This window comes from Phreatobacter sp. GW821-FHT04C01, from assembly GCF_059420385.1.
On sequence record NZ_JBWKTP010000008.1, the window covers coordinates 172,043 to 379,048 of the forward strand.

General features: G+C 67.1%; 202 protein-coding genes and 1 pseudogene. 108 read left to right on the forward strand and 95 right to left on the reverse strand.

Annotated elements, in window-relative coordinates; translation table 11 throughout:
* Positions 1 to 31: 31 nt before the first annotated feature.
* Positions 32 to 961: a LysR family transcriptional regulator gene (locus AC07WJ_RS26550; protein ID WP_494937693.1), complete on the reverse strand. Its 930-nt coding sequence runs from the start codon at positions 959 to 961 to the stop codon at positions 32 to 34.
* Between the two features lie 76 nt (positions 962 to 1,037).
* Positions 1,038 to 2,000 carry an SDR family oxidoreductase gene (locus tag AC07WJ_RS26555; RefSeq protein WP_494937694.1) on the reverse strand — a complete coding sequence of 321 codons (963 nt, stop codon included), beginning with the start codon at positions 1,998 to 2,000 and terminating at the stop codon, positions 1,038 to 1,040.
* 91 nt (positions 2,001 to 2,091) lie between these two features.
* Between AC07WJ_RS26555 and AC07WJ_RS26560 the strand changes: the two genes are divergently transcribed.
* The 4 genes from AC07WJ_RS26560 (at position 2,092) to AC07WJ_RS26575 (ending at position 6,084) form a co-directional block, all read left to right on the forward strand.
* Entirely contained in the window at positions 2,092 to 3,054 is a 963-nt protein-coding gene (locus AC07WJ_RS26560; protein WP_494937695.1) for a LysR family transcriptional regulator, read from the forward strand.
* A 573-nt stretch (positions 3,055 to 3,627) separates the two neighbouring features.
* Positions 3,628 to 4,476 (forward strand): outer membrane protein, encoded by an 849-nt coding sequence (locus AC07WJ_RS26565; RefSeq protein WP_494937696.1) that lies wholly within the window; start codon positions 3,628 to 3,630, stop codon positions 4,474 to 4,476.
* A 268-nt stretch (positions 4,477 to 4,744) separates the two neighbouring features.
* Entirely contained in the window at positions 4,745 to 5,020 is a 276-nt protein-coding gene (locus tag AC07WJ_RS26570; RefSeq protein WP_494937697.1) for a GNAT family N-acetyltransferase, read from the forward strand.
* Positions 5,021 to 5,202: 182 nt separating this feature from the next.
* Positions 5,203 to 6,084 carry a DMT family transporter gene (locus tag AC07WJ_RS26575; RefSeq protein ID WP_494937698.1) on the forward strand — a complete coding sequence of 294 codons (882 nt, stop codon included), beginning with the start codon at positions 5,203 to 5,205 and terminating at the stop codon, positions 6,082 to 6,084.
* 252 nt (positions 6,085 to 6,336) lie between these two features.
* Here AC07WJ_RS26575 and AC07WJ_RS26580 read toward each other — a convergent pair whose 3' ends face one another.
* The 3 genes from AC07WJ_RS26580 to AC07WJ_RS26590 all read right to left on the reverse strand — a co-directional run bounded on the left by AC07WJ_RS26580 (position 6,337) and on the right by AC07WJ_RS26590 (position 9,625).
* Positions 6,337 to 6,942: a flavin reductase family protein gene (locus AC07WJ_RS26580; protein WP_494937699.1), complete on the reverse strand. Its 606-nt coding sequence runs from the start codon at positions 6,940 to 6,942 to the stop codon at positions 6,337 to 6,339.
* 7 nt (positions 6,943 to 6,949) lie between these two features.
* Positions 6,950 to 7,912 (reverse strand): carbon-nitrogen hydrolase family protein, encoded by a 963-nt coding sequence (locus AC07WJ_RS26585; RefSeq protein ID WP_494937700.1) that lies wholly within the window; start codon positions 7,910 to 7,912, stop codon positions 6,950 to 6,952.
* Between the two features lie 78 nt (positions 7,913 to 7,990).
* Positions 7,991 to 9,625: an MFS transporter gene (locus AC07WJ_RS26590; protein ID WP_494937701.1), complete on the reverse strand. Its 1,635-nt coding sequence runs from the start codon at positions 9,623 to 9,625 to the stop codon at positions 7,991 to 7,993.
* Between the two features lie 232 nt (positions 9,626 to 9,857).
* On the opposite strand from AC07WJ_RS26590, the gene AC07WJ_RS26595 reads away from it, so the two are divergent.
* Positions 9,858 to 10,712 carry an IclR family transcriptional regulator gene (locus tag AC07WJ_RS26595; protein WP_494937702.1) on the forward strand — a complete coding sequence of 285 codons (855 nt, stop codon included), beginning with the start codon at positions 9,858 to 9,860 and terminating at the stop codon, positions 10,710 to 10,712.
* Between the two features lie 48 nt (positions 10,713 to 10,760).
* On the opposite strand, the gene AC07WJ_RS26600 is transcribed toward AC07WJ_RS26595, so the two are convergent.
* Both AC07WJ_RS26600 and AC07WJ_RS26605 read right to left on the reverse strand, forming a co-directional pair.
* A complete protein-coding gene (locus AC07WJ_RS26600) occupies positions 10,761 to 11,498 on the reverse strand; it encodes a class I SAM-dependent methyltransferase (RefSeq protein WP_494937703.1) in 738 nt (245 codons plus the stop codon).
* A 122-nt stretch (positions 11,499 to 11,620) separates the two neighbouring features.
* On the reverse strand, positions 11,621 to 12,856 hold the full coding sequence (locus AC07WJ_RS26605) for an acyltransferase family protein (RefSeq protein ID WP_494937704.1): 1,236 nt from the start codon (positions 12,854 to 12,856) through the stop codon (positions 11,621 to 11,623).
* A gap of 125 nt (positions 12,857 to 12,981) precedes the next feature.
* Here AC07WJ_RS26605 and AC07WJ_RS26610 point away from each other — a divergent pair, with 125 nt between their 5' ends.
* Positions 12,982 to 13,905 (forward strand): LytTR family DNA-binding domain-containing protein, encoded by a 924-nt coding sequence (locus tag AC07WJ_RS26610; protein WP_494937705.1) that lies wholly within the window; start codon positions 12,982 to 12,984, stop codon positions 13,903 to 13,905.
* A 172-nt stretch (positions 13,906 to 14,077) separates the two neighbouring features.
* Positions 14,078 to 15,187: a DUF1176 domain-containing protein gene (locus AC07WJ_RS26615; protein WP_494937706.1), complete on the forward strand. Its 1,110-nt coding sequence runs from the start codon at positions 14,078 to 14,080 to the stop codon at positions 15,185 to 15,187.
* 9 nt (positions 15,188 to 15,196) lie between these two features.
* On the opposite strand, the gene AC07WJ_RS26620 is transcribed toward AC07WJ_RS26615, so the two are convergent.
* The gene (locus tag AC07WJ_RS26620; RefSeq protein WP_494937707.1) at positions 15,197 to 15,523 is read right to left on the reverse strand and encodes a DUF6665 family protein; all 327 of its coding nucleotides are present in this window, start codon (positions 15,521 to 15,523) and stop codon (positions 15,197 to 15,199) included.
* Positions 15,524 to 15,672: 149 nt separating this feature from the next.
* On the opposite strand from AC07WJ_RS26620, the gene AC07WJ_RS26625 reads away from it, so the two are divergent.
* Positions 15,673 to 17,058, forward strand: coding sequence for a DUF2252 domain-containing protein (locus AC07WJ_RS26625; protein ID WP_494937708.1), 1,386 nt, complete (start codon positions 15,673 to 15,675; stop codon positions 17,056 to 17,058).
* 141 nt (positions 17,059 to 17,199) lie between these two features.
* Here AC07WJ_RS26625 and AC07WJ_RS26630 read toward each other — a convergent pair whose 3' ends face one another.
* Together AC07WJ_RS26630 and gcvA are read right to left on the reverse strand one after the other, a co-directional pair.
* On the reverse strand, positions 17,200 to 18,315 hold the full coding sequence (locus tag AC07WJ_RS26630) for a hypothetical protein (protein WP_494937709.1): 1,116 nt from the start codon (positions 18,313 to 18,315) through the stop codon (positions 17,200 to 17,202).
* A 154-nt stretch (positions 18,316 to 18,469) separates the two neighbouring features.
* A complete protein-coding gene (gcvA, locus tag AC07WJ_RS26635) occupies positions 18,470 to 19,399 on the reverse strand; it encodes a transcriptional regulator GcvA (protein ID WP_494937710.1) in 930 nt (309 codons plus the stop codon).
* Between the two features lie 107 nt (positions 19,400 to 19,506).
* Here gcvA and AC07WJ_RS26640 point away from each other — a divergent pair, with 107 nt between their 5' ends.
* The 3 genes from AC07WJ_RS26640 (at position 19,507) to AC07WJ_RS26650 (ending at position 20,682) form a co-directional block, all read left to right on the forward strand.
* On the forward strand, positions 19,507 to 19,743 hold the full coding sequence (locus AC07WJ_RS26640; RefSeq protein WP_494937711.1) for a DUF1127 domain-containing protein: 237 nt from the start codon (positions 19,507 to 19,509) through the stop codon (positions 19,741 to 19,743).
* Positions 19,744 to 19,790: 47 nt separating this feature from the next.
* The gene (locus AC07WJ_RS26645; RefSeq protein ID WP_494937712.1) at positions 19,791 to 20,054 is read left to right on the forward strand and encodes a DUF1127 domain-containing protein; all 264 of its coding nucleotides are present in this window, start codon (positions 19,791 to 19,793) and stop codon (positions 20,052 to 20,054) included.
* A gap of 136 nt (positions 20,055 to 20,190) precedes the next feature.
* Positions 20,191 to 20,682 carry a hypothetical protein gene (locus AC07WJ_RS26650; RefSeq protein WP_494937713.1) on the forward strand — a complete coding sequence of 164 codons (492 nt, stop codon included), beginning with the start codon at positions 20,191 to 20,193 and terminating at the stop codon, positions 20,680 to 20,682.
* A gap of 21 nt (positions 20,683 to 20,703) precedes the next feature.
* Here the strand turns inward: AC07WJ_RS26650 and AC07WJ_RS26655 are convergent, their stop codons facing one another.
* Both AC07WJ_RS26655 and groL read right to left on the reverse strand, forming a co-directional pair.
* Positions 20,704 to 21,081 (reverse strand): DUF930 domain-containing protein, encoded by a 378-nt coding sequence (locus tag AC07WJ_RS26655; protein WP_494937714.1) that lies wholly within the window; start codon positions 21,079 to 21,081, stop codon positions 20,704 to 20,706.
* A gap of 171 nt (positions 21,082 to 21,252) precedes the next feature.
* Positions 21,253 to 22,899 carry a chaperonin GroEL gene (gene groL / locus AC07WJ_RS26660; protein WP_494937715.1) on the reverse strand — a complete coding sequence of 549 codons (1,647 nt, stop codon included), beginning with the start codon at positions 22,897 to 22,899 and terminating at the stop codon, positions 21,253 to 21,255.
* Positions 22,900 to 23,328: 429 nt separating this feature from the next.
* Between groL and AC07WJ_RS26665 the strand changes: the two genes are divergently transcribed.
* The gene (locus AC07WJ_RS26665; protein ID WP_494937716.1) at positions 23,329 to 23,832 is read left to right on the forward strand and encodes an Hsp20/alpha crystallin family protein; all 504 of its coding nucleotides are present in this window, start codon (positions 23,329 to 23,331) and stop codon (positions 23,830 to 23,832) included.
* A gap of 95 nt (positions 23,833 to 23,927) precedes the next feature.
* Here the strand turns inward: AC07WJ_RS26665 and AC07WJ_RS26670 are convergent, their stop codons facing one another.
* Positions 23,928 to 24,956, reverse strand: coding sequence for a GlxA family transcriptional regulator (locus tag AC07WJ_RS26670; RefSeq protein WP_494937717.1), 1,029 nt, complete (start codon positions 24,954 to 24,956; stop codon positions 23,928 to 23,930).
* 103 nt (positions 24,957 to 25,059) lie between these two features.
* Between AC07WJ_RS26670 and AC07WJ_RS26675 the strand changes: the two genes are divergently transcribed.
* From AC07WJ_RS26675 to amaB, 6 genes are all read left to right on the forward strand, one after another.
* Positions 25,060 to 26,103: an ABC transporter substrate-binding protein gene (locus AC07WJ_RS26675; protein WP_494937718.1), complete on the forward strand. Its 1,044-nt coding sequence runs from the start codon at positions 25,060 to 25,062 to the stop codon at positions 26,101 to 26,103.
* Positions 26,104 to 26,146: 43 nt separating this feature from the next.
* Positions 26,147 to 27,205 (forward strand): ABC transporter ATP-binding protein, encoded by a 1,059-nt coding sequence (locus AC07WJ_RS26680; protein ID WP_494937719.1) that lies wholly within the window; start codon positions 26,147 to 26,149, stop codon positions 27,203 to 27,205.
* 5 nt (positions 27,206 to 27,210) lie between these two features.
* Positions 27,211 to 28,074 carry an ABC transporter permease gene (locus AC07WJ_RS26685; protein WP_494937720.1) on the forward strand — a complete coding sequence of 288 codons (864 nt, stop codon included), beginning with the start codon at positions 27,211 to 27,213 and terminating at the stop codon, positions 28,072 to 28,074.
* Positions 28,071 to 28,856, forward strand: coding sequence for an ABC transporter permease (locus AC07WJ_RS26690; RefSeq protein WP_494937721.1), 786 nt, complete (start codon positions 28,071 to 28,073; stop codon positions 28,854 to 28,856). Before AC07WJ_RS26685 ends, AC07WJ_RS26690 begins: the two co-directional genes overlap by 4 nt.
* A gap of 28 nt (positions 28,857 to 28,884) precedes the next feature.
* Complete coding sequence (locus tag AC07WJ_RS26695; protein WP_494937722.1) at positions 28,885 to 29,898, forward strand: proline racemase family protein; 1,014 nt, start codon at positions 28,885 to 28,887, stop codon at positions 29,896 to 29,898.
* A 210-nt stretch (positions 29,899 to 30,108) separates the two neighbouring features.
* Complete coding sequence (amaB, locus tag AC07WJ_RS26700; protein ID WP_494937723.1) at positions 30,109 to 31,656, forward strand: L-piperidine-6-carboxylate dehydrogenase; 1,548 nt, start codon at positions 30,109 to 30,111, stop codon at positions 31,654 to 31,656.
* Positions 31,657 to 31,673: 17 nt separating this feature from the next.
* Here the strand turns inward: amaB and AC07WJ_RS26705 are convergent, their stop codons facing one another.
* The 9 genes from AC07WJ_RS26705 to AC07WJ_RS26745 form a co-directional block, all read right to left on the reverse strand.
* Positions 31,674 to 33,191 (reverse strand): amidohydrolase family protein, encoded by a 1,518-nt coding sequence (locus tag AC07WJ_RS26705; protein WP_494937724.1) that lies wholly within the window; start codon positions 33,189 to 33,191, stop codon positions 31,674 to 31,676.
* Between the two features lie 37 nt (positions 33,192 to 33,228).
* Complete coding sequence (locus tag AC07WJ_RS26710; protein ID WP_494937725.1) at positions 33,229 to 34,020, reverse strand: ABC transporter permease; 792 nt, start codon at positions 34,018 to 34,020, stop codon at positions 33,229 to 33,231.
* Positions 34,007 to 34,786, reverse strand: coding sequence for an ABC transporter ATP-binding protein (locus AC07WJ_RS26715; RefSeq protein ID WP_494937726.1), 780 nt, complete (start codon positions 34,784 to 34,786; stop codon positions 34,007 to 34,009). Before AC07WJ_RS26715 ends, AC07WJ_RS26710 begins: the two co-directional genes overlap by 14 nt.
* Positions 34,787 to 34,837: 51 nt before the next feature.
* Entirely contained in the window at positions 34,838 to 35,833 is a 996-nt protein-coding gene (locus AC07WJ_RS26720; protein WP_494937727.1) for an ABC transporter substrate-binding protein, read from the reverse strand.
* A gap of 162 nt (positions 35,834 to 35,995) precedes the next feature.
* Positions 35,996 to 36,898, reverse strand: coding sequence for a LysR family transcriptional regulator (locus AC07WJ_RS26725; RefSeq protein ID WP_494937728.1), 903 nt, complete (start codon positions 36,896 to 36,898; stop codon positions 35,996 to 35,998).
* Between the two features lie 367 nt (positions 36,899 to 37,265).
* Positions 37,266 to 37,937: an amino acid ABC transporter permease gene (locus AC07WJ_RS26730; RefSeq protein ID WP_494937729.1), complete on the reverse strand. Its 672-nt coding sequence runs from the start codon at positions 37,935 to 37,937 to the stop codon at positions 37,266 to 37,268.
* Between the two features lie 3 nt (positions 37,938 to 37,940).
* Complete coding sequence (locus AC07WJ_RS26735; protein WP_494937730.1) at positions 37,941 to 38,615, reverse strand: amino acid ABC transporter permease; 675 nt, start codon at positions 38,613 to 38,615, stop codon at positions 37,941 to 37,943.
* An 18-nt stretch (positions 38,616 to 38,633) separates the two neighbouring features.
* Positions 38,634 to 39,371: an amino acid ABC transporter ATP-binding protein gene (locus AC07WJ_RS26740; protein WP_494937731.1), complete on the reverse strand. Its 738-nt coding sequence runs from the start codon at positions 39,369 to 39,371 to the stop codon at positions 38,634 to 38,636.
* A gap of 69 nt (positions 39,372 to 39,440) precedes the next feature.
* Entirely contained in the window at positions 39,441 to 40,301 is an 861-nt protein-coding gene (locus tag AC07WJ_RS26745; protein WP_494937732.1) for a substrate-binding periplasmic protein, read from the reverse strand.
* A 546-nt stretch (positions 40,302 to 40,847) separates the two neighbouring features.
* Here AC07WJ_RS26745 and ertD point away from each other — a divergent pair.
* Genes ertD through AC07WJ_RS26760 form a run of 3 tightly spaced genes read left to right on the forward strand, consistent with a single transcriptional unit; the run spans position 40,848 to position 44,427 of the window.
* Positions 40,848 to 42,221, forward strand: coding sequence for a hydantoin-5-propionate amidohydrolase (gene ertD, locus AC07WJ_RS26750; RefSeq protein WP_494937733.1), 1,374 nt, complete (start codon positions 40,848 to 40,850; stop codon positions 42,219 to 42,221).
* The gene (gene ertE / locus AC07WJ_RS26755; RefSeq protein WP_494937734.1) at positions 42,211 to 43,464 is read left to right on the forward strand and encodes an N-carbamyl-l-glutamate amidohydrolase ErtE; all 1,254 of its coding nucleotides are present in this window, start codon (positions 42,211 to 42,213) and stop codon (positions 43,462 to 43,464) included. Before ertD ends, ertE begins: the two co-directional genes overlap by 11 nt.
* Positions 43,465 to 43,491: 27 nt before the next feature.
* On the forward strand, positions 43,492 to 44,427 hold the full coding sequence (locus AC07WJ_RS26760; protein ID WP_494937735.1) for an N-carbamoyl-D-amino-acid hydrolase: 936 nt from the start codon (positions 43,492 to 43,494) through the stop codon (positions 44,425 to 44,427).
* Positions 44,428 to 44,453: 26 nt separating this feature from the next.
* On the opposite strand, the gene AC07WJ_RS26765 is transcribed toward AC07WJ_RS26760, so the two are convergent.
* From AC07WJ_RS26765 to AC07WJ_RS26775, 3 genes are all read right to left on the reverse strand, one after another.
* On the reverse strand, positions 44,454 to 45,431 hold the full coding sequence (locus AC07WJ_RS26765; protein ID WP_494937736.1) for a zinc-binding dehydrogenase: 978 nt from the start codon (positions 45,429 to 45,431) through the stop codon (positions 44,454 to 44,456).
* Between the two features lie 108 nt (positions 45,432 to 45,539).
* Positions 45,540 to 46,181 (reverse strand): TetR/AcrR family transcriptional regulator, encoded by a 642-nt coding sequence (locus tag AC07WJ_RS26770; protein ID WP_494937737.1) that lies wholly within the window; start codon positions 46,179 to 46,181, stop codon positions 45,540 to 45,542.
* Positions 46,182 to 46,335: 154 nt separating this feature from the next.
* Positions 46,336 to 47,442: an epoxide hydrolase family protein gene (locus AC07WJ_RS26775; protein ID WP_494937738.1), complete on the reverse strand. Its 1,107-nt coding sequence runs from the start codon at positions 47,440 to 47,442 to the stop codon at positions 46,336 to 46,338.
* Positions 47,443 to 47,523: 81 nt separating this feature from the next.
* On the opposite strand from AC07WJ_RS26775, the gene soxR reads away from it, so the two are divergent.
* Complete coding sequence (soxR, locus tag AC07WJ_RS26780; RefSeq protein ID WP_494937739.1) at positions 47,524 to 47,985, forward strand: redox-sensitive transcriptional activator SoxR; 462 nt, start codon at positions 47,524 to 47,526, stop codon at positions 47,983 to 47,985.
* Between the two features lie 93 nt (positions 47,986 to 48,078).
* Complete coding sequence (locus tag AC07WJ_RS26785; RefSeq protein WP_494937740.1) at positions 48,079 to 48,384, forward strand: NIPSNAP family protein; 306 nt, start codon at positions 48,079 to 48,081, stop codon at positions 48,382 to 48,384.
* 15 nt (positions 48,385 to 48,399) lie between these two features.
* On the opposite strand, the gene AC07WJ_RS26790 is transcribed toward AC07WJ_RS26785, so the two are convergent.
* Positions 48,400 to 49,263, reverse strand: a complete 864-nt coding sequence (locus AC07WJ_RS26790) for a DMT family transporter (protein ID WP_494937893.1) — start codon at positions 49,261 to 49,263, stop codon at positions 48,400 to 48,402.
* A 132-nt stretch (positions 49,264 to 49,395) separates the two neighbouring features.
* Here AC07WJ_RS26790 and AC07WJ_RS26795 point away from each other — a divergent pair, with 132 nt between their 5' ends.
* The gene (locus AC07WJ_RS26795; RefSeq protein WP_494937741.1) at positions 49,396 to 50,799 is read left to right on the forward strand and encodes an aminotransferase-like domain-containing protein; all 1,404 of its coding nucleotides are present in this window, start codon (positions 49,396 to 49,398) and stop codon (positions 50,797 to 50,799) included.
* A 21-nt stretch (positions 50,800 to 50,820) separates the two neighbouring features.
* Here AC07WJ_RS26795 and AC07WJ_RS26800 read toward each other — a convergent pair whose 3' ends face one another.
* A complete protein-coding gene (locus AC07WJ_RS26800) occupies positions 50,821 to 51,609 on the reverse strand; it encodes a YggS family pyridoxal phosphate-dependent enzyme (protein WP_494937742.1) in 789 nt (262 codons plus the stop codon).
* A gap of 298 nt (positions 51,610 to 51,907) precedes the next feature.
* On the opposite strand from AC07WJ_RS26800, the gene AC07WJ_RS26805 reads away from it, so the two are divergent.
* On the forward strand, positions 51,908 to 52,798 hold the full coding sequence (locus tag AC07WJ_RS26805) for a DMT family transporter (protein WP_494937743.1): 891 nt from the start codon (positions 51,908 to 51,910) through the stop codon (positions 52,796 to 52,798).
* A gap of 122 nt (positions 52,799 to 52,920) precedes the next feature.
* Positions 52,921 to 53,688: a VOC family protein gene (locus AC07WJ_RS26810; RefSeq protein WP_494937744.1), complete on the forward strand. Its 768-nt coding sequence runs from the start codon at positions 52,921 to 52,923 to the stop codon at positions 53,686 to 53,688.
* Positions 53,689 to 53,757: 69 nt separating this feature from the next.
* Here the strand turns inward: AC07WJ_RS26810 and AC07WJ_RS26815 are convergent, their stop codons facing one another.
* Complete coding sequence (locus AC07WJ_RS26815) at positions 53,758 to 54,192, reverse strand: hypothetical protein (protein ID WP_494937894.1); 435 nt, start codon at positions 54,190 to 54,192, stop codon at positions 53,758 to 53,760.
* Positions 54,193 to 54,399: 207 nt separating this feature from the next.
* Between AC07WJ_RS26815 and AC07WJ_RS26820 the strand changes: the two genes are divergently transcribed.
* The 4 genes from AC07WJ_RS26820 (at position 54,400) to AC07WJ_RS26835 (ending at position 57,370) form a co-directional block, all read left to right on the forward strand.
* Entirely contained in the window at positions 54,400 to 54,912 is a 513-nt protein-coding gene (locus AC07WJ_RS26820) for an antitoxin Xre/MbcA/ParS toxin-binding domain-containing protein (protein ID WP_494937895.1), read from the forward strand.
* Positions 54,909 to 55,580 carry an RES family NAD+ phosphorylase gene (locus tag AC07WJ_RS26825; RefSeq protein ID WP_494937745.1) on the forward strand — a complete coding sequence of 224 codons (672 nt, stop codon included), beginning with the start codon at positions 54,909 to 54,911 and terminating at the stop codon, positions 55,578 to 55,580. The genes AC07WJ_RS26820 and AC07WJ_RS26825 overlap by 4 nt, the downstream gene beginning before the upstream one ends.
* A gap of 78 nt (positions 55,581 to 55,658) precedes the next feature.
* Positions 55,659 to 56,465, forward strand: coding sequence for an NAD(P)-dependent oxidoreductase (locus tag AC07WJ_RS26830; RefSeq protein ID WP_494937746.1), 807 nt, complete (start codon positions 55,659 to 55,661; stop codon positions 56,463 to 56,465).
* Positions 56,466 to 56,794: 329 nt separating this feature from the next.
* On the forward strand, positions 56,795 to 57,370 hold the full coding sequence (locus AC07WJ_RS26835; protein ID WP_494937747.1) for a cytochrome b: 576 nt from the start codon (positions 56,795 to 56,797) through the stop codon (positions 57,368 to 57,370).
* A gap of 627 nt (positions 57,371 to 57,997) precedes the next feature.
* Here AC07WJ_RS26835 and AC07WJ_RS26840 read toward each other — a convergent pair.
* Entirely contained in the window at positions 57,998 to 58,981 is a 984-nt protein-coding gene (locus AC07WJ_RS26840; RefSeq protein ID WP_494937748.1) for a Bug family tripartite tricarboxylate transporter substrate binding protein, read from the reverse strand.
* A 244-nt stretch (positions 58,982 to 59,225) separates the two neighbouring features.
* Between AC07WJ_RS26840 and AC07WJ_RS26845 the strand changes: the two genes are divergently transcribed.
* The 4 genes from AC07WJ_RS26845 to AC07WJ_RS26860 all read left to right on the forward strand — a co-directional run bounded on the left by AC07WJ_RS26845 (position 59,226) and on the right by AC07WJ_RS26860 (position 62,964).
* Complete coding sequence (locus AC07WJ_RS26845; RefSeq protein ID WP_494937749.1) at positions 59,226 to 60,458, forward strand: tetratricopeptide repeat protein; 1,233 nt, start codon at positions 59,226 to 59,228, stop codon at positions 60,456 to 60,458.
* A 250-nt stretch (positions 60,459 to 60,708) separates the two neighbouring features.
* Positions 60,709 to 61,143 carry a YciI family protein gene (locus tag AC07WJ_RS26850; protein ID WP_494937750.1) on the forward strand — a complete coding sequence of 145 codons (435 nt, stop codon included), beginning with the start codon at positions 60,709 to 60,711 and terminating at the stop codon, positions 61,141 to 61,143.
* A 36-nt stretch (positions 61,144 to 61,179) separates the two neighbouring features.
* Positions 61,180 to 61,581: a YciI family protein gene (locus AC07WJ_RS26855; protein WP_494937751.1), complete on the forward strand. Its 402-nt coding sequence runs from the start codon at positions 61,180 to 61,182 to the stop codon at positions 61,579 to 61,581.
* 102 nt (positions 61,582 to 61,683) lie between these two features.
* Entirely contained in the window at positions 61,684 to 62,964 is a 1,281-nt protein-coding gene (locus tag AC07WJ_RS26860) for an RNA polymerase sigma factor (RefSeq protein WP_494937752.1), read from the forward strand.
* A gap of 532 nt (positions 62,965 to 63,496) precedes the next feature.
* On the opposite strand, the gene AC07WJ_RS26865 is transcribed toward AC07WJ_RS26860, so the two are convergent.
* From AC07WJ_RS26865 to AC07WJ_RS26885, 5 genes are all read right to left on the reverse strand, one after another.
* A complete protein-coding gene (locus AC07WJ_RS26865; protein WP_494937753.1) occupies positions 63,497 to 64,795 on the reverse strand; it encodes a glycoside hydrolase family 130 protein in 1,299 nt (432 codons plus the stop codon).
* 37 nt (positions 64,796 to 64,832) lie between these two features.
* Positions 64,833 to 67,154 carry a glycosyltransferase family 4 protein gene (locus AC07WJ_RS26870; RefSeq protein WP_494937754.1) on the reverse strand — a complete coding sequence of 774 codons (2,322 nt, stop codon included), beginning with the start codon at positions 67,152 to 67,154 and terminating at the stop codon, positions 64,833 to 64,835.
* Positions 67,151 to 68,110 carry a class I mannose-6-phosphate isomerase gene (locus AC07WJ_RS26875; protein ID WP_494937755.1) on the reverse strand — a complete coding sequence of 320 codons (960 nt, stop codon included), beginning with the start codon at positions 68,108 to 68,110 and terminating at the stop codon, positions 67,151 to 67,153. The genes AC07WJ_RS26870 and AC07WJ_RS26875 overlap by 4 nt, the downstream gene beginning before the upstream one ends.
* 139 nt (positions 68,111 to 68,249) lie before the next feature.
* Positions 68,250 to 68,558: a hypothetical protein gene (locus AC07WJ_RS26880; RefSeq protein WP_494937756.1), complete on the reverse strand. Its 309-nt coding sequence runs from the start codon at positions 68,556 to 68,558 to the stop codon at positions 68,250 to 68,252.
* A gap of 249 nt (positions 68,559 to 68,807) precedes the next feature.
* Positions 68,808 to 69,020 carry a cold-shock protein gene (locus AC07WJ_RS26885; protein WP_494937757.1) on the reverse strand — a complete coding sequence of 71 codons (213 nt, stop codon included), beginning with the start codon at positions 69,018 to 69,020 and terminating at the stop codon, positions 68,808 to 68,810.
* A 357-nt stretch (positions 69,021 to 69,377) separates the two neighbouring features.
* Here AC07WJ_RS26885 and AC07WJ_RS26890 point away from each other — a divergent pair, with 357 nt between their 5' ends.
* Together AC07WJ_RS26890 and AC07WJ_RS26895 are read left to right on the forward strand one after the other, a co-directional pair.
* Positions 69,378 to 70,256, forward strand: a complete 879-nt coding sequence (locus AC07WJ_RS26890) for a transglutaminase family protein (protein ID WP_494937758.1) — start codon at positions 69,378 to 69,380, stop codon at positions 70,254 to 70,256.
* A gap of 121 nt (positions 70,257 to 70,377) precedes the next feature.
* On the forward strand, positions 70,378 to 71,760 hold the full coding sequence (locus AC07WJ_RS26895) for an FAD-binding oxidoreductase (protein WP_494937759.1): 1,383 nt from the start codon (positions 70,378 to 70,380) through the stop codon (positions 71,758 to 71,760).
* A 153-nt stretch (positions 71,761 to 71,913) separates the two neighbouring features.
* On the opposite strand, the gene AC07WJ_RS26900 is transcribed toward AC07WJ_RS26895, so the two are convergent.
* The 5 genes from AC07WJ_RS26900 to AC07WJ_RS26920 all read right to left on the reverse strand — a co-directional run bounded on the left by AC07WJ_RS26900 (position 71,914) and on the right by AC07WJ_RS26920 (position 77,080).
* The gene (locus AC07WJ_RS26900) at positions 71,914 to 72,894 is read right to left on the reverse strand and encodes a hypothetical protein (protein ID WP_494937760.1); all 981 of its coding nucleotides are present in this window, start codon (positions 72,892 to 72,894) and stop codon (positions 71,914 to 71,916) included.
* Between the two features lie 157 nt (positions 72,895 to 73,051).
* Entirely contained in the window at positions 73,052 to 73,897 is an 846-nt protein-coding gene (locus AC07WJ_RS26905) for a carbohydrate ABC transporter permease (RefSeq protein ID WP_494937761.1), read from the reverse strand.
* A complete protein-coding gene (locus AC07WJ_RS26910) occupies positions 73,894 to 74,760 on the reverse strand; it encodes a carbohydrate ABC transporter permease (protein WP_494937762.1) in 867 nt (288 codons plus the stop codon). Before AC07WJ_RS26910 ends, AC07WJ_RS26905 begins: the two co-directional genes overlap by 4 nt.
* A 307-nt stretch (positions 74,761 to 75,067) precedes the next feature.
* The gene (locus tag AC07WJ_RS26915) at positions 75,068 to 76,336 is read right to left on the reverse strand and encodes an ABC transporter substrate-binding protein (RefSeq protein ID WP_494937763.1); all 1,269 of its coding nucleotides are present in this window, start codon (positions 76,334 to 76,336) and stop codon (positions 75,068 to 75,070) included.
* Between the two features lie 105 nt (positions 76,337 to 76,441).
* The gene (locus AC07WJ_RS26920; protein WP_494937764.1) at positions 76,442 to 77,080 is read right to left on the reverse strand and encodes an SLOG cluster 4 domain-containing protein; all 639 of its coding nucleotides are present in this window, start codon (positions 77,078 to 77,080) and stop codon (positions 76,442 to 76,444) included.
* A 189-nt stretch (positions 77,081 to 77,269) separates the two neighbouring features.
* On the opposite strand from AC07WJ_RS26920, the gene AC07WJ_RS26925 reads away from it, so the two are divergent.
* From AC07WJ_RS26925 to AC07WJ_RS26955, 7 genes are all read left to right on the forward strand, one after another.
* Entirely contained in the window at positions 77,270 to 78,226 is a 957-nt protein-coding gene (locus tag AC07WJ_RS26925) for a nucleoside hydrolase (RefSeq protein WP_494937765.1), read from the forward strand.
* 428 nt (positions 78,227 to 78,654) lie between these two features.
* Positions 78,655 to 79,023, forward strand: a complete 369-nt coding sequence (locus AC07WJ_RS26930) for a YciI family protein (RefSeq protein ID WP_494937766.1) — start codon at positions 78,655 to 78,657, stop codon at positions 79,021 to 79,023.
* Positions 79,020 to 80,318, forward strand: a complete 1,299-nt coding sequence (locus tag AC07WJ_RS26935) for an RNA polymerase sigma factor (protein ID WP_494937767.1) — start codon at positions 79,020 to 79,022, stop codon at positions 80,316 to 80,318. The genes AC07WJ_RS26930 and AC07WJ_RS26935 overlap by 4 nt, the downstream gene beginning before the upstream one ends.
* Positions 80,319 to 80,460: 142 nt before the next feature.
* Positions 80,461 to 80,868: a DoxX family protein gene (locus AC07WJ_RS26940; RefSeq protein ID WP_494937768.1), complete on the forward strand. Its 408-nt coding sequence runs from the start codon at positions 80,461 to 80,463 to the stop codon at positions 80,866 to 80,868.
* A 26-nt stretch (positions 80,869 to 80,894) separates the two neighbouring features.
* A complete protein-coding gene (locus AC07WJ_RS26945; RefSeq protein WP_494937769.1) occupies positions 80,895 to 81,428 on the forward strand; it encodes an SRPBCC family protein in 534 nt (177 codons plus the stop codon).
* A gap of 257 nt (positions 81,429 to 81,685) precedes the next feature.
* Entirely contained in the window at positions 81,686 to 82,150 is a 465-nt protein-coding gene (locus tag AC07WJ_RS26950) for an SRPBCC domain-containing protein (RefSeq protein ID WP_494937770.1), read from the forward strand.
* A gap of 119 nt (positions 82,151 to 82,269) precedes the next feature.
* Positions 82,270 to 83,190 carry an alpha/beta fold hydrolase gene (locus AC07WJ_RS26955; protein WP_494937771.1) on the forward strand — a complete coding sequence of 307 codons (921 nt, stop codon included), beginning with the start codon at positions 82,270 to 82,272 and terminating at the stop codon, positions 83,188 to 83,190.
* Positions 83,191 to 83,192: 2 nt separating this feature from the next.
* On the opposite strand, the gene AC07WJ_RS26960 is transcribed toward AC07WJ_RS26955, so the two are convergent.
* Positions 83,193 to 84,854, reverse strand: coding sequence for a Na+/H+ antiporter (locus AC07WJ_RS26960; RefSeq protein ID WP_494937772.1), 1,662 nt, complete (start codon positions 84,852 to 84,854; stop codon positions 83,193 to 83,195).
* A 54-nt stretch (positions 84,855 to 84,908) separates the two neighbouring features.
* Complete coding sequence (locus tag AC07WJ_RS26965; RefSeq protein ID WP_494937773.1) at positions 84,909 to 85,592, reverse strand: TetR/AcrR family transcriptional regulator; 684 nt, start codon at positions 85,590 to 85,592, stop codon at positions 84,909 to 84,911.
* 91 nt (positions 85,593 to 85,683) lie between these two features.
* On the opposite strand from AC07WJ_RS26965, the gene AC07WJ_RS26970 reads away from it, so the two are divergent.
* The 16 genes from AC07WJ_RS26970 to AC07WJ_RS27045 all read left to right on the forward strand — a co-directional run bounded on the left by AC07WJ_RS26970 (position 85,684) and on the right by AC07WJ_RS27045 (position 104,802).
* On the forward strand, positions 85,684 to 86,721 hold the full coding sequence (locus tag AC07WJ_RS26970) for an HlyD family secretion protein (RefSeq protein ID WP_494937774.1): 1,038 nt from the start codon (positions 85,684 to 85,686) through the stop codon (positions 86,719 to 86,721).
* The gene (locus AC07WJ_RS26975; RefSeq protein ID WP_494937775.1) at positions 86,718 to 88,502 is read left to right on the forward strand and encodes an ATP-binding cassette domain-containing protein; all 1,785 of its coding nucleotides are present in this window, start codon (positions 86,718 to 86,720) and stop codon (positions 88,500 to 88,502) included. Before AC07WJ_RS26970 ends, AC07WJ_RS26975 begins: the two co-directional genes overlap by 4 nt.
* A complete protein-coding gene (locus tag AC07WJ_RS26980; RefSeq protein WP_494937776.1) occupies positions 88,499 to 89,632 on the forward strand; it encodes an ABC transporter permease in 1,134 nt (377 codons plus the stop codon). Before AC07WJ_RS26975 ends, AC07WJ_RS26980 begins: the two co-directional genes overlap by 4 nt.
* 6 nt (positions 89,633 to 89,638) lie before the next feature.
* The gene (locus tag AC07WJ_RS26985; protein WP_494937777.1) at positions 89,639 to 90,757 is read left to right on the forward strand and encodes an ABC transporter permease; all 1,119 of its coding nucleotides are present in this window, start codon (positions 89,639 to 89,641) and stop codon (positions 90,755 to 90,757) included.
* A 201-nt stretch (positions 90,758 to 90,958) separates the two neighbouring features.
* Positions 90,959 to 91,408, forward strand: a complete 450-nt coding sequence (locus tag AC07WJ_RS26990; protein ID WP_494937778.1) for a hypothetical protein — start codon at positions 90,959 to 90,961, stop codon at positions 91,406 to 91,408.
* A 183-nt stretch (positions 91,409 to 91,591) separates the two neighbouring features.
* Entirely contained in the window at positions 91,592 to 92,041 is a 450-nt protein-coding gene (locus AC07WJ_RS26995) for a GFA family protein (RefSeq protein ID WP_494937779.1), read from the forward strand.
* Positions 92,042 to 92,056: 15 nt separating this feature from the next.
* Entirely contained in the window at positions 92,057 to 92,683 is a 627-nt protein-coding gene (locus AC07WJ_RS27000; protein WP_494937780.1) for a glutathione S-transferase family protein, read from the forward strand.
* Positions 92,684 to 92,857: 174 nt separating this feature from the next.
* Positions 92,858 to 93,937 (forward strand): NAD/NADP octopine/nopaline dehydrogenase family protein, encoded by a 1,080-nt coding sequence (locus tag AC07WJ_RS27005; RefSeq protein ID WP_494937781.1) that lies wholly within the window; start codon positions 92,858 to 92,860, stop codon positions 93,935 to 93,937.
* Between the two features lie 229 nt (positions 93,938 to 94,166).
* Positions 94,167 to 94,814: a DedA family protein gene (locus AC07WJ_RS27010; protein WP_494937782.1), complete on the forward strand. Its 648-nt coding sequence runs from the start codon at positions 94,167 to 94,169 to the stop codon at positions 94,812 to 94,814.
* A 77-nt stretch (positions 94,815 to 94,891) separates the two neighbouring features.
* Positions 94,892 to 95,986 (forward strand): DNA polymerase IV, encoded by a 1,095-nt coding sequence (gene dinB, locus AC07WJ_RS27015; RefSeq protein ID WP_494937783.1) that lies wholly within the window; start codon positions 94,892 to 94,894, stop codon positions 95,984 to 95,986.
* Between the two features lie 227 nt (positions 95,987 to 96,213).
* Entirely contained in the window at positions 96,214 to 97,584 is a 1,371-nt protein-coding gene (gene gad, locus AC07WJ_RS27020; RefSeq protein WP_494937784.1) for a glutamate decarboxylase, read from the forward strand.
* An 88-nt stretch (positions 97,585 to 97,672) separates the two neighbouring features.
* Complete coding sequence (locus AC07WJ_RS27025; protein WP_494937785.1) at positions 97,673 to 99,373, forward strand: aspartate:alanine exchanger family transporter; 1,701 nt, start codon at positions 97,673 to 97,675, stop codon at positions 99,371 to 99,373.
* Positions 99,374 to 99,409: 36 nt separating this feature from the next.
* Positions 99,410 to 101,095 (forward strand): aspartate-alanine antiporter-like transporter, encoded by a 1,686-nt coding sequence (locus AC07WJ_RS27030; RefSeq protein WP_494937786.1) that lies wholly within the window; start codon positions 99,410 to 99,412, stop codon positions 101,093 to 101,095.
* Between the two features lie 476 nt (positions 101,096 to 101,571).
* Positions 101,572 to 102,576, forward strand: coding sequence for a glutaminase A (gene glsA / locus AC07WJ_RS27035; protein WP_494937896.1), 1,005 nt, complete (start codon positions 101,572 to 101,574; stop codon positions 102,574 to 102,576).
* 56 nt (positions 102,577 to 102,632) lie between these two features.
* Positions 102,633 to 104,294 (forward strand): MFS transporter, encoded by a 1,662-nt coding sequence (locus tag AC07WJ_RS27040; protein WP_494937787.1) that lies wholly within the window; start codon positions 102,633 to 102,635, stop codon positions 104,292 to 104,294.
* Positions 104,295 to 104,541: 247 nt separating this feature from the next.
* A complete protein-coding gene (locus AC07WJ_RS27045) occupies positions 104,542 to 104,802 on the forward strand; it encodes a hypothetical protein (protein WP_494937788.1) in 261 nt (86 codons plus the stop codon).
* Positions 104,803 to 105,076: 274 nt separating this feature from the next.
* Here the strand turns inward: AC07WJ_RS27045 and AC07WJ_RS27050 are convergent, their stop codons facing one another.
* Both AC07WJ_RS27050 and AC07WJ_RS27055 read right to left on the reverse strand, forming a co-directional pair.
* On the reverse strand, positions 105,077 to 105,607 hold the full coding sequence (locus tag AC07WJ_RS27050; protein WP_494937789.1) for a hypothetical protein: 531 nt from the start codon (positions 105,605 to 105,607) through the stop codon (positions 105,077 to 105,079).
* A gap of 89 nt (positions 105,608 to 105,696) precedes the next feature.
* The gene (locus AC07WJ_RS27055; RefSeq protein ID WP_494937790.1) at positions 105,697 to 106,278 is read right to left on the reverse strand and encodes an HdeD family acid-resistance protein; all 582 of its coding nucleotides are present in this window, start codon (positions 106,276 to 106,278) and stop codon (positions 105,697 to 105,699) included.
* A gap of 425 nt (positions 106,279 to 106,703) precedes the next feature.
* On the opposite strand from AC07WJ_RS27055, the gene AC07WJ_RS27060 reads away from it, so the two are divergent.
* On the forward strand, positions 106,704 to 107,711 hold the full coding sequence (locus AC07WJ_RS27060; RefSeq protein WP_494937897.1) for an AI-2E family transporter: 1,008 nt from the start codon (positions 106,704 to 106,706) through the stop codon (positions 107,709 to 107,711).
* A 111-nt stretch (positions 107,712 to 107,822) separates the two neighbouring features.
* On the opposite strand, the gene AC07WJ_RS27065 is transcribed toward AC07WJ_RS27060, so the two are convergent.
* The 3 genes from AC07WJ_RS27065 to AC07WJ_RS27075 all read right to left on the reverse strand — a co-directional run bounded on the left by AC07WJ_RS27065 (position 107,823) and on the right by AC07WJ_RS27075 (position 111,893).
* Positions 107,823 to 109,850, reverse strand: a complete 2,028-nt coding sequence (locus tag AC07WJ_RS27065) for a primary-amine oxidase (RefSeq protein WP_494937791.1) — start codon at positions 109,848 to 109,850, stop codon at positions 107,823 to 107,825.
* A 92-nt stretch (positions 109,851 to 109,942) separates the two neighbouring features.
* Positions 109,943 to 110,629: a helix-turn-helix transcriptional regulator gene (locus AC07WJ_RS27070; protein WP_494937792.1), complete on the reverse strand. Its 687-nt coding sequence runs from the start codon at positions 110,627 to 110,629 to the stop codon at positions 109,943 to 109,945.
* A 349-nt stretch (positions 110,630 to 110,978) separates the two neighbouring features.
* A complete protein-coding gene (locus tag AC07WJ_RS27075; protein WP_494937793.1) occupies positions 110,979 to 111,893 on the reverse strand; it encodes a LysR substrate-binding domain-containing protein in 915 nt (304 codons plus the stop codon).
* 123 nt (positions 111,894 to 112,016) lie between these two features.
* Here AC07WJ_RS27075 and AC07WJ_RS27080 point away from each other — a divergent pair, with 123 nt between their 5' ends.
* The 11 genes from AC07WJ_RS27080 (at position 112,017) to AC07WJ_RS27130 (ending at position 123,094) form a co-directional block, all read left to right on the forward strand.
* On the forward strand, positions 112,017 to 113,135 hold the full coding sequence (locus AC07WJ_RS27080) for a mandelate racemase/muconate lactonizing enzyme family protein (RefSeq protein ID WP_494937794.1): 1,119 nt from the start codon (positions 112,017 to 112,019) through the stop codon (positions 113,133 to 113,135).
* Entirely contained in the window at positions 113,132 to 114,217 is a 1,086-nt protein-coding gene (locus AC07WJ_RS27085) for a mandelate racemase/muconate lactonizing enzyme family protein (protein WP_494937795.1), read from the forward strand. The genes AC07WJ_RS27080 and AC07WJ_RS27085 overlap by 4 nt, the downstream gene beginning before the upstream one ends.
* Positions 114,218 to 114,277: 60 nt before the next feature.
* Positions 114,278 to 115,468: an ABC transporter substrate-binding protein gene (locus tag AC07WJ_RS27090; protein WP_494937796.1), complete on the forward strand. Its 1,191-nt coding sequence runs from the start codon at positions 114,278 to 114,280 to the stop codon at positions 115,466 to 115,468.
* Positions 115,469 to 115,744: 276 nt separating this feature from the next.
* Positions 115,745 to 116,602, forward strand: coding sequence for a branched-chain amino acid ABC transporter permease (locus AC07WJ_RS27095; protein ID WP_494937797.1), 858 nt, complete (start codon positions 115,745 to 115,747; stop codon positions 116,600 to 116,602).
* Between the two features lie 20 nt (positions 116,603 to 116,622).
* Positions 116,623 to 118,416: a branched-chain amino acid ABC transporter ATP-binding protein/permease gene (locus AC07WJ_RS27100; RefSeq protein ID WP_494937798.1), complete on the forward strand. Its 1,794-nt coding sequence runs from the start codon at positions 116,623 to 116,625 to the stop codon at positions 118,414 to 118,416.
* Positions 118,397 to 119,146, forward strand: a complete 750-nt coding sequence (locus AC07WJ_RS27105; protein ID WP_494937799.1) for an ABC transporter ATP-binding protein — start codon at positions 118,397 to 118,399, stop codon at positions 119,144 to 119,146. The genes AC07WJ_RS27100 and AC07WJ_RS27105 overlap by 20 nt, the downstream gene beginning before the upstream one ends.
* Before the next feature lie 200 nt (positions 119,147 to 119,346).
* Positions 119,347 to 120,126, forward strand: a complete 780-nt coding sequence (locus AC07WJ_RS27110) for an ABC transporter permease (protein ID WP_494937800.1) — start codon at positions 119,347 to 119,349, stop codon at positions 120,124 to 120,126.
* Positions 120,123 to 120,929, forward strand: a complete 807-nt coding sequence (locus AC07WJ_RS27115) for an ABC transporter permease (protein ID WP_494937801.1) — start codon at positions 120,123 to 120,125, stop codon at positions 120,927 to 120,929. The genes AC07WJ_RS27110 and AC07WJ_RS27115 overlap by 4 nt, the downstream gene beginning before the upstream one ends.
* 10 nt (positions 120,930 to 120,939) lie before the next feature.
* Positions 120,940 to 121,698 carry an ABC transporter ATP-binding protein gene (locus AC07WJ_RS27120; protein ID WP_494937802.1) on the forward strand — a complete coding sequence of 253 codons (759 nt, stop codon included), beginning with the start codon at positions 120,940 to 120,942 and terminating at the stop codon, positions 121,696 to 121,698.
* Positions 121,695 to 122,027 (forward strand): hypothetical protein, encoded by a 333-nt coding sequence (locus AC07WJ_RS27125; protein ID WP_494937803.1) that lies wholly within the window; start codon positions 121,695 to 121,697, stop codon positions 122,025 to 122,027. Before AC07WJ_RS27120 ends, AC07WJ_RS27125 begins: the two co-directional genes overlap by 4 nt.
* Positions 122,024 to 123,094 (forward strand): ABC transporter substrate-binding protein, encoded by a 1,071-nt coding sequence (locus tag AC07WJ_RS27130; RefSeq protein WP_494937804.1) that lies wholly within the window; start codon positions 122,024 to 122,026, stop codon positions 123,092 to 123,094. Before AC07WJ_RS27125 ends, AC07WJ_RS27130 begins: the two co-directional genes overlap by 4 nt.
* Positions 123,095 to 123,181: 87 nt before the next feature.
* On the opposite strand, the gene AC07WJ_RS27135 is transcribed toward AC07WJ_RS27130, so the two are convergent.
* The 3 genes from AC07WJ_RS27135 to AC07WJ_RS27145 form a co-directional block, all read right to left on the reverse strand.
* Positions 123,182 to 123,520, reverse strand: coding sequence for a hypothetical protein (locus tag AC07WJ_RS27135; RefSeq protein ID WP_494937805.1), 339 nt, complete (start codon positions 123,518 to 123,520; stop codon positions 123,182 to 123,184).
* A gap of 184 nt (positions 123,521 to 123,704) precedes the next feature.
* Positions 123,705 to 124,013: a hypothetical protein gene (locus tag AC07WJ_RS27140; protein ID WP_494937806.1), complete on the reverse strand. Its 309-nt coding sequence runs from the start codon at positions 124,011 to 124,013 to the stop codon at positions 123,705 to 123,707.
* Positions 124,014 to 124,026: 13 nt separating this feature from the next.
* The gene (locus tag AC07WJ_RS27145; protein WP_494937807.1) at positions 124,027 to 124,755 is read right to left on the reverse strand and encodes a class I SAM-dependent methyltransferase; all 729 of its coding nucleotides are present in this window, start codon (positions 124,753 to 124,755) and stop codon (positions 124,027 to 124,029) included.
* Between the two features lie 171 nt (positions 124,756 to 124,926).
* Here AC07WJ_RS27145 and AC07WJ_RS27150 point away from each other — a divergent pair, with 171 nt between their 5' ends.
* Positions 124,927 to 125,439, forward strand: a complete 513-nt coding sequence (locus AC07WJ_RS27150; protein WP_494937808.1) for a winged helix-turn-helix transcriptional regulator — start codon at positions 124,927 to 124,929, stop codon at positions 125,437 to 125,439.
* Between the two features lie 312 nt (positions 125,440 to 125,751).
* On the opposite strand, the gene AC07WJ_RS27155 is transcribed toward AC07WJ_RS27150, so the two are convergent.
* On the reverse strand, positions 125,752 to 126,645 hold the full coding sequence (locus AC07WJ_RS27155) for a LysR family transcriptional regulator (protein ID WP_494937809.1): 894 nt from the start codon (positions 126,643 to 126,645) through the stop codon (positions 125,752 to 125,754).
* A gap of 216 nt (positions 126,646 to 126,861) precedes the next feature.
* Here AC07WJ_RS27155 and AC07WJ_RS27160 point away from each other — a divergent pair, with 216 nt between their 5' ends.
* Positions 126,862 to 128,025 carry a mandelate racemase/muconate lactonizing enzyme family protein gene (locus tag AC07WJ_RS27160; RefSeq protein WP_494937810.1) on the forward strand — a complete coding sequence of 388 codons (1,164 nt, stop codon included), beginning with the start codon at positions 126,862 to 126,864 and terminating at the stop codon, positions 128,023 to 128,025.
* Positions 128,026 to 128,077: 52 nt separating this feature from the next.
* Here AC07WJ_RS27160 and AC07WJ_RS27165 read toward each other — a convergent pair whose 3' ends face one another.
* The 7 genes from AC07WJ_RS27165 to AC07WJ_RS27195 all read right to left on the reverse strand — a co-directional run bounded on the left by AC07WJ_RS27165 (position 128,078) and on the right by AC07WJ_RS27195 (position 134,856).
* Positions 128,078 to 128,914 carry an endonuclease/exonuclease/phosphatase family protein gene (locus AC07WJ_RS27165; RefSeq protein ID WP_494937811.1) on the reverse strand — a complete coding sequence of 279 codons (837 nt, stop codon included), beginning with the start codon at positions 128,912 to 128,914 and terminating at the stop codon, positions 128,078 to 128,080.
* A gap of 10 nt (positions 128,915 to 128,924) precedes the next feature.
* Positions 128,925 to 129,752, reverse strand: a complete 828-nt coding sequence (locus tag AC07WJ_RS27170) for a carbohydrate ABC transporter permease (RefSeq protein WP_494937812.1) — start codon at positions 129,750 to 129,752, stop codon at positions 128,925 to 128,927.
* Positions 129,749 to 130,630, reverse strand: a complete 882-nt coding sequence (locus AC07WJ_RS27175; RefSeq protein ID WP_494937813.1) for a carbohydrate ABC transporter permease — start codon at positions 130,628 to 130,630, stop codon at positions 129,749 to 129,751. Before AC07WJ_RS27175 ends, AC07WJ_RS27170 begins: the two co-directional genes overlap by 4 nt.
* Before the next feature lie 280 nt (positions 130,631 to 130,910).
* Complete coding sequence (locus tag AC07WJ_RS27180) at positions 130,911 to 132,209, reverse strand: ABC transporter substrate-binding protein (RefSeq protein ID WP_494937814.1); 1,299 nt, start codon at positions 132,207 to 132,209, stop codon at positions 130,911 to 130,913.
* Positions 132,210 to 132,266: 57 nt separating this feature from the next.
* Complete coding sequence (locus tag AC07WJ_RS27185) at positions 132,267 to 133,295, reverse strand: ABC transporter ATP-binding protein (protein WP_494937815.1); 1,029 nt, start codon at positions 133,293 to 133,295, stop codon at positions 132,267 to 132,269.
* Between the two features lie 154 nt (positions 133,296 to 133,449).
* Positions 133,450 to 133,956 carry an anthrone oxygenase family protein gene (locus AC07WJ_RS27190; protein ID WP_494937816.1) on the reverse strand — a complete coding sequence of 169 codons (507 nt, stop codon included), beginning with the start codon at positions 133,954 to 133,956 and terminating at the stop codon, positions 133,450 to 133,452.
* Positions 133,957 to 134,001: 45 nt separating this feature from the next.
* Complete coding sequence (locus AC07WJ_RS27195) at positions 134,002 to 134,856, reverse strand: NAD(P)H-binding protein (RefSeq protein ID WP_494937817.1); 855 nt, start codon at positions 134,854 to 134,856, stop codon at positions 134,002 to 134,004.
* Between the two features lie 209 nt (positions 134,857 to 135,065).
* On the opposite strand from AC07WJ_RS27195, the gene AC07WJ_RS27200 reads away from it, so the two are divergent.
* Positions 135,066 to 136,730 (forward strand): outer membrane beta-barrel protein, encoded by a 1,665-nt coding sequence (locus AC07WJ_RS27200; protein ID WP_494937818.1) that lies wholly within the window; start codon positions 135,066 to 135,068, stop codon positions 136,728 to 136,730.
* Between the two features lie 113 nt (positions 136,731 to 136,843).
* Positions 136,844 to 137,476: a TetR/AcrR family transcriptional regulator gene (locus AC07WJ_RS27205; protein ID WP_494937819.1), complete on the forward strand. Its 633-nt coding sequence runs from the start codon at positions 136,844 to 136,846 to the stop codon at positions 137,474 to 137,476.
* Positions 137,477 to 137,484: 8 nt separating this feature from the next.
* Here the strand turns inward: AC07WJ_RS27205 and AC07WJ_RS27210 are convergent, their stop codons facing one another.
* Both AC07WJ_RS27210 and AC07WJ_RS27215 read right to left on the reverse strand, forming a co-directional pair.
* Positions 137,485 to 137,952 carry a nuclear transport factor 2 family protein gene (locus tag AC07WJ_RS27210; protein WP_494937820.1) on the reverse strand — a complete coding sequence of 156 codons (468 nt, stop codon included), beginning with the start codon at positions 137,950 to 137,952 and terminating at the stop codon, positions 137,485 to 137,487.
* Between the two features lie 67 nt (positions 137,953 to 138,019).
* On the reverse strand, positions 138,020 to 138,688 hold the full coding sequence (locus AC07WJ_RS27215; protein ID WP_494937821.1) for a helix-turn-helix transcriptional regulator: 669 nt from the start codon (positions 138,686 to 138,688) through the stop codon (positions 138,020 to 138,022).
* Between the two features lie 111 nt (positions 138,689 to 138,799).
* On the opposite strand from AC07WJ_RS27215, the gene AC07WJ_RS27220 reads away from it, so the two are divergent.
* Both AC07WJ_RS27220 and AC07WJ_RS27225 read left to right on the forward strand, forming a co-directional pair.
* Positions 138,800 to 139,372, forward strand: a complete 573-nt coding sequence (locus AC07WJ_RS27220; protein WP_494937822.1) for a DJ-1/PfpI family protein — start codon at positions 138,800 to 138,802, stop codon at positions 139,370 to 139,372.
* Between the two features lie 2 nt (positions 139,373 to 139,374).
* On the forward strand, positions 139,375 to 139,740 hold the full coding sequence (locus AC07WJ_RS27225) for a TfoX/Sxy family protein (protein ID WP_494937823.1): 366 nt from the start codon (positions 139,375 to 139,377) through the stop codon (positions 139,738 to 139,740).
* A gap of 9 nt (positions 139,741 to 139,749) precedes the next feature.
* Here the strand turns inward: AC07WJ_RS27225 and AC07WJ_RS27230 are convergent, their stop codons facing one another.
* From AC07WJ_RS27230 to AC07WJ_RS27250, 5 genes are all read right to left on the reverse strand, one after another.
* Positions 139,750 to 140,721, reverse strand: a complete 972-nt coding sequence (locus AC07WJ_RS27230; RefSeq protein WP_494937824.1) for a Gfo/Idh/MocA family protein — start codon at positions 140,719 to 140,721, stop codon at positions 139,750 to 139,752.
* Positions 140,722 to 140,899: 178 nt separating this feature from the next.
* Positions 140,900 to 141,817 carry an antibiotic biosynthesis monooxygenase gene (locus tag AC07WJ_RS27235; protein WP_494937825.1) on the reverse strand — a complete coding sequence of 306 codons (918 nt, stop codon included), beginning with the start codon at positions 141,815 to 141,817 and terminating at the stop codon, positions 140,900 to 140,902.
* Positions 141,818 to 141,870: 53 nt separating this feature from the next.
* On the reverse strand, positions 141,871 to 144,570 hold the full coding sequence (locus AC07WJ_RS27240; protein WP_494937826.1) for a molybdopterin-dependent oxidoreductase: 2,700 nt from the start codon (positions 144,568 to 144,570) through the stop codon (positions 141,871 to 141,873).
* On the reverse strand, positions 144,567 to 145,418 hold the full coding sequence (locus tag AC07WJ_RS27245) for an FAD binding domain-containing protein (protein ID WP_494937827.1): 852 nt from the start codon (positions 145,416 to 145,418) through the stop codon (positions 144,567 to 144,569). Before AC07WJ_RS27245 ends, AC07WJ_RS27240 begins: the two co-directional genes overlap by 4 nt.
* A gap of 127 nt (positions 145,419 to 145,545) precedes the next feature.
* Positions 145,546 to 146,577 carry a hypothetical protein gene (locus AC07WJ_RS27250; protein WP_494937828.1) on the reverse strand — a complete coding sequence of 344 codons (1,032 nt, stop codon included), beginning with the start codon at positions 146,575 to 146,577 and terminating at the stop codon, positions 145,546 to 145,548.
* Positions 146,578 to 146,991: 414 nt separating this feature from the next.
* Here AC07WJ_RS27250 and AC07WJ_RS27255 point away from each other — a divergent pair, with 414 nt between their 5' ends.
* Positions 146,992 to 147,654: a dioxygenase family protein gene (locus AC07WJ_RS27255; protein ID WP_494937829.1), complete on the forward strand. Its 663-nt coding sequence runs from the start codon at positions 146,992 to 146,994 to the stop codon at positions 147,652 to 147,654.
* A 67-nt stretch (positions 147,655 to 147,721) separates the two neighbouring features.
* On the opposite strand, the gene AC07WJ_RS27260 is transcribed toward AC07WJ_RS27255, so the two are convergent.
* The 6 genes from AC07WJ_RS27260 to AC07WJ_RS27285 all read right to left on the reverse strand — a co-directional run bounded on the left by AC07WJ_RS27260 (position 147,722) and on the right by AC07WJ_RS27285 (position 153,634).
* Complete coding sequence (locus AC07WJ_RS27260; RefSeq protein WP_494937830.1) at positions 147,722 to 148,096, reverse strand: cytochrome C oxidase subunit IV family protein; 375 nt, start codon at positions 148,094 to 148,096, stop codon at positions 147,722 to 147,724.
* Between the two features lie 9 nt (positions 148,097 to 148,105).
* Positions 148,106 to 148,819, reverse strand: coding sequence for a heme-copper oxidase subunit III family protein (locus AC07WJ_RS27265; RefSeq protein ID WP_494937898.1), 714 nt, complete (start codon positions 148,817 to 148,819; stop codon positions 148,106 to 148,108).
* Between the two features lie 51 nt (positions 148,820 to 148,870).
* Positions 148,871 to 149,578, reverse strand: a complete 708-nt coding sequence (locus AC07WJ_RS27270; protein ID WP_494937831.1) for a cytochrome c oxidase subunit 3 — start codon at positions 149,576 to 149,578, stop codon at positions 148,871 to 148,873.
* The gene (ctaD, locus tag AC07WJ_RS27275) at positions 149,575 to 151,371 is read right to left on the reverse strand and encodes a cytochrome c oxidase subunit I (RefSeq protein WP_494937832.1); all 1,797 of its coding nucleotides are present in this window, start codon (positions 151,369 to 151,371) and stop codon (positions 149,575 to 149,577) included. Before ctaD ends, AC07WJ_RS27270 begins: the two co-directional genes overlap by 4 nt.
* A 151-nt stretch (positions 151,372 to 151,522) precedes the next feature.
* Positions 151,523 to 152,362: a cytochrome c oxidase subunit II gene (locus tag AC07WJ_RS27280; RefSeq protein ID WP_494937833.1), complete on the reverse strand. Its 840-nt coding sequence runs from the start codon at positions 152,360 to 152,362 to the stop codon at positions 151,523 to 151,525.
* Positions 152,363 to 152,755: 393 nt separating this feature from the next.
* Positions 152,756 to 153,634 carry a LysR family transcriptional regulator gene (locus tag AC07WJ_RS27285; RefSeq protein WP_494937834.1) on the reverse strand — a complete coding sequence of 293 codons (879 nt, stop codon included), beginning with the start codon at positions 153,632 to 153,634 and terminating at the stop codon, positions 152,756 to 152,758.
* 128 nt (positions 153,635 to 153,762) lie between these two features.
* On the opposite strand from AC07WJ_RS27285, the gene AC07WJ_RS27290 reads away from it, so the two are divergent.
* The 8 genes from AC07WJ_RS27290 (at position 153,763) to AC07WJ_RS27325 (ending at position 161,843) form a co-directional block, all read left to right on the forward strand.
* Positions 153,763 to 154,920, forward strand: coding sequence for a thiolase family protein (locus AC07WJ_RS27290; protein WP_494937835.1), 1,158 nt, complete (start codon positions 153,763 to 153,765; stop codon positions 154,918 to 154,920).
* The gene (locus tag AC07WJ_RS27295; RefSeq protein ID WP_494937836.1) at positions 154,917 to 155,336 is read left to right on the forward strand and encodes a Zn-ribbon domain-containing OB-fold protein; all 420 of its coding nucleotides are present in this window, start codon (positions 154,917 to 154,919) and stop codon (positions 155,334 to 155,336) included. The genes AC07WJ_RS27290 and AC07WJ_RS27295 overlap by 4 nt, the downstream gene beginning before the upstream one ends.
* Positions 155,333 to 156,118: an enoyl-CoA hydratase/isomerase family protein gene (locus tag AC07WJ_RS27300; protein ID WP_494937837.1), complete on the forward strand. Its 786-nt coding sequence runs from the start codon at positions 155,333 to 155,335 to the stop codon at positions 156,116 to 156,118. Before AC07WJ_RS27295 ends, AC07WJ_RS27300 begins: the two co-directional genes overlap by 4 nt.
* The gene (locus AC07WJ_RS27305; protein WP_494937838.1) at positions 156,115 to 157,092 is read left to right on the forward strand and encodes a CoA transferase; all 978 of its coding nucleotides are present in this window, start codon (positions 156,115 to 156,117) and stop codon (positions 157,090 to 157,092) included. Before AC07WJ_RS27300 ends, AC07WJ_RS27305 begins: the two co-directional genes overlap by 4 nt.
* On the forward strand, positions 157,082 to 158,125 hold the full coding sequence (locus AC07WJ_RS27310; RefSeq protein WP_494937839.1) for a CaiB/BaiF CoA transferase family protein: 1,044 nt from the start codon (positions 157,082 to 157,084) through the stop codon (positions 158,123 to 158,125). The genes AC07WJ_RS27305 and AC07WJ_RS27310 overlap by 11 nt, the downstream gene beginning before the upstream one ends.
* Before the next feature lie 78 nt (positions 158,126 to 158,203).
* Positions 158,204 to 159,178, forward strand: a complete 975-nt coding sequence (locus AC07WJ_RS27315; RefSeq protein ID WP_494937840.1) for a Bug family tripartite tricarboxylate transporter substrate binding protein — start codon at positions 158,204 to 158,206, stop codon at positions 159,176 to 159,178.
* A 121-nt stretch (positions 159,179 to 159,299) separates the two neighbouring features.
* On the forward strand, positions 159,300 to 160,697 hold the full coding sequence (locus AC07WJ_RS27320; RefSeq protein ID WP_494937841.1) for a carotenoid oxygenase family protein: 1,398 nt from the start codon (positions 159,300 to 159,302) through the stop codon (positions 160,695 to 160,697).
* 126 nt (positions 160,698 to 160,823) lie between these two features.
* Positions 160,824 to 161,843: a helix-turn-helix domain-containing protein gene (locus tag AC07WJ_RS27325; RefSeq protein WP_494937842.1), complete on the forward strand. Its 1,020-nt coding sequence runs from the start codon at positions 160,824 to 160,826 to the stop codon at positions 161,841 to 161,843.
* A gap of 272 nt (positions 161,844 to 162,115) precedes the next feature.
* Here the strand turns inward: AC07WJ_RS27325 and gdhA are convergent, their stop codons facing one another.
* The 3 genes from gdhA to AC07WJ_RS27340 all read right to left on the reverse strand — a co-directional run bounded on the left by gdhA (position 162,116) and on the right by AC07WJ_RS27340 (position 164,540).
* Positions 162,116 to 163,465 (reverse strand): NADP-specific glutamate dehydrogenase, encoded by a 1,350-nt coding sequence (gdhA, locus tag AC07WJ_RS27330; RefSeq protein WP_494937843.1) that lies wholly within the window; start codon positions 163,463 to 163,465, stop codon positions 162,116 to 162,118.
* A gap of 288 nt (positions 163,466 to 163,753) precedes the next feature.
* Positions 163,754 to 164,167, reverse strand: a complete 414-nt coding sequence (locus tag AC07WJ_RS27335) for a cupin domain-containing protein (RefSeq protein ID WP_494937844.1) — start codon at positions 164,165 to 164,167, stop codon at positions 163,754 to 163,756.
* A gap of 121 nt (positions 164,168 to 164,288) precedes the next feature.
* On the reverse strand, positions 164,289 to 164,540 hold the full coding sequence (locus AC07WJ_RS27340; RefSeq protein ID WP_494937845.1) for a hypothetical protein: 252 nt from the start codon (positions 164,538 to 164,540) through the stop codon (positions 164,289 to 164,291).
* Positions 164,541 to 164,766: 226 nt separating this feature from the next.
* Between AC07WJ_RS27340 and AC07WJ_RS27345 the strand changes: the two genes are divergently transcribed.
* Complete coding sequence (locus tag AC07WJ_RS27345) at positions 164,767 to 165,138, forward strand: hypothetical protein (protein ID WP_494937846.1); 372 nt, start codon at positions 164,767 to 164,769, stop codon at positions 165,136 to 165,138.
* Between the two features lie 99 nt (positions 165,139 to 165,237).
* Here the strand turns inward: AC07WJ_RS27345 and AC07WJ_RS27350 are convergent, their stop codons facing one another.
* Both AC07WJ_RS27350 and AC07WJ_RS27355 read right to left on the reverse strand, forming a co-directional pair.
* Positions 165,238 to 165,483: a hypothetical protein gene (locus tag AC07WJ_RS27350; protein ID WP_494937847.1), complete on the reverse strand. Its 246-nt coding sequence runs from the start codon at positions 165,481 to 165,483 to the stop codon at positions 165,238 to 165,240.
* Positions 165,484 to 165,837: 354 nt separating this feature from the next.
* Positions 165,838 to 166,191, reverse strand: coding sequence for a hypothetical protein (locus AC07WJ_RS27355; RefSeq protein WP_494937848.1), 354 nt, complete (start codon positions 166,189 to 166,191; stop codon positions 165,838 to 165,840).
* A gap of 85 nt (positions 166,192 to 166,276) precedes the next feature.
* On the opposite strand from AC07WJ_RS27355, the gene AC07WJ_RS27360 reads away from it, so the two are divergent.
* Positions 166,277 to 166,735 (forward strand): MarR family winged helix-turn-helix transcriptional regulator, encoded by a 459-nt coding sequence (locus tag AC07WJ_RS27360; protein ID WP_494937849.1) that lies wholly within the window; start codon positions 166,277 to 166,279, stop codon positions 166,733 to 166,735.
* A 228-nt stretch (positions 166,736 to 166,963) separates the two neighbouring features.
* Here the strand turns inward: AC07WJ_RS27360 and AC07WJ_RS27365 are convergent, their stop codons facing one another.
* The 4 genes from AC07WJ_RS27365 to AC07WJ_RS27380 all read right to left on the reverse strand — a co-directional run bounded on the left by AC07WJ_RS27365 (position 166,964) and on the right by AC07WJ_RS27380 (position 170,499).
* Complete coding sequence (locus AC07WJ_RS27365) at positions 166,964 to 167,698, reverse strand: GntR family transcriptional regulator (protein ID WP_494937850.1); 735 nt, start codon at positions 167,696 to 167,698, stop codon at positions 166,964 to 166,966.
* Positions 167,695 to 168,519, reverse strand: coding sequence for an ABC transporter permease (locus AC07WJ_RS27370; RefSeq protein ID WP_494937851.1), 825 nt, complete (start codon positions 168,517 to 168,519; stop codon positions 167,695 to 167,697). The genes AC07WJ_RS27365 and AC07WJ_RS27370 overlap by 4 nt, the downstream gene beginning before the upstream one ends.
* Before the next feature lie 8 nt (positions 168,520 to 168,527).
* Entirely contained in the window at positions 168,528 to 169,346 is an 819-nt protein-coding gene (locus tag AC07WJ_RS27375) for an ABC transporter ATP-binding protein (protein WP_494937852.1), read from the reverse strand.
* A 64-nt stretch (positions 169,347 to 169,410) separates the two neighbouring features.
* Positions 169,411 to 170,499 carry an ABC transporter substrate-binding protein gene (locus AC07WJ_RS27380; protein ID WP_494937853.1) on the reverse strand — a complete coding sequence of 363 codons (1,089 nt, stop codon included), beginning with the start codon at positions 170,497 to 170,499 and terminating at the stop codon, positions 169,411 to 169,413.
* A gap of 242 nt (positions 170,500 to 170,741) precedes the next feature.
* On the opposite strand from AC07WJ_RS27380, the gene AC07WJ_RS27385 reads away from it, so the two are divergent.
* The 9 genes from AC07WJ_RS27385 to fhuB all read left to right on the forward strand — a co-directional run bounded on the left by AC07WJ_RS27385 (position 170,742) and on the right by fhuB (position 182,238).
* Positions 170,742 to 171,875 (forward strand): pyridoxal phosphate-dependent aminotransferase, encoded by a 1,134-nt coding sequence (locus AC07WJ_RS27385; protein WP_494937854.1) that lies wholly within the window; start codon positions 170,742 to 170,744, stop codon positions 171,873 to 171,875.
* Positions 171,876 to 172,262: 387 nt separating this feature from the next.
* Complete coding sequence (locus AC07WJ_RS27390) at positions 172,263 to 173,045, forward strand: SDR family oxidoreductase (RefSeq protein ID WP_494937855.1); 783 nt, start codon at positions 172,263 to 172,265, stop codon at positions 173,043 to 173,045.
* 10 nt (positions 173,046 to 173,055) lie between these two features.
* On the forward strand, positions 173,056 to 173,937 hold the full coding sequence (locus tag AC07WJ_RS27395) for an alpha/beta fold hydrolase (RefSeq protein WP_494937856.1): 882 nt from the start codon (positions 173,056 to 173,058) through the stop codon (positions 173,935 to 173,937).
* An 8-nt stretch (positions 173,938 to 173,945) separates the two neighbouring features.
* Entirely contained in the window at positions 173,946 to 175,193 is a 1,248-nt protein-coding gene (locus tag AC07WJ_RS27400) for a M20 family metallo-hydrolase (RefSeq protein ID WP_494937857.1), read from the forward strand.
* A gap of 333 nt (positions 175,194 to 175,526) precedes the next feature.
* Entirely contained in the window at positions 175,527 to 176,303 is a 777-nt protein-coding gene (locus AC07WJ_RS27405; RefSeq protein ID WP_494937858.1) for an enoyl-CoA hydratase/isomerase family protein, read from the forward strand.
* Positions 176,304 to 176,429: 126 nt separating this feature from the next.
* Positions 176,430 to 176,852, forward strand: coding sequence for a YciI family protein (locus AC07WJ_RS27410; protein ID WP_494937859.1), 423 nt, complete (start codon positions 176,430 to 176,432; stop codon positions 176,850 to 176,852).
* A gap of 361 nt (positions 176,853 to 177,213) precedes the next feature.
* Positions 177,214 to 179,349, forward strand: coding sequence for a TonB-dependent siderophore receptor (locus AC07WJ_RS27415; protein WP_494937860.1), 2,136 nt, complete (start codon positions 177,214 to 177,216; stop codon positions 179,347 to 179,349).
* On the forward strand, positions 179,343 to 180,263 hold the full coding sequence (locus AC07WJ_RS27420) for an ABC transporter substrate-binding protein (RefSeq protein ID WP_494937861.1): 921 nt from the start codon (positions 179,343 to 179,345) through the stop codon (positions 180,261 to 180,263). The genes AC07WJ_RS27415 and AC07WJ_RS27420 overlap by 7 nt, the downstream gene beginning before the upstream one ends.
* Complete coding sequence (gene fhuB / locus AC07WJ_RS27425; protein ID WP_494937862.1) at positions 180,253 to 182,238, forward strand: Fe(3+)-hydroxamate ABC transporter permease FhuB; 1,986 nt, start codon at positions 180,253 to 180,255, stop codon at positions 182,236 to 182,238. Before AC07WJ_RS27420 ends, fhuB begins: the two co-directional genes overlap by 11 nt.
* 39 nt (positions 182,239 to 182,277) lie before the next feature.
* Here fhuB and fhuF read toward each other — a convergent pair whose 3' ends face one another.
* Complete coding sequence (gene fhuF / locus AC07WJ_RS27430; protein WP_494937863.1) at positions 182,278 to 183,042, reverse strand: siderophore-iron reductase FhuF; 765 nt, start codon at positions 183,040 to 183,042, stop codon at positions 182,278 to 182,280.
* Between the two features lie 130 nt (positions 183,043 to 183,172).
* Positions 183,173 to 183,895: a TetR/AcrR family transcriptional regulator gene (locus AC07WJ_RS27435; protein WP_494937864.1), complete on the reverse strand. Its 723-nt coding sequence runs from the start codon at positions 183,893 to 183,895 to the stop codon at positions 183,173 to 183,175.
* Positions 183,896 to 184,012: 117 nt separating this feature from the next.
* On the opposite strand from AC07WJ_RS27435, the gene AC07WJ_RS27440 reads away from it, so the two are divergent.
* Positions 184,013 to 184,228: a hypothetical protein gene (locus AC07WJ_RS27440; protein ID WP_494937865.1), complete on the forward strand. Its 216-nt coding sequence runs from the start codon at positions 184,013 to 184,015 to the stop codon at positions 184,226 to 184,228.
* A 20-nt stretch (positions 184,229 to 184,248) separates the two neighbouring features.
* On the opposite strand, the gene AC07WJ_RS27445 is transcribed toward AC07WJ_RS27440, so the two are convergent.
* Positions 184,249 to 184,701 (reverse strand): anthrone oxygenase family protein, encoded by a 453-nt coding sequence (locus tag AC07WJ_RS27445; protein WP_494937866.1) that lies wholly within the window; start codon positions 184,699 to 184,701, stop codon positions 184,249 to 184,251.
* Positions 184,702 to 184,869: 168 nt separating this feature from the next.
* Here AC07WJ_RS27445 and AC07WJ_RS27450 point away from each other — a divergent pair, with 168 nt between their 5' ends.
* On the forward strand, positions 184,870 to 185,307 hold the full coding sequence (locus tag AC07WJ_RS27450) for a MarR family winged helix-turn-helix transcriptional regulator (protein WP_494937867.1): 438 nt from the start codon (positions 184,870 to 184,872) through the stop codon (positions 185,305 to 185,307).
* 4 nt (positions 185,308 to 185,311) lie between these two features.
* On the opposite strand, the gene AC07WJ_RS27455 is transcribed toward AC07WJ_RS27450, so the two are convergent.
* The 4 genes from AC07WJ_RS27455 to AC07WJ_RS27470 all read right to left on the reverse strand — a co-directional run bounded on the left by AC07WJ_RS27455 (position 185,312) and on the right by AC07WJ_RS27470 (position 191,345).
* Positions 185,312 to 186,121, reverse strand: a complete 810-nt coding sequence (locus AC07WJ_RS27455) for a helix-turn-helix domain-containing protein (protein ID WP_494937868.1) — start codon at positions 186,119 to 186,121, stop codon at positions 185,312 to 185,314.
* Positions 186,122 to 186,184: 63 nt separating this feature from the next.
* Positions 186,185 to 188,908 carry a 2-oxoglutarate dehydrogenase E1 component gene (locus AC07WJ_RS27460; RefSeq protein WP_494937869.1) on the reverse strand — a complete coding sequence of 908 codons (2,724 nt, stop codon included), beginning with the start codon at positions 188,906 to 188,908 and terminating at the stop codon, positions 186,185 to 186,187.
* Positions 188,909 to 188,942: 34 nt separating this feature from the next.
* Positions 188,943 to 189,860 carry an NAD(P)-dependent oxidoreductase gene (locus AC07WJ_RS27465; protein ID WP_494937870.1) on the reverse strand — a complete coding sequence of 306 codons (918 nt, stop codon included), beginning with the start codon at positions 189,858 to 189,860 and terminating at the stop codon, positions 188,943 to 188,945.
* Positions 189,861 to 189,914: 54 nt separating this feature from the next.
* Entirely contained in the window at positions 189,915 to 191,345 is a 1,431-nt protein-coding gene (locus AC07WJ_RS27470) for an aldehyde dehydrogenase family protein (protein ID WP_494937871.1), read from the reverse strand.
* A gap of 177 nt (positions 191,346 to 191,522) precedes the next feature.
* Here AC07WJ_RS27470 and AC07WJ_RS27475 point away from each other — a divergent pair, with 177 nt between their 5' ends.
* Together AC07WJ_RS27475 and AC07WJ_RS27480 are read left to right on the forward strand one after the other, a co-directional pair.
* On the forward strand, positions 191,523 to 192,611 hold the full coding sequence (locus AC07WJ_RS27475) for a TRAP transporter substrate-binding protein (RefSeq protein ID WP_494937872.1): 1,089 nt from the start codon (positions 191,523 to 191,525) through the stop codon (positions 192,609 to 192,611).
* Positions 192,612 to 192,631: 20 nt separating this feature from the next.
* Positions 192,632 to 194,053: an FAD-binding oxidoreductase gene (locus AC07WJ_RS27480; protein ID WP_494937873.1), complete on the forward strand. Its 1,422-nt coding sequence runs from the start codon at positions 192,632 to 192,634 to the stop codon at positions 194,051 to 194,053.
* Positions 194,054 to 194,089: 36 nt separating this feature from the next.
* Here the strand turns inward: AC07WJ_RS27480 and AC07WJ_RS27485 are convergent, their stop codons facing one another.
* The 3 genes from AC07WJ_RS27485 to AC07WJ_RS27495 all read right to left on the reverse strand — a co-directional run bounded on the left by AC07WJ_RS27485 (position 194,090) and on the right by AC07WJ_RS27495 (position 196,844).
* Positions 194,090 to 194,473 carry a DUF427 domain-containing protein gene (locus AC07WJ_RS27485; protein ID WP_494937874.1) on the reverse strand — a complete coding sequence of 128 codons (384 nt, stop codon included), beginning with the start codon at positions 194,471 to 194,473 and terminating at the stop codon, positions 194,090 to 194,092.
* Positions 194,474 to 194,623: 150 nt separating this feature from the next.
* Positions 194,624 to 196,294 carry a 2-isopropylmalate synthase gene (leuA, locus tag AC07WJ_RS27490; RefSeq protein ID WP_494937875.1) on the reverse strand — a complete coding sequence of 557 codons (1,671 nt, stop codon included), beginning with the start codon at positions 196,292 to 196,294 and terminating at the stop codon, positions 194,624 to 194,626.
* A 388-nt stretch (positions 196,295 to 196,682) separates the two neighbouring features.
* On the reverse strand, positions 196,683 to 196,844 hold the full coding sequence (locus AC07WJ_RS27495; protein WP_494937876.1) for a hypothetical protein: 162 nt from the start codon (positions 196,842 to 196,844) through the stop codon (positions 196,683 to 196,685).
* A 332-nt stretch (positions 196,845 to 197,176) separates the two neighbouring features.
* On the opposite strand from AC07WJ_RS27495, the pseudogene AC07WJ_RS27500 reads away from it, so the two are divergent.
* Positions 197,177 to 197,272, forward strand: a pseudogene (locus AC07WJ_RS27500) (aminoacyl-tRNA deacylase); the annotation flags it as partial.
* A 7-nt stretch (positions 197,273 to 197,279) separates the two neighbouring features.
* Here AC07WJ_RS27500 and AC07WJ_RS27505 read toward each other — a convergent pair.
* Positions 197,280 to 198,041 (reverse strand): sulfite exporter TauE/SafE family protein, encoded by a 762-nt coding sequence (locus tag AC07WJ_RS27505; protein WP_494937877.1) that lies wholly within the window; start codon positions 198,039 to 198,041, stop codon positions 197,280 to 197,282.
* A 33-nt stretch (positions 198,042 to 198,074) separates the two neighbouring features.
* Complete coding sequence (locus tag AC07WJ_RS27510) at positions 198,075 to 198,857, reverse strand: AraC family transcriptional regulator (protein ID WP_494937878.1); 783 nt, start codon at positions 198,855 to 198,857, stop codon at positions 198,075 to 198,077.
* Positions 198,858 to 199,064: 207 nt separating this feature from the next.
* Between AC07WJ_RS27510 and AC07WJ_RS27515 the strand changes: the two genes are divergently transcribed.
* From AC07WJ_RS27515 to AC07WJ_RS27525, 3 genes are all read left to right on the forward strand, one after another.
* Entirely contained in the window at positions 199,065 to 199,388 is a 324-nt protein-coding gene (locus AC07WJ_RS27515) for an ArsR/SmtB family transcription factor (protein WP_494937879.1), read from the forward strand.
* Positions 199,389 to 199,431: 43 nt separating this feature from the next.
* On the forward strand, positions 199,432 to 199,896 hold the full coding sequence (locus tag AC07WJ_RS27520; RefSeq protein WP_494937880.1) for an SRPBCC domain-containing protein: 465 nt from the start codon (positions 199,432 to 199,434) through the stop codon (positions 199,894 to 199,896).
* Between the two features lie 166 nt (positions 199,897 to 200,062).
* Positions 200,063 to 200,716, forward strand: coding sequence for a peptidylprolyl isomerase (locus AC07WJ_RS27525; protein WP_494937881.1), 654 nt, complete (start codon positions 200,063 to 200,065; stop codon positions 200,714 to 200,716).
* Positions 200,717 to 200,799: 83 nt separating this feature from the next.
* On the opposite strand, the gene AC07WJ_RS27530 is transcribed toward AC07WJ_RS27525, so the two are convergent.
* The 4 genes from AC07WJ_RS27530 to AC07WJ_RS27545 form a co-directional block, all read right to left on the reverse strand.
* Entirely contained in the window at positions 200,800 to 201,444 is a 645-nt protein-coding gene (locus AC07WJ_RS27530; protein ID WP_494937882.1) for an HD domain-containing protein, read from the reverse strand.
* Between the two features lie 224 nt (positions 201,445 to 201,668).
* Positions 201,669 to 202,091 (reverse strand): DUF3597 domain-containing protein, encoded by a 423-nt coding sequence (locus AC07WJ_RS27535; RefSeq protein WP_494937883.1) that lies wholly within the window; start codon positions 202,089 to 202,091, stop codon positions 201,669 to 201,671.
* 86 nt (positions 202,092 to 202,177) lie between these two features.
* Positions 202,178 to 203,005, reverse strand: coding sequence for an SRPBCC family protein (locus tag AC07WJ_RS27540; protein ID WP_494937884.1), 828 nt, complete (start codon positions 203,003 to 203,005; stop codon positions 202,178 to 202,180).
* Positions 203,005 to 203,319, reverse strand: a complete 315-nt coding sequence (locus AC07WJ_RS27545; RefSeq protein ID WP_494937885.1) for a hypothetical protein — start codon at positions 203,317 to 203,319, stop codon at positions 203,005 to 203,007. The genes AC07WJ_RS27540 and AC07WJ_RS27545 overlap by 1 nt, the downstream gene beginning before the upstream one ends.
* A 129-nt stretch (positions 203,320 to 203,448) precedes the next feature.
* Here AC07WJ_RS27545 and AC07WJ_RS27550 point away from each other — a divergent pair, with 129 nt between their 5' ends.
* From AC07WJ_RS27550 to AC07WJ_RS27560, 3 genes are read left to right on the forward strand one after another with little or no spacing between them, the layout of a single operon-like run.
* On the forward strand, positions 203,449 to 204,585 hold the full coding sequence (locus tag AC07WJ_RS27550) for a PspA/IM30 family protein (RefSeq protein ID WP_494937886.1): 1,137 nt from the start codon (positions 203,449 to 203,451) through the stop codon (positions 204,583 to 204,585).
* Position 204,586: 1 nt separating this feature from the next.
* Positions 204,587 to 205,231 (forward strand): OB-fold-containig protein, encoded by a 645-nt coding sequence (locus AC07WJ_RS27555; RefSeq protein ID WP_494937887.1) that lies wholly within the window; start codon positions 204,587 to 204,589, stop codon positions 205,229 to 205,231.
* Between the two features lie 3 nt (positions 205,232 to 205,234).
* Positions 205,235 to 206,899 carry a flotillin family protein gene (locus AC07WJ_RS27560; RefSeq protein ID WP_494937888.1) on the forward strand — a complete coding sequence of 555 codons (1,665 nt, stop codon included), beginning with the start codon at positions 205,235 to 205,237 and terminating at the stop codon, positions 206,897 to 206,899.
* Positions 206,900 to 207,006: the final 107 nt, after the last annotated feature.

The following is a 207,006-nucleotide window of genomic DNA, read 5'->3' on the forward strand; positions in this document are numbered from 1 at the left end:
TTTGATGGCCGGCGATAGAATTTTCCGTGTGTCAGTCGGCGGCCGCCGGCGTCGCCATCTCCGCACCGACGCCGCAGGCGAATTTCAGCGCCTCTTCGGACGCCAGCACCGCCACCACCTCCGAGGCGCGATTGGTCGGGTCGACGCGATAGCTGACGACCAGGCGCAGAGGACCGAGGCTCGCCGAACAGGGAATGACCGAAAGCATGCCGGTGGCGAGCTCGTGCCGAATGGCCGCGAGCGGCAGCACGGCCGCGCCGAAGCCTGCGGCGGCCAGCCGGATGATCGCCGCGATCGAGCTGACGCAGTGAATGGTCTTCGGATTGACGCCTTCACGCCGGCAAGTGTCGAGCAAGGCCAGATGCGGCTGCGAGCCGCGGGTCATGGTGATCAAGGGCTGTTCGGCGAGTGCAGCGAGTGTCAGCGGCGTTTCGGTTGCCGCCGCCGCGCGCGGCGGCCCGACCCAGCCCATGGGCATGAGACCGATCTCGCGGTTGCGGATCGTCTCGTCGAGCACCGCATCCGTCTGGATCGCGATGTCCATCTGGCCGCGTCGGAGATCCTCGTGCAGCCGATGGGTCGGTTCGGCCGTCAACTGGATCTCGAGCGCGCCGTGCCGGGCTTTCAATTCGTTGAGGAAGTCGATCAGCCAAGTATGCACGATCGTCTCGACCACGCCGATGCGCAAGGTACCCGTCAGCTCCGAATTGGTGCGCATGGCGGCCTGCATCTCGCTGCCGATCGCTAGCATGCGTTCGGCATAGCTCAGCAGCATGCGCCCGGCGGAGGTGAGCCGCAGTTCGCGCGGATCGCGGTCGAATAGCTTCTGGCTGAAATCCTCCTCGAGCGAGGCGATGCGGCTCGATATCGCCGCCTGGGTCAGGTTCAGCCGCTCCGCGGCGGCGCGGAAACTGCCGAGCCTGACGACCCAGACGAAGGCTTCGAGAAAGCGCGTGTTCAAGAGTCCAATCTCACTGCCAAGGCCCGGATTCTCCCCCGATCGGGGCGGGGCGTGACCGTTCTAGCACGACCGCCCCTCAAGCGAGCGATCCCAGCCCTCGCAGCGTCGTCCGCACAGCCTCATCCAGCGGCGTATGCGGCTCTTCGCCGAGCACCGCCTTCAGGCGAGCATTGCCCATGTGGAGCGGCACCTGCCAGAGATAGCGCATCTCACGCATTTCCTGGAACAGCGGTACGACCGGCGAGGCCAGCGCGATCAGCCACCAGGGAAAGGCGCCCGCCTTCAGGCCCGGCTTTCCGGCAGCCCGGCGGATCGCCCCGATCATGCCGGTGCCATCGGCGTCCCAATGACCTTCCATGTGGAACACCGCAAAGGGCGCGAGCTGGTCGTCGCGCTCAATCAGCCGCAGCATGGTCTCGGCGACATCGGGCAAATAGGCCCATTGGTGCCCGATCCCGGGCTTGCCGGGATAGCTGATGCCGGACACCGGCCGGCCCGGCTTCACCAGGCCTTGCGAGAACCAGTTGTTGGCCGCCTTGGGCCCGAAGAAGTCGCCGGCGCGGACGATCAGGACCCGGATGCCGTCGCGCGATGCGGCCTCGAGCCGGCGCTCCATCTCGACGCGAATGGCGCCCTTGCGGGTGATCGGCCTCTGTGGCGTGGTCTCATCGACCTCGGGGAAGCTGTCGGGGCCGAAATTGTAGACGGTTCCGGGCAACAGGAGGCGCGCGCCCGACGCCCGGGCCGCGGCGATGCTGTTGTCCAGCATGGGCAGCACCAGCTCGCTCCATTTGCGATAACCGGGCGGGTTGACCGCGTGGACGACCAGCGAGACATCGCGCGCCGCCGCCACGACATCGCCGCTGTGCATGGCATCGCCCTGGATCCAGGTGATGCCGGCCTGGCCTTGCGTGCCGAGCTTGGCCGGATTGCGATTCAGCGCCCTCACCTGCCAGCCGCGCGCGACGAGCCGCCTTGCGACCTCGCCGCCGATGCCGCCGGTCGCGCCCAGAACCAGCGCGGTCTTTTCGTGTGCCATCTCGTGTCTCCATCGGTTTGCTGGTGCAAGATGGGCGGCATTCCGACCAAACGAAATTGCCAAAATCTGTGGCATCGCTATACATATTTGTATGGCACAGACAGACCCGGGCTGGGATCTCTACCGCAGCTTCCTCACCGTGCTGGAAGAAGGCTCGCTGTCAGGCGCCGCGCGGGCGCTCGGCCTGGCGCAGCCCACCATCGGCCGCCATGTCGACGCGCTCGAACAGGCGCTCGGCCTGGAACTGTTCACCCGCTCCCAGCATGGCCTTTCGCCGACCGATGCCGCGCTCGAATTGCGGCCCTATGCGCAAAGCCTCGCGGCGACCACGGCCGCCCTGGTCCGGGCTGCGTCCGGCGAGCGCGAGGCCGTGCACGGCGTGGTCAGGATCGCCGCAAGCGAGGTGGTCGGCGTCGAGATCCTGCCACGGATCCTGACCGGCCTGCGCGAGCGCTATCCAGCCCTGGTGATCGAGTTGGTGTTGTCGAGCAACGCCGAGGACCTGATCCGTCGGGAGGCCGATATCGCGGTCCGCATGTTCAAGCCGAGCCAGGAGGCGCTGGTGGCGCGCCATATCGGCAAGATCGAGGTCCGGCTGCACGCGCACCGGCGCTATCTCGACCGCATGGGCACGCCCGTCGGCGTCGCGGATCTCGCCGGCCACACCCTGATCGGCTTCGATCGGGAGACGGCGGCGATCCGCAGCATGGGCCGCCGCGTCACCGGCTTCGACCGCAGCATGTTCGCGCTGCGCGCCGACAGCGACCTCGCCCAGCTCGCCATGATCCGCGCCGGCTACGGAATAGGCGGCTGCCAGGTCGGTGTCGCCAAGCGCGATCCAGCCTTGGTTCAGGTGGTGAGCGAGGCCTTCCAGCTGACGCTCGACACCTGGGTGGCGATGCATGAGGACCTGCGCTCCAGCAGCCGCTGCCGCGCGGTGTTCGACGCACTGGTCGCGGGTTTGGGGGATTACGTCAAATGGCAGAATGCGCATCTTGCCGAGAAGCCAGGCATCAAGACGGTGGCGCCGTCAGGCGTCGGGCGAGGGGCGTAGGCGCCGAGGACGGCCCCCACGCTCAAGGTCGCATGCTGCTCTATTCGGAGATGGACGTCCCCTCACCCGGCAGCTGACGCCGCCACCCTGTCGCTTTGGGAGAGGGTTGATTTATCGGCGCTTTTCGCGCTGCGCTCCGCTACGTCGAGCGCCCACAACCCCTTCCCCTTCACCTCAGCCTTTTCCGCAACTCCGCCCTGGCGACCTTTTCCAGTGTGGCGCGTCGCATGTCGTCGACGAGGTGGACCTTGAAAGGCGCCTTAAAGGCGCCGTGGGACGCGTGGTGTTCGGCTTGGGAAGCCGGGCCGCGATGACGTGCCACGGAAGGTTGACGCCTACCCACCCCAGTCTCCACGCAAAGAACTCAGCCCCCCACTCAGCTTAAATCGTCCAGCGTCATTGTATATGAAAAATCACCTACCTAAGAAACGTTAAATATCATGTTGCAACAAAACCACAAAAGCGAACAAATACAACAACGCAAATCACCCACGGCCGGTTTCCGATATATTTTCAACGATCAATACGACACCAATAGAGCCATCACATCGCACATCAGCCGAGGTCACTCCAATGATGAAACGTGTCATCGCAGCCGCCGGTTTCGCGGTGCTCGCTTTCAGCGCGCAGGCGGCCGATCTCGGCGGCCGGCCGATCTCGGTTCCCTCGGCCATCCTGAGCCTAGGCTTCAACTGGACGGGTTTTTATCTCGGCGCCACCGTTGGCGGCGCTTTCGGCACGTCGTCGCGGACGACCGATACGGTGTTCGATCCGACAGGCTATTTCGCCGCGACCAGCGTTGCCGCGATTGGCGCGCAAGGCCGGCAGTCGAAAACCACCAGCGGCTTCACCGGTGGCGTCACGGCCGGCTATAATTGGCAGTTCAACACTATCGTCGCGGGCATCGAGACTGATTTTCAATATTTCGGTCAGAATGGAACGGCGACGAACGGTGCGGTCTATCCGTGCTGCGCGCCGACCGCCTTCACCGTTCAATCGCGCGTGAGCACCAACTGGTTGTGGACGCTTCGCCCCCGTCTTGGTGTGCTCGCGACGCCAAACCTGCTGCTGTTCGTCTCCGGCGGCCTCGCGCTGACCAGCATCCGGGCCAATTTCAACTTCACCGATACGTTCGCCACGGCCGCGGAATCCGCGTCGTTCTCGAACACCAAGCTCGGTTTCGCCGTGGGCGCCGGCGCGGAATACGCGATCGCCAGCAATTGGACGATCAAGGCCGAATATCTCTACGTCAATTTCGGACGCGTCTCGACGACCAGCTCCAATCTGACGGCGTTCACGCCGGCCATCGCCTTCCCGGGCAATCCGTTCACCCACAGCGCCAATCTCAACTCGCATATCGTCCGGATCGGCGCCAATTACATGTTCTCGACAGGTGGCCCCGCGATCGCCGCCCGCTACTGATCAGCCGTCCTGCCGTCAATTGCATCGGCGGGCCGCCTTCGGGGCGGCCCGTTCTGCTTTGCCGTCCATCGGGCTGGTTGCCTGTCGTTCTTGGAAGCTGCCCCCCGGTCCCGCCTGATCGAGAGCGGGGCCGATCGGGATGAGGGCCCCTGCCCCAGGCGCAGATCAGGGCCGGCCGCCATGCGCCCCTTGTCTCTTGATCCCGGTCGGAACGCGCGCCATGTCTCGACGTTGGTCATCAGGTGCAATGGCCAGGGATCGAGCCACCATGAACGAACGCATTCACGACAATATCGACGCCAACAGGTTCGAGCTCGACCTGGGTGGTCAGATCGTCTTCGCCAACTATCGGCGCGAACCGTCGTCCATCGTGATCTTCCACGTCGAGGCACCGGTTCCCCTGCGCGGGACCGGCGCGGCCGGCCGGTTGATGGAAGGAATCGTGGCGCAGGCAAAGGCCGAGCATCGCGAACTTGTACCGCTCTGCTCCTATGCCTCGGCCTGGATGCGCCGCCACGGCCAGCCGGTCGGCCTGTCGGGCTGAGCGCGCCCCGGCGCGATCGCATCCCTGCCCGCCTGCGCTGAAATGCCGCCCCCGGCATCGGACCGCTTGCGGTTTGCCCGTCGCCTCGGCCATTGAGCTACTGCGCGTTGGCGCGGCATGTGCTCATGGGATAGGCGATCCTGGCCAGACTTCTCGACGGCAAGATCTTCGAAAAGCAGAACGTGTCGCTCGGCATCGGCATGATGCTGCTCGGCTTCTTTCTGTTTGCGGCCAATGACACGCTCGGAAAATGGCTGCTGGGCACCTTTACGGTCGGCCAGATCATGCTCGTGCGGGCGGTGGTGGGCTTGAGCATCATCGTGCCCTTGCTGTTGCGCGGCGGCGTCACCCCGATCCGCAGCCAACCGCGGCCCTGGCTGCAGCTGCTGCGCGGCGTGCTGTCGACGCTCGAAGCCTCGCTGTTCTTCTGGGCACTGAGTTTCCTGCCGCTGGCCAGCGTCATGACCTATTACCTCGCCGGGCCGATCTATGTGACCGCCCTGTCGCCCTGGCTGCTGGGCGAACATGTCGGCTGGCGGCGCTGGAGCGCGGTCGGTGTCGGCTTCCTCGGCGTCGTTCTGGCGCTGTCGCCCTCGGCCGAGAGCCTGTCGCCCGGCGCATTCTGCGCGCTCGCTGGCAGCTTCAGCTATGCCTGTTTCATGGTCGCCACGCGCAAGCTCGCCGGCACCAGCAACGCCGTTCTGATGAGCTGGCAACTCATGATCGCGCTCGCTTTCGGCATCGTCATGGTGGCCTGGCAGGGCTGGACCCCGCCCGGCCGCCTCGACGCCCTGCTGCTCCTCATCCTCGGCGTCGGCTCGCTTGCCGGCAATCTCTGCGTCAACCTGGCGCTCAAGCTGGCGCCCGCCTCGGTGGTCGTGCCCTACCAATATACCCTGATCGTCTGGGGCATCCTGTTCGGCTATCTCGTCTTCGGTGAGATCTCCGACCTGAAGACGATGGCGGGCGCCGCGATCATCGTCGGCGCCGGCCTGTTCATCTTTCTGCGCGAGCAGCAGCTCCAGCGCCAGAAGCGGCGAGAGGCAAACCTCGAGACGCCGTGACAGCCCGCCGCGCGTCCGGCGACCAGCGCCGCCTCATCGATTGCGCGAGCGGCATTCAAAACTGGGGCGCGCGCGGCTATCATGGCTGCGAGTCGATCATGGGCAGCGGTGGCGCGTGCTGTTTTCAAACAACCAACTGACCGGCCGCGCGATGGTCCTCTGGGGCTGCCTCGGCGTCGTCCTTATGGCGGCGCTGTGGATGGCGGAGTGATCCGGCCGCTCCGTTGATCCGAAGGCTGTCGCGCGCCGGGCTCACGGCCGGATCATCTGGAACAGATCGGTCGAATGGGCATACCAGCCGCTGCCATGCATGCGGCTGATGAGACCGAGCGCCGTGGCATCGATATGGCCGCGTGCGGCATCGAGCACGAATTCATCCGAGACATGGGCGCAGACGACCTCCCCTATCACGGTCAACTGGCGCGGGCCGGTGACCACGGAGGTGAGGTTGCGGCATTCGAAAGCCACCGGGCTGTCGGCGATGCGCGGTGGCGAGACCTTCTCCGACGGCATGGTGCGCAAGCCAGCGATCGCCAGCTCGTCGACCTCGGGCGGCGCGTCGACGCAGGTCGCATTCATCGCCTCCGCCATGCGGGCCGGCACCAGATGCACGACGAACTCGCCGGTCGCCAGAATATTCGCGGCTGTGTCCTTGAAGCCCTTTTGCGGGTGGCGCAGCAGGCCTAACGCCACCGTCGGCGGCTCATGGCCCATGACGTTGAAGAAGCTGAACGGCGCGGCATTGGCGACGCCCTCGGGCGAGCGCGTGGTGACCCAGGCGATCGGCCGCGGGGTCACGGTGGCGGTGAGGATCTTGTAACGAATGTCGGCCGCGAGCGCGGTCATGTCGAACAGCATGGGTCCCTCAGGCTCCGGCCTTGACGCCGCCGACCGTCGCGACCGCGGCTTTCGGCGCGATATCGACGGTGAGCTGAAACACGTCGGGCCGCGCATAGTGGCCGGTCGCGTCGAAATCGAACTTGCCGCGCGCGACCTCGTCGAGGTCGATCTCGGCATAGAGGATGGTCTCGCCAGTGAAATCCGGGCCGGCCAGCACCTTGCCGAGCGGATCGACAATGGCGCTGCCGCCGCGCATCAGCACGGTCTCGGGATCGTCGCCCAGCGCACATTCGACGTCGGCGGCATAGGCGCCGCGCCGGATATGCTGGCAGGCGGTCAGCACGAAGCACCGCCCCTCCAGCGCGACATGGCGCATGGACGGCAGCCAGGTGTCGCGATCGTCCGCCGTCGGCGCGCAATAGATGCTGATGCCCTGGCTGAACATGTGCATGCGCAGCATGGGCATATAGTTCTCCCAGCAGATCACCGCCCCGATCCGCCCGAGCGTGGTGTCGAAGACCGGCATGGTGGAGCCGTCGCCGAACCCCCAGATCAGCCTTTCCCCGGCGGTCGGCATCAGCTTGCGGTGCTTGCCGACGAGGCCCGCCTTGCCATCGAAGAACAGCACGGTGCAGTAGAGCGTGCCCAGCTCACGCTCGATGCAGCCGATCACCGCGAACAGGCCGGTCGCGGCCGTGGCCGCGGCGATCGTCTCGACCTCCGGTCCGTCGAGGTCGATCGCCTGCTCCCAATAGAGCCGGAAGGCCTCGCGGCCCTCCGGCCTGCGCATGCCGACCGGCGCGCCGAAGGAGGCGCCCTTCGGATAGCCGCCGAGGAAAGCCTCGGGAAAGACGATCAGCCGGGCGCCGGCCTTGGCCGCCTCGTCGATCAGGGTGGCGGCCTTGGCCGCGGAAGCCATGGTGTCGTCAGGGCATGATGCCGCCTGGGCGACGGCGGCCTTGTAACTGATGGTCTGGGTGCGGGTCATGGTGTCGATCCGGAATGCGAAGCGCCGACGGGAACCACGGGCCGCCGGCGGGCGGCCCGTGGCATGGGAACGTCAGGTTCAGAATTCCCTGGTCAGTTGCGGCTTGTTCGGCAGAACCAGGATGCCGACGACCAGGGTGACGGCGGTGATGACCACCGGGTACCAGAGGCCCGCGAAGACGTCGCCGACCGCCAGCGACAGATAGGTCGCGAAGAACGGCAGGAAGCCGCCGAAAATGCCGGCGCCGATGTGATAGGGGAACGACAGCGCGGTATAGCGGATATTGGCCGGGAACAGCTCGACCAGGAACGACGCCACCGGGCCGTAGATCATCGCCACCACGATGGTCATGATCACCAGCAGCAGGACGATCTTGACGGAAGCGACCTCCGCCGGGTTGGCCTTGGCGGGGTAACCGGCCTCGCTCAGCACCTTGCGATAGGCCGCGGCATCATAGCCTTGAACGGTCTTGCCCTGGACCGAAATCGCCACTGCCTGGCCTTGGACCGGCGCGGCGTAGGTGAAGTTGATGCCGCTGGCGATCAGCAGCTTCTTGGCCTGGACGCAGGGCTTGGCGTGGTCGCCGTGGGTGTTCAGGAGCGAGGCGGCGAGCCCGAAGCTGCAGGCATCGCTGGCGCTGTCGGCGTGGACGGTGACCGGCGCCGTGCGGGTCACCGCGACCAGTTGCGGGTTGCCGGCCTCCATCAGCATGGCGAACATCGGCCGGTAGCACAGCGCCGCCAGCAGCAGGCCCGCCATCATCAGCCACTTGCGGCCGATCCGGTCCGACAGCCAGCCGAACAAGATGAAGCTCGGCGAGCCGATCAAGAGGCCGATGGCCATCAGCATGTAGGAGGTCTGCAGGTCGATCTTCACCACCTGCTGCATGAAGATCATCACGTAGAACTGGCCGGTGAAATAGGACGCGCCCATGCCGGCGGTGACGCCGAACAGCGCGATCAGGATGAGGCGCAGGCTGGACCAGCGGCCGAAGGTGTCGCGCACCGGGTTCTTCGACAGGCGGCGCTCGGCCTTCATGCGCGCGAAAACCGGCGATTCATGCAGCTTGGCCCGGACATAGATCGAGAAGGCCAGCATGGCGATCGACAGGATGAAGGGAAGGCGCCAGCCCCAGGCCTTGAAAGCCTCCTCGGTCATGAAGGCCTGCGTGCCCAGGATGACGACGATCGACAGCGCGAGCCCGATCGACGAGGTGATCTGGATCCAGCCGGTCAGCAGGCCGCGCCGGTCGGCACGGGAATGCTCGGCGACATAGATGACCGCGCCGCCATATTCGCCGCCGACCGCCAGCCCCTGTACCAGCCGCAGCACCAGCAACGAGATCCAGGCGGCGTGGCCGACCGAGGCATAGCTCGGCAGGAAACCGATCAGCGCGGTGCTGCCGCCCATCATCACGATGGTGATCAGGAAGGTGTATTTGCGGCCGACCATATCGCCGATGCGGCCGAACAGGATGGCGCCGAGCGGCCGGATGACGAAACCCGCGGCCAGCGCACCGAGCGAGGCCAAAAGCGCCGCGGTCGGGTTGTCGGGCGGAAACAGCACCGAACTCATGAACACGGCGAGCGAGCCGTAGATGAAGAAATCATACCACTCGAACACCGTGCCGAGTGTCGAGGCCAGCACGACCTGCCGCTCCTCGCGGCGCGTGAAGTCGTGATCGGCGGTCGCCGTCATCGTCGTCGCATCCATTGCCATTCCCCTGATCTGGCCTTTCGAGAGCCTGCCGAAGGGTCTCCGGCTCGCCCCTTAATTCTCTATCGTCAAAAAGATATGATATTGTCAAATATCGCAAGCTTGAATTTTCGGCCGCCAGCGCCCAGACTTCCCGCACGCTCAAGACGCGACGGAAGCGTTTGATTCCAAAGGATATTCAGTGGCAGAGCCCCGCGAACCCAGAGCCCGCAAGGCTTTGGAAAAGTCGATGCCCGGCCGTGCGGCGGCCGAACCGAAACAGGCAAAGGCGGCCAAACCGCCCAAGGCGGAACGATCCGGCCGGCGCGGCATCCAGTCGATCGAGATCGGCTTCAAGATCCTCGACTACCTGCGCACCGAACGGCGCCCGGTGCCGCTCAAGATGATCGCCGCCGGCACCGGCATGTCGGCTGCCAATGTCCACTATTATCTCGTGAGCTTTCAGGCCGTCGGCATCGTCCGGCAGGAGGCCGACACCGGCTGCTACGCGCTCGGGCCCTATGCCCTGAAGCTCGGCATGGCGGCGATCGAGCAGTTCGACGTGTTCACCGCGGCCCGGCCGGTGATGGCGGAACTGGCCACCACGATCGGCCATACCGTGTTTCTCGGCGTCTGGGGCAATCGCGGGCCGACCATCGTCTATCGCGTCGAGGGCGGCAGCAGCCGGCCGATCATCGAATTGCGCGTCGGCAGCGTGCTGACCCTGCTGCGCTCGGCGCTGGGCCGCAATTTCCTGGCGCACCTGCCCGGCGACATCACCAGTGCGATGCTCGACCAGGAGTTGCTGGAAGAGCGGTCGCATGCCGCCGTCCCCAGGGCCGATGACACGCCCTCCGCCAGAGCCGAGGTGGAGGACATGGTGACGACGATCCGGCAGAACGGCATCAGTCGCTGCCGCGATGCGCTGCTCGCCAATTTCACCTCGCTCTCGGCGCCGATCTTCGACCAAGGCGGGTTCATGATCGCCGCCATCACGCTGATGGGACCGATCGGCACGCTCGACGACGACCTGAAGGGTCCGACCGCGGAAGCCCTGCGCGCCCAGGCCCGTGCCATCTCGGCCACCGCCGGCTGGGCGCCTTGATCGAAACGGGCGCGCGCCTCAGGGCACCCTTTTGGGCGGATGCCACCTCTATCCGGCGCCTTTCTGCGCCGCCACCACCAGGAAAGCCGGACGTTCGCGCTCGATGGCCAGCGCCGGCTGCGCGGCGATCTGCGCCGACGTCGGCCCCCACTCCTCGACATGGGTCAAGGTAAAGCCGAGGCCAATGAGCAGGTTGAGATAGGTCCCGATGGTCCGGTGCTGTTTGATCACGCCCTTGGCGAGCCAGTCGGTGATGCGCGGGCCCTCGGCGAGATAGCCGTCGACCGGCCAGACCTTGCGGCCGGCGGCATCAACGGTCCATCCCGGTGCCGAGGGCGCGGTATAGATCGGGTGCTCCGCCGAGAAGACCAGCCGGCCGCCGGGAACCAGCGCCCGGCTCACCTCGGCCATCAGCCGTTCCAGCTTTTCGAGATAATGGAGCGTCAGCGAGCTGTAGACCAGGTCGAAGGCAGCCGTCGGCAGCGTGATCTGCTCCAGATCCTCCCGGGCATAGCTGATCGCGCCGTCGGTGGTGGCTTGCCTGGCCTTGGCCAGCATGTTCTCGGACACGTCGACGCCGTGAACCTCGGCCGCACCGATGGCGCGGGCCGCCCGACAAAACCAGCCGAAGCCGCAGCCGAGATCCAGGACCTTGCGCCCGGCGAGGTCCGGCAGCAGGGCTTTCAGCGCCGGCCATTCCGGCGCGGCGGCGAGGCCCTCGACCGAGCGCGGCAGCTGGCTGTAACCCTCGAAAAAGGCCGGCTGATCGTAGATGTTCTGGGTCATTGTCATGCTCGCTGCGGGCCGTGGTGCCCGGCTATTGCGGTCGGGGCCGAACCATTGCCAGCCGGCTGCCGGGCGTCAAGGCGGCGATGCCGGCGCCGCCATGCGCCCGAAACGACCCACGGCTATCGTATCGCCGGCGCGAGGTCCGCGCTCGGCGCCGGCCGCGATTTCAGGCCGAACAGCGGCCGGAGCCAGCCAACCCGTCTGACGATCTCATAGGTCAGCGCGCAGGTCGCGGCGGTCGCCAGGATGATGATCGAAGCTTCGAGCCAGACCGGCAGATCCAGGTGGCGAAGCGCATGGGCGGCCATGATGATCGCGGTCTGGTGGACGATGTAATAGGGAAAGACGGCTTCCGTCAGATAGCGCCGCGCCCGCGTGTCGCGCGTCGGCAGCCAGCGCCGGCCGAAGCCGAGGACGGCGACGATCCAGCACCATTGGTCGACGCCATAGACCAGCCGTTGGCCGAACGACAGGACCTCCGACGACAAGCCGTGCTGGCGGGCCAGATAGGCAGCGAGATAAAGCGCGTAGGCGACCAGCGCGCCGCCCAAGGCCGGCCAGCGCCATTGCTCCACCTCGCGCCAGACCGCCTCCGAACGGGCGACCAGGAAACCGAGCAGGAAGGCCGAGGCGTAGAGCGCGTGGGCATACCAGTCGCCGAACAGGGCGTGGGTTTCGGGAAATCGCGGGAACAGCACGATCCGGTAGGCCGCCAGCACGATGCAGGGCCAGAGCAGCAGGCCAGGCCCGGCGAGCAGCCTGGTCAATACGGCCTCGGCGCGCCTGGCGAAGCCGGGCAGCAGCGCCAGCAGGCCGAACAGCAGCATCGAATAGACCCAGAGATAGACCACGAACCACAGGTGGTTCCAGGTCGGCATCACGATGCAGGACGACCGTCCGTCCGCTCCCGAACAGAACTGTCCCGCGAAAGCCAGGTAATGCTGGCGGTAGAACTCCGCGAAACTGCCGGCATAACCGAAATTCTCGACCACCTGCAGGTAGGACTGGGGCGGCACGACGACGAGCATGCCGAAGATCAGCGGCGGCAGCAGGCGCGCCGAGCGCTGTCCGGCGAGCCGCCCCGGCCGCAGCCGGCCGGCCATGAAGGCGGTAGCCGCGCCGGAGACGAGAAACAGCAGCACCAGCCGCCAGGGATTGAGCGCCAGCATGAACGGTTCGAGCGCTGCGAGCCGATGGCCACTCTTCACATGAAAGGCCCAGGTCACGTAGAGCATGCCGACGTGGTAGAGAATGAGCAGGCCGAACGCCGCGATGCGGATCCAGTCGAGATCGATCCGGCGCGTGTCCGGCCCTGGCGTCGGTTCCGTCATGATATCGGGTGCGCTCGTGGTCATCGGCATGTCCATCCCTTCGCAACCCTATCGAGCCCGCCCCGCCGGCCGCCGTCCAGGGGGCGCGGGAGCAAAGGCTGGACGGATGGGACGAGCGGAGCCAGCCAGGGACAGGCGGTGGTGACAGCGTGACGAGCGGCAGCGGATATCCCCTGAAACCGGAACCGGCGGCGCGCCTCGCGCGCTGGAAGATCCTTGCCGTGCTGGCGGCGGTCCTGCTGGCCGTGGCCGTGGTCAATGCCGTCACCACGGTCGACGACGCGGCGCGCTTCGCCGGGCGCGCCCTCTCCTTGCCACGCATCCTGCTCTGGGAACTTTCGAGTGTGGTCGTCGTTTTCGCGCTGGCGCCACTGATCGGCTGGGGTGCCCTGCATGTCAGAGGCGGCGGCACGGCGGTCGCGCGGGCCCTCCTGATCAATGCCGGCACGATCCTGGTCTTCACCGCATTGCACATCACCGGCATGGTCGTGCTGCGCAAGATCGCCCATGGCATCGCCGGTTATGGACCCTACCTCTTCGACCTGTCGCTCGCCAATCTCGTCTACGAGCTGCGCAAGGACGCACTGACCTATCTGCTGATCGGCACGACCTTCTGGCTCAACGAGAGCTGGAGCCATCGGGGGCCGAAGGCCGAAAGCACAGCCGCCGGAACCGACCCGGTCCCGGCGCCCCTGGTGGCTCCCCCCGAAGCGTCCCCGCCGCAAACGGCGGTGCCACAGACCTTCTGGCTGCGCGACGGGACAACGAGCATCAAGATCGACCCTGCCGCCATCATCTGGGTTCAGTCGGCCGGAAACTATGTCGAATATCTGCTGGCCGACGGCCGGCGCCATCTGGTCCGTGGAACGCTGCGCGCCGAGGAGGAACGCCTGCGTCCCCACGGCATCGTTCGGGTGCACCGGACCCGGCTGGTCAATCCCGCCCGCATTACCCGCATCGACATGCGCCCGTCAGGCGATGCGGAGCTGAGGCTCGAGACCGGCGAGACCATCGCAGGCAGCCGCCGCTATGGTCTCGGCCAGAGCCTGAAACAGGCGGTGCAGGCACCCTGAACGGCGCGCGGCTGGCCCGTCCCGCGGCCCGCCCCGCCACTCCGCTGTCGTGGCGGAGCGGACATCGTGCCGCAGTTGACCTTACGTCATGTCAATGCAAGATCGGGGTGGGCGACGTGGGACAGGTTCGAAATGAAGGGCGACCGCGCAAGCGGCGGCTCCGGGGAATTCCATGCCGTTCAACAGATCTTTTCGCGCGGCCCTCACGCTTGCGCTCGCGGGCTTCACCGCCAATTCCGCCTTTGCCACCACCGGGATCCGCACCTTCGACAACTGGGTCGTCGGCTGCGACAACACGCTGGCCTGCCGGGCGATCGGCACCATGGCCGACGAGGCCGATGCCGGATCCTATGTCGTGCTCGACCGGGCGGCTGGCCCCGGCGCGACCGCCACGCTGCGTTTCGTGCGCGAAAATGCGCCTGTCGGGGACGCCCAGGGGCTGGTGCTGCGTGTCGATGCCGGTGCGGCGCTGACCCTCGCCGGCCCCGCGTTCAGGGCCATCGAGCAGGAATCCGACGACAAGCCGGAAGCCTCGGAACTCGTCGAACCGACGGCCGTGACGCGCGCCCTCGACGCCATGGGCCAAGGCCGCGCGCTGCGTTTCGGCAAACAGGCGCCCGCCGCCGATGCGCCTGCGGTCTCGCTCGCAGGGCTGGCAGCGGCGTTACGCTTCATCGACGAGGCGCAGGGCCGCCAGGACACCGTCACGGCATTGCTGGTCAGAGGCACCAAGTCGGCTTCCGCCGTGCCGGCCGCGCCGGCCGTGCCGGTACTGGCCGTGGTGGTGCCGAACCCGACCCGGGCGGCGCCTGCCGCCGTGCCCCGCGCGCTGATCCAGCGGCATATCCGCGAAACCAGGGACGAGGACTGCGACCTGGGCACCCGGGCGCCGTCGACCCGCGTCATCCGCCTGTCGAACAGCACGCTGCTCTACGAAATCGGTTGCTGGCGCGCCGCGTCCCAATCGGGATCGATGTTCTATCTCGGCTCCGATACCCAGCCCGCCAATGCGAGCCGGGTCGATTTCGAGACCCTCGACGCCGAAACCGGGCGCATGGGCCGGCCGATCCAGGCCCTGACCAGCGCCAGCGGCCTGGAGGAAATGTCCGCCGCCACCCTTTCTTCCCTGCACAAGGACCGGGGCGCCGGCGATTGCGGCACGGCCGCGAGCTGGGTCTGGACCGGGCGCGCGTTCCGCCTGAGCAGCTATGCCACCATGCCCGCCTGCAAGGGTGTGGCCCCGGAGGACTGGATCACGCTGTGGCGTACGGGCGCGCGCTAGGATCCAGGCTCAGGGCGGCGGCGCCGAGGCGCCGACCCGCACCAGCACCTCGCGCGGAATGCCGTAATCCCTGATGGCATCGTCATGCCGGCGAAAACCGCAGAGCTCGCGCTGGACGAAATAGCAGAACACGGCGTCGGCCGCCGCCTGAACCCGCCCGGCGCGGTCGGGGCCATCACCGCCGAAAGCCGCGAGCGCTTCCAGGCTCGCGGCGACCGCACGCCCGGCGCGACCGAGCGAGGAAGCCTGCTCGGCGATGATCTCATGGGCAAGCGCCGTATCCACCGCGTCCATCGAGCGCTGGGACAACCGGCTGCGCGGCGAAAACGAGACCAAGGGCCACTCCCCTTCAATTGACCATGCCAGCCAACCAGCAGCCGGCACCGCTGGCAAGTCCCTGGCTTGACAGGCAGCACAGGTGCGCGCGTCACTCATCTGCAAGCATGTTGTCGTTACCTTTGGCTCTACTTTCGGATGTACCCACCATGCCAGCTTCGACGTCGCACAAGACCGCCCGCCTGCCGTCACGCACCGAACGCGCGGAGGCCGGCAAGACGCTGCGCGCGGCGGTTCCGCGCGAAAGCCATGCCGATTTCGCGCCCGCGCCGGGTCGCAATCCCACGGCCATCCTGGCGGAATCCGATTCGAGCCGGATCGCCAGCCTGGTTCCGATCCGCTACGAGCGCATGCTGGCCTCGCCCTTCACCTTCCTGCGCGGCGCTGCGGCGATCATGGCGACCGACCTCGCGGCCATGCCGGCCATCGGCCTTCCCGTGCAGGCCTGCGGCGATTGCCATCTCATGAATTTCGGCGCGTTCGGCACGCCCGAGGGCCGCATCCTTTTCGACATCAATGACTTCGACGAGACCCTGCCGGGTGTCGACTTCATCGTCGACCTGAAGCGTCTCGTCGCGAGCATCGCCGTCGCGGCGCTCGATGCCGGCCATTCCGAAAAGAAGGCCAGGACCTTCGCGGCCACCACCGCGCGCGCCTATCGCGAATTCATGCGCGAGCTGGCCGGTCTCCCGCCGCTCGCCATCTGGCACATCCGCATGGATCTCGCCCGCGAAGCCGAGCGGATCGCCGATGCCAAGCTGCGGGAACAGATCCTCGCCACCCTCGTCAAAGCCAAGAAGACGCTGTCGCTCGACGACAATTTCCCGCATCTGGCCAAGACCAAGAACGGCGTCTGCAGGATCGAGGACCGGCCGCCGCTGATCTACCATCTCGATGAGGCCGGCAACGGCCATGATGCGGTCAATGCGCGTGCCACGCTGGTGGCCTATCAGGCCGCCCTGCCGCCCGAACGGCGGGTGCTGCTGGACCGCTTCCACCTGGAGGACGTCGCCTTCAAGGTCGTCGGCGTCGGCAGCGTCGGCACGTTCTGCGCCATCGGTCTCTATCTGACCGGCGACGACGAGCCCATGTTCCTGCAGATCAAGGAAGCTCAGACCTCGGTCCTGGAGCGGCTGCGTCCCGGCGGCAAGCGTGTCGCCCATCAGGGCAGCCGGGTCGTCGAGGGCCAACGGGTCATGCAGGCCGCGAGCGACGCCTTTCTCGGCTGGGTCGAGGACCGCAAGGCCAACAGATATTACTATGTCCGGCAATTGAAGAACCGCCGGCTCGGCTCGATCGGCGAGGTCATGGAAGGCAATGCGCTCGTCGAATATGCCTCGCTCTGCGGCCGGACGCTTGCGCGCGCCCATGCCCGCTCGGGCGACCCTGCCGCGATCAGCGGCTATATTGGCAAATCCGGCGCCCTCGACGACGCCCTTGCCTCATTCGCGCTGAGCTATGCCCACCAGACGGTCGCCGATCACGCCACCGTAACGCAGGATCGGGCGAAGCCGAAGCGGCGTTCACGCGGCTAGCCTCGCAGCCGGGCGAAGGCTTGGCCACGGCCGGCCGACACCGGCGACGGGCTCGCCCTGCAATCGGATCGTCTCGTCCTATCAGGGGCTTGCGCGATGTCCCTGCGATCTTGATTCCGGCGGAGCGCCATCGCTACCGGGTCATTCCATCAGGTTGAGCGCCGCGAAATCGGACAGCCAGATCGATTGCCGCCAGCGCGCCAGGAGTTTCAACGCGGCGCCGGGTGCGCCGTCATTCACCACGGCGCTCCACAGGCCGACCGTTGCCCTGCCGGCTGGAACGACGTGCCGCTCCACCGCGCTCAAGGGCAATCCCTCGATCGGCACGGTCATTTCGGGCTTCCAGGCGACCAGCCGCGTGGCGACCGTGGCAAGGCCCAGCCTGGCCTCCCCCGGCGGGCCCTCATAGTGGAGCGCCACGACGATCCGTTCCTGCCCACCGCGCCTGACCACACCGACCAGGGCATAGGTCCATGGCGGCATGACCATCCGCAGCGGCGGGTGCAGCTCCAGGGCGCCCGATAGCGCCGATGCCGCGTCCGGCAGTGGGCGGGCCGGCAAAGCGAAGCGCTCGACATCGAGGCCGAAGCCGGCCATGAGATCGCTCCGGCCGCCGCCCGCCGTGGCAGCCACCTGGTTCAGGGACCTGAATGCCGCGATGCGGGGCCTGACCGGCTGGGCGAGATTGCCCGCCGCCGCGTCGAACCCCGCCCAGTTCGCCGCCCAGACGAGCACGCTTCCGGAAAGCGCCAGGCGCTGAGCGGCCCAGGGTCGCAGCCGGAACGGATCCGGCGTCGGGCCCGGATCGATGGTGCCGTCGGCGCCAAAGGCGAAGGCCTGGCCCGCCGGACGGTCATGACGCTGAAAACCGCGCGCGGCGAGCGCCGCCGGCAAGCCGCTGGCGAAGCCGTCCGGACCGGTGACGGCGATGACCTCGGTCGTCGCGCCGTCGATGACGAGAACACCCGTCAGGGCCTTGAAGTCGACGCCGGTCAGCGCACGCGCTTCGTCCGGACGGACGAAGCCGCTGAGAAGACGATTGAGGGCGATCGAGCCCGAGATGCCCTGCTGTGGCACCGCGACCAGGCGCGGATCGACGAAGTCGAAGGCCGTCGGCTGGCTGGCCGGCGCCGGCGCGTCGGCCAGAACGCCGGCGAGCCGGTCAAGGCCGTCGGACGCAAGCGCGGGCTGGAGTGTCAGGAGAATGGCGAGGCAGGCGCCGGCGAGGCGCCCCGATCCGATAGTCGATGACGGCATTCTGATGCGGGCCTGTTTCAGCGTTCGAGGGCGCGGAGCCGGCAAAGCCGATCGCCCGCTCCGGCGCCTTGATCGCAACCGGTCATTTCCGCCGGTCGCCGTGCGGACCAGGCCTCGTCACATCAAACCGAAACAGTTCATGCCTGCGCCTGCGTCAGGTCCCCACCTGCGCCAGATGCGCCGCCGCCTCGTCCAGCAGCCATTCGCGGAAGGCACGGATGGCCGGCCGCATGGCCGAGGCTTCCAGGCAGACCACATAATATTGGTAAGGCCCACGCACCTGCTGCGGAAACGGCCGCACCAGCCGTCCGGCGTCGAGATAGTCGCCGATCAGCACGCTGGTCGCCATGGCCACCCCCTGCCCCGAGGCTGCGGCCTGCAGGGACAGGAAGGTATGGGAGAATTGCGGTCCGCGGCTGCCGTCGACGCCTTCGACACCAAGGAGTTCGAGCCAGCGTGGCCAGGTGACACGATCAGGCTCCCCTTCGGGGATTTCCTGCAACAGCGTATGATGGCGCAGATCGGCCGGCTCGCGCAGCGGCCGGGCGGGATCGTTGAGCAGCGCCGCGCTGCAGACCGGAAAGAAATTCTCCTCCATCAGCAGATCGCTTCTCAAGCCCGGATAGACCCCGCGGCCTGAGCGTATGCCGACATCGACGTCGTCGCTGATGAAATCGGCCAAGCCATGGGACACGGAGATGCGAACCTCGAATTCGGGATGGCGCGCCTTGAAGCCGCCGAGCCGAGGGATCAGCCAGCTGGTGGCGAGGCTCGGCAAGGTGCTGACCGTCAGCACATTCGAGGCATCCGGCCGCAAGGCCCTGATGGTGGCCTCGTTCAACTGATCGAGCAGTTGCGAGACCGAGGCGGCGTAGCGCTCGCCCATCGCGGTCAAGGCAACGCCCTTGCTCGGCAGCCGCACGAAGAGCGGACGCTTCAGCCAGGCTTCGAGGGTCCGCACCTGCTGGCCGACGGCGCTGGCTGTGACGGCGAGTTCGTCGCCGGCCCTTTCGAAATTGAGATGACGGGCGGCGGCCTCGAAAACGCGCAGCGCGGTGAGGGGTGGCAAGTGGCGTCGGGTCATCGGATGGCCAAGCTTTTCTTGGGCGGAGGCGTAGAACATGTCATTTGCTTCGAACCCAGGCCAGGAGCAACGTCCATATAGGAAATATGACATCAGGGATGACGATCATGACCATCGGATGTGCCACAGACGACCTTCTCCACCGACATGTCGCCGCTCCCGCCGGCGAGAGCCGCCTGCTGGCGCTGGTACTGCGCGTGGAGGCCTGGTTTTCCGCCCGCGCCAGCGCGCGTTCGCTCTACGGCCTGGATGACCGCGCGCTTGCCGATCTCGGCTTGTCGCGTGCCGATGTCGAAGCCGTCAATGCCAAGGTCGGGGCGGTGAACCCCATAGCCTCGTTCTGATCGACCAGTCCGCGTCACCGCGCCCCATCGTCGAAAGTTGCTCCGCCATGTCCAGCTCCGCTTGCCTGCCCGCCCAGCCCCGCTTCGCCACGACCGACGCCTCACCGTTCCAGGCCCTTGTCGACCGCATGGTGCATTTCTTCGCCATTGGCGAATGGTCCATCGAACGTGTCAGGACCCGGCGGGCCGTCGCCGAATTGTCGGCTCGCCAATTGGCCGATGCCGGCATCGACCGCGCGGCCGTCTGCCGGTCCCGGCCGGTGATCGAGGTCAAGGGTGGCCTGATCGCCAATCTCGTGTCGCTGCAATGATGCCGGCCGGCCCTCCGGCGCGCCGCGGAAAATAGTTTGCCGCGCGCGCCGAAATCGGCCGTTCTTGCGCAGAATGCGACGACAGTCCCGACAACTCGTGGCAAGGCCCTGCGATCCATGATCGGAGGGCCTTTTCATGTATCGCTTGATCCTCGCCGCGGCTCTTGCCCTGCTGTTGCCGGCAGCCGCCGAAGCCAAAAGCTACCAGCTCGGCGCGCCTGTCGTCGCCACGGTCGAACTTCCCGATGCCTGGTCGCCCAACGTCACCGAACGCGGTGTCGAAGCGACCACCGACGACGATGAAATCTATGTCGCCGTGACCATTGCCAGCGTCACCAATGTCGAGGACTCGACCAAACAGGCACTCGCCTATCTGGTCTCGCAAGGCGTCGAGATCGACCCGGCGACGCAGCGCCAGCAGACGATGACCGTCAATGGCATGCCGACCATCTTTCTCGGCTTCAGCGGCAAGGACTCGGACGGCGAGCAGGCCGAAATCAGCGTCGGCATTCTCATCGTCAATCCCTCGACCGTGCTGATCCTGAGCTACTGGGGCTCGAAGGAAGGCGAAAAGACCTATGCCACCCAGCTCAACGCCATCCTGCAGAGCCTGACCAAGGTCGAATAGGATCGCCGGGGCCGGCCGCTGTCAGGGATAGAGGCCGTAGTCCTCCCAGTCGCGTTCCGGAATCTGATCGCCGATCGCGTAGTTCAGCGACAGGACGCGCATGCGGTCCGGTGTCGCCTGGCATTCGAACGTCAGGCGATACCAGTGGCCGCCGCTACGGAACGCGGCGCCCTCGGTGTCCAGCGAATCGCCCGAGCGGCGCGGCTCGGAGATCGCCCCCGCCAGCACCTTGTCCGGCCGGTAGGGACTCGTGTCGTCCTTGATCCGCTGCATGACGGCGATGTCGCAAACCTGCTCCAGCCGTGTCTCCGGCTCCAGGCGGCGAAGCGAGGCCTCGAGCCGCGCATCCGCGCCCATGGCGCTCGACAGCGCCAGACCGGTCCCGATGACCCCAAGCACGCATGCCTTCATGCTGAACGATTCCTTACGTTGCGACGGCCGGCTTCTAACAGCCGGATCTGGGCGCCAGCAAGGCAGGCAGCCCGACGGCCCGGCTGGGAGGGCCGCGCCGCATGCATGCCGTGCAAGCCCGTGCAGGCCGGCCTGGCCGGCCCATCCGATTGAAGGCCGTCAGAAACCCATGTCGCCCATGCCGCCGCCCATGCCCTGTGCGCCGCCGGCGCCCGCGTTAGGCGACTTCGGCAGGTCGGCGATGAGCGCCTCGGTCGTGATCATCAGGCTGGCGATGGAGGCCGCATCCTGCAGCGCGGTGCGCACCACCTTGGCCGGATCGATCACGCCGGCCGCGATCAGGTCCTGATACACGCCGGTCGCGGCGTTGAAGCCCCAGTTATAATCCTTCCTCGCCATCAGCTTGCCCAGGACGACGGATCCGTCCTCACCGGCATTCTCGGCGATCTGCCGGGCCGGCGCCTGCAGCGCCCGACGCACGATATCGATTCCGGTTTTCTGATCGTCATTGCCCGGACTGACAGCATCGAGCGCCCTGAGCGAGCGCAGCAGCGCGACCCCGCCGCCGGGAAGAATGCCTTCCTCGACCGCCGCGCGCGTCGCATGCAAGGCGTCGTCGACCCGGTCCTTGCGCTCCTTGACCTCGACTTCGGTGGAACCGCCGACCCGGATGACCGCGACGCCGCCGGCGAGCTTGGCCAGCCGCTCCTGCAGCTTCTCCTTGTCGTAACTCGACGTCGCCTCGTCGATCTGCAGGCGGATCTGCGCGATCCGGCCATCGATATCCTTTCGCGCGCCCGCGCCGCCGACAAGGGTGGTCGCGTCCTTTTCCACGACCACCTTCTTGGCACGGCCCAGCATGGCCAGGGTGACGTTGTCGAGCTTGATGCCAACATCCTCGCTGACCAGTGCGCCGCCGGTGAGCGCGGCGATATCTTCCATCATCGCCCTGCGGCGATCGCCGAAGCCCGGGGCCTTGACCGCGACGACGCGCAAGCCTGCCCGCAGCTTGTTGACCACGAGGGTCGCCAGCACCTCGCCCTCGACGTCTTCGGCAATGATCAGCAGCGGCTTGCCGGACTGAACGACGGCTTCGAGCAGCGGCAGCATGGCCTGCAGGCCTATAAGCTTCTTTTCGTGGATCAGGACATAGGCGTCCTCCAGCTCGGCCCGCATCTTCTCGGCATTGGTGACGAAATAGGGCGAGACGTAACCCCGGTCGAAGGCCATGCCCTCGACCACTTCGAGTTCCGAGGTCAGGCTCTTGGCCTCCTCGACGGTGATCACCCCCTCGTTGCCGACCTTCTGCATGGCATCGGCCAGGAAGCGCCCGATTTCCAGATCGCCATTGGCCGAGATCGTACCGACCTGGGCGATCTCGTCATTCGACTTGATCTTGCGGGCATGGCGCTTCAGGTCGGCGACGACCGCCTCGACCGCCAGGTCGATGCCGCGCTTCAGGTCCATCGGGTTCATGCCGGCGGCCACCGACTTGGCCCCCTCCTTGACGATCGCCTGGGCGAGCACGGTGGCCGTCGTGGTGCCGTCGCCGGCCGTGTCGCTGGTCTTCGAGGCGACCTCGCGAACCATTTGCGCGCCCATGTTCTCGAACCTGTCGACGAGCTCGATCTCCTTGGCCACGGTGACGCCGTCCTTGGTGATGCGCGGCGCGCCGAAAGACTTCTCGATCACCACGTTGCGGCCCTTGGGGCCGAGCGTGATCTTGACCGCCTCGGCAAGGACGTAGACGCCGCGCAGCATTCTCGCACGCGCATCCTGGGCGAACTTCAATTCCTTGGCGGCCATGGCTTCTCACTCCCTAGCGATGACGCCCGGCTTTGCCGGCGGGATCAGTCCGCCTGTCCGGGCATGTCCAGGCGCCCGGCGGCGCCGGGCCCGATGCGGAACAGCGATGGTTGCGGCAATGCGGACCTGGCGCGACGATTGGTGTCACGAGAGGCCTGCGCGCCGGCGCGGCGCCCAGGCTTGCGCATCGACGTGGGGAGCCGAAATTTGCCGTTCAAGATCGTGGCCCGAGATTGACGCGCCGAATCCCGAAAAAAAGCGCGGCTGATGGCTCGCGGGCCCTTGAAACGGCTGGAACCTGCCCCGAAGTCGATGGATACGGCCCGCCCGGCGTCCGATGCTCCATCCGGTCGAAACAGCGAGACCTGTGGCCGCCGAACGCCCCCTGGCGACGGCCGATCCAGGAGGTGAAGACAAGAGGAGAAGTCCATGGGTGTTCGAGACGTCATGCCTTGGGGCCGCCCCCACAATCCGGCCCAGGCCAGCTTCCGCGAAGCCGATCAGGCCCCGTTTCTGGCGCTGCACCGCGACATCAACCGGCTCTTCGACGATCTCTTCCACGGCCTCGACCTGCCGATACCGGTGGCACACACCGCCCATTGGGCCGGCGGCTGGCCGAGCGTCCAGGTTTCGGAAACGGCGAAGGAGGTTCGCGTCACGGCCGAGGTGCCAGGTCTCGATACCGGCGATGTCGAGGTCCTGCTGCAGGATGGCATGCTGACGCTGCGCGGCGAGAAGCGCGCGGAGACCGAGGACGGAGAGCGCCAATTCACCGAGCGCCTCTATGGCCGCTTCGAGCGGCGCATTCCGGTCGGCGAGGTCGACGAAGACAAGGTCAAGGCCCGTTTCAGGAACGGCGTGCTCACCGTGATCCTGCCGCGGAGCGAGCGGGCCGCCGCCAGCGCCCGGCGGATCGTGATCAACGACAAGTGATTGCCGGCGCGCGGTGCCGAAACCGGCGCTCGCCATGACGCTCCAGCCGCTCACCCCCGCGGCGCTCCGGCCGGCCGAGGGGATGAACCAGCCGGTTATGCCGCCTGGCGAAACCGGCTCGGCGAACAGCCGAAGGCCTGTTTGAAATCGCGGGCGAAATGGGCGCTGTCGGCAAAGCCGGCGTCGATCGCGATGTCGGTGATCTTGCGCTTGCTGTTGGCCAGCAGCCAGCGGCCATATTCCAGGCGCAGCCGACGCTGGAAGGCCGCGGGTCCAACGCCCAGCCAGGTGTGGAACAGGCGCTCGAGCTGGCGCGCGCTGACGCCGACATACCGGGCGATCGCCGCGACCGGTGGCGGATTGTCCAGCCGCTGCTCGATGAACTGGGCGGCCTGGCGGATCCGAACGTCGGAAATGCCGTCCAGCTGGGCGTAGAAATGCGGTTGCGGCACGCCGCCAGGACGGATGTCCTGCAACATCATGTGACGCATCGCCTGCTGCGCCTTGTCGCGCCCGCAGTGCCGGGCGATCAGATAGAGCCCGAGGTCGATGGCGGCCGTCGAGCCGGCGCAGGTGATCAGGTCCCCCTCGTCGATGAACAGCCGGTCGACGGCGGCGTTGAGGCGCGGAAAGCGCTCGTTGAAAGCGTCCAGCACGTTCCAGTGGATGCAGACCCGCCGGTCGCCGACGAGCCCCGCCTTGGCGATCACGAAAGTGCCCGTGCAGATACCGAGCAGGCGGACGCCCCGGCGCGCCGCCGCCCTGAGATAGTCGAGCAAGGTCGCCGATGGGCGATCGTTGAGATAGTCGTTGCCGCCGCAGACCGCGAGATAATCGAATTCGCCAGGGTTGGTGAGATCGGCATTGGGCGTGAGCGAGACGCCGCAGCTGGAATTCCGCGGGCCGCCGCCGACGCTCATGACGCTCCAGGCGACATGGACCTGCCGGCTTCGGCCACCATGATCGGCCGCCAGTCTGAGCGCGTCGATGAGCCCTGAGAAGGCAGCCAGCGTGAACTGATCGAGCACGATGAAGCCAATGCGCAGCAGCGGCCGCGCGGTGCCGGCCGGTGCCGTCTCGGCGTCGCCAGTCCCTTTGAGCACCGTATCCATCATCTCCGTCATGTCGGGATTATTCTACTTTCGGGCTCGTTCATTCTAGTGGAAATCGACGCCGGGGGTGATGGTGACGGGAACAAGGCCAAAGGGCCGACAGAGGAGAACCACCATGACCCTATCCAGACGCCTGGTCTTGCAGGGCCTGGCCGCCAGCACCCTGGCGGCGCCGGCCCTGGCCCAGCAGCCGGCCGCGATCACCGTTGCCTGGTATGGCGGCAATTGGGGCGATGCCTTCCGCACCTGCGTCGCCGAGCCCTTCACCAAGGCGACCGGTATCGCCGTCAATGCCGAAATCGGCACATCGACGGTGACGCTCGCCAAGCTGCAGCAGCAGAAGGCGGCCCCGACCATCGACGTCGCCTGGATGGATGGCGGCATCAGCGAGCTGGCGCTGGCCGCCGATGTCACCGACGGCCTCGACCCCGCTGCGATCCGCAACCTCGCCAATGTCGCGCCGGAGGCGATCTACCGGTCCGGCGCCAATGCCTATGCCGTCGGCACCGGCTATTATTCACTTGGCCTCACCTACAACACCCAGAAGGTACGGGAGGTGCCGACCTCCTGGAACGACCTCTGGAAGAAGGAGTTCGAAGACGCGGTGACGATCCCATCGCCGTCGAATTCGTCGGGCGTGCCCTTCCTGATGTTCCTGTCGAAGATCTGGGGTGCGCCGGCCGGCGACCTGACGGCGACCTTCAAGAAGATCCGGGAGCTCAAGGCGGCCCTGTTCTTCGATTCCTCGGGTGCGGCGACCAATGCCTATCAGAGCGGCGAGGCGATCATCGGCGCGCATTTTAATGTCGGCGCCTGGGATCTCGCGGACAAGGGCCTGCCGATCGGCTTCGTCGTGCCGAAGGAAGGCGTCTGGGCGACCGACGCCCGGCTGCACCTGGTCAAGGGCACCCAGAAAAAGGATGCGGCACAAAAATTCATCGATTACGCGCTGACGGTCCAGGCCGCCGCCGGCCTTGCCGACAAGCTCTATCTCGGCCCCTCGGTCGGGGGGGTCTCGGTCAAGCCGGAGACCGCGCGCAAGCTGCCCTGGGGCGAGCGAGGTTCGGTGAAGGACCTCCAGCTGTTCGACTGGACGATGATCAATGCCGAGCGCGCCAGGATCGTCGACCTGTGGAACCGCGAAATCGCACGCCGATAAGCGCGGCCTTTTTCAAGCGCCCTCCTCTCCTGATTGGACTGCCATGAACGCGCCCTTGCTCCAGATCAGCGGCCTGTCCAAGCGGTTCGGCGCGCAGCCGGCGCTGACCGACATCGCGCTCGACGTCGCACAGGGCGAGTTTATCGCCCTGCTCGGCCCGTCGGGTTGCGGCAAGACCACGCTGCTGCGCTGCATTGCCGGCTTCCTGGCACCCGAAGCCGGCGCGATCCGCATCGCCGGCGAGGACGTCACCGGTCTGCCGCCCTATCGGCGCCCGCTCAACACCGTGTTCCAGAACTATGCGCTGTTCCCGCATATGAGCGTGACCGACAATGTCGCCTATGGGCCCCGACGCGGGGGCACGGCCCGGGCCGAGGCGCGCGACATGGCCACGGAGGCTTTGGCGCTGGTCGGGCTCGCGGGTTTCGGCGAGCGCTATCCCGCGGAACTCTCCGGTGGCCAGCAGCAGCGTGTCGCGCTCGCCCGCGCCATCGTCAACAAGCCCAAGCTCCTGCTGCTGGACGAGCCGTTGAGCGCGCTCGACCTGAAGCTGCGCAAACGCGTGCAGATCGAGCTCAAGCATCTCCAGGAAAAGCTCGGCATCGCCTTCGTCTTCGTGACGCACGACCAGGAGGAGGCCCTGACCATGGCCGACCGCGTCGTCGTCATGAATCGCGGCCGGATCGAGCAGATCGGCCGCGGGCAGGACATCTACCAGGCGCCCCGGACCCGCTTCGTCGCCGACTTCATCGGCGATGCCAACCTGCTGCCCTGCACGGCGCTTGCCGACGGACAGGTGGAACTCGCGCTCGGGGCCGTCAGGCTCACCGGCCGAAGCGCCCCGACCGGCGGCGAACCCGTCGCGGTATTGCGACCCGAGGCGATCGTCCTCCTGAAGGACGCGCAGGCGGACGGCCTCTCGACCGTTCCGGCGGTGGTCGAGGACGTCATCCATATCGGCAGCCACGTCCTGGTCACGCTGCGGAGCGGCGATGTCCCGCTCGCCTGCCGCCTGAGCGGCACCGTGCCCTCACATGTGGTGGAGGGCGCCAATGTCTTCGTCGGCTTCCGTCCCGACGACCTGCACCTGATCGCGGGGTGACGGCGATGACCGCTCCCTTGCGTACCATCGCCCTGCTGACCGGCCTGCCGGCGCTGTTCTTCGCCGCCTTCTTCCTGGCGCCGATGACGGTTGTCGCCATTGCCAGCCTGACCAACGCCGCCGGCGACCCCACGACGGCCAATTATGCCCGCATTCTGCTCGACCGCTATCATTGGGACGTGCTGTGGGTGACCTTCCGGATCGGCGCCCTGACCACGCTTGCCTGCGTGCTGATCGGCTATCCTCTGGCCTGGTATCTCGTGCGCATCGTCAAATGGCCGCTCTGGCGCCGCGCCTGCGTCATCCTGCTGATCGTGCCGCTGTTCACCAGCAATATCGTCCGCTCCTTCGGCTGGATGGTGCTGCTCGGGCGCAACGGCCTGGTCAATGACGGACTGGTCGCCAGCGGGCTGATCGAGCGGCCGATGCGCTTCATCGGCACGGAAACGGGCATTCTCATCGGGCTCGTCTACATTCTCCTGCCCTTTGTCGTGCTCGCGGTCGGCAACGCCCTCGCCAAGGTCGACCCGTCGCTCGAACAGGCCTCGGCCGATCTCGGCGCGACGCCCGCCGCTACCTTCTGGACCATCACCTTCCCGCTCAGCCTGCCCGGACTGACGGCTGGCGCGATCATGGTCTTCATGCTGGCGGTCAGCGCCTATGTCACGCCGGCCCTGCTCAGCGGCGGGCGCATCACCGTCTTCTCCATGCTGATCTTCCAGCAATACAGCTCGGTGTTCGACTTCAACTACGGCGGCGCGCTCAGCATCACCATGCTGGCGATGACGCTGATCCTCGTGGCGATCGCCGGCCGCATCGGCGAGCCCGGACGACGCACGACACGGCGCTCGACAGGGGGCACGCCATGATCACCGCCGCGATCCGTCTCGTCTCCTATGCCGCGCTCGTCTACCTGGTCCTGCCGCTCGCCGTCATCGTCGGCTCGTCGCTCACCACATCGAGCTTCCTGGCCTTCCCGCCGCAGGGCGTGACGCTGGCCTGGTACGGGAAGATGATCGGCGATCCCAGCTATGTCGCGGCCTTCGCGACCAGCACCGCGCTCGCGACGGCAGCCACCCTCATCGCGGTCCTGCTGGCGGTGCCCGCGGCGCTCGCGATCGCACGCCACGCCTTTCCCGGCCGGCGCCTGCTCTCCGCCACGCTGATGTCGCCCCTGATCCTGCCGCATGTCGTGCTCGGCGCGGCCCTGCTGCAATACGGCACGGCGATCGGCCTGACCCGCAGCTTCAACGCGCTGCTGGTCGGCCACATCGTCATCATCATGCCCTTCGTGCTGCGCGCCGTGCTGCCGCAGCTCACCGATGATCAGCGGAGCCTCGAAGAGGCCTCGGCCGATCTCGGCGCGGGACCACTGACCACCTTCTTCCTGGTGACGCTGCCGCAGATCCGCAGCGGCATCGCCAGCGGCGCGATCTTCGCGTTCATCTCGTCCTGGATCAATGTCGAGCTGAGCATCTTCAACACCACCGCCGAGCTCACCACGATCCCGGTCAAGCTGTTCAATTACGTGCAGTACACGATCGACCCGACCATTGCCGCGGTGTCGTCGATCACGATCCTCGTCGCGGCCGTCACTATCATCATCCTCGATCTCACCCTCGGCCTCGACGTTCTGTCCGAGCGCCGCTGAGACCTGCCGAACCAAGGAGCCAAATGTCATGCGCCAGCAGGATGTCTTCGACGTCGTCTACACCCATACCGAGGGCGAGCCGCTCTGCATCATCCATAGCGGCATCCCCTACCCCGCGGGATCCAGCATCCTGGAGAAGCGCCGGTTCCTGGAAGAGAACTACGACTGGCTGCGCCAGGCGCTGATGCGTGAGCCGCGCGGCCACAAGGACATGTTCGGCGTGTTCCTGACGCCGCCGTCCAGCCCCGAATTCGATGCCGGCCTGATCTATATCGACGGCACGCAATATTCCCACATGTGCGGCCACGGCACGATCGCCGTCGGCATGGCCATGGTGGCGCTCGGCCTGGTGCGCCGCGGCGACAACGGCCTGACCACCATCCGTTTCGAGACCACCGCCGGCCCGGTCACCGCCGAGGTCGCCAGTGACGGGCCGCAGGTGCAGTGGACGCGCTTCGAGAACGTGCCGGCCTATGTCGCGGCGCAGGACGTGCCGCTCGAACTGCCCGGCGTCGGCGCGCTCAAGGCCGACATCGTCTGGGGCGGCAATTATTTCGGCATTATCGACCTGTGCGGCACGTCGCTGCGCATCGCCCCGGAAAACGGTTCGGAACTGTCGCGCCTCGGCATCATGGCCCGCGAGCAACTGCGCCAGAAGGTGGCGATCCAGCACCCGGCCTCGGCCCATATCAACAACTTCAACTTCGTGACGTTCTGGCACGAGCCGACCATTGAGGGCGCCTTCTACAAGAACGTCCACGTGTTCTCGGCCGGCCAGCTCGACCGTTCGCCGGGTGGCACCGGCACAAGCGCCATGATGGCGATGTATGAGGCGCGCGGCCTGATGACGCTGCACCAGCCGATCCGTTCGGAAGGGCTGCTCGGCAGCGGCACGTTCGAAGGCTGCCTGATCGGTGAAACCAGCCTCAACGGCACCCGCGCCGTTCGCCCGACCGTCAAGGGCACGGCCGGCCTGCTCGGCACCGCCCGCTGGGTGATCGACCGCAACGACCCGGTCGGCGCGGGCTTCCTGGTCGCCTGACGGCCGGTCGACGGCGAATTGTTCGCCGCACCGAGACAGCCGGCGGGCCCACTGCCCGCCGGCCCCGCGCCATTCCGATTTGGCATGGCCGTATGACGGAACATCGCTTCCCGTGGTCGCAGCGCCCCAATAAGCGCTAGGATCACATCCTGGCTCCGCTCCCGTCGAGGCGAGCGGAACGGCGAAACTCAGGCGAAGCAGGAACGTCTCATGACCCAGCAAGCAGCACCCAGGCTGGCCGGCAACGGCCTCGCGCAGGAGGTCGCCCAGATCCTTTCATCGCTCGGTGTCGCGCCGGCGGTCTATGCGTCGGGCGAGCGCGTCATTCGTTCGCCGCTGACGGGTGAAACCATCGGCCGGGTCAAGGACGCGACCGCGGCCGAGGCCCGCGCGGCCATCGGCCAGGCCCACGAGGCGTTCCTGGCCTGGCGGGCCGTGCCGGCGCCGCGCCGTGGCGAATTGGTACGCCTGCTCGGCGACGCGTTGCGCCAGGAGAAGGAAGCGCTCGGCCGCCTCGTCACCATCGAGGTCGGCAAGATCGTCTCCGAGGGCCTCGGCGAGGTCCAGGAGATGATCGACATTTGCGATTTCGCCGTCGGCCTGTCGCGCCAGCTCTACGGCCTGACCATGGGCAGCGAGCGGCCCGACCACCGGCTGATGGAGCAGTGGCATCCGATCGGCCCGGTCGGCGTCATCTCGGCCTTCAATTTCCCGGTCGCGGTCTGGTCGTGGAACGCGGCGCTGGCGCTGGTCTGCGGTGACAGCGTCATCTGGAAGCCCTCGGAAAAGACGCCGCTCACGGCCATCGCCGTCACCGCCCTGTTCGAGCGCGTCGCGGCCAAATTCGAAGGCGCGCCGAAAGGCCTCGCCACGCTTCTGATCGGCGGCCGCGATGTCGGCGAGATCTTGGTCGACGATCCGCGCGTGCCCGTCGTCTCGGCCACTGGATCGACCGCCATGGGCCGCATCGTCGGCGAACGCGTCGCCAGGCGCTTCGGCCGGGCGATCCTCGAGCTCGGCGGCAACAATGCCTCCATCGTCTGTCCCTCGGCCGATCTCGATCTCGCCCTGCGCGCCATCGCCTTCGGCGCCATGGGCACGGCCGGCCAGCGCTGCACGACGTTGCGCCGCCTCATCGTGCACGAAAGCGTCTATGACAAGCTCGTGCCGCGCCTGCGCCAGGTCTATGCCAATGTCTCCGTCGGCAACCCCGTCGAGAGCGATGCCCTGGTCGGGCCGCTGATCGACGAGGCCGCCTTCAAAGGCATGGCCCGGGCCCTCGAAGCCGCCCGCGGCATCGGCGCCACCATCCATGGCGGCGAGCGCCATGCGGCCAGCCAGTACCCGGCCGCCTATTACGTGCGCCCGGCCTTGGTCGAAGCCCCCGCGCAAGAAGGACCGGTGGTCGAGGAGACCTTCGCACCGATCCTCTATGTGCTGAAATATTCCGAGTTCGAAGAGGCCATCGCCCTGCAGAACGGCGTGCCGCAGGGCCTGTCCTCGTCGATCTTCACCACCGACATGCGCGAGGCCGACCGGTTCCTGTCGGCGACCGGCTCGGATTGCGGCATCGCCAATATCAATATGGGCTCGTCGGGCGCCGAGATCGGCGGCGCCTTCGGTGGCGAGAAGGAAACCGGCGGCGGCCGCGAATCCGGTTCCGACGCCTGGAAGGCCTATATGCGGCGCATGACCAGCGCGGTGAACTATGGCCGCGCCATGCCGCTCGCCCAGGGCGTCAAGTTCGACATCGACTGATCTGGCGACGGGGGGCCTCAGCCCCCCTCGCCGACCCGGCTGGCATATCGGTCGACATGATAAGGCTGGCGCGCCAGCCCCACGCAGAACGTGCCGACCGCATCCTGCAGCTTCTCAGCCAGGAGCCGCATCGGCTCGTTGGCGGCGGCCAGGCGCTCGCGCGCCGCTTCGGCCTTTTGCGCCAAGACGCGGATATCGACCGTCGTGAGCTTGCGGTCCTCGACCACGAAACGACCGCCGATCATGACACTGTGGACGGCCGTGCCGTCCTCGACATGAACGATCTGGTTGACCGTCCGGTTGTGCGGCAGCCAGTTGATATGGTCGAGATCGACGAAAACCAGGTCGGCTTTGTAGCCGGCCTCGATCCGGCCGATCTTGCCCTCGAAGCCGAGCGCCCGGGCACCGCCCTCGGTCGCCGCGTGCAGCGCCTCGGGCGTCGTCACCCATTCGGTGTAGTCGGGGCCGCGCACCTTCGAGGCGAAGGAGGCAAGCCTCACCGCCTCGTACATGTTCTGGTTGTCGGCGCTGTTGGAGCCGTCGGTGCCGACGGCGACATTGACGCCCGCCTTGAGCATGGCGCGCATGTCGGCGATGCCATTGCCGAGCCGCATGTTGCTGCCCGGATTATGCGCCACCGAGGCGCCATGGCCGGCAAGCCGCTTCATGTCGTCGTCGTCGAGCCAGATGCCATGCGCCACGGTGAACTGCGGCCCGAGCAGGCCGAGCTGGTCGAGATGGGCGGTCAGGGTGCGCTTGTAGCGCTTCAGGCCGGACAGCGCCTGGATCTTCGATTCCGCCACGTGGCTGTGCAGGCCGAGGCCGAACCGGCGCGCGCAATCGCGGCATGCCCCGAGAAAAGCGTCGGAACAGTGCAGCGGAATGGTCGGCGCAAGCGCCAGCTTCAACCGGTCGCCGTCGAAACGCTCGCCCTTCATGAAGGCCTCGACGTCGCGCAGCGTCGCCTCGTAGGGCTGCATGCGCATCTTGTCGACTTCGCCCTTGAGCGCCTCGGGCAAGGCGTCGTAGAGCCCCGGGATCGCCTGGTAGAGCGACATGTCCGCCACCATCGGCGCGATGGTCGCGCGCATGCCGACATCGCCATAGGCGCGGGCCACCGCCGCCATGCCGTCGAGGCTCGGCGCCGGCACTTCGAAGAACAGGTCGTAGCAGGCGGTGCTGCCCTTCAGCACCATCTCGGCGGCATTCAGCGAGGCGCTGAGATACTTGTCCTCGAGGCTGCGATTGCCGCTGATCCAGGGCCCCGCGGCGAGCAGCAGCTCCAGCGACCAGCGATCACCCATGGCCTTGGCGAGCGCGCCGTGGCCATGGGTATGGGCATTGATCAGGCCGGGATGAATCAGGCGGCGCGCGCCGTCGATGCTGAGGGCTTCGTCGGGTGCGGCGAGGCCGCGCGGGCCGATCTCACGGATGGTGTCGCCCTCGATCAGGATGTCGAGCGGTTCGGCCTGAAGCTGGCCCGGCCGCAGCACGAGCGCGTTGCGGATCACCTGGTAACGTCGATCTTGGGTCATGGCTTATATCCCCGACGATTGCTGTTGCGCGGGCCGGTCAGGTCCGCGGTTCCTCGGCCGCGGCCCAGGGAAAGAGCACCCGTTCCACCACCACGATGGCCTGGAACAGCACGATGCCCAGAATGGCCAGGATCAGCATGGCGCCGAAGGCCACCGGCACCTTGAAGAAGGCTGTCGCCGAGGTGATGAGATAGCCGAGCCCCTTCTCGGCGGCGACGAATTCGCCGACCACCGCGCCGACCACCGAAAGCGCGATGGCGACCTTGAGGCCGGAGAAGAGGAACGGGATGGAATAAGGCAGGCGGATGCGCAACAGTTCCTGCAGCTTGGTCGCCCGGCACGAGCGCGACAGCTCGACCAGTTCCGAGGGCACCGCCATCAGGCCGGCGGTGATCGAAATGACCAGCGGGAAGAAGGCGACCAGGAAGGTCACGATGACGCGCGGCAATTCGTTGGGGCCGAGCATGACCACCAGGATCGGCGCGATCGCCACTTTCGGCACGGACTGGGTCAGCACCAGCAGCGGATAGATCGCGTCGGCGAACAGCCGCGAGGAGGAGATCAGCACCGCCAGCGGCAGGCTGACCGCGATCGACAGGAAAAAGCCGAACAGGATGGTCCTGAGCGTCGCCATGGTGTGGTCGCCGACCACCCAGCCCATCGCATAGGTGTCTTCGAAGATGCGGCTCGGCGCCGGCAGCAGATATTCCGGGACGGCGAAGAAACGCACGCTCGCCTCCCAGATGATCATCAGGATGACCAGCGCGATCAGGGGAACGACGAATTCCCGGCTGGAATTGAACAGGCGGCGCAATTCAGTGCTGGACATCGAACTGGGCCCCCTGGTCGCCGAAAATGAGATTGCGGATGCGCTCGGCGCAGCGCTGGAATTCCGGATGCCCGGCCAGGGCGAAATTGCGCGGCCGCGGCAGGTCGACGTCGATGATCTCGGCGATGCGGCCCGGCCGCGGCGACATGACCACCACCCGGTCGGCCAGGATCACCGCCTCCGGGATCGAGTGGGTGACGAACAGGATGGTCTTGGGCGTCGCCGTCCAGATCCGCAGCAGCTCGATGGTCATCACCTCGCGGGTCAGCGCGTCGAGCGCGCCGAAAGGCTCGTCCATCAGCAGGATCGAGGGATTGTGCACCAAAGCCCGGCAGATCGCCGCGCGCTGCTGCATGCCGCCCGACAGCTGCTTTGGCCGCCGGTCGGCGAAATCGGCGATGCCGGCAACCCGCAGCAGGTCGCGGGCACGCTGGCGCGCCGCCTCGTCGTCGCGCTTCATGATGCTTGACGGGAACATGACGTTCTCGAAGATCGTCGCCCAGGGCAGCAGGGTCGGCGCCTGGAACACGATGCCGGTGTCCTGGCGCGGCGCGGTGACCTTGTCGCCATTGATCCGGATGCTCCCTTCCGACGGCGGGATCAATCCCGATACCAGCCGCAGGAGCGTGGACTTGCCGCAGCCCGACGGGCCAACGAGGGTAACGATCTCGCGGTCGCGGATGGTCAGGTTGATGCCGTCGAGCGCGCGCACGCCGCCCTCGCCGGCGGGCCCGAAAACCTGGCCCGCATTGCTGATTTCGATCATGGAGTATCCTTGCCTGGGCCTCGGCGACTTGCCGGGGCATCGGCTGCTGGTTCAGGGAGTGGTCGGCAGGAGGCTCATGTCGACGGCGGTGCGCGGGTTGAGACGCGCATCGAGGCTCTGTGATGCCGCGACGACCTCATAGGTCTTGTTCAGGCGCTCGTCATTGATGCCGCCGAGACCGACCGCGGCCGAGTGATCGGTGAAGATGAAGCCGAGCGTGGCGTTGAGACTGCCGAGGCAATCGTCGAGCGCAACTTCCGGCACCAGCCTGACATGGGCCTCGCAGGTCGCCTGCGGATTGGCGCGAGCCGCCACCCAGGCCTCGCGCGTGGCTTTCAGGAAGTTGCGCAGCATGTCCGCGCGGTTCTGGATGGTGGCTTCGGTCGCGTGGAACGACAGCGAGTAGATCGAGAAGCCGGCCTCGACGAAGGGCAGGAAGGCCAGTTCCCGGCCGGCGCGCATGGCCTGCTTGTTCTGATAGTAGAAATTGGTCGAGTAGAACGGCGCTGCGTCGATGCGGCCGCTGATCAGCAGCGCCGCCATGGAGGAACCGTCCACCGTCACCCATTCGATCTTGTTCGGATCGGTATGGGCGGCCGCGGCGACCGCCGGAAAGTAGAGCCGGTGGCTGTTGCCGGGCGTGATGCCGATGCGACGTCCTTCGAGCCCGGCGAAACTGGTGATGCCCGAATCCTTGCGCACGAACAGCGAATGCGGGGAATGAGCATAGACCGAGGCGATCATCTTGACCGGCATGTTGCCGCGCTGGCGCGCGGTGAACAGCGCCGAAATGTCGGCCATGCCGATATCGGCGGCACCGCCGGCGAGCTTGCTCAAGGTATCGCCCGAGCCATTGCCCTTGACGATCCGCAATTCGATGCCGTTGCGCTGATAAATTCCCGAGGCGATGCCGGCGTAATAAGGCGCGTAGTCACCTGTCGGGATCCAGTCGAGCATCAGCGTCACGCGCTCGGCCGCCTTGGCAGGCGCGAGTGCCGCCAGCGCCAGTCCGGCGACGGCCAGGATGGATGTCTTGATGCCAAGCATGCTTCTCTCCCTTTGCGTTTTCTGTCCGGACGCTGGGGCAAGGAGACATGTAAAATCAAATACCAAGATCGGTCGTTTCTATAACGGCCCGTTATGAGGTGCATGACCCTGAGCCGCAAAGCCGGCGCGTGGCGGTCGGCCAAACGGCGGCCATGCCCGGGCTCATCCCCTGCCCGGCGGCTCGGCCAGCACCTCCTCGAGATGGCTGACAAAGGTCCGTGCGATGCGCGACAGCGGCTCGACCCGGGCGGTCAGGAGATGCACCCGGGTGGTCGTCTTCGGCACCAGCGGCCGCGACTGGATGTTCGGCCAGGCGCCATCCATCAGCACGAAGTCGTCGACAATGGCGATGCCGGCACCGGCCTGCACCAGGCTGCAGGCATTGGGCGTGAAGCGCACCTGCGTGTTGATGCGGATCGGCTTGTTGGTCGTGGTCAGCACCCGATTGACGATCATGCCATAGGGCGTCTGCGGCCCGTAGCTGATGATCGGATAGGGCGCGAGATCCGCCGGCTTGATCACGCGTTTTTCGCCGAGCGGATGGTCGGTCGGAAAGATCACCTGCAGCCTGCCCTCGCCGATCGAAACCGAGGTCACCGTCGGCTCGTCGACGGCAATGGAGGTCACCGCAAGGTCGACGCGGTTGCTCGCCACCTTGGCGATCAGTTCGGACAGCGTCAGGATTTCCAATTCGATGCGAACGTCGGGAAAGCGGGCGCGGAAACGGGCGATGGCCTTCGGCACCAGGACGTGCCCGACGCTCGGGCTCGCCACCATGCGCACCGAACCGGTGCCGCCGCGACGCAATTCGTCGGCAAGTTCGTTGACCCGCGCCACGCCCTGATGGACCTGGTCGACCTCCGCGAACAGCCGGCGCGCTTCCGGCGTCGGCTGGACCCGGCCCTTGACCCGCTCGAACAGTGTCAGGCCGAGGCGGTCCTCGGTATAGGCGAGCAGCCGGCTGATCGCCGGCTGCGACACCGACAGAAGCCGCGCCGCGCCGCTGACCGAGCCGGTCACCATGACCGCGCGGAACATCTCGATCTGCCGCAGATTCATCGTCATCGGCATAACCTCGGATTATGGGCCGATCGAAAAATAGCACGACCGGGTCTTGATGACAGCCTTCGGTGCTTCCGGTCGGAGCCGAACCATCAACCCGCGCTGCGATGGGCTGGAGCGTCAGTTTGCCCCGGAACCTCCTACGTCACCCCCGGCCGAGCGCAGCGAGGGGGAGAGGTCCAGGGGTTGCAGAACACCTTGTTCGACACAGCGAAATCACCCGAACGTATACACCCAGGGCGCCGCCAAGCGGCCCCCTTTCCTCGCTTCGCTCGCCCCGGCAAAGCAATTGCTTTGCCTTGGGGGTGACGTAAAGTGCCCGGAAACGCGGATTTCTGTGAATCCGATCGCCTCACCGAACTCCCGCCGATCAGCGCGCGCCCGGCTGCGGCTTCGCCTGCATGGTCGACACCAGGCGCACGAACGGCCAGAACAGCAGGAAATAGATGATCGCGGCGGCCACCAGCGGGGTCGGATTGTAGTTGAGCCCCTGGGCGATCTGGGCCGAGCGCAGCAGCTCCTGCAGCGCCACGACGGATGCGATCGAGGTCTGTTTGACCAGTTCGATTGTGTTGCTGACGAGATCCGGCATGACGTTCCGCGAACCTTGCGGGACGACCACCGACATCATGGTCTGGAACCAGCTGAGGCCCGTCGATCGGCCGGCCTCACGCTGGCCCGGCGGCACGGATTCCAGCCCGGCCCGGAAGATCTCGGAAAAATAGCTGGAGCCGTTGAGGGTCAGCGCCAGCACCGCGGCCGAGAATTCGCCGAGCGGCAACCCGATGAAGGGCAGGCCGTAAAAAATGAAGATGAGCAGCATCACCGGCGGCGTCGCCCGCATCACGTCGACATAGGCTGCGAGCACCACCCGCAAGACCCGGCTGGGCAGGTCCTGAAGCACGGCGAGGCCGAGGCCGATGCCGACCGACAGCGGCACGATGAACAGCGACAGCTTGACGGTCATCCACAACCCCTCGAGCAGGAGCGGCCAGATGCTGATCAGAATGTCCAGGTTGAAGAAGGTCTCGGTAAAGGTCATCGTTCAACGACCCGCGTGCCGGTAACGGAATTCGATCCAGCGCGTGAACAGAACCAGCGGCAGGAACAGCACCAGGAACAGGATGGTCGCGACGGTCAGAGCCGTGGGATTGGCGACATTCGACTGAATGCTCTGGGTGACGTTCAGGAGCTCCGGGACTGCGATGACCGAGCCCAGCGCCGTGCCCTTGGTGATGCCGATGGCGCGGTTGGTGAGCGGAGGAATGCTCATCCGCACGGCCTGCGGCAGAATGATGTGCCCGAGCGTCTGGTTGAACCCGAGCCCGGACGAGCGTCCGGCCTCCCACTGGCCGGCGGGAACCGCCGTGATGGAAGCCCAGAAGACCTCCTCGGCGAAGGCCGAAAGGACGAAGGAGAGCGCGAGCACGGTTGCCCAGAAGGCCGAGACGACGAGATCGAGATAGGGCAGCGCGAAGAAGACGAGAACGATGATGACGAGCTGCGGGATCGACCGGAAGAAATCGATATAAAAGATGATCAGCCAGTTGAGCGGCCGGATGCCGTAAAGGCGCAGCACCGCCAGGAACAGGCCGAGGGGAATGCCGATCAGAATGGTCAGCGCCGCCATCTCGACGGTAATGAGGAAACTCGCACCGATCGCCGGCCAATGGCCGCTCATCAGGGAAAAATTGAAGAAATAATAGGCGATCTGATCCATCGCGCCGCGGCCTTCCGTTCAGTGCTTCGACATGCGGCCGAGGAAATCGCGAATGCGGGGATGCCGTGGATTGACCAGGACATCCCCCGGCGGGCCCTGGTCGAGGATCCGCCCCTTGTCGAGAAACAACACCCGGTCGGCGACGTCGCGCGCGAACTGCATCTCGTGGGTGACGACGACCATGGTCATGCCGGCGGCCTTGGTGCCGGCCATGACATTGAGGACCTCGCTGACGAGTTCGGGGTCGAGCGCCGAGGTCGGCTCGTCGAACAGCATGACCTCGGGTTCCAGCGCAAGGGCGCGGGCGATGCCGACACGCTGCTGCTGGCCGCCGGACAGCTGCGCGGGATAGAAGGTCGCCCGTTCCGCCAGCCCGACCGCGGCGAGGTGGTGCAGGGCCTTCTCGCGGGCAGCGGCGCGGCTCATCTTCAGGACCTTGCGCAGGGCCAGCGCAACGTTCTCCACCGCCGACTTGTGGGGGTAGAGATGGATCCCCTGGAAGACCATGCCGATCCTGCGCCTGACGGCATTCAGGTCGACTTTCTTGCCCGTCACTTCCTGGGAGCCGACGAAGATCCGGCCGGCCGACGGCTCCTCCAGCCGGTTGATGCAGCGCAGGCAGGTGCTCTTGCCCGAGCCCGACGAACCGACGAGCACGACGGCTTCGCCCCGGCCGATGCTGAGATCGATCCCGCTGAGCACATCAACCGCTCCAAAGCTCTTGTGGAGGCCTTCGATCCTGACGGCGTCGGTCATGGCTGAGCGGTTCCCTGAAGCATCAAAGGACGGCCCTGCCCGCACTGTCTGATGCGGGCAGGCCTGGCATCAACGGCAAGCCGGCTGATGCTCGGTGGCATCATGGCCCTCGAAGCCGGGGGCGCCGAAACCGGGGAAAACAGTGGCGGTGCTCGAATCCGCGGCCGGCGCGACGCCGAACCACTTGGCATGAAGCCGCGACAGCGTGCCGTCCTGCTTCATGCATTCGATCGCCATTTCGACCTCGTTGCGGAACGCCACGTCGTCCTTGCGCGCCGCAAGCGCGAAGTTCCGCCCGAGTTCCAGCGTGAAGGGCACTTCGGCCATCGGCGTCTGCGTCGCGATGTAACGGGACACCGGCGCGTCGGCAACATTGGCGAAGGCGCGGCCGATCATCACCGCCTGCACGGCGTCGGCGTTCTTGTTGTAGCGCTGCAGGGTGAAGCCGTAGCGCTGTTCGTTCTCGGTCGCCCATTTGTCGGCAACCGAGCCGCTATTGACCGACAGCGACTTGCCCCTCAACTCTTCGAGCGAACCGATCGTCACGCCCTTCTTCGTCAGGAAGCCGAGGCCGGTCGGCATATAGGGCTCGGTGAACAGCATCTGGGCGGCGCGCTCGGTCGTGACATTGGTCGGCGCCACGATCAGTTCGAAACGCTTGGAGAACAGCCCCGCGAAGATCGCCGAGAAATTGGCATCGACCATCTCGACGCCCGGACGGCCCATGCGCCGGGCGATCTCCTGGGCGAATTCATAGGAGAAGCCGGTTGTCTCGCCATTGGGCTTCTTGAAGGCGAAGGGGGCAAAACCGACATCGGCCGCGACCCGGAGCGGCGCGTTCTGGGGATGATCGGCATTCTGCGCCAGGGCCGCGAATGTCAGCGAGACGGCCAGCCCGACTCCCACTGCCGCCTTCAGAATGCGTGACATGATAATTCTCCCGATCATTGGTTCAGCGGCGGCTTTGGTCGCGCGATGGGCCCAGCACGGAGCGTCTCCTATCAGCAGCGGAAGCGACGAACGATGAATTTAATGTCGCTCATCCATAATTGATTGTTATGGGATGGTGGGACAGTGGAGCCGAAACACGCGACGCGTCTTGCATTGCGGTCGGCCGTCCTTCGAGGCTCGCTACGCTCGCACCTCAGGATGAGGTAGGTGGTGTATGGCATTGATGTTGCGCCTGAAACCGAACTGGACGAGCGCATCGTGCCCCCCTGATGCGGGCCTCTACGCCCCTCATCCTGAGGTGCTCGCGCCCTTGCGCGAGCCTCGAAGGACGACTGACGGCCATGCAGGAGTCGAAGCCGAACGAACCTGACCCAGTCGGAGATCGACCGTGGCCTCATCGGCGTCGCATAACCTCGGATTATAGATGGCCGGAAAAATAGCATGTCATGATCTTGATACCGAGCCGCTATGGTCCCGGCCGGAACCGAACCGTCGACCGGTCCGGACGGCAGCGAGCAGACGACCATGAGTGATTTCGACCTCGTTCTCCGGGGCAATATCGTGCTTTCGGATCGCGTCATCGAAAACGGCCATGTGGCTGTGCGTGACGGCAAGGTGGCGCTCGTCGGCGCCGGCGCGCCGCCCGAGGCGCGCCAGACCGAGGATTTTCGCGGCCAGTGGATCATCCCGGGCGCCATCGACGGCCAGGTTCATTCCGGCAGCCAGGCCGGCCAGGAAGGCATCGGCATGGCCTCTCGGGCGGCTGCCGCCGGTGGCATCACCGTCATGGTCGACATGCCCTATGACGAACCCGAACCGGTGACCAGCCGCGGCCTGTTCGAGGCCAAGCGGGCGCTGGTCGAGAGCGAGGCCCAGGTCGACGTCGCGCTCTACGCCACCATTGCCATCGAGAACGGCCTCGGCGCCATCCCGGGCCTGATCTCGGCGGGCGCCTGCGCGTTCAAGTTCTCGATGTTCGAAGCCAATCCGACGCGCTTTCCGCGCATCGCCGACGATACCCTGTTCGAGGCGTTCCGCCTGATCGCGCCGAGCGGCCTGTTGTGCGGCGTGCACAACCAGGACCAGGCAATGACCCAGGCCAATATCGCCCGCGCCATCGCGGCGGGCGATACCGGCTGGGACGCCTTCGGACGTGCCCACACACCGCTGATCGAGAACCTGGCGACGGCCCGCATCTATGAGCTCGGCGCGGAAACCGGGGCGCGGGCGCATGCGGTGCATGTCTCGACCTCGCGCGGTTTCGAGATCTGCAACATGTACCGGCAGGCCGGCCACCAGGTGACGATCGAAACCTGCGTGCAATATCTGATGCTCAACGAGGAAGAGCATGTCCGCCGCTTCGGCGCGCGGGCCAAACATTATCCGCCGATCCGGCCGAAGGCCGAGATGGACCTGTTGTGGACCCATATCGCGCGCGGCGAATGCGATTTCGTCTCCTCGGACCACGTCTCCTGGGGCCTGGAAAAGAAGGGCAATCCCAACGTCTTCGCCAATGTTTCGGGCGGGCCGGGGCTGGAGACCCTGGTGCCGGCCTTGTGGACGGGCTGCGCCGAGCGCGGCATCGCGCCGACCACGGCGGTAAAGCTCCTGTGCGAAGGGCCGGCGCGGACCTTCCAGCTCGCCGACAAGGGGCGGCTGGCCCCCGGCGCCGACGCCGATATCGTCGTGCTCGAGCCGGGAGCCTTCCCGTTCGATCCGTCGAAGAGCCTGTCGGCGGTGCAGTGGAGCTCGTTCGAAGGCCGGGTCTTCTCGGTGCGGGTCGCCGCCACCTATCTGCGCGGCGCGCTCGCCTGGGACGGTTCCCAGATCCGCAACCAGGCCGGCGCCGGCCGTTTCGTGCCGCCCGCCTCCGCCGGATCGAGCCGCCATGCCCATTGACGGCAACAGGCTGTGGCGGCGGATCGAGACGCTCGCCGGCATCACCGACCCGGACAAGCCCTGGACGCGGCGCTCGTTCAGCCCGCGCTTCCTGGAGGGACGCGCCTGGCTCGAGGCCGAATTCAAGGCGATCGGCCTCGCAACCTCGATCGATGCCGGCGGCAATCTGGTCGGTGAATGGACCGGCACGGATCCGGCGCTCGCCCCGATCATCGTCGGCTCGCATTCCGACACGGTCCCGGCGGGCGGACGCTTCGACGGCATCCTCGGCGTGGTCGCCGCACTCGAAGTCGCCCAGAGCCTCGCCGAACGTGGCGAGCGGCTGCGCCATACGCTCAAGGTCTATGATTTCCTCGCGGAGGAGCCGAGCGAGTTCGGCCTCTCCTGCATCGGCAGCCGTGCCTTTGCCGGCAAGCTGACGCCGGACATGCTGGCGCTGAAGCGCGCCGACGGGCTGAGCCTGCGCGACGCCATCACAAGCGTCGGCGGCCGGCCGGCCGAGCTCGGCCGCAGTGCGGCGACGCGCACCGCCGCCTATGTCGAACTTCACATCGAGCAAGGCCGCATTCTCGAAACGGCCGGCTGTGATATCGGCATCGTCAGCGATATTGTCGGCATCCGCCGCGAACGGATCACCGTCACCGGCCGGGCCGATCATTCCGGCACCACGCCCATGGCTTATCGGGCCGATGCCCTGGTCGGCGCGGCCGGGATCATCCAAGCGGTGCACGCCAGGGCACTGGCCCTGCAGACGCCGACGCAGCCGCTGGTCGCCACCATCGGCCATATGGTCGTGGTTCCCAACGCGGCCAATGCGGTGCCCGGAGAAGTGACCTTGTCGCTGGAGGTCCGCTCGGCCGATGAGGCCGCCATCATCCGTTTCGGCGAAGAGCTATTGGACGCCACCCGCCCGGCGATCGCAGCACTCGGCCTGACCGCGCGCAGCGAACTCATCTCCCACGTCGTGCCGACCGCCTGCGCCCGCCCGATCCAGGATGCAGTGACGGAGGCTGCCCGGCTCACCGGCTATTCGAGCCGGCCGATCGCCAGCGGTGCCGGCCATGACGGCGTCTTCGTCGCCGCCACCGGGCCGATCGGCATGATCTTCATCCCCTGCCGCGACGGCCGCAGCCATACCCCGGAAGAATGGACAGAACCGGCGCAGGCCGAAGCCGGCACGCGAGTGCTGGCGGAGACCGTTCGCCTGCTCGACCAGAGGCTCGCCGCTCCCGGAACCATCTGACCCGCCCTTTGACTAGGAATGCTTCGTATGCCTCGCATCGTCACCGTCGCCGCCGCCCAGCTCGGCCCCATTCAGAAGGCCGAGAGCCGCGCCGATGTCGTCGGCCGGATGATCGCGCTGATGAACGAGGCCCATGGCAAGGGCGCGACCTTCATCGTCTATCCGGAACTGGCGCTGACCACATTCTTCCCGCGCTGGTATGAAGAAGACCGGGCCGCGATGGATCACTGGTTCGAGCGTGCCATGCCCGACAGCGCGACCCAGCCGCTGTTCGACCGGGCCAAGGCCTTAGGCATGGCAATGAGCTTCGGTTATGCCGAGCTGACGCCGGAAGGCCGGCATTTCAACACCTCGATCCTGGTCGACCGCTCGGGCAAGATCGCCGCCAAATACCGCAAGGTGCACCTGCCGGGCCATGTCGATTATGACGACACACGCTCGCACCAGCACCTGGAGAAGCGCTATTTCGAACCCGGCGACCTCGGCTTTCCGGTGTGGAGCTTCGAAGGCGGCCTGGTCGGCATGGCCATCTGCAACGACCGTCGCTGGCCGGAAACCTATCGCGTGATGGGGCTGCAGGGCGTCGAGATGGTGGTGCTCGGCTTCAACACCCCTTCGGTGAACTCGCAGCGCAGCGGCGAAGGCCTCGCCGACCGGCTGTTCCACCACCGCCTGTCGGTGCAGGCCGGCGCCTATCAGAACTCCACCTTCGTCGTGGCCGTGGCCAAGGCCGGCACCGAGGACGGCCACCACCTGACCGGGGGCACGCTGGTGGTCGATCCGAACGGCAAGATCCTCGGTGAACTCGACCACGAGCAGGACGGCGTGCTGGTGGTCGCCTGCGACCTCGACGACACCAAGTTCGGCAAGGCGACGATCTTCGACTTCGCCAGGCATCGCCGGGTCGAGCATTACGGCCTGATCACCGAACGCACGGGCGCTGGCGAGCCGCTCGGCCGCTGAGCCGACGGCCCGCCCCTCTCCGCGCCTCAAGCGCCGAGCAGCACCTTGCCCTTGCGGCCGGGCTTGGCATTGGCAGCCGCCGCCTTGGCCGCATCGGCCAAGTCGAACACCGCCTCGACCGGCAGCTTCAAAGCGCCGGTCGCGGCAAGGCGCAGCAGTTCGCCCATCATCCGCATCTTGTCGGCCGGCGACAGGGCGGCGCCGATCTTGCTCGCCCAGAAGCCCTTCACCGTCGCCTGCTTGAAGATGACGTCGCCGGAGCCGATCAGCATGGGCTCGCCGGTCATCGAGCCGAAGGAGACGAGGACACCGCCCTCGCCGAGCAGCGCCATCAGGTCGCCGCTGGCCTTGCCGCCGATGGAATCGACCGCCCGACCGATCGAGGCGCCACCGACAATGGCGCGCACCTGATCCTGCCAGTCCGCCTGCGCGGTAGACACCGTATTGGCGATGCCGAGCTCCGCCATTTCGGCGATGCCGGCGTCACGGCGGACCAGGTTGATCGTGTTGATGCCGCGGGCCTTGGCCAGCATGGCCAGGGTCTTGCCGACGGCGCCGTTGGCGGTGTTCTGGATGAGCCACTGGCCCGGCTCCATCTGCAGAAAATCCAGCAGCATGACCGCGCTCATCGGCATGGCGATCAACTGGGCGGCGGTCTGATCGTCAATGGCGTCCGGTAGCGGCACGACGACTTTGGCCGGGGCGAGGAAATATTCGGCCCAGGTGCCGTTGACCCCGGCCACCACCACCCGCTGGCCGAGCTTCACTGTGTCGACCCCCTCGCCCAGCGCGTCGACCACGCCAGCCGCTTCCGTGCCGCCAATAGCCGGCAGTTGCGGCTTGTAGCCATAGCTGCCGAGCACGGTCCAAAGGTCGTGATTATGGATCGAGGCCAGCGTCATCTTGACCCTGACCTGGCCTGCCCCTGGCTGCGGGACCGGCCGATCGGCCAGCGTGAGGACTTCGGTCGGGTCGCCGAAGGTGGCGTGAACGACGCTGCGCATGGTGGTTTCCTCCTTAGGGATCACGTGTTCGAACCGCGGTGACGAACCCCTCCGCGCGGGGCCGAATGCAAGGAATGTTTCGGCACGCCCTCAGGCGGCCGCGGCCCGTCACGGCGAAGGGCCGGAAGACATGGTGCCAACCAGGGGCCCGGCCAGGGCCGGGGTTCCACCCAGCAGGCGCCGCATGGACGCCAGAGCCTCGTCGAGCTCCTCGCGGTCGTCGCGCAGCCGGTTCAGCATCGCCGCGCCGAGACCCATATGGTGCAGCATCTGCGCCGTCTCGCGCGGCGGCAAGCCGGCCGGCAGCGAGCCGTCGGCAAGGCCCTGGTCCAGCACATCGGCGAGCCAGCCGACACGGCGATCGATGGCGGCTCGCAGGATGCCGCGCATGGCTTCGGAGACATCGGCGATTTCAGCGGCGAGCTTCACCATCAGGCAACGGTCGGCCCAGCAGCGGCCATCCACTTCGCCGAGCCAGGCGTCGAGATAGGCGAGCGCCCGGTCGCGGCCGGTGCGTCCGTCGGGCGCGAAGACCAGCGTGATGCCGCGCTCGGTCGCCTCGACATAACGCTCGAACAGCGCGCAGCCGAACTGCTCCTTGGACTGGAAGTAGTGATAAAATGACCCCTTGGGCACGTTCGCCGCGCCCAGGATCTCGTTCAATCCGGTTCCCGCGAAGCCCTTCCGCAGGATGATCGATTGCCCACAGTCGAGAATGTGGTTGCGTGCATCTTCGAAGCGTGCGGCCATGCGCCTGCTTAACGTAAAATTAGACCGGTCGTCTAGTCATGTTCGAAGGGCCTTTTCGGCCCCCCGTCAAAGGGCTCGCAGCCCGACCGGTCCGACCGGCCTCGCGTCTCGGCCAGCAGCGGCGCGCGTGCTTGCGGCGCATCATCTGAATGGCCTAGCCGCGCAGGGGCCGGAAGAATGCCCTGATGTCGCCGGCGAGCAAATCCGGCCGCTTCATCGCGGCGGAATGCCCCTCGCCCGGCCCCACGGTCCAATGGCCCGCATCGGTCACGACGCGCGCCATGGCCGGCGCGGCAGGTGCATTCGGCCTGGATACCCCGCCCCTGCGTGCACCGTCGGGGGCCGCCCCACCGGCAGGCCGTGCCGACGTGCCGCCATGGCTGCGGTAACGCGGCCAGGACGATGCCTTGATCGCGCCGGTGAACCAGTAGAGCGAGATATTCGCCAGGAGCGCATCACGTTCCAAGGCAGCCTCGCCGTCCGCTCCGGGCTGGCCCCCCTCGCCGACAAGGGCGGCCTGTTCCGCCTCGGCCATCGCCGATGGCAACTGGATGAAGGCATAGGCCTGGCCCCGGCTCCGCCATTCGCCACTCTCGGTCGGGCAGGCCCTCTGCTCCGCCGGCCGCGTGTCGGGCTGACGCGCACCCGCCAGAACCGACAGAAGATCCAGGCGCATGCCGACCAGGGGATCCGACCGGACCTGGCCCATTTGCGCGGTGATCGCGGCTCCCCAGTCGCCGCCATGAACGGCGAAACGTCGGTAACCCAGGACGTCACTCATCAAGCTCATCAACAGGCCGGCGGTTTCGCCGGCCGAGAAACACGGCTGGCCCGGCGCATAGGACAGGCCATAGCCGGGAAGCGACGGTGCGATCACCGTGAAGGCATCGGCCGGATCGCCGCCGAAGCGCGCGGGATCGGTCAACCGCGGAATCAGCCCGAGCCATTCAAAGACCGAGCCCGGCCAGCCGTGACAGAGGATCAGCGGCGTCGGATCGGGGCCCTTGCCCGGGACGTGCAGATAGTGCAGGTCGACACCCCCGAGCCGCACCTTGAATTGCGGAAAGGCGTTGAGGCGCGCCTCCGCCGCGCGCCAGTCGAACCCGTCGCGCCAATAGGCGAGGAGTTGCTCCCGAAAGGCGCTTTCCCCGCCAGTGGTGCGCTCCGGCCGGACGTCCGGCCATGGCAGGCGCCCCAGCCGCGCCTTGAGGTCCTCGATCGCCCGGTCGGAAATGCGCAGGGTGAAGGCTACAGGTGTCATGCTGATCGAGTGCCCCGCGGTCGCTGTTGAAGCCCGAGGGAAGGGACGCTAAAACCTCAACCAAAGTTGAGGTCAAGGGCGATGAGCAAGATCGATCCGGCCGATGTCGGCAAGGGACTGACGGTCGGCGAGCTCGCCCTGCGCAGCGGCGTGGCGGTGTCGACCATCCATTTCTACGAGGCCAAAGGCTTGATCCGGAGCTGGCGCAACGGCGGCAACCAACGCCGCTTCCCGCGCGAGGTGCTGCGCCGGGTGGCGGTCATCAAGGTGGCGCAGCGCACCGGCATCCCGCTCGCCGAGATCAAAGAGGCGCTGGCAGCCCTGCCCGAGGGGCGCACGCCGACCATCGAAGACTGGAGCGAGCTGTCGGCCCGCTGGAGGGCCGATCTCGACCGCCGGATCGAACGGCTCACCCGTCTGCGCGACCGGCTCGACGACTGCATCGGCTGTGGCTGCCTGTCGATCAGGACCTGCCCTTTGCGCAATCCGCTCGATGAGCTCTCAGAGGCAGGACCCGGACCGCGACTGCTCGATCCGGGCTGAACCTGCCCCGGCAAAGCTTCGTCCGGCGCCGAAACATCCCGCCGCCTCGGCATGCGAAAACGTCGTGGTCAACGCCATCAACCGGGGCAGATCATGACCGTCACCGTTTTCATCCGCTACCAGATCGACCCATTCAAGCGCGACGCTTTCGAGGCTTATGCGCGCAACTGGCTGACCATCATTCCGAAATGCGGCGGCAATCTCCTGGGCTACTGGATGCCGCATGAAGGCACCAACAATATCGCCTTCGGCCTGATCTCGTTCGAGAGCCTGGCGGCCTACGAGGCCTATCGGGCACGTATCCGGGCCGACGACGAGGGCCGTGCCAATTTCCGGATGGCCGAAGAAGAACGCTTCATCCTGAGCGAAGAGCGCAGTTTTCTGCGCATGGTGCGTTGAGGCGGCCCGCCGGCCCTACGCCGCGTACCGCTTGGCGCCGGCGACGCAGAACACCACGGCAACGGTGACCGCGACCATCGCCCAGCTGACCGGCTCGCCGAGCAGGACGGCGGCAATGGCGAGCCCGAAGAAAGGCTGCACCAGTTGCAACTGGCCGACGGCCGCGATGCCGCCCTGGGCGAGGCCGCGATACCAGAAGACGAAACCGATCAGCATCGAGAACAGCGAGACATAACCGAGGCCGACCCAGGCGCTGGGCGCAATGCCCGTCCATGTCGAAGGCCAGGCATGGAGCATCACCGGGGCCATGACCGGGATCGACAGGATCAGCGCCCAGCAGATGACCTGCCAACCGCCGAGCCGGCGCGACAGCACGGCGCCCTCGGCATAACCAAGCCCGCAGACGATGACGGCGGCCAGCATCATGAGGTCGCCGGCCGGCGCCATGGCGAAACCCTGGGTCACGGCGAAACCCGCGACCGCCAGGCTGCCGAGGCCCGAAAAGGCCCAGAACGCCAGGCTCGGCCTTTCGCCGCCGCGCAGCACGCCGAACAAGGCGGTGGCCAGCGGCAGCAGCCCGATGAACACGATGGAATGGGCCGAGGTGACATGGGTGAGCGCGAGCGCGGTCAGCAAGGGAAAGCCGACCACCACGCCCAGCGCCACCACGACGAGGGCTGCGAGATCCCGCCGCTCGGGCAGCCTCGTCCCCGTGCAGATCAGGAGCAGCGCGGCCAAGGCGGCGGCGATGATGGCGCGTGCGCCGGTGAGAAACAGCGGATCGAAGCCACCGACCGCGACCCGGGTCGCCGGCAGCGAACCGCTGAAGATCAGCACGCCGACAAAGCCGTTGAGCCACCCGCTCAATGCCCCATTCATCCTGTCGTTCGCCACCACGTCCATGCCCGACATCTCCCAGATGTGCGGCGCTTGTGCTCCGGCCAGGCTTTTCCCTCCAGAGACAGTGCAGTACAATTTTCTCAAACTGTATTGCCGATTGGAACAGTACGGATGCGACACTCGACCCCTGCCCCATCCGATGGGAGCACCCTGGTCTCGCAGGTCATGCGGACCATCGCCAAGCGCATTTCCGAGCGATCACTGGGCCCGGGCGCGAAGCTGCCGTCGATCCGCGCCAGCGCCGAGGCCCTGGGCGTGTCGAAGTCGACGGTGGTCGACGCCTATGACCGCCTCGCGGCCGAGGGCTTGATCGAACCGCGACGGGGTTCCGGTTTTTATGTGACCAGTCCTGCCGCGCCCTTCTCGCTCGCCGATGCCGGGCCACGGCCCGATCGCGCGGTCGACCCCATGTGGGTGTCGCGGCAGGCCCTGGAAGCGGGCGAAGGCGTGATGATGCCCGGCTGCGGCTGGCTTCCGGCCTCCTGGATGCCGGAGGCCGGCCTCAGGCGGGCGATGCGCGCGCTGTCGCGGCGCGACCCCGTCAACCTGAGCGACTACGGGCCGCCGCTCGGCCTTGCGGCCTTGCGCCAATTGCTCGCCAGGCGGATGGCCGAGCACGGCATCGAAGCCAATCCGGGCCAGATCATGCTGACCGATTCCGGCACGCAGGCGATCGACCTCGTCTGCCGCCTGCTGATCGAACCCGGGGATACGGTGCTGGTCGACGACCCCTGCTATTTCAACTTCCACGCCATGTTGCGCGCCCATCGCGCCAAGGTCGTCGGCGTACCCTATACACCCGCCGGACCCGACATTCAGATGTTCGAACAAGCCCTGAAAGCGCATCGGCCGCGCCTCTACATCACCAATTCCGGGCCGCAGAACCCGACCGGAGCGAGCCTTTCCGCGGTCACCGCGCATCGCCTGCTGAAGCTCGCCGAGGCCCATGACCTGACCATTGTCGAGGACGATATCTTCGCCGATTTCGAGCACGAACCCGCGCCAAGGCTCGCCGCGTTCGACGGATTGGAACGGGTCGTCCATATCGGCAGCTTTTCCAAGACCCTGTCGGCCGCCGTCCGCTGCGGTTTCATCGCCGCGCGGCCGGACTGGATCGAGGGACTGATCGATCTCAAGGTCGCGACCGCTTTCGGCTCCAATCCCGTATCGGCGGAACTGGTGCTCGCGCTGTTGAAGGACGGATCCTACCGCAAGCATGTCGAGGCCATGCGCGACAGGCTGGCGCGGGCGCGCGGCCAGGTGGCGGTCCGGCTCCAGGCGTTCGGCCTGACACCCTGGGTCGAGCCGCGCGCCGGCATGTTGCTGTGGGTGAGCCTCGCTCCAGGCATCGATGCCGCCGACGTCGCCCGCCGCGCACTGGCCGAAAAGCTCGTGCTGGCGCCCGGCAATGCCTTCAGCCCGAGCCGGAGCGCCAGCGGCTATCTCCGCTTCAATGTCGCACAATGCGCGGACCCGCGCGTGTTCACCGCACTTGCCAGGGCGCTCGACGGCTGAGCGGCAATAGCCGCTCGCGGCTCACCCCGCCGGCGCGGAGGCCGGAAAGAGCCCCGGCCAATAGGTCCCGTCGGCGGTCGGACGCCGGCCGAAAATGGCCTGGCCGACGCGCACGACGGTCGCGCCTTCGGCGATCGCCCATTCGAAATCGCCCGACATGCCCATCGAGAGCTCGTCGAGCGCGATGCCCGCCGGCGCCGTGTCGCGCAGCCGGTCGCGCAAGCCGCGCAGCAGCTGGAAGCAAGTGCGCACCTGCGCCTCGTCCTGCGTGAAGACGGCAAGCGTCATCAGGCCTCTCACCTTCAGGGTCGAGAAAGCCGGCAATTCGGCAACGAAGCGCTCGACCTCTTCCGGCGGCAGGCCATACTTGCTCTCCTCGTTCGAGGTGTTGACCTGCACGAAGACGTCCAGGGCGCGGCCCTCGGCCTGCAGGCGCTCGTCGAGCGCGGCCGCGACCTTCAGGCTGTCCAGCGCCTGGAACTCGGAGGCGAAGCGCGCGACATATTTCGCCTTGTTGGTCTGCAGGTGGCCGATGACGCTCCAGGACACCGGCAGATCCGCCAGCGCCTCGGCCTTGAGGCGCGCCTCCTGCACCTTGTTCTCGCCGAAGCTCGTAATGCCTGCCTCGACGGCGGAGCGAAGTGCCGGAATGGCCACTGTCTTGCTGACCGGCAGCAGGCGAACATCGCCGGGATGCCTGCCGGCCGCCGCGCAAGCCGCGTCGACGCGCGCCCTGACAGCCGCCAGATTGGCGCGGATTTCGTCGACAGGGGTAGCATCCATGCGGTCGGGACGCGGGGGAAACTTCATGCTTGAACCGTTCTGCCTGATGGCGGCCTGAGCCTCGACGAGCAGATTAGCGCAAGCCCGCGAGGAGCGGGTGGTACGCCGCTGCGGCCCTGGTGTGCGACAAGCGAATTGGACTTGCCACAATAGCCAAAGCAGTCCTTTTCGGCGCCCACTTTCTCAGCCACACTGGCGTCAGCCCGGAGCTGAGCAGCCGCATGCCCGTCATCGAAGATCAGAGACCACCGACCGGTTCGCGCGGGATCGGGGCCCGCCGCCACGCCCCTGTCTCACCGCGCGACGCCAACGGGCCGGTTCCGCCGTGCTGAACCAGCAGATCTCGAGGACAACGGCGCTGGTCCTGTTCGCCGTGGTGATCTTTGCCTGGGGGCTCAACTGGCCGGTGACCAAGGTCATCGTCGCCGAGGTCACGCCTTTGTGGACCGTGGCGATCCGCACCGGCCTCGCCTGTGCCGTGCTGCTCGTCCTGCTGTGGTTCTCGGGGCAGCTGGTTCTGCCGCAGCGCGGCGATATCCCGGTCATCGTGGCCATCGGCCTCTTCCACATGGTCGCCTTCTCCGCCCTGATGGCGGCAGGCCTCAAATATGTCCCGGCCGGCCGCTCGGTCGTGCTCGGCTACACCACGCCTCTCTGGGTGACACCTGGCGCCTGGCTGTTCCTTCGGGAGGACATGCCGCCCCGGCGGCTGATCGGCATTGCGCTCGGTCTGTGCGGCCTGATCTTCATGTTCAATCCCCTCGGCTTCGACTGGAGCGACCGCCGAGCGCTGATCGGCAACGGCCTGCTGCTCCTGTCGGCGCTGTCCTGGTCGGTCAGCATTCTCTATGTCCGGGCGCATAAGTGGATCTCGACGCCGTTTCAGCTCGGCCTCTGGCAAACCCTGCTGGCGACCGTCGTGCTGACCGTGCTGGCGCTGGTCTTCGAGCCCTGGCCAAACATCCGCTGGACCACGCCCATCGTGCTCGCCTTCACCTATAATGTCCTGATCGGCACGGTGCTCGGCTTCTGGGCGATGGCGGTGGTCAATCGCAGCGTTCCCGCGACCACCACTTCGCTCGGGATTCTCGGCACGCCGGTGGTCGGCATCGTCGGCTCGGCGCTGGTGCTCGGCGAGACCATCGACCTGACGCTGATCGTGGCCACCGCCATGATCCTGACCGGGGTGGCGATCGGAACCTTCAGCCGGCGATAGCGGTTCCAGGGAGAGCGAACGACTCGGCGCTATGCCGCACCCGGCGTTATGCCGCAGTCACGCGGCGTCGTTAGGCTGACCCTCGCGTGTAAGATCGCCCCATCCTGACAGGAGGAGCAGACATGACTCAGTCTCCGAGCCAATTCGCCTGGTACGAACTGATGACCACCGACCCCGAGGCCGCGAAGACCTTCTACGCCAAGGTCGTCGGCTGGGGCACCGAGCCCTTTCCGGGCATGCCCTATACGATCCTGAAGGCTGGCGAGGCCCCGGTCGGCGGTTTGATGGAGCTGCCGGAGGAAGCCCGCAAGATGGGCGCGCCGCCGCATTGGATCGGCTATGTCGGCGTCGACGACGTCGATGCCGCGACCGAAAAGGCGCGGCGCCTGGGCGGCAGTGTGTATGTCGAGCCGCAGGATATCCCCGAGGTCGGTCGCTTTTCGATCGTGACCGACCCGCAGAAGGCCGCCTTCACCCTGTTCAAGCCGGCCAACCTCCCGGACAGCCCGCCGGCGGTGCCTGGCTCCCCCGGCCATATCGGCTGGCATGAACTTTATGCCGTCGACTGGGAAAAGGCCTTCGCCTTCTATGCCGAGATGTTCGGGTGGCAGAAGGCCGAGGCGCTCGATATGGGCGCGATGGGCATCTACCAGCTGTTCTCCGCCGGCGGCGCGCCGATCGGCGGCATGTTCAACAAGCCGGCCGAGATGCCGATGCCGGCCTGGCTCTATTATTTCACCGTGGCCGACTTCGATGCCGCCACCGAGCGCTTGAAAAGCCATGGCGGCAAGGTGATCAACGGACCGATGGAGGTGCCGGGCGGCGCCTGGATCGTTCAGGCCATCGACCCGCAGGGCGCCATGTTCGCGATCACCGGCATGCGCAACTAAGCCACGCCTCGGCGCCGTGCCCGCCGCGCGAGCAGCGGGCACGGACGATGTCCGTCGCCGCCTGAACGATCACCACCCTCCCGGCAGGAACCAGGCGGAATGGGGCGTGTGGGTTTCGGCGGGCAGTGGTTTCTCGGCGCGCGGTTCCGCCGGCAATTGCAGCACTGTCGCGCGCTGGCCCGGGCGAAGCCTGGTCAGCAGCACGATCTTGCCGTCGGCGAACTCCAGGGCGTCGTGATGCATGGCCGGCATGTCCTCGTTGATATGCCGGAAGCGCGCCGTCCGCGAGCCGGCCTTGAACGGGAACATGAAGTCCAGAATGTTGTCTCTGACGACATCAGCGGCGAAGACCAGTTCCGTTCCGGGCAGCAGGCAAACCGCCACGTCGGGCGCGTCACAGGCCACGAAGCCTTTCGTCAGCGACATGGGAAAGCGGGTCGAAACAAGTTCGTCACCCACTTTGGCAGGCCGAGAGGCGACGTGTTCAAGACTGTAGTCACACATTGAAGCTCCCTCCCTCTGGCATCGGACAGGCGTAACCATCGCCTCCCTGGCCAGAATAGCCTTGCAGATGGGCAAACTTGAGGCCGCACCGCCGCCGAGACGCAGCGGCAAACGGAAACCGGCAGCAGCGGCGGCCGCCCTTGAAAAAAGTCCCGATTTGGACTATCTCTGGATCTGGACATGGAGATCGTCATGCCGGCAAGCGCGATGCCCTCGGCAAGGTCGATAGCGGGAGGTACCCCGCGGCTCGACCCGCGACGCTTCGACCCGCCGAGCCGCCGCCGCCTGAGCGCACCGGGCCTGAGGACCTTTCTGGCGATCAGCGACCTCTGGGGCTTGAGCGAAGAACAACGGCGGCTGGCGCTGGGCCTGCCCTCGCGGTCGACCTATCACCACTGGGCCAAGGCAGCGCGGGAACATCGCGACATCACGCTCGACGTCGATGTGCTCCTGCGCATTTCGGCCGTGCTCGGCGTGCACCAGGCGCTGGGCGTGCTGTTTGCCAGCGAGCCCGAACAGATCGCCTGGCTGCGCCAGCCGCACCAGGCACTGGTCTTCGGCGGCCGGCCGCCACTCGACCTCGTCACCAGCGGCACCCAGGACGGACTTCTCACTGTCCGCCGCTTTCTCGACGCCGCCCGCGGCGGCCTCTACATGGCGCCGAACAGCGTCGACGAGGGTTTCCGGCCCTATGGCGACGCGGACATCGAGATCTCGTGACCGACCAGCATGCCGCCGCGCCGAAGCCCTGCCATCGGCTGATCCCGTCGCAATTCCCGCCGATCGGCCTGTTCGACACGGTGACGACGCCAGCCGACCTCGCCGCCGTCATGGAGCTTGCCGGCTGGACCAACGACCGGCTGGTGGCCGAGAGGCTGGGCCGCCTCCCCCAGACGGAATGGGTCCATGGTCGTGCCAACGCCAGCGTGGTGATGGCCGCCTTCCTGCATGTGGCGCCCGGCGGCATGCGCTTCAACGGCCCGGATCTCGGCGCCTGGTACGCCGCGGCCGAACTTGCGACCGCGGTTGCCGAGGTCGGCCATCATTTGCGCCGGGAGGCCTCCGCGCGCGGCCTGGCCCGGACCAGCCGGCGCTACCGCGCCTATGCCTGCAGCCTCGCCGGCTCTTATCTGGATATCCGGGGCGAGCAGGCCTTGCGCCCGGACATCTATGCCCCGGACAGCTACTCCGCTTCCCAGATCCTCGGCGAAGGCCTGCGCGCTGCCGGCGGAGCAGGCGTGATCTATGACAGCGTGCGCCACGCCGGCGGCGTCAATATCGCGGCGCTGCGCCCGCGCAACGTGACCGACGTCGCGCAGGCCGATCATTACGAGATTACGGTGGAGGTGGCAGCGCGCCGGATCACCGCGGCGAGACTGTCGGCCTGACAGGCATCCGGCCGGCGGCTCCTGCCCCGCCGACCGCGAGCCGCGGCCAGGCTGCTGCACCCGCGCCGGAAGCGGTGCATGATCGACGAGCGGGAGAACATCGTGGCAGCCCATCCGACCAAGGTCATCGTCTTCGGCGCTACCGGCAATGTCGGCCGGCGTCTCGTTGCCCGCGGCCTTGCCCATGGCCACGACGTCACCGCCTTCGTCAGGAGCGGCCAGAAACTCGTCCAGCAGTGGAACGCCGGACTGCCGGAGCGACTGCGTGTCGTCGAAGGCGACGTTCTGGACGAAAGCGCCGTCGGCCAGGCGATCGAGGGCCAAGACGCGGTGGTCAATGCCGCCGGTCATGCCACCGATCCCGAAATGCTCGAACGCATCTGCGCCATCATTGTCCGGCAGGCCGAGCGCGTCATGGCGCCGCCGCCACGGGCCTGGCTGTTCGGCGGCGCCGCTGTGCTCGATATCCCGCATACGCCCTATCTCGGCGTCGACCTGCCGGGCGTCCCCGCCATCTACCAGGTGCACAAGCGCAACTGGGACATGCTGAAACGGTCGGCGACCGATTGGTCGCTGATGTGCCCGGGTCCCATGGTGCCGGCGCCGGACGGACGACCGCGCGCCGACCTCAGGATGTCCACCGATGTCCTGCCCTACCCGCTCGGCAACTGGGCGCGCCTTGCGCCGCGCATCGCGCTGGCGCTGTCGATGAAGGCCCATCTGGCCGAGATCACCGTTGCCTATGAAGATGTCGCCGAGATCGTCATGACCCATCTGGCGACCGGAGGCGATCTCGCCCGCAAGCGCGTCGGAGTCGCGCTGCCTGCGGGGCAGCGTCAGGAGAAACGGGGCTGGCGGCCGGGCCAGCAAGGCCCGGAACAATAGGGCGGCACGCCGAGGCCGGCGACGGCGCGCGATCGATGCGCCCGGCAACGCCGGCGCCGGCAGTATCCAGCGGCGGGCCATCTACCCGGCGGCGCGGCCAAGGCCGGTACGGATCGTGCGCCCGGTCTGCAACCCATCTCGACCGAACCGGCCGGTGCCTTGCGGTGGCCTGTGAAACCAGGGTCGATCGATCAACATTCCGTTAGAATCGGCAGCTTTCCTGCAACGCCGATCTTGTTGAGCGCCGCTGGACGCCATATCCGCATCTCGCCAGCGAAGATTGACGATCCAGGTTCGCACCAGACGCAGGAACGGCTCCGATATCCGACATGCAGATCAAGAACTCATCCGATCGCTATGGCGCGATTGCCCAGTCGCTGCACTGGCTCACCGTCATCCTGCTGTTGCTGGCTTGGGCGCTCGGCACTTTCGGCGATGCCCTTCCCAGGGGGCCCGCGCGTGCCACCGGACAGTTCGTCCATATGCTCGCCGGATTGGCGATCCTTGCCGTCCTGGCGGCGCGCCTGCCATGGCGGATGGTCGATCCACCGCCGCCACCGGTGCCGACCAGGCTCGGCCTGTGGGCAGAACGCTTGGCGCGGCTCGCCCATTACGCGCTCTATCTGCTGCTGATTGCCGTACCGATCATCGGCATCGTCCTGCAATTCGCCCGCGGACGGCCGGTCCCCCTGTTCGGACTGATGGACATTCCGTCGCCCTGGGTCGCCGACCGGGCCTTCGCGCGCAATGTCCGGCAGGTGCATGAAGTCGTCGCCCATGCCCTGCTGATCCTCGCCGGCCTTCATGCCACCGCCGCGCTTTGCCACCACTGGATCTTCCGGGACCGGACGCTCGTTCGCATGCTGCCGGGTTTCCGCCCGGCGCAGCAGCGAAGCCAGGGCTGAGGTCGGCTGACGGAAGCCCCCGAGACAATCGGCGCACCTCGATCTCGATCCGGGCCCCGGCCGGACCTGCGCGGCCGCTCCGGGTGGATCCGCATCTAATTCCACATGCAATTCACGTTAATATCACGCTGCGCTGCGGCGCGGATGTCATGGATTGCGACATTCAGCGCAGAGCTTTCACCGAACCGTCGAGACCTCGTGGCCCGGGCCGCCTGAACGCGCTTCCAGCGGCGACCCCAACGGCCCCACCGCCGGCGTCACGGCGCGCCAGGCTGGTCACGACGATCGCGATCAGGGCCAAAGGCGGCCCGCGCGAGGATGGCATGAGATCACCGAGGGAGGCAGAAATGGCGAAATCCTACTTCTTCCACTTCGCCCCGATCAGGGGGCGCATGGCGGCCCCCATTCCACACCAATCGTCCCATGCCCCGCTCCCGGAGCGCGACGTGCCGTCCAATGCGCCTCCGCCGGACGGCCGCCGCGAAGATCCCGGCCGCTGTGACGCGCCGCGGAACGGCCCTCGCCGCGACTGGCGCGACGAGGACGACCGCTGGTGACCGGCGGAGATCGCCAACGCCAGGCTTTCGAGCGGCATGGCCTGGTGCCGGCTGCTCGCCTGCGCCCTGGCTAATCGACCCTTGCCCCCGAGGCCTTCACCACCTCGGCCCAGCGCGGGATTTCGGCGTCGACCCGGGCGCGCAGCACCTCCGGCCCCTTCATGGTCGAGACCGCGCCCATCTGCTCGAAGCGCGCCCGGAAGGCGGCGTCCTGGCCGATCTTGATCAGTTCGGCAGTCAGGCGCCTCGCGACCGGCTCGGGCAAGCCCTTCGGCGCGATCATGCCGGACCATGAGGTGACGTCGAAATCGGCGATGCCGCTCTCCATCATGGTCGGCACCTCGGGCAGGCCCGGCCAGCGGCGGGCGGTGGAGACCGCGAGCGGCCGGATCTGGCCGCCCTGGATCTGGCCGATAATGGTCGGCAGGTTGTCGAACATCATGTCGATGCGCCCGGCAATCAGATCCTGCACGGCGACCGCACCTGTCCTGTAGGGCACGTGCAGCAGTTCGAGGCCGGTGCGGCGGGCGAAAAATTCGGTGCCGAGATGGCCGGTCGTGCCGACGCCCGGCGTGCCGTAGCTGACCTTGCCGGCGCCACGCTGCCTGGCCCAGGCGAGAAACTCCTGGATGTTGCGCGTCGGGTTCTGGGCATTGACCACGAAGACGTTGGGGATCTCGTAGATATCGGCCAGATAGGTGAAATCGGTCAGGGGATTGAACGGCAGCCGGGCGTAGAGCGTCACATGCGCCGACAGCGGCCCGATGGTGGAAACCCCGAACGTATAGCCGTCGGCATCGGCCCGGGCGATGGCGTCGACCCCGACATTGCCGGCGGCGCCCGGGCGGTTTTCAATCACGACGGGCTGGCCGAGGCCGGCGGCCAGGCGCTCGCCGATGACGCGGGCCAGCACATCGGTCGAACCGCCCGGCGGAAACGGCACGATCATGCGCAGCGGCCGGTTCGGATAGCCGTCCTGGGCGGCGGCGGGGCGAAGGGCGGGCATGGCGAGCGCGCCGCCAAGGGCGGCGAGCAGAGAACGACGGCTGGGCATGCGGGTTTCCTCGGTGAATGGCTGGTTGCGCGACCGCTTGTCGGCGCGGCCTTGTCCGCAGAATGAACGAGGCCTGCCGACGCAAGCAAGCGGCATGGCGTCGCTGGGGCCTCGTCCCGAACGCCCGATGGCAATCGACGCCCCCCGTCCGGGACATCAGGCGGAAACAGCCCGCGGCGAGAACCGGCAGGAGGGCGCGGACGCCCCTCTACGCTGCCCGATCTCGCCCATGCGGAGCCATGACATGCCCCGGCGCCTCGACGTCCTCCTCGCCTTGTCGTGGACAGTGAGCCTCACCCTCGGCGCCGCGGCGGCACCGGCTGCCTTGTCGCAAGGCGCCAGGGCGGCCTGCCTGCAACTGATGGACGATCCGCCGGATATCGGCCTCGGCCGGCAGGCTTTCGAGAGCGGCGTCAAGAACTGGGTCGAGGCCTGCCGGCAGGCCGTGGCGACCGAGGGCGCCGACCCGAACATCATGCTCGCACTCGCTCGTGCCCTGTCGGCCGATGGACAAAGGGCCGAAGCGGTCAGTGTATGGCGCGCGGCGGCGGCGCATGAGGGCAATGCCGAGGCCTATTACCAGCTCTACGAAACCCACAGGTCCTTCGACCGTGGCGACGTCAGCCGGGTTCAACTGGTATCGCGCGCCGAAGCCGAGACCGCGCTGCGGCGTGCCGCCGAGATCGGCCACCGGGACGCCATGCGCATGCTGGCCGTGCTGCTCGACCGGGGCGGCGTGGTCAAACGCGATCCCGCAGGAGCCAGGCTCTGGGCGGAACGATCGCTCGCCGCGCCGCCCACCGGTACGAGTTCCGCCGACAGCCTGGTGCTGCTCGGCCGATTGCTGGCCGATTCCGACCGGCCTGACGAGCACGGCCGGGGCCTGGGCATGCTGGAAGGCCTCGCCCGCTCCGGGCGCGGCGACGCCAAAGCCGTCCTGGCCGCGGCGCTACGGCCGATCGACCCGGCGCGCGCCCGGGACCTGCTCGAAGAGGCGCTCGCGACCCATCCCGGCCATGCGATCCCGATTCTCGCCGACATGCTGATCAAGGGCGAAGGCGGCGCCCAGGACATACCGCGCGCGCTGGCGCTGCTCCGCGGACGATCGGCGGCGGATGTCCCGGCGGTGAAGGCTGCCTATGGCCAATTGCTTCTCGAAGGCCGCCTGGTGCCGCGCGACATCGCGCAAGCCGCAAGGCTGATCGCCATCCAGGCTCAGTGGAACCAGGATGCCCGCCTGCAAGTCATGGGATTGCTGGTCGCCCACCCGGAGGTCCACCTCAATAGCCCCGGCGGCTTCCTCTACGATGCCAGCGAAGCTGCCGAGCTCGGCGAGCCCGGGGCGCTCGCCGCCTTGATCGCCCTCAAGCTATCGGCCAACAGCCAGTTCGCCGACAAGACCGGCGGTTGCGCACTTGCCGATCGCGCGGCTCGGACCGCCGCAGCCGCCCGCCCCGCCGAATGCCGGGCGAACTGATCCGGCCATCGCGCCCCACCCGGCTGCCGGGCAACTGCACCCGTGGCGTGCCCGAGCCAGCCTCGGCCCGCCCCCGTCATGCTCGTCGCTCGCGCGAGCCGGACGCCCCGGGGCACCTGACCTCCAAAAAATAAATCGCGCAGTCTGTCGAATCCGTGAAACCACCTTCGTCGTCCCATCAGAGCCCTGGTCCAGGCCCGGCCAGGGTGGCTCGCAGACCGAAGCTTTCCCGCAAACAAGGAACAGACCAATGCGTTTCATGGTGATCGTCAAAGCCACCAAGGATTCCGAGGCCGGCATCATGCCGAGCGAACAGCTCCTGACCGAAATGGGCAATTTCAACGAGGAACTGGTCAAGGCCGGCGTGCTGCTGGCGGGTGAAGGCCTCCACCCCAGCTCCAAGGGCGCGCGCATCCGCTTCTCCGGCAAGACCCGCACGGTCATCGACGGTCCTTTCGCCGAGACCAAGGAGCTGATCGCCGGCTTCTGGCTGCTGCAGGTCAAATCGAAGGAGGAGGTCATCGAATGGATGAAGCGCTGCCCGAGCCCGTTCGACGGCGAATCCGAGCTTGAGATCCGCCAGGTCTTCGAGGCCGAGGATTTCGGCGCCGAATTCACCCCGGAGCTGCGTGAGCAAGAAGACCGCTTGCGGGCCGAGGCCGCCCGGCAGACCAAGAAGGCCTGATCGGCCGGCGACCAGCCAATACCGAGGGAGACGACCATGCGTTTCATGATGATGTTCAGGCCTGCCGACAGCAAAGCCGCGGAGGCCGGCTTGCCGCCCAACCCCGACGAGATGGTTGCCATGGGCAAGCTGATCGGCGACATGGCCGAAGCCGGCGTGCTGATCGCGACCGAGGGGCTGATGCCGACCTCGGCCGGCATGAAGATGAGATCGTCGGGCGGCCAGATCACCGTCACGGACGGCCCCTTCACCGAGGCCAAGGAAATCATCGCCGGCTTCTGCATGGTCCAGGTGAAGTCGAAGGACGAGGTGATCGAATGGGGCAAAAGGTTCTTCGAGATCGTCAGTGAGGACGGCGAGAGTGAGATTCGCCAGATGTACGATGTCGGCGAGGCCCCTTGCTCCGGCCAGCCGCTCGAGCTCGCGACCCCGGCCTGACCGGCCCGGCATAGCGCGTCAAATCGCCGCCAGGCCGGAATTGCCCGCGTCCTGGCGGACTCGCGCTTGCGGCGCCATGGCGGAGCTGATTTTATCCGCGCCGTGACGGCACCTGATACGCATAGCGCCATCGAAGCGGTCTGGCGGATCGAAGCCGCGCGGCTCATCGCGGGCCTCGCGCGGGTGGTGCGCGACGTCGGCCTGGCGGAGGAACTCGCCCAGGACGCCCTGGTCATCGCGCTCCAGCGCTGGCCGGAGACCGGCGTGCCGGACAAGCCCGGCGCCTGGCTGATGGCCACGGCCCGGAACCGCGCCATCGACCGCATCCGCCGCAACAAGCTGTTCGCCCAGAAGCAGGACGAGATTACGCTGGAGATCGAAGGCCAGCTGGAAATGGCCGTACCGGATGTCGACGCCGCCCTCGACGACGATGTCGGCGACAACCTGCTGAGCCTGATCTTCACCGCCTGCCATCCGGTGCTTTCGACCGAGGCCCGGCTCGCCTTGACCCTGCGCCTGCTCGGCGGGCTGACCACCAACGAGATCGCCCGGGCCTTCCTGGTGCCGGAACCGACGATCAGCCAGCGGATCGTCCGGGCCAAGCGGACACTGGCGGAAGCCCGCGTGCCCTTCGAGGTGCCACGCGGTATCGATCGCGCCGCGCGCCTGTCCTCGGTGCTGCAGGTCATCTATCTCATCTTCAACGAGGGCTATACGGCGACCGCCGGCGACGACTGGATGCGGCCGCAGCTCTGCGAGGAGGCGCTGCGTCTCGGCCGGGTCCTGGCCGGACTGGTGCCGCGCGAGCCCGAAGTGCATGGCCTCGTGGCGTTGATGGAGATCCAGGCCTCGCGCTTCGGCGCCAGGACCGGCCCTTCGGGCGAGCCCATCCTGCTGCTCGACCAGGACCGCGGGCGCTGGGATCATTTGCTGATCGGCCGGGGCCTCGCCGGACTTGCGCGGGTCGAAGCGCTCGGCGGAACCAATGGTCTTTACGCCTTGCAAGCCGCGATCGCCGCTTGCCATGCCCGCGCCCGGACCGCCGAGGCGACCGACTGGACCCGCATCGCTACGCTTTATGACGCGCTCGCCCAGGCCGCTGGATCGCCGGTTGTCGAGCTCAATCGCGCGGTGGCCCATGCCATGGCCTTCGGTCCGGCCGCCGGCCTGGCGCTCACCGATGCGCTGGCGGACGAACCGACGCTGAAAGCCTATCACCTGCTACCGGGCGTGCGCGGCGACTTCCTGTTCAAGCTCGGCCGTTTCGCCGAGGCCCACGCGGCTTTCGAACGGGCGGCATCGCTCACCCGCAACGCCCGCGAACGCGACGTGCTGCTCGGCCGCGCCGCCGCGAGTGCCGCTGGCATGGCCAAGGCGGGATGACACCCGAGGCGAGAGGCGCGGCCTGGGCACGCTCCCGCCGTGCCAGGCCAATCGGCGGGGCGAGCTTCGCCCTGCCCCGCAAAGCCCGCGACATCGAGGGGGGCCGGACCACGCCTGAGCACCCCGTACCCATTGATGAAACAAAAAGGCCCCGCGACCTTCACCAGGTGCGGGGCCAATCAAGGCGCCAAGCGCCTTGTCGGGCATCATGCTGCCGCATCGCCACCAAGGAAGCCGCCGGTACATCCGCGGTCAACTTCATTTGGCGATGCGAAATGCCGGGCGACGCGGAAATCCGTCAGCCGCCGGCAGTGCAATCAGGCCAGATCTCTCGAAGAAACGACCGGCACATCGCCAGTCCTGCGGCCCGAAACAAACCCGAAGTTTATTCCCTGACCGTCCATCGACTGACTGGATATGGGAACGGTCTCCCGGGAACGCAAGACGTGGCGGCAAAAATCTTCGCAGAGCCGGCTCGCCGCCCTGACGATGGCCGGCTGCATCGTCCGCGCGGCGGGCTGGCCGGCAAGGCTCACTCCGTCATCGTCTTCAGCAGCGCGGCGATCTTGACCGTCGCGAAATTGGAGAAGGTGTCGGAGACGGCATAGGGCAGGATGATCTGGTCGCGATGCCGCATGGCTCCGCAGGTATAGACGACGTTGGGCACATAGCCCTCGCGCTCGGACGGCTCGGGCCGAAGCAGCGGCTCGCGCGAGCGCGCCAGGACCTTGGACGGATCGTTCTTGTCGAGAAGGGCCGCGCCGATCGAGTATTTGCGTACCGGACCGACACCGTGGGTCAGCAGGAGCCAACCTTCGTCCAGCTCGATCGGCGAGCCGCAATTGCCGATCTGCACGAATTCCCACGGGAATTGGGGCTTGAGCAGGAGCTTGCCGCCGTCCCAGGTGTATAGGTCGTCCGAGGTGATCAGATAGAGGTTCTCGTTGTCCTGCCGCGCAATCATGGCATAGCGCCCGTCGATCCTGCGCGGGAACAGGGCCATGCCCTTGTTTCGGGCGGCCGTGCCGCGCAAAGGCGCCATCCTGAAGCTGAGAAAGTCGGAAGTTTCGATCAGCTCGGAGCGGATCGCCTTGCCGCTATAGGCGGTATAGGTGGCGTAGAAGATCTTCCTGCCGCCATCGTCGAATTCGACGAAACGGGCATCCTCGATCCCGTTCGACTGGGTCTCGGTGACCGGGAAGATCACCCGCTCGCTGATATCCTCCTCGGGCTTGAAGGCAACCTCGACATGGTCGCCATCCGGGCTCGACACGCGGTTGACCACCCGGGGCATCGCGGCAAGGCGCGCCGTCGGATCGACGCTCACGCTGCCGTCGGCAGCGATCGAACCGGAGCGGAAGGTCAGCGACGAGACATGGCCTTCGCCCACCGCGCGCAGGCTGAGGATGAAGCGGCGCCCGCCTTCCGGCGCTCCGGATTGATCGGGATGGGAGACGACGCTCGGATTGAACAGGGCCGAAGCTTCGAAGGAATATTCATTCAGGAAATAGGCCCCGAGCAACTGGCGCTGGGTCAAGGTGAAATCGGCATGGGCGGCCAGCGCCTCTTCCATCTCGTCGGCGCGCGCCTCGAATGTCGCGAGCAGGTTGCGGTGGCGGCCCTGGAAATTCTCCAGCACATCGGCCAACTGGCTGGCTGCCGCCTCGGCGCCGAGCCCGAGCACCCGGTCGACAATATGGTTCGCCCGGGTCTTGTCGGTCGGATTGAGGTCCCGCGGTTCGGTGGCCGGCTTGAACGGGCGAACGATCACCCTGGCCGTGTCGGGGCGCAGATAGAGGGCCTGCCGGTTGAGAAATGTAGCTGACGACAATGCGTGCTCGACTTTTCTGTTCGGGATTTCGGGAACTTCAAGCGCCGACCGCACGCAGCGGGGCGAGCGCCGCGCGGTCGCCGGTCATGCGCGCCAACTGGCGGATTTCGGCGAGGCTGAGCAGGTATGACACGACCGACTCGCCGCCCCGGTTCTCGTTGCGGCGATCCGGATGCAGCCCGTCGCGACAGCTGCCGGTATCGAGGTCGACCAGCGGCAGGCCCAGGTCGTTGCCGCCGAGGAACCAGGCGAAGGCGCGGGTTGCGCCTGCCCGCCATTCGGCCCCGCCATTCACCCGCCAGGCGTCGAGACAGGCGGAGATCGCGGCAGTGGCCTCGAGGGGCTGTTGATCGAAGGCCTTCGGTGGTTGCCTGATGTCGCCGAAGCTCTGCGAGCCGACCGGCCTGAAACGGCCGCTCGGCGCGGTCTGCAATGCCATCAGCCAATGCAGCGATCGAAGGCCAGCGTCGACCATCGCCGGGGAACCGATCGAGCGGCCGGTCGCGAGCAGCGCCTGCGACAGCCGGGCATTGTCATAGGCAAGCCCTTGCTCGAACCAGACCCAGTCGGCGGTTTCGACTTCGGCCATGATCGACATCAGCCGATCGGCGAGCAGCCGTCGAAGGCCGATCGCGACCGTATCCGCGGCGACCACGGCACAATAGGCGTCGAGCCCGAGCAACGTGAAAGCCCAGGCGCGCGGCGAGCCGAAGCTTTCGACGACAGGCAGGGCTTCGGCGAAGAGCGCCGCCGCCCAGCGCCGCCGCGACGGACTGGCGTCGCTGCGGGCGCATTCGCCCAGCGCCCAGAGCGTCCGGCCATGGCTGTCCTCGGAGCCGACATCCTCGAGCCAGCGCCGATCGAAGCTCATGAAATTGCGAAACCGCCGCGCGTCGGGATTCCAAGCGTGCTGGACAAAGGCGGCGAACCGGGTGGTGAGAACGTCCGGCAGGCTTTGTTCGCCCGGCTTGTTGAGGGCGCAGGCGACCAGCAAGGCACGGGCATTGTCGTCGACGCAATAGCCGTGGTGGCGATCCGGCACCGAATGGACCGCATGCTGGAACAGCCCGGTGTCGTCGCACATGGACAGGAGATGGCCGATGCGCATCTCCGGTGTCGCCTGGCCCTCGCGCAATGGCACGGCCGAATGCACGGACAGATTTGCCGGCGCTGCCGCAGCCGGGCCGGGCCGGGCGACGACGCGAAGCTTGTGGCCGCGACGGGCACTCTCGAACACGCCGAGATAGCGCTCGGCGGTGCGTTCCCAGGTCATCGACCGGCTCGCCGCATAGGCACGCTTGCGCATGGCCTCGCGCCTGACGTCGTCGGTCAGCAGCCCCGCGATCTCCTCGCCGATGGCGGCCGCGTCGCCGAACGGAACCAGGATTCCACGGCCTTCCGCCAGGAGCTCCCGGGCGTGCCAATAGGGTGTGGAGACCACCGGCTTGCCGAGGCCGAAACTGTAGGCGAGCGTGCCCGATGTCATCTGCGCCTCGTTGAGATAAGGCGTCACGTAGACGTCGCACATCGCGATGAAGTCGAGCAGCGTCGCCTGGTCGACGAACTGGTCGAGAAACACCACATGGTTCTCCACCCCGATCGCGCGGGCCCGTGCCACTAGGCCGTCGCGATAGGCCTCGCCCTGGTCCCGGACCAGATTGGGATGGGTCGCGCCGAGCACCACATAGAGGGCGTCGGGCCGGCGCTTCAGGATCGCCGGCATCGCGTCGATCATGACCTCGATACCCTTGTTGGGCGACAGCAGGCCGAAGGTCAGGATGACTGCCCTGTCCTGGTAGCCCAGCTTGGCCTTCGCCGTGTCGGGTTCGACAAAGGCGAAGTCGGGAATGCCGTGGGGAATGACCTCGATCTTCTCGGCTGCCACCCCGTACTTCGCGCGCAACAGATCGCGTGCCTTCTCGGCCATGACCACGACTTTCGACGAGGCGTCGACGATCCGATCCATGACACCGCGCTGCGCCGGCGTCGGCTCGGCCAGGACCGTATGCAGCGTCGTGACCACCGGCATTGTCAGCCGCGACAACAATGTCATGATGTGGTTTCCGCTGTCGCCGCCGAAAATTCCGAACTCGTGCTGCAGGCAGACGATGTCGAACTGGCCCGCATTCAAGGTAACGGCGGCTTGTTCGTATTCGTCGATCCGGTCGTCGCGAATCTGCAGGCTGACAACCGGCGGATAGTCATAGACTTGGCCGCGATCGGTCATCGCGACGATGGCCGTGCCGAGATCGGCACGCGCATGGGCGACGGCCTGCTGCAGGTCGCTGGTGAAAGTGGCGATCCCGCAGCGACGCGGGAGCGAATTACCGATGAAAGCCACACGGCTCAACTGGGTCACGGACGCACCTCCGATTTGGCGACCGGCGAACCGGGCGGGGCCTGATGATGCGGGCCCGGCCCCGCCTCCAGCGGCAGCGGGAAACCGACATTCTGACCGTCACGATTGCGCAGGAGCCCCGGCGCGGGCCGAGGGCCGGCATAGGCCAAGAGCGCCCTCAAGCCCGCGGCGCCAACCGCGAGAGTGGTCGCCTCCGCATCCAGGAAGATCGCCTCGCCGACGAAGGCGTTCATCGACCCGATCTTGGCATGGCCCTCGAGGACCATGAGCCAGGTCTCGGTGTCGCTATCGACGTCCCAGCTCGATTGCGGCGCGAGATCGAGCCGTTCGAAAACGAAATAGGGGCTGGCCACCAGCAGGGTTCTTGCATCCGTCAGCCGTGTCCGAACGGTTCGTGGTCCGGCCGGGCCGCCAACCGCGACCCTGGCCGCGTTGTCGACATGCAGTTCGCGCTCCCGGCCATGGTCGAACAGGCGGAAGGTGGCGTCACTGCTCTGCTGGATCTCGGCGACCACCAGTCCTGCGCCGATGGCGTGGATGGTGCCAGCCGGGACATAAAATATGTCGTCCTTGCGGGCCTCCTGCCAATGCACGAGGTCGGCTATCGAGCCGTCCGCGATGGCGAGCCGCAATTCATCAGCACTCAACGGCTGCTTGAGGCCGAGCGCGACCTTGGCCCCGGGCGCGGCCGACAGGATGTACCAGGCCTCGGTCTTGCCATTGGCAAGCCCGATCGACCGGGCGAAAGCGTCGTCGGGATGCACCTGGATCGATAGCGGTTGCGTGGTGAACAGCAGTTTCAACAGCAGGGCCGGATCCGGGGCGTTCATGTTGGCGCGCTGGAACCAGAGTTCGCCGACGGTGGCGCCGTCGTGCCGGACCTCGCTCCAGGGCAGAAGATCGGTGCTGCCCCAGGGTTTTTGCACCACCCGTATCGAGGCATGTTCGATCGTCATCGACGTCTCCTGGTTCGTACCGCGCGGATGGGGTCGACCTGATGTCGGAAGGCGCCGTTCCGAGCGGGCGGCAGCCGTCACCAGAGAGGTCATGTCGTTTGCGGAGAAATGCTTCGCGGTACTGCAGGCAGATTGGCGCTCAATGACGCCAATAGTGCGAAGCGTCGGGCAATTGCCCCGTAACGTCCACATGGGCAACGTCGCTGGCCGCTCGCAGTTCCTTTTCGGAGAACCTTAGATCGAGCAAGCGTCCGTCATCGGTGAGAAGCTGGACGTCGTCGCGGCCGAATACATCCTTCAGGGCCGCGGGATCGAGCCGGATCTCGCCGCACCCCGTCACGCCGCCCGGCTCCTTGAAGAAACCATCGAAATCATAGGAGGCACGCACCTCCCCCTTGCCGGCGCACTTCACCACGCCGCTTCCCGAGATGCCGCCGAGATATCGCACGATCGAGCTGGCCTTTCGGGTTGCGGGACGCCACGCGCACGGCTCAGCCGAGCCCTCCGGGGTCCGTGAAATAAAAGGCCCCGCGACCTTCACGAGGTGCGGGGCCAATCAAGGCGCCAGGCGCCTTGTCGGGCATCATGCTGTCGCATCGCCATCAGAGAAATTGCCGGTACATCCGCGGTCAACTTCATTTGGCGTTGCCGAATGCCGGGCGGTTCGACGGAAATCCGTCGGTCGCCGGCAGTGCAATCAGGCCAGATCCTTCAAATTGTCGGCCGACATCTTGCCGGTCTTGCGGTCGGAAACGAGCTCGAAGCCCAATTTCTGACCTTCGCGCAAATCGCCCATGCCGGCACGCTCGACGGCACTGATATGGACAAAGGCATCGCTGCCGCCGTCATCGGGCTGGATGAAGCCGAAGCCCTTTTGGGCATTGAACCACTTGACGGTCCCCGTAGCCATGGGAAACCCTTTCACATCTATAGGTTTTGCTTGCCCACGGTGCCGCAGGCCGTCGAAATCGCATTTTCGGGTGAGAAATTATCAGCTCGGCGCGAAATTGCTTCGGCGCAAGGCCAAGTTATCTGGCCGTCTATCGACCTACCCAATATGGACGATGCCGAACAGGAAAACAAGATGTCTTGATTTATTTCTTTGATTCACCGCATCCATGTCTTGGTAATATTAGTGCAAATGCCGATTTTTTAATCGTCTTTTTTGGACAATTCGATGCCATTATGACGAAGGGCGCGCCGCCGTCCGCCCGCGAATGAACGGCCGCCCGCGCCTGTCACCCATTCCGACCTGTCGGAGCATCGGTTGATCACGCTCGCCATCCATCACAGAACGCATTTCCGCTACCGCGAACCGGTCGGCCTCGGGCCGCATCGCCTGATGTTGCGGCCGCGCGAAAGCCGCGATCTCAGGCTGATCGCCAGTGAGGTGACGGTAACTCCGGCCGCGACCATGACCTGGGCTCAGGATATCCAGGGCAATGCGGTGGCGACCGCGAGTTTCCAGGCGATGACCGACCACCTGACGATCGACAGCCGGGCCGCTGTCGCGCTCGGCGCGACCGCCTGGCCGGTATTCGACATCGCCGCATCGGCGATCTTCTTTCCATTCCGCTATTCCGACGACGAGTGGACCGACCTCGGCGCGCTGGCGGTGCCGCAATATGCCGATCCGGACGCGCGCCTGCGCAACTGGGCGCAGGCCTTCGTCGCCGCCCATCCCACCGACACGCTGGCCCTGCTCAAGGATCTCAGCGCCGGTATCGCCGGCTGGATTTCCTATCAGAGCCGGGAAGACGAAGGCACCCAGTCGCCGATCCAGACGCTCGATCGCGGCTGGGGCTCCTGCCGGGACTTCGCAGTGCTGTTCGTCGAGGCGGTGCGCGTGCTCGGTTTCGGCGCCAGGATCGTCTCAGGCTATCTCTACAATCCCGATCAGGACCTCTTGGGCACGTCCGGCGCCGGCTCGACCCATGCCTGGGCGGAGGTCTTCGTGCCTGGCGCCGGCTGGATCACTTTCGACCCAACCAATCGCGGCGTTGGCGGCTTCAACCTGATCCCCGTGGCGGTCGCCCGCGACATCGGCCAGGCCATGCCGGTCGTCGGCGGCTTCTTCGGGGCGAACGGCGCGTTTCTCGATATGGCGGTCGATGTGCGCGTGACATCACGGCCGCCGGCCGCCTAGGCCCGGTCACATCCCGTCCAGGGCGTCGATTCGAGGACGCGTCGGTGCCTTGCCGTGTCCCGGGAAGCGGCGCAGTCTCCAGTCTAACAGGCCGATCATCGTGTGGAAGTGGGAGGACATCATGCAAGCCATGGCCACCGAAACCTTCACCGCGAGTATGCGCGGTCCGGTCGTCAAGCGGACCGATGCCGACTACGACGCGGTGCGCAGCCTCTATAACGGCATGATCGACAAGACCCCGCTGCTGATCGCCCGCTGCACCGATGCGGCCGACGTCGTGACGGCGGTCAATTTCGGCCGCGACAACGATCTCGCGATCGCCATTCGCGGCGGCGGCCACAGCGGTCCCGGTCTCGGCAGCGTCGACGACGGCCTCGTGATCGACCTGTCGATGATGAAGGGCGTGCGCGTCGACCCCGCCACCCGCACGGTGCGCGCCGGCGCCGGCTGCACGCAGGGCGATGTCGACCATGCCACCCATCTCTACGGACTGGCCGTGCCCGCCGGTATCGTCTCGTCCACCGGCATTGCCGGCCTGACGCTCGGCGGCGGCACCGGCTATCTCACCCGCAAATATGGCCTGACCATCGACAATCTGCTGGAAGCCGACGTCGTGCTCGCCGACGGCCGCATCGTCACCGCCAACGCCTCGGAAAACTTCGATCTCTACTGGGCGCTGCGCGGCGGCGGCGGCAATTTCGGCGTCGTCACCAGCTTCCTGTTCCGGGCTCATCCGGTGAGCATGGTCTATGCCGGCCCGGTGTTCTGGGACATCGAACAGGCCCGCATCGTCATGCGGAAATACCGGGAATTCCTGCCGGGCGCTCCGGAAGATCTCGGAACCTTCGTCGGCCTGAAGACCGTGCCGCCGGTCGATCCGTTCCCGCGGGAGCATCAGGGCAAGCAGGCCTGCGCCATCATCTCCTGCTATGACGGCCCCGCCGAGGAAGGTCAGGCGCTGATGGCCCGCCTGCTCGGCGAATTGCCGCCGCCGCTGTTCAACTGGATGGGCGAGATGCCTTTCCCGGCGCTCCAGTCGATGTTCGATCCGTTCTTCCCCAAGGGGCTGCAATGGTACTGGCGCGGCGACTTCGTCAAGGAGCTGTCCGACGAGGCAGTCGACGCCTATATCGCCCAGGCGCGGAAACTGCCGAGCGCGTTGTCGCTCATGCATCTCTACCCGATCGACGGTGCCGTTCATCGCGTCGGCAAGGGCGACACCGCCTGGAACGCGCGCGAGGCAACCTGGTCGATGGTCATCGCCGGCATCGACGCCAACCCGCAAAAGGCCGGCGAGATCACCCGCTGGACCAAGGGCTCCTGGGAGGCCGTGCATCCCTATTCGGCCGGTGGCGGTTATGTGAACTTCATGATGGACGACGGGGACGATGTCAGGCTGAGGGCGACCTATGGCGCCAATTACGATCGGCTGGTCGCGGTGAAGTCGAAATACGACCCGCGAAACCTGTTTCACGTCAACCAGAACATCAAGCCGTTGCACTGACGCGGGTTGTTCGCGCGTACCGGCTCGAGCGGCGCCGCCTGGTGAGGGAGGGCCTCGACGAGGTCCTCCCGGTCGGCACGCGTTCTGGTGTGGCAAGACCTGTCCCTGGGGCGCGCCGACCGGACCGCGCAAGGATGCGCGCGTATCGGCCCGTCAGCGATGGAGCGCGGGTTCCCCCGTCATCTCGGCGCGGTAACCGAGTGATGCACGTGCGACGGCCGTCACATCCATCGGATTGATAACGAAGGGCACCCGCGCCCATTGCAAGATCAGCTTCAATGCGGACGAGCCCCGATAGTCGAACTCGGGCGGAACCCAAAGACCGACCAGGAGCGGCATCAGGATCACCGCAGTCCTGAGTTCAGTCGCCCGGGACACCAGCCGCCATTGCCCCGCCTCGAGGACCACGACATCGTAAAGCGTCAGTTTGCCGGTGTCGTGCAGGAAGGGATGAGACGAGATCCACCCCTTCGGCAACCGCGCAACGACGAGTTTGACATGAGGTGTCCAATTCCCGTCGACGGTGGCGACGATACAGCGCCCGCGAGAGGCCGCCTCACGGGTGGCCGGCAATATGGCGCGCGCCTCGGCATAGGCGCGAGGGCAAGTTGCAAGCTCCTGATAGGCATAGACCACCCTTGCGGCCCGGATTGTACCCGAACTGACGGCATTGATGCGGACCGCATCGACCTCGCGGTCGAGCAGCAACGTCTGGCAGAGTGCGTCGCAGGGAGCGGTCCTGAGCGGATCGAGAGGCCATCCATCATCCGTCGCCGGATACTCGAACTCGATCCTGCGAGGTGGACTGTCCAAGTGGCCCACGCGATCCTGAGCGATGATCGGCCCCGCATCGCGTCGGACTATTTGCCGTGCCAGTAGACCCGGACCAATGGCCACAGCGAGGATGCTGAGGAAACCGAGGCCGATTGCGCCGCGACGGGACAGGCCGGCATGCCCCGCGATAACTGCTGGCCAAAGGCCGGTCAAATAGAGAGCGAGCGCGGGTGACAGCAAAATTGGCGGCAAGGCCAGCCCGAGGGTCGGTAATGCCAGGAACAGTACAGCCTCCGGCCAGGCGATATAGAGCAGCGCGAGCCCGACGGTGGCACCATAGAAAATCGCGAATGTCTTCAACTGCGGGACTGCCGGATGCCGCTGCGGACTTCGGTCGGAAAGCCGCCAGACGTCGAACTTACGTCATGCGCAATCCTGACGGCAACATGCAAAGTACCCGCTGTGGTTGAGACGGCCGCACGGCTCCATTCGCCGATCGCCATTCGTTATTCACCCCTCACCTGTCGCTCTGGAGCGCCACGGTCCGGATGTAATAGCGCTGCAGCACCAGGAACGGGATCAGCGCCACCATGATGGCGGTCGAGGCCGAGGCGAAGAGCGCGCCCCAGTTCGACTGTTCGAGCGTCATGTTGCGGGCGATTGCCACCTGAACCACGGTGAGATCGGGCGTGCTCGCCGCCACCAGCGGCCAGAAGAAGGCGTCCCACTGGTGGATGAACATCATCAGCGAGGCGGTCGCGGCGGTTGGCCAGGACAGCGGCATGGTCATGCGCCGGTAGATCTGCCACCAGCTCGCGCCGTCGATGCGCGCCGCCTCGTAGATCTCCTTGGGGATCTGGGCGAAGAACTGGCGGAACAGGAAGATGACGATGCCGCTCGCCACGTCGGGCGCGATCAGCGCGGCATAGGTGTCGACCCAGCCGAGCGCGCGCATCAGCACATAGAGCGGAATGACGATCGCCTCGAACGGCATCATGAAGGACAGCAGCACGGCGACGAACAGCGTGCGCTTGAACCGGAAGTCGAACACCGCGAAGGCAAAACCCGCCATCGAGTTGAACAGGATGCCGAGCGCCACTGTCGTGAAGGACACGAAGATCGAATTGAACAGGGCGCGCGGGAAGCCGCCGGTGAGGATCTGGCGGTAATTGTCCAGCGTCAGCTCGGAGGGAATGAGCGTGCCGAGGCCGAAGCGCCCGGCATTGGCGAAGATCTGCTCGGCCGGCCGGAACGACGACATGATCAGCCAGTAGATCGGCAGCAGCAGCACCACGGCAACCGTGATCAGCGCGAGATAACGCAGGCCCGTGAGCCAGGGCGAGGTCGTGCCGTCGGGCCTCATGCCTCGCCCTCCTTGTGACGGAACAGCCGCATCTCGAACAGCGCCGTCACCAGGATGATGACCAGGATGACGGTGGAAATGGCGAGCGACCGGCCGTGATTGAGGAAGGCGAAGGCCGACTGGTAGGACTCGAACATGAGCAGATGGGTCGCGCCGTTCGGGCCGCCATGGGTGATGACATAGACCGGCGCGAACAGAAGGAAATTCGCCGCGGTATCGGCCACCAGCACGAAGGCGAGCGGCCGGCGCATCATCGGCAGCGTGACATAACGCAGGCGCTGCCAGGCGGTGGCGCCGTCGAGGCCCGCGGCCTCGTCCAGCTCTTTCGGAATGGCGAGCAGGCCGGCGAGCAGGAACACCATCCAGTAGCCGACGCCCTTCCAGCTGACCACCGCGATCAGCGTCGGCAGGGCCTGGTCGGGCGAGCGGAAAAAGGCCTGGGCCGGCAGGCCGAGCCAGCGCAGGAAACCGTTGACCGGCCCGAGGGTCGGATCGAGCAGAAGGTTCCAGAGCACCGAGGTGATGGCGATCGACACCGTCATCGGCAGCAGGAAGGAAGCCCGGAAGACGTCGATGAACCGGCCCGGGCGGCGCACCAGCATGGCCAGCACCAGGGCCAGGAAGACCTGCAGCGGATTGACGATCAGGTTGAAGATCAGCGTCGTGGTCAGCGAGGCCCAGAAGGTCGGATCGTCGATCAGCTCACGGTAGTTCTTCAGGCCCTGGAAAACCGTGTCGCCACGAATGGTCTCGCCGAAAATGCTGCCGACCATGGCGATGCCGATGGGCGTGAAGCGGAACAGGATGAGGCCGGCGAGCGCCGGGCCGAGAAAGGCATAGGGCACCCACCAGCGATTGTTCATGGGCCGGGCCTGGCGAGGCGTGGGGTTTCGGATCGGCATTCGGGCTGCACGGAAGCGAAAGGCGCAGCCAAATCAACCCTCTCCCAAAGGGAGAGGTGGGCGCCGTCAGGCGCCGGGTGCGGGGCGTGAGGCTTCCGAACTGCCGCCATCTTCCACGCGCAACGCTCGTCGTGCATGCCGCCCCATCCGGAGGTGGACGTCCCCTCACCCGGCAGCTGACGCTGCCACCCTCTCCCTTTGGGAGATGTTTGATCAGGAGGCGCCATTCGCGGTTCCCGTTGGACCTCAGCCACCCGCAATCCCCGCCTCACCCCTTGTACTTCGCGATCTCGCGGTCGATGCGGGTGGCGGCCTGGGTCAGGGCCTGCTGGACATTGGCGCCGGTCTGAATGTCGCGCAGCGCCACCCGGAGCACGTCCTCGTACTCGCGAAAACCCGGCGTCGCCGGCCGCGGCACGGCGGTGGCGTCGAGTTCGTGTTGGGTGATCTTCCACATGTCGGTGTTGAAGGTCGCCGCCTCGCGCTGCCAGATCGCCTTGACCACCGGCGGATAGGGCCGGAGCTTGAACCAGAGCGCCTGGAGATCGTCGGACAGCAATTCCTTGACCACCGTCTCGACCGCCGCCTTGTGGGCGGTGCGCGGATTGACGCCGAAATGCCAGGCGCCTGTCGGTGTCACCGGCTTGCCCTTGGCGAAATAGGGGTGCGGCGCCACGCCGAAATCGATGCCGGGGAAACGCGTCTTGAACGTGTCGTAGTTGAAGGTGCCGGCCAAGAAGAAGGCGACTTTTCCAGTACCGAACAGTTCCGGCGTGGTCGCCGGATCGAACTGGCCGGGCGGCGACACCTTGAACTCGGAATAGAGCTTCTGCATGAAGCCATAGGCCTCGACGAAGGCCGGGCCGTCGAGATTGCCCGAGGCCTTGAAGCCGTCATCCGACAGGGCCTTGCCGCCGAGCGACTGGCCGAGCGGCAGGAGCTGGTAGGGCCGTTCCGACTGTTCGAAGGCGAAGCCCCAGACATTGTCGGCGGGCTTGGCGATCTTCTTCGCCGCCTCGACCAGTTGTTCCCAGGTCCAGCGCTTGGCGGGATCGGCCGAGGGCTCCTCGATACCGGCCGCCTTCAGCATGGCCTTGTTGTAGAACAGCACCTGCATGGAAGAGCCGAAGGGCGCCGAATAGATCTTGCCGTCATAGCTCGCCGCGGCGAGCCCGGACTGGGTGAAGCGGCTCTTGTCGATCATGCCGTCGAGCGCCATCAGGTGGCCACGCGAGGCATAGGAAGCGGTCAGCGGGCTGTCGCAGATATAGATGTCCGGATCCGGCGTACGGCCGTTCAGCTTCACCTCGATGGTCTGGAACACCTGGGTGAAGGGAATGCGCTCGACCTGCAGGCGGATGTCGGCATGGCGCTTCTGCACCTCGTCGAACAGCGGCGTCACCTGGTTTTCCGGCCAGCCCATCCAGACGGCGCGCAGCGTGGTGGGCTGGGCCCGGACGATGCCGGGCGCCGCGAGTACGGCGGCCGAGGCGGCGCCCATCAATGTCAGGCGGCGGCTTGGTCCTTGGTGACGCATGTGACGATCCTCCCAGGGCTTTTGAAACTCCGGCGGCGTTGCTTCGTGTCCTGATTCCGAAGGCCGCTTCAACTTCTTGTTCTCACGTATTTTCTTGTAAGGCGGTCATGCCCCGTCCAGGTCGAGATAGCGGCGGCAGAGGCAATCGAGCACATCGGGAATGGCCGACAGCGCCACCGCGCCCTCGACGTTGTGGGCCTCGGGCATGGCGATCACCAGCCGGCCGAGCCTGAGCCCCAGGGCCATTTCCGACAGCGTGCCGTAGCCGCCGCCGACCGCCACCAGGGCGAAGGAGGCGGTGGCGATGATGGCGTTGCGCGCCTCCCCGATTCCGGTGGCCAGCGGAATGGCGACGTGATCATTGGCCTCGCGCCAGTCATGATCGGGCAGGATGCCGATCGGCTGGCCGCCACCGGCGGCCACGCCTTTCGACACCGCTTCCATGGCCCCTGCCCGGCCGCCGCAAATGACCGTGAAGCCGATCTGGGCGAGCGCAAGGCCCAGGCTGTGGGCGCGCTCATATTCCGTGGCGGTGGCGTCGCGCGGCCCGATGACGCCAACGGGGATGCGGCGGGTGCCGGCGCGCGCAAAGAGATGGCTGACCGCCGCGACCGGGCTCACCGTCACCCCGTCGACCGTCGCCGCGGCTTTGGTCCAGGCCAAGGCCCAGGCGTCGAAACGCGCGCCGCGGCGATGCAGGGCGCCGTCGGCGGGATTGATGACCAGGGCGGAAGCGGCGGGCATGGCGGAACTCGAACCGGCACAGTCGGGCATGACGAGCCCGAAAGCCTAAAGCACAGTGCGACCATGTCCATAGCGGAGCGCCCGATCGGGCCGCTCATCGGCGCGGGGCCGGTTTGAGCAAATGGCGGTTGGCGCGGGATCATGCCGGGGCCAAGGTTCCGAGTCGAAATTTCGCGCCGGGAGGATGCCATGGCCGCCAGACAGAAAATCCTGATCGACTGCGATCCCGGCCACGACGATGCGGTCGCTATCCTGTTCGCCGCCCGCCACATGGACCTGGTCGGGGTCACCAGCGTGCATGGCAACAACTCGCTGGAGAACACCACGCGCAACGCGCTGGCCGTAGTCGAGATGGGCAAGCTCGACATTCCCGTCGCCAAGGGCTGCGCCGAGCCGCTGGCCCAGGAGCCGGTCGGCATCGCCGCCATGCACGGCAAGAGCGGGCTCGACGGCGCCGAGATCCCGGAACCCACGCGGCGGGTGATCGAGACCCACGCCGTCGACTTCATCATCGCCATGGCCGAGCAGCACAAGGAGGAGCTGATCCTCGCCACCATCGGGCCGGAAACCAATATCGCCATGGCGCTGCGCCGCGAGCCGCGGCTGAAGACCTGGATCCGCGAGATCACCGTGATGGGCGGCTCGACGACGCTGGGCAACATCACGCCGGTCGCCGAATTCAACATCTTCGCCGATGTCGAGGCCGCCTGGGCGGTCTATGAGAGCGGCATCCCGCTGCGCATGGTCGGCTACAACGTCACCCGCCAGACCGGTTTCGACCAGGGCGATATCGACCGCATGCGCGGCTCCGGCAAAAAGGTCGCCGGCGTGCTCGCCGACCTCATGGCCTTCTATCTGGAGAAGCAGCGGCAGGGCTATGGCCTGACGGTCGCGCCCATGCACGACGTCTGCGCCATCGTGCCTTATGTCGACGACAGCCTGATCGACTATCTCCACACCTCCGCGCGCATCGAGCTCAACGGCACCTATACCCGCGGCATGACGGTCTGCGACCTGCGCAACCTGAAGAGCGTGGCGGCGACCAATATGCGCAACGCCACCACGCCCAATGCACTGGTGGCGGTGAACGCCCGCAGCCGGGCACTGATCGACCGGGTCGTGGACACGCTGCTGACTTACGATTGAGGGCGGGGTTCACGGAACACGCACGAAGAATCGAAGGAGCGTCGTCGGGTTCTCCGGTGCCCCAATCCACGACGAGAGCTTCGGTTTCGTGCCGGAGGGAGACCGCTGATTCAGGTGCTGAATCGACCCTCTCCCAGAGGCAGAGGATGGCGCCGTCAGGCGCCGGGTGAGGGGTCGTCCATCTCCGGATGGGGTGGCATGCGGCGTGAGCCTTGGTCCCAATCCTGGGACGGACGTCCCCTCACCCGCCCGCTCCGCGGTCACCCTCTCCCTCTGGGAGAGGGTTGATTTGTCGGCACTTTTCGCTCGCTGCCCGGCGCAAGCCAAATGCCGACCTTCCTCCGCCACCTGACTCTCTCGACTTTTTTGTCGACCGCTTGTCGGCCAGCGGGGTACTCGTTCGTCTTCCCGAGAGAACGAGGAATCCCATGCTCTACGCCATCCTCTGCTACAATGATGAAGACGTCGTCGGCTCCTGGACCAAGGAAGAGGACGACGCGGTCATGGCCAAGCTCCACGTGGTCCACGACAAGCTCGCCAAACAGGGCCGGCTCGGGCCGACCGCCCGGTTGCTGCCGACGACGGCGGCGACCACTTTCCGGAAGGAACCGCCGCTCGTCATCGACGGCCCCTTCGCCGAGACCAAGGAACAGCTGTTGGGCTTCTATCTGGTCGAGTGCGCTTCGCTCGACGAGGCGCTCGACGTCGCCAAGGATCTCGCCAAGGCCAATCCCGGCACCGGTTCCTACGAGATCCGCCCCACCGCGGTCTTCATTCCCGGGAGCGGCGCGACGTGACGGATATCTCCTGGATCGATGCCGCGCTGACATCGAGCCGCCCGCAGGCGATGGGCGCGTTGCTGCGCTATTTTCGCAATCTCGACACCGCCGAGGAGGCCTTTCAGGAGGCCTGCCTCAGGGCGCTGCGCACCTGGCCGCAGAACGGTCCGCCGCGCAACCCCGCCGCCTGGCTCATCCTGGTCGGCCGCAACGTCGCGCTGGACGCGACCCGGCGCGCCAGGAAGCAGGCACCGCTGCCCGAGGAAGCCGCCATCTCGGATCTCGACGACGCCGAGGAGGCCTTGGCCGACAGGCTGGACGGTGCCCACTACCGCGACGACATTCTGCGGCTGCTGTTCATCTGCTGCCATCCCGACCTGCCGGCGACCCAACAGATCGCGGTCGCGCTGCGCGTCGTCTGCGGCCTGACCGTCAGGCAGATCGCCCGCGCCTTCCTGGTCTCGGAAGCCGCCATGGAGCAGCGGATCACCCGCGCCAAGGCCCGGATCGCAACGGCCAAGGTGCCGTTCGAGACCCCTGGCGCGGTCGAGCGCACCGAGCGCTTCGCGGCGGTCGCCGCGATGATCTACCTGATCTTCAACGAGGGCTACTCGGCCAATGACGGCGCCGGCGACGTCAGGCGCTCGCTGTGCGACGAGGCGATCCGGCTCGCCCGCCTGCTGATCCGCCTGTTCCCGACCGAACCGGAGATGATGGGCCTCGCGGCGCTCATGCTGCTCCAGCATGCGCGCAGCCCGGCCCGCTTCGACCAGGCCGGCGACATCGTGCTGCTGGACGCGCAGGACCGCGGCCTCTGGAACACCAAGATGATCGCCGAAGGCCTGGCCCTGATCGACAAGGCCATGCGTCACCGGCGCCCGGGTCCCTATCAGTTGCAGGCGGCGATCGCCGCGCTGCATGCCCGCGCCGCGCGGCCGGAAGAGACCGACTGGGCCGGCATCGACCTGCTTTATGCCGGCCTCGAGCGGCTGCAGCCCTCGCCGGTGGTCACGCTCAACCGGGCCGTCGCCACCGCCAAGCTGCACGGTCCCGCGGCGGCGCTCGCCATGATCGAGCCGCTGGAACACAGGCTTTCCGGCTATTTTCACTTCTTCGGCGTGAAGGGCGCGTTCCTGAGCGAACTCGGCCGCACCGCGGATGCACGAACCGCGTTCAACCGGGCCATCGCGCTGGCCAATTCGGCGACCGAAGCCGCTCATATCCGGATGCATCTCGACCGTCTCCTGAAGGACGGCCTGGCCGGTGCCGGGATGCCCGGGCAAGCGATTCCCGGGCGAAACATCCCTGGATAAAAAAACTTCAAAAAAAAGCCGGCTACCTGTCGGATCGGCGCCGTCCCGTTCGTCCTTGGGGCATGGTCCCGGAGCGAGGGGCCCGGTTCGCCGGGCCGGCGCGGATCCGGGCTTCCGTTTGACGAATTCCGGAGACGACATCATGCAATCGGCGAGCGACACGGCACCGACCTCGAAGACGATGGACCGCATCGGGTGGACCTTGAGCGGCCTGGTCATCCTGTTCCTGCTGTTCGACACGACAATCAAATTGATCAAGATCGAACCGGTGGTGACGGCCCTCGCCGAACTCGGCTATTCCGACAGCGTCGCCCGTCCGATCGGGCTCATCGTCCTGGCCTGCGCCATTCTCTATGCCATACCGAAGACCTCGATCCTCGGCGCGGTGCTGTTGACGGGCCTGCTCGGCGGCGCCATCGCCAGCCATGTCCGCATCGACAGCCCGCTGTTCAGCCATACCTTCTTCGGCATCTATCTCGGCATCCTCGCCTGGGGTGGACTTTTCCTGCGCGACGCGCGGCTGCGCGCGCTGCTGCCGCTGCGACGCTAATCTCGAACATCCGATCGGAGAGATCCATGTCCACCCTGTCAGTCATTCTCATCATCCTGGTCGTGCTCATCGCGGCCATCCTGATCTACGCCGCGACCCGGCCCGATACGTTCAGCGTCGAGCGCAGCACACAGATCAACGCGCCGGCGGCCAAGATCTTTCCGCTGATCAATGATTTCGACAGCTGGGCCCGATGGTCGCCCTGGGAAAAGAAGGACCCGGCGATGAAGCGCAGCCGCTCCGGCCCGCCCACCGGCCAGGGCGCCGTCTATGCCTGGGAAGGCAACAAGGAGGTCGGCCAGGGCCGCATGGAAATCATCGATACCGCGCCGCCGTCGCGGATCCGGATCAAGCTCGACTTCTTCAAGCCGTTCGAAGCCCATAACAGCGCGGAGTTCACGCTGGTGCCCAAGGGCGAGGCGACCGAGGTCCGCTGGGTCATGCAGGGGCCGAGCCCGTTCATGTTCAAGCTGATGGGCCTGTTCCTCAACATGGACAGGATGGTCGGCAAGGATTTCGAGGCCGGTCTCGCCAGCATGAAGGCCGCGGCCGAGGCCTGATCGCCCCGAGATTGCCGCGAGTGTGACCGGCCGGGGCCGAATGCACTCTCTCGGCCCGGTGATCGCGACCGCGACGCCCCGGCGCGTCGCGGTCGCTCGAACCGCAACATGGTGGGCGCCCGCCACGCGGCTTACCCGCGCCGACCATTTTCGCTCGAAAAAAGACGTGGGCGCTGTCGAAAACCCGGGCTTCCATTCGTCCTTGGGACAGAGCGCGATCGCCACCGCGATGCGCCCGGTCCGGAGGCAAGATTGCCATGACGCCCGTCGTTCAAGCCGGTCACCCGCAAGAGGCGGCCGTTACCCTCACCCGCACCTTCAACGCGCCGCGCGAGCGGGTCTTCAGGGCGTGGACCGATCCGCGCTATGTCGCGCGCTGGTGGGGACCGCATGGTTTCAAGACCGTTGTCCGCACCCTCGATGTTCGGCCCGGTGGCTCCTGGCGGATCGAGCAGCAAGGCGCTGACGGTTCGGTCCGTCGCTTCGCCGGCACCTATCTCGAGGTTGTCACGCCCGAACGCATCGTCAACACCTTCGGCATCGCCGGCCACGACATGAGCCTGGTCGAGACGCACTGCTTCGAGGATATCGACGGCAGAACCCGGCTCACCACCGTCACGCAGATCATGACCGTCGCCTGCGATGCTCCGGCCGTAGCCGGCCCGCCGCAGGACATCGTCCGGGGCAGAGCGGCCCGCCCGATGCAGCCGGCGGCGCGATGATCGGCTGGCTTCCGCCTCGTCAGCCGTCGCCGCCCGGCGCGAACCGTGCTGCCGGGCTCACGTCGCGCCCTGTGCTGCCTCTCTCCCCGGCTTCCTTCGACGGGTTCAGGACCATCCCCATGCTGAGACGAACCTTCATCGCCAATGCCGCGGCCGCCGGATTGTCGCTTGGCGCGCCACGCCTCGGCCGCGCCGAAACGAGCGGGCCGCGCCCGCTCGCCGAATGCCCGCGACCGGCCGTCAGGATCGGTTATGCCGCGATCAATGGCCTGCAGCTCTATTACGAGGTCCACGGCTCGGGAGAACCCATGGTTCTGCTGCATGGCGGGCTCGGTACCATCGGCATGCTGTTCGGCCAGCTTCTGCCGGTCCTGGCCCGGAAACGACAGGTGATTGCCGTCGAGCTGCAGGCCCACGGCCACACCGCCGATATCGACCGGCCGATGCGCTATGAGACGATGGCCGACGACATCGCGGCCCTGGTCCAGCAGCTCGGGCTGGAGGCCACCGATCTCTTCGGCTTTTCGCTTGGCGGCGGCGTCGCCCTGCAGGCAGCGATCCGCCACCCGGCACTGGTGCGCAGACTGGTGGTCGCTTCGACCCCGTTCCGGCGCGACGGCTGGTTTCCCGAAGCACTGGCGGGCATGGCCGAGCTGACGACCGACAATGCGGCGGCCATGACCGGCAGCCTGATGCACCAGTTCTATGCCGAGGTCGCGCCGCGGCCTGCGGATTGGCCCGTGCTGGTCGGCAAGCTCGGCGACCTGCTCGCCCGGGACTACGACTGGACCGACGCTGTCGCCGCGGTCCGGGCGCCGACGCTGATCCTGACGGGCGATTCCGATCTGGTCCGCACCGAGCACGCCGTCGAGATGTTCCGCCTGCTTGGCGGCGGTGCGGGCGGCGGGCTTGCGGACCTGCCGGATGCCCGGCTCGCGGTGCTGCCGGCCACGACCCATTTCAGCATGCTGACCCGGGCCGACCTGGTCGCCGGCATCACCCAGCCCTTCCTCGAAGCGGCCGGGCCGCAAGCCAACTGACGTCAGCCGCCTGCCGCGCGCTCGGTGCGCCGGGCGATGACCGCCTGTTCGAGATCGATATCTTCGAGCACCTGGCGCAGGATCTCGTCATCCAGCCGCTCGGCGTCGCGTTCGGCGATGAGCGCCTGTCGCTGGCCTGCCAGCACCGCGCCGGCGAGGATCAGAACCTTGTCGTGCCGCTTGACCATCCTGGCCATATTGCCGTCGGGCAGGTCGTCGTCATGAGCCTCGGCCACCCGCCGCGCCCGCCGCAGCAATTGCGTGGCGACCCGGATATCGACCTCCGGATTGTCCTGCTCGCGCAATTCGGCCAGCACCTCGACGGTCGCCTGATCGATGGTCCTGCGGGCATGCGCCATCTGCTCGCGCGCATAATCGGCCTCGCGCTCGTCGCCGATATCAAGCCGCCTGATCAGCCAGGGCAGCGTCAACCCCTGCAGCAGCAAGGTGGCGATGGCAACCGTGAAGGCGATCGGCAGGATCGCCTCGCGGCCGGCCAATGGCTCGCCCGCCACGGTGAGCAAGGGCGTGCCAGCCGCGGCGCCGATCGTCACGACGCCGCGCATGCCGGTCCAGGACAGGACGAGGTTCTCGCGCCAGCTCAAGGGCTCGGCCAAGGATCGCTTCGCGCCGCCGGCCTTCGTCGATCTGGCGCGACGCGCCGAGCGGCGGCGGTAGCGCGCGCGGGCCAGCACCGCCGTCAGCATGACCCAGGCGATGCGCACCAGCATGACCACCGCCAGCACGAGACCGGCGGCAATGGCGAGCCTGGTCAGGTCGAAACCGCTGGCACGCGCGTCCTCGAGCACGAAAGGCAGCTGCAATCCCATATAGGCGAAGACGAACGCCTCCAGCAGTTGGTCGACGACACGCCAGACCTCGCGCTCCTGGATACGGCCGGCGAAGGTCAGGTCGGTCGCGTTATGGCCGAGCGAAAAGCCGGCGAAGACCACGGCCATGACACCGGATGCATGCAGTTCCTCGGCCAGCGCATAGGCGGTGAAGGGCACCACGATCGCCAGCGCCGTGATCAGGGTCGGGTTGGCGAGCCGCCGCCGGATGGCATGCACGATCAGGCCGAGCGCCATGCCGACAAGCGTGCCGACGCCTGCGGCATAGAGGAAGTACAGCGTGACATTGTCGATGAAATTGTGCCGGCCGGTCGCGGCCGCGACGGCCACGCTGAACAGTGTCAGCGCGGCCGCGTCATTGATCAGGCTCTCGCCCTTGAGAATGGTCATCAGCCGGTTCGGCAGGCCGAGCTTGCGGCCGATCGAAACGGCGCTGACCGCATCGGGCGGCGCGACCACCGCGCCGAGAATGAAAGCCGCCGGCAGCGACAGGGCCGGCAGCGCCCAGCCGAGCACAAGGCCGGCCGCCACGGTGGTGACCACCACCAGCCCGACGCCGAGGTTGAGGATCGAGCCAATCCGCTTGATGAAGCTGAAGAACGAGAAATCGACCGCCGCCGAATAGAGCAGCGGCGGCAGGACAAGGCCGAGAATAACCTCCGGCTCGAGCTGGGTGCGTGGCAGCCCCGGGATGAAGGATGCCGCGAGCCCGACCGCCGCCAGCAGCAAGGGCGCCTGGATGCCGCGCTTTTCAGCGAAAATGGTCAGCGCTATGGCGGCGATGATGACGATCAGGATATGCGAGGCGGCCATGGGCTGAGGTCCCGGCGGTTCAAATATTTGCGACGGCGACCACGGCCCCCGGCCTCATGGCTTCGGCCGGGCCACGGCAATCGCCGCGATTCCGCCCAGCGAGAAGCGGATCAGGTGCTCGACCATGTCGTCCACTGCCCTCTCGTCGCGATCAAGGCCCGGAAACATTTGCGTCACCACCTGCCGGTCGCCGATCAGCAGCACGACGAACGGCGCGGCGACGCTGATGCAGGAGCGCGAGACCGACGGATGGTCGAGCGGCAGGCCGAGCATCTCGGCGACCAGCCCGGCCAAAAGTTGCTTTTTCGGCAGAAGCTCGCGCTCGCGCAGCACATGGAACATGGCGGAGGGTGCCAGGATCTCGCGGCTCAGCACGCGCAAGGCCCAGGACGATCCCCCGGGGCCCATGATCGCCTTGACCACCACGCCCAGGAGCCGGCGCAGCTTGTCTTCCGGCCGGCCCTCGCCCTTGGCGATCGCGGCCAGCACATCATAGGCGACCAGGCGCCGATGCGCCTCCACGAGCACCTCGCCATAGAGCCGGTCGATGCCGCCGTAATAATAATTCACCGCGGCCGAATTGGCTTTGGCGCGCTCGGTGATTTCCTTGCCGGTCGCCCGGTCGAAGCCCTTCTCCGCGAAGACCTCGCCCGCCACTTCCAGGATTTGCTGGCGCGTCGCGGCGCCGTCGTCACGGCGGCCGCGCGGCCGCGGTTGAACTCTGCTGTCATCCGTCATGGCCGCAGAATAGGGATGCCCGTCGGATAAATCAAATCTATAATTGAAATTTGAATTTGACAAAAATCACGCAGAGGCTCAAGCTTCCGGCATGAGCATGATCACACCAGCCCGCATCGTCATTCTGCTCGCTCTCGCTGCCGCCGCCGCAGGTGGTGCCTGGTGGTATGTCAAGCGCCCGGCCGCCACGGAAGAGCTTCGCCTGACCGGCAATGTCGACTTCCGCCAGGTGTCCCTGCCCTTCAACGGCAATGACCGGATCAAGGAGATCCTGGTCGAGGAAGGCGCTACCGTCACTCGCGGCCAGGTGCTGGCCCGGCTCGACCAGGACCGCCTGAAGGCGCAGGTCGACCAGGCCCAGGCCATGGTCGCCGCCCAGCGCGCCGTGGTCGAGCGGCTGCACAATGGCAGTCGCCCCGAAGAAGTCGCCCAGGCCAGGGCGAACCTTGCTTCGGCGAAAGCGGACGCGGTCAATGCCCGCGCGCAGCTCCTGCGCCGGCGAACGCTGGCCGATCGCGCCGCGGCCAGCCAGCAGGATCTCGACACCGCCGAGGCGACCGCCGCAGTCGCCGACGCCAAGGTGGAGGTCAACAACCGCGCCCTCGAACTGGCGGTCGCCGGCCCCCGGCGTGAAGACATCGCCCAGGCCGAGGCCCAGTTGAACGGCAATATCGCCCAGCTCGCCCTGATCCAGCGCCAGTTCGCCGATACCGAACTGGCCTCGCCGATCGACGGTATCGTGCGGTCCAGGCTGATGGAGCCGGGCGAAATGGCCTCGCCCACCCGGCCGGTGTTTTCGCTGGCCCAGATCCGGCCGAAATGGATCAGGACCTATGTCTCGGAAACCCGGCTCGGCCAGATCCGCCCGGGCATGCGTGTCAGGGTCGTCTCCGACAGCTTCCCCGACCGGTCCTTCGGCGGCTGGATCGGCTTCATCTCGCCGGTTGCCGAATTCACCCCGAAAACCGTCCAGACCGAAGACCTGCGCACCAGCCTGGTCTATGAGGTCCGGGCCTTTGTCGAAGATCCCGACGACCAGCTCCGGCTGGGCATGCCGGCCACGGTCCGGCTGGCGCCGGCCAGCGCGGCCGCCGACAGCGCCACGGCGGCACCGGCGCGCCAGCCATGACGACGCCGGCCGCCAGCGCCCTGCCCTTTCCGGTGGCCGCGCGCGGCGTCGCCAAAACATTCCGGCGCGACACCGGCGAAATCGTCAACGCCCTGGACGGCATCTCCTTCGAGGCCAAGGCCGGAAGCCTGACCGCGCTGGTCGGTCCCGACGGCGCCGGCAAGACGACGCTGCTCCGCCTCATTGCCGGGCTGATGCAAGCCGAGGCCGGCACTCTCATGGTGCTCGGCATCGAGGTCGCCGCCGATCCCCAGGCCGTGCAGGACCGCATCGGCTACATGCCGCAGAAATTCGGCCTCTACGAAGACCTGACGGTGCAGGAAAACCTCGACCTCTATGCCGACCTGCACGGCGTGCCGGCGACCGAACGCAAGGCGATCTATCCCCGGTTGATGGAGATGACGGCGCTCGGCCGATTCACCACGCGGCCGGCGGGCAAATTGTCCGGCGGCATGAAACAGAAGCTCGGCCTCGCCTGCACGCTGGTGCGCGCACCGGAGCTCCTGCTGCTCGACGAGCCGACGGTCGGTGTCGACCCGCTGTCGCGCCGCGAGCTCTGGGAAATCGTCACCAGGCTGGTGCGCGAGGACGGCCTCACGGTCGTCGTCAGCACCTCCTATCTCGACGAAGCCGAGTTCTGCGACCACGCCGTGGTCATGCACGCCGGCCAGGTACTGGCCCAAGGCAAACCCGCCGAGATCACCGCCGAAGCCGCCGGTTCGACCTTCCTGGCGACCGCCCCGGACGGCATGACGGCGCGCTCGCTGCAGGCCCGGCTGTTCGTCCAGCCGGGTATCGTCGATGCCGTGCCGGAGGCCGGCCGGGTGCGCGTCGTGCGCGCCGCCGCGGATGATCCCGCGCCCCTTGCGGTCGACGGTGTCGCGCTGACGCTCGAACCGGTTCCGGCGCGCTTCGAGGACGGCTTCATGCGGCTGTTCCGCGCGGTCGCGGAAGCCGGCGCATCCCGCCATGCCATGTCGCTGGACCGTCAGCGGCCGGCCGGCGACGGGTTGGCCGTGGAGGTCCGTGACCTCACCCGCCGTTTCGGCGATTTCATCGCCGTCAACAAGGTCAGCTTCAGCGTGGCCAAGGGCGAAATCTACGGGCTGCTCGGGCCGAACGGCGCGGGCAAGAGCACTACGTTCCGCATGTTGTGCGGCCTGCTGCCGGCATCCGGAGGCACCTTGCGCGTCGCCGGCCAGGACTTGCGCGGCGCGCGCGCCGAGGCGCGCCGCAAGCTCGGCTACGTGGCGCAGAAATTCTCGCTCTACGGCGATCTCAGCGTCGACGAAAATCTCGACTTCTTCGCCAGCGCCTATGGCCTGCGCGGCAGCCGCAAGGCCGGCCGGATCGCCTGGGCCAAGGAACAATTCGAACTGGCCGCGTTCTCCCGCCTGCCGAGCGGCCAGCTGCCGGGCGGCTTCAAGCAGCGCCTGGCCATGGCGGCCGCCCTTTTGCACGAACCGGAAATCCTGTTTCTCGACGAGGCCACCAGCGGCGCCGATCCGCTTGCCCGGCGCGAGTTCTGGGGCCGGATCACCGCCCTGTCCGAACAGGGCGTGACCATCATCATCACCACCCATTTCATGGAAGAGGCCGAATATTGCGACCGCGTCATCATCATGGACGCGGGCGTGGCGCTGGCCGAGGGCACGCCGGCCGAGATCCGGTCGGGCGCCCGGCACCAGGCATCGCGCGAACCGAGCATGGAGGACGCCTTCATCGCCATCGTCGAGGCGGCGCGCGAAGGCAACGGGGCGGCCGACAGGAGGGCGGCATGACCGGTCCCGGATGGATGGCCGCGCTCCGCCGCATCCTGGCGCTGGTCCGCAAGGAGACCTACCAGGTGTTCCGCGACCCCAGCAGCATCGCCATCGGCATCGTCATGCCGATCATCCTGCTGGTGCTGTTCGGCTACGGCCTGTCCTACGACATCAAGAACCTGCCGGTGGCGATCGTCACCGAGGAAAGCTCGGCCGAGGCCAGCGGGGCGGCCTCGGGCTTCCGCCTATCCGACTATTTCAACGCCGTGCCGGTCAAGACCATGGCCGAAGCCGAGCGGCTGATGCTGGCACGAACGGTGAGCGCCATCGTGCGGATCCCCCCGGATTTCGCCCGCAATGCCGCGCTCGGGCGCGCCGAGATCCAGATCCTGGTGCATGGCACCGACGCCAATACCGCGCGCATCGCGCTCGCCTATGCCCAAGGGGCGATCGCCAGCTGGCAGGCGCGCGAGGCCGCGCGCGGCAATTCGCCCGCCGCTGCGTCGATCGCGATCGACAGCCGCATGTGGTTCAACGAGGCCAATAACAGCAGCTATTTCCTGGTGCCCGGGCTGATCGTCCTGGTCATGACATTGATCGGCGCGCTGATGACCGCGCTGGTCATGGCGCGCGAATGGGAGCGCGGCACCTTCGAGGCACTGTTCGTGACGCCCACCCGCCCGGTCGAGATCCTGATCGGCAAGACCGTGCCCTATTTCGTGCTCGGCATGCTCGGCTTTGCCTTGTGCGTGGCCGGCAGCCAATTGCTGTTCGGCGTGCCGCTGCGCGGGTCGCTGGCCATCCTGGTGACGGTCTCGACGCTTTACCTGCTGGTGGCGCTGGGCATCGGCCTGCTGATCTCGTCGGTGACCAAGAGCCAGTTCGTGGCAAGCCAGATCACCCTGCTGGCGACCTTCCTGCCGGCCATGATGCTGTCCGGCTTCATGTTCGACATCACCAGCATGCCCTGGGCGATCCAACTGATCACCTATGTTTTCCCGGCCCGCTATTTCGTCAGCCTGCTGCAGACCCTGTTCCTCGCCGGCAATATCTGGAGCGTCATCTGGCCGAATGCCGCCGTGCTCGCCGTCATGGCCGGTGTGCTGATGACGCTGTCGGTGCGCGCCACGCGCAAAGAGCTGGGGTGAGCCGCCATGATCGACATGCTGTTCCGCATTCTCGCCCTGTTCCGCAAGGAACTGCTCGCCATGTTCAAGGACCCGCGCAGCCGCTTCGTGCTGGTCGTGCCGCCGATCATGCAATGCCTGATTTTCGGCTATGCCGCGACCTATGACCTGAACAACGTGCCCTATGCGCTGGTCGACCTCGACCGCAGCGGCGCGTCGCAGGCGCTGGCCGCCAGGCTCGACGGCTCCCGCGTGTTCACCCGGGTGGCGACGCTGCAACGGCCGAACGACGCCGCCGGGCTCATCAACGCCAGGCGCGCCCTGGTGGTCGTAACCATCGGCCAGGATTTCGAGAAGCGGCTCTCCGCCGGGCTCGCCGGGCCGCTGCAGATCATCGTCGACGGGCGCAATTCCAACACGGCCGGCATCGCCCAGGGCTATGTCGGCACCATCGTCGCGGGCTTTGCCGAGGACTGGACCGCCGCCCGCGGCCTGCCCGGCCCGCCGATCAAGGTGTCCACGCGGGCCTGGTACAATCCGGACCTCGAGACGCGCTGGAACATGATCCCATCGATGATCGGCATGATCACCATGATGATGACCATGACGCTCACCGCCATGTCGGTGGCGCGCGAAAGGGAAGCGGGAACCTTCGATCAACTGCTGGTGACCCCGTTCCGGCCCAGCGAGATCATGATCGGCAAGGCGGTGCCGGCCATGCTTGTCGGGCTGACTCAGTCGACCACCATCCTGCTGGTCGCCCAGCTGTGGTTCAGGATTCCCTTCGCCGGCTCCTATCTCATGCTTTATGCCGGCCTCGTGCTGTTCCTTGCGGCCGCCGTGGGTATCGGCCTGTTCGTCTCGTCGCTGGCCGCCACCATGCAGCAGGCGATGATCATGTCCTTCGTGCTGATCATGCCCTTCGTGCTGCTGTCCGGCTTGACCGCGCCGGTCGGCAACATGCCGGAAGTGCTGCAATATTTCACCCTGATCAACCCGCTGCGCTACGTGATCAGCATCACCCACCAGATCTATCTGGAGGGCGCGGGACTGCGCCAACTCGCGCCGGAAATGCTGGCGCTCGGCGTCATCGCCTGCGTCACCATGCCGATCTCGGCCTGGATGTTCCGCAACCGCCTCGGCTGAGAGGAGCGGCTGCGTGCATTCCCGAGCCGATCCGCCTCGGCAAGGGAACAGACCGGGTGGTGCGGCTCCCGCCGCATCATCCCGTTGCCATGGCGAGCAGGGCACAGCCCCGCGTAGAGCTCTTCGCCGGAACCAGCCCTGGAGGCCCGGCGTTCGCAAGGTGACCGTTCCTCGGCTCCGCGGTCGTCTCAGGAGGAACCCATGGCCACGCTCGAAGCCCGGACCATCGCCTTCTTCAAATCCTATAGCCAGCGCAGCAATGACGCGCTGCAGAGTCCGCTCAAACAGGATGTGGACGCCACCCTCGCGGCCTTCGCACCGTTCTTTGTCGGAGCAAGCCCGAAGGGCGTATTCGGCGGCGCGACCGATGCCACATTCCGCAAGGCCATTCCGCAGGGCTTCCGGCATTACCGGGATGTCGGCGGCAAGCGCCTCGAGATCACTCGTATCGCGGTAACTGAACTCGATGGCTTCAACGCCATGGCACGCACCGACTGGGAGTTTGACTATCGGCGGCCGAAGGACGGCGTCGAGGGAACGATCCGCTTCCAGAACCTCTATCTCGTCAACTTCGCCGACGGCAATCCAAAGATCTTCGCCTTCATCACGCCGGACGAGGAGAAGGCGATGCAGGAGCATGGGCTGATCTAGGAGCGATATCCATCAGTACACTCCGTCGGCCCATGCGACCCCATCCTCGGCGGATCGGCGCTGCCGGATGATCGCCGGCACTTGGATTGACAGGCTCGAATTGCGCGAGATAAACTTAACTCATAGGTTAAGTTTTCTCCGTGGAGAGCCGCTGGCTCCCCGCTACCGCAGAAGGGCAATTGCATGAAGAAGCTTCGCCACGGCAGCTGTCACTGCGGCGCGGTGCGTTTCGAATGTTCGGTCGATCTCGCTCCGGCAGGCCAGCGCTCGGAACCGGATTTGCCCGGTGTCTGGTGGATCTCCACCTTTCGCTGCGACTGCACCTTCTGCCTGAAGACCCGCTACTGGAAGGCCTTCGTACGCGCGGCCGACTTCCGGCTGGTCGCCGGCGCCGACGTGTTGTCGGACTACCTGTTCGGCGGGCGGGAGATCCACCACCACTTCTGCAGCCGCTGCGGCGTCCATCCTTTCGCCGGTTCCTCGATGGAACTGCTGGGCGGCGCGTTCTATGCCATCAATATCGGCTGCCTCGACGATGTGAGCTTCAAGGACCTGGCGGAAGCGCCGATCACCTATGAGAATGGCCGCGAGGACAAGTGGAACGTTCCGCCGGCCGAGACCCGCTACCTCTAGCCAAGGAAACCCGCCATGAAACTCTACTATTTCGACACGTTGAACCCGCGAAAGGCTTGCGTGGCGGCGCGCTATCTCAAATCGCCGGCCAGCTTCGTCCATGTCGATCTGAGCAAGGGCGAGAACCGCAAGCCGGAGTTTCTGGCGATCAACCCCAACGGCAAAGTGCCGGCCCTGACCGATGGCGACCGGAGCCTGTGGGAGGCCGACGCCATCATGTGTTATCTCGCCGAGAAGGCCGGCTCCGACATCTGGCCCCGTGACGACAGGCAGATCGACGTGGTGCGCTGGCTGAGCTGGAACGCCCAGCATTTCACCCGTCATGCCGGGGCGCTCTATTTCGAGCATGTCATCAAGGCGCGCTTCGGCCTGGGCGAGCCGAGCCGTCCGGCAATCGACGAGGCGACCGGCCATCTGCGCCGGTTCGCCGCCGTGCTGAACGATCACCTTTCGGGCCGCGACTGGCTGGTCGGCAGCAGCCTGACGGTGGCGGATTTCGCCACGGCGATCACGTTGCCTTATGCCGACAAGGCACAGATCCCACTTGGCGATTTTCCCGCCATCAGCCGCTGGCACGACCGGCTGAACCAGCTGGACGCCTGGCGCGAACCGTTCCCGGCCCGCGCCGAGGCGGCGGCTTAAATCGCGCGCACCGGGCCCCGCCGAGACCGCCCGGTCAATCCCGCAGCATGATCACGCTCTCGTCGCGCGCGTCACGCCGGACCTCGCCGCCCGGGGAGCTGGGGAATTTGCGCTCCAGCGCTCGACGCGCCGGCGCCGGCACGGCTAGAACACCAGAGGCGTGAGGAGACAATGATGCGGGTGAGCATTCTGGGCGCGGGCGCGATCGCCTATGGCGCGGCGGCTTCTCTGGCACAGGCCGGACACGACCCCATGCTATGGTCGCCGTCGGGCAAGAGCACCGCCCAACTCGCGGCCGGAGCGCCGCTGGTCGCCGTCAACGCGATCGAGGGCACTTTCCCGGTGCGGGTCGCGCGCGATTGCGCCGATGCCGTGACCCATGCCGACGTGGTGATGATCGCCCTGCCCGGCTACGGCCACAAGCTGGCGCTCGACCAGGCGGCGCCGCACCTGCGCGACGGCCAGACGGTCATTGTCAGCTCGCATGCCTCCTTCGGCGCGCTCTATCTGTCGAAGCTGCTGGCGGCGCGCGGCGTCAGCGTACCGATCGTCGTCTGGGGCACGACGCTGACGACCGGCCGGCTGCGCAGCCCGACGGAAGTCGCCGTCGCCACGGTGCGCCAGAAGCTCGATGTCGCAACCTTGCCAGAAACCGCCAGCGACGCGGGACATGCGCTCTGCACCGCGTTGTTCGGCGACCGCTTCGTCAGGCGCGACGGGCTTCTCGCCATCGCCCTGAGCAACCTCAATCCGCAGAACCACCTGGGCATCGCGCTGTGCAACCTCACCCGCATGGAGCGCGGCGAGCAATGGGGCCAGGGCGAAAACATCACACCGGCGGTCGGCCGGCTGATCGAGGCCCTCGACGACGAGCGCCTGGCCATCGCCGCCACCTTCGGCCTCCCGGTCCGGACGGTGAAGGAGCATTTCTCGCTGTCGTTCCACGTGCCGATGGGCACGGTGTCGGAAATGAACCAGGAAATGCACCGGCAGGGCCGTGGCGGCCTCGGACCGGCGACGCTCGACACGCGCTACGTGCTGGAGGACGTGCCCTTCGGGCTGGTGCCGACCGCCCTGCTCGGCCGCCTGAGCGGCCGGCCGGCAATCCTGCACGAGGCCGGCATCGCCATGTTTTCGGCGGCCTATGGACGCGACCTGAACGCGGACAACGACCTGCTGCCGGAGCTCGGGCTGGAGGCAATGCCGCTCGAGGCCATGACGCAGCTGCTGCGCACCGGCTTCCTGGCGTCGTGAACGCCTGAGACCGACGCCTGCGAGGCGGGCGACGGCCGTGCATCGGCGCCGGCGCGTCTTCCGGCCGCGGCCCTGCCGATGGGCGTGCCGCGGACTTGTTGAAACCGACGATGCAAGCGATGCTCCGGGTGGGGCGCCGACGCGGATCGGCGCCGCCGGCCCGGCCGGGTCGGCCTCGTGAGAGGCGGAGTGGGCCGGCCGCTTCATCACCGACACCTTGCAGGCTCTCATGCTGGATATCCTATCGCTCGGGTCGATACAGGATCTGTTCCAGGCCTACGGCCTCTGGGTGCTCTTCGCGGTGGTGATGCTTGAAAGCATGGGCGTGCCGATGCCGGGAGAAACCGCCCTGGTAACGGCCGCGCTCTATGCCGGCACGACGCATCACATTGGCATTCTCCCGGTGATCATGGTGGCCGCGGCTGCCGCCATCGTCGGCGACAATTTCGGCTATTTCATCGGCCGCTCGATCGGACTTCGATTGCTCGTGCGCTACGGCCGATATGTTCGCCTCGACGAGGCCAGGCTCAAGGTCGGGCAGTACCTGTTTTTGCGCCATGGCGGCAAGATCGTCTTTTTCGGGCGGTTCGTCGCCTTTCTGCGCGCTTTCGCGGCTGTCCTCGCTGGGGCAAACCGCATGCCCTGGCCGCACTTTCTGCTGATGAACGCGCTCGGCGGCATATGCTGGGCCGCGCTGTTCGGCGGCGCCGCCTACCTGTTCGGTGAAAAGGTCAAACTGGTCGCGGGTCCGGTCGGCCTGCTGATCCTGGCCTGCGCCATCGGCCTGGTCGTGGCCGGCATCGTTTTCCTGCGCCGTCATGAAAAGGAACTCGAGGAGCGGGCCAACGCTGCCCTCGCCGCCGAGCCGCGGTCCTGACCGCACGTCGCCGCCGCGGACGGCCTGCCGGAGCGCAGCGACGCGACCCGAACGCGGCGTCCTGGTAGAATGGCGCCATGGAGTCGCCTGAACCCAGCACGGAAAAACAGCGCAAGGTCATCCATATCGACATGGATGCCTTTTATGCCTCCGTGGAGCAGCGCGACAATCCGGAACTCAGGGGCAAGCCGGTGGCGGTCGGCGGCGCACGCGAGCGCGGCGTGGTGGCCGCCGCCAGCTACGAGGCCCGCAAATTCGGCATCCACTCGGCCATGCCCTCGGTCACCGCCCGGCGCAAATGCGCCGAACTGATCTTCGTCAAGCCGCGCTTCGAGGTCTATCGCGAGATATCCCAGCAGATCCGCGCGATCTTCGCCGATTACACGCCGCTGATCGAGCCCCTGTCGCTCGACGAGGCCTATCTCGACGTCACCGACAATCTCCAGGGCCTGCCGACGGCAACCGCGGTGGCCGAGGACATCCGCGCCCGGATCCGGGCTGAAACCCGGCTGACCGCGTCGGCCGGCGTGTCCTACAACAAGTTCCTCGCCAAGCTCGCCTCCGACCAGCGCAAGCCCGACGGCATTTTCGTCATCACACCGAAAATGGGCCCGGCCTTCGTCGAGACGCTGCCGGTCGGCAAGTTCCACGGCATCGGCCCGGCAACCTCGGCCAAGATGAATGGCCTGGGCATTCACACGGGCTTCGACCTGAAGGCTCAGACGCTGGCCTTCCTGCAGCAGCATTTCGGCAAGTCCGGCCCCTATTACTATTCGATCTCGCGCGGCATCGACGAGCGCCCGGTGCGCCCCGACCGGGTGCGCAAATCGGTCGGCGGCGAAAACACCTTCTTCGAGAACCTGCACGACAAGCCGGCCATGCACGAGGCGCTCGCGACCATCATCGACAAGGTCTGGCGCCATTGCGACAAGGCCAATGTCCGCGGCCGGACCGTCACCTTGAAGCTGCGCTACCAGGATTTCGAGCAGCTCACCCGCAGCCGGTCGCTGTCCCATCCGGTCGGCAGCCAGGACGAGCTGGAACGCGTCAGTTTCGAGCTGCTCGACGCACTTTTTCCCATGAGCAAGGGCGTCCGCCTGCTCGGCGTCACATTGTCCTCGCTGGACGAAGATGGCCCCGAGGCCGACGTCCAGATGCAGCTCGAACTGTAGCGGGCGGGGCATCGACGTCGCTGCGACGAAGCGACGCTCGCGCCCGCCGCAACCGTCAATTGCGGGATTACCCGAAGCCGGTCCCGGGGATCGCCTGATACCGATCGGCCGCCTCCAGCTCTAGTCCAAATGGAACAGCACACCGGACACATCGCGCCCGCCCCGTCGCGGACGGTCGCCGTGGCCGTCGCCAGCCGATCCAGACCCCTCACGGCAGGAGCACTTCCATGAAACATGTGTCATCGGTCGTTCAGCTCTACGATCAGTTCAACCGGGAAGTGCCCGAGGGTCAATTTCCGCCAAACGGCATGTCCGCCTTCGCAGCAAAAGCCATCGTCAACAGCGAAGCCTGGATGGACGCCCGTCCCGAGATGAACCTGTCGTCCTTCGTGACGACCTTCACCGAACCGGAAGCCCTGGAGATCGGCCGCGAGCATTTTCTGAAGAACTATATCGACCATGACATGTATCCGCAGCTCTTCGCCATGGAAGGACGCATGGTCAAATGGCTGCACCAACTGTGGAACGGTCCCGAGGGCGTCGAGCCCTATGGCACCGCGACAGTCGGCTCGTCGGAGGCCTGCATGCTGGCAGGCCTGGCGCATAAGTGGAACTGGCGACAGGCGCGCCAGGCCGCCGGCAAGGATGCCAGCAAGCCGAACATGGTCACCGGCGGCAATGTCCAGATCGTCTGGAAGAAATTCTTGCGCTATTTCGACGTCGAGCCGCGCATCGCCCCGCTGAAGCCGGGCAATTACCGCCTCACCACAGAGCACTTGGACCGCTTGGTCGACGAGAACACCATCGCCATCGTGGCGATCGCCGGCCAGACCTTCACCGGCGAGGATGACGACATCCAGGAGATCCACGACTGGCTCGACGCCTACGAAAAGAAGACCGGCCGCAGCATCCCCATGCATATCGATGCGGCATCTGGCGGCTTCGTCAATCCGTTCCTCTATCCCGACTATGTCTGGGACTTCAGGCTGCCGCGCGTACAGTCGATCAATGCCTCCGGCCACAAATTCGGCCTGGTCCCCCCTGGGCTCGGCTGGGTCATCTTCCGTGAGCGCAAGATCTTCAACGAAGACCTGGTCTTCTACGTGAATTATCTCGGCGGCGAGATGCCGACAGCGACGCTGAATTTCAGCCGCAACGCCGCGCAGATCGCCTATCAATATTACGCTTTCCTGCGGCTCGGCTTCGAAGGCTATCGCGAGATCATGAAGCAGACCGTGGAGAATTCCGAGATCCTGCGGCAGCGTCTGGTCGACAGCGGCTATTTCGAGATCATGAACAAGACCCAGCGCATCCCGGTGGTCGCCGTCACGCTGAAGGGCAAACACAGGTTCAACGAATTCGACGTCTCGGCCAAGGTGCGCGAGCGCGGCTGGGTCTTGTCGGCCTATTCCATGCCACCCGACGCTGAAACGGTCGTCAGCCTGCGCGTGGTCGTCCGCCCGCACCTCAATCGCAATGTCATCCACTGGCTCGCGGACGACATCGTCAAAGCCTGCCAATGGCTGGAAGAGCACGGCGGCACGGCCTCTGCCCCCACCCTGCATCCGTCGCACAGCTCCGCCACCAGCAAATGCTGAGACAGGACAGAGGTGTCACGGACGCGGCGGCCTGACAGGCGGCCGATGCCCGTGGCGCGCGACGCGCTCTGGCACGGAGAGGCCCGGCATGACCTGGCTGATGCAGTTTCTCGGGGACAGTCCCTATATCCTGCTGTTTTTGGTGGTCGGCCTCGCCGTCTGGATGGGCGGCTGGACGATCAAGGGTTACGGCCTTGGAACCGTCGCGGCAGCGATCATAGCCGGCTGCGGCATCGCCATTCTCGGCTCGGTCTATGGCGTCCGCTTCCATCTCAACGACTTCACCAAGAGCCTGTTCTACTACCTCTTCATGTATGGCGTCGGCTTGCGCGTCGGCCCCTCCTTCGTCAACGGCCTGAAGGGCGACGGGCTGAAATTCGCTGGCCTCGCGGTGCTCTGCTCCTGCCTCGGCCTTGCCATCACGGTCATCGGCGTGCGCCTGCTCGGCCTGCCCGTCGGTTCGGCCGGCGGCATCCTGGCCGGCGCCATGACCATGTCGGCGGCCATCGGGTCGGCCGAGCAGGCGGTGACCTCGGGCGCCATCGCGCTTCCTGCCGGCACCACAGCCGAACAGGTCTCCGGCATGATCGCGCTGTCCTATGGCATCACCTATATCTGGGGCACCGTCGGCATCATTCTGATCTGCAAATACCTGCCGCGCTGGTGGGGTGTCGATGCCAAGGCCGCGGCCAAGCGTTATGAAGCCGATCACGGCGTGCCCAATGTCGACGACGCGGGTCTCAGCGGCTACCAGCCGTTCGGCTGGCGCTCCTATCGGGTCGAAAACGACGCGACGATCGGCAAGACCATCTCCGAGTTCCGCAAGGCCTATCCGCAATACCAGATCGACAATGTGGCGCGCGGCGACGACCTGATCGGCGGCGACCCGTCGCTGGTGCTGCAAAGGGGCGACGTCGTGGCGCTCGGCGGCGGTCTTGGGCCGCTCACCGACAATATGGGCATTATCGGGCCGGAAGTGGCGCATGCCCATGTGCTCAACATCCCGCTGGACCAGGCCGAGATCGTCGTCACCAGCAAGCAGGCGATCGGCCGCAAGCTCAGCGAATACCGTCAGACCCCGATCGCCGGCCAGGTCCAGCTGACCCGTATCGAGCGCGGCGGCGTGCCGATCCCGATCGGCCTGGACACCGAGTTGCAGCGGTTCGACGTGCTGTTCCTCAGCGGCCTGAAGTCGGCCGTCGACAAGGCCGGCGAGATGCTCGGCCGGGTTGCCCGTCACAGCACCTCGACCGATCTCCTGACGCTCTCCTTCGGCATGATCCTGGGCTTCCTCATCGGCTTGATCGAGGTCCCCGCTTTCGGCGCCGCCGTCGGGCTCGGCAATGCCGGTGGCCTGCTGGTCTCCGGCATCATCGTGTCGTCGATCGTTTCGCGCCTGCGCTTCTTCGGCAATACGCCGAATGCCGCACGCAATATCCTGGAGGACATGGGCCTCATCATCTTCGTCGCGATCGTCGGGGTCAATGCCGGCGCCGACCTCCTGTCGCAACTGACCGGCGCCATCGCGCTGAAGATCTTCATCGTCGGCTTCCTCGCCTGCTCGGTGCCGCCTTTCGCGGTCTGGGCCATCGGCTTCCACGTCTTCCGGATGAACCCGGCGCTGCTGATGGGCGGCGTCGCCGGCGCCCGCAGTCATTCCGGACCGGCACGCGAAGCCGCCAAGGAAATCGACAGCAACGTGCCGTGGATCGCTTTTCCCGTCGGCTATGCGGTCTCCGGCGTGCTGCTCACCGTGTTCGGTTATGTCGCGATGGTGCTGGCGCACTGAGCGGCAGCGCCTCGCCTCTTGCATCAAGGAAGCGTCATGATCGAGCCATTGCGGCCGGTGATCACTTCGCCCGAGGCGATGCTGTTCCTGACCATCGTGCTCGGCGTTCTGTTCGGGCGACAGAAGCTCGGTGGCTTCGCCTTCGGCAGTGCCGCCGGCACCTTGCTGGTCGGAACGCTGCTCGGTGCCTTGTTCGGCGCGGCCGTGCCCGACCTGTCGCCAACGCTCAAATCCGTCGCCTTCCTATTCTTCGTCTTCGCGGTCGGCTTCCAGAGCGGGCCGCAATTCTTCGCCTCGCTCGGTCGGAAGACCCTGCCGCTCGCCGTCGTCACCCTGGTGGTGGCCGCGACCGGCCTCGCCAGCACCATCCTGGTGGTCCGCCTGTTCGGGCTCGACCAGGGAACCGCCATCGGGCTGGCCGCCGGTGCGCTGACCCAGACGGCGATGCTGGGCACGGCTTATGGCGCGCTGGACGGGCTCGGTCTCTCGGCGGCGGCGCTTGCCAGGATCCAGGGCCAGGCAGCGGTGGTCTTCGCGCTCAGTTATGTCTTCGGCACCATTGGTGTCATCCTGTTCTGCACGCAGATCGGCCCGCGCCTGATCGGTGTCGACCTCAAGGCCGCGGCACGGGAGCTTGATGCCGGCAACGCCGAGACCGCTGGCGCCCAAGGACAATTGCTCGACTTCCGGACGTTGGTCGCGCGGGTCTTTCGCGTCGGCACCGCCGCCGGCAAGACGGTGAAAGACCTGGATGAAGAGCTCGGGCCGCTCGCCGCCATCGTCCGCATCCGCCGCAACGGCGCGGATCTCGGGCCGTCACCGGAGTTCGTGCTCAAGCGCGGCGATATCGTCGCCATCGAGGGCTATCGACCGGCCATGGTGGCCGCTGCGAACAGGATCGGCAGCGAGGTCGCGGCCGACGAACTGGTCGCCGATCTCCTGGGTCCCGGTACCGACGTCGCGATAGCGCAGCGGTTCTCCGGCATGACCCTCCATGACGCCGTCGCCGAACTCGGAGCCGCCGGCCACGGCCTGTTCCTGCGCCGGATCCGGCGCCAGGCCCGCGACATTCCGGCAACCGCCGCGACCGTGCTGATGCCCGGCGACGTGCTGACGCTGGCCGGACCGGCGGAACGGCTCGCCGAAGCGCTGCCGCTGGTCGGCACGCCGGTCAATCCGGGCAATCGGGCCGATATCGCCTTTCTCGCCGCCGGTCTCCTCGCGGGCGTGCTGATCGGGCTCGTCAGCCTCACCGTCAAGGGCATCCCGATCACGCTCTCCGCCGGCGGCGGTGCGCTCGTCGCCGGCCTGGTGTTCGGCTGGTGGCATGCGCGCCGGCCGGCCGATGCCCATGTGCCACCGGCAGCGACCCAGATCATGTGGGATTTCGGCCTCGCCTCGTTCTGCGCCCTGGTTGGCCTGACGGCCGGGCCTCAGGCCGCCGCAGCGCTGGGTGCCGCCGGCCCGACCATCCTGCTCGCCGGCATCATCATCACGCTGCTGCCTCAGTTCGCCGGCCTCTATGTAGGCTATTATCTCCTGCGGATTCACCCGGTCCTGCTGGTCGGCGCGCTCGCTGGTGCCCAGACCCAGGACGCTGCCATGCTGGCGGCCAGCGATCTCGCCGAAAGCCCGGCACCGGCCCTCGGTTTCACGGTGCCCTATGCGATCGCCAATATCGTTCTGACGGTTCTGGGACCGGCGATCGTCGCCTTCACCTGAGCAGCGTGGACAGGTCGGTAACCCCGAAGGTCAATACCCGGGCTTGCCTTGGTGGCGCCTCGGGGAATTCCCCGAAATTGATCCGGGCATCATACCGCTCCTTTTCGGATAGGGCCGGAGAGATATCGGCCCACGCAGGCGCTCTATTGGTCCCCCAATCTCGAGAGAAGACCAGATGGTTCGCGCTATCTCCGCATTGTTCAGGTCATTTTCAGCCCAATCCGTCGGCGGCAGCGGTCTCCGGTGGCTCGCGCAAGCCGGGCATGAACTGGCGCGGGCTGTTTTTCTCGCCCCTCGCTTGGGCAAGGCGCCCGTTGCCATCGCGGCGAAAGCAAACCGACCGACGCGGCCGAACACTGCCCCGCAGGCGAGCCCGCGGACACGCTGCTGATCGGCGAACCTTGCTGAAACCCGCCGACCGCTCCCTGTTGGCGCACCGATATCGACGAATTCAAGAAAAGCTCGATGAGGTCAGGATGAATACGCGGACAGACAGCCCCCACACCTCAGACGACTACTATGTATCGACGGGTAGCCTGCCGCCGCCCGAGCTGGCGCGGAAATGGGTGGACGAAGCCTTCGCGCGCTACAAGTCCGATTCCCAAGGCCAGAACTCGCAGGTCTATCCCGCGCTCGCGGAGGTGGAGGCCAACCTGTTCGGCATCTGTGTCGTTGGAACCAATGGCGCGGTCTACGCCGTCGGCGATACCGACTACCCATTCTCGATCATGAGCGTGTCCAAGCCATTCGTCTTCGCGCTCGTCTGCCAGGCTTTCGGTCCCGAGATTGCGCGCCGGAAACTCGGCGCCAACAGCACCGGCCTGCCGTTCAACTCGCTCGCCGCCATCGAGCGCAGCCCGGATGGGCTGACCAATCCGATGGTCAATGCCGGCGCGATCGCAACCACCAGCTTCGTGCCCGGCGCGACGGCGGACGACAAATGGCGGTTCATTCACGACGGCCTGTCCCGGTTCGCCGGCCGCAAGCTGCCGCTCAACGACGAGGTCTATGCCTCGGCATCCGAGACCAATTACCGGAACCAGAGCATCGCACGGCTGCTGCAGAGCTTCGACCGGATCTATTTCGACCCGGCTCAGGCGACCGATCTCTATACCCGGCAATGCTCGCTGAACGTCAGCGCCCGGGACCTGGCCGTCATGGGCGCTACCCTGGCCGATGGCGGCGTCAACCCTATCACCAGGGAGCGGGTCGTCGACGCCGCCGTCTGCCACTACGCGCTCGCCGTCATGACGACGGCCGGGCTGTACGAGACCTCGGGCGACTGGCTTTACGACATCGGCTTGCCGGGCAAGAGCGGCATCGGCGGCGGCATCGTCACGGTTTCCCCGGGCAAGGGCGGGCTGGGCACTTTCGCGCCGCCGCTGGATGCCGCGGGCAACAGCGTCAAAGGCCAGCTCGTCGCCAAATTCCTGTCCCAGCGCTTGGGGATGGATCTGTTCGTCTCCCAACCCGCGGATTGAACCGGATCGCCGGGCCGGGAAAGCCCGGGATCCGGCCGTTCTGGAGAAGCAAGATCATGACAACAGCATCGGTTTCCACCATTCGGCCGGATGCGGAGGTCCAGGAGTCCTGGCTGCCGATGATCGTCATCGCGCTCGGCCAGGTGCTCATGTCCTTCAATGTCGCCTCCCTGCCGGTCGCTATCGGAGGCATGGTCTCGAGCTTCAACGTCGCGCCGACGACGGTAGCCACCGCCATCGTGATGTATTCGCTGTCGGTCGCCGGCCTCGTCATGCTCGGCGCCAAGCTGTGCCAGCGCTTCGGCGCGCTGGCCATGTTCCGCTCGGTGGTGCTGGTCTTCGGCGTCGCCATGGTGCTGATGACGTTCAGCCCGAACGCCACCATCATGATCATCTCGCAGGGCCTGGCCGGCATGGCGGGAGCAGCCCTCGTTCCCGCGCTGGTGGCGCTGATCGCCAACAACTATCGCGGCAAGCAGCAGGCGACGGCCCTGGGCGCCCTCGGTTCGGCCCGCGCCGGCGCCGGCGTGGCGGCCTTCCTGATCGGCGGTTTCCTCGGCACCTTCATCGGCTGGCGCCCCGCCTTCGGCATCCTGATCGCGCTTTCGGCGATCGTCTTCCTTCTCAGCTTCCGGCTGCAGAAGGACGAAGGGCGTGCCGACGTCCAGATCGACCTGGTCGGCGTCGTCCTGGCGGCAGCGGCGATCATCCTGATCAGCTTCGGCTTCAACAACCTGAACCGCTGGGGCCTTGGACTGGCGCGCCCGGGCGCGCCCTTCGATCTGCTCGGCCTCTCGCCCGCCCCGATCATGATCGTCATCGGCATCGTGCTGGGCCAGGCCTTCCTGTCCTGGACGCACCGGCGGCAGGAAGCGGGCAATACACCGTTGCTGGCCCTGGAAGTGATCGACTCGCCCAAGGAGCGGTCCGCGGTCTACGCGATGTTCACCATCGTCGCCCTGGAAGCGGCGCTCAACTTCACCGTGCCGCTCTATATCCAGATCGTCCAGGGCCGCACGCCGCTCGATACGGCGATCGCCATGATGCCGTTCAACCTCTCGGTCTTCTTCGCGGCGATGCTGATCGTACGCGTCTACGACAAGATGACGCCGAAGCGGATCGGCCGCCTGGCCTTCGCGCTTTCGGCGGTGGCGCTGCTCTGGCTGGCATTTGTCGTCCGCAACGACTGGAGCACATTCCCGGTGCTGCTCGGCCTGGTGATGTTCGGCATCGCCCAGGGTTCGCTCGTCACCCTGCTGTTCAACGTGCTGGTCACGGCTTCGCCGAAAGAACTGGCCGGCGATGTCGGTTCGCTCAGAGGCACGACCAACAACCTCGCGGCGGCGGTCGGCACGGCGGTCGCCGGCGCGCTGGTCGTCGGGCTGCTGTCGGCCGGCATCATGCGCAGCGTCGATGACAACCCCGTCATCCCCCAGGCGCTGGCCGCGGAGGTCGATCTCGACAACATTACCTTCGTCAGCAACGACCGGCTGCTCGACGTGCTCAAGCGCACGACGGCGACCCAGGAACAGATCGCCGAGGCGATGCGCATCAATACCGAGGCGCGGCTGCGCGCGCTGAAGATCGGCCTCCTGGTCATGGCCGGGCTCGCCCTGCTCGCGCTGATCCCGGCGGGCCGCCTGCCCGACTACAGGCCCGGTGAACTGCCAAGCAACCCGCCCGACACGACCGACCCCGCCAGGGAAAGGCGGGTCTAGGCGGCCACGGGTTAGCGGGAACGCCATCTGGCCGCGGGGCGCGACGTTATGCGGCCGATGCGCAGATCCCATGAACGGATTTCTCCCGCAAAGGCAGCTGGCGGCCTGAGTTGGTCTTCGGCCGACAGCCCCACAACAATCCCTGAGATCGTCTCGGCGATCATCGCCGACAGATCCAGGAGGGTGACGGATCGAAACCACGCTCGATCCGCCCCGATCGGGACGCCACCTCAAGGAGAGACTCCAGATGACACGCCTCACCTTCAGATCCCTGCTGACGATCTCGGCTCTGTCGATCGGCGCCATGGCGATCTCCGCCGGCGAGGCCGATGCCCAATCGCGATCGCGCTACCGGAACGATCCGGTCGTGCAGGCCCGTTGTATCGCCGCGGTTCAGCGCGCCCTCCCCGGCAGCCACAGCAACCGGGAGACCGAACGCAACCGCACGGCCCTCTATCAGGCTTGCGTTCGCAACGGCGGAACGATCCCTGGACGCCGGCGGAACTGATCGGGCGGCGGCCCGGCGGCGGGCCACCTTCACGTCTCGGCCGAACACCTCTCAAGGGCCGCCGAAGCGCGGCCCTTCTCCGTGCGGTCGTCCGTCAGTCTTGGCTTAACCGCCTGATCCGGTCGAAACCGCAATGACCATGCTGCACAATCCTGCGACGCAACCGGCGCTACACGCGCCGGACGATCCAGCTGCCATCATCGAGCGACGGCCCGACCAAGCATGATGAGGCGTCTTCCATTTATCGTCGAGACCGCCACGACAGTGGGGGTTCTCAATAAGGCCGGTTCTGCGACCAGACCTGGCTGGCGCCTTCGGCCGCGAGGATGCCGCTCGCCTTTGTCTCGGCCGCGGCATCGTCGACCCTCACGGTCAGGATGATGTCCTCGCTCGGTTGACCGGCTGCCGGTCCGGAGCCGTCGAAACCCATGCCGGTCTTGAACACGTGGACACCGATCGCCACCTTGCCGCCGACCAGCGCCGCGGCGCCGACGATGGCCGCGGCGGTTCCGCCACTCGCCGCAACGATGCCGATCGCCGCCAGCGCCGCGACCGCTCCGCCGAGGCTGGTGCCGAGCGTGCGCAACTGCCGCTGGTCGGTCGCCGAAAAACCGGCGCCGGGAGATTCAACGACCGGTTCGCTGACGCCCCCCGGGTTGCGGCGTTCATGCACCACGGTCATATCCGCGTGGTCGAACCCGGCGGCCTTCAAGGCGGCGACCGCACGATAGAGCGCATCCCGCTCGACGAAGATGCCGTCGACCTCCCGAATGGTCTTGCCGGTGGTGGCGGGTTTTCCGGCCACGGCCGGGTCGGTTGACCTGATATCGGAGCTCAAGACACTGCCCTCCCCTTCGATTGCTGCTGTCGTCGGTTGTCCAACCGCCGCTGATGTCACAGACGCGGACGCGTGGTGTTCCGCAACGCCAGGCCGAAGGCGATGTTGGAAAGGCCTTGGAACATAAGATCGATGGAGAGCAGCAGGCCGAGCACCCAGAGGCTGTTCGTCGGCCAGCCGGCCCAGATGACGATGCCGGTGAGCAAGGTGACCACACCGCTGAGCACCAGCCAGCCGCCGCCGCCGAAAGACCGGCCGCCGAAGCCGGCCACGATGCGGGAAATGCCCGAGGCCACCAGCAGGATGGCCAACATCAATGTCATGACGGCCTTGGCCAATGTCGGATTGAGGAAGGCGATCAAGCCGGCCGCCGCATAGAGCAGGCCGCTCGCCAGCCAGAACAGGAAACGGCCCCAGGTCTTCACCGTGAAGGCATGGCCGAGCTCCATCGCCCCGCCGACCAGCATCATCGCGCTGACATAGAGGATGGAGGCCACCGTCGCCATGTAGAGATTGGCCGAGGCAAACGCGCCGATCAGCAGCAGGGCGATGCCGAGCACCACGAACCAGCCCCATTTGGTGCGGACATCGGGTGTAGCCACGGCCGAAGCGGCGGATTCTTGCGTAGCTGTACTCATGACGACGGCCCCCTGTGCGGTCGCGATCACGATCCCCCGAGCCCTTTGTCCCGGCGCGAGACCATGCTGCCAGCGATGTGCCGGCAGGACGCCGGACCAACCGATCTTTGGCCGCCGCCCGCGGCCGGAGCTATCAGGTGTTTCCTCGGGTCGGCTCTGGACAAGTGCCGATATCGATCATGCCGAAACGGCAGGCTCAAACAGCGGTCGCCTTAGCGGACATTCGTGGGGCGACATCAGGACAAACCCGGTTGAACGGCTGGTCGCCCCGCTCCAGGCTACCGCGAAGCAGGCCTGCAAGACATTGCCTCCGCGGAACAGCCATGAACCGATCCGATCTCCCGCTGGAAGACGCCGATCGCCGGCCGTCGGTGCCCGGCGCCCCCGAGGCGTTGTCCACGGGCGGCCTGACCGGCATCAAAGCCATGATCGGCGTCCTGACGGTCATCGCCACCGTCACAGCGCTCAATCTCGCCAGTTCGGTCTTCGCGCCGCTGGCTTTCGCGCTGTTCATCCTGGCGCTCGTCTGGCCGCTCCAGCGGGCGCTGCAGAAGCGCATGCCGGCCCTCCCGGCGCTGGTCGTCAGCATGGTGGCAACGATCGCGATCATCGCCACCTTCGTCTGGCTGATGACCTGGGGTGTCGGCCGGGTCGGCCGCAGCCTCATCGGCGACGCACCGCGCCTGCAACTCGTCTATACCCAGGCGGTCGAATGGCTCGAGGGCCATGGCGTCGCCGTCAGCGGGCTCTGGTCGGAGCATCTGAACGCCGGTCGGCTGGTCCGCCTCATCCAGCAGATCACCTCCTGGGTCAACGGCACCCTGTCCTTTTCGCTGATCGTCTTCATCTACGTGGTGCTCGGCCTGCTCGAGGTTGGCGTAACCACCCGGAAGCTCGGCAAGCTCGTACGCGAGGGCCGCGCGCTCGGCACGGTCCTGCTCGAAGGCGGCGCACGGACGGCCGCCAAGCTGCGGCGCTATATGCTGGTGCGCAGCCTGATGAGCATCGCCACCGGCGCGCTGGTCTTCGCGGTGACATCGCTTGCCGGTCTCGAACTTGCCGCCGAATGGGGCGTCATCGCCTTCCTGCTCAACTACATCCCGGTCATCGGCCCGTTCATCGCGACCTTCGCGCCGACACTGCATGCGGTGGCGCAGTTCGGCTCCTGGGAAACAGCGGTCGTCGTGTTCATCGCACTGAACCTTGTGCAATTCGTCGTCGGCAGCGTTTTCGAACCGCGCGTCGCCGGCAGCACGCTGGCCATCTCGCCCTTCATCATCCTGTTCGCGGTCTTCTTCTGGAGTTTTCTATGGGGCATTGCCGGCGCCTTCATCGGCGTGCCCATCGTCATCGCCATCCTGACCCTGTGCGAGCTGCACCCGGCAAGCCGCTGGTTCGCCGAACTGCTGGGCGGCGAAGCGCGAACAAACTAGGAGGGACGAAGGTCCAAATCGCGCCCTGCCATCCGCGCCCTGCCATCCGCGCCCTGCCGTCGGGACGCAGGCGGACAGACCTCCTTGCGCGGCCCGGCGTCAATACCGAGGTCAGCGCGACCCGCCACAGCAGGACGTCGCCCCGGCGCCTGGCTGGTCGCGGCTGTCGACGCTCCCATCGTTCCGCTCGCCCGGCAGGTCCATGGCCGGGTTGCCGGCGAAGAAGCCGTTCGGTTTCAGCGTGAAGCCGGCATATTCGACCGGCATGATCGGGAAATCCTCGGGCTTGCAGACATGGGTGTGGCCGAAGGAATGCCACAGGACGATGTCCTCGTTGGCGATGGCGCGGTTCTGCTGGATATAGCACGGCAGGCCGTCGCCGCCGGCATGATTGTTGGGATAGTCGCCGCTGGCATATTTCTCCGAGGGGTCGTAGCGCGTCACCCAGACATGCTTGGTGGCGAAACCGCCGCGCGCGCGGACGAAACTGCCCTCCTGCGCCAGCATCAAAGGGCTCGGCATGACCACCAGCTTGTAGCCCGTTGCATTGCCGACGCTGTTCCTGGCATTGGGATTGCTGATCTTCCAGTAGCGGCCGGTCCGGCCGTCGGCCTCGCGGGCGGCATCGCGTTCGCGGGCGAGAAGCCTGCTCGTCGTGTCGAAGACATTGCCGTGCGGGTTGTCGGTACCCCAGGGGCGCGGCACGAAGTCGTGCTCGGTGACGGAATTGCCGTCGCCATCGACCATCATGTGCAGGCGAACATTGAAGAAGTGCTGGTGGGTCGGGCCGCCGAGCCCGTCGCTCACCATGCCGCCCCAGGGATAGCTCTTGCCGGGCGCGACGGCCGCAGTCTGGATGATGCCGGTCAGCTTGGCCTCCAGCTGGATCGTGCCATCCTGGTAGAGGTACCAGTAGAAGCCGTAATCGTAATTGCCGACGGTGGCGAAGAACGAGATGACGAGCCGGCGCGAGCGCCTGACCTCGAACAGGCCGTTGCGGAATTCGTAGTGTTTCCAGATGATTCCATAGTCTTCCTCATGCATGCACACGGCATTTTTCATGACGAAGGGCTGCCCGAGGTCGTCGGCCGCGGGAATGTCGAAATAGTGGATATGGCCGAGGCAGTCGCAGCCGAGTTCCAGCGCATTGGCAAGCTTGCCAAGACCATATTCGCCGGCGTCGAAGGCGCTCTTCCAATAGTGGTTGGCGGTCGGGTCGGCATAGGGCACGACCATTTCGGTGACGCTGGCGCGATAGACGATCGGCCGCTCGCGGTCGCCGTCCCGATAGCCGATCCGGTGCAGCACCAGGCCCTCGCGCGGCGTGAAGCCGATGCGCAAGCTCCAGTTCTGCCAGTCGACCTTCCAGCCGTCGACCTTGAAGCTCGGCCCTTCCGGTTGCGCGATATGCAGCGGCTTGACGTCGGTGCGGGTCTGGCTCCAGCTGTCGCGATCGTAATTGTGCCGGGTCTTGGGCACCGGCACGACCTCGGCCTCGTCGACGAGGTCGATGACCCGCTTGGCGATCAGGTCGACCACCGCCACGACCCCTTCGATCGGATGGGCGTAGCCATTGTCCTTGAGCTCCGAGCGATAATAGCTCACGGCGCGCACGAGGCGCCGGCCACGCTCGAAGTCGCGGCCGAAATAGCCCGACGAGAACGGATCGATCTGGGCGAGCGCCATGTCGGCATCGCTCAGCCCGCGCCGACGCATCGCCGCCCGCCAGCCGGCATCCGCCTTGACGATCTGCTCGCAGAGGGAAAACTCCTCGACCATGACCGGCGGCTGGCCATAGGGCTCTTCGCCCGTCGGGATTGTCCGCTCCGAGACGACCGCGCGGCGATCGAGGTCGACAATGGCCTCCCGCGACGTGCCGGTGGCGGTGTTGACCAGCACGAGGAAAGCCTGGCGCGCCGGCCGCGGCGCGCTCTCAGGCGCAAGGTCGAAAGCCAGGACCTCCGGTTTTGCCGGTTCCTCAAGTCGAGAGATGGCGAAACGCTCGTGACGATCGAGCGTCATGCGCTCCCTGGCGATGGCGCAGGCCGCGGCGAGCTCGTCGCCGGTCAGGGGATCGAGCGGGTGCCCGGCGTGGAGCGCGTCCGAAGCGGACAAAGGTTGCAAGATCGATGCAGTCATGAGGGTTCCGGCCAGGGTCTGTCCTGTCCGCAATGATCGCCGGTTACCTTGGCACGGCAATCAACCGATCGGTGGAGGCGTTCGGGCTGCCCTCAGTCGATGGCGGAAAGCCGCGCCACCAGGCCGGAGCGCGTCTCCACGCCGGTCTTCTCGAAAATATGGATCAGGTGGGTCTTCACCGTGGCGACGCCGATGCCGAGGCACATGGCGATGTCGGAATTGGTCCGGCCGCAGCACAGGAGATGCGCCACCTCGGCTTCGCGCGGCGTGAAATGAAACAGGCTGCGCGCCGCGCGGCCGGGCACGACCTTGGCGGGCGCGAAGACCAACGGAAGGTTGAACGCGATGTAGCGCTGCAGGTCATGGGCCAGGCGATCATATTCCGGCGGCGGCCCGGCATCCGACGAGGTCCACATGATGCTGATGCCGGCGGTGATGCGGCCCTCGTCGCGGAAGATCATCTCGGCGGTGTCGACTGCATCGAAGCGCGCGATGAAATCGCGATAGTCGTCGAAATCGTCGACCGTCACCCCGTCGGCCGCCTCGTCCAGCCAGAGCACCGGCTCGGGCCGGACCGACAGGTGGCGCATGTGCAAGGGGTCCTTCGCATGCATCCCGCGCAGATAGAGACGATGAAACTCGGTCGGCACCTGCCGGCAGACGAAGTTGTAGAGGTTGCAGTCGTCATCGACCGAATAGAAGGCGAGCCGGCTGGAGCCGACCGACTGCCCAACGAGCCGCAGCGTTTCCTGGATGAACTGTTGCTGCCGGTCGGACATCGAAGGGATCAGCGCCTGGTTCAGGTTGGTGAACTATAGGCCGTGGGCGCGATGGGGCAAGGCCGGCGGAGAACGAGAGGCCGAGCGATCGGCCTCTTAGCGGGGCTGGGCGGAGGACGAAAAGCGCTGATGAACCAACCCTCTCCCAAAGGGAGAGGGTGGCCCCGTCAGGCGCCGGGTGAGGGGCGTAAGCGTTGAGAATGGACACCAACCCTCACGCTGCGTGCCGCCTTATCCGGAGATGGAACACCCCTCGCCCGGCAGCTGACGCTGCCACCCTCTCCCTTTGGGAGAGGGTTGATTCATCAGCGCTTTTGTCTCTTGGCGTCGATGCCGGACAGGAGCCCCCTCACACCGCCAGCGCGCCCTGCCGCTGCAGCCGCTGAACGGTGCGGCGGAGCGTCGCCACGAACAGCCGCGCGGGCCGTGACAGCGGCGTGCTCTTGGGCGTCAGGATCTGGGCGCTGACCGGCGTCTTCGGCCGGAATTTCAGGCAGACCACACCGTGCTCGCGCGCCTCGATCAGCCAGAACGGGTCGATCACCGCGACACCGGCGCCGGCGCGGGCCAGCGCGCAGGCGACCGAGGTCTGGTTGACCTCGATGGCGATGCGCCTGGGCAGGCCGGCATCGCGGAAGGCCTGCTCGACCAGGGTGCCGAGCGGCTGGCTGCGGCTGAACGAGATCAGCGGAAACGGCTGGATATCCCGCGGCTCCAGCGCTTCACGGCCGGCAAGTGCGTGGCCGGGATGGACGATGGCGACCAGGTCGGCGACGCAGAGGTCGGCCGCACGCGCGTCGTGATGGGTCAAGGGCGACAAGGCGAGGCCGAGATCCACCTCCTCGCGCACCACGCTGGTGATGACGCTGGGGATGTCGGTGGTGCGCACGCCGATCTGGATGCGCGGCCGGGCCCGCTGGAAACTGGCGATCGCCATGGGCAGGATATTGTTGGCGAGCGTCGCGGTGGCGGCGACCTGGATCGTGCCGACATGAGCGTCGCCCATGTCCTCGATCAGCCGGCCGATGCGGTCGACGCCGTCGAACACGCGCTCCAGATCGGTCAGCAGCACCCGCGTCTCGGCGGTCGGCTGCAGCCGCCCCTGTTTGCGCAGGAACAGCGGGAAGCCGGCGAGCCTGGCGCAGTCGCGCAGCATCATGCTGACCGCCGGCTGCGAGATGCCGAGACCGTCGGCCGCTGCCGTCACCGAGCCGGCGCGGCTGACCGCATGGACGACCTGAAGCTGGCGCAGGCTGAGCGACATCAGTTCATCTTATGGCGAATTAAGGCTAGGGCAATTGAGCTTATTTCCGGGCCTGCCTAGCGTGACCGTCATGGCAGCCGGGCCGATCAAGAGCCGGGCGCCTTCGAGGACATGCCCTGGCCCATGAAGATCACCGCGGTTGAAACCTGCGTCGTGTCGCTGCCCTTCGACATGGGCGGCCCCAAACCGGCCTTTGCCGGCAAGCCCTGGACGACGCTCGACGTGCTGGTCGTCAAGGTCGAGACCGAGGACGGCCTCACCGGCTGGGGCGAGGCCTTCGGCCACGCGGCCATTCCCGCCACCAAGGCGGCGATCGACACGATCGTCGGCCCCCTGGTGCTCGGCCGCGATGCCGGCGACCTCGCCGGCCTGTCGCGCCAGATCCCGCACAGCCTGCATCTGCTCGGCCGCAACGGCTCCTTCGTCTATGGCTGGTCCGGCATCGAGATCGCGCTGTGGGACCTGAAGGGCAAGCGCGCGGGCGAACCGCTCTATCGCCTGCTCGGGGGGCGCGACCCGGGCCCGATGGACGGCTATGCCAGCCTGCTCATGTATGGCGACGACACGCTGGTGGCCAAGAACACCGCGGCCGCCCGCGCCGCCGGCTATCGTTTCATCAAGCTGCACGAGGTGACCCGACCGGCCGTGCTCGCCGCCCGCCAGGCGGCGGACGATGCCGCCATCATGCTCGACGTCAATTGCGTCTGGTCGCCGCCGGTCGCCCGCGACATGGCCGCCTCGCTCGCCGGCGACGGCCTCTACTGGCTGGAGGAACCGGTCTGGCCGCCGGAGGATGTCGACGGGCTCGCCAGCGTGCGCGCCTATGGCATCCCGATCTCGGCGGGCGAAAATGTCGCCGGCCTCTTCGGCTTCAAATCGCTGATCGAGGCCGGCGCGATCGACATCGCGCAACCGAGTGTGACCAAGGTCGGCGGCATCGGCGAGATGCTGAAAGTCTTCGACCTCTGCGAAGCCAATGGCGTCGCGGTGGCCCCCCACAGCCCCTATTTCGGCCCTGGCTTCATCGCCACCTTGCACATCATCGCGGCACGCATGGAAAAGCCGCTGGTCGAGGTGCTCTGGCTCGACATGGAAGCCAACCCCTTCGACCCCTGGGTGCGCGCCAGGGACGGCAAGCTCAGCTTGCCGCAGGGCCCGGGGCTGGGATGTGACCCGGATATGGACGTGCTCCGGCGCTACCAGACGGGCGAGACGACACGTTGCGAATGGCGGGGCAAATGATGAAGGTCGTCAAGGTCGAGACCGAGGTCGTGGTCGTGCCCCTGCCTGCGCCGATCGGCAGCGCGCTGGGCACGCTCAAAGACTGCGGCTGCATCCTGGTCACCATTCATACCGACCAGGGCGTGACCGGCGAGAACCTGGTGTTCACGCTGAACAACCGGCGCACCGCGGTGCTGCGCCAGATGGTCGAGGAACTCGCCGACCTGATCATCGGCCAGGATGCCGGCCATATTGCCGGCTTCGCGGCACGTGCCTGGAAGGACATCAATTTCCTCGGCCACAAGGGCGTCACCGTCATGGGCATCTCGGCGCTCGACGGCGCCTTGTGGGATCTGGCCGGCAAGGCCGCCGGCCTGCCGCTCTACCGCATGCTGGGCGGCGCGCAGAACCGGGTGCCGGCTTATCACAGCGGCGGGCTGTGGCTGTCGCTCTCCATCGACGAACTGGTCGAAGAGGCCGCCCGCTTCGTCGCCGAAGGCTTTGGCGCGATCAAGATGCGGCTCGGCCATTCCGACCCCAGGGACGACATCGCCCGTGTCCGCGCCGTGCGCCAGGCGATCGGGCCGAAGATCAAGCTGATGGCCGATGCCAATCAGGGGCTGAACGAGGCGCAGGCGATCCGGCTCGGCCGGATGCTGGAAGAGTTCGACCTGACCTGGTTCGAGGAGCCGCTGCCGGCCTGGGATCTCGAAGGCCTGGCGCGCGTCTCGGCGGCCCTGGACACGCCGATCGCCTCGGGCGAAACCGAATATACGCGCTACGGCTTCCGCCGCATGCTGGAACTGCGCTCGGCCGACATCCTGATGCCGGACCTGCAGCGCGTCGGCGGCCTGAGCGAATTCATGCGGGTCGGACACATGGCCGAAAGCCATGACGTGCCGGTGTCGAGCCATCTCTTCCCGGAAACGAGCATCCAGGCGCTGGGCGCGCTCTCCAATGCCGTCTTCCTCGAATACATGCCTTGGTTTTCCAAGCTCTACAGCGAGCAGCTGAGCTTCGCCGACGGCTTCGCCGTCGTGCCGGAACGGCCCGGCTGGGGCTTCACCTTCAACCGGGACATGATCGCGCACCTGAAGGGTTGAGACGGCCCGGCCGAAACCCGCGCAGACGGGCGGCCAAACGCAAACAAGAGGGAGGACGGAATGATCATCACGCGTCGTCAATTCACGTCGACCGCCGCCGTCGGCGCCGCCACGCTCGGCCTGGCGCATCCGGCGATCGCCCAGAACGAGCCGATCAAGATCGGCTGGCTGGCGGCGCTGACGGGGCCAAGCTCGGCGCCGGGCGTCGGCTTCAACCGCGGCGTCATCTATGCCGCCGAGACCATCAACGCCGCCGGCGGCATCAAGGGCCGCAAGGTCGAGGTGATCACCCGCGACACCCAGGGCGACCCGACCAAGGCGGTCAACGCCACCCAGGAGCTGATCAGTCAGGCGCGCGTCCACGCCATCTGGGGGCCGACCAATTCCGGCGAGTCGCTGGCGGTGACGCCGATCATGGCGCGCGCCAAGATGCCGAACATCCACCCCTGCGTGGTCGACACGCTGATCGACGTGCAGAAATTCCCCAATGCCTTCCGCATCTCGCCGTCCAACACCCAGTGGGACGACGCGGTGCGCGGCTATTGCCTCGCCATCCTCAAGCTGAAAAAGGTCGCCGTCATCGGCGATACCACGGGTTATGGCGTCTCGGCGGTCAATGCCTCGGTCGCCGGCTTCAAGAAGGACGGCGCCGAGGTGGTCTATCAGGCCAATATCGACGCCACCCAGCCGGACATGACGCCCGACCTCCTGCGCGCCCGCAACGCCGGCGCCCAGGCCATCGTCGTCTGGAGCGTCTCCACCGGCATGGAGGCGCGCATGATGAACACCCGCGCCGCCATGGGCTGGGATGTGCCCTTCGTCGGCCACCCCTCGTTGTCCTCGGGCGAGATCGGCGGCCTGGTCGACAAGCCCGCCAATTGGGACAAGGTCTATGCCATCGGCTATCGCAGCTGCAGCTACGGCGCCGACGGCAAGCTGCCCGGCCGCAACCAGGAGCTGGTCGAACGGCTCGCCGGCAAGGTGAACCTCGCCGACACGCTGCTCTGGTGGGTCGCTTGCGGCATCGACGCCATCGAGATGGTGGCCAAGGCGGTGGAGGCGCGCGGCTCGTCGTCGAGCGAGGCGATCATCGCCCACTGGAACGGCCTGTCCAAATATAACGGCTATTTCGGCGATTACAGCTACAGCCCAACCCAGCATAACGGCTATCCGACCGCCGATGTCGTGATGTCCCAGGCGAGCTCCGCCAAGAACGGCACCTTCGCGCTGGCACCCGGATATTCGGGCTGAGCGTGATGGCTCCGGACCGAAACATCCTGGGACTTGCGGAGAGGGTGGTCGTCCTTCGAGACTCGCAAGAGCTCGCACCTCAGGATGAGGTTCGGATGTGCCTTGCATGAAGGTGGCAGGCCAAACACAGCGCTCTTCGCGCATTCGGCACCGTGCCGGATGCCATTCCCTCCAGTCCTCGTCCTGAAGTGCGAGCTCTTGCGAGCCTCGAAGGACGGCCAAGCGACGTGCAAGGCCGCCCTTTCAATCAGAAACCGATCGAACCGTGAGGTAACGATGCTTGCTTCGATCCTGGCGTCCGGCTTGGCGGTCGGGGCCATCTATGCCCTGATCGGCATCACCTACAACACGATGTTCGCGACCTCCAGGGTGATGAGCTTTACCGCCGGCCAGCTCGGCATGCTCGGCGGCGTGTTCGGCTCGCTGTTCATGCTGCGGCTCGGCTGGCCGCCGGTCATCGGGCTCGTCGCGACGCTTTGCGCCTGCGCGCTGATCGGCGTCGTCACCGAGATCGTCGCGGTGCGGCCGGTGCTGAAGAGCCTGGAGCAGCACCTCTATGTGTTGTCCACCCTGGCGCTGGCGCTGATGATCCAGCAAGTCACCGCGATCGAATGGAGCACCGAGCCACAGCCGTTTCCCAAGCTGTTCGGCGTAGGCTCGGGGATTTTCGACGAGAAATTCTGGCTGCCACTGGCAGCCTGCGCACTGACGATCATAGGGCTCGAGCTGCTCTACCGGAAGACCCTGGTCGGTCGCGCCTTCCTGGCCATCGCCGAGGACAATTTCGCCGCCCGCGCCCTTGGCCTGCCCGAGCGCAATCTCAGGATCGCCAGCTATGCGCTCGCCGGCGCCATTGGCGGCCTCGCCGGCTTTTCCGGCGGCCAATTGCTGCTCGCCTTCTTCGCCAATGGCCCGCTCCTGAACTTCTACGGTTTCGTACCGGTGGCGCTGGGCGGCCTCGGCAATAATCGCGGCGCGGTCATCGGCGGACTGGCGCTCGGCATCTTCCAGCAGGCCGCCAATTTCCTGGTCGGCGGCATCTTTTCGTCCGTCGCCGTCTTCGTGCTGTTCATCATCGTCCTGCTCGCCGCCCCCCAGGGCCTGTTCGGCGCGCACCAGGCAAGGCGGGTGTGATGACGGATGCGAGCGAGCCGATGAACCGATCCACCCATGCCGTCAGTTCCCGGGCCGCCGGCTGGCGCGCCATGCTGCCGACCGCCCTGCCCTTCGCCGCCTTGTTCGGGCTCGGCCTGCTGCTGCCGCTCACCGGCAATGAATATTGGGCGCTGATCGCCACCCGTGCGGCGATCTACTGGGTGCTGGTCTCCGGCCTCAACCTGGTCGTCGGCTTCGCCGGGCAGCTCGCCATCGGCTATGTCGCGCTTTTGACGCTCGGCGCCTATACCACCAGCGTGCTGGCAGCGGGCAATGTGCTGCCGCCCGTACCGACCTTGCTGGCGCTGGCGATCGCGGCCGTCGCCGGCGCCCTGTTCGGCGTCATTGTCGGCCTGCCGGCGCTTCGGCTGCGCACCTTCTATTTCGCCATGACCACGCTCGGCTTCGCCACCATCGTCACCCAGGTGGCGCTGGCCTGGCAGGGCGTCACCGGCGGTGGCATTGGCATCAGCGGCCCGGAGATGCCGGCGCCGTTCAACACCGCCTGGGGTTTCCTCTATTTCTGCCTCGCGCTCGCGGCGCTGCTCACCTGGGCGACCTCGAATGTCGCCAAGAGCCGGTTCGGCCGGGCGCTGATCGCGGTGCGCGACGCCGATGTCGCGGCCGAAGCCAACGGCATTTCCAAACCGAAGCTGTTCGTCACCATCTTCCTGTTCAGCGGCGCGGTGGCGGCGGTGGCCGGCGGCCTGTTCGCCAGCCTGCAGACCTATATCACGCCCGACGCCTTCACCTTCGAGCTGTCGCTCCTGTTCTTCATCGCCGTGCTGATCGGTGGCCGCGGCTCGATCCTCGGGCCGCTGATCGGCACGGTGGTGCTGACCCTGCTGCCGGAGATCGCCGCCCCGCTCGCGGCCTGGTCGACCTTCCTCTACGCCGTGCTGCTGCTGGTCATCGTGCTGGCCATGCCCGGCGGCATCGCGGCGCTGCTCGACACCAGGAACCGCAAGCCGCTGGCGAACGACCGGGCGATCAAGCCGCGCCCGGTCCTGCTCGGCGAGATCCTGCGGGCCGATGCGCCGACGACGCACCTCGTGCTGAAAGACATCGTGCTCGCCTTTGGCGGCGTGCGGGCCATAGACGGCATCGACCTGACCATCGCACCCGGCAAGGTGCATGGGCTGATCGGTCCGAACGGCAGCGGCAAGACCACCACGCTCAATGTCATCTCCGGCTATTACGCCCCCCTCGTGGGCGAGGTCAGCCTCGGCACGCCGCTCGAGAGAGGCGCGCCGGAGACCCGCGCCGGGCGCGGCATCGCGCGCACCTTCCAGACGCCGCGGATCGTCGGCGAAGCCTCGGTCATCGACAATGTTATGATCGGCGGCTGGATTGAGGGGCGGTCGAGCTTCGTCGAAACCTTGCTGTCGCTGCCGCGCCATCGCCACAGCGAACAGGGACTGGAGGAGGCGGCGCGCCTGACCCTGCGCACCGTCGGGCTGGAGGCGCTGGCCGACGTCCGCGCCGACCGGCTGCAGCACAGCGAATTGCGCTTCGTCGAGATCGCCCGCGCGCTGATGCTCAAACCCGCCTACCTGCTGCTCGACGAGCCAGCCGCCGGCCTCGCCACCATCGAGATCGAGCGGCTCGGCCAGCTGATCAAGGAGATCAGCCGCCGGGGTACCGGCGTGCTGCTGGTGGAGCACCATGCCGACCTGATCTTCGATATTTGCGACGAGGTCACCGTGCTCAATCTCGGCCGGGTGCTGGCGAGCGGAACGCCGGCGGAAATCCGCGTGCACAAGGAGGTCGTCAGTGCCTATCTCGGTGCCTGAACCGCTGATCGACATCCGCCGGCTGGAAGCTGGCTACGGCAAGATCGGCGTGCTGCACGGCGTCGACCTGGCGGTCGGCGCGGGCGAGGTCGTCGCCCTGCTCGGTCCCAACGGCGCCGGCAAGACGACGCTGCTGCGCGCCGTGTCCGGCCTGCTGCCCTGGACTGCGGGCGTGGTCCACTTCGCCGGCCAGGACCTGCAAGGCTGGGGCCCGCGCGAGACCGCCCGCGCCGGCCTCGTCCATGTGGTCGAGGGTCATCGCGTGTTCACGCAGCAATCGGTGACCGACAACCTCTTGCTGGCGGCCTATGACCTGCCGCGCGGCGAGCGCAACGCCCGGGTCGAGGAAGCGCTGGGCTTCTTCCCCGAGATCGCCGAGAAGCGCCACGAGCGTGGCGGCGCGCTGAGCGGCGGCCAGCAGCAGATGCTGGCGGTGGCGCAAGGGCTGGTGCGCCGGCCGCGTCTCCTGATGCTCGACGAACCCTCGGCCGGCCTGTCGCCGGTGCTGGTCGACCGGGTGCTGGCCGTCGTCGCCAGGTTGCGCGCCGCCGGCACGGCCGTGCTGCTGGTCGAACAGCTCATCGAAAAGGCGCTCGCCGCTTCCGACCGCGTCTATGCCCTGGCCCAGGGCCGGATCGTGCTCGCCGCCGCGACCTCCGAAGCCGACCTGCCGCGCCGGCTGGAGCGCGCCTATTTCGGCCAGGACCACGCCACCGCCCTGCACGGGTGACAGGGCGCAGGATGGTGGCGGGCGCCAAGCCCGCCTAGGGCCGCGCGCTGCCAAGTAAAGGCGCGGTCGCGCAATCATGCCATGCACCCGGCCTGCCATTCACGCGTGGACGGAGCCGGCAAGCTGGTGCCTAATCGCTGCACAAACGTTTGCTGCTGTGACTGCGTTCGATTGTCTCGTTTGCGGGGAGAAGCTGGGCAATGGGGCAGACCAACCGCGCGCTGAAGGCGCTGACCTTCGCCGCGCCCCTCCTGTTCCTGCTGCTGGCCTGGGCGGTGGTCGTGCCGCTGTTCGGCATATCGCCGCAAGTGTTTCCCGATATCGTTTCGGTCGCCCAGGCCGGGCTCGACGGCGTCCGCGACGGTTCGCTGCTCCAGCATGTCGGCGCCAGCCTCCTGCGCGTCGTGCTCGGCACGGTGCTCGCTATCCTGGTCGGCGTGCCGCTCGGCATCGCCATGGGGGTGAGCCAGGGCGTGTCGAACTTCCTGACACCCCTGCTCCGGTTCTTTTCGGTGCTGGCCGGCATTGCCTGGATCCCGATCGCGACGCTCTGGTTCGGCTACGGTTTCGGCGCCATCATCTTCGTCATCTTCAACGCGGTGTTCTTCGTCGTCGCCTACAACACCTTGCTCGGTGTCTCGACCATTCCGATGCCGCTGCGCCATGCCGCCGCCTCGCTCGGCGCGCGGCCGCTGGCCATGCTCACCGATGTCCTTCTGCCCGGCGCGCTGCCCAATATCGTCACCGGCATTCGCACCGGCCTCGGCTTTGCCTGGCGCGGCCTGATCGCCGCGGAAATGATCGCGACCAATGTCGGCCTCGGCTACATGCTGTTCGTCGCCCGCGACTTCTACCGGACCGAAGTCATCGTCTTCGGCATGATCGTCATCGGCCTGATCTGGCTCGCCATCGACCGGCTGGTGCTGGCGCCGCTCGAACGCGCCACCATCGAGCGCTGGGGCATGGTGCGCGCGGCATGACCCCCTTGCTCAAAGCCTATGGCGCCTATGTCCGCACGACCACGCGCTTTCCCGCGCTGCAGAGCATCATCCCCTTCGTGCCGCTGGTCGCGCTCTGGGCCGTGGTCGCCGAGGCCGGCCTGTTTCCGCGCGCCTTCTTTCCCGGCCCGGTCGACGTCATCCGCTCGTTCGGCGATCTCATCTACAAGGGCATCCTGCCCGACTATCTCGCCGACAGCGTCGGCCGGCTGCTGGTCGGCGCCGCGGTCGGCATGGCCATCGGCATTCCCTTGGGCCTGCTGGTCGGGCTCAACGCCCGCGCCAACACCCTGCTCTCGCCGATCCTCCTGTTCTTCCAGGCGATCGGCGACATTGCCTGGCTGCCGATCCTGATCATCTGGTTCGGCTTCGGCTTCACCACCATGACCTTCGTCATCGTCTATACGGTGCTGTTTCCGGTGGTGCTCAGCACCGTGCTCGGCGTGCGCTCGGTCAAGCAGGATCTGATCCGCGCCGCGCAATGCCTGGGCGCCTCGCCGCTGCGCATCCTGTGGGAGGTCGTGCTGCCCGGCGCATTGCCGAACATCGTCACGGGGCTTCGCAACGGCCTCGGCTACGGCTGGCGCGCGCTGATCGCCGCGGAAATGATCGTCGGCACCAGCGGCATCGGCTTTCTCATGTTCGACGCCCGGCGCGCCGGCTCGGTGGTCGAGATCGTGCTCGGCATGATCGTGCTCGGCATCCTCTGGTACATTGTCGATGCCTGGGTGCTGGCCCCCATCGAACGGGCCACGGGACAAAGATGGGGGCTCGTGACGCGATGACGCGCAGCCGATGAAGACGCTCAGCCTGAAATCCCTGTCGAAGACCTATTTCGACGCCTATGCCGGCGTCCACGTCACCGCCGTGCACGATGTCAGCTTCGACATCGCCGAGGGCGAATTCGTCGCCATCGTCGGGCCGTCCGGCTGCGGCAAGTCGACCATTCTCAACATGATCGCCGGCTTCATCCCGGCTTCCGGCGGCGAGATCCTGGTCGGCGGCCGGCCGATCAACGGACCGGGTCCGGATCGCGGCGTGGTGTTCCAGTCGTTTGCGCTGTTTCCCTGGAAGACCGTGCTCGACAATGTCGGCTTCGGGCCGAAAATGCGCGGTGTTCCGAAACCCGAACGCGACGCCATCGCGCGCGAATATCTGGGGCTGGCCGGCCTGAACGAGGCCGCCGGCCGCTATCCGAACGAGCTCTCCGGCGGCATGCAGCAACGTGTCGGCGTGGTCCGCGCGCTCGCCAACCGGCCGGACGTGCTGCTGATGGACGAGCCTTTCGCCAGCGTCGACGCGCAGACGCGCATGACCCTGCAGGAAGAGCTGACCCGCATCTGGCAGGAGCGGCGGCCGACCGTGCTGTTCATCACCCACGATGTCGCGGAGGCGGTGTTCCTCGCCAACCGGGTGATCGTGCTGTCCAAGGGCCGGGTGAAAGAAGAGGTCGCGGTCACTCTGCCGCGCCCACGTGTCTGGGACGAACTCGTGCAGGACGACCAGTTCAAGGACCTGTCGGCCCGCGTGCTCAGCCTGGTGAGGTCGGCGTGACCCTGGTGCGATCAGCACTGGCCTCGACCAAGATCCGGATCCTTGCCGGGCTCCTGGTCCTCTGGCTCGCGTGGCAAGCCTGGCTCGTAGTCGCGGCGCCAGCCAAGATCGCCGAAGGCTTTCCCGAAAGACTTCGGGTCAACGCCTTGATCACCTTGCCGTTTCCACCCGAGCGCTTCCATATCCTGGCGTTCCAGCGCCATGGCCGCGTATCCGGCACGGAGGGCAATACCGTCGAACTAAGAGGCATCGCAAGAAGCGATCTCACCGCCATCGCCCGGCTCTACTGGGTCAGGCGGATAGAGCCACTGAGGGAGGGAGCATCATGATCACGCGCAGAACCATCGTCGCCGGCACGCTGATAGCCGCGCCGGGCCTGATGCCGCATTGGGCGCAGGCGCAGACCATGACCAAGCTCAAGGCCGGCATGGTCACCGGCATCGACCAGATCGGCCTGCCGATCGCGCTCGAACGCGGCTTCTTCGAAAAGGCCGGCCTGGATGTCACCATCGCCCGACCCTACGCGACCGGTGTCGACGCTTTGAACGCGCTGCAGGCGGGCGAAAGCGAGATCGTCCAGGTCGGCGTCCCGATGATCGGCGCCGTGCTGCGCGGCATGGACCTGGTGGCGCTCGGCAATTACAGCGGCAATGCCACGCGGCGCGGTTCGGACGCCACCATGGCGCTGATCGCGCGCGCCGAGAGCGGCATCGACAAGGCCAATCTCGCGAGCCTCAAGGGCAAGAAGATCGCCGCCTCCTTCGGCACGATCAACCACCTCTACATCCTGGCACTGCTGGAAAAAGCAGGGCTCACGCCGGCCGATGTCACCCTGGTCAACACCCCGCCGCCCGACATGACGGTGGCACTGCTCGCCCGCGGCATCGATGCTTTCTCCGGCTGGGATCCCTGGCCGATCGTCGCCTTGAAGGACGTGCCCGGCGCCTATGAGGTGGTGCGCGGCGGCAACGTCATTTCTTATGTCGGCTTCAATGTCGCCCTCAGGCCGTGGATCGAGCGGAACGGCCCGGCGATCGAGAAATTCCTGGCCGCCGTATCCGAGGCCGACCAGTGGATGCGCAAGAATTCCAAGGCCGCGGCGCAGGTCGCCACCCGCTGGATCCCCGGCCTGAAAGCGGATGTCGCGGAAGCGGCAATGGAATTCAACATCCAGCAGGCCGACCGCCGGCTGTCGGCCAATAATTACCGGGCGCTGTGGAGCGCGGTCGACCGCCTGCACCGGCTCGGCTTCGTGCGCGGCACCTTCGACGTGAACAAACACATCGAGCCGCGCCACATGCTGAAGGTCATGGCCGAGCAGCCGGCCCTGTTCAACGACCTGCCGGCCATTCCCGCCGATGTGGCGATCACGCCCGGCTTCGTGTTCACGCCGTAACCGAGAGCTCGTCGTTCCGTGCGCCGCCCGGCCACGGAACGACGTCGCCAGATGCCGAGGCGGAGGGAGCGGCCCTGGCCGCCGAGGTCAATGATTGCTCCAGAGTCCGATCAGCCGGGCGAGGATCGGGCGCGTCAGCTGGTTGTCGGCACCCGCGACCGCGATGATGGCGATGCCCCGCTGCGGCAGGCAGTAGATCGCCGCCAGTTCGTTGCCGCTGGTCAGGCCGAACACCGAGGCCGGCGCGTCCGGCATCGCCCGCAGCCCGGCCTGGCTGATCGCCGTGCGGCCGGTGGCCCGGCATTCGTCGAGCGTCGCGCCCGGCCGCAACGGCACCTCGTTCATGCTGAGGCCGGTCGCCCGGACCGGAACCGGCAGAAACCCGAGGGGAACGGCAAGGGTCAGGACCATGGACAGCTTGTGCAAGGGTATCCTCCCGGTCCGCTCGTCCGATCGGCTCGGCGGCCTCAAGGACAGGCCGCGCTTCGATCTCGGGCTCCCAGCGACAGGGGCCGCGAGACAGGCAAAGCATGCCCTGCGTCCGGGCGAATGCAAGGCCGCGCGCGCCCCAATGGGACATGACCGAAGGTTTGCGCCGAGCGACGGCCGCTCAGGTCGGGGTCTGCGCCGTCACGACCCGGAAACAGGAGGCCGTGATCGAACGCAGGTTGTCATCGACCTTGTATTTTTCGAGGCGATTCTTTTCCTCGGCTTCGCAGGCCTGGACCGAGGCCATGGGATCGACCGTATGGACATATTGCCCATCGGCGAACATCAGAAACATGAACAAAAAGACCTGCCCTGTTGCCATTGCCACGCCTTCCATCATCGCGCCTGCCATTGTTCTACAGCATGCGCACGCTACGGGTGATGATTTCAAGGCAATATCCGTGCCGAAGCTGTGGACATCCTCGGCCAATACTTGCCGCCGGTTAGGCCAGGCGCCTGGCTTTCAACCAGAGGAAGAGCGGCAGACGCATCGAGCGCGCCATCGAATCATCACCCACGACGACCTTTGGCCGCGGTTCCCGCAAGCTCGTGATGGCCAGCCCCGCCCCTTCCAGGGCTTCGGCATAGGCTTCGAGCGGCTGTGACCAGCCGGCGAAATCCATGTGCAGGCCGTCACGCTCCTCGGTCCCCTCGAAGCGCTCCCGGCCGAAATAGGACCCCGCGACCACGAAGGGCGCATCCGGCCCCGGCCCGGCGAAACGGCCGCGATCACGAAACGGATGGACCAGTGAGATCATCACTTCGCCGCTGGGCGCCAGCACCCGCGCGATCTCGGCGCAGGCGGCCGGCACATCCTCGACGTCCATCAGGACGTTATAGGCGACGACCAGATCGAAACTGTCATCCTCGAATGGCAGCGCGGCCGCAGGCGCGACGGCATAGCGGTCGGCCGACTGGGCCGCGGCCGCGGCGTCGACCAGATCGGCGACCGGATCGGTTGCGGTGACGTGGTGGCCGAGCTCCTTCAGCAGGCGTGACACCCGCCCCTCGCCGCAGCCGACCTCCAGGGCTCGCTTGTCGCCCCGGCCAATAAAGGCCAGCAGCGCCTCACGATAGGCCCAGAACGCGTCATGGCCGGGCTTGCGCGCCCAGGCGGTCCATTGCGCGGCGACCCGCGCCCAATGCGCCCGGTCCGATGGCGTCTCGGTCATGTCGCTTCATCCTTGCCGTCGATCGGCGCATGTCTTAGCCCGCCCACTGTCCGGCAGCCATATCGCCCGGCCCGGCAAGCCACCGCGATCCCCGCAGCGGACGACCGGTTGCCTCTCCCGCACACCAGTGCGATATTGCAAGCGGTTTGAAAAGGCACTGCCGTGAGAACGATGGACGATGCACACCGGTCGGGATGCCCGATCAACCTGTCCCTGGAGATCTTCGGCGACAAATGGAGCCTGCTGATCATTCGCGACGTGATCTTCGGCAATCGCCGGCATTTCCGTGAATTGATGCGCTCGGAAGAAGGCATTTCCTCCAATATCCTGGCCGATCGGCTCAAGATGCTGGTCGAGATGGGCATGCTGACCAAGGCCGACGACCCCACCCACAAGCAGAAGGCGGTCTACAGCCTTACCGAAATGGCGATCAGCGTCCTGCCGATCCTGGCTCATCTCGCGGCCTGGGGCCGTCGCTGGCTGCCGGTGAGCGAGGAGCTCAGCATCCGCGCGCAGTTGCTGGAGGAAGGCGGCCCCGCGCTCTGGGAGCGGTTCATGGCCGAGCTGCGCCACGAGCATCTCGGCATTGCCCTCGCGCAGCCGGCGCCGGTTCCGGTGCGGGAAACGATGCAGGCGGCCTATCTCGCCGTGGTCGCGCGCAACAGGCCGACACAGCCGGCGTGATCGGGCATCCGGCACGGCACTTGATCGCGCCACGGCACGCCGGAAAAGCGCAGTTGAATCAACCCTCTCCCATAGGGAGAGGGTGGCATCGGCAGAAGCAATTGCTTCTGCCTGACGTCAGCTGCCGGGTGAGGGGCGTAACCCCTCAGAACTGATGGGACACTCGCCGCGCATCCTGCCCTATCCGGAAATGGGCGACCCCTCACCCGGCGCCTGACGGCGCCACCCTCTCCCGATGGGAGAGGGTTAATCCGACAGCGCTTTTGACTCCAGGCACAGTGCTTTACACTCATCCCTCTTTCCCGACTGGTATCAACCCCGCTCCAGGGCTGCCCAAAGCGCCTCGGCCGCATGGCCCAACCGCGCGACGGGACGAAACAGGCGGATTTCGATGGGGATCGCCAGGTCCGGTTCGCCGGCTCCCACCAGGAGCCCGGCGGCGATGTCGTCTTCGGCCAGGGTCCGCGGCAACCAGGCCACGCCGTCTCCGGCGCGTGCCATCGAGAGCAGCGTCGCCGCGAGGTGCGAGGTGAAGATGGTCTCCAGCACAAAGGATCGATCGGTCGCCGCCAGCCACGCCGCGACGATGCGGCCCAGGCCGGATTGCGCGCTATAGCCAAGATATTTGACCGGCGCGCCGCCATTGAGCCGCCAGCGTGCGGCTCCGTCCGGTGCCGGCGCGCTGAACGGAACCAGCCTGTCGGTGCCGACCACGATGCTCCTGAACCGGCCCGCCTGGAGCCGGCCGCCCATGTTCGGGTGATGGTGGCAGAGCAGAAACGGCGCGTCGCCGCGCAGCATCATCTGCTCGCAAGCCTGCATGCTGTCTGAGATCAGGTTGAGATTGCCGAGCGCCAGGACCCTGTCATTGCCGCGAACCCATTTCGGGAAAAACGTGAAGGAAAGCGCGTGGGTCGCGGCGATCGACAGAGGACCCGCGCCCCGGCCGGACACTTCGAGCGTGTCGCGCCGCAACTGATGCAGGGCGCGCGTCAGGACCTCCGCCTGGCTGTGAAAATGCTCACCTGCCGGGGTCAGCGCGACGCTGTGGGTGGTGCGGGTGAACAGAGCCGCACCGGCCCACTCCTCGAGCGCGCGGATCCTGCGGCTGAAGGCCGGCTGGGTCACGTGACGGGCCTCCGCCGCCCTGGAAAAATTCAGGGTCTCGGCGAGAGCCAGATAATCCTCGAGCCAGATCAATTCCATCGGTAATGCCGAACCGACATAAGCAATTCCTCAAATAGCATTGGCGCATGGCCGGTTCCAGTCTTACCGCTCGTTCCCGGGCGGATCGGAACGCCACCGATCGACGCCAATGGCGGCATCGGCCGACCAGTCGCGCCTCGCCGCGGATCATCGCCGGGCCATCGCGCTCGGCATAACCGGGCCAAGCTTGAACGAACCACCGGGAAGGACAATGCCATGCGTATCGTCGACGTCGTCGAGATCACCAAGCCGATCGCATCGCCGATCCGCAACGCCTATATCGACTTTTCGAAGATGACGGCGAGCCTGGTCGCCGTGGTGACCGATGTGGTCCGCGACGGCCGCCGTGTCGTCGGCTACGGTTTCAATTCGAACGGCCGCTACGGCCAGGGCGGCCTGATCCGCGAGCGCTTCCGCAACCGTATCCTCGAGGCCGCCCCGCAGAGCCTGCTCGATGACGACGGCGGCAATCTCGATCCGCAGCGCGTCTGGGCGGCGATGATGGCGAACGAGAAGCCCGGCGGCCACGGCGAACGTTCCGTGGCGGTCGGCACGCTCGACATGGCGGTCTGGGACGCGGTCGCCAAGATCGCAGGCAAGCCGCTGTTCCGGCTGCTCGCCGAAAACAAGGGCCGCGAGGCCGATCCCCGCGTCTTCGTTTATGCCGCCGGCGGCTATTATTATCCGGGCAAGGACAATTCGGCGCTGCAGGCCGAGATGCGCGGCTATCTCGGTCGCGGCTACACCGTGGTCAAGATGAAGATCGGCGGCGCCTCGATCGACGAGGATCGCGGGCGGATCGAGGCCGTGCTGAAGGAGATCGGATCGCAGGCGCGGCTCGCCGTCGACGCCAACGGACGCTTCGACCTGGAGACGGCCATCGCCTATGCCAAGATGCTGCGCGACTATCCGCTGTTCTGGTACGAGGAAGCCGGCGATCCGCTCGACTACGCGCTGCAGGCGGCGCTTTCGGAATTCTATCCGGGCCCGATGGCGACGGGCGAGAACCTGTTCTCGCACCAGGACGCGCGCAACCTCATCCGCTATGGTGGCCTGCGGCCGGACCGCGACTGGCTGCAGTTCGATTGCGCCCTGTCCTACGGGCTGGTCGAATATCTCAGGACGCTGGACGTGCTCGCCCAGCACGGCTGGTCGCCGGCGCGCTGCATTCCCCATGGCGGCCACCAGATGTCGCTGAACATCGCGGCGGGCCTCGGCCTCGGCGGCAATGAAAGCTACCCCGACCTGTTCCAGCCCTATGGCGGCTTCCCCGACTCGGTGCGTGTCGAGGACGGCCATATCGTCATGCCGGATCTGCCCGGCATCGGCTTCGAGGGCAAGTCCGACCTGATCAAGGTCATGCGCGAACTGGCCGAATAGTGGGGCGGCTCACCGGGTGGCCGCTCCTGGCGGCCCCCGCCCCTTTGGCGCCTCAGAACACCACCACGACCGGCTGATGGTCAGACGCCTTGGTGACGAGATCGTAGTCGATCGAGGTCAGCCGCGCGGCGACGTCGCCGGTAGCGAAAACGAAGTCGCAGCAATGGGCGGCGCCATAGGTCTGGTCGTAGAGGCAGAAGGACGGCGGATGCGGTTCGCCTGCATGTTTCGCCGCCCAGAGATCGACCAGAGTCGGCGTGCCGTCCTCGAAGGGGGCTTCCAGCCGCGCCTTGGAGGGATCCGACGGCTTCATGTTGAAATCGCCGCAGAGAATGGCCGAGGCCGTCACCGGCTGCGGCGCGAAAGGCGTGATACCGCCTTCGAGCGGCGGGCGCTTGACCCGCGCGGCGGCCTGCCGATGGGCGGCGCGCACGCTTTCTACCTGGGCCGCGCGCAGCACGGTGTGAGAATATTCGAGATGGGTGGTCATCACCCGCACCGGGCCGAACGGCGCTTCGATCATCGCGTCGATCGCCAGGCGCGGCATGGACCGGGCCTCCGCCGCCTCCCAGGCGAGCGTGTGGCGGAACACCTGACCGACCGGCAGGCGTGAGAACAGCGCATTGCCGAAGCGGCTGCGGCCCCCCCGGCCGTCGGGCACATCCACCGCCGGACCTTCGATCAGGGTGAAGCCCGGCAGGAGCCCCGCCAGCACGGCGAACTGGTTCTCGCCGGAACTGCCTTCGAGCTGCGGGAAGTTGTCAGCCACTTCCTGCAGACAGAGCACATCGAAATCGGCGAGCTCGCGGGCGTGGTCGACGATGCGCTGCAAGCTGAAGACGCCGTCGATGCCAAGGCCCCACTGAATGTTCCAGGTGATCAGTTTCATGGCGCGGCCTTCATTTGATGCCGGCCCGCATGAAGCTCTGCACGAACTGGCGCTGGAACAGGAGGAAGCCGATCAGCAGCGGCGCCGCGGTCAGCAAGGTGGCCGCGCAGATGATCGACCAGTCGACGCCCTGGTCGGTGGAGGAGAATACCTGCAGGCCGACGGTCAGCGGGCGGGCCTCGACCGAATTGGTGACGATCAGCGGCCAGAGGAAATTGTTCCAGTGATAGCTGACCGAGACCAGGCCATAGGCGACATAGACCGGCCGGCCGAGTGGCACATAGACGCGCCAGAGCACCTGCAGCGGCGTTGCCCCCTCCACCCGCGCCGCGTCGTCGAGCTCCTTCGGCACGGTCTTGAAGGTCTGGCGCAGCAGGAAGATGCCAAAGGCCGAGGCCATGTAGGGCAAGCCGATGGCGGGGATCGAGTCCAGGATGCCGATGCGGCTCATGGTCCGGTAGTTCTCGACGATCAGCACGTCAGGCATGATCATCAGCTGGGCCAGGACCAGGGCGAAGACAACCGTCTGGCCGGGGAACTCGTAGCGGGCGAAGGCAAAGGCGGCGAGCGTGCAGAGCACCAGCTGGCAGGCCAGGATCACCGTCACCAGCACGAAGGTATTGAGGAAATAGCGGGCGAAGGGCGCCGCCTCCCAGGCGCGGGCGAAATTCTGCAAAGTGAGCGGCGCGAACAACTCGAACCGGGTTGAGAATTCCGGCGGGTGAAAGGCGGTCCACACCGCATAGGCGAGCGGTGCGATCCACAGCGTGGCGAGCAGCCAGGCACCTGCCGTTTCCAGGACGCGGGCGGTGCCGCGCGGGGCGTAGACGTCGCTCATCTGTAGTGGATCCGCCGTTCGAGCAGGCCATATTGGATAAGCGCGATGAGCCCGAGCAGCGCCAACAGCACGACGGTGAGCGCCGCGGCATAGCCGGTGTCCCAGAAACTGAAACCGACCTGGTAGATGTAATAGAGCAAGAGCGCGGTGGCGTTGTCGGGCCCGCCGCGGGTCATGACGAAGATGTGGTCGATGGTGCGGAAGGCGCCGATGACCGCATTGACCAGCACGAATAGCGTGGTCGGCATCAAGAGTGGGAACTGGATGCGCCGAAAGTAAGTCCAGCGCGACGCGCCCTCCAGCGCCGCCGCCTCGGCGAGGCTCGGCGACACCGTCTGCAGGGCGGCGAGATAGAAGATCATGAAGAAGCCCGCCTCCTTCCAGACCGCCACCACGGTGACCGCGAACAATGCGGTATCCTTGGAGCCGAGCCAGTTCGGCGAGACGATGCCGAAGACGCCAAGCACCTGGGCCAGCAGCCCATATTGCGGCGTGTAGAAGAACAGCCAGATATTGGCCACCGCGATCATCGGCAGCACGGTGGGCGTGAAGAAGGCCATGCGCGCCAGGGTCCGCCCGGCGATCTTGTCGTTGACCCAGATCGCCATCAGCAGCGCCAGCGCGATCGACACCGGGATGGTGCCGAGCGCGAACCAGAGATTGTTCCACATGGCCTGCCAGAACACCGGGTCGGACAGCATCTGCTCGAAATTGTCGAGGCCCGCGAAGCGCGAGGGCCGCCGCGGCCGGGGCGTCGAATAGAAGCTCTCGACGATCGTGGCGACCGCCGGCCAATGGGTGAACAGCGCCAGCAACGCGAGCGAGGGCGCCAGCATCAGCCAGGCATGGATCCAGGTGCGGTTGGCGGAGGAGGTCATGGGGCGGGAGGCATGGGGTGACTGCGTGGGGTAAAATCGACCGACTTCTCGCGCAGGTCACCGCATAGAAAACACTGACAAATCAACCCTCTCCCAGAGGGAGAGGGTGGCAGCGTCAGCTGCCGGGTGAGGGGTCGTCCATCTCCGGATAGAACTGCATGCAACGTGAGCGTCGGCATTAGGTCTCTACGCCTACGCCCCTCACCCGGCGCCTGACGGCGCCACCCTCTCCCTTTGGGAGAGGGTTGATTCACCCCCGCCCCTACTCCTGCCTTGCCCCTCACCGATAGGCCCTGAGGATGCGTTCGGCCTCGGCCTGCGCATCCTTCATCGCCGCCTCCGGCGCCTTGGTGCCGGTGAGGGCCGCCTGCAGGCCGTCGTTCAGCGCCTTGGTGACGCGCTGGTTCTCGTGGGTGGAGAGCTCGGCCACCGCGAATTCCAGCTGGTCGCGCGCCACCGCGGCGGCCGGGAAGCCGGCGACATAGGCTTTCATCTCGGGTGTTTCCCAGCTGTCCTTGCGGGTGGCGACATAACCGGTGTCGATGCCCCATTTGGCGGCGCGCTCGGGCGTGGTGATCCACTGGATGAACTTGAAGGCGGCTTCCTGCTCGGCCTTCGAGACCTTCTTGGACAGATAGAAATTGCCGCCGCCGGTCGGGCTGCCGCGCCGCTTGCCAGCCGGCAGCATGCCGACGCCGAACGGGAACTTGGCATTGGCGCGCACGCTGGTGAGGTTGCCCGTGGTGGTCCACATCATCGCGCATTTGCGCTCGAAGAAGTCGCGCGGCGTCGTGCCCCATTCGACCACGCCGGGCGGGTGCACCTTGTGCTTGCGCGACAGGTCGACCCAATATTGCAGCGCCTCGACGACCGCTGGCGCGTCATAGGCCGTGCGATTGCCGGCGCTGTTCATCAGGATCCCGCCGGCCTGGGTGGTCAACCCCTGGAACAGCCAATAGGGAAAGCCCGAGGCGGGGATCTGCAGGCCCCACTGGGTGGTGTTGGCGCCGTCGCGCTTGGTCAGCTTCTCGGCAAAGGCGACCTGCTCGGCCCAGGTCGCCGGCGGCTTTTCCGGATCAAGCCCGGCCTCCTTGAAGGCCTCCTTGTTCCAGTAGAGCACCACGGTGGAGCGCTGGAACGGAATGCCCCAGGTCTTGCCCTCGGTCTGGCTGTTTTCCATGAAGCCGGGAAAGAAGCTCTTCAGCCAGGCCTTGTCGGCATCGGTGCGGATGAAATCGTCGAAGGGCACGATGGCCTCCTCGTCGATCAGCGTGAACATGTCGGTGGAGAGCAGCACCGAGGTCACCGGCGGCGTGCCGCTCTTATGCGCGGTCAGCGCCTTGACGATGGTCTCCTGATAGGTGCCGGAATAGATCGGCTTCAGCGCGATGGACGGGTTTTCCTTCTCGAAATCGGCGGCGTAGCTGTCGATCAGCTTGGTGATCGGGCCGCCGACGGCGACGGGATAGAAAAACGACACTTCGGTGCGCGCCTGCGCCAGGGCGGGGGCGGCGACGCTTGCGGCGGCCAGCGCGGCACTGCCCTTCAATACGGTGCGGCGGTCGATGGATCGGGTCATGCTGTGTCCTCCCGTGCTTTATTTTGCCGGCGAGCTTATCGGGTTTTTCGCCCGAGGCTAGGCAATGCGCCGCCCGCTCGCGGTGTCGAAATGGTGGGTGTCGGCCAGGTCCCAATCGAGACCGATCGTGGCGCCCTCGCCGGCCGCGACCTTGCCGGGCACGCGAATGACGAAAGCCGCCTCCCCGACGCGCGCGTCGATGAGGCTGTCGGCGCCGAGATATTCGACCGCCGTGACGGTTGCGTGAATGCCCTGGTCGCTCAAGCGGACATGTTCGGGCCTGACGCCAAGCGAGACGGTGGCGGCATCCCGTCCCGCCGGGGCGAAGCGGGTGGCTGCCGCGCCGAGCGCCGCCAGCGGCAGCACATTCATCGGCGGCGTGCCGACGAAACGCGCGGTGAATACGGTCGCCGGCCGGTTATAGAGATCCTCCGGCGTGCCGTGCTGTTCGACATGGCCCGCGCGCATCAGCACGATGCGGTCGGCCATGGTCATGGCCTCGACCTGGTCGTGCGTGACGTAGATCATGGTGACGCCGAGCCGGCGCTGCAGCGCGCGGATCTCGCGGCGCATGTCGAGACGCAGTTGCGCGTCGAGGTTCGACAAGGGCTCGTCCATCAGGCAGACCGGCGTCTCGGCGACGATGGCGCGGCCGAGCGCGACGCGCTGCTGCTGGCCGCCGGACAATTGCGAGGGTTTGCGGTCGAGCAACTGGTCGAGGCCGAGAATGCCGACCGCACGCTTCAGCCGCGCCACGCGTTCGGCCTTGGGCACCTTGCGCACCTCCAAGCCGAACAGAATGTTCTGCTCGACGCTCAGATGCGGAAACAGCGCATAATTCTGGAACACCATGGAGACGCCCCGCTCGGCGGGGGCCGCATGGGTCACGTCGCGCGCCGAAATGGTGATCGTCCCGGCGGTGGATTGCTCGAGGCCGGCGATCAGCCGAAGCGTCGTCGACTTGCCGCAGCCCGACGGCCCGAGCAAGGCGACGAGATGGCCCGCGGCCACCGAAAACGACACGTCGTTCACCGCCATCTGGCCGCTGAAGGCCTTGGTCACACCCGATAATTCGACCTCGGCCACGGCATCCTCGGAAATCTTGGCGTCAGGGAGCCGGACGGTAGAGCATTTTCTGGCGGCTTGGGTACCGGACAACGCAAAGAAAATGCGTTCCCCCCGCAGCTATTTCGGATCGGCGCCGCCGCCGCCCGCGGACGTCATCAGCGCTCTCGCCGGCTCAGGCCGCGGCCATGACGCGGAACTGCAGGCAGAGCGCGACCGTGAGTGCCGCCGCGCCGGCGAGGCCCGCGAGCGTCCGCACGTGGTTCCAGAATGTCCAGTCGGTCAGGTAGCGGGTCCAGTAGGCCGCCGCCTCGGCGCCATCAGGCGGCAAGGCCTCCAGGGCGTTGTTCATCGGCACGTTGAAGACCATGGTCGCCACGAAGGTGCCGAGGCCATAGAACAGGCAGCCGAGAATGAGCCAGGCCGCCCCCGGCTCGGACCAGCGCAGCAGCGCGATGACCGCCAGCAGCGCCGTGACGACTGCCGTTCCCACGAAGACGCCGAGAAAGACCGGGTTGATCACCACGATATTGATCGACCGCATGGCGGCCAGACCCGCCTGCGGCGGGATACGGCCGAGCGCCTGCATGATGAAGGACGAAAAACCGAAAAAGGTGCCGGCGATCAGGCCGCTGCCGAGCGCGGCGGCCAAGGTCAGCGCGAAGACGACACGATCGATCATGAGCTTGCTCCCTGGTTGCCACGTGCCCTGCGGGCGCCGGCGCGATCACGATGCCCCGCTCGTCCAGACACCGTCGGTGGCTGCCGTGCGGGCATAAGCGGCGAAGCTGCGCGGCGGCCGGCCGAGCGCCTGCCGGACCCCGTCGGCGATATGGGCATTGCGGCCGTCGAAGACCGTCGAAAACAGATAGCCGACGAGCCAGACGATGTCGGCCGGCAGGTTCTGGGCGGCGACCGCGGCGACATAGTCTTCGAGGGGCACCTGGACATGGCGGATCTCCCGGCCGGCCGCCCCGGCAATGATGGCGGTGGCCTTGGCGAAGGTCAGCAGGTCCGGGCCGGTCAATTCGTAGAGCCGCCCGACATGCCCGGCTTCGGTGAATGCCGCCACGGCGACATCGGCGATGTCGTCGGCATCGACAAAGGGTTCCGCGACATTGCTCGCCGGCAACACCATCTCCCCGGCCAGCACGCCGTCGATGAAGGCGCCCTCGCTGAAATTCTGATTGAACCAGCTCGCGCGCAGGATGGTCCAGTCGGCGCCCGAGGCTTGCAGCGCGGCTTCACAGAGTTGCGCCTCCTCCTCGCCCCGTCCGGAGAGCAGCACCAGCCGGCGAACGCCGCTTGCCACCGCGCGACCGATAAAGGCTTCGATCGTCGCTACCGCACCGGGTACGGCGAGATCGGGATAGTAGGCGATGTAAGCCGCCGACACGCCGTCGAGCGCCGCCGTCCAGGTCGTCTGGTCGGTCCAGTCGAAGGCCGGCACCGCCGAGCGCGCGCCGATGCGCACCGGCCGACCGCGGGCTTCGAGCCCGGCGGCGACCCGTCGCCCGGTCTTGCCTGTGCCGCCCAGAACCAGGATGGGCATGGCCTGCGGGTCTGCGCTCGGGCTGTTCATGGTCGATCCCCTAACATGACGATAGCTCACATTCGTAATGTGATAAATCCTCATATTACTGCTGTCAAGGGCCGTCGAGAGCGCCAGGCAATGCGCCCGATGGCGTAGAACGACCGCGCCTGGGATCAATCCTGGATTGCGCGGATCGCCGCTGACGATGCGCACCCGCCTTGCTACCCAGGCCTGTGATCCCCCCTGGAGTGCCTCGCGTGAAACGATCTCTGCTCGCAGCCCTGTCGCTGGCGGCCATCGGGGCGGCATTCGTTCCGCGCGGTACGCAGGCCGCGGAGACGGGCTCGCCGGAGGTCCGGTTCGCCGGGCCGGCCAACTGGACCGGCCCCTATGGCGGCCTGCATCTCGGTGGCACGGTCAGCCAGAGCAGGAGCGCCGTCGACGGCTTCCCGGCCGGTGCCTGGAGCGTTTGGGGGCCGGCGCTTCCGGCCGGCTACCACGCGCGCGCCGAAGGCTTCATCGGCGGCGGCCAGGTCGGCGCCAATGTCCAATTCGGTTCGCTGGTCTTCGGCTTGGAAACCGACTTCTCCTTCACGACATTGGACAACGGCGTCGGCGCCAGCGGCAGAATCCTGAACGGCCAGCCCTATCGATCCGCCTATCGCCAGAAGCTCGACTGGTTCGGCACGATGAGGGCGCGGCTCGGCATCACGCCAACCGACCGCCTCATGGTCTATCTGACCGGCGGCGTCGCCTATGGCCAGGTCGCGGCTTCGTCCAGCCTGGCGCTTCCGACGGTCGCCTATGTGGGGTCCGACGAGAGTCTGCGGGTCGGCTGGGCGGCCGGCGCCGGCATCGAATATGCGCTTACCCAGTCGCTCTCGGCCCGGCTCGAATATCTCCATTACAATCTCGGCGCGACCACGGTGGTCGGCTTCCGGCCCGACCCGGCGTGGTTCCAGAGCCAGACACAGCTCGGCCTCGCCGGCCATATCGTGCGGGCCGGCCTCAATTATCGCTTCGGAGGCCCGGCGGCGGCCGCCGGTGCGGCCGGGTCGTCATCGGATTTCACCGTCGAGACCGGCCTGCGCACCTGGTACAGCACCGGCAGCTCGCGCAGCGACTGGCACATATATGACCGCTCCGACCTCGGCTCGCGGCTCGCCTATGGCGGACTGGCCGGGCTTGCGGCGGAGACCTTTTTCCGCGTCGACCACACGCCCAGCGGCTGGTTCGTCAAGGGCTTTGCCGGCACCGGCAAGCTCGGCAGCGGTCAGCTCAAGGACGAGGATTTCCCGCCGTTCCAGAACCCCTATTCGGCGACGCTGAGCGATCAGCGCAACGGCCATCTCGGCTATTTCAGCGCCGATATCGGCTATGTCTTCCTGCGCGGCGCCCATTATCGGCTCGGCGGCTTCGTCGGCTATCACTATTACACCGAGCGGACCAACGGCATGGGCTGCGTCTCCATCGCGCTCGACTGGTGTACGCCGCCCAATGATCTCGGCCGCACCGTGCAGATGATATCGCAGCGCAGCCAATGGCATTCGCTCAGGCTCGGCCTGACCGGTGACATCATGCTTTCCGATCGCCTGAAGCTGACCGCCGAGGCCGCCTGGCTCGCCCGGACCACCCTCAGCGCCACTGACAGCCATTGGCTGCGCATCAATCAGATGGACTTCACCGGCCCGACCCCGCAGGACGGCACCGGCCATTCCGGCATCCAGCTCGAGGCCGTCCTCAGCTATCAGGTGACGCCGGCCTTCAGCCTCGGTATCGGCGCCCGCTATTGGCGCATGGCCACGACGGGCCAACTGCGCTTCGAGCGGAGCACGCCCGCTTCCGATCCCGGCCTATCCCAGCCGCTCGATTCCATGACGGAACGCTATGGCGGCTTCGTGCAGGCGGCGGCGCGGTTCTGAGATCGGTCCGCGAGGTTGCCCGGGCTCTGAGCATGGCGGAGAGAGTTTCCCTTTACGGACGTGATGCCCCCTCATATTCATGAGCGGAGCGAAACGGCAGGAGGGAGACAGCCATGGCCGATGCCACGCCACCTGCCTCGACCGAGGCCTCGTCATTGCGCCGCCGGCCGAGCCAGAGCCGGAGCCGGGAGCGGGTCGAGCGCATGCTGGCGGTTGCGACCGAGCTGATCGCCGCCCATGGCAGCGACGCCATGCGCATGGGCGAAGTGGCTGAAAAGGCCGGCGTATCGATCGGCTCGCTCTACCAGTATTTTCCGGACAAGGCCGCGATCATCCGGACACTGGCCGAACGTTTCAACGTGCAGGAACAGGCCTGCATCAAGGCCGAGCTCGACAAGGTCGAGGATGCCGCCGGCCTCAGCGCGGCGCTGATCTGCCTCATCGACACCTATTACGGGCTGTTCCTGGCCGAACCGGTCATGCGCGACATCTGGTCGGGCACCCAGGCCGACAAGACGCTGCGGGACATGGATCTCGCCCAGACCCGCATCCTCGGCGCGATGCTCGCCGAGGCGCTCGCCCGCCTCGCCCCTGGAGCCGATCGCGCCGGGCTCGATATCTCGGCCTTCCTGGCCATGCATCTGGCCGGCTCCACCGTCAGGCTCGCCATCGGCATGCAACGCGCCGAGGGCGACGCGCTGGTCGAGGCGCTGAAGCACATGATGCTGAGGGAATTGCTGCCCTAGCCTCCCCCTCAGCCGAGATGCCGCTGCATGGCCGGCGTCTTCGCGAGCTCCGCGCCTTCGCGGGCCAGGATCTTGCTGACCCGTTCGGGCGGAAAGCCGAGCGCCACGAAGGTCGGGCCGACATTGGCGACCTCCCGGTATTCAGTGATCAGGCCATCGCGCAGCTTCATGCGGGCGACACCCTCGAAACCGACCCGCTTGCCCACGGCTTCTGGCAGCGTCGAGACATAGCTGAAGGTGTAATAGGCGTAGAGCAGCCGGCCGTCCGAAACCGGATCATGCAGGTCCCAGCGAAAATCGCGCGCGGTGCGGTGAAACCAGTCGTCGATCAGTTCGGCGATCCGGGCCCTGCCCTCGAAGGCGCCGTAGAACAGGTCGTGATAGACGGCATCCTCGGCGAACAGCCGGGCGAAGCGCTTGCCGTCGCTCGCCTCGACCGCGTCGCAAAACTCCTTCAGCATGACCGTCGCATCCATGGGTGCCCCTCCAGGCTTGGCTTTTCCGCATCAAAGCCCGCATCGCCGTGGTGGTCCACCCGGCCGTTCAGGTCAGGTCCGGCAAGCGATGGGCCGTGCGCCATTCGTGGAGCAGTTGGCGTCGCGGCCGCGGCATGCGCAGGTCGGTGACGGCGACCTTTTCCATCCGCGTGATCCTGAACAGGCGATAGTCCTGGCGCAGCGTGCACCAGGCGACCAGCGTCTGGTCGTCGTCGCGATAGCCGAGCGCCACGGGATGGACCGTCCGCTCGGTCAGATTGCCGACATAGTCGCGATAGACGAGCGCCACCTGCAGCTCGTCGCGCACAGCCCGGCGCAGGGCCGCGAGCCTGGTGTCGGTGACGTCAAAGGCATTGTTCGGCACCGCGAACAGGCCGACCGCCTCCATGTCGCCGCGCCGCTCCGGCGGCAGGACGGCGCCGATCTTGGCGCTGGCGTCGCGGGCGGCCAGCGCCATCTCGGCATCCGGCCCATGGATCAGCATGCGCAGCCCAAGCACCAAGGCCTCGATCTCGCTCTCGGAAAACATCAGCGGCGGCATGAAATAGTCGGCCCGCAGCTGGAAACCGACCCCGGCCTCGCCGTCGATCGCGGCACCGAGTGATTTCAGCGTCTCGATGTCCCGATAGAGCGAGCGCAGGGCAATGCCCATTTCGTCGGCCAGCACCTGGCCGGTCACCGGCCGGCGACGGCGACGCAGAGCCTGCATGAGCATGAGAAGACGTTCCGAGCGCTTGGACATGGGCAGCCCAGGGCTCCTGACATTTTTTGACACAGGCCGTCCATAGCCTGCGGGCAGCTCATCTTCTGACAAGAGACGCCGGCCATGACAACCATCGTCACCATCCTGACCGATAGCTTCGCCGACTGGGAAACCGCGCCGCTCAACGCCGCGGCCCGCAGCTTTTACGGCGCGCGCACGGTCTTCGCCTCGCCTGATGGCAAGGCCGTCGTCTCGATGGCCGGCCTGACCGTCCAGCCCGACGCGGCGGTCGAAACACTCGACTGCGATGAGCTCGACGCCCTGGTGGTCTGCGGCGGCATGCTCTGGCAGACCGAGCATGCCCCCGACATCTCGTCCCTGCTCCGGCTGGCGCGTGCCAAGGGCAAGCTGGTCGCCGGCATTTGCGACGGCACCGTGCAACTCGCCAAGGCGGGACTGCTGGACGACGTCGCCCATACCAGCAACGGCGCCGGCTATCTCGATGCCACGGGTTATGCCGGCAAGGCCCGCTATCGCGACGTGCCCTTCGCCGTCTGCGACGACAGGCTCGTTACCGCGCCCGGCACCGCGCCGGTGACCTTCATGGCCGAGGTGATGCGCGCCATCGGCCTCGGCAACGACGAGCTCGACGCCTACATTGCCATGCACGCGGCGGAACATCGCAAGGCGGCGTGACCATGGTGGCCAGCGACAGCTTCGCCGAATTCCTGCGCGACACACTCGCGCCGCTCGGCCGCGTCGGCCTGCGGCGCATGTTCGGCAAGACCGGCGTCTTCTGCGACGGGGTCATGCTCGGCATGGTGACGGAGAACACGCTCTATTTCCGGGTCGACGACCAGAACCGGGCGACGTTCAAGGAGGCGGAAGCCTTTCCGCCGCTCAACTATGCGAAGCAGGGCTCGACGATAGACCTCGCCTTCTGGCGCGTGCCGGAACGGCTGTTCGACGACCCCGACGAATTCATTGCCTGGGCGCGCGCCGCACTGGCGGCGGCACACCGGGTCGCGGCGAAGCGGCAACGGGCGACACCAGGGCGCGACTGAGCCGGCGCCCTAGCTTGCGAGAATAGCCTCGACGATCTCCTGGACATCGAGCGCCTCGGCGAGGGTCGCGAGGTGATGGGGCTTACCCTGGGCCAGCTGCACGACACCTTCGAGCTGGCGTTTCAGCGCGAGCGGCCGGGCCTGGGCATTCGGAAGCGCATCGGCGGCGCGTTGCCAGGTGCCGTCGGGCCGGCGCCGCTCGGCGATCGACCAGTCGCACAGCCGGACCGCGCCTTTGTCGCCCTCCAGCATCCAGATATTGTGATCGTCCTTGGTGGTCGTGCCGACCGAGCCGGCAAGCTCGACCGGCACGTCGCCGGCGAACAGGCGCGCGCCGATGCGGCGTTCCGATTTGCCCGGCTCGGGAAATGCGACGGAAGCCTCCAGCCCGTGCAAGGGCCCGACCAGGCGGCGCGACAGGAACAGGAAATGTGACACCACCTCGCGGGTGAAGCCACCCTGGGCCGGTTTGTCCAGCCAGCCTGCGGCATCGGCCTGCCAGGAGCGCGGCCAGGTGGCGAAAGCCACCTCGATCGCGACCCGCGACACCGTGCCGATCTCGCCCGCGCCGATCCAGGATTTGAGCGTGGCCACCGCCGGTGACGAGGCGAAGGGGAAATTGACCGCGCCCTTAGCGCCAGCCTCGGCGACGAAGGCCCGGGCATCGGCGACGTCGACCGCCAAGGGCTTCTCGCCGAACACGGTCTTGCCGGCGGCAAGAGCGGCACGGGCATGGCCGAGATGGGATGCCGGCGGCGAGGCGATATAGACACAGTCGCTGGCGGCAATGACGGAAGCCGCGTCGGCCAAGCGCGCAACCGCCGGCAGCACCGCCGCGATATGCGCCATGGCCGCGGGCGCCGGATCCCAGATGCCACTGACACGGAGCGTGTCGGGCGCCTGCTCGAGAATGGCGCGCAACAGCCGCTCCCCCATGATGCCCGCGCCAATGATCCCGATCGAAACCTTGCTGTCCGGCATCTCAGTGACATCCGCTCATTGTCATGTGCTGTCGTGGGCCGAGGGATCCAAACATCCTCCTGACCGTTCCAGCGGCAGTGTTAGTGGAGTAGCGGGTCGGACGCCAGCGCCCGGGACACAGGCCCTGGCCGGCCGGAATGTCCGGAGCGCCGCGCTGGGCGCCGGCCTCGCGCTCGGCTCAGAAAAACCGCGAGAACAATACGACCAGCGCGGCATAGAAGGCGACCACCAGCGCTGTTCCGGCCATGTCGCCATTGCGCGTGCGGCCGCCCGATGGCTGGAGCCACCACGCGAACCGTCCGCTAACCCATGGCACCAGCGAGTTGAGCAGGAGGATGCTCACCACGTTGCCGGCAAACAGCGCAGCAGCAAAGGGCCAGCCCAGGCGTTGCGACAGAAGCGGCGTCTGGATGAAGGTGCCGAACAGGAACACCACCGGATAGAGCATCAGCAGAACCAGCATGTTCTGCTTCCACGGGGCCGGTGGCTTGCCGGCCGGCGCGGCGAACCACTGGTCGAAGCCGGTGCGGGCGATGCGGGTGTGGAACTCCTCGGTAAAGGGGGTCGCATCCTCGAGGAGTTTGTGGCGCTCCGGTGAATCCAGCCAGGCTTGCAGGTTGGCCTCGCTGTCGAAGCGCACGATGGCCAGCCAGTCGTCCTGCACGCCCGGCAGCGGCGGCTCGAAACGATAGCCCTGGAAGCCCGGGGCTTTCGCCTGGGCGCCGGCGATGCGCTGCTCCCAGGCCCGGTAGGCCATCTCGGAGCCCGGCTTGATGCGCGTCGCGATGACGGCGGAAACCGGCGCCGGCAGCACGCCCGACCCGCCGTCCGGCACGATATGGACGTCGTCCCGGCCGATCAGCATGGCCTGAGCACCCGCGACCCGCTCCAGCCTTTCCTTCGAGTTGAGCCAGGCTGTCGCCGCCGCCGTATCGGTGAAGCGCTGCTGGATGACCCAGTCGAGCTGCGCCGGCGGGCTCGGCGGCAGCACGGTCTGCTGAATGAACCCGGGGAAGCCGGCGATCGTTCCGCTCGTGTCCCTCTGCCACTGGGCAAAGGCCGTCTCATCGCCGGCGCGGACCCGCGTCTGGGTCACGATGGTGACGCCGCGGTGCGCCGACGGCGCAGGGCGCTCCGGTGCCGCCGCGGTCATGACTGCGGCGACAGTTTGGAGAAGATGCGGTCCGGCGTGAGCGGCAGATGGGCGAAGCGCACGCCGGTCGCGTCGAACAGGGCATTGGAGATGGCGGGCGCCACGGGATTGATGGCGCATTCGCCTTGCGCCTTGGCGCCCAGCGGACCGATCGTGTCGTAGGTATCGGCGAAGAAGATCTCATTGCGCGGCAGGTCGGCGAAGGCCGGGATGCGGTAATTGCGCAAGGCCGGATTGCGGATCTTGCCGTTGGCGTCATGCATCATGTTCTCGGTCAGCGCCCAGCCGAAGCCCATGCCGACCGCCCCGTCGATCTGGCCCCGGCACTGCATGGGATTGATCAGCCGCCCGATATCGGCGGCATGCACGCTGTGCAGGATGCGGATCTCGCCGGTGATGCGGTGAACCGCGAGCCGGATGCCCTGGACGTTGAAGGCAATGGTGCGTGGCGAGAGATAGGCCTTGCGCTTGGCCTCGAAGCGATGGCCGGCGGCACTGCCGGCGGCGTGCAGATCGACCAGCGGGATGCGCTGCGTGCCATTGACGACGCTGTCGCCCTCCAGCCGCCAGGCCGCGGCCTCGGTGGCCGTGTGGCGCGCCGCGAAGGCCAGGATATTGTCGCGCAAGGCCAGGGCGGTGAGCTCCACGGCCTTGCCCGCCACCACCGTCCCGGTGCTGGCGAACGTCCCGCTGTCATAGGGTGTGAGATCGGTATCGGCGTTGATGATGGCGATCTGGTCGGCGCGCGAGCCGAGAACCCCGGCGGCGATCTGGCGGTGCGAGGTCACCGAGCCGTTGCCCATCTCGGTCGAGCCGACGGCGAGATGGTAGCCGCCGGTCGGCAGCAGGCTCATCACGCCGCCGCCCCGGTGTTCGGTCGGTGGACCGGATTCCAGCACTGCCAGCGCCACGCCAGAGCCTTCCGCCCACTCGTCACCGGCGGGCGCCGGCAAGCCGCCGCCGGCGGCCAGAGCCTTCTCGACATGGTCGAGGCATTGGTCGAGGCCGTAGCTGCCGAAAGACACATCGGTCGGATCGCTCCAGACCGACTCGATCCAGTCGTCGGGGCCGAGCATGTTCTTGCGGCGGATGACGAAGGGATCCACGTCGATCTTGCGCGCGAGATCGTCGATGGCACATTCGATCGCGAAGGTGCTCTGCGACGAGCCATAGCCGCGAAAGCCGCCGCCCGGCACGACATTGGTATAGACGGCGTAGCCGTTGGCCTTCTTGTTGGCGCAGCGATAGGCGGAGATCGGACTGGCGAGCGAGGCCGCCAGCGTCTCGCTGCCATGGCCGCCATAGGCGCCGGTATTGGAGACGACCTCGACCTCGATGGCGGTCAGGCCGCCGTCCTTCGTGGCGCCGAGCTTGACCCGCGTGGTCATCTGATGGCGCGTCGTCGCGCCGATGAACTGTTCCTCGCGGGTGAGCTCCCATTTGACCGGCCGGCCGGTCTTCAGCGTGGCGAGCACGCAGAGATCCTCCGACACCATCTCCTGCTTGCCGCCGAAGCCACCGCCGACACGCTCGGTGAAGATGTGGACGCTGCGTGACGGCAGGCCGAACAGGTAGCTGATCTTCTGCTGCACGATGAACGGCGCCTGCGAGCTGGTGCGGACATGCACGCGGCCCTCGTCGTCACGCCAGGCGATCGAGCCGTGGGTCTCCAGATGGACGTGCTGCACACGAGAGGTCGAATAGGTCATCTCGTGGACGAGGTCGGCCGCGGCGAAACCATCGGCGACGCTGCCGACCTCGCCTTTGATCTCGCAGAAGATATTGCCCTTCGCCTCACCGCCCTTCTGATGCAGGAGCGGCGCGTCCGGGGCCATGGCCGCGACCGGATCGAACACCGCGGGCAGCGGTTCATACCGGACCTGCAGGGCCCTGCAGCCGGCTTCCGCCGCGGCTTCGGTCTCGGCGACGACCGCCGCGACGCGCTGGCCGACGAACCGCACGACATTGTCGAGAATATAGGTATCGTCGGGGTCGACCAGATGATCTTCATGGGTCGCCGTGCTGTAGAGCCGGCGCGGCACATCCTCCCAGGTAAAGACCTCGACGACGCCGGGCACGGCCAATGCCTGATCGCGCCGGATGTCGAGGATGCGGGCATGGGCATGGGGCGAGCGCAGCACCTTCAGGTGCAGCAGGCGGTCGACCGCCACATCCATGGTATAGCGCGCATGACCGGTGACGATGCCCTCGCTGAAGGGATTGGCGAGGCTGGCGCCGCAGGCTTTGCCCGCCGCGTCCGGCTCGGCGGAAGCGACCCCATGGATCGCCTCGCCGATGCTGCGATAGCCGGTACATCGACAGAGGTTGCCCTTCAGGGCCCGCGGCAGGTCGTCGAGCTGCTCCTCGTCGAGCGCCGCCGCCGTCATGATCATGCCGGCGGCGCAGAAGCCGCACTGGAAGGCCTGGGCATCCAGGAAGGCCTGCTGCATCGGGTGCAGTCCGCCCGCCGGCGCCAGTCCCTGGATGGTGGTCACTTGCCGGCCCGCCGCACGGAAGGCCGGCATCAGGCAGGAATGGACCGGCGTGCCGTCGAGCCAAACCGTGCAGGCGCCGCAATCGCCGGCGTCGCAGCCCTTCTTGACGCCGAATACGCCGCTCTCGCGCAGGAAGGTCCGCAGGCATTGGCCCGGCCGAGGTTCTGCCGCGAATTCCCTCGCATCAACCGTGAAGTTCATGCGTGTCCTCCCGACATCGCCGGCTTGACCGGTTCGGCCAGCTCAGCGCGGATCTGATCGGCGAAATGATAGGTCAGGTGCCGCTTGTAGGCGGGCGTGCCATGGACATCGTCGAAATAACCGTCCTTCGGGATGTGGTCGTCGATCGCCTGGCGCAGCGCCGCCGCAGTCGGTGCCTGGTCGAAGCGCAGTTGCACCGGCCGTGGCACGGCGCCGGTGATGGTCAGCAGCAGGTCTCCGGCCTTGTCGTCGCGGGTGCCGATGACGAGCGCCGCCGAACGCCCCAGGCGGGTGAGCGAGGCACGGCGGAATGCAAAGCGCTTCGTCAGGGCCGAAGTGGGAAGATGAATGGCGCGCAGCAGCTCGCCGGGCGCCAGCACGTTGACGTTGTCGGCGGTGACGAAGTCGATCGCCGGCACCTGGCGCGGCGCGCCGTCGCGCGGCCAGAGCGTATAGACGCCTTCCAGCGCCACGGTCAGCGAGATCATCGCGCCGGCCGGCAGCGACATGCAGATATTGCCGCCGACGGTCGCCTCGTTGGCGATCTTGAACGACATCAGCAAGGCGTGGCTGCATTCGACGAACAGCGGCGCGGCAGTCCATTCCGCCGGGGCGGCGAAGCGTTCGAGTTCGCGAATGCGACAGGTCGCGGCGATGTCGAGGCCGGCGGCCGAGGCTTCGAGCGACCGCCAGCCCAGCGCCTCGAGATCGACCAGCGTATCGACCGCCACCTGCGGTTCGGAAAACAGCCAGGTGCCGCCGCCGAGCCAGGCATGCCCCTGGCGCCAGCCGGTGACGTCCTCGATCGCACGGGGACGCTTGACCTCTTTGATCGTGTTCAGATCCATGACGACCCTTTCGAGTGAGGCGCGGTGGCGCCGGTCCAGGCGACCTGTCAGCCTGAGGCGGCCAGGCATGGATGCAACGAAGGGGCTTGACGCTCCCGGCCGGCACGCGGGCCGGGAGCCGCGGCGCTCACGGCAACTGGCTGAGCGAACCGGCGCCGGGACCGGGTGTGATCAGAGCCGGCCATTGGTTCGAGCCGAACGGCACCAGCGGCGGCAGGAACGGCGCCATGCCGCGCTTGCCGGCCTCGGCGACGATGGCGTCGCGGGCATTGCCGCCCATCAGTTCGTAGTCCATGACCGCGCTGTTGCCGAAGAACAGCGCGCCGACGGTGCGGTCGCCGATGATCCGGGTCAGCGATTGCAGCATGTCCTCGGGCGTCGTGGTGAAGGACACCGTCTCGATCAGGATGAGCCGGGAGTTGATCGCCTGGGGACCGAAGAACTGCGCGAGCACGCTGAACAGGATGTTGTTCTGGCGCGCCACATAAATCGTATTGCTGGCACCATAGGCCTTGTCCCAATCGGCGCCGAGCAGCGTCTTCCACTCGGCCACCACGCCCATCCAGTGGGCGACCTGGGTCTCCGCCGCCCAGGCGATGATCTTCTTGAGGTTCGGGCCCTGCTTGCGGGTGAACTCGTTGACCGCCGCGAAGGTGATCACGCCCTTGGCGAAGCAGTCGTCGATGAAGGCGATGTTGTTGGTCAGGATCTCGCGATTGGTGCCGCGCCAATCGTCCGGCATGCCGGTCTGGTCGAGCCCGTCGAGGGCCGACTGGAGCTGAGCGCGAAACGCCGCCATCGGCCCGCGCCAGGACTGATCGGCCGGCTTGTCGATATGCGGCCCGGCGGTGACGGGCAGGACCATCGTGGCGTGGCCGACCGACTTCAGCAATTGATAGACGACGGGAACGGATGGGGCTTCGAGCGGCGGCTGGCCGGGCCGGTACAGAATGAGGCGGCCGCCGGCGCCCGAGAACAGGGCCAGGATGACCGGGTGCTGGGCGAGGATGTTCCGGCGGAACACCCGGGAGGCACCATCGTAGAGACCGAACATCGCCTGGTTGAGGGCCAGAACATTCTGCCGGGCGGTATCGGCCGGCCCGGGGCGCTCGCCACCCACCACGATATTCATGTAGGGCGGCAGCTCGGCGGCGGCCAAACGCGAAACCGACCCGCCAAGGGCGACCATCGACAACGTTGCGCAGCCAAAGCGCAGCCAGAACCGGCCGTTTTTCAAAGTACCCCCCGTTTCATCATCGCTGCCTTCGATTCGACTGGATGAGTTGTATCACAAAACTTGCGCTTCCTCTGGGTAGTATGGAATATTTCTAAAAAACAATGAAGCTGAAGACATATTATGACCAGCATCGCATTGGCCGAACCATAGACTTCGCCAGGCTGGTGGTTCCACGCCGGCCCGCCGGGCCTCGGCGACGCGCCGCCGGCGCCATGCCGGAATTGTTATTCCGCCGCGCGCGACGGCCGGTTTCGTGTTCGATCGGCAGCCGGTAGCCTGCCTCATGGACATGTGGGCCGGCGGGCATCCCGCGAAGCCTCACGAGGGAGACGGCGAATGGCCATCGTAACGACACCCTGGATGGGCCGGCGGGACGTGGTGACCGCGCTTTCGGCCGCCGCCACCTCGCTGATCCTGCCGCCCCTGCCGGGTCACGCCCAGGGCGCGCTGTCGCCGACACCCCGGCAGACCGAGGGCCCCTACTATCCGCGCGACTGGCAGGGCGACGCTGACAACGATCTCGTGGTGGTGCAAGGCGAAACGGCGAAGGCCATCGGCCAGGTCGTCCATGTGCAGGGCCGCGTGCTCGACCTCTCCGGCCAGCCGATCGCCGGCGCGGCGGTCGAGATCTGGCAATGCGACGCCAAAGGCGTCTATCGCCATCCACGCGACGAAGGCCCCGGCCGGCGACACGACAGCGGCTTTCAGGGCCGCGGGCGCATGCTGGCCGATGGCGGCGGGCGTTACCGGTTCCGCACCATCCGCCCGGTCGCCTATGGCACGCGCACGCCGCATATCCATTTCAAGGTCGCGCTGCCGGCCGGGCGCGGCCTGATCACCCAGATGTATGTCTTCGGCGAGCCGCTCAACGCACGCGACGGGGTGCTGAACGGCATCCGTGATCCGCGCCAGCGCGACAGCGTCATCGTCCGGCTGGAACCCGCCGATCGCCTCGAGACGGGTGCGCTGGCGGCGACCTTCGACATCGTCGTGGGCTGAGGAGCCATCAATGGATCGGCTCTCGCCCATTGTTTGTTGATGACGCGGGCGATGCCGTCCCCCGCGCCTAACTGCCACCCCCGAAAAAGAGGGTGCGGACGAGATGCGTGTAGTCGGACTCGATGACCATCAGCGCCACGAAGATCAGCACGAAGATCGGTGGCAGCAGGATGGCATAGGCGAGCGCCAGCCGCTCCCAGGCCATGTGCATGAAGATCGCGACGATGAGGCCGGCCTTCAGGACCATGAAGACGAGGATCAGCGTCCAGCGCAGGTAGCCGTGAAGGTTGAAATAGTCGACCGCGTAGGAACAGGCCGACAGGACGAAGAGCCAGCCCCAGACGACCAGATAGAGCTTGATCGGATGCTGCTGGCCCTCGGCATGGCCCGATGCCTGATGGCTCGATGATACGTCGGCGGGCGTCGCGTGCGCTGTCGTCATGGCGTGCTCTCACCACAAATAGAAGAAGGCGAAGATGAAGACCCAGACGAGGTCGACGAAATGCCAGTACAGGCCGGTGATCTCGACGATCTCGTAGCGACCCTTGCGGCTGGTGAAGAAGCCACGCGCCTCATGATCGAAGTCGCCGCGCCAGACCTTGCGCGCGATGATCAGCAGGAAGATCACGCCAATGGTCACGTGGGTGCCGTGGAAACCGGTGATCATGAAGAAGCTGGAGCCGAATTGCGCGGCACCCCACGGGTTCTCCCAGGGCCTGACACCTTCCGAGATCAGCTTGGTCCATTCGAAGGCCTGCATGCCGACGAAGGTCGCGCCGAAGGCAGCGGTCACCAGCATCAGGATCGCGGTTTTCACCCGATCGCGGCGGTAGCCGTAATTGACCGCCATGGCCATGGTGCCGCTCGACGAGATCAGCACGAAGGTCATGATGGCGATGAGGATCAGCGGAATCTCGTGGCCACCGATATTGAGCGCGAAGACCTGGCTCGGATTGGGCCAGGGCACCGTCGTCGACATGCGCGCGGTCATGTAGGACAGAAGGAAGCAGCCGAAGATGAAGGTGTCGCTGAGCAGGAAGATCCACATCATGGCCTTGCCCCATGATGCGCTCTTGAATGCCCGCTGGTCCGACGACCAGTCGGCGGTGATGCCCTTCCAGCCTTCGGGCCGCGCGATGGCGCTGCCGGGCGCGGCCAGGTCCATGGTGGTCGGCGTGATGTCGTTCATGCGACCAGATCCTCTTCAGGTCCGACGTCAGCTCAGCAATGGCCGGCACATGGCGATGATCTCGTCGACCCAGCGCATCAGCACGGCGAGCAGGATGAGCCAGATGACAAGCAGGAAATGCCAATAGGTGGCGCACAGCTCGACGCTCAGCATCAGCCGGGCAGCATCGCTGCCGCGCCAGGCCTTGGCGGTGACACGCCCCAGCGCCGCGAGCCCACCGGCCACATGCAGTCCGTGGAGGGCGGTGAGCAGGTAGAAGAAAGTATTGGCCGGGTTCGCCGCCAGCCAATAGCCGGCCGCCGACAATTGCCGCCAGGCCAGCAGCTGGCCGGCCAGGAAGCCGAGCGCCGAAACACCGCCGGTGAGCAGGGCCCGGCGCAACTCCCCCATATCGCCCCGGCGCGCGGCGACCTGCGCCCAGTAGAGCGCGAGGCTCGACAGCAGCAGCAACGCGGTATTGACCCAGAGCACCGGCGGCACCGGCAACACCCGCCAGTCGGTGGCATAATCGCGGCGCATCACATAGGCGCTGATGGTGAGCGCGAACAGCGCGCCGGCCACCGCGAGAAAGACCCCGAGCCCGAGCTTGGCGGCCGGCACGTGGGATGCCTCCGTTCCCGGGACATCGGCGAGCGCGCCCTCCTCCAGCCAGGGCTTCGCCATCAGCCGCTGATGCGACAGCCACCAGCCGATGATGGCCGCCAGGACGCCGAGGAAGACCAGGATGACACTCACGCATGGCTCCCTTCGGCTGCCAGGCCCGAAGGCACGTGGTTGCTGGGCGGCTGGTTCTGCGGGATGAAATCCTCCGGCGCGCCCGGCACGCTGTAGTCATAGGCCCAGCGATAGACGATCGGCAGCTCCTTGCCCCAATTGCCGTGGGCGGGCGGCGTCTCCGGCGTCTGCCATTCCAGCGTGGTCGCCCGCCAGGGATTGCCGCCGGCGGCTTTGCCCCTGAACAGGCTCCAGGCCATGTTGAACAGGAAGACCAGCTGGGCTGCGCCGACGGTCAGCGCCATGATCGAGATGAAGGCGTTGAGCGTATGCGCCGACTCCGGAATGAACGAGGTCTGGCCGATGTCGTGATAGCGCCGGGGCATGCCGAGCAGGCCGAGATAATGCATCGGGAAGAAGATCAGGTAGGCGCCGAGAAAGGTCACCCAGAAGTGGATCTTGCCGAGGACGTCGTTGAACATCCGGCCGGTGATCTTCGGGTACCAGTGATAGATCGCGCCGAACACCACCATGATCGGCGCCACGCCCATCACCATGTGAAAATGGGCGACCACGAACATGGTGTCGGACAAGGGCACGTCGACCACGACATTGCCGAGGAACAGGCCGGTCAGCCCGCCATTGACAAAGGTGACGATGAAGCCGAGCGCGAACAGCATCGGCACGGTCAGATGGATGTCGCCGCGCCACAGCGTCAGCACCCAGTTATAGACCTTGATGGCGGTCGGCACCGCGATGATCAGCGTGGTGGTGGCGAAGAAGAAGCCGAAATAGGGATGCATGCCGCTGACATACATATGGTGCGCCCAGACGACGAAGCTGAGCGCGCCGATACCGACAATGGCCCAGACCATCATGCGGTAGCCGAAGATGTTCTTGCGCGCGTGGGTGCTGATCAGGTCCGACACCATGCCGAAGGCCGGCAGCGCGACGATATAGACCTCCGGGTGGCCGAAGAACCAGAACAGGTGCTGGAACAACAGCGGGCTGCCGCCGCGGTGATTCAGCTGCTCGCCCATCGAGATGACCGCCGGCACGAAGAAGCTGGTGCCGAGCAGCTTGTCGAACAGCATCATCACCGAAGCGACGAACAGCGCTGGAAAGGCCAGCAGCGCCATGACGGTGGCGGTGAAAATGCCCCAGACGGTGAGCGGCATGCGCATCAGCGTCATGCCGCGGGCGCGCGCCTGCAGCACGGTGACGACATAGTTCAGTCCGCCCATGGTGAAGCCGATGATGAACAGGATCAGCGAAACGAGCATCAGCACGATGCCCCATTCCTGGCCGGGCGTGCCGGCGGTGATGGCCTGCGGCGGGTAGAGCGTCCAGCCGGCGCCGGTCGGGCCGCCGGGGGCGAAGAAGCTTGCCACCAGCACCAGCACGGCGAGCAGATAGATCCAGTAGCTCAGCATGTTGGCATAGGGGAACACCATGTCCCGGGCGCCCACCATCAGCGGGATCAGGTAGTTGCCGAAGCCGCCGAGGAACAGCGCGGTGAGCAGATAGACCACCATGATCATGCCGTGCATGGTGATCAGCTGGAGATATTGGTTGGCGTCGATGAAGGAGAACAGGCCGGGGAAGCCGAGCTGCAGCCGCATCAGCCAGGACAGCACCAGGGCGACCAGGCCGATTGCCATGGCGGTCAGCGAATATTGGATGGCGATGACCTTGGCGTCCTGGGAGAAGACGTATTTCGTCAGCCAGCTGTGCGGATGATAGAGTTCGACGTCGGGAACTTCGGCCGCCGAGATGGCGCCAGCCGGGCCGTCGCCCATGGGGATGTCGGTCATCGCAATGCGCTCCATCCTTGATGCGCGCCCGGCTCCGGCCGATCGATGCGGTCTTGGATCGATGGGGTTTTGGTTGCCGGGGCTGAATCTCCCCCTGCACTGCCAGCCCTGCACTGTATCGCCTGCACTGTCCGGTCGGCCGTCACCGGCGTTACCGGTCCAGCGGCTGCGCCTGTTCCTGTGCCGCCAGGGTGCGCGACCGCCGGGTCATTTCGGCGAAGCTCTGCTGCCTGGCGAGCCAGGCGTTATAGGCCTGGGCCTCCTCGACGATCACCAGGCCGCGCATCTGCGCGTGGGCGATGCCGCAGAGCTCGGCACAGAGGACCTCGAACTGGCCGGTGCGGGTCGGGGTGAACCAGAAATAGGTCACCGAGCCCGGCACCATGTCCATCTTGGCGCGGAACTCGGGCACGTAGAAATCGTGCAGCACGTCGATCGAGCGCAGCAGCACCTTGACCGGGCGGCCGAGCTGCAGATGCAGGTCACCGCCGTCGATGATGACGTCGTCCTTGCCGTTCGGGTCGTTCGGGTTGAGCCCGAGCGGATTGTCCGGGCCGATATTGGCGACGTCGGTGGTGCCCATACGGCCATCGGGACCGGCCAGGCGATAGCTCCAGCGCCATTGCTGGCCCATCACCTCGACCTGGGTGGCGCCGGCCGGCACCGTGACGAACTGGTGCCAGACGAACAGGCCGGGCACCAGCATGGCCGCCACGCCGAGCGCGGTGGCGACCGTCAGCCAGCCTTCGAGCTTGCGGTTCTCCGGCTCGTAATGCGCGACACGTCCCTCCTTGTGGCGGAAGCGGAAGACGCAATAGGCCATGAAACCGATGACCGCGACGAAGACGAAGCCGGTGATCCAGAAGGTCGCCGTCAGGGTGTGGTCGATATAGCTCCAGTTGGACGCGATCGGCGTCCACCACCACGGGCTCAAGATGTGGAACAGCACCGAGCCAATGGCCACGAGCAGCAAGATGATCGCAGTAGGCATCGCCCATTCATCCTTGCCCAGAGAGGCTGCGGACTGAAAGAAAAGGACGTCATGCACATCTGCAGCGATGGCGGTCTTCGCACCGGCCGTCGTCGTGCCCCTGGCTCGCCTGCCTCGCCGGCAGTGACTTCGATTTGACGCAAAAAAGGCCCTGATATCGCCAGCGTCATCAAGCGCAGCCCAAGATCGGCGATGATGATGCCCGTGCGGGCGAATTGTCAATCGATTCCGTTGTCTTAGCGGCGACTTGCCGCGCAGCGCCAGGTTCCACTTCGAATACTGGTGGAATACGTGGGCGAAAGCGTGGCGCTCCTGTTCGCGTCTGCGAATTCATCATGCCGTGATCTGCTGCGCCGCGGCAAGAACAGCGGGACTTGCCGGAAGCCGCAGGCCTCACGCGCCACGCGCGGCATCGGCGGCGATTTCCTCGAACAGCCAGTCGCGAAAGGCGCCCGAGGCCGGCCGCACAGGTCCGGGCGGCAGCAGCAGCCAGAAATCGTGCCCCGTGGCCACGGCGCCCGGCACGATCTGCACCAGACGGCGGCGGCGCACCTCGTCGGCGACATAGATCGGCGAGACGATGACCACGCCGAGGCCTTCGATCGCCGCCTGAATGGCGAGCGACGTGCTTTCGAACATCAGCGGCGCACCGGCCAGGGCAATGCCGGTGGCGGCGCTCCAGATCGCCCAGTCGTCCGGCCGTGCCCGGCTGCCGAGCAAGGTCAGTCCGCCGAAGCCCTGCTTGCGGGCGATCCGCGCCGGGCCCGGTGCGCCGAAGGCGGCGGCCATTGCCGTTTGCAGCCGCACCGCGGTCGGCGTCGGCCGGATCGCCGCCGCGCGGATCGCCACGTCGACCTCGTCGCGGGCGAAGTCGACCGGCTCGGCCGAGGTGGTCAGCTCCACCTCCTGGCCGGGGTGGCGATCGCGAAAATGCGGCAGCCGAGGGATCAGCCAGCGCATGCCCCAGGTCGTATAGGCGCGCACCCGCAGCGGTCGCGCCGCGCGGGCGTCGAGCCCGGCGGTCGCCTGATCGATGGCCCGGAAGGCGGCGCCCAGCGACGCGGCGTAGTCACGCCCCGTCTCGGTCAGCCGTACCGCATTGGCGCCGCGCGCGATGAGCGCCACGCCGAGCTGGTCCTCGAGGCTGCGGATGCGCTTGCTGATCGCCGGCTGGGTGACGTTCAGGCGCGCCGCCGCTGCGGCCAGGCTGCCGGTTTCGGCGACCAGGGCGAAGGCATAGAGGCTGACCAGGGGCGGCGGCGACGCGGACACATGCCAGCCTAACCTGGAGTTGGGCTACCCCGCAAATTCCTCGCCTGACAGCGCCCGGCGGACGTGGACAATTCCACTCAGACGGGGCGGCGCAGACCGGTCCGCGACAGGGGGAAACGCCAGACGCCATGCCGGTCCATACACCCATTGCCACGCCTCACCTCGGCACAGCCTGGCCGCTGCGCGACAAGGTCGCCTTCGCCGGGATCGGAACCACCGCCTATGGCAATTTTCCCGAGACCGACAGCTATGGCCTCGGCTGCGAGGCGCTGAACGCCGCGCTCGACGATGCCGGGCTGAAGCCCTCCGAGATCGACGGACTGATCGTCAACCGCATTCCCTCCTATGAGCGCTTCGCCGAGATCATGGGGATCGATCCGCAATATTGCCTGATGACCGAAGCCCCCGGGCGTTTCGCCTCGGTATCGCTGGCGCTCGCCGCGCAGGCGATCGCCAGCGGCGCGGCGAACTGCGTTGCACTGGTCTACGGCAATAATGGCCGCTCGGTCCGCATGCAGTATGGCGGCGGCGACAGCCAGTGGGCGCCCTGGGGCATGACCAGCCCGGGCGCGCTGCATGCCATGATGTGGCGGCGCCACATGCATCAGTTCGGCACCACCCATGCCGATCTCGCACCGGTCTCGCTCGCCTTTCGCCATCATGCCTGCCTCAATCCCGACGCGGTCATGCATGGCCGGCCAATGACGGCGAGCGATCATGCCGGCGCGCGGCCGATCTGCGCGCCGCTGCACCTGCTCGACTATTGCCTGATCAATGACGGCGCGGTCGCCTGGATCGTCACCAGCGCCGAGCGCGCCCGTGACCTCCGGCGCCCGCCGGTGCTGCTCTCGGGTTATGCCCGCCAGGACGCCTTCCATTATGGCAGCGGCCCGGCGGATGACTTCTGGTACGGCAATCTCAGCGCCTGCCGCGCCGTCTACGACCGCGCCGGTATCGGCCGCGACGAGCTGTCCGGTCTCGGCATCTACGACAATTTCTCGCCGACGGTCCTGTTCAGCCTGGAGGGCCTGGGCTTCTGCGCGCAGGGCGAAGGCGGCGACTTCGTCAGGGACGGCACGCTTCAGCTCGGCACCGGCCGCTGGCCGACCAATACGTCGGGCGGCCATCTCTCCGACAGCTACATGCAGGGCTGGGGCATCATCGCCGAATGCGTCCGGCAGCTGCGCCACGAATGCGGCGCCCGGCAAATCCCCGACGCCCAGGCCCTGCAATATATCTGCGCCACCAATATCGCCCAGAGCCTGATCCTGCGGAGGGCCGCATGAGCCTCGCCACCCGTCCGAAACCCGTCATCGACGTCTGGAACCGGCCGTTCTGGGAGGCCTGCCGGGAGCACCGGCTGATCCTCCAGCGCTGCCGCGCCACCGGCAAATGCTTCTTCCCGCCGGCCCCGGTCTCGCCCTTCACGGGCAAGCCCGCCTGGGACTGGGTCACCGCCTCCGGCGGCGGTGAACTCTGGTCCTTCGTGGTGTTCCACCAAAGCTATTTCGACGGAATGAAGGACGAGATGCCCTATCCCGTGGCCATGGTGAAGCTCGACGAGGGCCCCTACCTCATGACCAATCTCGTCGGCATCGATGCCGCCGAGGCGGCCATCGGCATGCGGCTCGCCGTGCGCTTCCCCGGCGGGCCGGACGGCTTCGTGCTGCCGCAGTTCGGCCCGGTGGAGCAAGCGTCATGACCGTGCCCCTCGTCGTCACCTGTCACGCCGGCTGGGCCGAATTGCGGCTCGATCGCGAAGCCCGGCGCAATGCCGTCGACCGGGAGAGCCGCCAGGCCCTGTTGCGGGCTTTCGAGGCCCTGCGCGGCGAGGCCAGGGCGATCGTGCTGACCGGCACCGGCACGAGCTTCTGCGCCGGTATGGACCTGAAGGAGCGCGAGCGCGACCGCGAACAAGGCATCGAGGGCGCCGGCGAGGAATGGATCGCGGTGAACCTGGCGATCCGCGCCCATCCCGCCATTTTCATCGCCGCCGTGAACGGCCTGGCGCTCGGCGGCGGCGCCACGCTGATCAATGTCTGCGACCTCGCCATCGCCAGCACCAGCGCCTCGATCGGCTGCCCGGAAATGGGCTTCGCGACCTATCCCGGCATGGCCGGGCCGGCCATCCAGCTCTCCGGCGTCACCCGCAAGCAAGCGGCATGGCTGGTGCTGACCACCAACCGCATCGACGGGGCCACAGCCGAACGCTGGGGCATGGTCAATGCCTGCGTCGAGCCGGAGCAGTTGCTGCCGCGCGCCCATGCGCTGGCGGCCCAGATCGCCGGTTTCGATGCCGTGGCGCTCGCCGAAAGCAAGACGGCACTGGACCGCATCCCGGCCGGGATCACTGGCTGGCGCGAGGCCATGGACCATGGCCAGGCGGTCAATGCCGCGATCCGTGCCCGGACCACGGCGCAGGACGAAGGCGGTGCACGCTTCGCCGCCGGCCTGAAAAACCCCGGCCAGGGCATCGGATCATGACGAGTCCCCTCGCCGGCGTCATAATCCTGGATCTCGGCGCCTTCTGCGCGCAGCGTCCACATGCCCTTGCTGTGTCCATGGCGGCCAAGCTCTGTGCGGGTTTCGGCGCGACCGTGGTCAGGCCGGTCCCCGAAACCGGCGAGCCCTTCGCCGCCATGCCGCCGCTCCTGCCGGCCGGCGGATCGGCGCTCGACCGGTTCCTCAATGCCGAAAAGCAGGCCGGCGGCATGGCGGGGCCTTTCACCGCCGCCATTGGCGATGGGCCGGCACTTGCCGCACACGCCGCCGGCATCGCCATCGGCGCGCGTGTCTCGGTGTTCGGGCCGGGCGAGGATCCCCCCATGAGCGAACTCGGCCTGATGGCGCTGTCCGGCCTGCTGGACCTCGTCGGCCAGGGCTCCGGCGTGCCGACCCGCCTGCCCGGCCACCAGACAGCCTATGCGGCGGGCCTTGCCGCCTGCACGGGCCTCATGGCCGCGCTCCGGGCCGGCGGCACAGAGACGGTCGAGGTTTCATTGTTCGACGTCGCGGCATGGCTCAACTGGAAGGTCGCGGCGCGCGTCACCCTGCTCGGCGAGACCGGCGCGGCCGGCCCGAGCGACTGGTTCACGATCCCGGCCAGGGATGGCCATGTCGCGCTGGTCTACCAGGACAAGGACTGGCCGGCGCTCTGCGCCATGGTCGGCGATCCCCGGCTGACCGGCACCGACTTCGCGACCGCCGGCGGCCGGCGTGCCCATCGCGCCCGGCTCGTCACGATCCTCGGTCCCTGGTTCGCCGCGCGAAGCCGGGCCGAGATCGCCGCCATGGCCGAGGCCCGGCGCCTGCCGATCGGCCCGGTCCGCACGCCGCTGGAACTGCTGGCCGACCGGCAGAACCGTGCGCGCGGCTTCCTCGCCGCCGACGGCACGCCGCTGATGCCGCTCCGCTCGGACGGCCAACGACCCGTGCGGGAGCTCGACCATGCCGCCTGATGCTCACCTGCCCCTTGCCGGCATCCGCGTGGTCGACCTCGGCTGGATCACGGCGGGGGCGGCCACCTCCGCCCTGCTGCTCGATCTCGGGGCCGAGGTGACGAAGGTGGAAGGTCCGGGCGCGACCGACCCGTTCCGCATCTGGGACGAGCCGCGGCCGGACGGCGACTGGTGGAACCGGTCGCCCTTCTTCGCCTTCACCAACCGCGGCAAGCGTTCGCTCTGCCTCGACCTGAAGGATCCCGACGGGCGGTGCGCGCTGTTTCGACTGCTCGCCCGGGCCGACGTGCTGGTCGAGAACTTCCGGCGCGGCGTGCTGGCCCAGCTCGGACTCGACGCCGCCGACCTCCGCCGGCGTTTTCCCCGGCTGGTGATCGCCAGCATTTCCAGCCAGGGCGAGGACGGGCCGGATCGCGACCTGGTCTCGTTCGGCTCGACCCTGGAGGCAACCGCCGGTCTCGCCGCCCTGACCGGGCCCGGCGATACGCCCGTCATTACCGGACGGGATCTGAACTATCCCGACCAGGTCGTCTCCCTGTTCGCCTCCGGCGCCATCATCGCGGCGCTGACGGCGCGCGACCGGACCGGCCAGGGCGCCCATCTCGACCTGTCGCAGCGCGAGCTGACGACCTTCCTCATCGGCGAGGAACTGGTCGCGGCGGCGGCCGGCGCCGCCTCGCCCCGGCACGGCGACGGCGATCCGGCCGAACCCAAGGAAAGGCTGGTGCGCGAGGCCGGCGGCTGGCGGGCCGAATGGCCCGGTGGCAGCGCCCCGGTGCGGGACGGCGCGGCGCTGGTGGCGTCCGAAGCCTTCCGGCGCGGCACAGCCATGCTGCACGACCCGGACGGACGCCCGGTCAAGGGCATTCCGTTTCGCCTCGCCAACCACGCCCTGGCCGTCACGGGCGCCTGCCGTCCGCTCGGCGCCGACAACCGCGCCGTGCTGGCGGAGGCCGGAGTGAGCGATCAGGACATCGCCATGCTGGAGGCCAAGGGCGCGATCGCCACCGCGCCACGCCCGACCCCCGCCTGACCGGCGGCCAGGCCATCGCCGAAAGACAAAGACAAGGACGGCGGCTCCACGAGAGCGCCGCGACAGGGAGACATCGCCATGCCGACACGCCGATACAGGCCAACGACGGGCGCCGCCGCGCTCGGCCTGATGCTGCTTTCACTGCTCGCCAGCGCGCCGGTCCACGCGGAGTTTCCGGACCGGGCGCTGCGCATCGTCGTCGGCTTCGCGCCGGGCGGCTCGACCGATATCATCGCGCGCCTCGTGGCCGATGGCCTGAGCACCCGCCTCGGTCAGCCCGTCGTGGTTGAAAACCGCGGCGGCGCCGGTGGCGTGCTGGCGGCCCAGCTGGTCGTGCAGCAGCCGGCCGACGGCTATACCCTCATGCTCCATACCGACGGGCTGAACCAGGCTGCCGCCATCGGCACGATCATGTCCTTCGACCCGGTCAAGGCCTTCGCGCCCGTCGGGCTCGCGGCGAAGAGTTCGCTGGTCCTGGTGGTGCATCCCTCCGTTCCCGCGCAGAACCTGAAGGAGTTCCTCGCCCATGCGCGCCAGCAGCCGCATCCGCTGCGCTTCGGTTCGCCCGGAGTCGGCCTGTCCGGCCAGCTGTTCGCGCAAGGCCTCGGCATATCAATCGAGGAGGTGCGCTATCGCGGCACCTCGGCGGTGCTGAACGACCTGCTGGCGGCCCGGATCGATGCCTATACCATCGCCCTTCCCGGCATCCTCTCTTATGTCCAGGCGGGCGCGCTGCGGGCTCTGGCGATCGCCGCCGACGAACGCAGCCACGTCATGCCGGAGCTTGCGACCGGACCCGAGCAGGGCTTTCCCGAGGTCATTGCCACCGGCTGGTTCGGGGTGGTCGTCAAGGCCGGCACGCCGCCCGGTATCATCGCCAGGCTGCACCACGCGCTGAACGAAACGCTCGACGATCCCATGGTGCGCCGGCGTATCGGCGAAATCGGACTCGACATCGCGGCAAGCGCCAGGCCGGAGGACTTCGGCGCGCTGATCCGGGACGACCTGGCCCTGTGGGAGCGGGTGGCGACGCGCGGCAACCTTCGGCAATAGCCCGCCCGGACGCCCGGTCAAACGCTCGGGACGCCGGCGATAACGCCGGCCGGCGGCGCACGGCTACCAGCGCTGCAGGGTTCGGCATGAGGCCGAGCACCAGCGTCCTGGAGACCTGCCAATGAATGCCAAGCTTCCCACCAATCCCTATCTCGACGGCAATTTCGCGCCGATCCGCTCCGAGGACGATTTCGTCCTGTCGGTCACCGGCGAGATCCCGAGGGAACTGCGCGGCACGCTCTATCGCGTCGGCCCGAATCCGCAATTCGCGCCGATCGATCCTGCCTATCACTGGTTCACCGGCGACGGCATGGTCCATGCGTTCCGCATCGAAGACGGCCGGGTGACCTGCCGCAACCGCTATGTCCGGACGCCGAAATGGCAATTGGAACATGAGGCCGGGCGGGCGCTGTTTGCCGGCTTCAATCCCCGGCTCAACGATCCCCTGGCGCAGGGCCGGGACGCCGGCACCGCCAATACCAATATCGTCAGCCATGGCGGCCGGCTGCTGGCGCTGAACGAGGCCTATCCGCCGTTCGAGATGACGCATGATAGCCTGGCATCGCGCGGCTATGCGCCCGACTATCGCGGCCAGGTGACGGCTCATCCCAAGATCGACCCGAAAACCGGCGAGATGGTCTGGTTCGCTTATGGCGTCGGCGACCGGCCGCTGAGCAATCGCGTCAGCTACGGCGTCACCGACCGGACCGGCAAGGTGATCCGGCGCGACGATTTCGAAGCGCCCTATTCATCGATGATGCACGATTTCATGGTCACCGAGAACCATGTGCTGTTCCCGGTGCTGCCGCTGACCGGCAGCCTGGAGCGGGCGATGCGCGGCCTGCCGCCGATCGCCTGGGAGCCGGCGCGCCCGGCCCATGTCGGTGTGATGCGCCGGGATGCCGAGGTCTCGACCATCCGCTGGTTCAACACCCAGGCCTGCCACGTTTTCCACCCGATGAATGCCTGGGAAGAGGACGGCAAGATCGTCGCCGACCTGTTCCGCTACGATGCGGCCCCCTTGTTCCCGCTCGCCGACGGCTCGCCCGGCGAGCATGGCATGGCGCGTCTCTGGCGCTGGACTCTCGATCTCTCGGATGATTCCGACGCGATCCGCCAGGAGCCGCTCGACGATCTCGACGGCGAATTTCCCCGTTTCGACGAACGGCGGACGGGGCTCCCCTATCGCCATGGCTGGTACGCCGCCGATACCAGGGGGTTGAACGCCAGCGAGCCGTTGCGGCTGAACGCCATTGCCCATCTCGACAAGGCGACCGGCCGGCGCCAGCTCCATGAGCTGCCGGTGGGTGACCTGACCTCGGAAGCGGTGTTCGCGCCACGCACGCCCGAAGCGGCGGAAGGCGAAGGCTGGCTGACCGCCGTGGTCTGGCGGGCGGCCGAGAACCGCAGCGACCTGCTGGTGTTCGACGCCCTGGACGTGGCCCGCGGCCCGATCGCCAGCGCGGCCATGCCGCGGCGCGTGCCGTTCGGCTTTCATGGCAATTGGGTGCCGGGCTGATCCGGGCAAAGCCCCGTTCAGTTCCGCCTTGCCAAGCGTGGAGCTCCCCGGCATGAGCTCCGGGCCCGGGCGCCAGCTCCGTCGGGCGCCGGGCCCGGACTGCGGCCAGCAGCATTCAGGTCCCACATGACAGCCTCGCCTTTGCCCATTGCCCGCTTCGCCACCGAGACCTTGCCCGCAGGCGAGGGCTTCGCGGCGTGGCGCGAGGCTGTCGCCGGCCTCTACGAGGTCGAGCCATCGCCGTCGAGCGGACCGGCCGATTTCTCGGGCATGGCCATGGGCATCCATCTCGGCCCGCTGGTCCTCGGCGTGATGCGCGTCGATGCGCTGGCCTATCATCGCTCGCCGGCCAAGATCCACGCCGACGGCCTCGATCACTTCGTCCTAGGCCTGAACGACCCTGCCGCGGCACCCCATGGCGCGCCCACCGTGCTCATCCAGGATCTCGGCCAGCCGCTGGCCTTGCCGATGGCGCCGCTGAACGGCGCCTGCATCATCCTGCCGCGGGACGTCATGACCCGGCTCGTTCCAGGCGCCGAGGCGCTGCACGGCGTCCGGGTTTGCGGGACGATGGCCCAGCTCCTGGCCGACCACACCTGGTCGCTCATTCGTGCCGCCCCGACGCTACCGGCACGCCAGGCGCCCCTCTTTGCCCGCGCGACCCAGCAGATGATCGCCGCCTGTCTTCGCCCGACGCGCGAGGGCCTGAACGACGCTCGACCGCGGATCGAGGCGACACTGATGCTGCGGGCCCGACGCTATATCGACGCCAATCTCACGGACCCGGGCCTTTCGTCGACGCGGCTCGCCACCGCGCTCGGCCTGTCGCGATCGGCGCTCTACCAGCTGTTCGCCCCGTTCAACGGCGTCGCGCGTTATATCCAGGGCCGCCGGCTCGAGCGCATCCACGCCATACTGGCCGACCCGGCCGAGCAGCGCCTGATCGCCGAGATCGCCCACGACCACGGCATGACCAGCGAAGCCCATTTCAGCCGGGCCTTCCGCAAGCGCTTCGGCTACCCGCCCCGGGAGATCCGCGGCGTCGGTCTCGCGATGCCGGCGGGCGGCCGGACGGCCGACGTCCGCTATGGGACAAGCCCGGAGCGGCTGGCCTTTCCGGTCTGGCTGGAGCAGTTGCACGAGTAGCGGGCTCTGGCCGCTGCCGACCGCGAGCCAGAGCGTCACTTCGCGCTGGACGACGATGCCGATGAAACAGAACGTGGCGAAGCAGGACGGCTCAAGGAAATAATGCGCATGCCGCGGGATGCGCCGTCCTGGCGGTCGACGGGGAGACCGCACGAGCCGATCGGTGCTCGCCGGCCGCCGCAGGAGCCTGCGGCGGCATATCCGGCCGGACGGTGGGCGCTGGCGCGCCGAACGCCCTCGTCATACGCCGGTCTGAACGCGCCGGCCTATGATCAGATGATACCGAAGGCGCGCATGGATTCGGCGACGCGGATGAAGCCGACGATATTGGCACCGACGACGTAATTGCCCGGCGAGCCATATTCCTCGGCGGTCGCGGCACAACGGTCGTGGATGCCGCGCATGATCGCCGCAAGCCGGGTTTCGGTGGTCTCGAAGCTCCACGAGTCGCGCGACGCGTTCTGCTGCATTTCCAGCGCGCTGGTCGCGACGCCGCCGGCATTGGCCGCCTTGCCGGGACCGAAGAGGACATTGGCCTCCAGGAAGAGACGCACCGCTTCCGGCGTGCAGGGCATGTTGGCGCCCTCACCCACCGCCAGCACACCGTTCTTCACCAGCTTGCGCGCATCCTGCCCGGTCAGCTCGTTCTGGGTCGCCGACGGCATGGCGATGTCGCAAGGCACGTCCCATATCCGGCCGCCCGGCATATAGATCGCGCCCTTGCCGCGCGCGGCGGCATAGTCGGCTATGCGGCCGCGCCGCTTTTCCTTGATCTCCTTGAGCAGAGCCAGGTCGAGCCCCGCCTCCTCGACGACATAACCGCCGGAATCCGAACAGGCGATGACCCGGCCGCCGAGCTGGTGGGCCTTTTCGATCGTATAGATCGCGACGTTGCCGGAGCCGGAGACGACCACCTTGCGGCCGTCGAAGCCGTGCCCGCGCGAGCGCAGCATTTCCTCGACGAAATAGACCGCGCCATAGCCGGTGGCTTCCTTACGCACCTGGCTGCCGCCCCACATCAGGCCCTTGCCGGTGAGCACGCCGGATTCGTAGCGGTTGGTGATGCGCTTGTACTGGCCGAACATGAAGCCGATCTCGCGCCCGCCGACGCCGATGTCACCGGCCGGCACGTCGGTATATTCGCCGATGTGGCGGTAGAGCTCGGTCATGAACGATTGGCAGAACCGCATGACCTCGCCTTCCGACCGGCCCTTCGGGTCGAAATCGGAGCCGCCCTTGCCGCCACCGATCGGCATGCCGGTCAGCGCGTTCTTGAACACCTGCTCGAAGCCGAGAAACTTGATGATGCCGAGATAGACGCTGGGATGGAACCGCAGGCCGCCTTTGTAGGGGCCGAGAGCCGAGTTGCACTCGACCCGGAAGCCGCGATTGATCTGCACCTGTCCCTTGTCGTCCACCCACGGCACGCGGAAAATGATCTGCCGCTCCGGTTCGCAGATCCGCTCGATCAGCGCCGCATCGGCATAGTCCGGATGTTTCGCGATGACCGCGCCGAGGCTGTCGAGGACCTCGCGCACAGCCTGGTGAAACTCGACCTCGCCCGGATTGCGGCGAAGCACTTCTGCGAAGATCGGCTCAAGCTTTTCATCAAGGGTGGACACGAAGAACCTTTGGGTGGCTGTTTGCTTTGAAGGGACGCGAAGCCCCGCGCCCGCTCGCTCGAGCGGGACTGCTTCGTCGGGCCGAGGGCTGTCTGTCGCCGTCTCGCCGTAACGCGAAGCAAGGTCAATAGATGCGGCGGCCGGCATTATCAATGCCGACCGGCCGTTCACGCCTCTGTCTTTCGGGTGGCGGCCGACGACGGCCGAGGCCCGGCACGCATCAGCGCCGCGCCGGCCGTTGCGCCTGTCGCTCGGCCGCTGCGATCGCGCGGGCCGACGCCCCAGGGCTCATGCCCCGGCCGTGACCGGCACAAGCCCGTGGCGCAGCATGATCTCCCTCATGCGCGCCGGGTCCGGCGCGCCAGCGGCGATCAGTGCCGCCACTTCGCGAAAATAGCCGGGCCCGAGCACGCCTGGCGTGAGCATGCACAAGCAGGTCGCGGGCGCCTGGGTCCGATTGCCGAAACCATGGACGACACCGCGCCGGATGAAGACGGACTGGCCGGGCCCAACGGCGATGTCCTGGCCATCAATGTGGAAATTCAAGACTCCGCTGATCCCGCAGACGGTTTCGTCCCAGCTCTCATGAAAATGCGGAACCGGCATCCGGGCGTTCGGCTCAACCGTCATCCTGAACATGTCGAGGCTGCCGCCGGTATCGTCCTTGCTCTGCAGGAACTCCAGCCGCAGCCCGCCGATCACGATTGTTTCCACCACGCGCGCACCTCCTCGGACCGACGCGGCCCCGACCCGGAGCCATCCACCCGGCAGAATGCATGACATTGGCGGCGTCACAATGGGCCGGCGCGGCAAAGCCCGTCTTTCAGAGCGCCCCGGCCTTCGCCCTGATCTCCGCGACCGTTTGCGCGATCAGCTTCGCCACCGCCTTGCGGTCAGCCTCGCTGACATAGCGGCCGGCCAACGTCTCGAAGGTCAGACGTTCGGTCACTTCCAGCGCTGCCACCGCCAATGCACGGTCGGCGGTGGCGACCGCCTCGGCGAACTGGCGGAAGGCCACCGCCACGGCCACGGCGACGGTCTGGCCACTGTCGAAATGCGGTCGGTTCTGCGGCATGGGTCGAAACGTCCTGCGCGATGGGGGAGGCGCGCAACAGAGCATGACGATGTCCGCGGCGCCAGCAAGGCAGACGCGAGGCTCTCCGACCTCTTCGCCACCATCAGCCGAAACCTTCGGCAAGCCGCCCCAACCCGCCGCAATACCGAGGCCGGGCAACAGCGGTCACAACCATGGCCAGAAGAAGCCGGTGGTCGGCGTCTCGCAAAACCTCAGGGAGATCCGCATGTCCTTCTCGAAGACCGTTACATTTGCCGTCGCAGCGCTCGCCCTGGCCGGCGGCCTTTCCGGTGCTGCGCAGGCCCGGGACGGCTATCAGCGCTGGTTCGACGTGGTCAACACCTCGCGCACCACGCCGATCTACAGCGTCTTCGCCACCAATCGCGACGATCGCTCGTTCGGCCGCGACCTCCTGGGCAACAGCATGGTTGCGCCCGGCGGCAGCATGCGCGTGGCGCCCGACATCCATCGTGGTTATTGCATCTTCGACGTCCGCGTCCGCTACGAGAACGGCCGCGAGCTCACCCGCTGGGGCGTCAATCTCTGCGAGGCGACGGCATTGATCGTCAGCCCGAACGGCTCGATCGGCGTGCGCTGAACGTCGTCCGCTCGCGCACAACCTGTCGACGAGCCCGCTCCCGCGAGGGAGCGGACTTCTCCTTGCAGATGACGCCCCGCCCGATGGTCGGATCAGGCGTCAGGTGCGGCGGCGGCGATAATAGCGCCGACGCCGGGTCGCCCGCCGCGTTCCCCGCACCACGCTCGGTCCGACAACCGCGCCGCCGACACCGCCGACGACAGCCCCCACCGGGCCCGCCACCACGGCGCCGGTGCCGGCGCCGACGGCGGCGCCGCCAATGCGCTGCTCGGTGGTGGTGGTACCCGCGCAGGCCGCCAGGGGGATCGTCGCGAGAGCGCCTAAGATCAGAGCTCGACGGTTCATGGCCAATATCCGTTCTGTGTGAGGTGTGGACGCCAATCCGGCATTCCCGAGAGAATCCCGCGGGAGCAATGAGAATCCCGCGGGAACAACTCTAAGACGGCCGTCAAAGTTCCTGCGAGCCCGGGAGATTTCGGGGTACCACGCGGCCCGGACGGCCTCCGCCGAACAGGCCGTCGCACCTCGCCTTTGGGGATAGCAGGCGCCCAGCCCATGCCGGTCGATCAGGCCGGCAAACCAGGGCGAGCCTCCCGGCCATCTCGGCACGATGGCGCCCCGGTTCTGAATCGCCGGGGAGCCTGTCGAGCAAAGATCAGTCACGCCCGCGCGGCGGCCGTGCCGCGCCGGACGCCCGGCTCAGCCGGCATAACGCGCCGCGGCCATGGTCGCCGCGGTCACCAGCAGCAGTCCGGCCGCGATCCGGTGGGCAAGCGCTGGCTTGCGGCGAAGGGCGCCCTGGACACCGGCCGCCGCGAGCGCGGCTACCGCCCCCGCCGTGAGAAGCTGCTCTGACGGCCCGTGACTGCCGGAATGGACCAGCATCCACAGGCCGATGCCGGTAAGGAACACGACCACGGCTGCGCCCATTTGCGGCCGGAACAGCGCCTCGGCACCGACGCCGCCGAGCCTCGCCAGGGTAAAGGTGGAGCCGGCCCAGAACACCGAGGCCAGCACGTGGAATGTCAACAAGGCGATCAATTGCATCTGCATGGGGCGATCCTTTCATGCCTGGCGGGCGCCCGTCCCCGTCGGTCGGGACACCGCTTTCGGAAAATGATAGACATCGAATCATTTGATGTCTATCTATCGTTCCATGAAACCGACCCAAGCTCCGATCGGACTGCTGCTCGCCCAGACTGCCAAGACCGTCGGCCGGGCCTTCGACGAGACCCTGACCGCGGCCGGCGGCTCGCTGCCGGAATGGCTGATCCTGCTCGGCCTGATGCGCGGCGGCCATGACAGCCAATCCGACCTCGCTGCCACCGTCGGCGTCCAGGGACCGACGCTGACGCACCATCTCAACGGACTGGAAAAGGCCGGGCTGGTCACCCGCACCCGCCTGCCCGACAACCGGCGGGTGCACCAGGTGGCGCTGACGCAAGCCGGCCAGGCCAAGTTCCACCAGCTGCGCCAGGCGGCCATGGCCTATGATGCGCGGCTGCGCCAAGGCCTCGCGCAGGACGAACTCGACATGCTGCGCGGGCTGCTGGGGCGCCTGGCGGCGAATGTGGAAAAGGACGCGCGCCAGGGGTGATGGCGGGGGGCGCGGCGACGCGCCGCGAAGCGAAAAGCGCTTCTGAACCAACCCTCTCCCAGAGGAGAGGGTGGCGCCGTCAGGCGCCGGGTGAGGGGTCGTCCATCTCCGGATGAGGCTCTTTGCGGCGTGGGCGTCGGCGTCAGTTCTCCGCGTCTACGCCCCTCACCCGGCAGCTGACGCTGCCACCCTCTCCCTTTGGGAGAGGGTTTGTTGCCCCCTCACCCCTCAGGCCAATTCGCCCAGCAGGTGGTGATCACCCGAAAAACGCAGGAAATGCAGGAGGTCGGACAGACCTTCTCCGAGCAGCGTCACATGGGCGCGCATGAGTTGGCTCGCCTGGGCGCCGTCGCCGCGCAGGATCGCCTCCATGACCTGGCCATGCTCGGGGATCGACGACTGCATGCGGCCGGGCTGATAGGTGATGGTGCGGCGATAGGGCGAGATTTTCAGGGTGAGCCGGCGCAGCTCCTCTTGCAGGATGCGGTTGTGGCTCGCGGCCGCGATGGTCTCGTGGAACACCAGATTGGCCTCGTAGAAGGCCTCGACATTTTCGGCTTGCGCCGCTTCCGCGCAGGCCGCGTGCGCCGCCTGCAGGCGCTGGCGCTGCTCCGGCTGGATGCGCCGGGCGGCCTGGGCCGAAGCAAGGCCCTCGAGCTCGGCGACGATCGAGAAGGCGTCGAGCAGGTCGGCAAGCGACAGCTGGGCCACCTGCAGGCCCTGCCGGCCGCGCGAAATGACCAGCCCGCTGGCGGCCAGCCGCTGCAGCGCCTCGCGGACCGGCGTGCGCGACATGCCGAACTGCTCGGCGAGCTGGCGCTCGTCGAGCTTGTCGCCGGGACGCCTGAGGCCCTTGAGGATTTCCTCCTCGAGCCGGTGGACGACCTCGGCCGAAAGCGATTCCGGTTCCTCGGACGCCATCACCGTTCCGATCTTCCGCTGGGCGCCGAGACGGGGCTTCATCGGCTATCCGAAGAGTAAAACCTGTTCGCGATCGATTCCGCGAGTGCGACAAGGCCGTACAACAGCAGTCCGCAAATGCAAAGCACCACGATCGCCGCCATCGAAACCTCGGTATCGGCCCGCGCCGTGGCGAAGATGATGAGATAGCCAAGGCCGGCCTGGGCGGTGATGAACTCGCCGATGATCACGCCGATGATGGCGAGCGTCACGGCGATCTTGGCGCCCGAGAAGATATGCGGCAGGGCCGAGGGGAAGCGCACGGAGGTGAACACCTGCCATTCGGTGGCGGTGAGCGAGCGGCAGAGCCGGAGCATGCCCTTGTCGACGCTGAGAAAGCCCGCCGTGGTGGCGATCACCACCGGAAAGAAGGCGATGAACACGGAAAAGGCGATGCGCGACTGCGAGCCGATGCCGAGCCAGATGATGAACAGGGGCGCCAGCGCGATCTTCGGGATCAGCTGGAAGAAGATCAGGTTCGGATAGAGCGCCTCATGGGCCACCCGCGAATAGGTGATGATGATGGCGAGCACGATGCCCAGCACCAAAGCGAGCACGAAGCCGGCCGCCGATTCCAGCGTGGTCGGGATCGCATGCATGAGCAGGATGTCGTAGCGGGCGACGATATAGCGGGCGATCGAGATCGGCGAGGGCAGGATCACCGAGGGGATATTGCCGAGGGTAACGTAGAGCTGCCAGGCGGCCAGCACGATGAAGGCGAGGCCGAGCGGCAGCAGAATGCTGCGCAGGCCCGCGGCGGTCTGGCCGGCATTGACGCTGGGGATAACGGCGCCGGTCTCCGTGCCGATGGTGGCGGTGGCCATGGTGGACCTCACTCGATGACGGCCGAGCCGGATGACGGCTTGGCGGCTGGCGGATGGCCGTGGGCGGCCTCGATGGTCAGGCGCAGCGTCCGGCAGACCTGGCTGAACTCCTGGGTCTCCTCGATCTCGAAGCGGCGCGGGCGCGGGAACGGCATCTTCATGTCGAGGATGATGGTCGAGGGGCGGCCGCCCATGACCACCACCCGATCGGACAGGAAGGCCGCCTCGCGGATCGAATGGGTGACGAAAATGACGGTCTTCTTGTAGGTCTCCAGGATCTCCGAGAGCGCGACGTTCATCTGATCACGGGTGATGGCGTCGAGAGCGCTGAACGGCTCGTCCATCAGGAGAATGTCGGGGTCATGGATCAGCGCCCGGCAAATGGCGACGCGCTGGCGCATGCCACCGGACAATTCCGCCGGCTTCTTGTGCTCGAAGCCGGTCAGCCCGACCATGGCGATCAGCTCGCGGGCCCGATCGCGGTATTTCTCCATCGGCAGCTTCAGGATCTGGATGGGAAACAGCACGTTTTCCAGCGTGCTCTTCCAGGGCAGCAAGGTGGCGTCCTGGAAGATGATGCCGATGTCGCGGCGCGGATTGACCACCGGCGAGCCGTGCAGGTGGATCGTGCCCGCCGTCGGCCGTTCCAGGCCGGCGATCATCATCAGAAGCGTGCTCTTGCCGCAGCCCGAGGGCCCCAGGAGCGAAACGAATTCGCCCCTGGCGACATCGACCGAGGCCGAGGCCACGGCCTGGATCGGCGACTGGCGGGTGAAATAGGTTTTCTGTACCCCGCTGACGGAAACCAGCGACTCCCGTGGCGGCATGAGCTCCGCTTTCGTTGCCAAGGCCAACATCGCGTTCTTCCCTTCTGGCACGTCTTGCGCGTGATCAGCCGACATATTTGCGGTAGGCCGCTGCGGTGCGTTCGGCGGTTGCCAGCTCGGCCGCGGTCAGCTTGATCTTGCCGGCGAAGGCATTGGTGAACAGCGCCCCCAGATCGGGCCGGGTGGCGCCCTCGCCGGCGGCATATTTCAGCACGAGGTCGGCCATGGTGGCGACCTTTTGCGGGTCGGCGTAACCCAGCCCCTTGTCCTTCACCTCGGGCACCAGGTTGGTCAGGTTGGTGAGGCCGAGGCCGATGCGGGAATAGTCCTTGCCGGTGGACGAGATCGCGACCTCGCTATTGGCCTTCAGGAAGATGTCGATGGATTCGTCGAAATTGGTCAGGGTGAAGCGGATCGCTTCCATCGCGCCCTGGACGAAGGCTTCGCACAGCGCGCGGTCCTTCTCGATGCGCGCTGGCTGGGTGGTCAGCGACTGGCCATAGAATTCGATGCCGACGCTGGAAAACAGCATGAAGCGCACGTCGGTGCCGAGCGGCGCGAGCGAGGGCACCGTGCTGGTGGCGAAGGCGGAGACCGCATCGACCTGCTTCTCGACCAGAGTGCGCTCGCGCACCTTGCCGTCGACCTGGACGATCTGCACCTTGGCGAGGTCGAAGCCGGCCTTTTCGGCATAAAGCGGCATGAAGGGATATTCGCCCGACGAGACGCTGGCGCCGAGCTTCTTGCCTTCCAGGTCTTTCGGCGTGCGGATCGGCGAGGCGGCGAGCACGCCAACCCCCATCAGCGCATCGTAATTGATCTGGCCGATACAGGTGATCGGCAGTTTCTTGGCCGCCTGGATGATCACGGTCGGCGTCGCCGCCATGCCGAAATCGAAGGTGCCGGCACTGACCGCCTGGGCCGCGGAACCCGAACCCGAGCCGCGGGCGACGCTGACGTCGAGGCCGGCATTTTTCCAGAACCCCTTGTCGCGGGCGACATAGGCGAAGAGGTTCGGCCCCTCCGGGATCCACGAGGTGGTGAACGATACCTTGCTCGCGCCCTGGGCGATGGCGGGCGCGGCGAGCTTCAGGCCGCCGGCGGCGACCGCGGCGGCACCCAGACCTTTCAGAGCATTTCGGCGTGACAGCATACGACTTCTCCCAAACCCGTCGGTCATGCGGTGAGATCCCCTCTACACCCAAGACGCAACCATCACTGCCTTTGCCCCGCCACGCAAGCCTCATTATGCCAGAAATCAATCTTGGCATAATATTTTTGCTGACTGCGCGTTTTTTGAGCTATCCGGCATGCCAGAATAGTGCATATTTGGCTCGAACAAAGAGCGAGATGGCACCTCATTATGCCAGATCGTCCACCATGTACGGAGACACGATGAAACCGTTCGAGGTCAGGAACGCCCATTTCGACCGGCTGGTGAACACGCCGGGCCTGCGCTGGATGGGCCAGAACACCAATCACGCGACGCCGCATCCCGCCGTCACCGCGGCGATGGAGAAATGCATCCGCGACGAGGAGTTCCACATCTACGCACCACCGGCCGGCCTCGAAGAGCTGCGCCACGGCATCGTCGCCGATCTAGGGCTATCGGGTCAGGCGGCGCTCTTGTCGGACGGCGCGGTCGCCTCGCTCTACCATGTCTGCCACACCCTGCTCGGACCCGGCGACGAGTTCATCACCACCGACCCGACCTGGAACTGGCCGATGGCCTTTGCCCGCTCGGTCGGCGCGACGGTGACGCAAATCCCGATCTATGGCGCGGAGCACGGCTATCGGCTGGCGCCGGAACGGCTGGCCGCCGCCATCACGCCGAAGACCAAGGTGGTCTACCTGGTCGATCCGAACAATCCGCTCGGCTCGGCCTGCACGCCGGCCGAGATCGACGGCATCGTGGCCGCGACCAAAGCCGCCGGTGCCTATCTGATCCACGACTGCACCTATCGGCATTTCGCCTATGACCACACACTCGCCGCGGCCCGATACCCTGAGCGCACCATCACCATCTACAGCTTCTCGAAATGGCTGGGTTTCGCAGGGCTCAGGGTCGGCGCCGTGGTCGCCCATCCCGACATCATCGAAAAACTCTCCGCCGCGCCGCCGAACAATCTCGGCTCCAACATCCTGTCGCAGCGCGCGGCGCTCGCCGGTCTCAAGATCAAGGACGAATGGTTCCCGGGCGTGCTGGCGCAGCAGCGGGCGAACCAGAAGCTGATCAAGGAGGCCTCGGACCGGATCCCCGGCCTCGCCATGCCGGTCTATCCGTCCAACGGCAATTTCATCGTCCTGGAATGCGAGCGCGCCGGCGTGAAACCCGAGGCGCTGGTCGCGGCCTATCAGCAGCACGACATCATGATCCGCCAGGGCGCCTATCACACGCCGACCTTCGGCGATCGCTTCGTCAAGGTCAGCACCAGCGTGCCGACCGCCTGGGTCGAGGAATTCGTCGCGCTGCTGCCGCGCCTGGTCGAAGAGGCCCGCGGTCGCAACGAAGCCGTCAAGCTGTTCTGACCGGATTGCCCCGAGGTCTTCGCGTATGGCCGCCTTTGCAGAGCCTGCAGCCAACAACCACCCCGGGTCCGCTCTGCGTCTCCCGAAGGCACCTCTTCACCTCTCCCCGGCGGGGAGAGGTCGGCGCGTGAGCGCCGGGAGAGGGGGAATAGATCCCACCGAAAACGCTTCGCCGGTTTCGCATGGTGCCTGCTCGGAGAGCGCCTCGCCCCCTCTCCCGGCCTTCGGCCGACCTCTCCCCACCGGGGAGAGGTTGAGGCGGTGGTTCTCGGGTGAAACTTCAAGGTCCGCGCATCAAGCCAAATTCGCCCTGCGGAACGAAGGCCGACACCACTAAGCGGCGCCCTCGCCGCGCAGACACCACTCTCAATACGGAGATTTCGAAAAATGGACCTCGGGCTCAAAGGCAAGACGGTGCTGATCACGGGCGCCTCGCAGGGGATCGGCGAGGGGCTCGCCCGCTCCTTCGCGGAAGAAGGCTGCAACCTGCATGTCGTAGCGCGTTCGGGCGACCGGCTGGACGCCTTGAAGCGTGAGTTGGAGGCCGGGCACGGCGTCGCCGTCACCACCCATGCCATGGACATGACGGTGCCCGGCGCGGTCGAGACGCTGGTAGCGGCCGTCGGCGACATCGACGTGCTCGTCAACAATGCCGGCGTCATCCCGAGCGGCTCGCTCTGGGATGTCGACGAGGCCAAGTGGCGCTCCGGCTGGGAGCTGAAAGTGCTCGGCTATATCAACCTGACCCGCGCGGTCTATCCGCGCATGAAGGCGCAGGGCGGTGGTGTCATCATCAACAATATCGGCAATGGCGGCGAGGTCTTCGACCCGGCCTATGTCGCCGGCACCACCGGCAATGCCAGCCTGATGGCCTTCACCCGCGCCATGGGCGGCCATTCGCTCGACGACAATATCCGCGTGGTCGGGGTCAATCCCGGTCCGGTCGACACCGACCGCATCTACAACATGCTGAAGAAGCGGGCGAAGGACTGGCTCGGCGACGCCGATCGCTACGAAGAGCTGCAGCAGCGCTATCCGCTGAAGCGGCCGGCCCATATCCATGAGGTGACCGACCTCATCGTGTTCCTGGCCTCCTACCGCTCCGGCTATACCTCCGGCGCCATCTTCACCGTCGACGGCGGCATCGCCTCGCGGCGTTCCGTGATCTGAGGGCTCTCCCATGGCTTTTGCGACCACCAGCGACGGCATCCGCCTGTTCTACGAAACGGCCGGCCAGGGCACGCCGATCATCTTCGTCCACGAATTCGGCGGCAGCCATTGGAGCTGGGAGCCGCAAATGAACGCCTTCGCCCGGCGCCACCGCTGCATCACCTTTGCCGCGCGCGGCTACCGGCCCTCGGACGTGCCCGCCGATGTCGAGAGCTATTCGCAGGCGCGCGCCGCCGACGACATTATCGACGTGCTGACAGCCGAAGGCATCGACAAGGCCCATGTCGTGGGCCTGTCGATGGGCGGCTTCGCCTCGCTGCATGCGGCGCTGCGCCATCCCGGCCGCGTGCTGTCGGTGGTTGCGGCCGGCGCCGGTTATGGCGCTGAAAAGGCCCATGAGGACTATTTCAAGGGCATTTCCGAACAGGTCGCGCGCAATTTCCAGGAGCGCGGCGCGAAAGACTTCGCCCCAGTCTATGCCGAGGGCGCCTCGCGCGTGCAGTTCCAGATCAAGGATCCGCGCGGCTGGCAGTTGTTCGCCGACCGGCTCGGCCAGCACGATGCGCTGGGCGCCGCCAATACCATGCGCGGCGTGCAGATGCGCCGGCCTTCGCTTTATGACCTCGAAGCCCAGTTCGCCAGGCTCGACGTGCCCGTGCTGGTCATGACCGGCGACGAGGACGACCATTGCATCCAGCCCGGCCTGTTCCTGAAGCGCGCCATTCCGCGCTCGGGCCTCGCCGTGCTGCCGAAGACCGGCCACACGCTGAACCTCGAGGAGCCGGAGCTGTTCAATCGCCTGGTGGCCGAGTTCATCGGCCAGGTCGAGGCCGGCCAATGGGGGCCGCGCGACCCGCGCGCCAACCCGGCCCAGATCATGCGGACCAATTGAGGCATGGCATGACCGTTTCCAGAACCTCCGATGCGGTCGACGGGCAGCGCCTGTGGGACCGCCACATGGAGCTCGCCCGGTTCGGCGCCCGTGACGACGGCGGCGTCGACCGGCCCACGCTCTCGGCGATCGAGGGCGAAGCGCGCGCCCAGGTGATCGCCTGGGGCCGCCGGATCGGCCTGACGCCCTTTACCGACGGCATCGCCAATCTATTTCTGCGTTACGAAGGCCGCGATCCGACGCTGACACCCGTCGTCGCCGGCTCGCATATCGATTCCCAGCCGACCGGCGGCAAGTTCGATGGCGTGTTCGGCGTGCTGGCGGCGCTCGAAGCGGTCGAGGCCATGGTGGCGCGCGGCGAGCGGCCGCTGCGTCCGATCGAGATCGTCGCCTGGACCAATGAAGAGGGGTCGCGCTTCGCGCCGGGTATGACCGGCTCGGATGTGTTCACCGGCACCAAGACGCTCGACCAGGTGCTGCCGATCCGCGACGCTCAGGGCGTCTCGATCGCCGATGCCGTGGCCGCGATCCTGGCCGGCGACCAGGACGTGCCGCTCCGGCCCTTCGGCCTTTCGATCGCGGCCTATGTCGAACCGCATATCGAGCAGGCCTCGGTGCTGGAGGCGGCCGGCATTCCCTTAGGGATCGTCACCGGTATCCAGGGTACCCGCCGCTATCGGGTCAAGGTGACGGGCGAAGCCGCCCATGCCGGCACGGCGCTGCGGGCCGACCGGCGCGACGCGCTGATGGCGGCGGTCCGTATGATCGCCGCCATGGACCAGGCGGCCATGGAGCCGGCCGATACGCTGCTGACTGTCGGGCTCATGCAGGTGACGCCGAACGCGCCTTCGGTGGTGCCGGCGGAGGCGTTCTTCTCGATCGACCTGCGCCATCCCGACAACCGGATTGTCGACCGGGTCGACGGCGAGATCCGGCGCATCGTCGAGGCCGAGCGCGGGCCCTGCGCGGTCGAGCTGAAGCAGATCCAGCATTCGCCCTCGCTGAATTTCGCCCAAGAGATCCGCGCGGCCATCGGCAAGGCCGCCCAGGCGCTGGACATTCCGGCCATGGACGTCTATTCGGCCGCCGGCCATGACGCCCGCCAGCTGCACTATGTCTGCCCGGCCGGCATGATCTTCGTGCCCTGCCGTGGCGGCATTTCGCACAATCCGGCGGAATGGGCGGAACCTGAGCACCTCACCGCCGGAACCCAGGTTCTCGCCGATGTGCTTTGGGATCTGGCGAACCGGGATTAGGGCCATCGCCTAGTATTGCACGACGGTCAGCCGTCCTTCGAGGCTCACGCAAGAGCGCTCACGCCTCAGGATGAGGCAAGCAGCGTATGGCACTGATGTTGCTCACGAAGCTCGGGTGGCGCCGCGCATTTTACACCGCCCTGGATGCCATACTCTACACACCTCATCCCTAGCAAAAGCTCCGCTTTTGCGTGGGGTGCTCGCGCCCTTGCGCGAGCCTCGAAGGACGGCCAACCGATATGCAACACACATGACGGTTCTGTCCGGGGCGATCGTGCCTTAGGTTTCCGTCTCTGAATCACAATCGCAGGCCGCAAGAGAAAGTCAGTTCGCATGGACCAGGGAACCGTCCGTTTCACCCGCGAGGGCGCGATCGCCCATGTCGTCTTCGACCGGCCGCAGGCGCGCAACGCCATGACCTGGACGATGTACGAGCAACTGGCCGAGATCTGCGCGACCATGCGCGCCGACCGGAGCCTGCGGGCGGCGACGTTCCGGGGCGCCGGCGGCAAGGCCTTCATCGCCGGCACCGACATCCACCAGTTCCAGGCCTTCACCACCGGCGAGGACGGCATAGCCTATGAGGCGCGCATCGAAGCGATCCTGACCGCACTCGAGACGCTGCCGATCCCGACGCTGGCGGTGGTCGACGGCTGGTGCGTCGGCGGCGGCCTGGCGATCGCCGCCTGCTGCGACCTGCGCATCGGCACGCCGACCGCGCAGTTCGGCATCCCGATCGCGCGGACGCTGGGCAATTGCCTGTCGACCGCCAATTACGCCCGCCTGGTCGCCGAACTGGGCGTTGCCCGCACCAAGCGCATCCTGCTGATGGCCGAGATGATCCCGGCCATCGAGGCGCGCGACGCCGGCTTCCTCGTCGACATGGTGGAAGCCGAGGCCCTCGACGCGCGCGTCGCCGAAATCGCGGCGCGGCTCGCCAGCCATGCGCCGGTCACCATGCGGGTCACCAAGGAGGCGATCCGGCGCATCCTTCAGGCGATCGAGGTCGACGGCGACGATCTCGTGCGCGAATGTTATGGCAGCAACGATTTCCACGAGGGCGTCGCGGCCTTCGTGGCCAAGCGCCCGGCGGAATGGACCGGGAGCTGAGACGGGTCTCCCGGCTCGCGTCCGAAAAAAGCGCGTGATCGTGTCGATCGGACGGATCCTCATTCGTCGTCAGGACAGAGCGCGGGGCCCACCCCGCCTCCGACCCGATCGCGAAGGACGATGACCATGCGCTTTATGATGCTGATGATCCCCAAGGGCTATGAGACCGCCGCCCCCGGCACGCTGCCGGACGCCAAGGCAGTGGCGGCCATGATGAAATATAATCAGGAGCTGAAGGATGCCGGCGTGCTGGTCACGCTCGACGGCCTGCATCCCCCCTCCATGGGCGTCCGGGTCACCTTTCCGGACGGCAAGCCCCAGGTGACCGACGGCCCCTTCTCCGAAACCAAGGAAGTGCTCGGCGGCTATTGGATGATCGACGTGACGTCGAAGGCCGAGGCGGTGGCCTGGGCCCTGCGCTGCCCGGGCGACGAGAATGCCACCGTCGAGGTGCGCCAGGTGCAGGAGTTCGGAGATTTCCCGGCCGATGTGCAGGCCGAGCTCAAAGGCTTCGAGGCCATGCAAGCCGGCAAGCCGCGCAAAGGCTGAGGTCTCGAACGAGAACCCCCGTCTCGCACCGAAGACGGGGCTTCCACTCTGCGCCCGGCAGTCCCGCCCGGCCTCATCCCGTTGCCCACAGGGGGAGATCAGGGTAACAACCTACGAAACTTCCCCAATAATTACCGCCTATATTTGAATTATTACAATGAAATACTTCTTGTTTTGAACAATTCAATAGTTAGCATCAACTATTGATATTGAATTTTTTCCATGTCATTGCGACGCAACAACCTCGCACTGCTGGAACATGACCATGGCCCGACCTGCGCAGAGGCGCCTTTGCCCGATCGAGCTCGGCAGCGCGCAACATGGTTCACGCAAAACGATGGGCCGAGCCCGGAAACGGCTGTTGCTGCTGTCGACCTGCCTCTGTCCTGCCCTGCTCGGCGGCCCAGTCGCGGCGCTTGCGCAGGCGCCCGCCTCGCCGGCCGGCAACACGATCAGCCTCGATCCAGTCGTCGTCGAGGGCCAGGCCGAAACGGCGACGGGACCGGTGCGCGGCATTATCGCCACGCGCAGCGCCACCGGCGCGAAGACCGACACGCCGCTGATCGAGACGCCGCAGGCCATCACGGTGATCGGCGCCGAGCAGATGGACCTGCAGAGGCCGACATCGGTGGTGCAGGCGACGCGCTACGCCCCGGGCATCCGCTCGGAGAGCTTTGGCGCCGACGCGCGCAACGACTGGTTCATCATTCGCGGCTTCCCGCAGCAGACGACCGGCTATTTCCTCGACGGCACGCAGCTCTTCTCCACCGCCTTCGCCACCTGGAAGCTGGAACCCTGGAGCCTCGAGCGTATCGAGGTGCTGCGCGGCCCGGCCTCCACCCTCTATGGCGGCGGCGATCCCGGCGGCCTGATCAATGCGGTGAGCAAGAAGCCGCCGACGGTGGCCGGCGGCACCGCCGAAACCGGCATAGACAGCCACGGCAACGGCTACGGCGCCATCGATGTCGGCGGGCCGATCGGCCAGAGCGGCCAATGGTTCTACCGGCTGACAGCGCTCGGCCGGGCCGGCGGCACGCAGACCGACTATACCAATAACGAGCGCATCCACATCGCGCCGGCGCTGACCTGGCGGCCGAACGAAGACACCAGCATCACGGTGCTGGCCTCCTATACCCGCGACTGGACGCGCGGACAGAACTTCCTGCCCTATGTCGGCACGGTGGTGAACGCGCCCTATGGCCGCATCTCCACGAAGCTGTTCACCAGCAACCCCGACAGCGACCATTTCCGCCGCGAGCAGGCAATGGTCGGCTACCAGTTGCAGCACCGCGTCAACGATGTCTGGACCGTCAGGCAGAACGCCCGGTTCAGCTATCTCTCGGTGGATTTCCAGACGCTTTACGGCGTCGGCTATGACGGCCCGCCGGCCAATGGCCTGCTGGCCCGCGGCAATTTCGTCACCACGCCGACGGCCTATCAGTTCAACCTCGACAGCCAGGCCGAGGCGCGCTTCACCACCGGCGCGCTCGGCCATACGCTCCTCCTCGGCGTCGACTTCAAGCGCTACCGGATCGACGACGAGCAAGGCTATGCGGCCGGCCCGTCGCTGAATCTGCTCAATCCCGTCTATACGCCAGTCGCGCCGGTGACCTCGCGCTACACGCTGGCGACCATCACCCAGACCCAGGTGGGCTTCTACGCCCAGGACCAGATCAAGTTCGGCCGGCTCAGCCTGACGCTCGGCGGCCGCTACGACACGGTCAATACCGGCCTCGACAACCATCTGACGCCCAGCGGCAGCGCCTCCAGCGATGTCGGCCGCTTCACCGGCCGCGCGGCGCTGATGTACACGACCGATTTCGGCTTGGCGCCCTATGTCTCCTACGCCACCTCGTTCAACCCGCAGGTCGGCATCAACGCGGCCACCGGCGGCATGCTCGCTCCCGAAACCGGCCGGGGCGTCGAGGTCGGCGTGAAATACCGGCCAACCGGCTGGAACGTCACCTTCGCCGCCGCGCTTTTCGAAATCAACCGCCAGAACGTCTCGACGACGATCTACACCCCCGCCTTCCAGACCGCCCAGATCGGCGCGATCCGTTCGCGCGGCTTCGAGCTGGAGGCCGCCGTCGACCTCGCCCAGGGGCTGAAGCTCATCGCGTCCTATTCGCTGGCCGATCCGCGCGTCACCAACGACCTCGACCTCACGGCCATCGGCCATACCCCGGCGGGCATTCCGCGTCAGTCCGGCTCGATCTGGGTCAATTACGTGCTGCAGAGCGGACCGCTGGAAGGGCTCGGCGCTTCCGCCGGCCTGCGCTATGTCGGCACCTCCTTCGCCGATGCCGCCAACAGCCTGCCGGTGCCGGCCTACACGCTGGTCGATGCCGGCCTGCAATACCGCTATCGCAACTGGGATTTCCGGCTGAACGTCACCAATCTGTTCGACACCGTGCACGTCGCCTCGTGTTCGTCGGCCAGTGCCTGCTTCTACGGCGACCGGCGCCGGGCAACGCTGGCGGCAACCTACCGGTGGTAAGCGCTGCGCCGCGGCCAGGTCTTGCTTGCGCGCTGACGACACGACGCCGGTTCGCGGCGCTCACGCTCGGTCTCGGCGCGGCACTGTCGCGGCCGGCCCGGGCAGCCGCGCCGGAACGCGTGGTCGCCATCGACTGGGGCCTGGCGGCGACGCTGCTGAGCCTCGGCGTCACCCCGCTCGGCGTCGCCGAGACCCGACTCTACCGGACCTGGGTCGCCGAGCCCGCCCTGCCGCCCGAAGTGCGCGATATTGGCCTGCGTACGGCACCGAACCTGGAACTGCTGGCCACACTGAAGCCGGACCTGATCGTCATGACCCGGCAGAGCGAGAATGCCCGGCCGCTGCTGCGGCGCATCGCGCCGATCCTGACCATCGATCTGTTTTCCGACGACCGGCGGCCGCTCGACCGCGCGCTGGCCGCGGTGCGGGAACTCGGCACCGCCTTCGGCCGGCAGGATGCCGCGGCCGGCCTGCTCGATCGCTTCGAACGGGCAATGGCCGATGCCCGCCAGCGGATCGGCAGCTTCGGCCGCCCGGTGCTCGCCATCGGCTTCATGGACGCCCGCCACGTCCGCGTCTACGGCCGCGGCAGCCTGTTCGCCGATGTGTTCGACCGGATCGGCCTCGCCAGCGCCTGGCGCGGCCCGACCAATGTCTGGGGCTTCTCGCTGGCCGACATCGCCGAGCTCGCCGCCTATGCCGATGCCCGGATCCTGGTGATCGAGCCGACGCCGCCCATGGTCTCGGCGAGCCTCGAACGGCCCGGCCTGTGGCGGGCGCTGCCCTTCGTCCGGGCCGGCCAGGTGACGCATATCGATCCGGTCTGGGCCTTTGGCGACGTGACCGCCGCCGGTCGCTTCGCCGGCCTGGTGGCAAGGGCCCTGGCGGGGACCGCGAACCGCCATGCCGGCTGAGCGGAGCGGCCCCGGCGCCTGGCCGGCGGCGCTGGCGCTTTGCGGCGTCGCGCTCGTTGTCGCTTGCCTCGGCTTTACGCTCAGCCTGCCGCCCGGCCAGTGGTTCGCCGCGGCGATCGACCCGCAACGCGACAGCGTCGCCCAACTGGTGTTCCACTTCAGCAGCCTGCCGCGGCTCGTCACCGCCTTCCTGTGCGGCGCGGGCCTGTCGCTCGCCGGCCTGGTGTTCCAGCAGGTGCTGCGCAATCCCTTGGCCTCGCCGACCACGCTCGGTGTCTCCGCCGGGGCGCAGCTGGCGCTGGTGGCGGCCACGATCTGGGCGCCGGCCCTGCTGCTGTCCGGGCAGGAGATCATCGCGCTGGCCGGCGCCGCCGCGGTGACCGCGGCGGTGTTCGCGATCACCTGGGCGCGCGGCTTCTCCTCGCTGACGCTCATCCTGGCGGGCCTGGTCATCGGCCTCGCCTGCTGGGCGCTGTCGACCGCGCTGAAGATCGTCAACCAGGAATACATCGCCGCGCTGTTCATCTGGGGCGCGGGATCGCTCGCCCAGCAGGACTGGTCGGTGACCGCCACGCTGCTGCCGCGGCTGGCCGTGCTCGCCGGCCTGATCGTGCTGCTGCGGCGGCCGCTGGAACTGCTCGCGCTCGACGAGGACGCGCCGCGGGCGCTAGGCGTGCCGGTCGCCGCCCTGCGCGTCCTGGCGCTGGCGCTGGCCGTGATGCTGACCTCGACGATCGTCGCGGCGGTCGGGATCATCGGCTTCCTCGAGCTCGCCGCGCCGCAGATCGCCCGGCTGATGGGCGCGCGCCGGCTCGCCAGCCGCCTCGTCATCACGCCGCTGGTCGGCGGTTCGCTGCTGGTGCTGGTCGACCAGATCGTGCAGTTCGCCAGCCGGAGCCTTGCCGAACTGTTGCCGACGGGAGCTGCGACGGCGCTGCTCGGCGCCCCCATCCTGCTCTGGCTGCTACCGCGGCTCAGAACCGCCGGCCTGCCACCGCCATCAGCGCCCACGGCCCTCGCGGGCGGCCCGGCGCGGCCCACGACCTGGCTTGCCCTCGTCATCCTGCTCGGCCTCGCCGTCAGCCTCGCCATCCTGGCCGGGCGCGACCCCCAGGGGTTGCACCTGATACAGACCGACACGCTCGCGGCCGCCCTGCCCTGGCGCCTGCCGCGGATCGGAGTGGCGCTCGCCGCCGGCGCCATGCTGGCGGTCGCCGGCGTGCTGTTGCAGCGCCTGACCGGCAATCCGATGGCCGGTCCGGAAATCCTCGGCATCGGCGCGGGCGTCGGCGCCGGCGTGATCACCGCCATGCTGATCGCCACCAACCCTGCCCCGGCGCTGGTGCTGGGGCTTTCGGCGGCCGGCGCGCTCGGCGTCACCGCCATCCTGCTGTGGACGGGCTGGCGCTCGCATTTCGCACCCGAGCCGCTGCTGATTACCGGGCTGGCGCTCAGCGCGCTGCTCGACGCCTTTGTCGTCCTGTTCCTCGCCATGGGCGACTTCCGGGCCGCCAAGCTCCTGATGTGGATCTCCGGCGCCACTTATTTCGCCGATGGCGCGGCCGTGCTGGCCAGCGCCCTGGTCGCCGGCTCGGTCATTCCGATGGCGCTCGCCATGGCGCGCTGGCTCGACATCCTGCCGCTCGGCGCGACGTCGTCCCAGGCGCTGGGCGTCGATCTCCGCCGGGCCCGCCTGTCGATCATGATCGCGGTGGCCGTGCTGGTCGCCGCGGCCATGCTGGCCGTCGGACCGCTCAGCTTCGTCGGCCTGATCGCGCCGCATCTCGCCCGCATGCTCGGCCTGGCGCGCGCCCGCGCCCAGCTCCTCGGCGCCGCCCTGATCGGCGCCATCGTCATGGTCGGCGCCGACTGGATCGGCCGCACCGTCATCTTTCCCTATGAGCTGTCGGCCGGCCTCGTGGCGGCGCTGATCGGCATGCCCTATCTGGTGTGGCAGTTGAGCCGGCGCGGCTGAGCGGCGGACAGCGCCGAAGCGGCGCGCCGGACGCGATCGTCAGGCCCGAACGCCGGATGCCCGCCGCTCGGCCGCCCCGGGCTCCGCCCGCTCCTGCCTGACGATCGGACAGGTGCCGCAATAGCCCTGTCCGGGAATGAGGTAGCGGATACAGCAAATCCGCCGGCGCCTGCCGGTCCGGCCTTGCGGGTCGCGGTAATAGACCGGCGCAAACAGCGGATTGGACCGCCCGTCGGGCCTCGCCCGGCTGGCGAGCAATTCCTGGCCGTGGACCACCCCCGGGCAGGCGGCCGAGCCCGTTCGCCCGGCGGTCGCCACGGCATGTTCGAAATAGTTGCCGGCATTGCTCCAGAGCACCCGTGGCGTGATGCCGGTTTCACGCGCCAGGGCGCCGATGACCAAGGCAAGATGATCGTCGATCAGCGCCCCGAAACGCAGCTCCGCCGATGCCGGCTTGAACCCGGCTCCGACCGGGCCGAGTTTCAGCGCCTCGACCCGCCCGTCGGCAGCCAGGACCAAGCCGATATCGCCCAGCCCGACCGGCAGCGCCCAGTCGGCCAGCATGCTGGTGGCGAGCACAGGTTCCAGCACCACCGCAAACAGCCATTTCGACCAGAGCGACGCAATCGCGCGCTGGTCCTGGCCCGGATAGGCCGCGCCGAAACGCACCAGGAGCTCGCGCAGGATCTCCGCGTCGACGAGATCGACGCCGCGCACGGCCTCGCGCCGATCATCGGCATAGGCAATCTTCGGCTTGAGAAATGCCAGAGGCCCGTCGAGCAGCGGCGCGAGCGCGTTGGTCACCTCGCCTCCCGGCCCTGGTCATCACACCGCGCCGATCTCTATAGGTTTCCCGAAAAAGCCGCAAACTCAATAGTTTAAACGAATTCTAAGGTGTCGCCGCCTGGCGCCGCGACGCCAGGCGGCGACACGATCAGTCCTCGGGCAGCAGCGTCAGTTGCAGCGCCATCTGGCTGGTGCGGGCGCGCGGCTTGGCCGGCGGGGCGGCCTCCGGCGCGCGTGGCGGCGCCCCGCCTGCCCGGACGATGGCACCGGCCATCCGCTCGATCGCGGCGGCATCGTCGTCGATGCGGCTGGTCAACAGCTGGAACCAGTTGAAGCCGACATAAAGCGTCAGCAGCATCTCGACATCGGTCTCGGCGATCTCGCCCCGCTCGGCGGCGCGCGCGAAAATATGCCTGGGATGGTCGAGCCGTTCGGGCAGGAATTTGTTGCGCAACGCGTCAAGTGCCGCCTCGCTCGCCTGCGCCTCCGCCACCAGGGCACGAAAGGCGCGGCCCGAAGGGCTCTCGCGCCAGAAAGCCCAGAGCGCGCGGGTGAACGCCGTGAGGTCGCCCGCCAATGAGCCGGTATCGGCGCCGGCGATCGAGGCCGTCTTGTCCTCGGCATAAACGGCGATGAACAGGTCCGCCTTGGTCGGCCACCAGCGATAGATGGTCGGCTTGCCGGCGCCTGCCCGGCGGGCGACCTCGTCGATCGAGAAGCCGGCATAACCGCGTTCGACGAGCAAGGCGCGCGCCGCGGCGAGCACCGCGGTCTCGCTGTCCGGATTGCGCCGCGCGCCCACCGACGCGCGACGCACGGCCGGTTTCGGTTTCGGTTTCAGCTTTGGCTTCGGATTTCGTCCAACCGCCATGGCGATCTCCCGGGAACAGCTTTTTCATAAACGCCCCCTTGTCGTAACGAAACGAGCCGTCTATATCAAGCGCCACATAAGAACGATCCGTATCGTTTCAATATGGAAATCCTCGCCATGACCTTCGCCCGCACCGCCGCGCTCGCGCATGTCCGCTTCCTGGCCGCATTGATGTTCGGCGCCTATGTGCTGATCAATGTCGTGCTGTTCGTCCTTGCTCCGTTCACTCAGGGCTGGCCGACCTGCGCCGTCACCGCCCTCGCCGTGCCGCCCATGGTGCTCGGCATGGTTCACCTGGTGATCCCGCTGGCGCGCCGCCCGCAGCGGCCGTGATCCCCGGCGTGGACCTCGCCTCACCGGCTGATCGCGATCACGCCCAGGACCGCGGAAATCAGGCCGAGCGCGATCCTGGCCGCATGCAGCCGAAGCCAGAGGTCAAGCGTCGCCGGGACCTCGGCAAGCGGAACCGACTTTGCCGCGAAGGTGGCATTGGCCGGCAGGTGCCAGGCGAATGTGATGACGGTGATGCCGAGGATCGCGCCCAGGGATGCAAGCCACAGCCAGCGCGCGGCCGGCGCGTGCCAGTCGAACCAAAGCGATCCGCCGAGCCCGATCAGCGTCGGGACCACGAATAGCGGGATGGTGCGGCCGATCAGCTGGCCATTGGCACCGAACCAGTCGAGGAAGTCGGCCGGTGCCAGGCTCTTCCAATAGGCACCGAAGGACAGGCCGATATTCAGCATGGCGCCGGCGAAGGTGGCGGCGCCGCAAATGGCCATGATGTTGAAGACGAGGCGTGCGGTCATGGCGAAATGCTCCTCTTGCGAGCGGCCGGTGATCCATGGATCGGGTCGGAAATGTCATGGCGGGCAGTGGTTCCCTGCCAGGGCCCGAGGCACCGGCGGCCCGCGCTTGCGGATGATCCGATCGCATTGTTATATAGCATACGATACATTTAAATAGCAAGCTATGCAATGACCTTTCGACGCACCCGTTCCGCCGGCTATATGACCAATTGGGCCGCGCGGCTGTTTGCCCGCGCCATCGATCGCCGGCTGAAGGAGATCGGCGTCTCCTCCGGCCATCTTCCGGTGTTCTTCGCACTGGGCGACGGCGCGGCCCTGTCGCAGAAGGCGCTCACCGAAGCCGCCGCCATCGAGCAGCCGACCATGGCGGCGACGCTGGCCCGCATGGAGCGCGACGGCCTCATCGCGCGCCGGCCCGATCCCCAGGACGGCCGCAGCAGCCTGATTTCGCTGACACCGGAAGCCATGGCGAAGATGCCGGCGGTGCGCGCGGCGATCGCGGCGGTCAATGCCGAGGCGTTGAGGGGGCTGGACGAGGCCGAGCGCGAGGTGTTCCTGAAGGCTCTGGCGACAGTCGTGGACGGCCTGGAGAAGGCCGGAGCCTAAGCGTTCACCGCCGCCCGGCGCCGGCGCGGACGTCGGATTCCTGCGCCAGCGTCTCGCCAATGGTCGCCGCCGTGCGCCGCAACGCCGGAAGAATGCCGGCGAGCAGGCGCGCCCGCTGTCCGGCGCCGCGCAGCACGAGGCTGCTCAGCGCGGCCTCGGTCTGGCCGTTGACGACGACCGGCACGGCGACCGCCCAGATCTGCGACTGATAGACGGCATCGAGATAGCGCTCATGGGCAAAGGCGTGGCCGTCGCGGCGGGCGGCGGCCAGCCGCTCGTCGAGACTGGCCCAGAGTTCCGGTGCCGTGTCCCAGATCTCCTGGGATTGCCTGAGCCTCGCGAGCTGGGCCTCCAGCGCTTCGGGGGCAAGCCCGGCGAGTTGCACGATACCGGTAGCGGTGGCGAGCAATGGGATGCGGGCGCCGAGCCGGCCGGGGATCGACAGGCCCTTGGCGTTGCGGTTGGTGTAGGCGATCACCATCGCATTGTCTTCGAGCGTCGCCAGGTTGGACGGCCAGCCGATCTCGGCCCGAAGCTCCTCGATCAGCGGCTCGGCCAATTGCACCAGCCGCGAGGCGGCGTCGAAGCCGCTGCTCAGCGTCTTGGTCCGGGCGGTGACGCCGAAGGTCGCCCCGTCGGAACGGCGATAGACGTAACCGGCCTCGATCAGCGTCTCCAGAATGCGCACCACGGTGGGCTGCGGCAGCTTGGCGGCGCGCGCGAGATCGGTCGCGGTGATCGGCCCCTCCTCGCTGACGAGGCGAAGCACGGTCAACCCGCGGGTAATGGCGCGAACAGGTTCAAAGGACGGCATCGCTGGATGATGTCGGACTGCGGCCGATCCCGAAAGGCCTCCGTCGAGCGAACCGGGAGGCGGTCAAAACGGGCGCGTCGCTCCGGCCGCATCAATCATCGGCAGGTGGTCGAGGTCAAGCGCGCGCCTGACGATCTGCTCCTGTTCGCTTTCGTGTCGCTCGATCGAGCCGCCGGCGGCGACCGGCAAGCGCGGCCGGGCAACCGCGCCGAGGGGACGGCCGGCGGCAAGCCCGGTGCGCCGCATGAGCTCCAGGACATGAGCCAGCGCTCCCTGGTTCTCCGGCTCCTCCTGGCACCAGATCCATTCGGCCGCGCCGTGCGATTCGAGCGCCGCGGCGAGCCTTGCGGCCGGAAAGGGATAGAGCTGTTCGAGCCGGATGAGCGCGACCTCGCGGTCGAGCCCCAGCACCGCACGGGCTCGCGCCAGGTCATAAGCGATCTTGCCGGAGCACAGCACGACGCGCCTTGCGCCGGGCACATCGTCTTCGCCAATGACCTCGCGGAACGACGTGCCGGCGGCCATGTCGGCGAGATCCGAGACGCAGGCCTTGTGCCGCAGCAGCGATTTCGGCGCGACCACGAAAAGCGGCTTGCGCCAGGGCGCGACGACCTGGCGGCGCAACAGATGGAACAGATTGGCCGGCGTCGTGGGATTGGCGACGATCATATTGCCGCCGGCGCAAAGTTGCAGCAGCCGTTCGATGCGGGCCGAGGAATGATCCGGCCCCTGGCCCTCGAGCCCGTGAGGCAGCAGGACCACGAGGCCGGACATCATCTCCCACTTGGCCTCGGCCGAGACGATGAACTGGTCGACCATGATCTGCGCGCCGTTCAGGAAGTCACCGAACTGTGCCTCCCAGAGCGTCAGCCGATCGGGATCGGCAAGACTGTGGCCATATTCGAAGCCGAGCACGGCATATTCCGACAGCGGGCTGTTGACCGCCTCGAACCGGGTGCCACCAAGCGAAGCGGCCGCGAGCGGCACCGCCGCCCGGCCCGTCTCGACGTCATGGACCGCGAGGTGGCGCTGGGTGAAGGTGCCACGCACGCTGTCCTGGCCGGAGAGGCGCACCGCCCTGCCCTCGGCGAGCAGCGAGGCCAAGGCGAGCGCTTCGGCGGTGGCGAAATTGATGCCGGCCCCCGCCTCAAGGCTGTCGAGCCGTGCCCGGTAGAACTGCGCCACCTTGGGATGGACGTTGATGTCGGGCGGGATGGTCGAGGCCGTCAGCCCGATGCGGCGCAGCACCTCCAGCGGCACGCCCGACGCGACCGGCAGCAGGATCTGCTCAGCGCCGGCACGCCGGATCGCGGCCCAGTTGGGCGGGCCGGCCGGCCCGTCATTCGGCCGCAGGCTGTCTATGCCCTCATAACCACGCTGCAGCAGCGCGTGAAATTCGCCGGCGACGGCATCGATCTGTGCTGCCGCGGCCGGATCGGCCAGGGCGACCGCCTCGCCGAAGCTCTTGCGCAGCGCCGGCCGGCCGTCGACCGCAGCCCAGATTTTCGGCTGGGTGAAGCGCGGCTCGTCCAGCTCGTTATGGCCGTTGCGGCGATAACAGACGAGGTCGATCAGGATGTCGCGGCGGAAGCGTCGGCGCCAGGCCAGGGCGAGCCGCGCGACGCGCGCCACCGCCACGGGATCGTCGCCGTTGACGTGCAGCACCGGTGCGCCCACCGCCTTGCCGACATCGGTGCAATAGCGCGAGGACCGGCCTTCGGAGGCCGTGGTGGTGAAGCCGATCTGGTTGTTGACCACGAGATGGACGGTGCCGCCGACATCGTAACCGACAAGGCCACCGAGCTGCAGCACCTCGCTGACCAGGCCCTGGCCGGCGAAAGCCGCATCGGTATGGAGCAGCAGGCACAGCACCTCGTCGGCACCGGGCGTCCGCCTCGCCCGGGCAAGCCCGGTGGCGACGGGCGCCACCGTCATGAGATGCGAGGGATGCGGCGAGATCGAAAGCTTCATGCGATGCGCGCCATGGACGAGCTCGCCGGCATAGCCGAGGTGATAGGGTACATCGCCGGTAAAGTCGGGACCGCCCTCGGTCAGGTCGCGGCCCTTGATCTCGGCGAGCAGCACGCCGACCGGCTTGCCGAGCACGGTGGCGAGCGTCGCCAGCCGGCCGCGATGCATGCCGCCGATCGCCGTCTCCTCGAAGCCGGCGAGACAGGCGTCCCTGAGCAGCTCGCGCAGGAACACCATGGCGGTTTCCGCCCCCTCGATGCCGAAGCGCTTCTTGGACGGGAACTTGACCTTGACGAAATTCTCGAAGGTATCGGCGAGCACGATGGCCTCCAGCGCGCGCGCCTGGAGATCCGGCTCGGCAGAGGCGGCAAAGGCCTCCTCGAAGGCCTCGTGAAGCCAGTCGCGGGCGGCGTCGTCGGTCACCTGGGCCGCCTCCAGGCCGACCGAGCCGGCATAGAGGCCGCGCAGGTCGCTCGCCAGCGCGCCGACCGTCGTCGCCCGGTGCCCGCCGCCGATCGCGACGCTGGTTTGCCGACCCGGCGCCGCCTCGACCTCGCGGCGGAGCATTTCGAGCGCCGGCACCGGCTGCCTGATATCGAGGCCGAGCGGGTCGAGCCCGGCCTCCAGGTGGCCATGGAGACGATAGGCCTCGACCAGCCGGCGCGCCAGCGCATCGCCGGTCGTGGCGGGAGCCTCGTCCCTGCCCTCCTCCTCGAAATGCACCCGCCAGTCGGCCGGCACCGACAACGGGTCGCGCCGGTAGCGGGCATAGAGGTCGAGGAAATAGGCGCTGTCGGTGCCAAGCGGCAACGTCATGGCAAGAGGCTCCCGGCAACCATGAGACCGCGCGTCAGGATCTGGCCGGCAGGCGCGGCGGGATGACACCGGCAAGATCGCACCAGGCATCGAGCAGCGCCGAGAAGTCCTTGCCGCCGAAGCCGCGCGAGCGGGCGAGCTGCAGGCATTCGCGCGCCGCGGCTCCCATGGCCAGCGGCACCTTCATGGCCGAGGCCGAGGCGAGCGCCAGCCCCAGGTCCTTGTGGGCGAGATCAATCTGGAACCCCGGCTCGATATCGCCGGCCAGCACCTTGACCGGGAAATTGGTCTTCAGGTGGCCGTTATTGGCGGTCGTGCCGTTGAGAATGTCGATGGTGCGCTCGGGATCGAGGCCAAAACGGGTGGCGAGCGTCAGCGTCTCGGCATTGAGCTGGCAGGCGGCGATGGCGAGATAGTTGTTCACCACCTTCATGCGGATGCCGGTGCCGACCGCGCCGCAGTGATGGATGGTCGAGCCCATCGCCTCGAGCATGGGTTTGACCTGCTCGAAATGCGCCGGCTCCGCGCCGACCATGAACAGGCATTCGCCGCGATCGGCATGGGTGGCGAGCCGGCCGACCGGCGCATCGACGAAGCCGAGGCCGGCGGCCTGGGCCCGAGCCGCCACCGCGTCGGTATCGAGCGGATCGATGGTGCTCATATCCACGACGACGGCGCCGGGCCGGGCCGCCGGCACGATGCCGTCGAGCACGACGCTGCGCACCTCCGCGGAGGCCGGCAGCATGGTGAAGATGACGTCGCTGCCCGCCGCCACCTCGGCGATCGAGGCGGCGCCCCGGCCGCCGATCGCGGTGAGCGCTGCGATCGCCTGCGGGTTGACGTCGAAGGAGAGCGCCTGAAAGCCCTTCTTCTGCAGGTTGGAGGCCATGGGCCGGCCCATGCGGCCGAGGCCGATGAAGCCGATCCTGGTGGAGGTAGCGGATGCCGACATGGGAGTTTCCTCGGGCTTTGTCACGATTGTTTCGTCACGAAGGATTGGCCGGCCTCAGACCGACAGGTAGCTGGTCTTGATCTGGGTATAGAACTCGACCGCGTAACGGCCCTGCTCGCGTGGGCCATAGCTCGACGCCTTCCGCCCGCCGAAAGGCGTGTGATAGTCGACACCGGCGGTCGGCAGGTTGAGCATGGTCATGCCGGCCTGGACGTTGCGCTGGAAATGGCGGGCGTGTTTCATCGACGTCGTGGCGATGCCGGCCGACAGGCCGTAATCGGTGTCGTTGGCAACCGCCAGCGCCTCGTCGTAGTCGGCGACGCGAATGACCGTCGCCACCGGCCCGAAGACCTCCTCGCGGTTGATCCGCATGGCATTGGTCGTATCCGCGAACAGGGTGGGCGCGAGGTAATAGCCGCGGGTGTCGAGTTCCAGCGCCTGGCCGCCGGCGGCAAGCCGGGCATTCTCGGTCTTGGCGATGTCGATATAGCCGAGGTTCTTGGCGAACTGGACCTCGTCGATGACCGGCCCGATCTGTGTTTCCGGCCTCAGGGCATGGCCGACGCGCAGCCTGGCGAGCCGCTCGGCGCAGGCCTTGACGAAGGCGTCGTGGATACCGGAGGTGACGATCAGCCGGCTGGACGCGGTGCACCTCTGGCCCTGCTGGAAGAAAGCGCCGTTGACCGCGATGTCGGCGGCGACGTCGAGATTGGCGTCGTCGAGCACGACGAGCGGGTTCTTGCCGCCCATCTCCATCTGGCAACGGATGAGCCGCTCGGCGCAGGCCACCGCGATGCGTCGGCCGGTGCTCGACGAGCCGGTGAAAGACACCGCATCGGCCTGGGCGATGACGGCGGCACCGACATCCTGGCCGCGCCCGATCACCATGTTGAAGACACCTGCCGGAATGCCCGAGGCGGCGACGATCTCGGCGATCGCGACCGAAATGGTCGGGGTCTTCTCCGAGGGCTTCCAGACCACGCCATTGCCGAAGGCGAGCGCCGGCGCGATCTTCCACATCGGCGTCGCCACCGGGAAGTTCCACGGCGTGATCAGGCCGACCACGCCGACCGGATCGCGGGTCACCTCGACATCGACATTCGGCCGCACGGAGCCGAGCTTTTCGCCCGGCATGCGCAGCGCCTCGCCGGCGAAGAAGCGCGCGATATGGCCGGCGCGGACGACCTCGCCCAGCGCGTCGGGAACGGTCTTGCCGCCCTCGCGGGCGAGGATGCCGGCGAGCCGCTCCTTGTTGTCGAAAATGCCGCGGGCGATGGCGTCGAGCACCAGCGAGCGCTGTTCGAGCGTCGCCGCGCCCCAGGCCGGCTGTGCCTTGCGCGCCGCACCGAAGGCCGCCCCGACATCGGCGACGGTCGCCAGCCCATAGCTGCCGATGCCGTCGCTCAGGTCGGAGGGATTGCGGATCTCGAGCGCCTCGGATCCGCCGGTCCAGCTTCCGCCGATCAGATTCTTCTCAAGCAGCATCGCAATCCTCCAGGCTCATCCGGCTTCGTTGGGCGGCTGGCGGGCGACGTGCGCCGCACGCCACCCGTCCATGTCGCTGTTCGACTAGCACCATCCGCGACGTCATGCTAGATTTGAATTGATAATTCATAGAATGAATAAATCTCCCGAACCTACGGGAGATCACTGGAGGAAGCGATGAAGAGACGTGCGTTCCTGACATCAGCGACATCGGGCGCGGTAGGCGCCCTCGCCCTGGCGGCGCCGGCGGTCGCGCAGACCGAGCCGGCCATTCGCTGGCGGCTCGTTTCGAGCTTTCCGAAAAACCTCGACGTGCTCTATGGCTGCGCCGAGGTGCTGGCCAGGAATGTCGCCGAGGCCACCGACAACCGGTTCCAGATCCAGGTCTTCGCCGCCGGCGAGGTGGTGCCCGCCCTGCAGGCGCTCGACGCGGTCAGCAACAACACGGTCGAGATCTGTCACTCGGCCGCCTATTATTACGTCGGCAAGGACCCGGCCTTCGCCTTCGGCACGCATGTGTCCTTCGGGCTCAACACGCGCCAGCAGAATGCCTGGGCCTATCACGGCGAGGGCAAGGCCCTGCTTGCCGATTTCTTCAGCAAGTTCAACGTCGTGGCGCTTCCCGGCGGCAATACCGGCTGCCAGATGGGCGGCTGGTTCCGCAAGGAGATCAACGGCGTCGACGACATCAAGGGCCTGAAGTTCCGCATTTCCGGCCTGGGCGGCAATATCCTGGCCAAGCTCGGCGCGGTGCCCCAGCAGGTCGGCGGCGGCGACATCTATCCGGCGCTGGAGCGCGGCACCATCGACGGGGCCGAGTTCAACGGTCCCTATGACGACGAGCGGCTGGGGCTCTACAAGGTTGCGCCCTATTATTACTATCCGGGCTGGTGGGACGGCAGTTCGATGGAGCACTTCTTCATCAATATCGGCCAGTGGGACAAGCTGCCGAAATCCTACCAGGCGGCTTTGACCTCGGCCGCGGCGCTGGCCAATGTCGACTGCGTGGCGCGCTACGACGTGGTCAACCCGCCGGCGCTGCGCCGGGTGGTCGCCGGCGGCGCCAAGCTCAGGCCGTTCTCGCCGGAGATCATCGATGCCGCTCACAAGGCCGCGATGGCGCTCTATGACGAGCTTTCGGCCTCCAATGCCCAGTTCAAGACCTTCTATGACAGCATGCGCAAGTTCCAGAACGACTCGAGCATCTGGTACCAAGCATCCGAATATTCCTATGACAGCATCGTGCTGAGGACGCTGAGGCGCTGACGAGACGAGCGGGGCCGGCCATGACGACGGAAACCTCCCTGGGCCGGTCCCGGCCCCCACCTCAGGCGCTGGCGGACGTGGTCCGCCGGCTCGCCGAGCGTTTCGGCGAGCGCCTTTCGACCGCCGAGATCGTTCGCCGCCAGCACGCCCACACCATTACCTGGGTCGCCAACGAGCCCGCCGATGCCGTGGTGTTTCCCCGCACGACCGAGGACGTCGCCGCCATCGTGGCGCTCTGCGCCGCGTACCAGGTGCCGGTGATCCCCTTCGGCACCGGCACCTCGGTCGAGGGGCATGTCAACGCGCCGCATGGCGGCATCACCGTCTCGCTGCGCGACATGACCGGCATCCTCGCCGTCCATTCCGATGACCTCGATTGTCGGGTCGAGGCCGGCGTGACGCGCAAGAGCCTGAACGAGCACCTCAGGGCGACCGGGCTGTTCTTCCCGATCGATCCGGGCGCCGACGCCTCGCTCGGCGGCATGGCCTCGACCCGCGCCTCCGGCACCAATGCGTTGCGCTACGGCACGATGAAAGACAATGTGCTGGGGCTCACCGTGGTACTGCCGAACGGCGAGGTCGCCCGGACCGGCGGCCGGGCGCGCAAATCCTCGGCGGGCTACGACCTGACCCGCCTGATGATCGGCGCCGAGGGCACGCTCGGCATCATCACCGAGCTGACCTTGAAGCTGCACGGCATTCCGGAGGCCATCTCGGGCGGCATCTGCCCGTTCCCGACCGTCGCGGCCGCCTGCGAGGCGGTCATCGCGACGATCCAGTCGGGCATTCCGGTCGCCCGCATCGAGCTTCTCGATACCTTGCAGGTACGCGCGGCCAATGCCTATTCCAGGCTGACGCTGGCCGAGACACCGACCCTGTTCGTCGAGTTCCACGGCAGCCATTCGGGGGTGGCGGAACAGGCGGCGGGCTTCGGCGCGATCGCCGAAGAGCACGGCGGCGGACCGTTCCAGTGGGCTGCTGAGGCGGAAGAGCGCAACCGGCTGTGGACCGCGCGCCACGACGCCCATTGGGCCGCCTCGGCGCTGAAGCCGGGCGCCAAGGTGATTTCGACCGATGTCTGCGTGCCGATTTCGCAGCTGGCCGAATGCGTCGTGGCAACCCAGCGCGACATCGCCGAGACCAGGCTGATCGCGCCGATCGTCGGCCATGTCGGCGACGGCAATTTCCACGTGCTGGTCCTGGTCGACATGGAAAGCGCTGGCGAGATCGCCACGGCGGAGGCCTTTCTCGGCCGGCTCGTCGCACGCGCCCTCGCCGGCGGCGGCACCTGCACCGGTGAGCACGGCGTCGGCCAGGCCAAAATGAAATACCTCGCCGCCGAGCATGGCGAGCCGGCGCTCGCCGCCATGCGCGCGATCAAGGCCGCGCTCGATCCGCACGGCGTCATGAACCCCGGCAAGCTCGTGCCGTCGGCACCATAGCGACAGGCGGAGCGCTTCAAGCCCTCGCCCGACGCGTCAAGCCGCCGGCCGTTCCTCGATCGCGTCGACCCTGTCGGGGTAGAAAGCGACGTGGTCCTTGATCGCGGCGACCGCCGCGTAAGGCGCCTCGTAGCTCCATACCGCGTTGACCGATCTCTCGCCGCCGGCGGGGATGCTGAAATAGGCGCAGTCGCCCTTATAGGGGCAATAGGTTGAATGATCGGTCCGTTGCAGCAGCGCCATATCGACATCGCCGCGCGGGATATACTGGACCGGCGGCAGGCTCGCCTCGCGCAACGTGAGAGCGTTCCGGCTGTCGGCGACGACCTTGCCGGCGACCGTCACGACGAGGCGCGCCGGGTTCGGCGTGATGGTGATGGGATGATCCGGGCCGGGGATCTTGATCGGCTTCGCAGTCATGGCGCCATCCCTCGGAACCTCGCGAGAACGTTCAGATTAGCCCGCATGCCGCTTTGTGCGCCACCCTTGCCCGCAGGCTCACGCGTTCTTGACATTGGCCCGGCCGAACCGGGCGCCGGCCCGAATGGCCGACGCCCTGCCCTCACCCGCTCACACCGCGTTGGCCGCGCCGAGCACGGCCTTCACCGAGGCGGTGGCGACATCGCCGTCGATGCCAATGCCGAAGACGGTACGGCCATCGGCCAGGCGGCATTCGACATAAGCCGCGGCCTGGGCATCCGACCCGCGGCGTAGCGCATGTTCGTGATAGTCGACCACTTCCAGGTCGATGCCGCAGCCGTCGTTCAGCGCCGCCACCACACCGGAAATGAGACCGTTGCCGATGCCCGAAATCGCCCGCACTTCGCCATCCATGCTGATATGGCCGGCGAAACGCCGCTTCTCACCGGGCCGGCGCAGGCCCGCCTCCTCGTAGTCGACCAGGGCGAAGCGCTTGGTACCGTCGAGGTGATAGGCCGCCTGGAAGGCCTCCCAGATGCTCTCGGAGGTCATTTCCTTGCCGGTCCGGTCGGCGATTTCCTGGACGGCGCGGCTGAAATCGACCTGGAAACGGCGCGGCAGCTTGAGCCCCCGGTCCTGTTCCAGCACCCAGGCGACACCGCCCTTGCCGGACTGGCTGTTGACCCGGATCACCGCCTCGTAGGTCTCGCCGAGGTCGGCCGGATCGATCGGCAAATAGGGCATTTCCCAGACGCCGTCATTGCGCGTCTCGTGCGCGGCGAAGCCCTTCTTGATGGCGTCCTGGTGCGAGCCGGAAAAGGCGGTGAACACCAGTTCGCCGGCATAGGGGTGGCGCGGATGCACCGGCAGGCCGTTGCAATGCTCCACCGTGCCGACCACCTCGCGCATGCCGGAGAAATCCAGTTTGGGATCAATGCCTTGCGTGTAGAGATTCAAGGCCAGAGTCACCAGGTCGACATTGCCGGTGCGCTCGCCATTGCCGAACAGGCAGCCCTCGACCCGGTCGGCGCCGGCCAGCAGGCCCAGTTCGGTGGCGGCCACGCCGGTGCCCCGGTCGTTATGCGGATGCAGGCTGATGACGACCGCGTCGCGGCGCGAGATGTTGCGGCAGAACCACTCGATCTGGTCGGCATAGATATTGGGCATGGCGACCTCGACGGTCGCCGGCAGGTTGAGGATGACCGGGTTCTCCGGCGTCGGCTGGAACACGTCCAGCACCCGCTCGCAGACCTCCAGCGCGAATTCGGGCTCGGTGAAGGAAAAGGTCTCCGGCGAATATTCGAAGGTCCAGCGCGTCTCCGGCTGCTTGCGGCTTTCGGCCAGCATGGTGCGCGCACCGGCGACCGACAGCGCGATGATCTCGGCCTTGTCCATGCCGAACACCACGCGCCGGAACAGAGGTGCGGTCGCGACATACATGTGAACGATCGCCTGGCGTACCCCCTTCAGGGACTCGAAGGTTCTGACGATCAGGTCTTCGCGCGCCTGGGTCAGCACCTGCACGGTGACGTCGTCGGGGATCTTGCCGCCGTCGATCAGGTTGCGGACGAAATCGAACTCGGTATCGGAGGCCGAGGGAAAGCCGATCTCGATCTCCTTGAAGCCGATCTTCAGGAGCATGTCGTAGAAGCGCAGCTTCTTGTCCACGCCCATGGGGTCGGCCAGCGACTGGTTGCCGTCGCGCAGGTCGGTCGAGACCCAGCGCGGCGCGGCCTCGATGCGGCGCGACGGCCATTGTCGGTCGGCCAGCGCCACGGGGGCCGCGAAGGGACGATATTTCGAGTCAGGATTGGTCAGCATGATGTTGTCTCGCTTGAGCTTTTCGGTATTCGAATGAAAGGGTCGAATACGGCGTGGCCGGCGTGAAGGACGCGGGCCGTGCTCCAGCCGTCGGGCGGCCGTCAGTCCCGACGGCTGCCGATAAGTCGCGAGGCCGCCGGGCTGAGGCCCGCACGACGCGATACACCACGATCAATCAGGAAAGACTTCGATGGTTCTTCCATCGGCATGACGGCACCCGTGCGGTCGACAACCCCAAACGACGTTCCCCCGCCTCCCTCAGGAGGACGGGCAGACAAGTCGAAGGGTGGCGCCAAGGCACAGGGTCATGATGCCGGTGTCATCTCATGAGGCCGGCCGCCAAGTCAACCCGGATGTATCGAGCTCGACACACCCCGATCGGAACGCGTCAACCCCGCCAGACCGCCATCAGCAGCAGGACCAGCAGGACCGTCAGGATCGGCCACATGACCCAAGGCGACAGCGGGCCTTCCTTAAGCCAGGGGTCCGCCTGGCGTATGCCTTCGGGCGCCGGGTAAGATGGCGTCCGGTCACGGGTTTTTGCCGGCATTGTTTCCTCCCTGCTCCTATCGCGGCTTTTTCGACTCGTCGATCTTCGCTTCGTCGGACCCTTCGATTGGGCAGGCCCCAGGAGGTCGATCGAGATGCGATAGCGCCGTGGTCCAAAGTGCTGGCGGTCCAAGGGGCTCGTCGTCAACGACCTGTCGCCCCGCGTGTCAGGATCGGCCGCCATTGCTTCGGCATCCCGCATCCGGCGCGGTTCCGCCATTCGCCGGCCATCGCCAGCGAGCCTTGCGCTATTCTACTCTCGTTTGCGGCGTGAGCCAAAGGCGTCTTGCCGCCTCGGCGCGCTGGCCAGAAGCGAGCCGTCACAGCTCAGCGGGCGGCGACCACAAGTCGCTGGTGCATGTCACCGGCGACGCCTTCCGCAGCCTCACGCGGGATGCGCAGCGGGCCCGCTTCAGCCACCCGGCGTGACCGGCGCTCAGAACCAGTAGCGCCAAGCGTAGACGACCGTCATCACCGCACCGGCCAGGATGACGGACCGCTGGACCAAGCGTCCCGGCAGGATACGGACGAGCACGCCGCCGGCATAACCGCCGACCAGCGCGCCGGCGAGCATGACCAGGGTCTCCGGCCAGCGCACCATGCCCTGGCTGATGAAAATGACGATGGCGGCAAGGCTGACGGCGGTGGCAAGCAGGTTCTTCAAGACCTTGACCTTGCGGATGTCGTTCGGTTCGGCGATCGACAGGACCGCGGTCAGGATGACGCCGAGGCCGGCGCCGAAGAAGCCGCCATAGACGGAGGCGCCGGCGAGCACGCCGAGACCGGCCGTCCGCGACGGCGCCGCCCCGCCACGCCGCCTCTCCGCCCAGGCCTGGATGTCGGGTGCGAAGGCGAAGAGCAGCGTGGCGAAACCGATCAAGGCCGGCACCGGCAGGACGAACAGCCGGTCGGGCAGCGCCCGCAGGAGCAGCGCGCCGATGACCCCGCCGGCCAGCGCGACGCCGAGCGCGGCGGCGAGCCGGCGATCGAGAGGCGGCAGCTTGGCCCGGTCGGCGAAAGCCGCGATCAGGTGGCCGGGCGAGATCGCCACCGCGTTGGAGGCATTGGCGATGACCGGCGGCAGGCCGGCCGCCAGCATGACCGGAAAGGTGACGAGCGTCGCGCCGCCGGCGACCGCATTGATGATGCCACCGGCCAAGCCCGCCAGGAACAGAAGAATCGCGACGCCCAAGTCCATGCCAGGCCCTCTCCGGATCGGCCCAGGGCTAGATCACGCGGGCGGTGACGTCTGGAACATTTGTGACGGGGCGATCCCCTCCCGATAGGCCGCAGGCGTGACGCCGAAGACGCGCCGGAACTGCCGGCCGAAATGGCTCTGGTCGGAAAAGCCGAGTTCGGCTGCCGTGTCGGCGATCGGCGCGCCGGCGCGCAACCGGTCGCGCGCCGCGTTCAGCCGCGCGACGATGCGCCAGGCATGCGGCGGCAGGCCGGTCGTGCGGGCGAAGCGCCGGCTGAACGTTTCGCGGGCCATGCCGGCGCGCGCGGCGAGCCGGCCGATGCTGGCGCTTCCCGCAACCAGCCCGGCGCGTCCGGCCGCCGGGCCTGGCGTGATTACGGCCGCGCCCATCCGTTCCAGAAGGCGCGCCGAGATGCGGGCCGTGAGGTCGGCCGGCGCGAGCGTGGCCGCAAGGTCCACCATATCCGGCAGATCGATCACCACGGCCGGCCCAGCGATCGCCGGTGCCGGCGGGTAGAGATTGAGGCAGCGTGTGCCGGCATGAAGCTCCGGCAGGCTGCGATGCGGCAAGCCCGCCGGAACGACCGCGCATTGCCCGGCCGCGACATCCAGCCTCGCGCCGCCAGCCTCGAAGGTCCGGGCACCCGCCAGCACCAAGGTGAGTTGCGTCGCCTCGTGAAAATGGGGCTTGAGGTCGGGCGCGCGATCGCCGGCCCAGCAGGCCAGTTCGATCGCTCCCGCGCCGCCGTCGCGCCAATAGGTCCAGGTCTCCATGCGGCGAATGGCGGGGCTCCCAGGCTGGTTTCCGGAGAGCATGCCATGTCCGGCGGCTCGCCGGCAGCCCTGGAGCCGCAGTGCCGGCGGGCTCCTTTTGCACGGCGGGACAAGGATTTGGCCGGCGCCGCGAGATCGCAGTCCAAGGCGCGCGGCCGACCTGCCGGCCCCGGCTCGGAAAAATTCGGCATTCGCTTGACGATAGCGATCTCGTTATATAAAAGGCTTGTTATATAACGAGTGACGCAAATGCCCCGTCTCGATGCTGCCTTTTCCGCCCTTGCCGACCCGACGCGGCGGGCCCTCCTCGCCCGGCTGGCGCTAGGGGAAGCCACCGTCATGGAGCTGGCCGAGCCCTTCGAGATGACGCAGCCGGCCATTTCCCGGCATCTGAAGGTGCTCGAGGGTGCCGGGCTCATCGAACGGCGCATCGAAGGCACCAAGCGGCCCTGCCGGCTGGCGGCGGGCGGCATCACCGAGATCGACCAGTGGCTCGCCATGCTGCGGGCCGCGCTGGCGACCAATTACGACCGGCTGGACCAGGTGCTGGCCGGCATGAACCCCGACGACTGAGCGACCCCGCCCCCGGACAACCCAGCCCCTGAAAGGAAGCCCCATGACCAAGCTCGTGCTCAAGACCGAAGGCGATCGCCATATCGTCGTCACCAGGCGCTTTGCAGCCTCGCCCGAAGCGGTCTATCGCGCCCATACCGAACCGAAGCTGGTCCAGAAATGGCTGCTCGGCCCCGATGGCTGGACCATGCCGGTCTGCGTCAACGAAGCCCGTCCGGGCGGCAAGATCCGCTACGAATGGAGCGACGGCAAAGGCGCCGGCTTCAGCCTGACCGGTGAATATGTCGAACTGGTCCCGTTCAGCCGGATCGTCCATGTCGAGCGCATGCATCTGCCCGACACGACCCCGGACAACCATGTGGAAACCCGCTTCGACAAGGACGGCGCGGGCACGCTGATGACCATGCGCATGACCTTGCCGGACGCCGAGACGCGCGCCGCCATGCTGGCGAGTGGCATGGAGCACGGCATGGAGGCGAGCTATGCCCGCCTCGAGGCGCAGGCCTGAGGCGTCACGGCGCGGCCACCGGTGAAAACCGGCACCACGTTCATCGCAGCCTCGTTGCGGCCCTGATACGACAGCCCAGCCATTGCCCGGCGCCGGCGGTTCCCCGATGATCGCGCGGGCCATGCCCGACCGGGCACGGCCACGCACGGGCAAGGACGAGGGGTTCATGACCGAACGGCATCCCATACGAGGCATTTCCATCATGCGCCGCCGCCTGCTCAACGCCATCCTGCCGGCGGTGCTCGCAGCCGGTGCCGTTTCGCTGGCTGGACGGGTGGGCGCCCAGGCCCGGCCGCCGCGGGTGAAGATCGCGACCGAGCTCGGCGATTTCGTCGTCGAGGTCTATCCGGATCGCGCGCCGGTCTCGGCCAACAACTTCCTCGCCTATGTCGACAAGGGGCTGCTCGACGGCCAGTCGGTCTATCGCATCGTGACCATGGCCAATCAGCCGGCCGACACGAAGCACAAGATCGAGGTGATCCAGTTCGGCTGGCGCGGTGCGGAGGGACAGGAGCCGCCATTGCCGCGCATCGCGCATGAAACCACCGATGTCATCGGCCTGAAGCACCTGGACGGTACGCTGTCGATGGCCCGGCTCGCCACCGGCACGGCGAGCGCCGCCTTCTTCATTTGCATCGGCGACCAGCCCTCGCTCGATTTCGGCGGCGGAAGGCATCCGGACGGCCAAGGCTTCGCCGCCTTCGGCAAGGTGGTGGAGGGCATGGATGTGGTCCGCCGCATCCACGCGACGCGCGCCGAGCCGGTCGAGCGCATCGCCCGCCCGGTGCTGATCAGCAAGGCGACGCGGCTGCCGCTGTAGGGCGCGATCGTTTCAGGCTGAAGCAGCCTGCTTTGCGCTCTATCGCCCGCCATGCCCTGGCTTCGAGCCGATCCGATCGGGCCTCAGATCTCGTCGAGAAATTCCTCCAGGAACCGCTTCAGCCGCTCATGCCGGATCCCGGCAAGGCGGGCGCCGGTCTGGGTTTGAAAGCCGGAGGCGAGTGTGAACAGCTTGGTGTGGAAGTGGTCGATGGCGAAGCGCTTGTCGTCATAGGCGCGCTCGCGGGCATGCGGATCGGCGGGCTCATAGAGCGCGCTGCCCATCCGGCCGGCGATATAGAAGCAGCGCGCCACCCCGACCATGCCGATCGCATCCAGGCGATCGGCATCCTGCAGGATCCTGGCTTCCAGGGTCGCCGGGGTGATGCCGGCCGAGAAGCTATGGGCTTCGATCGCATGCGCCACCGCGGCGATCCTCGCCTCCTGCCATCCGAGAGCGCCCAGCACGGCCGACGCCTTCATCGCCGCCAGGTGCGAGGCCTTGGCGCGCAGCGGCGAATTCTTCTCGACCGCGACGCTATCGTGAAGCAGCGTGGCCGCCAGCAGCACCTCGGTGTCGCCACCCTCGCCGGCCCGGATTTTCGCGGCGTTCTTCCAGACCCGCTCGAGATGCGAGACATCATGCGAGCCGTCGCCGGCCTGATCGGTGGCGTGCGGCAGCAGCGCGTCGGCAAGGTCGGCGAAGGGCGCGAAGGGCGAGGCGGTCATGCGATGTCCTGGCCGACGGAAGCGGGATCCACCGGCGCGATAGTGAAGCGCCAGCGGCACTCGGACGCATCGGCAGGAGATAAGACACCACCGAACCAACCCTCTCCCATTGGGAGAGGGTTGGTTCGTCTGCGCTTTTTGAGGTCGAAAGCCGCGCGATCGCCGAAACGAGAGCGCCCCTCCGGATCGATGTCCGAAGGGGCGCCGTCAGCTCAGGCCGAAGCTCAGTTCTTCAGATCGTCAGGCACCTTGCCGCCATTGGCGGCGAGTTTGACCATCACCTGCTTGTGCAGCCAGACGTTCATCGTGGCGGAGTCGCCGGTGTCGCCGGTGTAATTGAGCTCCTTGGCGAGCTCCTTGCGCGCCGCGAGGCTGCTGTCGAGATCGAGCAGTTTCATCAGGTCGACGATCGAGGTCTTCCAGTTCAACGGCTGCGAGGCTTTCGACGCGAGGTCGTTGAGCAGGGCTGCGACGTCGACGGTCGCCGCCGGAGCCGCAGCAGCGCCCGGAGCGGCACCACCTGCCGCGGCCGGAGCCGGACTGGCGGAGCCACCCGCGGGCTGGCCAGCCGCCGGCGCTGCCGGAGCCTCGGCCGCATTGGCGCGGCCGGGCAGAATCTTGTTCAGGATCGAGCTGAAAATGCTCATGCGGGTTCTCCAGTTTCACGTTGCCCCAAGGCGAAGCTAGCACGTCGATATCCGGAGACAATGACAAGGCGAGGAAAAGCACACACTCAACCAGACGCGGCATCTCCGCCCGGAGCCTTGAAATGCTCCGCCATCCATGTGTCCCAGGCCTTTTGCTGGCGTGCGGCCACCTGCGCGGCGCCCTCGCCATAAAAATAGAGGCTGACCGCAGCGCGCACGACGCCACCCCAGCTATAGGTGCCGATCAGCGCCAGGCCGGGCGCCGGCTGGTCGAGAATCATCGTCACCTCGCGGTGATTCAGCTGCTGGCCGACCCGCTCGACCTTGCCGGCGAGCACCGGCGCCGTGCCGGCGGGCGCCGCGCGCCGCTCGCCCGGAGCCGCGCCGGAAAGGTTGAGCTTTTCGGTCAGCAGGGCCCAGGCACCGTCCTCGGAGCCGGGATATTGGCCGGTCGGGCGGATCGACGTGCCCGGCAGCCCGGCGAAATGACCGAGATAGAGCCTGAGCACCACGAAGAAGGCGCCCCAGCCGGTTTCCATGCTGCCGAGTTCGTCGTCCCATTCGGCCGAGCTGGTGAACAGGCTGTGGACCAGCCGAACCACGCAGGTGCCGCCGGCGCGCGCCTGGATGACGAATTCGGTCCCGAGCGGTGGCGCGCCGTCGCTCCAGTCGGGCTCGACATAGGCAAAACGGCGCGGCGGCTCGAAGGCCGTTACCTCGCCCGTGGAGGCCATGTCCGGCCCGAGATGGAAGGCAACCTTGCCGCCTTGCCGTTCTTCGACCTCGGCGGGCACGAACCAGCAGGAGATACCGGGGCCGGTGGCAATCGCCGCCCAGACCTCTTCCGGCGTCCCCGGCAATTCGAATTCGAGCGTGACCGAGCGGCGCTCAGGCCCATGTTTGTCGACCGGCATCACGAAACCTCCCCGTTGGGCACGGCAACGCCTTCACCGATCCAGGCGGCCCCGACCAGGATCGGCACACCGACGGCCGTGGGATCGATGACGACGTCGATAGCGAACATGCGGCGCAGGTTAGATTGACAGGATTTGTTGTCAAGAAAGCGAAAAGACGATTCGGCCGCGGCGAGACGTCGCGCGGCCGCAGGTGAAAGGGCGATGGGAGGCCCCGCCCCCGGAGGGCACAGGTCGTGGGTGCCCGGGGCGAGCGCGGTCAAAACGATGCGGTGGCGTCGCGCTAAACTGGCATCGCCCATGAAACGGGCCAATCGCGCCCCTCGAATCCCCCGCATTGCTCCCACCGGGGATCGACCTTCTTTTCGATCCAGGCCCCCGCGTGGTAACATTCCCTAACGGCACCCTTGAAAGCACCAATGAAGTGCTTTATGTGTGGAGCCATGATGGACACGCTGCGAACCGACCAGTCGACCCTTCGATACGCGCTCGCTCCGGACGCCGCCGCGGTGCTGGCGATCGAGGAAACCTTCGCCGATTACGGCCTCATGCTGGCGATCCTGGCCGAGCTCTCGCCTGACGGCGGCGCCAATCTCGTGGCGCTGCACGACCTCGCTTATGAGACGATCCGCCAGCGCACTCGCCTGCCCTCGCGCCTGGTGACGCTGGGCCTTCGCGACTTCGCCAGCAACCGCACGACGGCCGGCCTCGGCGGCCTGCCGCTCGACGAGAAGCTGTTCGCCATCAAGGGTCCTTCGGCCCTCACCATCGCCACGGTCTATGGGCGCATCGTCGTGCCCTTCGACATTAGGGGTTATGCGCCGGGCTGGAACAGCGTCTTCCCGGCCCGGCTGATCGCCAGCGGCGGCCGTTACGAGATCGAGATCGGCGTCGTGCCGAAAATCTTGCCAATGGAGCAGAAGATGATGGTTCAGGAAGGTATTCTGTCCCGCATGGGACGGCTCATCGCCGGCGTCGCCAATGCCGCCATCGACAAGGCCGAAGGCACCAGCAAGGTCGCCGTGGTCGAACAGGCGATCCGCGAGATCGACACCGCCGCCGATGAAGCCCGTGTCGATCTCGGCAAGGCGCGCGCCGAGGAATTCCGGATCCAGAGCCGGCGCGGCGAAATCAGCGCCGACCTGACCGCACTCGACGACAAGATCCGGCTGGCGGTGAGTGAAGGTCGCGACGACCTGGCCAAGGCCGCGGTTGCCCGCCAGATCGACCTGGAATCGCAGATCGCCGCGCTCGACAAGGCGCTGGCCGATGCCGCCGCGCGCATCGACGACGGCCAGAAGGCCATGCAGGCGGTGCTCGCCACCCGGCGCGAGGCCGAGGCGCGGCTCGCCGAATTGAAGCGCAGCATCGCGCGTCACGCACCCGAGGAGGCCTCCGGCCGCACGACACGGCCCTCGGCCGAACTGGGTGCGGCGCGGGCCGCCGCCGCCGTCTCGCGGGTCACCGGCGTGCCCCGGACGGAGGCTTCGGGCGCCGCCGAGCTCGACGAGCTCGACCGGCTGCATCGCGAGCGCGCCATCGAGGCGCGGCTTGCCCGCTTCAAGTCCGGCGGCGGCTGATATGGAGCTGTTCCTCGCCGCGGATGTGCGCCCCTTCGCCATTGCCGCCGTGATGCTGTTCGGCCTGACCGCGATCGAGGTGCTGATGCTGGTCGTCGGCATCTCGCTGAGCGAGCTCGTCGACAAGTCCTTCGGCGAGCACGGCCTGTCGCATTCCTTGTCCTGGCTCAATGTCGGCGGCGTGCCGCTGATGGTGCTGATCCTGCTGGCGCTCGCCTGTTTCGCCGCCGCCGGCTTCCTCATCCAGGCCCTGGCGGCGGCGCTGATCCGGCCGCTGCCCGTGCTGATCGCCGCAGCCGGCGCGGTGGCCGCCGCCGTGCCCGCCGTCCGCTGGTCGAGCCGGCAGGTGGCACGGGTGGTGCCGCGTGACGAGACCTATGCCGTGGAGCTCGCCGATTTCATCGGGCGCACCGCCGAGGTGACCGTCGGCCCGCTCGATCAGGGCAAGCCCGGCCGCGTCCGCCTGAAGGATATTCACGGCAACTGGCACGTCGCCAATGCCCGCGCGGCACAGGCGCAAGACCGCATCCCGGTCGGCGCAACCGTGCTGCTGGTCGATCAGGCCAAGGGCATTTTCCTCGCCATTCCCGCGCCCGCCGACCTTGCGGCCGGACCTCCCCCATCCGACGGAACTCTGGAGCGCTGATCCATGTTCGAGCTCATCATCCCGGCGATCATCGGCATTATCGCCATTTGCGGCATCGGCTTCGTGCTGGCCTCGCTCTACAATCGCTCGTCGCGCGACGAAGCCTATGTGCGCACCGGCCTCGGCGGCCAGAAAGTGGTGCTCGACGGCGGCTCCGTGGTGCTACCGATCTTCCAGTCGATCGCCCGGGTCAACCTGAAGACCCTGCGCCTGGAGGTCCGTCGCGGCGAAGGCGAGGCCTTGATCACCAAGGACCGCATGCGCGTCGATATCGGCGCGGAGTTCTATGTGCGGGTCAAGCCGGACGCCTCTTCCATCGCGCTCGCCGCCCAGACGCTCGGCCAGCGCACCAACAATGTCGACGAATTGCGCCTGTTGATCGAAGCCAAATTCGTCGACGGCCTGCGCTCGGTCGCCGCCACGATGAACCTCGACGCGCTGCAGGAGCAGCGCATGGACTTCGTCAAGGCGGTGCAGGAGGCCGTTGGCGCCGACCTGCAATCGAACGGCCTGGAGCTGGAATCCGTGTCGCTGACCAGGCTCGACCAGACCGACATCAAGCATTTCAACGCCAACAACTTCTTCGACGCCCAGGGCCTGGCGGCGCTGACCCGGATCACCGAGGAACGCCGCAAGGAGCGCAATTCCATCGTCCGCGACACCGAAGTGGCGATCGCCCAGAAGGACCTCGAGGCGCGCCAGCAGACGCTGTCTATCGAGCGGACCAAGCGCGAGGCCGAGCTGACCCAGGAGCGCGACATCGCCAATAAGACGGCGGCGACCCGCGCCGAGACCGCGCAGAAGGAGCAAGCGGCCAAGAGGGCCGAGGAAGAGGCGCGCATCGAATCCGAACAGGCCATCGCCGAACGCGAGGCCGCGGCCCGGCGCGCCCGCGAGACCGCCAATATCGAGGCGGCCCGCGACGTCCAGCAGAAGGACACCGAAGCCAAGCGCGACCTGCAGATCGTTTCGCAGGAAAGCGCCATCGCGGTGTCCAACAAGAGCCGCGAGGAATCGGATGCCAAGGCGGCCGCCGAAATCGCCCGCGCGCTCGCCATCGCCGCTGAGGAAAAGGTCGGCACCGCCAAGGCGGTGGAAATCGCCGAACGCGAGAAGCAGATCGCGGTCATCGACGCCCGCATGAAGGCCGAGACCGAGGCGACCGCCGTGACCGTCAAGGCCGAGGCCGAGAAGCAGGCGGCCCTCGACCAGGCCGCGGCCATCACCACGCTCGCCGAGGCCGAGGCCCAGGCCGCCAAGGTGAAGGCGAGCGGCATGCTGGACATCGGCCGGGCCGCGGCCGAGAACGAATCCACGCTCAACCAGGCCCGCAACAAGCTGAGCGCCGAGGTCATCGCCTTCGAGGTCGCCCGCGAGCGGCTGCGCGTCATCCCGCAGGCATTGGCCGAGGCGGTGAAGCCGATCGAGAAGATCTCCGACATCAAGATCTTCGACACAGGCGGCATGCTCGGCCGTGGCGGCAATGGCGCCGCCGGCGGTAGCGGCGTCGGCCTCGGCGACGGCATCGCCGGCCAATTGCTGGCCTACCAGGCCAACAAGCCGATCCTCGACCGGGTGCTGCGCGAGGCCGGATTCGAGGGGCCGGACGCGGTGACCGCTCTGCTCAACGGCGTAGGCGACAAGGCGGCGCCGGCCAAGCCGGAGTGAAGGCGTGCATGGAACCCTCGCCCACGTCTTCGTCTACGGCATGCACACGTCTCTAAGTGTCCAGCCCTTTGCGATGGCGCGGAAATATTCGAGGCCGTGACGCGAGG

Excerpts from the sequence above, each read along its gene's own strand:
- AC07WJ_RS26630 (WP_494937709.1), bottom strand. The coding sequence starts at position 18,315 with ATGCCGTCATCGACTATCGGATCGGGGCGCCTCGCCGGCGCCTGCCTC.
- AC07WJ_RS27375 (WP_494937852.1), bottom strand. The coding sequence starts at position 169,346 with ATGCCGCCACGGGAGTCGCTGGTTTCCGTCAGCGGGGTACAGAAAACC.
- AC07WJ_RS27255 (WP_494937829.1), top strand. The coding sequence starts at position 146,992 with ATGGCCATCGTAACGACACCCTGGATGGGCCGGCGGGACGTGGTGACC.
- AC07WJ_RS26665 (WP_494937716.1), top strand. The coding sequence starts at position 23,329 with ATGGGTGTTCGAGACGTCATGCCTTGGGGCCGCCCCCACAATCCGGCC.
- AC07WJ_RS26810 (WP_494937744.1), top strand. The coding sequence starts at position 52,921 with ATGACTCAGTCTCCGAGCCAATTCGCCTGGTACGAACTGATGACCACC.
- AC07WJ_RS26895 (WP_494937759.1), top strand. The coding sequence starts at position 70,378 with ATGCAAGCCATGGCCACCGAAACCTTCACCGCGAGTATGCGCGGTCCG.
- AC07WJ_RS27115 (WP_494937801.1), top strand. The coding sequence starts at position 120,123 with ATGACCCCCTTGCTCAAAGCCTATGGCGCCTATGTCCGCACGACCACG.
- AC07WJ_RS27005 (WP_494937781.1), top strand. The coding sequence starts at position 92,858 with ATGCGGGTGAGCATTCTGGGCGCGGGCGCGATCGCCTATGGCGCGGCG.
- AC07WJ_RS26855 (WP_494937751.1), top strand. The coding sequence starts at position 61,180 with ATGCGTTTCATGATGATGTTCAGGCCTGCCGACAGCAAAGCCGCGGAG.
- AC07WJ_RS26605 (WP_494937704.1), bottom strand. The coding sequence starts at position 12,856 with ATGACCACGAGCGCACCCGATATCATGACGGAACCGACGCCAGGGCCG.
- AC07WJ_RS27180 (WP_494937814.1), bottom strand. The coding sequence starts at position 132,209 with ATGACCCGATCCATCGACCGCCGCACCGTATTGAAGGGCAGTGCCGCG.
- AC07WJ_RS27205 (WP_494937819.1), top strand. The coding sequence starts at position 136,844 with ATGGCCGATGCCACGCCACCTGCCTCGACCGAGGCCTCGTCATTGCGC.
- AC07WJ_RS26695 (WP_494937722.1), top strand. The coding sequence starts at position 28,885 with ATGCGCCAGCAGGATGTCTTCGACGTCGTCTACACCCATACCGAGGGC.
- AC07WJ_RS27030 (WP_494937786.1), top strand. The coding sequence starts at position 99,410 with ATGATCGAGCCATTGCGGCCGGTGATCACTTCGCCCGAGGCGATGCTG.
- AC07WJ_RS27320 (WP_494937841.1), top strand. The coding sequence starts at position 159,300 with ATGAATGCCAAGCTTCCCACCAATCCCTATCTCGACGGCAATTTCGCG.
- AC07WJ_RS26915 (WP_494937763.1), bottom strand. The coding sequence starts at position 76,336 with ATGCGTCACCAAGGACCAAGCCGCCGCCTGACATTGATGGGCGCCGCC.
- AC07WJ_RS27175 (WP_494937813.1), bottom strand. The coding sequence starts at position 130,630 with ATGACCTCCTCCGCCAACCGCACCTGGATCCATGCCTGGCTGATGCTG.
- AC07WJ_RS27505 (WP_494937877.1), bottom strand. The coding sequence starts at position 198,041 with ATGGACTTGGGCGTCGCGATTCTTCTGTTCCTGGCGGGCTTGGCCGGT.
- AC07WJ_RS27350 (WP_494937847.1), bottom strand. The coding sequence starts at position 165,483 with ATGAACCGTCGAGCTCTGATCTTAGGCGCTCTCGCGACGATCCCCCTG.
- AC07WJ_RS27355 (WP_494937848.1), bottom strand. The coding sequence starts at position 166,191 with ATGCAGATGCAATTGATCGCCTTGTTGACATTCCACGTGCTGGCCTCG.
- AC07WJ_RS26740 (WP_494937731.1), bottom strand. The coding sequence starts at position 39,371 with ATGACCGACGCCGTCAGGATCGAAGGCCTCCACAAGAGCTTTGGAGCG.
- soxR (WP_494937739.1), top strand. The coding sequence starts at position 47,524 with ATGAGCAAGATCGATCCGGCCGATGTCGGCAAGGGACTGACGGTCGGC.
- AC07WJ_RS26680 (WP_494937719.1), top strand. The coding sequence starts at position 26,147 with ATGAACGCGCCCTTGCTCCAGATCAGCGGCCTGTCCAAGCGGTTCGGC.
- AC07WJ_RS26735 (WP_494937730.1), bottom strand. The coding sequence starts at position 38,615 with ATGGATCAGATCGCCTATTATTTCTTCAATTTTTCCCTGATGAGCGGC.
- AC07WJ_RS26640 (WP_494937711.1), top strand. The coding sequence starts at position 19,507 with ATGACCATCGGATGTGCCACAGACGACCTTCTCCACCGACATGTCGCC.
- AC07WJ_RS26905 (WP_494937761.1), bottom strand. The coding sequence starts at position 73,897 with ATGAGGCCCGACGGCACGACCTCGCCCTGGCTCACGGGCCTGCGTTAT.
- AC07WJ_RS26875 (WP_494937755.1), bottom strand. The coding sequence starts at position 68,110 with ATGACGATCGAACATGCCTCGATACGGGTGGTGCAAAAACCCTGGGGC.
- AC07WJ_RS27485 (WP_494937874.1), bottom strand. The coding sequence starts at position 194,473 with ATGACTGCGAAGCCGATCAAGATCCCCGGCCCGGATCATCCCATCACC.
- AC07WJ_RS27470 (WP_494937871.1), bottom strand. The coding sequence starts at position 191,345 with ATGCTGCTTGAGAAGAATCTGATCGGCGGAAGCTGGACCGGCGGATCC.
- AC07WJ_RS27165 (WP_494937811.1), bottom strand. The coding sequence starts at position 128,914 with ATGAAACTGATCACCTGGAACATTCAGTGGGGCCTTGGCATCGACGGC.
- AC07WJ_RS27520 (WP_494937880.1), top strand. The coding sequence starts at position 199,432 with ATGACCAAGCTCGTGCTCAAGACCGAAGGCGATCGCCATATCGTCGTC.
- AC07WJ_RS26590 (WP_494937701.1), bottom strand. The coding sequence starts at position 9,625 with ATGGATGCGACGACGATGACGGCGACCGCCGATCACGACTTCACGCGC.
- AC07WJ_RS27000 (WP_494937780.1), top strand. The coding sequence starts at position 92,057 with ATGAAACTCTACTATTTCGACACGTTGAACCCGCGAAAGGCTTGCGTG.
- AC07WJ_RS26675 (WP_494937718.1), top strand. The coding sequence starts at position 25,060 with ATGACCCTATCCAGACGCCTGGTCTTGCAGGGCCTGGCCGCCAGCACC.
- AC07WJ_RS26925 (WP_494937765.1), top strand. The coding sequence starts at position 77,270 with ATGGCCGCCAGACAGAAAATCCTGATCGACTGCGATCCCGGCCACGAC.
- amaB (WP_494937723.1), top strand. The coding sequence starts at position 30,109 with ATGACCCAGCAAGCAGCACCCAGGCTGGCCGGCAACGGCCTCGCGCAG.
- AC07WJ_RS27080 (WP_494937794.1), top strand. The coding sequence starts at position 112,017 with ATGAAGATCACCGCGGTTGAAACCTGCGTCGTGTCGCTGCCCTTCGAC.
- AC07WJ_RS26960 (WP_494937772.1), bottom strand. The coding sequence starts at position 84,854 with ATGGCCGCCTCGCATATCCTGATCGTCATCATCGCCGCCATAGCGCTG.
- AC07WJ_RS26760 (WP_494937735.1), top strand. The coding sequence starts at position 43,492 with ATGCCTCGCATCGTCACCGTCGCCGCCGCCCAGCTCGGCCCCATTCAG.
- AC07WJ_RS27210 (WP_494937820.1), bottom strand. The coding sequence starts at position 137,952 with ATGGATGCGACGGTCATGCTGAAGGAGTTTTGCGACGCGGTCGAGGCG.
- AC07WJ_RS26720 (WP_494937727.1), bottom strand. The coding sequence starts at position 35,833 with ATGCTTGGCATCAAGACATCCATCCTGGCCGTCGCCGGACTGGCGCTG.
- AC07WJ_RS26845 (WP_494937749.1), top strand. The coding sequence starts at position 59,226 with ATGCCCCGGCGCCTCGACGTCCTCCTCGCCTTGTCGTGGACAGTGAGC.
- AC07WJ_RS26940 (WP_494937768.1), top strand. The coding sequence starts at position 80,461 with ATGCAATCGGCGAGCGACACGGCACCGACCTCGAAGACGATGGACCGC.
- AC07WJ_RS26615 (WP_494937706.1), top strand. The coding sequence starts at position 14,078 with ATGCCGTTCAACAGATCTTTTCGCGCGGCCCTCACGCTTGCGCTCGCG.
- AC07WJ_RS27195 (WP_494937817.1), bottom strand. The coding sequence starts at position 134,856 with ATGAACAGCCCGAGCGCAGACCCGCAGGCCATGCCCATCCTGGTTCTG.
- groL (WP_494937715.1), bottom strand. The coding sequence starts at position 22,899 with ATGGCCGCCAAGGAATTGAAGTTCGCCCAGGATGCGCGTGCGAGAATG.
- AC07WJ_RS26910 (WP_494937762.1), bottom strand. The coding sequence starts at position 74,760 with ATGAACAATCGCTGGTGGGTGCCCTATGCCTTTCTCGGCCCGGCGCTC.
- leuA (WP_494937875.1), bottom strand. The coding sequence starts at position 196,294 with ATGCTGACCAATCCTGACTCGAAATATCGTCCCTTCGCGGCCCCCGTG.
- AC07WJ_RS26930 (WP_494937766.1), top strand. The coding sequence starts at position 78,655 with ATGCTCTACGCCATCCTCTGCTACAATGATGAAGACGTCGTCGGCTCC.
- AC07WJ_RS27295 (WP_494937836.1), top strand. The coding sequence starts at position 154,917 with ATGAGCCTCGCCACCCGTCCGAAACCCGTCATCGACGTCTGGAACCGG.
- AC07WJ_RS26710 (WP_494937725.1), bottom strand. The coding sequence starts at position 34,020 with ATGTCCAGCACTGAATTGCGCCGCCTGTTCAATTCCAGCCGGGAATTC.
- AC07WJ_RS26555 (WP_494937694.1), bottom strand. The coding sequence starts at position 2,000 with ATGGCACACGAAAAGACCGCGCTGGTTCTGGGCGCGACCGGCGGCATC.
- AC07WJ_RS26580 (WP_494937699.1), bottom strand. The coding sequence starts at position 6,942 with ATGCTGTTCGACATGACCGCGCTCGCGGCCGACATTCGTTACAAGATC.
- AC07WJ_RS26585 (WP_494937700.1), bottom strand. The coding sequence starts at position 7,912 with ATGACCCGCACCCAGACCATCAGTTACAAGGCCGCCGTCGCCCAGGCG.
- AC07WJ_RS27170 (WP_494937812.1), bottom strand. The coding sequence starts at position 129,752 with ATGAGCGACGTCTACGCCCCGCGCGGCACCGCCCGCGTCCTGGAAACG.
- AC07WJ_RS27525 (WP_494937881.1), top strand. The coding sequence starts at position 200,063 with ATGACCGAACGGCATCCCATACGAGGCATTTCCATCATGCGCCGCCGC.
- AC07WJ_RS26975 (WP_494937775.1), top strand. The coding sequence starts at position 86,718 with ATGACGACGCCGGCCGCCAGCGCCCTGCCCTTTCCGGTGGCCGCGCGC.
- AC07WJ_RS26985 (WP_494937777.1), top strand. The coding sequence starts at position 89,639 with ATGATCGACATGCTGTTCCGCATTCTCGCCCTGTTCCGCAAGGAACTG.
- AC07WJ_RS27315 (WP_494937840.1), top strand. The coding sequence starts at position 158,204 with ATGCCGACACGCCGATACAGGCCAACGACGGGCGCCGCCGCGCTCGGC.
- AC07WJ_RS27190 (WP_494937816.1), bottom strand. The coding sequence starts at position 133,956 with ATGATCGATCGTGTCGTCTTCGCGCTGACCTTGGCCGCCGCGCTCGGC.
- AC07WJ_RS27460 (WP_494937869.1), bottom strand. The coding sequence starts at position 188,908 with ATGACGTTGCCGCTTGGCACCGACAGCGCCTATTTCCTCGACCTCTAT.
- AC07WJ_RS26570 (WP_494937697.1), top strand. The coding sequence starts at position 4,745 with ATGAACGAACGCATTCACGACAATATCGACGCCAACAGGTTCGAGCTC.
- gad (WP_494937784.1), top strand. The coding sequence starts at position 96,214 with ATGAAACATGTGTCATCGGTCGTTCAGCTCTACGATCAGTTCAACCGG.
- AC07WJ_RS27380 (WP_494937853.1), bottom strand. The coding sequence starts at position 170,499 with ATGCTGTCACGCCGAAATGCTCTGAAAGGTCTGGGTGCCGCCGCGGTC.
- AC07WJ_RS26715 (WP_494937726.1), bottom strand. The coding sequence starts at position 34,786 with ATGATCGAAATCAGCAATGCGGGCCAGGTTTTCGGGCCCGCCGGCGAG.
- AC07WJ_RS26840 (WP_494937748.1), bottom strand. The coding sequence starts at position 58,981 with ATGCCCAGCCGTCGTTCTCTGCTCGCCGCCCTTGGCGGCGCGCTCGCC.
- AC07WJ_RS26850 (WP_494937750.1), top strand. The coding sequence starts at position 60,709 with ATGCGTTTCATGGTGATCGTCAAAGCCACCAAGGATTCCGAGGCCGGC.
- AC07WJ_RS27400 (WP_494937857.1), top strand. The coding sequence starts at position 173,946 with ATGACCGTTTCCAGAACCTCCGATGCGGTCGACGGGCAGCGCCTGTGG.
- AC07WJ_RS27385 (WP_494937854.1), top strand. The coding sequence starts at position 170,742 with ATGAAACCGTTCGAGGTCAGGAACGCCCATTTCGACCGGCTGGTGAAC.
- AC07WJ_RS27455 (WP_494937868.1), bottom strand. The coding sequence starts at position 186,121 with ATGCCGTCCTTTGAACCTGTTCGCGCCATTACCCGCGGGTTGACCGTG.
- AC07WJ_RS26820 (WP_494937895.1), top strand. The coding sequence starts at position 54,400 with ATGCCCTCGGCAAGGTCGATAGCGGGAGGTACCCCGCGGCTCGACCCG.
- AC07WJ_RS27410 (WP_494937859.1), top strand. The coding sequence starts at position 176,430 with ATGCGCTTTATGATGCTGATGATCCCCAAGGGCTATGAGACCGCCGCC.
- AC07WJ_RS27345 (WP_494937846.1), top strand. The coding sequence starts at position 164,767 with ATGTCCTTCTCGAAGACCGTTACATTTGCCGTCGCAGCGCTCGCCCTG.
- AC07WJ_RS27220 (WP_494937822.1), top strand. The coding sequence starts at position 138,800 with ATGACAACCATCGTCACCATCCTGACCGATAGCTTCGCCGACTGGGAA.
- AC07WJ_RS27025 (WP_494937785.1), top strand. The coding sequence starts at position 97,673 with ATGACCTGGCTGATGCAGTTTCTCGGGGACAGTCCCTATATCCTGCTG.
- AC07WJ_RS27560 (WP_494937888.1), top strand. The coding sequence starts at position 205,235 with ATGTTCGAGCTCATCATCCCGGCGATCATCGGCATTATCGCCATTTGC.
- AC07WJ_RS26955 (WP_494937771.1), top strand. The coding sequence starts at position 82,270 with ATGCTGAGACGAACCTTCATCGCCAATGCCGCGGCCGCCGGATTGTCG.
- AC07WJ_RS26725 (WP_494937728.1), bottom strand. The coding sequence starts at position 36,898 with ATGACGATGAATCTGCGGCAGATCGAGATGTTCCGCGCGGTCATGGTG.
- AC07WJ_RS26830 (WP_494937746.1), top strand. The coding sequence starts at position 55,659 with ATGATCGACGAGCGGGAGAACATCGTGGCAGCCCATCCGACCAAGGTC.
- AC07WJ_RS26565 (WP_494937696.1), top strand. The coding sequence starts at position 3,628 with ATGATGAAACGTGTCATCGCAGCCGCCGGTTTCGCGGTGCTCGCTTTC.
- AC07WJ_RS27305 (WP_494937838.1), top strand. The coding sequence starts at position 156,115 with ATGACGAGTCCCCTCGCCGGCGTCATAATCCTGGATCTCGGCGCCTTC.
- AC07WJ_RS27265 (WP_494937898.1), bottom strand. The coding sequence starts at position 148,819 with ATGGACCTGGCCGCGCCCGGCAGCGCCATCGCGCGGCCCGAAGGCTGG.
- AC07WJ_RS27070 (WP_494937792.1), bottom strand. The coding sequence starts at position 110,629 with ATGTCCGACCGGCAGCAACAGTTCATCCAGGAAACGCTGCGGCTCGTT.
- AC07WJ_RS26625 (WP_494937708.1), top strand. The coding sequence starts at position 15,673 with ATGCCAGCTTCGACGTCGCACAAGACCGCCCGCCTGCCGTCACGCACC.
- AC07WJ_RS26650 (WP_494937713.1), top strand. The coding sequence starts at position 20,191 with ATGTATCGCTTGATCCTCGCCGCGGCTCTTGCCCTGCTGTTGCCGGCA.
- AC07WJ_RS27245 (WP_494937827.1), bottom strand. The coding sequence starts at position 145,418 with ATGGATCTGAACACGATCAAAGAGGTCAAGCGTCCCCGTGCGATCGAG.
- AC07WJ_RS26685 (WP_494937720.1), top strand. The coding sequence starts at position 27,211 with ATGACCGCTCCCTTGCGTACCATCGCCCTGCTGACCGGCCTGCCGGCG.
- AC07WJ_RS27360 (WP_494937849.1), top strand. The coding sequence starts at position 166,277 with ATGTCTATCTATCGTTCCATGAAACCGACCCAAGCTCCGATCGGACTG.
- AC07WJ_RS26600 (WP_494937703.1), bottom strand. The coding sequence starts at position 11,498 with ATGACCCAGAACATCTACGATCAGCCGGCCTTTTTCGAGGGTTACAGC.
- AC07WJ_RS27480 (WP_494937873.1), top strand. The coding sequence starts at position 192,632 with ATGACGACGGAAACCTCCCTGGGCCGGTCCCGGCCCCCACCTCAGGCG.
- AC07WJ_RS27440 (WP_494937865.1), top strand. The coding sequence starts at position 184,013 with ATGACCTTCGCCCGCACCGCCGCGCTCGCGCATGTCCGCTTCCTGGCC.
- AC07WJ_RS27145 (WP_494937807.1), bottom strand. The coding sequence starts at position 124,755 with ATGACCGAGACGCCATCGGACCGGGCGCATTGGGCGCGGGTCGCCGCG.
- AC07WJ_RS27310 (WP_494937839.1), top strand. The coding sequence starts at position 157,082 with ATGCCGCCTGATGCTCACCTGCCCCTTGCCGGCATCCGCGTGGTCGAC.
- AC07WJ_RS27060 (WP_494937897.1), top strand. The coding sequence starts at position 106,704 with ATGATCGGCGTCCTGACGGTCATCGCCACCGTCACAGCGCTCAATCTC.
- AC07WJ_RS27365 (WP_494937850.1), bottom strand. The coding sequence starts at position 167,698 with ATGAAGCCCCGTCTCGGCGCCCAGCGGAAGATCGGAACGGTGATGGCG.
- AC07WJ_RS27290 (WP_494937835.1), top strand. The coding sequence starts at position 153,763 with ATGCCGGTCCATACACCCATTGCCACGCCTCACCTCGGCACAGCCTGG.
- AC07WJ_RS27150 (WP_494937808.1), top strand. The coding sequence starts at position 124,927 with ATGGACGATGCACACCGGTCGGGATGCCCGATCAACCTGTCCCTGGAG.
- AC07WJ_RS26995 (WP_494937779.1), top strand. The coding sequence starts at position 91,592 with ATGAAGAAGCTTCGCCACGGCAGCTGTCACTGCGGCGCGGTGCGTTTC.
- AC07WJ_RS26595 (WP_494937702.1), top strand. The coding sequence starts at position 9,858 with ATGCCCGGCCGTGCGGCGGCCGAACCGAAACAGGCAAAGGCGGCCAAA.
- AC07WJ_RS27465 (WP_494937870.1), bottom strand. The coding sequence starts at position 189,860 with ATGTCGGCATCCGCTACCTCCACCAGGATCGGCTTCATCGGCCTCGGC.
- AC07WJ_RS27535 (WP_494937883.1), bottom strand. The coding sequence starts at position 202,091 with ATGAGCATTTTCAGCTCGATCCTGAACAAGATTCTGCCCGGCCGCGCC.
- AC07WJ_RS27095 (WP_494937797.1), top strand. The coding sequence starts at position 115,745 with ATGCTTGCTTCGATCCTGGCGTCCGGCTTGGCGGTCGGGGCCATCTAT.
- ctaD (WP_494937832.1), bottom strand. The coding sequence starts at position 151,371 with ATGACCGACATCCCCATGGGCGACGGCCCGGCTGGCGCCATCTCGGCG.
- AC07WJ_RS26980 (WP_494937776.1), top strand. The coding sequence starts at position 88,499 with ATGACCGGTCCCGGATGGATGGCCGCGCTCCGCCGCATCCTGGCGCTG.
- AC07WJ_RS27280 (WP_494937833.1), bottom strand. The coding sequence starts at position 152,362 with ATGCCTACTGCGATCATCTTGCTGCTCGTGGCCATTGGCTCGGTGCTG.
- AC07WJ_RS27395 (WP_494937856.1), top strand. The coding sequence starts at position 173,056 with ATGGCTTTTGCGACCACCAGCGACGGCATCCGCCTGTTCTACGAAACG.
- AC07WJ_RS26970 (WP_494937774.1), top strand. The coding sequence starts at position 85,684 with ATGAGCATGATCACACCAGCCCGCATCGTCATTCTGCTCGCTCTCGCT.
- AC07WJ_RS27085 (WP_494937795.1), top strand. The coding sequence starts at position 113,132 with ATGATGAAGGTCGTCAAGGTCGAGACCGAGGTCGTGGTCGTGCCCCTG.
- AC07WJ_RS27225 (WP_494937823.1), top strand. The coding sequence starts at position 139,375 with ATGGTGGCCAGCGACAGCTTCGCCGAATTCCTGCGCGACACACTCGCG.
- AC07WJ_RS27300 (WP_494937837.1), top strand. The coding sequence starts at position 155,333 with ATGACCGTGCCCCTCGTCGTCACCTGTCACGCCGGCTGGGCCGAATTG.
- AC07WJ_RS27450 (WP_494937867.1), top strand. The coding sequence starts at position 184,870 with ATGACCTTTCGACGCACCCGTTCCGCCGGCTATATGACCAATTGGGCC.
- AC07WJ_RS27240 (WP_494937826.1), bottom strand. The coding sequence starts at position 144,570 with ATGAACTTCACGGTTGATGCGAGGGAATTCGCGGCAGAACCTCGGCCG.
- AC07WJ_RS27120 (WP_494937802.1), top strand. The coding sequence starts at position 120,940 with ATGAAGACGCTCAGCCTGAAATCCCTGTCGAAGACCTATTTCGACGCC.
- AC07WJ_RS26775 (WP_494937738.1), bottom strand. The coding sequence starts at position 47,442 with ATGACACCTGTAGCCTTCACCCTGCGCATTTCCGACCGGGCGATCGAG.
- AC07WJ_RS27075 (WP_494937793.1), bottom strand. The coding sequence starts at position 111,893 with ATGTCGCTCAGCCTGCGCCAGCTTCAGGTCGTCCATGCGGTCAGCCGC.
- ertE (WP_494937734.1), top strand. The coding sequence starts at position 42,211 with ATGCCCATTGACGGCAACAGGCTGTGGCGGCGGATCGAGACGCTCGCC.
- AC07WJ_RS27445 (WP_494937866.1), bottom strand. The coding sequence starts at position 184,701 with ATGACCGCACGCCTCGTCTTCAACATCATGGCCATTTGCGGCGCCGCC.
- AC07WJ_RS27510 (WP_494937878.1), bottom strand. The coding sequence starts at position 198,857 with ATGCTCTCCGGAAACCAGCCTGGGAGCCCCGCCATTCGCCGCATGGAG.
- AC07WJ_RS27260 (WP_494937830.1), bottom strand. The coding sequence starts at position 148,096 with ATGACGACAGCGCACGCGACGCCCGCCGACGTATCATCGAGCCATCAG.
- AC07WJ_RS26795 (WP_494937741.1), top strand. The coding sequence starts at position 49,396 with ATGCGACACTCGACCCCTGCCCCATCCGATGGGAGCACCCTGGTCTCG.
- AC07WJ_RS27065 (WP_494937791.1), bottom strand. The coding sequence starts at position 109,850 with ATGACTGCATCGATCTTGCAACCTTTGTCCGCTTCGGACGCGCTCCAC.
- AC07WJ_RS26730 (WP_494937729.1), bottom strand. The coding sequence starts at position 37,937 with ATGACCTTTACCGAGACCTTCTTCAACCTGGACATTCTGATCAGCATC.
- AC07WJ_RS26785 (WP_494937740.1), top strand. The coding sequence starts at position 48,079 with ATGACCGTCACCGTTTTCATCCGCTACCAGATCGACCCATTCAAGCGC.
- AC07WJ_RS27550 (WP_494937886.1), top strand. The coding sequence starts at position 203,449 with ATGATGGACACGCTGCGAACCGACCAGTCGACCCTTCGATACGCGCTC.
- AC07WJ_RS27130 (WP_494937804.1), top strand. The coding sequence starts at position 122,024 with ATGATCACGCGCAGAACCATCGTCGCCGGCACGCTGATAGCCGCGCCG.
- glsA (WP_494937896.1), top strand. The coding sequence starts at position 101,572 with ATGAATACGCGGACAGACAGCCCCCACACCTCAGACGACTACTATGTA.
- AC07WJ_RS26835 (WP_494937747.1), top strand. The coding sequence starts at position 56,795 with ATGCAGATCAAGAACTCATCCGATCGCTATGGCGCGATTGCCCAGTCG.
- AC07WJ_RS27110 (WP_494937800.1), top strand. The coding sequence starts at position 119,347 with ATGGGGCAGACCAACCGCGCGCTGAAGGCGCTGACCTTCGCCGCGCCC.
- AC07WJ_RS26765 (WP_494937736.1), bottom strand. The coding sequence starts at position 45,431 with ATGCGCAGCGTCGTTCACGCCACCTTCGGCGACCCGACCGAAGTCCTC.
- AC07WJ_RS26705 (WP_494937724.1), bottom strand. The coding sequence starts at position 33,191 with ATGACCCAAGATCGACGTTACCAGGTGATCCGCAACGCGCTCGTGCTG.
- dinB (WP_494937783.1), top strand. The coding sequence starts at position 94,892 with ATGGAGTCGCCTGAACCCAGCACGGAAAAACAGCGCAAGGTCATCCAT.
- AC07WJ_RS27515 (WP_494937879.1), top strand. The coding sequence starts at position 199,065 with ATGCCCCGTCTCGATGCTGCCTTTTCCGCCCTTGCCGACCCGACGCGG.
- AC07WJ_RS26990 (WP_494937778.1), top strand. The coding sequence starts at position 90,959 with ATGGCCACGCTCGAAGCCCGGACCATCGCCTTCTTCAAATCCTATAGC.
- AC07WJ_RS27155 (WP_494937809.1), bottom strand. The coding sequence starts at position 126,645 with ATGGAATTGATCTGGCTCGAGGATTATCTGGCTCTCGCCGAGACCCTG.
- AC07WJ_RS26670 (WP_494937717.1), bottom strand. The coding sequence starts at position 24,956 with ATGACGGAGATGATGGATACGGTGCTCAAAGGGACTGGCGACGCCGAG.
- ertD (WP_494937733.1), top strand. The coding sequence starts at position 40,848 with ATGAGTGATTTCGACCTCGTTCTCCGGGGCAATATCGTGCTTTCGGAT.
- AC07WJ_RS27045 (WP_494937788.1), top strand. The coding sequence starts at position 104,542 with ATGACACGCCTCACCTTCAGATCCCTGCTGACGATCTCGGCTCTGTCG.
- AC07WJ_RS26560 (WP_494937695.1), top strand. The coding sequence starts at position 2,092 with ATGGCACAGACAGACCCGGGCTGGGATCTCTACCGCAGCTTCCTCACC.
- AC07WJ_RS27390 (WP_494937855.1), top strand. The coding sequence starts at position 172,263 with ATGGACCTCGGGCTCAAAGGCAAGACGGTGCTGATCACGGGCGCCTCG.
- AC07WJ_RS27100 (WP_494937798.1), top strand. The coding sequence starts at position 116,623 with ATGAACCGATCCACCCATGCCGTCAGTTCCCGGGCCGCCGGCTGGCGC.
- AC07WJ_RS26645 (WP_494937712.1), top strand. The coding sequence starts at position 19,791 with ATGTCCAGCTCCGCTTGCCTGCCCGCCCAGCCCCGCTTCGCCACGACC.
- AC07WJ_RS27540 (WP_494937884.1), bottom strand. The coding sequence starts at position 203,005 with ATGCCGGTCGACAAACATGGGCCTGAGCGCCGCTCGGTCACGCTCGAA.
- AC07WJ_RS26790 (WP_494937893.1), bottom strand. The coding sequence starts at position 49,263 with ATGAATGGGGCATTGAGCGGGTGGCTCAACGGCTTTGTCGGCGTGCTG.
- AC07WJ_RS27530 (WP_494937882.1), bottom strand. The coding sequence starts at position 201,444 with ATGACCGCCTCGCCCTTCGCGCCCTTCGCCGACCTTGCCGACGCGCTG.
- AC07WJ_RS26920 (WP_494937764.1), bottom strand. The coding sequence starts at position 77,080 with ATGCCCGCCGCTTCCGCCCTGGTCATCAATCCCGCCGACGGCGCCCTG.
- AC07WJ_RS26950 (WP_494937770.1), top strand. The coding sequence starts at position 81,686 with ATGACGCCCGTCGTTCAAGCCGGTCACCCGCAAGAGGCGGCCGTTACC.
- AC07WJ_RS27555 (WP_494937887.1), top strand. The coding sequence starts at position 204,587 with ATGGAGCTGTTCCTCGCCGCGGATGTGCGCCCCTTCGCCATTGCCGCC.
- AC07WJ_RS27010 (WP_494937782.1), top strand. The coding sequence starts at position 94,167 with ATGCTGGATATCCTATCGCTCGGGTCGATACAGGATCTGTTCCAGGCC.
- AC07WJ_RS27340 (WP_494937845.1), bottom strand. The coding sequence starts at position 164,540 with ATGCCGCAGAACCGACCGCATTTCGACAGTGGCCAGACCGTCGCCGTG.
- AC07WJ_RS26800 (WP_494937742.1), bottom strand. The coding sequence starts at position 51,609 with ATGAAGTTTCCCCCGCGTCCCGACCGCATGGATGCTACCCCTGTCGAC.
- AC07WJ_RS26815 (WP_494937894.1), bottom strand. The coding sequence starts at position 54,192 with ATGTGTGACTACAGTCTTGAACACGTCGCCTCTCGGCCTGCCAAAGTG.
- AC07WJ_RS27405 (WP_494937858.1), top strand. The coding sequence starts at position 175,527 with ATGGACCAGGGAACCGTCCGTTTCACCCGCGAGGGCGCGATCGCCCAT.
- AC07WJ_RS26965 (WP_494937773.1), bottom strand. The coding sequence starts at position 85,592 with ATGACGGATGACAGCAGAGTTCAACCGCGGCCGCGCGGCCGCCGTGAC.
- AC07WJ_RS27160 (WP_494937810.1), top strand. The coding sequence starts at position 126,862 with ATGCGTATCGTCGACGTCGTCGAGATCACCAAGCCGATCGCATCGCCG.
- AC07WJ_RS27475 (WP_494937872.1), top strand. The coding sequence starts at position 191,523 with ATGAAGAGACGTGCGTTCCTGACATCAGCGACATCGGGCGCGGTAGGC.
- AC07WJ_RS27325 (WP_494937842.1), top strand. The coding sequence starts at position 160,824 with ATGACAGCCTCGCCTTTGCCCATTGCCCGCTTCGCCACCGAGACCTTG.
- AC07WJ_RS26945 (WP_494937769.1), top strand. The coding sequence starts at position 80,895 with ATGTCCACCCTGTCAGTCATTCTCATCATCCTGGTCGTGCTCATCGCG.
- AC07WJ_RS27495 (WP_494937876.1), bottom strand. The coding sequence starts at position 196,844 with ATGCCGGCAAAAACCCGTGACCGGACGCCATCTTACCCGGCGCCCGAA.
- AC07WJ_RS26745 (WP_494937732.1), bottom strand. The coding sequence starts at position 40,301 with ATGTCACGCATTCTGAAGGCGGCAGTGGGAGTCGGGCTGGCCGTCTCG.
- AC07WJ_RS27040 (WP_494937787.1), top strand. The coding sequence starts at position 102,633 with ATGACAACAGCATCGGTTTCCACCATTCGGCCGGATGCGGAGGTCCAG.
- AC07WJ_RS27090 (WP_494937796.1), top strand. The coding sequence starts at position 114,278 with ATGATCATCACGCGTCGTCAATTCACGTCGACCGCCGCCGTCGGCGCC.
- fhuB (WP_494937862.1), top strand. The coding sequence starts at position 180,253 with ATGCCGGCTGAGCGGAGCGGCCCCGGCGCCTGGCCGGCGGCGCTGGCG.
- AC07WJ_RS27435 (WP_494937864.1), bottom strand. The coding sequence starts at position 183,895 with ATGGCGGTTGGACGAAATCCGAAGCCAAAGCTGAAACCGAAACCGAAA.
- AC07WJ_RS27230 (WP_494937824.1), bottom strand. The coding sequence starts at position 140,721 with ATGCCGGACAGCAAGGTTTCGATCGGGATCATTGGCGCGGGCATCATG.
- AC07WJ_RS26885 (WP_494937757.1), bottom strand. The coding sequence starts at position 69,020 with ATGGCTACGGGGACCGTCAAGTGGTTCAATGCCCAAAAGGGCTTCGGC.
- AC07WJ_RS26770 (WP_494937737.1), bottom strand. The coding sequence starts at position 46,181 with ATGGCCGCACGCTTCGAAGATGCACGCAACCACATTCTCGACTGTGGG.
- AC07WJ_RS27055 (WP_494937790.1), bottom strand. The coding sequence starts at position 106,278 with ATGAGTACAGCTACGCAAGAATCCGCCGCTTCGGCCGTGGCTACACCC.
- AC07WJ_RS27370 (WP_494937851.1), bottom strand. The coding sequence starts at position 168,519 with ATGGCCACCGCCACCATCGGCACGGAGACCGGCGCCGTTATCCCCAGC.
- AC07WJ_RS26690 (WP_494937721.1), top strand. The coding sequence starts at position 28,071 with ATGATCACCGCCGCGATCCGTCTCGTCTCCTATGCCGCGCTCGTCTAC.
- gcvA (WP_494937710.1), bottom strand. The coding sequence starts at position 19,399 with ATGACCCGACGCCACTTGCCACCCCTCACCGCGCTGCGCGTTTTCGAG.
- AC07WJ_RS27215 (WP_494937821.1), bottom strand. The coding sequence starts at position 138,688 with ATGCTCATGCAGGCTCTGCGTCGCCGTCGCCGGCCGGTGACCGGCCAG.